Raw genomic sequence first — 180,052 nt, 5'->3', positions numbered from 1 at the left:
CGATTTCTGGCAAACGAGTCATCAGCAGTGCAACTACTCAACTGAATCTAGCCTAAGATTTGCTTGATGCCTATCCAGAGGGATTTTAGATTCTCTTTATAAATCAGCTCTAACAGTTAGGTATTTTTTCCTTCCCAAATAAGGGAAGGGAACTGTTTTATGGTTTCACCAGTTTCAGAGAAAGCGATCGCGCTCCCTGAACCGCTTGATGAAGTGGAAGTGTTTGATCCAGGGCTACAGGCAGCATTTCTTGTCGGCATGAAGTACAAAACCAATAAACCCCATTTTGCCGCGCATGACGTAGAAGAGGACTGCCGCAACAATGGCAAGTATTCATTCGCATTTTATTAAACTCCTTATTCACAAAAAGTACACCCCTGAAGCCTTGGTCACTCAAGCGAATGTATAGGCGAACACAATCTGAAAAAATAAATTAACTTTGAGCTTCCCGAACCTTAAAAAAAGATGTGGTTAATGAAACTTTTTGGTTGCGAGATGCTAATGCCCTAAGACCGAATATTAAGCGTGTTGACCGCTCTGATAAATAAAGATAGAACTGAACATAGGTTTTGTTCATCTATCCTGGGGATCATCTCCTGGTACGGTATCCGGACTCCGGGGGGCAAAAAATTTTAGCAGGTGTTTAACCTGGGTAAACCAGATTAAGCTCTTGGCAAGAGGTTTCTAAGACACCTGCACTCACCCCCCGACAAAGGAAGCTTTAAAGAGTGCGAATCATCGCCTAAATAAAACAAAAATAGAAGAAAATTTTGATTTTCCCCCCTCGTCTTTAAACCGGCACTTTACACGCCCACGTTCCTAGAAAACCTGTTGCAACAAACTTTACCGACCTCTAATATCCACAATCCGCTGCTACCCTTGTCCAGAAAAAAGAAAATATATATAGCACTCCTAAATAATTCCTAAAGCTGAGATCCCCGACTTCTATCTCGAAGTCGGGGATCGGAAGGACTGGCTCACAACTTAAATAGGATTGCGATAGCAGTCGCTTGAGTGAAATACATTTGAAACTTCACTCCTAATCCCTCACCAAAAAGCCCAGAAAGGGCAGTATTGAACCACTAAGCAAGCAGTCTTAATTTGCATTCTTGATGAGATCGACGATCGCTGCAATTAACGTGGCTGACTCGATCGGCTTAGAAAGGTGCCGCTGGAATCCGGCAGCGATCGCTTGTTGTTGATTTAGTTCCCCCACATACGCCGTCAGAGCGATCGCCGGAATCTCACCACCTTGCTCTGCGGGCAACCGTCTCACTTGCCGCAACAGCATATACCCATCCATTTCGGGCATCCCAATGTCACTCACCAGCACTGCTGGTTGAAACTGAGCTAACGTGGCAAGAGCTTCCGCTGCTGAACCGACAGCCACAACCTCTGCCCCTTCCTGTTCTAAGACAAAGGCGACATACTCGCGCATATCTGTCGTGTCATCTACCACTAACACTTTGATACCTTGCAAGCCTGAGAGAGATTTGGACTCGCGAACGATTTGAGGAATGGTTGAGTGCTGCGACATCAACGGAAATTTCACCGTAAAAGTGGCTCCCTGCCCTTCCCCAGCGCTATCTGCACGAACACTGCCACCGTGTAATTCAACGATTTGACGGACGATCGCTAAGCCCAATCCTAATCCACCAAATTGTCGAGTCGTGGCGCTATCAGCTTGGCGAAAGTATTCAAAGACATGGGGCAGAAATTGGGGGAGAATCCCTTTACCCGTGTCGCTGACCGTAATTTGAGCTTCAGCCTCAATCTGCTCTAAGCGAATTTCAACTCGTCCTCCTGACGGGGTAAACTTGACGGCGTTGGATAACAAGTTCCAAATGACTTGCTGCAACCGACCTGAATCGCCTAAAACTTGCCCAACCTCGGGTTCCAGGATTGTTTGAATTTGAATCGATTTGGCGGCGGCGGCTAACTGCACGGTTTCCAGTGCGGCGGTGATGGTGGTTGCTAAATTGACCGGATCGACATTGAGGCTGAGTTTGCCTTGGAGAATTCGAGAAACATCGAGCAAATCATCAATGAGCTGAACTTGCAGTTTGGCATTGCGTTCGATGATCTGTAGGGCATAAGTCGTTCGCACTTGATCCATCTTGCGGTTTTGCAGTAGCTGAGACCAGCCCAAGATCGGGTTGAGAGGCGATCGCAACTCGTGAGACAGTACGGCTAGAAACTCATCTTTAATGCGATTTGCCTGTTCGGCAGCTTCCCGTGCGGCTTGTTCTCGTTGCAGAATTTGTTCTCGTTCGATTTCACTACGCTTGCGATCGCTAATATCTTTGAACAGTACGGCAACTTTTCGGCTCTCCGGCTGCCCAACGCGGAACGCATAAACATCGAACCAACGGTTCATCACTTGGGAACCATTCTCGAAGCGAATGGATTCACCTGTTAGGGCGACTTTGCCGTAAATCTCGTACCAGTGCTTTTCAAGATTTGGAATGAGCTGACGCGCCGTTTTGCCCGCTGCCTGTTCGAGTCCCGTTTGTTTGCCAAACGCCGGATTAGTCTCCAAAAAGCGGTAATCGATCGGCTTGTTATTTGCATCAAACTGCATTTCGATGAGGCAAAAGCCTTCGTCAATGGACTCAAACAGCGTTCGATAGCGTTCCTCTGATTGGCGCAAGGCCACTTCTGCTTGTTTGCGCTCGGTAATATCGACGAGTGCGCCAGGAAAAGAAACAGGTTTCCCCGCTGCATCATACTCAACTCGACCCCGTGCCGTTAGCCAACGTTCCTCACCACTGACAGTCCGAACGCGGTACTCAGCAGCATATTCCTCACCTGTGTGGATCGCCTGCTCAATTGCAACTGAAACGCGAGGACGGTCTTCCTCGTGCATGGAGTTGATAAAGAACTCGATCGGCAAGCCTTCTGATGTCGCACTCACCGGGTCTACAGCAAACAGGCGAGCAAACGCAGCATTGACCCTGACGCGATCGCCGGGAATACTCCAGCGCCAAGTGTAGACGGCTCCCGCTGCCAAAGCAGATTCTAACTGCACATGGGCTTCTCTCAGCGCTAGTTCAGCTTGTTGGCGTTCGGCTTCAATGCGCTTCGCTTCCGTAATATCCCGTGAAATAGCAAGCAGTTGCACCACCTGTCCCTGGGCATCTCGCACTGGCGTAATCAGGGTATCCCACCATTTCGGCGTGCCCTTGGTAGTGGGGAGATAGCCTTGAAATTGACCAATGTTGCCAATTGTGGCAACGGCGATCGCAGCTTGGGCTTTTTCATAATCTTCGCTCTCCCACAAATCAGCCCAGACGCGATAAAGGATAGATTTCGGCTCGTCGATTTCTAAAAGACACAGCCCACCAGGATTGATGTAGAGAATTTCACCGTTCAACGCTAAGACTTTGATGCAGTCAGTACTGCTCTCTAGAATGCTTTGCTTTAGCTCCTCACTTTCTCGCAAAGCTTCTTCTGCTTGTTTGCGCTCGGTAATATCCGTGCAGGTACCAAACCAGCGAATGACTTGACCGTTTTCGTCGCGCATGGGTAGGGCGCGGGTGAGATGCCAACAATAAATTCCATCTGCCCTTCTCAAACGATGTTCGATATCGTAGTTTGTGCCCATTTCAGTGGATTGAGTCCACGCCTCAATAGTCCGGAGCCGATCGTCTGGATGGAGTGTGTTTTGCCAACCGCTCCCCTGGATTTGCTCCAACGTCAATCCGGTGTAGTCAAACCAGCCGGGGCTGTAATAATCTACCCAACCGCTGGCATCAGCCGTCCAAACCATTTGGGGAATAGATTCAGCCAGGAAGCGAAAGCGCTGCTGACTAGCTGCTTGGCGCGATCGCCCAAGTTCTATATTGGCAGCAACGCGGGCAAGCAATTCGCGGGTGCTAAAGGGCTTCACCAGATAATCATCGGCTCCAGCTTCCAGTCCTTCAATTGCCGATTCTTCTCCGGCGCGAGCAGATAGCAGCAAAAATGGAATTTCGCGAGTTTTGGCATCAGCTCTTAACCGCCTGAGCAACTCAAAACCATCCATTCCTGGCATCATCACATCGCTGAGGATCAGGTCAGGCACACGATTATATACGGCAGTTAGAGCGGTTTCGCCATCTTTCGCCATTTCCACCTGATAAAACTGGCTGAGGAGGCGGTGCAGATAGTCGCGCATATCGGCGTTATCATCGACTAGCAGAATCCGGGCGGTAGCTGTCGAGATTGGAGCATCTGAGGTTCGTTGAGCGTTTTCTGCGGTCTGCAACCTCGGCGCTGCATTTTCTTCGGGTAGCCAACCTAAAGCTTCTTCAACATAAGGAATTGCACCAAAAGCGGTGGAGGCTTGGGCGCGGCTGGCGTGAATGTCATCACTCGGCAAATGAGCCGTTCCCATTGGCAGCCGCACAGTGAAGGTACTGCCCCGACCCAGCGTACTGTCAACAGCGATCGCTCCACCTTGCAAATCCACGAGTTCCTGCACCAACGATAGCCCGATTCCTGTACCTTCAAAGGTGCGTCCCCGTGCGCCCTCAACGCGATGAAACCGCTCAAACAGTTTGGGAAGCTCGGCGGCTGGGATACCCGTCCCCGTGTCGCGCACCATCAGTTCCACATGGTCTCCGACCGGACGCAGAACCACCGCAATTTCTCCTTCAAACGTGAACTTAAAGGCATTCGAGAGCAGATTCAACACAATCTTCTCCCACATATCCCGATCTACATAAATCGGTTCTGGCAAGGGAGGACAATCAACCGTAAGTTGCAGTCCCGCTTGCTCAACGGTAGAACGAAATAGACTCGCTAATTCAGCCGTATAGGTTGCCAAATCGGTTGGCTGGTAGTTTGCCTGAGTGCGTCCGGCTTCAATGCGCGAAAAATCGAGCAGGGTATTGACGAGCTTCAGCAAGCGCTTCCCGTTGCGCTGCACCAGTTCGAGTTGCGATCGCGCTTTGGTCGGAATGTTTCCCTTTAATTCGGCTAGCGTCTGCTCTAGCGGCGATAGCATCAGCGTCAGGGGAGTACGGAATTCGTGGCTGATATTGTTGAAGAAGGACGTTTTGGCGCGATCCAGTTCTGCCAGTGCTTCCACTCGCTGGCGTTCTTCTTCAAACGCACGGGCATTCGCGATCGCATTCGTGACATTGCCTGCCACTAAATCAAAAAATTCTCGGTACTCATTCTCAAAGGCTCGATGGGGATTGATTCCCAACACCAAAAAGCCAGAAATCTGAGGTTGTCCCGATTGGGTCAGCGGCACAACCCAGGCAGCAGTAGGCGACTTCTCCCAGGCTCCCCTTGGTAATCTCCCGAATCGAGTTGCTACATCAACAATGACTGCTTGCCCAGTTTGATAAATCTGTCCCAATCCCCAGTTGTCATTGGCTTGAGTCAGGTCTACGCTCGTGGGCGTTGCTGAGGTTTTCGCCTCGAATCCAGCCGTTTCAACCAGCGTGGCTTGCTTGCCATCTGCCTCCACTCGATAGAGCAGAGCAAACGGAATATCGTGAGCATTGGTTGCTAAAGCCTGAATTGCAGTTCGACAGGCAGCTTCAACCGTCTTGGCTTGAGCCGTTTCGTTCGCCAGCCGTCCCAAAGTTTGTAAGCGGCGATCGCCCAGAACTCGCCCGGTTGTCTCGCTAACGATGCAAAAAATGCCGCCGACTTCCCCGCTCTCATCCCGCACGGGGTCATACGAGACATCAAAGTAAGTTTCCTCGCTGTACCCGTAGCGATTGAGAAAGAACAAATAATCTCGCGCCCAGAAGGCTTCTCCAGTCGTGACAACTCCCTCAAGCAAGGGTTTGAGCGCGTCCCAAACTTCGCTCCACAGCTCACGGGCGGGGCGACCCAGCGCCCAAGGATGCTTCGATGCCAAAGCAGGGCGATAAGCATCGTTGTAGAGCGCGATCAATTCAGTTCCCCAGAACAGGCAAATCTGAGCTTTTGAAGGCAGCAAAATGCTGACAGCGCTCCGCAAACTTTGGGGCCAGTAGGTTACATCTCCTAAGGGAGTCTGCGACCAATCGAGCGATCGCATCAAATTCCCCATTTCGCCGCCTGTAACAAAAATGCTGTCAGCAGCCCTTCCTTTGTCTGCAAATGTCACTGGCGCAACTCCTGCTCCTCGAAATACCTGGCTAGTCGTCTTCGACCTGTTCCCCCATTATGATTGCAGCAGTGTTTCAATCTGCTTCCAACCGAGTGGTAAGGGGCACGTTTGTTTGTTTTCCCATCGATTCACACTATGGAACGATACCCCAAGTAGCGTTGCGAACTTTTCCTGTGAAAGTTCAAGCCGCGGGCGAGTCTCGCGGACTAACCCCGCCACCTCTAGCTGTTCAAGTGTGGTTCTTGGGCACAAATCCCTCTATCTTAATGCGTAAAATTGAACGATAGCCGGTGCGATATCCTTCCATCTATTAGCCAGAATGGGGCTAGTTTCTCTTCATTCTCTTCCCCTCCTAGTCATTGACAGAAAGGATTTTTATCACTAAGTAACTGTCTTTGAACAGGTCAATTTTCACAGGCGATCTCTCCCCGTACCATCTAATGCAGGCGACCCTGGATCGGAAGAATGCTGCTTGCATAACCAGCCGCTATCTGCACGCTGATTTAACCCCCATTCCACAACCTAAACTGCCATACTCCGAATTTTCGACATTTAAAAATTTTGGGCTTGCGATCGCAAAACATATTTACATTTTTTTGTATAAGAAATCACCTTTGTTAGATAAAAAAACCGAAATAACCGATTGTGACAGTAGGGGGTGCAGAATGTGCGATATATCTGTAAAGCTGGAAAATATAGGTATCCTTTCCCAATGCCCTGCCCGAAAAGGGAAAAGATGCGAGCTTAACTTGCGAATCCATTGTTAACCCTAAGCCGCACTGAGCTTGAGTTCCCTCGACACGCTCATTGCTCGCGACTTGAGGAAGAATCGAATTTATTCAATTGACCTTTAAACTTGAGACTTTTAACAGGATGAAGATTCAGCAATTGTGCCAATGCTGGTTCAATTATCCGATGGTAGTATCTAAATTTACAGGTAAAAGAGTTGCGAGAGCAGAACATCTCCATATGATTCTTAGAGAAAACTAGCTGATTGTGGAGCATAACATTGAACTCTTTCAACTTTTGCAATCTTAAATTCCTTGGAAATCTCCTATTTCTCAAGTCGATAGCAGGTAGCAGTAAGAGTGTCCATCCTAAACAACCAGGCTAACTCAGCTAGCCAAAAAAGTAGCCGGGAAGCATTTCCCAAATTGGGGAAATTCAATTTTTCTAAAGCGTTTTGGTCAAGGCTGCCAAAAAAGCAGCATCGCTACAAGCAAAGATGGCAACCTCGTGACCTAATTGTTTTATCCATACTGGCAGGGTCAACTTTGGGGGTGAGTGCGATCGCTGTAGTTAGCTATCAGGTTGTGCGGGGACTGATTCTGGAGAACCTCCAGCAACAAGCCTTACTGAAAGTCCAGCAGGGACGAGATGAGATTGACCAGTGGCTATCTAATCGGAAGACTGAGGTAGAGATGCTGGCGAACAGTCCCCTCGTGCGCTCTATAGATTGGTCAGTCGCTCAGCCTTATTTAAAGTCGGAATTGCAACGGTTTAAAGAAATTCACCAGCTGTCAATTGTCAACTCCGAGGGTTGGGGTGCGAATACCAGCGTCGGTCCTCATCGCAAAAATATTAAAGACCGGGAATGGTTTATCAAGGCAATGTCAGGGCAAGTCAGTGCCGCGAATCCCGTAGTCAGTCGCACCACAGGACTCTTACAAATCAATATCAGCGCTCCAATTAGGGGGATTCCAGGTACTCAAGTGCTGGGAGCAATGGCTGGAGCAATCAAAGTTGACCGAGTGATTCAGGTAGTGAGCAGTCTTGAGCAGGGAGTTGGCAGCTATGCGTTTGCACTCAACTCACAAGGGGTAGCGATTGCCCATCCTGACCCCAAGATGATTGGCTCCGCAGAGCGTCAGGCACCCAGCTTCTTACAATCTTCCAATCCGGCTCTGGCAGCGATCGCCCAGTCAATGGTTGCCAAACAAGCAGGGATTAAACTAATACGAGTCAATGACAGCTGGAACTACGTTGCCTACGTACCCCTAAAAGAAGCGGATTGGTCAATTGCACTGGTTATTCCTCGCCAGAATATCGAATCTAACTTAGGCGCACTCAACCTCCTAGCGACCGTTTTAGGCGGATTGTTGCTGATTGCCCTAATGGGTGCATGGCGACAGGTGCAGCTGTTTGAGCAAACTCGCACTCGTGCCGAACAGGAAGCTCTACTCAACCGTTTGGTGCGTCGCATTCGAGAATCTTTAGAGCTACAAACCATTGTTCAGACGACGGTTACAGAACTGGCAACCTTAACACAGCTTGATAGAGTGCTGTTTGGCTGGTACGATCCCCAATCCCAAACCCTTGAGCTGGTTGGCGACTCTCACGCCCAAACATTGACGATTCAGCCAAGAAAGTTTCAGTCCAATTCGTGTATAGACATAGCAGCTTGTCTACAGCAGACAGAAGCACTTCATCTGTTGTTTGTTGATGCTGAGTTAGAGCAAACACCTCTAGAGTTGAAAGCTCACGCCTACCTTGCACTCCCTATCCCGCTTTTAGATGGCTGCTGCGGCTATCTCATTGGGTTGCACGCTCATTCCCTAAGTCCACTAGATCGGGAATTACTCAAAGCAGTTGTCGATCAGTTAGCAGTTGCCATTACTCAGGCTCAGCTTTACAACCAAACCCAACAACAGATTACACTGCTCAACCAAACGCTGAGCAAACTTAACCAGACCCAACTCCATCTGGTGCAGAGCGAGAAAATGTCTAGTTTGGGTCAGATGGTGGCAGGCATTGCCCACGAAATCAATAATCCAGTCAACTTTATCTACGGCAATCTCACTCATGCCAGCTCTTACATCCAAGATTTACTAGAGTTGATTCAGCTGTACCAAGAGCAGTATCCTCAGCCCACGCCCCAGATTCAAGACAAAGCAGAGGACATGGAACTGGAATTTCTCAAAGAAGATTTATCCAAACTCCTTGCCTCGATGCAAGTTGGCGCTCAGCGTATTCGTGATATTGTTTACTCGCTGCGCGTGTTCTCCCGTTTGGATGAATCAGAAGTCAAGGATGTGGATATTCACCAGGGCATTGATAGCACGCTGATGCTTTTGCAAAACCGTCTTAAGGCGAAGCCAGATCATCCAGCCATTGAAGTTGTCAAGGAGTATGGTCAGTTACCTAAAATTGAGTGCCATGCCGGACAACTCAACCAGGTATTTATGAACCTCCTCAGCAATGCGATTGATGCTATAGAGGAGTTTAACTTCAAGCGTAGCTATCAAGACCGGCAAGCCAACCCCGGTCGAATTACAATTCGCACGCAAGTTTTGGCATCAAAACAAATTGCGATTCGGATTGCAGATAATGGAGCGGGGATTGCTGAAGATATTCAGCAACGGTTATTTGACCCCTTCTTCACCACCAAGGCGGTTGGAAAGGGAACCGGGATGGGATTAGCGATTAGCTATCAGATAGTGACAGAGACACATGGGGGACAGTTGCGGTGCATTTCGGCACCCGGACAAGGAGCAGAATTTGCGATCGAGATTCCGATCCAACAATCACCGCAACCATCGTAGGAATTGATTGAGCAATCAGTTTAGGGGGAAAGTTAGGGCACAATTCCCCACTACCGATCAACAAAAAAGTAAGGACAAAATAGATTTGAGAAAAGTTTAGTGAAACTTTCTCAAATCTAGATTCACCTAACTTGGTGAAAATTGGATCTTGGTATTCTTGGAAATTTAGGACAAGACAGGTGAATCGTTGGGTCGGTTATAAACAGCCCAATCCTGAATTCCCCGCTCGCGAAAAACTCCTTCAACTTTGGCGATTTCCTCGTCTGTTCCATCCACAATTACCAAATAGTAATTGTAGAACAGGCGATCGCTATAAACTTTAGCGTCATCTTCATGAATGCCGAGATCGGTTAATGCCTCAATCAGGCGATTCGTTGCCGCTGTTCCAATCCCAACACCAGCAATCGTACCGGCTAGTGTCAAGCCCAGACCACCCGCTGCCATTACAGCCCCCACACCAGGAACGGCTAAAGTGCTAAGACTGGTGAATATGCCGCCAAACAGCCCAACGTTAGTATTTGCGTTGGCTTTTGTGGCAGCAGTGACGCTAGCTTCATCACCAATGCGATCGCTCATATTCGCACCGGCAAGTTGATCGTCAGGTTTTGCTTGTGTGGTAATTACCGAAACCCTATCTATTGGGAAGCCAGCTTTGTTAACTTCATCGAGTGCAGTTTCTGCATCTTGACGATTAGAAAATACCCCCACAGCACGCTTATTTTCAGCTACAGTCATTTTTCCCTCCGATTGCCATATCTGCATCGCGAATCCACAAATGCAGAATTGATTTTTTAATCCTTGATGTTGAAATTTTGGTATTTTCTGCTACTAGATCCATCAATCCCTAGATGTAACTCGGAGGTAGAGTCTCTCCGGGCGTTTTGTTACGGCTGAGTTGAATGATTGAAGACTCATTTCAAATCCGTCTACTTGCCCATCATATAAAGAACCCCTCCCCGCAAGCAGGAAAGGGTTGGGGTTCTGGGAAATTAGGGGAATCAACCAGACTTTAAGATTACTGAGTCGCCAGCCGGATTACTCGTTAGGCTTTTGATTCGCCTGTAAGAAAGCTTCGATTACCTCAGTTGCCAATTGAGTCATGGGCTTACCCTGACGGGCTGCTTCTGCTTTCAAGCGGCTGTAAACATCATCCCGGACATTGATCCGACGACGGATTTTAGCTGCAACTGCAATTTCTGATTCTTCTGGCAGCACCACCTCATTAATCAACCCGGTATCTGACTGAGGAGAGACTGCTTCTGACTCATAGTCAACTGTAAATTGACGAATCGCATCAAAACCAACGCGATCGCAGAAATCCCCAAAACCTTCTTGGGGTTGCCGCGACTGCTTGAAGTAAACGAAAATCGGCTCTAATTCGGTTTCTAGCTCGTTAATGTGCAGCCGATCCATATAGGCTCTAGAGAGTCGCGTTTGGTCGCGTGAAGCCCCTAGCCAAATCTGATAAGATTCAGCCGCACTCCCGACAAATCCTAATTCTGCCAGATAGGGACGAGCGCAACCATTCGGGCAACCCGTCATCCGCACGATAAAGTGTTCGTTTTCCAATCCCACTTTTTTCAGCAGCGCCCGAACCCGATTCAAGAGATCCGGCATGATCCGTTCCGATTCGGTAATCGCCAAGCCGCAAGTCGGCATGGCGGGGCAAGCCATTGAATAGCGCACCAACGGGTCAAGTTGATTGGGGTCTGCCTGAACGCCACAGCGGTCAAGAATCTGCTGAATTTCGGTTTTTTGCGCCGGGTCAATTTCGTAAAACAGCAAGTTTTGGTTGGGTGTCAGGCGAATCGGTAGCGAGAACTTCTGCACGATTTCCCGCAGTGCAGTTCTTAGCTTGAAGTTACCTTCGTCCTTTACCCGACCATTTTCAATCGGAATTCCCAGAAACAGCTTGCCGTCGCCTTGTTCGTTCCATCCCAAGAAATCTTTGTATTTAAAGGGCGGTAACTCTTTAAAAGCTGCCAGCGGTTTGCCAAAGTATTCTTCGACTTTGGCGCGGAACTTCTCGACGCCCCAATCTTCGATTAGGTATTTCATCCGCGCATGACGGCGGTTAGTGCGATCGCCATAATCTCTTTGAGTGGCGACAATCGCTTTGATCAGATCGTAGATATCTTGTTTCTCTACATACCCGATGGGATCTGCCATCCGGGGAAATGTCTCTTCTTTGTTGTGAGTGCGTCCTAAACCACCACCCGCAAAGACATTAAATCCCTCTAGTTCTCCCTCGGTGTTGGTAATCACCACCAAGCTGACATCTTGGGAATAGAGGTCAACCGAATTATCCCCTGGTACCGTTACGGCACACTTAAATTTCCGGGGCATATAGCGATCGCCATATAGCGGTTCTTCTTTCCCGTGAACGACGGTGCCGTTGCTGTTGCGTTGCCGCGCCGCCTTTACCTCTGGGTTTTCTTCCGCGCTAATGGACTTTTCGCCATCCAGCCAAATTTCATAATATGCACCTGTTTGCGGTGCCAGTAGGTCAGCAATATTGTTGGCATACTCCCAGGTATATTCGTAGTCCCGGCGATTTTTATAAGGCGCTGGGGGCGTCATCACATTGCGGTTGAGGTCGCCGCAGGCTCCCAGCGTTGACCCCATGTTTTTAATGATGGCAGCGATGGATGCTTTGAGATTTTTCTTTAAAATTCCATGCAGCTGAAAACCCTGGCGAGTCGTAGCGCGTAGCGTTCCATTGCCATATTCCTCAGCCAGTCGGTCTAAGGTCAGATACAGTTGTGGTGGAATGAAGCCCCCCGGATTACGGGTACGCAGCATGAACTGGTAATCTTTTTCCTGACCCTTCACCCGGTTGTCCCGGTTATCCTGCTGGTACGATCCGTGAAATTTGAGAATCTGGGTGGCATCTTCTGTGAAGCTGTTGGTGTCTTCCAGTAGCTCAGTTGCCACAGGTTCGCGTAAAAAGTTGCTGCGTTCTTTGAGTCCTTCTACTTTAGAAAGCTTTTGGACTGGGGAAATCGGAGATTTAACCATCGGAAACTAAGGGGCTGAACGGTTGAACTGGATCACCGGAAAATCTATCGGGATTACGGCGTATACATTCATGGTACTATCACCATTCTTAATCTTTAGCGATAGGTGAGAAAATCCCTAGATTTTAACAATTCTTGCAGAAAGGGATATCCCCAGAGGACGCCCTTCGGTTCGCCACACCGTGATGCAGGGATGCAGTGATGCAAGTAAGAGCGTCGAGTCTTCGCGCCTAACCCGATTTTTGAGCCTAGCAATCTTAAGCCGTCCATTGAATCAGCTCCATCGGTAGGTTAGCATAGCTACCTACTGTGCGGTGTATCAAACCCAAGTGAGAACCGCTATAAAAACAAAGTGGGACAGGCTTTATTAACCTGTCCCACTTTGTTAGAAGTCAGTTAAGTCAAAATATCTCGAACCAAACACCGCCAAGAACGATAGAGAGAGCGTTAATCTTAGAATCCGTAGCCGACTCCTAGCTGGACGCTAACAGAAGAAGCAGGACTGTTTTCGTAAGGCTTGATTCCCAGTTTGGCATCGCTGAAGACTACAACGTTCTTGGCAACTTCTGCTTCGACGCCAGCCGTGACTACAGGCGCATTGCGGTTGCCGAAGGTAGATGGTTTGCCTTCCGATTCATGCAAACCGTAGCCACCACCAACGTAGAAGTTAGCTTTATTGGTAACAGGCACATCATAAGTAACCATCGGAATGATAGTGCTGGTTTCATTGGTGAACTGCACGGAACCTCTAATAGAAACTGGCGTCTTGGGAACCGCATAGCGGCCTTGAATCACACCGCCGACTGCGGCAGCATCGCCATCTTGTCCGCCATTTGTAACGCTAGCAGAACCACCAACTCCGACATAATTTGCTCGTGTTCCAGTGGGTTTTGCAGAAGCATCCAAACTAGACATTAAAACAGGAGCGATCGCTAGTGCAGATAGTACGGAAATCTTAGCTACGGATTTGAGAGCGCGATTCATAATTACTTCCTTCAATTCTCTGGTTTTCAGTTGCTTTGTTACATTCAAAGTCGTTAGCCAAAGCAAAAGGTTCCAGAAATCCATAAAAAATTTTTTCGCCCGCTCAAATCAAGGATTGATAAAGCTTTTAAGTCTCAGCATTCCCCTACAGGTAATGGCTTTAAGCTCTTTAAATCCCAAAATAACAGTAAATATTTTAGTGCCTGAATAATGTTTTTACCTCTGGCAATGGGTTGAAGTAGCATTTCCTCAAATAGAGGCTTCCTGCCAGTGGACTGTTTGGCAAGTGGCACAAATTTATGAAAGATTCAAGGAACTATTTTGTTGTCTTAGCAGTCTAAAATTTAAGGATAATTTTCATCAAAAAAAAGTAATCGTAAAGTCCCATAAGCCTAGATAATTTCTCTATAAAGCTAAGAACTTGGGAGCTGGCTGGATTAGGGAAAACAACTTTAAAAAGTTATAATTGTAACGATATTTTTAAAAATAGACTAAACTTCACTCATCACAGGTCATCGGGAAAGTGCCAGATGGTTATAGCTGTTAAGAACCGCAGACACTAACCCGAAGAGTGGCTAAGAGCAGCATCGGCTAACGCGATCGCGTCCCAGAGCTTTTGCCTGATAAAGCGCCTCATCCGCTGTCTTTAACAATATTTCTGGTGAAGTATCGCAGTCGGGAACCGTAGTCGCAACGCCCAAACTCAGCGTCACATACTGACTAACTAAAGAATGGCTATGGGCAATCTTTAAGTCTTGCACTGCCACTCGAATCTCTTCTGCCACTTGCAATGCCCCATTTTGTGTAGTGTTGGGCAAAATTACGGCAAATTCTTCGCCCCCGTATCGAGCGACTAAATCCGCTGGTCGCTTGACAGCTTGAGCGATCGCACTGGCGACGGTAATTAAACAAGTATCCCCGGCTTGATGACCATAGGTGTCATTGTAGAGTTTGAAAAAGTCAATATCGCACAAGATCAGAGACAGGGGGACTTTTTCTCGTCTCAGACGCCGCCACTCCTGATCTAGGTACTCATCAAACCGGCGTCGGTTCGGCAGACCCGTCAGACCGTCCAAAGTCGCAAGGCGCTGCAACTTTTGGTTAGCTGCCTCCAATTGTTCATAGAGTTGCCCTTGTTGAATCGCAATACCCACCTGCATCGCCAAAGAAGAGAGCAGATCGATTTCCCACGGTTGCCAATGTCGGGGTTGCGAACAATGATGAGCAATCAGCAACCCCCACAACTGTTGCCCTTGCAGAATCGGAACGACTAAGTTCGCTTTAACCTGAAACTGCTCCAGCACATCGATATGACACTGACCCAGTCCTGAGTTGTAAATATCTGCGATTGCTTGAACCCGACTCTGCTGATACAGCTGGGCGTACTTTTCCTTAAAACAGGGATCGTAGACGGGAGTTCCCAGCATCGAAGTCCAATTGGGGTCTACAGACTCCACCGCCACAACCCCGCGCCAGCCTGCCTCGAAACGATAAATAATCACCCGGTCGCAGGCTAGAAATTGCCGCACTTCTGCCACCGTCGTGTTGAGAATCTCGCTGAGATTGAGAGACTGACGGATGCGCTCTAGCATCGCCCCTATCAGTTGCTCCCTGAGAACTTGCAGTCGCAGTGCCTCCTCCGCCTGCTTGCGTTCGGTGATATCGGTGAGCGTGCCAATAAAGCCAACAGTCGCACCGGCTACTCCTTGTTCCGCCACCGCCTGACCAAACACCCAGGTGACGACTCCATCCGCACGCCCAAACCGATACTCTGAGGCAAATCGCCGGTTTTCTATTATCGCCTGCTTCCATTCGCTGATGACGCGATCGCGATCGTCGGGATGCAGCGCTCTCGTCCAACCTTCTCCGAGTGCTTCCGCCAGGCTCAATCCTGCCAGTTCGCGCCAGCGCTCGTTGACATACAAACAGTTCCCTTCTACATCTGTGTGGAAAATCCCTACCGGCGACATTTTAGCTAAGGTGTAATACCGATACTCGCTTTCCTGAAGCGCTTCCTCGGTTCGCTTGCGCTCGGTGATATCAGTGATTGACCCTGCCATACGATAAGGTATGCCTTGCTCATCTCGAAATGCAATCCCCCGACAGAGAAACCACCGGATATTGCCATTCTTGTGGATCATCCGATGTTCGATTTCATACTGGGGTGTCAACCCTTCGAGATAAATACTTGCAGCCGTCATCACCCATTCCCGCTGATCCGGATGTACCAGATGGAGCCAAGCCTCTATACGGTTGTCAATTTCGTCTTCGCGATAGCCCAGCATCGCTTTCCAGCTAGCGGTGAGATACATTTCACCAGTTTGGAGATCCCAGTCCCAAAGTCCTACTTGACCGGCATTAACGGCTAGGACATAGCGTTCCTCTGCCTGGTGAGCAGGAGTCATGTCCGTCATAAAGCGATCGCGCCCGTAAATAAATCGGCAAAAACTTTTAAAAAGTTGTCCCAATACAGCCCGCACGCTTTGTTGGCATCCGTGAAGAATGCTTTATTTTTCCTGCCTTCGGCTGCGAGTGTGCCTGCATTCCAAACTTGCGATTGATTTGTACCCACCTGCACTCGGATGAAGTACATCGAGGCAGGTTGGGAGAGGGTGCTAGAAGATCGCTTCAATTTCCCTACCTTTTGACGCAGCGCTTTCTCTAGTTGGCGACGTTCTAGATGCGATTGGGGTTGCTGGAACGTAAGCACGGAGGCTTCATCCTGGAAATCATGCCAGGAAGCTGGGCAATCAAAGCGCATTTGAGTTTGTTGTTTAAGAGGGGTGTTTTAAAGAGTCTCAATCTACCGGGGGTTTAAATAAAAACGACACTCCCCGGTCATCCAAAAAAGTAAGTTGAGATGCCCCAAGGTTCTAAATTCTATTATTGTCGAAAGGTTTAAGCGATCGCGTAATTCGCTTTTGCGAACATAAAATGCGTTGGCAAAAGCGAGGCGATTTTAGGGAGAAGGGTTGCAGATAAAATGCACTGAGCAAGTCTAACGAGCAACCTTACGGAACCAGCAGTTCATACGCCTGCCGTTGTCCCAAAGGAGTTACCACAACCGCTTGAATTTTCCGTTGCTTAGGCAGTGGTACTGTAATATCAAATTCACCCGTGCGCTCCACATTCTGTAAAGTAGACGCCACGATCAACAGATTGAACGGATCGATTAGACCGCGAATGCGTACGCGATCGCCCTCTATCGCCGCCAGAACTCGGATCTCTAATTCACCCTCTTCTTTTAAAGGAATTGGCTGGGAAGGGGGTTCGCCAGGAATGACTAAAGTCCGAAACCCAGCATTGACCGCTACGGCTTGCCCCTGAGCTTCCTCGACCACGCTCCCTTCCAGGGTGGCAACGCTCGTCTTGCCATTGGGTTTGACGCTCACACCAAATTGCGTCCCGCGAACGCCACTCAAACCGGCAGGTGTTTCAATTTCAAAGCGCGAATTAGGATTCGTAAACGGTCGTACCTCCAGGCGAGCTTGCCCCCCTGTGACTTGAAGCCGCGTAATTCTTCCCCCATTAGGCATTGTCTGCAATTGTTGTACTTGCAGAGTGGTATTTTCTGAGATATTCACAAAGCCAACGCCGGTATCGACCGCTAGGACGGCTCTAGACTCGTCGCCCGTGGTGATAGTATCGCCCACGTCCTCAAGGTGCAAGCCGACCCTAACCGACCCGGCAGCGTCTCTACGTTTATAGGTGACTTTACCTGCATAGGACACGACTTCCAACCGTCGGTTGAGTCGAACCTGCAAAGGTTTTGCCACTGAGTCTGTACCGATGCTTAAGAGAGCCACCAACAGCAAGAGAGACACGAATGCTCTACGACTTTTCACCGCTCACCTCTTGTAGAAATTAAAAATTAAAAATAACTAATTTGATTTTGCCGTTTTAATTTTTTCAGATGATTTGTGCATATTAACTTGACTCGTGCGATCGCACACTTTATATCTGCTTGACTGATTGCATCCACCGATGCATCATCGCCAGAAGCTGCGTCTAGGAGCATACGCGATCGCGTCCCCCTGCTTTTGCCCGATACAACGCCTCATCAGCTTCCTTAAGTAACGCTTCTGGCGAGGCGTCATGCAAAGGAATCGCGCCAGCAACACCCAAACTCAGCGTTACATACTGGCTAACAGCAGACTTGGTATGAACAATTTCTAAAGATTTCACAGCCTGTCGAATTTCCGTTGCGACTTGCAACCCACCCGCAGCAGAGGTATTAGGCAAAATTACTGCAAACTCTTCGCCGCCATAGCGTGCGACTAAATCTGTCGAGCGCTTGACAACCCGAAACAAGGCACCGGCGACAGTTTGTAAACAAATATCTCCAGCTTGATGCCCGTAAGTATCGTTGTAGGTTTTGAAAAAATCGATATCGCAGAAGATGAGAGATAGGGGCAGTTGTTCGCGTAACATTCGCCGCCACTCTTGACCAAGATACTCATCAAATCGACGGCGGTTTGCCAGTCCCGTCAGACTGTCGAAGGTCGCAAGTCGCTGCAAGTCTCGGTTTGCCACCTCCAGTTGTTGATAAAGTTGAAATTGTTGGATTAAACGCCGCACCCGCTGACGCAGTACGGGCCAGTGAATAGGTTTGGTAACGAAATCAATGGCTCCGACTTCAAAAGCTCGGTCAACGGATTCTTTGTCGTCAAGGCCTGTAATCATCAATACGGGAGTGCGATCGCATGAAGGGATGTCTTGTAGCCTGGAGCAGCAAGTGAAGCCATCCATTACCGGCATCATGGCATCGAGCAAGACAATATGCGGCTGAAAGCGAACATAAGCACTCAAGCACTCCTCTCCATTGCTCGCTTCAACAACCTGGTATCCTTCCTGTTGCATTGCTTGACACAGTAGCTGACGCATGATTCTGTCGTCGTCTACCACGAGGACGATAGAGGGTTCTTGGGGAAGGGAAAGCATTTGTATTAGACCTATCCGTTAATTGGTATAGGATGTACCCCGGACGGAGGTTTCAATCTCGATCAAAGATGGAAATCTTGCAACGCACAGCGCACGCGCTCATACTCCGCCTCCATCTGCGATGCGATTTCCGGTGCCCCTGCTAGAGTATCGTCTTTCGCGATCGCTTCGAGTTGCTTACACAAATTAGATAGGGTCATGGCACCCAGCGTCGCACTGGTTGACTTAAGCGTGTGAGTCGCCTGTCGCAGCGCCACGGCATCTCCAGCATCTACTGCATTCCGAATGACTTGCAATATTTGGGGTGTATCTTCCAAAAAGCTATCAATGACTTCCACCAGAACGGATGAAGCATTCTCTCCAAACATATCGCAAAGCCCTTGGATTGCCTGGAAATCAACGGCAGAGGTGGAGATGGGGAGGCGGGGAAGCGGCTGCAAAGCAGCGAGTGCCTTCAGCAGCGCCTCCATCTGGATCGGCTTGCTGACGTAATTATCCATCCCCGCGCTCAAACACTCCTCGCGATCGCTCTGCATCGCATTCGCCGTCATGGCAATAATCCAGGGACGTTGCTCGTAGGGCCATTCCTCACAGATCCGTCGCGTAGCGCTCAATCCGTCCATTTCTGGCATTTGCACATCCATCAGAACAACATCATAGGGCTGGCGTTGCAGCGCTTGCAGCACTTCCAAACCGTTGCTGGCGATATCCGCTCGATATCCCAGACGCCCCAATAGATGCAGCGCCACCTTTTGGTTGACGACATTGTCTTCGGCTAACAGAATTCGCAGCGGTAGCCGTTGCGCTAGATTTGGGTCAATCGGTTCGGGATGGGGACGCGGACTTGGCAGCGCAGCGGGTTCGCCAAGCAGACCGCTCAAGACATTGTAGAGCTGAGATTGTTTAATCGGTTTATTCAGGAAGGCGGCAAAATTTGCTTGCTGTGCTTGTAGCTCTATCTCCGACTTGCCTAGAGAAGTTAACATCACCAATGGCAACGTCCGAGTATTGGGTAGTTTGCGAATTTCTGCGGCTAAATTCAAGCCATCCATCTGCGGCATTTGCATATCCAGAATTGCAATATCAAAGGTCTCCTCATTGCTCAGCCAGTTCAGGGCTTCTTCCCCAGAGGTGGCGGCGCGGGAGATCATTCCCCACGCGATCGCCTGCAAATTCAAAATTTGCCGATTGGTCGCGTTATCATCCACAATCAGCAACCTTTTTCCAGCTAACAGTTGTTGGGAGTCGCTGCTGTCAGCAAGCGTTGAAGTGGGAACGGAGGTGGCGACAACGGCGAAATAAAATGTGGAACCCTGACCCCCTTCACTTTCCACCCAAATTCTACCGCCCATCATTTCTGTTAATTGTCGGCTAATCGCTAATCCCAACCCCGTACCGCCATAGTTGCGAGTTGTAGAGGAATCAACCTGGCTGAAGGGTTTAAATAGACGGTCTATACGGTCAGAAGGAATCCCAATTCCGGTATCTTTAACGGCAAAACGGATGGCATATTTGAGATTTTTAATTTTTGATTTTTGATTTTGAATTACCTCTTTCCCTTCTATTTTTTCAGCAGAAATTGCTTGATTAGTCTCATCTATAATATGAACAATATGAGCAGTTTCTTTTTCTAAATTTGCTTCCCACCCCCCTAGTTCCCCTGCTTTTCTGCCTCGTTCTCCCAATTGCCGAGCTTTTACCGAAATCACAACTTCCCCTTGGTGTGTAAATTTAACTGCATTCGCAATTAGATTTACTAGAATTTGGCGGAGTCGCGTCACATCCCCCACAATCATTTTCGGCACAGAAGGGTCTATCAAATACGCTAATTCTAAGTTTTTTTCTGCCGCTTTGTGAGCCAGCAAATCAAGCGATTCTTCGATACAATCTCGCAGATTGAAAGGTTGTTGTTCCAGCTCCAGCTTACCGGACTCAATTTTAGAGAAGTCAAGGATGTCATTAATAATGGTGAGTAAGCCATCGCCGCTGTTGCGAATAGTTTCTACAAAGTCTCGCTGTTGTGGCTTGAGTTCGGTATCTAGTAGCAACCCAGTCATACCAATTACCGCATTCATGGGAGTGCGGATTTCGTGGCTCATGGTAGCCAAAAATTCACTCTTAGCACGGTTAGCAGCTTCTGCCTCTTGTTTTGCTTTTTCTAAGGCAACATTTTGCTGAGCTAATTGTTCGCGTTGGCGGGTTTCTTGCTCTAATAGGCAAGCCTGAGCCAGAGCAATACCGACTTGATCTGCCACGGCTTCAAGTAATTCTATTTCCTCTTTTGTCCACTCACGGAAGGTGTTACATTGATGCAAGCTAATCACACCGTTGGTTTCTCCTTGATAGGAAGTGCGAATCGCCAGCATCGATTTGAGTTGAATTTGCTGACAGAGGGAAACAGTTTCTTTTAGGAGCGGATCGGCATAGACATTTGAAGAAGCGATCGCGCGATCTTGAGAAATTGTTTGTTCGGCATGGGGATTGCCAACAACGGGGATTTGTACATCCATTAGCGAATCACACCCAGGCTCCAAATACTCCGCCACTAGGGGAATTTGTGGTGTAGGGGTGGCGATGTATGAGTAAATCAAACATCGATTTGCAGCGAATGTTTCGCCCAATAACTTACAAGTCGTTTGAAAAATTTCTTGGGTTTCTAGCTTAGCGCGAATCTCTTGGGTAATTCGTTTAAGCAGCAAAGTCCTGGTAACTTGCTGTTGCAGGGCTTCTTGGGCTTTCGCACGTTCAACTTCACCCCCTACCCACTGTGCCATGAGCTTCACCAGCTCTTTGTCTACTACTGTAAACTGGTGCGATCGCACCTTTAAACTGGAGAAACTGAGGGTACCGTAAACAATCCCGCCTGCAACGACCCTCGTACCAATATATGCTTCTATTTTGAATGGGGTATTCGCCGGGTACTGGTACCATTGCGATCGCTCAACGGACTCAAAGCAAATCGGTTCGTCGCAGCGCAGTGCTTCACCGCAATAAGTCTGCTTAACATCGAAAAGATTTCCTTTGGCAAGATGAATAGGTGAGTTTTCGGGCACCTGAGCAGCAATCAGGTGATATTTGTCCCCTTCAATCTTCGCCAGTGTCCCGATTTCTAAGCCAAATCGCCAGCATCCCATTTTCAGCATCCGCTGGATGCGTTGGTCGAAGTGTAGCGGCGTTCCTTTTCCGCCTTGAGCTGCTGTCACTTCATACAACGCCCGTAACCCTGCCTCGCTCTCTCTCAGTTCGTGTTCCGCTTGCTGGCGCTGCGTGATGTCGCTACCAATTCCGAGAAACCCAGTAATGTTGCCCTCAGTATCCCGTAACGCCGTCATCGACACCAGCACGGGAAAACGACTACCATCTTTGCGGATAAACGTCCATTCGCGCTCGTCCACTTCTCCACGACGCGCCTTGGCAACAAAAACCTCAAACCTTGGCTCAATGGGGATTCCCAACTCCTGTGACAATTCTTGGGCACGCCGGAATACTTCGCGTGAATCGTGAAATCGGAGGGGTGTTGTTTTGCCCACAACTTCCGCAGCAGCGTATCCTAAATATCTCTCGGCGGCGGCATTAAAGGTGCAAATTGTGCCATCTGGTGTTGTAGAAACGATCGTGTAGTTGGCACTATCCAAAATTGCCCGCTGCAAGCTGGTTGTCTTTTGGAGTGCCTCTTCAGTTTGCTTGCGATCCGTAATGTCATTTAAGGTGCCGGAAATACCCACGATACTTCCGCTAGCATCCAGTGTCGCGCAGGCATAAACGTCAAGCCAGCAAAAGCTACCATCAGCGGTTAGGATGCGGATTTCCTGTCGGTAAAATTTTGTTTGGCATTGGATCAGAGCTTGAAACAGTTTTATATTGCGTTGGCGATCTTCAGGATGAACGTAGTTTAGAACGTGAGTGCCAAGACTTTGGGCAATCGAGAATTTAGTGATTTCTGTCCAAGCCGGATTCAGAAATGTCCACAAACCTGTAACGTCTGTTTGAAAAATTACTTCTTTGACGTTATCGACGACAGAGCGATATTTTTTATCGCTTTCTCCTAACGCTTCCACTACCTGTTGATGCTGAGAAACAGTGCGTTCTAATTGATTGAGATGAATTCGGAGTTCCATCTGAGCGATCGCTTGCCGCGCCAACGCTTTGAGCGCTTCAATTTGTTGGCTCATTAGCTTTCGAGGAATCTGGTCAATTACGCATAAGGTGCCTAAAACAAAGCCATCGGGCGTTACTAAGGGAACTCCGGCATAAAATCGGATATAAGGGTCAGATGTCACCAGAGGATTTCTGGCAAAGCGTTCATCGACTAATGTATTGCGTACAATTAACAATTCATCTGGTTTTAAAATTGTGTGAGCGCAGAATGCTAAATACTTTGCTGTTTCTGTTGCTTTCAGACCGATTTTTGACTTAAACCACTGGCGATTACCATCAACTAGGCTGATGAGGGCAATGGGAGTGTTACAAATATGGGAAGCCAGAGCCGTCAGATCGTCAAAAGCCTGTTCTGCGGGAGTATCGAGAATTTCATAGCGATGAAGTGCCTTGAGCCGATTTGCTTCAGCATCAAGGCTGGCTGCGTCGCTGTTTAGGGGCAAGAATGGTTGCGGCTCAAAAGAAGAATATTCGCTCTCCCCTTGAGGCAGAAGACTTGGGTTTTTTTTGGGTTGCTGAAACAGCAAATACCGTAGAGGCGGCTTGCTAAGGTGTCTGTATAGCGATCGCAGGATAGGACGGAGGATTTTCATCATCAATATGAACTAGAGCCGACACAGCACCAGAAATTCCTTTGATGTTTGCGGGCTTTCATCCCCTGAATGTCTGTCTGACTTTTGCAAGCAGTTGTTCAGCTTCCAGGTTAACTTTCCGGGCAGATAACTCCCACTTAACCCTGTGTCCAATATAAGCTGCCCTTACATTTAAGAAAGCATATTCGTTGGCGCTGGCGATCGCGAATTGTGAGTCCTTTTTAGCGCTTAGTTGTGAGTCTTTGGTTGGTTATGACTACCACAACAGACAAAGTTAAGGATTTGTAGGATAGACAGAGCGCTTTTCGTTAACATCAAACCCTTGTAATGATGAGTTTCGTCCCTCAAACCCTGCTCCTCAACGCTCTTAACAGTTTAACCCCACCCCAAATCCTTCACTGCTTTTCGATGAGGGCTTTAGGGTGAGGTTACGAGGATAGATTGCAACAAAGCCAGAACCGCTATCGTGACGAATGACTGACTAATCAAACCTCTTCAGGCGGAATTAAGTCCTGCTTGGATTCAATGATTACACTGGGTAAACCTTCCAGTTTTTCTGTAACTGGCAATTCTTCGAGAAGGGGGACTAAGAGCGTTAATCCGCCAGGAATGCACTCGACATCAATCGGAGTGGTGCCGATAATCTCTCCATCTACGACAACTTTTTGTGGCGGATTCGTTCGTACCTGAATCCGTCTAGCTCGCAGATAGCCGATATCGTCTCGTTCTGTGGCACTGCCGCTTAAGGCAGTTTGAAGTAAATGATAGGAGGCAGCGATCGCTCCGGCAACATTACTCGGTGCCACGACGGTTAAATCGAGCAACCCATCATCAAAAAGAATGCCCGCTGGACCTTGAGCCAAAATGGATGTGGGGGGTGCAGCATTGGCAATCGTTACAGCAGCAGCGGTTAGTTTCACGATTTTGTCTTCCGTCTCAATCTCAACCTCAAACGTGTTGAACTGCCGCAACTGTTGAATTCCTGCCAGGATGTATGCCATCATCCCCAAGCGGTTCTTCGTCTCTCTGTCCGCCCGTTCGACGGCTTCTGCCTCAAAACCAATCCCCGCGAGTAATATCATCGGTTTGCCGTTGCAGTAGGCGGCATCTACGACCCGCGTTATACCCCCCAAAATTGTCTCGCAGGCGGCCTCTATCGTATCCGGTAGCCCTAAAGCAGACGCCAGGGCATTTGCGGTTCCTCTTGAAATCACGCCCATTGGAATGTTCGTCCCCACCAAGGCATCGGCGGCGGCTGAGAGGGTACCGTCACCACCAGAGGCAATGATGGTACTGGCACCGCGTTCCACTGCTTCTCTTGCCAGTTGAGCAGCGTCAATTTCAGGCGTTGTCAGATAAATATCTAGGTCAATTTCCGGCTCTAAAAGTGCCCGGATTTTTGCCAAATCTTGATCGGGATCGCTTTGACCGGCAACTGGATTAAAGATGAGACAGGCAGAGCGTTTTATGTCATTAGTCATTAGTCATTAGTCCGTTGTGATCAGCGGTGAGTCGTTGTCATTCGCCCACTGTATGAGTCTATTACCAGTGGCGAATGACAAATCACCGCAGTATCTCTATTCACATCCTTGACCGAAGCGACGTAAATTGAGAACGTCGCTGATTTGGCGAATTTGGGTAAAACACCGCTCCAGTTGTTGGAGATCGCGGATATCAATGCATAGGTCGATGATTGCTGGTCGCCCGTCTGATGTTTTCACGCCTGCACCCCGCACATTAATATTGTCATCGCTTAAACGGGACAGGATATCGTTAAAGACTCCGACGCGGTCAAGCACTTCAATTTGAATGCTAACTTGATAGGTTTGAGGACGTCCGCTTGAGTCGGTGGGGTTCCAGCTAACGGGGACTAAGCGATCGCCTAGGACATTCGCCACATTATTGCACCCTTGGCGGTGAATGGAAATTCCGCGATCGCGTGTGACTGCACCAATAATCGCTTCACCGGGGAGCGGCCCGCAACATCCAGCACGATGATACAGTAACCCTTCCACACCAGCAATAGGCGTTTTGGTGCTGGGAGCTGGGATGGGGCTTTTCGAGGTTGGAAGTGCAACAGCCGCTGCAAAATCTTTTATTGGGTCGGGGGCAGTCGCAATCGTTTGAGTTGCTTTCACGGCTTCTCGAATGCGATTGACTACCAGGTTGAGAGTGACTTCCCCGTAACCCAGAGCAGCCAATAAATCATCGACGCTGTGGTAATTACATCGTTCGGCGACCGACTGCATGGGGGTTGACTTCAGCAGAGATTCAAAGCCACTTTTGCCCAATTCTTTTTCTAGGAGTTCTCGACCGCGAGTAATATTTTCATCCCGATGCGATCGCTTGTACCATTGACGAATCCGGTTTTTCGCCCCAGTTGTCACCACAAAATTCAGCCAATCTAAACTGGGACGGCTATTTTTCTGAGTGATAATTTCAACAATGTCTCCATTCCTCAGCAGCGTGTCCAGCGTCACCATCCGTCCGTTGACCCGCGCCCCCGCACAGTGATTCCCCACTTCTGTATGAATCCGGTAAGCGAAATCGACGGGAGTGCTACCCCCAGTTAGAGGCACCACATCCCCTTGGGGCGTAAACACATAAACATCATCGTCAAATAAGTTGTCTTTGACGTTTTCCAGATATTCCTGAGCATCCTTGAGATCGCTTTGCCATTCCAAGAGCTGCCGCAGCCAGGTAAACTTCTCATCGGTTGCGGTCATTTGGGTACGGTTGGAATTCCCCGTTTCCTTATATTTCCAATGAGCCGCAATCCCGTACTCGGCAATGTGATGCATTTCCAAAGTCCGAATTTGCACCTCTAAGGGACGACCCGTAATTCCGAGGACTACCGTATGCAGAGACTGATAGCGGTTGGGCTTAGGTAAACCAATGTAGTCTTTAAACCGACCGGGGATCGGTCGGAAGGCATCGTGAACGACAGCTAAGGCGCGGTAGCATTCTTCATTCGTCTGGACAATCATCCGAATTGCTGCCAAATCGTAGATTTCGTGAAATTCCTTCTGTTGCCGCTGCATCTTCTGGTAAATCCCATACAAATGCTTGGGACGCCCGCTGATGTCAAGGCAGGTAATACTAGATGAGGCGAGTCCCTGCCGCAGAATTTCTTTGACGTTCGCCAATCGAATCTCTCTGTCTGCCCGTTTTTCTGCCACCAACTCTTGTATTTGCCGGTAGGCTTCGGGTTCGAGATACTTAAACGTCAAATCTTCCAGTTCCCACTTAAATCGTCCGATCCCCAAGCGATTTGCCAGCGGTGCGAAGATTTCTCGCGTTTCCTGAGCAATTCGCCGCCGTTTAGCATCAGGCAGGTGTTCTAGCGTTCGCATATTATGCAGCCGGTCGGCTAGCTTCACCACAATTACCCGAATATCTTGAGCCATTGCCAGAAACATTCGGCGGAAGTTCTCAGCTTGGCGTTCGGTCTTGCTGGAAAAGGTTTCTGAAAATTTAGAAAGTTTGGTGACACCGTCTACCAGCAGCCGCACTTCTGAGCCAAAGCGCTGTTCGATTTCGTCGAGGGTGACGGGCGTATCTTCTACCACATCGTGCAGAAAGCCAGCCGCAATCATGGCAGCGCCACCGCCTAGGTCTCGCAAAAGACCAGCAACGGCGACCGGGTGACAGATGTAAGCTTCCCCTGATTTACGAGTCTGACCTTCGTGTAACTGATAAGCAAATTCAAAGGCGCGACAGATTAAATCAGCGTCCGCAGGCGTTGGGAAAACTTTGACACTTCCCCCTTCGGACGTTGTGGGCTGTTTGGTGGTTTGATTGTCCTCATGGCGTGCAATCAAACATTCCTGTAGCCAGTCAGGAATGACACAACTAATTGTAGAAGTTGGAGCTTGTGAGTTCATAGTGTTGAGCAGGTCGAGCATAAAGAGTAAAAATAGCGAGGAGTTGTGCTGACGTGGAAAATGATTTTGTCTAGAGGCTAAAAGGGGATCTCCTAGGGTCTGCATTGAAGAGTCCCTAGGTTCGCTGAATTTTGGATTTTCAATTGTCAAGGGTCGAGGGTAAGAATATTGTCAGAAATAGAGCGATCCACCAAGATACCGCTTGGCTAATGCCTACGCTTACTGCGCGTCGCGCTTCCGGTGCGACGTATCGCTCTTGCCCTTACCTAAAGCTTGCTTGAAGATTGCAAGCCTACACCAGTTAGCTGGTGCTTAGCAATTGCCTTGTTGAATAGACAAAATTCTTTACATTGATTCTAGCGGAACAACGTGCCAATGTTGCCTCAGTCTTACCAACAACGTTATCAGGAACTTTTGACAGCTCTAGAACAGCTGCTGCATACAATGACAGCCGCTAATCAAGAACAAGAAGGGATCGGTGAAAAATTTCAACACGTCAAACAAGTTTTTGCACAGCAAATTACCAGTTTGACGGGTGATGAATTAGACCCAGAGATTGAGCCTCGGTGGAGGTCTTTCCAGACGGAAATCTATCGAGCGCTGCGACTTTTAGAGATGGATATGACATTTTTGCAGGCGTCTCGCCGTTCGGCAACCGCTAATCCTCGACAAGCGGCGATAAGCGATCGCTTATCAACCCTGATTGGCTACTGTCAAGCCCTCCTGCAAGCAGACGGAGATCGGGAAAGCCAGGGAGAAATATAAGGGCGGATTTCACCGGCTTTCTCTGGTATCTCGCAGATTGCCTTGATAAACCCACCCGCTTTGACAGCAAGGGATCGCAGGAGTCGCTGTCCTGGTGCAAGTGCAAGATGTCCGAAAAAACAGAGTAAATTAATAAAAAATTAAACTAGGAGAGGAAGAAAAACTGGTGAACTGTCCAAAATGTAAGAGTGTATCCCTACTCGATGGCACCCTAGCAGGAAATTTAGCGGTAAAACACTGCACCGATTGCAAGGGAACCTGGATTCCCTCTGGGGAATACGAAGCGTGGCAAGCACAGCAGCCGGAACTGACGCCCGCAGATCCAGAATCTATCGCTCAAATCCTAAATGTGGATTTTGTGCAGTCTCCCTTTGATACCAAAGCAGCACTGTGTCCGGAGTGCGGTCGTTATCTATCTCGCGCTAAGGTAAGGCTGAAAACGCCGTTTTATGTAGAGCGTTGCCTGAATTGTAATGGGATTTGGTGCGATCGCGGGGAGTGGGAGGTACTATCTCAATTAGGGTTGCACACGACGATTGAGCAGCTGTTTTCCAGTGAATGGCAGATCAAAGTGGAAAAACAGCAACAATCCGAGAAAGAACGTGAAGCCACAATGGAAAAACTCGGTCCCGAATTGGCAGCGCGTGTGTTTGAGCTGGCGGAACAGTTAGCAAAACATCCGAATGGAGATTTTGGTGTCGCCTATCTGATGCGGCAAGTAGGCGTCACAAAATAGCGTAAATTGCGACCTTGTTGGATTACTAATTGTTCATCACCCATTCCTTATTCCCCGTTACCGAATGACTGAGAGCCTGTTTTGTGTAGAAAATCTGCGGGTTGCTTATCCCAGCCGTCGATCTACTGCTATGCCTTCTTGGGCAGTGGATGATGTCTCTTTCACTTTAGAACCTGGAGAGAAACTGGGATTAGTGGGAGAATCGGGCTGCGGTAAATCTACTCTGGGAAGGGCGGCGATGCGCTTGTTACCAGCTTCATCTCGCGTTGAGGGGCGGGTGACGTTTGCTGGGAATTCCGTGTTCGATCTGACTCCGGCACAGTTACGGCGGTTTCGGGGGGAAGCGGTGGCGCTGGTGTTTCAAGATCCGATGACGCGCCTCGATCCCCTGATGACGATTGGGAAGCATTGTCTGGAAACGCTTCAGAGTCATCAACCTCATCTGTCACGGCAGCAGATGAAGGAAAAGGTACTCGAAACCTTGGATGCGGTGAAGATCCCGGCAAGTCGATGGTCGCAGTATCCTCACGAGTTTAGTGGAGGAATGCGGCAACGAGTTGCGATCGCGCTGGCTTTGCTTCTCAACCCAAAGCTAATTGTGGCAGATGAACCTACGACCAGTTTAGACGTAACCGTAGCCGCCCAGATTTTACAAGAATTGACGCGACTGTGCCGGGAACGGGAGATGGCATTGTTGCTGATTTCTCACGATTTGGCAATGGTAGGAGAGTATTGCGATCGCATTGCGGTGATGTATGCCGGGAAGATGGTAGAAACTGGCTCACCCCAGTCTATCTTTCGGCAACCGCAACACGAATATACGCGATCGCTTTTGGACGCGGCTTTTCACATCAGGAAATATGACACGGAAGTTGGGGAGCCGAAGAGCAATCATTCATTACAAACCCCCCTCCTGCGAATCAAAAATTTGCAGCAGTACTATACCTTAGAGAGCAATTTTATCGGACAGTTTCTTTCCAAAAATGTCCCCGTTATTAAAGCGGTAGATGATATCAACTTGGAACTTTATCCAGGGGAAATTTTAGGCTTAGTGGGAGAATCTGGATGCGGCAAAAGTACCTTGTCCCGGACGATCTTGCAGTTAATTCGCCCAACGAAAGGAAGCGTTGAGTTTCTGGGACAGGATTTAGCTCAGATGTCTACTAAAGCCGTGAGGGCATCGCGACGGCAAATGCAAATGGTGTTTCAAGATCCCCATGCTTGTCTCAATCCGCTGATGACAGTCGGTGAAAGTATTGCCGATCCCCTGTTTATCCACAAACTGGCTAGCCCCGATGAAGCGAAAGTGCAGGTAATGCAGATGCTAGAGCGAGTAGGTTTAACGCCTACAAGCGAGTATTATCAGCGGTATCCCTCGGATTTGTCGGGAGGACAGCAGCAACGGGTTGCGATCGCTCGTGCTTTGATTACTCGACCCAAACTGCTAATCTGCGATGAACCAGTGAGTATGCTAGATGCTAGCGTCCAGACACAAGTACTGGAGTTAATGTTAGAGTTAAAGCGGGAATTCGATTTAACGTATTTGTTTATTACTCACGACCTCTCTGTGGCAAGATTTTTGTGCGATCGCATTGCAGTTATGAATGCCGGTCGTATTGTCGAACTCGGCTCAACCCACGAAATTTTTACGAATCCCCAGCACCCCTACACCCAGACGTTGCTACAAGCCGCCCCTTTACTGGTATCGCAGCAGCCAAAATAGAATTGTTTTGACTGGTCAGCACAACATGGCATCTACGATCGGCTTCAGAGTCAGGGACTAAATGGTGTGTTAAAATCCTTAAACATAGACTTATATTCGGCTGTAGTGTTTGTTATTTCTACTGACAGGCAGTTTCTCCGGATCTAACTCTCTACACCACTTTTTTGATTCTGGAGACATTCCATGTCAATCTATGTAGGCAACCTATCCTACGAAGTTACGCAAGACGACCTCAGCAATGTTTTTGCTGAGTATGGAACCGTTAAGCGGGTTCAGTTGCCAACCGATCGCGAGACAGGTCGGATGCGTGGTTTTGCTTTTGTGGAAATGGATACAGAAACTGAAGAAACTGCCGCCATTGAAGCTCTCAACGGCGCTGAGTGGATGGGACGAGAGCTAAAAGTGAACAAAGCTAAGCCTCGTGAGGATAAAGGAGGCGGAGGTCGTCCTGGTGGTGGCTGGGGCGGCAACAATAGAGGCGGTGGCGGCGGCGGCGGTGGCGGTGGCGGCTATCGACGCTACTAATGCAATTAATCAAATAGTTTAGGAGGACACCGGATGACCCAAGTAGTTGTAGGCGAAAATGAAGGCATTGAGTCAGCCCTGCGCCGATTTAAGCGTCAAGTCTCTAAAGCAGGGATTTTTCCAGATATAAGACGGCAACGTCACTTTGAGACTCCTTTGGAAAAACGCAAGCGCAAAGCGATCGCGAGAAGGCGTAAGAAGCGTTTCCGTTATTAAGTCTTACCGTCCGAAAATCGAGTTTAAGACAGATTAATAACTTCATCTGTAACATTCTTCAGCACAACGCAGCCTCAAGAGCGTTTAACAGCTTGCTATCAAGCGATCTTTGCTTAGGCTCTATTTCAAAAGCTGGTGAGGCTTTAAAGCAAAATTTAAAGGCATCACCATCACAAGTTTTGAAATAGAGCCATTTCTTGTATTTTTCTCTACAAATTTTAGCAAGCATGACCCCAGAAGCAATACGTATTATCGCTGACCTAAGGCGTGAGTTTTATTCTCTCTTTGCTACTGCTATGAATGTGCCAGTGAGAGTTACTGGAAGTTCCTATAGTAGTAATTTTCCGATTGCATCTTGGATAGACAATCGGAGCCAAGTGAACTATATAAGTATTTACGCATACACTGCACCAGACAAGTTAATTCCTCAACGCCCATTTCTTCTACGAGTGGCGATTAATAAGAGCGCTGGTAGAGTTACAACGGCACAATGGGGAAGAGAATGTCGAGGACTTAATCAGGGTTGGTACTTCGAGTTAACTGTACTACCAGAGGAAATCTTAGACTTTCTACCTTGGGTCGTCAGCTTGGTGAAAGCGCACGACCGGGGTTCCCTGTCGCTTGTTCAAGACCCCCCTCATCCATTTGAATTTAAAGTATCCGAAGGGCCTTTGTCCAATGATGCTTGGACTCATTCTGCTTTGAAGATTGCAGACTCTTCAAAGTCTCAATCTTTCGTTCCCGCGATACTTCCGGAACCGAAGAACCGAGGTGCAGAGGTGTCTAGGAGTAGAAGAGCCGGAATATAAGGCCGGATTTCACCTGAAAATCTTTCGATATCATAGATAACATTGATAAACTGTCCTGGGGAGCGAGGGACTAGAATTATAAAAGATTCCTTAGTTTGATTTTGGGATAAAGCCGCACAAGCGTATTCCACTTTACGTCCCAAGACTCCGGTTATACTAAACTTACTTGTCGCCTTGAATATTCATCCTGGAAGGGAAGAATCGTTTAAAGGCGGCGTTTCAAGCAGGCAGCAAGGTGACAACCGTGGGTCACACCTTTTTAATGGAGGCAGGACGATGGACGCTCCAAGGAAATTGGCTGGAGCGTCACGAGATGCCAATCACCGTGAGTGGCAGAACATTAGTGGCCTGGGGTCGAGAAAACTGGTTCACAATGGTGACAAAGCTGAGCTTTCCAGGCAGCGCCCGCGAGGAAATTTCTTTACAATATCGTGGGCGATTTGATGCTGGGGAACGCCAATATACCTATGTACTACAGCACAATCTTTTAGGTCGTGTTGAGGGCGAGGGCTGGGTTACGCCAGATTCGATCGTTCAGCGTTACTGGGTATTAGGCGATCGCCAGCGGCGCACTGGTTTCGATACCTTGCACCGTCTCAATGAGAATACCTACTACCTTTCTAGTGGCATCATGGCGGGTCATTATTTGACTAGCACGATGGAAGCAACGATGGAGCGTCAGCCACAATCATATTCTTGATCGCTCTAGAAATTCAGCTTCAGGCTCTAGATGGTCAGTAAGAAGTATAAAGTGTGAAATATGAAGCGGAATTTGGGAAATATAAAGTAAGAGGTATGAAGTAGGAAAGAACGTTTACTGGTCTTTCCGGTTTCTTGCGTGGAACTCAATATCTGTTTTCGCTTGAAGGCTTAAAACTCCATCCTGAAGACATAAGACTTCATCCTTTGAGATAAAGTTAATAGTTCCCTATAGTTAAATATTACAAATGCTCCCGATTTTAGGAGCCAAATTATGATGACAGACCCCAACACCGATCGCTTACTCGCCAATCGCTATCAACTCTTAGGGTTGGTAGGCAAAGGCGCAATGGGTCGAGTGTATCAAGCCAGGGATATGTTACTGGGAGGTGTCACCGTCGCGGTTAAGTTCCTCTCTCAGACGCTACTAAACCAAAAAATGCGCGATCGCTTTGAGCGAGAAGCAACCATCTGCGCTGTTTTGGGAGAAAAAAGTATTCACATTGTCCGAGTCAGGGATTATGGCGTGGACGAGAACGAAATCCCGTTCTACGTCATGGAATTTCTCCAAGGGGAGAGTCTGAGCGAGGTTCTCAAAGACCGGCCCCTGTCCTTGCCCCGATTTTTGAATATCACTCGCCAAATTTGTTTAGGGCTACAATGCGCTCACCAGGGCATCCTCATAGATGGTGAAGTCTGTCCGATTATTCATCGGGATATAAAGCCTAGTAATATTACAGTCGTTCAAGATACGACTTTAGGTGAGTTAGTCAAGATTCTGGATTTTGGCATCGCCAAGCTGCTCCAGTCCGACATCGCTCAGACTAACTCGTTTATGGGCACTTTAGCTTATTGTTCTCCAGAACAAATGGAGGGCAGAGAACTGGATAAACGCTCTGACATTTATAGTCTGGGCGTAATGATGTTTGAGATGTTGACGGCTGAGATGCCCTTAATGGCAGAGACTCACTCGTTTGGCGGCTGGTATAAAGCTCATCACTTTATCCCCCCAAGAACTTTTGATTCGGTTAATCCCGATCTAAAATTGCCAAAATCTCTAGAAAGCTTAGTGATGAGCTGTTTGGCAAAAGTCCCTAGCGATCGCCCCCAAAATGCGGCTCAAGTGTTGCAAGCATTAGAGCCATTGGAGCAACGTTTTGGTCAAGGTCGGCAATTAGGTCAGCGGATTGGAGAAGTTTTATCTAAACTGCCCGTCGTAGCCGATCCCAAACCTAAGAACGCCCCGACAGCCGATGAAGTCTGCCGCTTAACTTCCTGGCCTAAAAACAAACCAATTGCAGAGATTGTATTTCCCCATCTACTTCGCACTAGCCGCGAAGTTTTGCCTACCCTGTGGGTCATGCTTCACAAACCGGAAATTCAGAATCGCCTGATCAGCACTCGCTACAATCAGTTTCTGTTTTTGATGTCTCCTCATCCTATGCTGCTGTGGATTACCGCCTTGCACAACCGCGAACAAGGCCCTCGCTGGCTCAGTTGCTACCTGGATCTAAAAACTTCTATGGGTCAGGATATTGTGCGACTACTGGGAGAAAACGGGATTTACCGGATTTTGTTCTTTGCTTTAGAAGAACCGCATCGGTGCGCGAATGTAATGATTTCCACAATTGCCCCGGTCCAACGCCAAATGTTGCAAGAGTGGGCAAATACAAGCCAAACCTTACCCTCAGTGGCTCAGCCCCAAATGAGTAAAAGTCTGCTCAAGCAAGAGTTTGAGAAGCTAAAGCCCAAGATTTTGATGAAGCTGGAATCTGTTCAGACCGGAGATTATTCTTCGGATATCTCAGGCTAGTCTGGGTGCTGAGTTAGGGCAAGAGAGTCAGGAGTTCATGGAGAGTCCAATAGACTCGCGCTTGATTATTTTTAATTTTACACTTGATTGCGATCGCGTCGCCTATGCCCGCAGGAGTGCCTGCAAAGCGTCTATTGGCTAGCGGTTCTCGCTTTCGCTCATGTCTGCACAGCGATCAAGCTGTCGCATTTATTTTTGTAGTATGAAAATTTTTGTAGTACGAAAACCTAAACTCAAAAAACCAATTTCGCTTATGCCAGTACTGCCAAACTTGTCATAAACTATTCAACTTCATGTCAAAACTCTGAAAAATCGGTACCAATTCAGCAAGCTTGACACGCCAACCGAGAAATCTTGGTCTACGTTCATCTACTTAAACACGCTTCCTTACTACAAGATATTATCTTTGTCCTTCGGATATTTAAATAGACAACGCTTCCAACCGTAAGCAATTTCCTAAAACTCAACGTTCTTGAAACTGAAGTTGACGCCCCAGCACCCCCAGCTTCTTTCCCCTGAGGAACAAAGCAAGAGACGGAGGTCGCCCACTGCGACACGGATACTCTATTCCTGAGGATTTGGCTCTAAGCCCCATTGGTGCTTCAGAAGATGCTTGTATGTAGCTTCGCGCATCACCATTTGTTCATAGAGTTTGACCAAGAAGTGCTGAGCTTGTTCGCGGCTCATATTCTCCACTTGGCTTTCAAAGGAACGGATGCTGAATTGTTGTTCGAGAGACAGTTCGATAGGTTGGTTCATGGTAAGCTCCGACTTTAGAGAGAGTGTATGTTTATCAATCGCTGAAGCACTCACAGGGTAAGGGCTGAACATCGCTGAACCGTCTAACCATTTCCCTGTTATTACGAAAGATAACAATAATTTGACAAAATGCCCATCTTTCTTTGTGTATACTTCAGTTGATCCCAAAGATGGAATATGCACCCAGAAAGTTTCATCTAGGGTTGAGGTAGTTTTAGCAAGTTGTTGGAGGGAAAATTGCTCATCACGAACAAACGGCTAAGTAAATATACTTACTAAGCCATAGCAGTGCCGCTCTTCAACCAGTGGAGACGCAATGCAGTTCCCTAAACACATTGCATTCAACACATTTGCTCTCTCAAGTGACTCTACCCACCCAGAGGATGTCTGAGAAGTCGGTTATGGCACCATCCAGTCGGTACCGCCTTTTCTGCATTTGGGCGACTTATGCGGTAGCCGCCCCTACGAAAGGCTCATCGAGCAATCCTCAAGGGTTGTCAGAATTAATCGCGTTGGCGATCTCGTAGTGGGCCTGTATGGCGCTCAGCTCGCGCCTTCGCACTGCATAGCGCTAAGGAAGAGGAAGAAAAGAGATGGAAGATTTCATGAATGATTTAAGATGAATGGCGCTGACTTAAGCCCTGAACTAAAACCCTAAACTAAAGTTTGGGCTAAGAGCTAAGGTCAGTTAAAACTGACTAAAATACTGCCAGAACAAAAGCTTTCAACCTGTGAAAACACGTTGAAAGCTTTAAGGTGAGGGATTTATCTCAAGGCTCTTATGTCAGTGCCATTCGATTTAAGATGGCTATACTACTTTTCAAATATCCTCTTAAACTGATAGCTGAGAGATTAAAGGTTGACTTGCTGAATCGTTTGGCGCAGGATTTGACTAGATCGTTGCAATCGTTCTGACTCTGTAGGGGTCAAAGAGAAATTCAGAACCCTGGTAACACCCTGACGATTTACGACCGCAGGCAAACTCAGACAAACATCATTAATTCCGTGAAGACCATTTATCAAACTACTAACAGTCAAAACTCGGTTTTGATTGCGTAAAATTGCTTGCACAATCTGAGTAACCCCTAAACCAATCGCGTAGCAAGTTGCTCCTTTGCGTTGGATAATCTCATAGGCGGCGTTCTTGACCTGTTGAAAAATCTCGTCAATTTGTGCAGTTTTCGTTAAATCATTATTGTCATGAACATCTAATAAATTCATTCCCGCAATATTGGCTTTGCTCCAAACGGGAACTTCACTGTCTCCATGTTCCCCAATAATATAGGCGTGCAAACTACGCGGGTCAACTTGTAACTTTTGGGCTAACAGATAGCGAAAACGAGCTGTATCTAACACCGTGCCCGAACCAATCACACTAGAACTAGGCAACCCAGAAAGCTTCCAGGAAACATAGGTCATGATATCTACTGGATTCGAGACGATCAAGAGAATCGCTCCTGGAGAACATCTCACGATTTCTGGAATCAAATTTTTAAAAATTTCGATGTTGCGCTGCACCAAACTTAACCGATTTTCTCCAGGCTTTTGTTTTGCTCCCGCTGTGACAATTACAATATCGGCATTTTCCCCATCTTCTAGGGTTCCCGCGCGTACTAGGCTGGGTTCGACAAAGGGTAGCCCGTGGACTAAATCCATGACTTCCCCTTCTAGCTTTTCTCGATTAACATCAACAATCACCATTTCATCCAAGGTGTTTTGAATCAGGATTGAGTAAGCGCAAGCCATTCCTACCTGACCTGCACCAATAATGACTCCCTTCCGGGGACGACGAGCGATCGCTAAGTCAAGATTAGTCTCGGTAGGGGTTGTAAATAATTCTTCAAACATATCTATCTGATGGAAAATGTCGTTGATGTAATGATATCGAAAACCAATCCTTTTCAGATAAAGCTAACCTTCTTTTCCTTTAATTATTTTTATCATTGTGTCTCAACAACAGTCTTTTAGCGTCTCCAGAATATTTTGGGGACGCTAAACCACGACGTTACTTTTAACAAATTGCTACTTCTATGAAACTTTATTTAGCTCGATTCTTTCTCTATCAAAAGTTTTATTTCCGTAGTCACTACTAAACAAATCAAAAATAATAGATAACTCTCCATCGGCAAGTTGTTTTACATGAAGCAAGCTAAAATTATTTTTAGTACATACATATATTTTTTCTATTTTGTAGGGACTTTTAGTTTCATTACTTTCAATAAAATTTTCATCAATGACTATCTTTTGTAATATGTTCATAGCAAATTTACTTAAAGATGCATAGGCGATACCGCTAGAAGTAAGCTGAAACACTTTAGCCGATGGAGATTGCTCGTGGGATAACTTGAAAGCAGCTCCCATGTGTACATCTCCGCTCAAAAATACAATAGGTTTCTTGGTTTTTTGGGAAACCTCAAAAACCTTATTTAATAGTTGATCTCGTTCTGCCCAATTAGATTTATGATCCCAATGATCTCGTAAATCATCAGTGTACTTCCAATAGGGGATGTCTAAATTATTAACAGCAAAGCTCTTAAAATGAACGACTGGAACTGGCGACACAATAAATAAAACGCGGGATTCAGAATCATATTGGGAATTTAGCCAACCGTCAAAACGTTTCCACTGCTCGGCACCTAAAAGACGCAGCTCTTGCCGATTATAATCATGATGTCCCCTCATATCTAATACATAAAAACTACAGAATCCACAATTGAACTGATAGTCAAATTGATCAATACTGGTATCTGTAGGAGGATTATGAGAATGTTCATATTCTTGATAAACTTGCTTAGCCGCCTCAAACATTTCATTTGCTAGCCGCAAATGTTCTTGAGTATTTCGCAACTGCCATGAAGTATCTAGTTGTGCGGCTAATTCATTGGGTGTATAAGAACCCCAACCATCCATAATTTCATGGTCATCCCAGATCATATATGTGGGAAAAGTTTGAAAAAGTTGTTGCACCTGGGGGATGCCCCAATAACCCCGATAGATATCTCGATACCAGGAAATCATATCGATTTTAGAAGGGTTTTGTTTTTTGTTCTTCTTCAACCAGCTCCAGATATTTAATTGTTTATTGCCTTCTCCATCCACATATACTTGATCGCCAGTACCTATCAAAAAATTTGCATTTGTATCCAATAATTCTTGTTTAAATTTATCCCACATTTCCAAATTGATGAGCTGATGCTCATCGTAGGGCATATGGCAACTGTACATCCCAAAATTTACCTCTGTGGGATGGTCTGTAAACGTTTGAAACGAAAGGTTTTGTTCGTTGCCCAGTTCCCAGGGATTTTCTCTATCTAAGTGAAATAGAGCGTAATAATAGCGGGTATCAGGTTGGAGATTTTTTAGGTCTACTACACCTGTTAAGTCATGCTCTTGATTAAGTTGGAGTGGGACAAGAGTAACGCTATAAATTTCTTGGGAAGTACTTGGAGAGGTTAATCGCAACCAATGCCCTTTTTCGTCGTTGATTATCTCCGGAGTGCCATTGGTAGGAATTCGATGGCGAGAAAATACTAGCCAGTAATCTCCAGGGGAAGACGCCCGGAACCACAGGCGGGTGCTAGTGGGAGTAGTATGTCCAATGATGCTGGCACAATCGAGACGGGAATTGGGCCAGGGGCGCTGTTCGGGGTCATAAAAATTGAGGTGGGACAAGGTCAAATTGAAACTCGGCTTTGATAGAATGTCTGCGAATTTCAATATTAACTAGAAACGGTTGATATTGATGGTTTAGCGGACATTTAGGCGACAAACACAAGGAACCGAATCATCGGCGCGATATACTTTGCGATCGCGCGTTATTCCTCTGGCTGCTTATTTTGGCTTCTAACTGCTGCCCAGAACCCTTATAAATCAAACGCTGTCAGTCACGCTGCTAAAATTAAACGCCCTCACTCGTACCCCAGGCACAACACTGCTGCCGTAGCGTTGGACTGTACTCAGAGCATCCACATCCCGCAGCATTTCAGGCAAACTCTGGTTAAAGCGCAAGTTTTTAATCGGGTAAGCAATTTGACCATTCTCGATCCAGAAGGTGCCATCACGACTCATTCCCGTTACGACTAATGACCGAGGATTCACATAGCGCACGTACCAAGCCCGACTCACCAAAATTCCTCGCTCTGTCTGGGCGATTAGGTCAGCTAGACTTCGATCTGAGCCAGTCATCACAATTGGATACATCGCGCCTGTCGGCTTTTTGCCCTGCTGTGCCGCCCAGTAGCGGCTGTAGGAAAGCGTTTGAGGGATACCGTCCTGAATGACTTCTTTGTAGTCATTGCTTAATCCATCGCCAAAGAAAGTGCCTAACTGCAACAGAGGATGAGCGGCATTTCGCTGTACTTGCACGATGGGGCTAAACATTGCTTCGCCCAAACGGTTGCCAGCGGGTTTGCCTGACTCATCAGTGCGAGACATAAACGACCGCCCTTCATCTGCTGCGCGTGCATCCAAATTCCAGACGAGCCAAGGGAGCAAAGCGGCGAAAGCGGCTCCATCAAAGACAACTGGATACACGCCAGGATGGACTTCGCGGGGTTGGCGCGACTTGATTGCCCGCTCAATTAGCTGCTGGGTTAATTCCTCAATTGGCAACTGTTCTAGCGCCCAAGCGGAGCGATTACACCAGGAGGAACCATCCCCAATGCGTGCGGTAAAGCTGAAATCTGCCTCTGTAGTTTGATTGCAAGCGCGTAGTCCCCGCGTATTCGCGATCGCATATAAGTTCGTCTCTGTACTCAGGGTTCCCGAACCATCCACTCCTGCCTTGGCACTCATGGCGCAGACACGCTGAATAATTTCGCCCCGTGCTAGCGGTGAAAGGGTTGCCGTTGCCCGATCGAAGGCTGGGGTTCGCTCTTCGTAAACTTGAGGTTCTAGCAGTGGCACCCACTCCGGATCTTCTGGGGCGAAACGGGCAAGTTCTTCCGAGCGTTTGATGGCGGATGCGATCGCATCTGAATCTAAATCTGTCGTAGAACTAGAGGCACTCTTGCGTCCGAAGTAACTGGTGATGGTGAGCTTAAACTGAGTGCTACTAATATTTTGGCTAATTTGATTTTCCGAGAAGCGGCTGAGGGATTCTTCACCAGTGCTGAGATTGACAAATACCTCCTCTGCTTCCGACTGTTTAATAACTTCTTCTAATAGAGAGATCGCCCGATCTTTACTGATTAAACTGGGTGCTGTTGCTGGGGTCACGATAATCCTGAGATTTGTGGATGGTTGAGTGTGGGATGAAGCAATGCGATCGCGTTTTGATTTCGGGTGCGAGGCTTTTCAAATGCCAATCAACAAAATAATTAAAACCTCTATTCCAGAGTGCCAGATTATTCGTAAATTCAGCAACGCTGCAACAGTCAGTCGTTCTGATGTCCGTGAGTTTTCTATCTTTACATCCCAATAGGTTATCCCAGCTTGCTTTATTCTAGTTACAAAATATTACATTTATGCTAAAACAAGGTACTAAAGATAGTATTGACAAGAAAGAAATATTATTTTGCAATTCTGGAATAGAGGCGAGAGATGACCTACGAAAGAATACGAAAATCTTCTTCTTGGAATCCCGCTTCTAGCCAGAAAAACAGCCACAGCATTCAGTCGCGCCCTTTTGCAATCCAACCAAAACCTGATTCGCAGCTGCCTCCTACCCAGCAGGAAATAGAAAATCAAGCATTTGACCAGCATAAGTTTGAGGCGACCGGGCTAGAAATACAGGCAAAACACGGCAGCATAACGCCAGAGGGACAGGAACGACTAACGGTATTACAGGCAAAGATGGATGCCTTTTGGCAGCAGAAAAGAGAAAGTACGCAACGCCAAGGCATTAACTTATTAGAAATCCCCAACCTATTTGCTCCCCGCCAAATATCGACACCCCAACCAATTCAGGCAAAACTGACGATTGGAGAACCAGGGGATCGGTACGAACAAGAGGCAGATCGAGTAGCGGCTCAAGTCGTGAGTCAGATTAATAACGCACCTGCGCCTAAACAGTCAGCTTCGGGTGAAACTGTCCAGCGAGACGAAATGCCCCAGATGGATGAGGAGGAAAAACTCCAGCAGAAACCAGAAGGCAGCATCCAGCGGCAAGATACGCCCCAACTCGATGAAGAAGACGAACTCCAGATGAAGCCAATAGTGCAGCGTCAGTCTGGAGCGGATGGAATGGCTGCAACAGCGGATCTGGAAACATCCATCCAACAAGCTAGAGGGAGCGGACAATCCCTCTCAGAAAGCATCCGAGAACCAATGGAAAAGGCATTTGGCGCAGACTTCAGCAGTGTCAAAATCCATACTGATGCCCAATCTCACCAGCTAAATCAATCAATTCAAGCCAAAGCTTTCACTACGGGTCAAGATATCTTTTTTCGGCAGGGGGAATACAATCCAGGGAGCCGCGGGGGACAAGAATTGTTGGCGCACGAGTTAACTCATGTGGTGCAGCAGAATGGGGGTCAGGTACAGCGGCAAATACAGAAATCATCTGAATTGGCCCCTAGCTCTCAAATCATGAGATTGAATGATACGCAGACTGGGGAACTTCCACTCATTCAAGCAAAAGAAATTATGGGAGTGAAAGCGTTTCAAGCAGCAACTTCGGTTTCCTTCTCCCGTCGTCCATCCGAACTAAAAAAAGTTGATGAAGCACTGAAGAAAGTACAACAGGCAGGTGCAGATAGCATTCTGCTGGGTGAGTTATTAGAGGCAATCGATCGCTGTCTAGATAAATTCTCAGATCTGCATCCTAGAAGATCGGGCGTTATTAGCTTGCGCGACCAAGTTATAGAACAGCAGACAGAAATTAGCCTGAACCTTCAAGATAATGACCAGCAGGCTCCAGCGGAAGGAAGAAGCCGAAGTGGAGCTTTTTCTGCTGAGAAACAAAGTGTTGGCAAAGGCAGCAATTTTAGTGATTTTGACAGCAAGCAATATCGAGTGTCAGGGCGTTCGCCAAATCGGATAATTGAGGAGGTTAAGCGCACGCAATTAGGAAATGGGAAAGTCGTTTATTTCGCAATGGGTTTGGTGACTGGTTTTAACGGCAAAGCACCTCGCGTAGCACCCTATCCACAACCCGTCTCTCTAGGAGATTGGTACCCCTCTGTCACTCATATCAATGGTATGCAAGTAGCGCCAAAATCGGGACTTTTAAGCGCCGCAGCATTGCAAGAATCAGTCAACGAAGCGCTAGATGCTCAAGACGATGCCGCATTAGGACAGAATGCCATAGATGTTCTTTACACCTATAGCGCTCAACGGGGTGGTGTGGTAGCCGATCTGATTGACTGCCTTAAAGGAAAAGTCCAAGTTGACGACGAAGCAACAGAGAAGCAGGAAGAAATCATGCTAGATGCGGTGCGCCGCAAAACACGGGTTACTGTTTCTGCTCACAGCCGAGGAACGATTAAAACTGACAATGCAGTTAGAAATGTACACGAAGTTTTGAAACAAGAATATCTATTATTAGCAAGACAAGACCCCGCAGTTCTCAAAATCTATCAAGATTTTGCTTTGTTTTATCAAGAAAATGATATGGGACTAGGTATAGACCCAGAAATATTAGCGGCGGCGGCGCGAGAGGAAGCAGCTAAGAGGATGGCTAGCGATCGCGCTAAGGAGGATATGAATACTTATATCCAATTAATTTTTGCCGGAAATGCTGTACAGCATCCGTCTTCAATATTAAAAACCGACCTATATGTGGGTGGATTTGACCCAGTTAGTTTTGCCGTCGGGACTTATAGCCACATTGGTAGCAGGATAGACTCTGCTATTGGTACGGGAGGACACGCTAAATCAACAGTTCATAGCGTGGGTAAAACTAAGGGACATGGTTTTGTCGGGAATTATGTTCCCGCTGTTAGCGATAAAATTGCTGAAGACTTAAGCGGACGGGAAGATATCCAAGACAAGCAAGCTAACCAAGCTTTATCTAATATTGATCCCGAAAGGTTAGCAGAATTAGAGCAAATGGGTAATAACTCTAGAAGGCGTAGGGGTAGGTAGGTTCGTTCGATTAGCGATCGCATCTCTACTTAATGATTTGAATTTGCTTTTTCTGCTGTAAATAGTAGGGAAAACTATATTTTATTCAGGTCAAAATTTTGCTGAAAGACGATGTAAATGCTGGTTTAGCAGCAATAAGTAAACCAGATAATTCATCTAAATTAATTTTAGATGAATCGGGTGGCTGTACGATTCTGCTCCCCTTTCCTCCTTCAATCGTTAAGTTGTCGGGAGGACAGTTGCAGGTAGAAATAAGAATGGCAAAAACGGGTGAGTTTTTTACTTTGTTATCACCTTTAGCAGCGGTTCACGGTCAACTAAGCCGAGAATTTTTAGACGCTTTATTGCACAGGCAATTTTATGCCGAACAGGTTTCTAGTCTGAGTTTTGCGATCGCAGTTGTCGGCGATCGCGATTTACTGGTGGCAGTTCATCATTGGATGCTGGATGCGATCGCACCAGAAGAATTTAAACGTTTATTTCAAAAATTCATATCGGCAGTTTTATCTGCTATCCCAGAAATTAATAATATGGCTAGTTCTGAAATATCGCTAGCACCGATTCATTCAGAGCAAAATTCTTAAATTATTGGCAGAGTTCTCGGAAATTTTGCTGTTAAATTATCTAAAATTAGAAAAAATAATCTACTTTTTCTGTAGGAGGATAGCGATCGCCTTAGAAATTGAAGATGATAGGGATGCGATCGCATCTCCATTTCAAATTACGAGGAACTGCCAATCTGAATATCGCGCACTCGCACGGGTACGCAGGCGTGAGTCATTTGGGCAATTTGGATCGGTTCACCTTTACCGCAATTGTTAGCACCGCACTGCATCCATTCTGAGGCGGGACCAACTGCATTCACGCTATTCCAGAAGTCAGTTGTCATTGAATGGTAGGTAACATTTTTGAGCATCCCTACCACTTTCCCTTTCTCGACTTTCCAGAAAGCATCGCCGCCAAATTGGAAATTGCGGCGCTGTTGATCGATGGAGAAACTACCAATTCCGTCGATTAAAATCCCGTCTTCGGTGTCAGCAATCATCTCGGCTAAAGTGGCAGTGTGGCTACCTCCCTCTGACCCTGGTTCTAGCCCTAAATTAGGAATGCGAACCATTGGCACGCTTGACCAGCTATCAGCATAGGCGCAACCGTTGCTGCTAGGGCGTCCGAGTCGATGGGCAGTTTCGCGGTCTGTTAGATAGTCTACTAAAATGCCATCTTTGACAACGTACCAATCTTGTGAAGCAACTCCTTCATCGTCGTAGCCTGCGGTGCTGCGTCCTCCCGGCTGAGTGCGATCGCATTTAAAATTCACCCAAGGTGCAGCATATTGCAGTTTGCCCAATTTATCAGTCGTCGCAAAGCTGGTGCCTGCAAAGTTGGATTCGTAGCCGTAAACTCGATCGAGTTCTGTGGGATGTCCGACTGATTCGTGAATGGTTAAAAATAAGTTAGTCGGCTTGAGAATTAAGGTGGAACGAATCCCCGAAGGACCAACCGGCGCGTGAACTTTCTCAATCGCTTCTTCGGCAACCCGCTCGACTTGGCTAAGGATATCTGATTTATCGATATGCTCATAACCGATGTTCAAGGGTGGGCGTTCGTAGCTGCGGCTTTGAGCATCGCCATTAGCGATCGCTGTGCAGCCGAATCCCGGATAGCTGCGGTAGATTGTTTGATGAATGAGAGAGCCTTCTGTAGAAGCGAAGGTTTTGTCCTCGCGGCTAAAGCTGAGGTAAGAATAGGCTTTTTTGATGCCACGACTGCCATAACTCAACAACTGCTCATTCAAATTCAGCAGCAGTTCCGCCTTTTCGGCAATTGGCACCGTAAAGGGGTCGATCTGAATCGGAGTGATGTAAGTATCACGATGCGCTTCAACGGGAACTAACTGCACCCGCGTTAGTTGGGAAAGGCGGCTAGCTTTGGCGATATCTACCGCTAAAGCAACAATTCTGGCAACTTCTACGGGGGTTTTATTATGGCTAGCAGCGAAACCCCAAGCGCCATCTAGCAGCACTCGCACGCCAAAGCCAGAATTGACATTGTCCGATAAATTGCTCAGAGAGCGATCGCGTGCATAAAGATTCTGCGTTCGGTAGGAGCAGAAGCGGACATCTCCGTACTCGCACCCAGCTTTCCGAATCAGGTCAATCGCCAGTTGGCTCAATTCAGTCGTATCGCCTGGGTTTTTTACCTCAGTCAGGGGTGCAGGAGCTTGTACCATTGCGCTCTCCAATTAAGAATTAAAAATGTAAAATTAATGCAAAAAGACTATTTTCTAATTTTACATTTTTAATTTATTCTAATCCCGCCATAAAGCAATCCCGCCCAATAAACCTGTCACATTGGGAACAATTTTGGTATTTGTCGGTAACTCAAACGTTATTTTTTTCGCTTCGCCGCCGCCGATATAAAGGGAATCGTAATTAAACAAATGTTGAAGAGACGCGATCGCTTTTTCTAGCCGATTATTCCATTTTTCCTTACCGACTTTATCTAAAGCAGCACGCCCCATCTGCTCTTCATAGGTTTCCCCTTTGCGAAACGGATGATGACCCAGTTCCAGATTGGGTACCAGTTTCCCGTCTACAAACAAGGCGGAACCAAAGCCGGTGCCAAGGGTAATGACCAACTCAACACCCTTGCCGGAGATTGCCCCCATTCCCTGAATATCGGCATCATTTGCCACCCGCACCGGCTTGCCTAAGCGATCGCTTAACACGGTTGCCAGATCGAATCCAATCCACTCTGGAGTTAGATTTACCGCCGTTTTTGTCACGCCATCGCGCACGACACCCGGAAAACCAACGGATACGCGGTCAAACTCACCTTGTCCCGCAGCGAGGGTAGCGATCGCATCAATCACTGGCTCCGGTTTGGCTGGAACTGGGGTTTCTACACGAGTGCGTTCGGTTAGTGGTTCTCCAGCTTCGTCTAAGACAATTACCTTGATGCCACTACCGCCAATGTCAACAGCTAGGGTTCGCATATATATCTATTCTCAATTTCTCAATTAGGTAGTTAACCGGCAATTTTAGGTCTGTGAAGTTGGAGTCGAGGCAGTTGCAGAATCGGTTCCAGTTGGGGAGAAAAATTTATTTGTTACCCACGTCGTCAAAATATGAGACAACAGCCCCATTGGCCCTGCAAATAAGCACAGCACCAGCGAGTGGATTGTCCAGACACCAGTACGCTGTCCTTCCCAGTAAATGTAGCGACCAACGAACAAATCCATTACCAGGAAATGAACCCACCCAATCGCAGCTGCTTTTTCGTCGGCAAAGAAGCGAGCAATATCAGCTAGCTGAGGATTGGACATTGCTTGAGCAGATTCCGGTGTAATTGATGTAAAAAACCAATACACGTATAAACCTGCTAAAGCCACAAAGGGGAGATAAGATTCCATCACCCGCTTCGTCACGCCCCAGTTGGGTAGAAAAATCATTAGCGCCCAGAACGGCAGAACAAACAGATTAGCGCCATTGAATAGTTGAGTAATTGTCATAGATATGAAGAATTAACCTGACTATCGTCATCGTAAGCGACTGTTAAGCAGATTGCCGGTTAGAATCGGTGCCCAGAAACCTACCAATCGTCGCAGGAGCTTTCTGAATGAAGGTCAAAATGATTTTACCGGCTTTGACTGAAGCCCTCAGCCCCCACTGGCGACCGATTAAATATTCGCTGTTTCCGCCACTGGGATTAGCGACGATTGCCAGTTTTTTCAGCGAAGATGATGAAATTATCCTGCAAGACGAACACGTTGAGCGGCTAGATTTGGATGATGAGCCAGATTTAGTGGTGATTCAGGTTTATATCACCTCAGCTTACCGAGCTTACGAATTAGCCGACCACTACCGTAAAAAAGGTGCATACATTTGTCTGGGTGGATTGCACGTTACCTCCCTTCCAGAAGAAGCTGCGACTCATGCGGATACAATTTTCCTAGGTCCTGGTGAAGATACCTGGCCTGAATTTCTCCAGGATTTCCGGGCAGGTCATCCTGGTAAAGTCTATCAGTCGAAACTGCGATCGCTCCTCGGCGTTCCTCCCATTCGCCGCGATTTAATTAAGCGCCATCTGTACTTAATTCCGAACTCCATTGTCGTTTCGCGGGGTTGCCCTCACACCTGCGATTTTTGCTACAAAGAAGCTTTCTTTAAAGGCGGTAAATCTTTCTATACGCAACCTGTAGACGATGCACTGGCTGAGATTGAGCGGCTACCAGGGCATCATCTTTATTTTCTCGACGATCATCTGTTTGGCAACGCTGAATTCGCCGCCGCGTTGTTTGAGGGGATGAAGGGGATGGGGCGCGTGTGGCAAGCAGCCGCAACGGTACAATCTATCTTGCAGCCGGGATTGTTGGAAAAAGCAGTTGAATGTGGCTTACGCAGCTTGTTTGTTGGCTTTGAAACCCTTAACCCGACGAATCTCAAAGAACAGCATAAATATCAAAATCTCAATCGAGATTACAGCGCTGCGATTCGCCGTTTGCGGGATTTGGGCGTGATGGTGAATGCTAGCTTCGTTTTTGGCATGGATGACGATGATGAAACCGTGTTTGCGCGCACGGTAGAATGGGCGGTGCAACAGGGATTGGAAACTGCCACGTTTCACATTTTGACGCCTTATCCCGATACTGCTTTGTACAAACGCATGGCAGCGCAGGGACGAATTACTCATTCCAACTGGGATTTATACGATACTCGTCATGTTGTCTACAAGCCAACTAAGATGACACCGGAGGTGCTAGAGGCAGGCTACTGGCAAGCGTATCGAGATTTTTATCGTTGGAGTAATATTTTCCAAGGTGCTTGGGCTAAGGATCGTTGGTCTGACCGGATGCGGCATTTGGTCTATGCTGGGGCGTGGAAGAAGTTGGAGCCAGTTTGGGACGGGATCATTCGGGCGAAAAAGGTCACTCAATGCCTGCCAACTTTGGAAAGTGTTTTAACCAGTTTTGGCGCTCATCCATCCCCGCAACCCCGAGAAAAGTTACCTCTTAAGGAGGAGGCAGCTGTTCTACAAGAGCAGATGCCAGTTTTATAAAAGTCTCTATAATCTTCCAGAGCGGGTTTTCCCTGACCTACAGATGGGAAACAAGAGAATAGTGGTACAGGTTGCGCGGTAGGCTGGTATTTAGGGAATTGCCCGCTGGAGGGATCGACCGAGATGGAGTTCAAACTAACAAATGCCTTTAAGTTTTATCAGAATTTAGAGCATCAAAATCATGCGATTGATGAGCTTGAGCAATGGTTCAAAGATAATCACCCAGAGCAGTTAGAGAAGTTTCACCAAGCTTTATTAAATGGCCCTAGCCCCGATCTTGCCCCGGAAGCGATGGAGAAACTGACACTCAAAAGTAGTCAACCGTTGGCTTTGGCAACCTATTCGTCTTCGTCAGAAATTCATCTGAACGATCCGATCATTGCGGGTGGTGACTTGACGTGGGCAGACGCGATTCCTAATGGCGATCGCCATCTCCCCGAAAATCTAGAAGTCGTGGAGAATATTATCGCTCTTGCCAAGCAGCTACAAGTTGCCAGAGACCAGATTGGTAAGCCTTTCCTGATCACCAGTTGGTATCATCACAAACCCTTTGGGGCTAAGGTTCATGGCGCGTCCAAAAATCAACCGATGACGGGCGGTGCTGTTGATTTCAGGGTGGAGGGCTACACCGGGCGACAGCTTGCAAAGATGCTGGATTGGTGGGAAGGCGGTTTAGCGACCTATATGTATGTGCCCTATATGCTGCATCTGGACATGGGTCCCCAGCGACGCTGGCAAGCACAATATCCAGGCTAGGGAACAATTAAAGATTAAAAAGCCTCAATTTTTAATTCTTAGTTTATGCGGTGTGCAACTTTTTCTTAACCTCCCTTGGCAAGGGAGGCAGAAATACAGAGAGTTACACGCCGCGTTAGTTTCTTAACGAACACCAGGAAAGCTATTGACAAACTGAATCTGGATATCGGGAAAATTCTCGACAATCTGCACCTTGAGATCGGGAAAAGATTCAACAAATTGCCACTGACCGCACCGTTGGGGAAAAGCGGTGACAGGTTCGACGATTAAATCCGGGGAGGATGAGACAATCTTTACCTTGATATCTGGCAAGCTTTCAACAATTTTTATTTTGCCGTAAAGTGGCTTGCCATTGTAGGTGCAAGTGGCTTTGTTAATGACACTTTGAGCAGAAGCGATCGCTCCTAGCGGCAGCGCCACCAGTAGGCTAGTGCCAAATACAACCCTCAACCAACGTTTCATCATCAAGATACCTAGAACAAGTTTAAATCTGCTCAATCTCAATCTATAAATTTAGGATTTGTGACTTTTATATTCTGCTTATTCAGTTAATGTATCCAGTTCCTCTTTGACAACCCGTAGAATTCTATCGAGATAGGCTTGTCGCCACTGTTCTCTCTCTTGTTCTACCTGCTCACTTGGCTGGTAATTCTCAATTTCTTCAACCGAAATCAGACCTTTTGTTTGAGCCAACCGTTCAACTGTATCGAGACGTTCGTGTAGAACAGAGACTTCCCCAGTTAGCGCCAAAACCATTGCCAGTAACTTGTCGCTTTCGGGATTTTCAAAATAAATAGGTTTTTTTCCCTTAGCTTTTTTTGCCATTACTACAAATTCTCTTGAATAACTTTATTTGTATTTCGTCGTTTTTGACAAATGGGTAAAAAATGCTGGAAATAGACTTTTTATAGAAGTCGGGGAAAGGTTAAAGTAACTATTTTTTCCTTCTTTTTTACCCAATCAAATCAACCAGTCGATGATTTTTACCAGAAGTCTCATGACGAGTCTTTAGTCAGTCGTTACTCACTCATCACTGATGACCGATCGCTAATCACTGGTGACTTATTTACTGGCAACCAAGAGAAACCAATTGCCCCGACTGCCAAAACCGCCTCCTTGGGATGTGCCTTTCCAGCCACCTGTAGCAGCAACAGTTGGGGTAATTTTATCTGCTTCAAAACCAGCTTGGCTAGTCAGCGCTACCAAGTCTAGATCGCGCATGGCACTCCACCAAGGTTCGTTGTTATTTTGCGTTTCCCAATCAAACATGAAGGCGCTGTAGGGTTCCATGTTTTGATAAAGGGGAGCTTCCACATGAACCATCAGTCCACCCGGTGCTAATAGTCGATAGCATTCGCGCAGAATATTCGCGATCGCTGGTGGCGATGCTTCGTGCAACAAAATATGGGAGACGATAAGATCGAACGACTCATCGGGGAAATCTATAGACTCACCATTCTGCTGCGAGAAGTGTACTCGCTTACCCAACGCCTCCGCTCTTGCATGAGCGTACCGCAGCATCGGTGCCGCTACATCAATCGCATAAACTTCAGCTTCTGGGTAAGCATCCACATAAGGAAGCGTGCTGTGACCGACCGAACATCCGATGTCGAGAATTTTTCGAGGACGGAAGTTGGGATGCTGCGGCTGTAAGTAATTGCGAACCACAGACTGCCCTAAGTCGTCATTCATTGGCCCTAGACGACCCATTACATAAACGTAAACACCGCGATCGTAGATAGCCCCTGCTGCGATGTCGTTTTCGGTATATTCGCTATGGTATCCACCCGGCATACAGTGAATATCGACTGCGGTGTGATAGGCGGGTATTTTTAAATCTGCATTTAAGGTTAAAGAACCCAAAGGGGTAACCTTGTCCTGCGCCTGCTCAATCAAATCGGCAAGCTGCCGATCGACGCTAGTATTGACTGAATCCCACATCATTTCTTGAGTGGTACGCCGCAATGCACCCCACATTCGGTAATAGGGTTCGTGCTGCATCAGACGGCGAACTTCATGCCGATCTTGAGGCGATCGCTGATGCTCCTGCTCAAACTGCGGTTTAAGCCGCTTCTCGTAAATTGCTTTATTTCCTGGGGTAATCTGACTGGTCAGGTAGCCTTTTAAGCTATTGACAAAGTTTTGGCGTGCTAACTCGTCATGGGTCGCTTGAGGTAACATCCGGTGTTGGAATTGTGTATCCATATCCTAATTTCTTAACCCCTTATTGTTTACTCTAACAAGTTATCGTTAGCTTTCAGGGGTTTTGGTGTAGGTAAGCGATCGCATTCACATCACGTTACTCTTCCCGAAGCGATCGCTAACCAACATAAATGCGAGAGCGATCGCTCCTAGGACAAAATCTAGAAGCGATCGCTCTTTCCTCAGTTAAGGACTCAGTTAAGGACAGAATCGCTTACTTGAGGTGACTGGCTGTTTTTTGCCTTCTTCTATCTAGCACTGAGGTAAGCTTCTAGCTTCTCAGAACCCCCAATCAACTTGCCATCAATAAATACTTGGGGAACCGTTGTTCCGCCTGTGACAGCCCGTAAAGAGCGAGTAGTAATTTCTTTGCTTAAGACAATTTCTTCGTAATCCAACCCATGCTCCTTCAGCATCACCTTTGCACGAGAGCAGAAAGGACAACCTACTTTTGTGAACAGGGAAACGATCTGAGGCTTTGCTGCCTCAGGATTGATATAGTTGAGCATTGTCTGGGCATCAGACACCTCAAAGGGGTCTCCCTCCACAACTGGCTCAATAAACATCTTTTCAATCGTGCCATCCTTCACCAGCATGGAATAACGCCACGACCGCTTCCCAAACCCTAACTCAGCTTTATCAACCAGCATTCCCATGCCTTCGGTGAATTCACCATTTCCATCGGGTAGCAGAGTTAGATTCTCTGCTTCTTGGGATTTAGCCCATTCATTCATCACAAAGGCATCATTGACGGAAATACAAATAATGTCATCAACGCCATTTTCATGAAAGACTCTAGCCAACTCGTTGTAGCCAGGGAGATGGGTTGATGAACACGTCGGAGTAAAAGCACCCGGTAGAGAGAAAACAACCACTGTCTTCCCAGCAAATAAGTCGTTAGTCGTCACATTCACCCACTCATTGTCATGGCGAGTACGGAAGGTGACGTTGGGAACTTTTTGTCCTTCTCGATTAGGAAACATGAATTTCACTCCTTGACTACAAGCGATCTGAATGATGAACTTCTATTAAGCGTACTCATTATGACTACATTTTGTCAAGACAAAGACTTTTTTAACTCGCTTTCACGGCTAGAGAAACATTAGACCTCCTGCATGAATCATGAAGGGTGTGCCAGTTCATAGTTGAGTAGCCCAGCAATTAGGTTTAAGCGCAGGCCAAACCGTTTTCTGCGGTTGCGATACCGACCTGAGAAAATGCGGAATATCTTGAAGCGACGAATCACATGCTCCACTTTGACTCGTAGCCGAGCTAAAGCCCGATTATGCTGCTTTTCCTCTTCAACTAAAGGTTGCTGGCGTCGCTTCTTGGCGGGGGTACAAGCGCCAGCATGACGTCTGGCAAATCCTTGGTATCCTCGGTCAGCTAAACACAACTGGGATGAGACAAACGGCAAGCGACTGCGCTTGAGCAGCTTGAAGTCATGGGTTCTACCCGTATCGACAGCCGTACAAATGATTTGTTCGCTTTCAAACTCCACTACCAACTGTGCTTTTAGCGTATGGCAATGCTGCTTACCGCTGTAGTAGCGTTTCTGTTTTTTTGGGACGTTCAATCTCTACCTCGCCGACATCGACCACCATTACCTTCCACTCCCATCCGGGCTGATACAACTGACGCTGACTCGGAAGGCGAAACTTGCCGCTCTTAACCAGCAGGTCTTCCACTTTTCTCACAATTCGTCCGACTGTGGTTTCGTGCAATCCCCAACTCACGCCGATGTGAAACTGACTACGATACTCTCGCCAGTATGCCAAGGCCACTAATACGTGGTCTTCGACACTTAGTTTCGCTTGCCCACCCCGTCGTCCTTGCCGATCTAAGTGCGGACGTACCACCTCGACCATCTCGCGGAAAGTCCCCCGGCTCACTCCACACCAGCGCTTGAACTCAGTCTTTGATAGATGCTCTAACTCCCGATATTGCATTGCTGCAACTGAATATTTGTTCCTATCCAAAATCTAGCGTGCTTTGCTTCCCTACGATCATCAACTGTCACACGCTTTCCTATTCATGCAGGAGGTCTATTAAATAAAACTGGGAAACCTGGCTCTGAAGCGTGGGGCTACATAAACGAAGCCTGCTCTGGGCAGGCTAAAATTCTTCAGGCTCCCAGCATTTGGACGCGCCAGCCCCGCCCTGAAGGGTGTGGGCGTATACATGGCGTATACATTGGGTGGGATGCTCCCATGATTTTCTTGTCGTCTTATCGTCTTCTCGAAGCTCAGAAAAAATGCAGGCAACGGTCGAACAGCTTTCTCGGATTTTGGTTTTTGTAGATTTAACTTTGCCAGAATTAGAGCGTTTACAACCCCACACGCAGGTGCAGCACTACAGCCAAACAGAGATTGTCATGCAGGAAGGCGATCGCCTTCCTGCAAAGCTGTATGCTCTCCTGAGCGGTTCCTTACAAGTCGTTAAAACGGCAATAACCGGCAAGGAAACGATTCTCCGTACTTTGCCACCAGGGGAAATCTTTGCGGCTCCCGCCTTATTGGGTGATGGAATTGCCCCAGCGACCGTTACTGCTGAGTGTGATTCTCAAATTCTGACGGTAAAACGAGATGCTCTTCTAGAAGCCATTCAGCAAACCCCGGAAATTGCCTTACGAATGCTGATGGTTTTCAATTCTAGGCTGCAACAACTCCATGAAACGGTGCATGGATTGGTTTCTGAGCGGGCAATTGTGCGCTTAGCTAGATTGATTCAGTATTCTGCAACTCGATATGGTACCTCTCCAGCGGCGGAAGGTCAGTGTTTGAAGGAGAAGCTTTCTTATTATCAAATGGCTCGCAGTATTGGTATTACCTATGAGGAGTGCGTGCGACTATTTAAAAGTTTGAAGCCGGTTATGGCTTACAGTCGGGGTGGAAAAATTACGGTGCTTGATGCACAGAAATTGGAGGCGATCGCTTCTGGCACCGTTAATTGGTAAGGAATACGCCGGGTGTTAGGTTTGTCTCGGCTGAAGTTGGTCGCTACTTTGCGATCGCCCAACCAGGAGAGTCATGAAACCTTTTCTTCTTTACCTAACAAACGCTTTTAGAAGCTAGCTAGCAACACTCCCAACACCATTCCCCTCAGCTTGAGCTTTGAACTTTCTTTTCGCTTCGTAGAATCGACAGGCGACAGATCCCAGCGAGTAAAGCAATGCAGCGTTATTCGACGCTCCAACCACAGCACCGATTACAGGCAAGAGTTCGATAAAGCCTAGTCCAACTTTCAGGACTCCAGAACCGCCAACAGACAAACCGAAAATGGCTAGAACTTCGCCTCGTCGAGTTGGATCTTCTAACGGAAAACCGTATGCAGCCGCAATGCGGTAGATCATCTCTGCTTGAAGCGCTGTAACCGCTGCCACATCGACTGCAAACAGAGTGAGCGCTATCGGAGGCACGAAGTTAGTGAGTAATCCAACTCCCCCGCCTTTCAGGGAGGTGTCCACAATAATTCGGTGAGCAAGCTGCTCAGAGCTTTCTAGAGGATATTCTTGTCGGAGCTTGTTTACCTCATTCTGAGCTTTTTGGGCATCAACTTGACCCAATGCAGTCGTTAACCAATTGATGCCTGGAACCTTGGCAGCAAACTTCACGACTGGATTTTCAGCGATTGGGGTGACGATTTTGCCTACGTTTTCCGTTCCCTGCTCCACGAAGCGCACAGCCGCAGATCCAACCGTTTCTCCTACAGCAGTAGTCGTGCTATTAACGTTTTCAGCAGTTGACTGCAATGTATCAGAAGCCAATTTAGCAAACTGAATTGCTGTAGCGATCGCTTCACTCATTGGGTCGGTGCTGGAACCTTCTTTGCCTGGTGCTGCCATAGATTTTGGTGACTTTTAAACTTTAGACTGAAACCTACTTTATAAAAGGCAAAGACTCCGTAGCCTCTATCCTCTGATAGTGATTGAATCTTCTAAAAGTCTGAAATTCAGTACCCAGTCTCATCGCTCAGTTTTTTACAGATACCAGTCTTTGGAAGTTTAGAACAATAAGCGATCGCGTTTTCTCTGCTAGATTTCGGTGCTGGAGGCGATCGCTTTGAAATAACTGCCACGCTTCAGCACCTTTAGAACAAACCCAAAGTCAGGGATTTGTCAATCGGTAAAGTAGCACCAATTCCTAGCCAGAGTGTAACTAAGGTACCCACTAAGAAAACAACTGTGGCAACTGGGCGACGGAATGGGTTTTGGAACTTGTTAACGTTTTCGATGAAAGGAATTACGATTAAGCCCAAGGGAATCGAAGCATTGAGTACAACTCCCAATAGTTTGTTAGGAACAACGCGAAATATTTGAAACGTTGGGTAGAGATACCACTCTGGCAAAATCTCTTGAGGAGTCGCAAAAGGATTTGCCGGTTCTCCTACCATCGCTGGATCGAGAACTGCCAGCCCTACACACAATGCAATGGTTCCTAAAATCACTACTGGAAAAATATAAAGCAGATCGTTAGGCCAAGCTGGTTCTCCATAGTAGTTATGCCCCATCCCTTGAGCTAGCTTTGCCCGCAGTTTTGGATCGCTCAGATCGGGTTTCTTCTTGATTCCTGTCATATCACAAACTCCACTGCTGCCATGTAAAGCGAGTTATTTGCTTATGGCTGTTCAGTTTAGCGATCGCTTGATATTGCTGTCTTGCCTATTCTTCTGAAAATGTTCTAATCTTCCAAAAATCTTAGAGAGCGTCCCTATAGGCTTTTGGCGTAGTTGTAGTATATTGACGAAAAACTCTGGTAAAGTGGCTCTGACTCTTAAAACCTACTTGCTGAAGTATTTCTGCAATTGTCAACTCTTGCCTAGCTAGCAGCAATTTAGCTTTCTCAATCCGACATTTGGTTACATATTGATGCGGTGCAAATCCGGTAGATTGTTTGAACAAGCTGGCAAAGTAATGTGGACTCATCTGAACGGTGGCGGCAATTTCAGCCAACATCAAGTCTTGATCTAAATAGTCGTTGATGTAAGCGATCGCTTCTCTTAACTTGTGAAGAGGTAATCCTCCGGTGTAGTCTGACATGAGCGATCTCTTGACAGAGTATCGCTGTAGCAAATGAGCCGAGAGAGCAGTTGCCATAGACTCAGCGTACAGACGACTATCTACTCCACCTGATTCAAGTTCAGTTTTCAGTGATAAACCAATTTGCTGAATCAGCGGATCGTGTACTTTGAATTGCGGCACTATCTCTACTCGATCTGCATCCACTGATTCATACGCAACACGAGCAAATGTTGCTGGTTCAAGATAAAGATTAATAAACTCAGCTTTGCGATCGCATTTAGCGATTAAATCTGATTGATTTGCCGGAAAAATGCCAACATCATCTTCTGTATAGTACTCACTTTGCCAGTGTCCATTTCTTTTTAGCCTTATCTCGAATTGCCCAACACAGATAGTGATAATATGCTGGGCAAAGCAACATTCCGGAAGTTCGTGAGCAGACTGCCGATGATACGCGAAGTGAATACCTGACCAAGCAGAAGTGTTACTTGAGAGTAAAGGTGCGTTGAGGACAAGCTGCTTCCAAACTTTTTCTTGTGTGAGATCGATATTCGGTAGTTGAGCTTCTGGCATGACTGGTATAGCTTTGCATGGCTATCCTTAGTTTATGGGGTTAACCGAATGAATGTGACACCGGGACACTTTATCCGTGAAAAGAAAAGCTTAAAGCAGTTATTAGAGTTACCTTTTTTGCGATTATTGATTCTGGTACTTACTATTTACCCTGCTATCAGAATGGACAACGATATCGTTCTTTTTCTTGCCGGTGTTGGCGTACTCGTCTTCTATCTCATCTTCTCGGCGCTGACTGAAATGGGGACTAAACTCCCCTGGAAGAAATAGCTAGTTTTGTTGTATGGTGGGCTTCTGCCCACACGTTTTGAAACATTTATAGAAAGATGCGATCGCGTCCTTCTAGGCCTAAAATTATTGAAGATCCGCAATCATCCTTGGGCAGAAAGAAGGGCGCTCGCACCTGCTTCTTACGTTACTTTTCACAGTTACAGAACCATTGGAAGCAGGCGTTAGGTAAACATTCTCTCAGTTTTCCGTTTTGGGGCTGCTGAGAAAGCTTAAATTATTCAATCATGTATCGTCAAGAAGTTAGAGGCAAACTGCGGAAATCATTGCCCTACTTAGTGACTGAAATAGCATTTTTGAGAAGAGCAGCAGTCTCTTCTGGTTTTCCGGAAGAGGGAAAAACCAAAATACTCTTAATTTTGGGGTTATTAACCAATTCTTTTAAGCGATACAACTGCTTATCTGAGATAGCTACTCCCTCATACTTTTCGGCGTAATCTAGTTCTTGGTTGAAGTTAGCATCGTTATAAATTTGAATGAAAGCGCGATCGACATTCCAATTTTGCCAATCAGCCGCAAAATAACGTTTACCCCAATAAGGATTATGATGGCAAAGATCGAAACTAACACTGGGGTTAGCTTTCTTCATATCAGCTCTCATTTGGCGCACAAAATTAGTCAAGTGGGCGGTGCGATCGACTTTTCCAGGTAATTCAGCATGATAACCAAGGTAATCATCCCACTGAACCGCATCGATGTTTGGATACTTTTTGACAAATTCTACTGATATCTTTTTGAAGAAGTTAGCCACTTCTGGGAGTTCCACATCCAGTAAGTAGTGATCGATGCCAGCATAGGTTTTATCCACCCCAGGCACAATCCATCGTTTAGAAATTGCCAAGTCAAAAATTGGGCTATTTTTGTCAATTTTAATGCCCTTCTCAAAATAGGCGTGAACTTGCATTCCCTGCTTGTGCGCCTCATCAATCAGCCAATCTAACCATCGATCTTGAAATTGGTTAGGACAACTTTTATATCCGAGGGTTTGCTGCATCACCTCACTGTTATACATCGTGCAACCATTCCCCCACACTCCATGAATAATTGTATTGATTCCTTGAGAGCGGTAATAACGAACTCGTTCGCGAATCGTTCTTTCGTTAGCATTATTAGTTACTTGATATCGACTTAAATAAATTCCCCTTATTTTCTTCTTCTCCCAAGGATTTTGAGGTGATGGTGAATTTTTGGGGGTTACGGGTAATGCTGAAACTTGTGGTTTGGTTGTTGGTGTGCCAGCCGGAGTCGCTTGCGAAAGGGGCGAATTTGTAACAGGTAATGGTATAACTTGTGGCTTTGTTGTTGGTGTGCCAGTCGGAATTGCTTGTGGAAGGGGCGATTTGACAACCGTTACACCCTGGCTAGGCGCAGGGGTCAAAATAGGAGTCGTTGGTTGTTGATTATTTTGTTGATTATTAGGCAAAAATTGGCTGATATTTAGACGATCTAGCTGCCTAAAACCCCAATAACCAACTCCAAACAAAACGATGATTAATGAAAATGGAATACTCGCACATCCACATCCATTATTTTCTTTTTTAGGTGGCATGATAACAAGGGTGATTGTTCAACTCGGAGAGTAACTCTCTTGACTCAATTGAGGCTTGCTTGTAGTAACAGATACTTTGGAAGCGCGGAAGGAAGAATTTAGAGAGAATGGTGGTATATCTAGGTACTTCACTTCGCGATCGCTTAATTCCGCATCACTGCGGCGACGAAAACCAACAACCTGTCCTAAGACTGCGTTCATCGTTGTCAGAATTAATTAAATGACACGAATTGGTTTACAACGTCGTTAAACGACATTAATCTGTTAACGACGACAAATAATGTGTTAATTGACAAAATAAATGGAGGTTAGCGGACTCGAACCGCTGACATCCTGCTTGCAAAGCAGGCGCTCTACCAACTGAGCTAAACCCCCAAACTTGAAGTCGGAACTTCAGACACTTTTGTTATATTAGCTCATCTGCTTCCATTAGGGAAGGGGGTAGAGGAAGAAATATTTAGATGCATATCATCACAGAAGCTTACTCTGTTAGGTTAGGTGATGAACCAGCGTAAAACATTTTTACTCATTGCTGTTGAGTGGGGAAATGACCCAAGTTGTTGTAGCTTTCTATAAATTTGTCAAGTTGCCAGATTTTGCCGATAAGCAAGACCCCTTATTGTCGCACTGCAAAAGACAGGGTATTAGAGGGACAATTCTGCTGGCAGCAGAAGGTATTAACGGGACGATCGCGGGTTCTCGTGAAGCAATCGACTCAGTTTTATCATTTTTACGCTCCGATCCGCGCCTAGTTGACTTGGAGCATAAAGAGTCTTATGCCGATTCTCCGCCGTTTGACCGGATGAAGGTGCGGTTGAAGAAAGAAATTGTCACCTTGGGATTGCCGGAAATCGATCCGAGCGATCGCGTCGGCACTTATGTCAGTCCACAAGCGTGGAATGAACTGATTTCCGATCCAGAGGTGACGATTATTGACACCCGCAACGATTATGAGGTAACGATTGGCACCTTCAAACGAGCGCAAAATCCCAAAACCGCCTCATTCCGGCAGTTTCCCACCTATGTTCGCAATAACCTCGACCCCAGCAAACATAAAAAGGTCGCTTTATTCTGCACTGGCGGGATTCGCTGCGAAAAAGCGACATCGTTTATGATGGCTCAAGGGTTCCAAGAGGTTTATCACCTCAAAGGCGGCATTCTCAAGTATTTAGAGGAAGTTCCCCCAGAAGACAGTCTCTGGCAAGGGGAATGCTTTGTCTTCGATCAACGGGTTGCTGTACGCGAGGGTTTGGAGATAGGAACGCATGAAATGTGCCCTCGTTGCGGTCATCCTATCTCCGAAGCGGATCAAACTTCGCCTGATTATCAGCAAGGGATTTGCTGTCCCTACTGTTGCGATCGCTTCACCCAGGAAAAATAGGTAGCACCGTAACAAAGGTGGCGACAAATTAATTTGGGCAGATTCTCAGGATACGCGATCGCAGTGCAAAGCTTACCTTGCAAGTGGCTGTGTTTTCCTTGTTGCGACATCAGCTTGGAGTGCTAAGTCTGTTCGCCCTATCGTGGTGGGTATAAGAGCGATATAAGCGCGATCTCTTCCATGCATTGCAGACATGGATAAATAGCGATCGCTCTTATCCTTGCACAAGAGAAGATGGGCGATTCCCTGCGGGATAGCTTTGCTTCACGGAAATTTTACTTAGGCGGATAATTTCCGTACATAATTCAATATTTTAGAAGTTTTAATGAAGTTTGATTTGCCGTCCTTGACGGTTTCACAAATAGTAGCTTTCAATATAGTTAACTCGTGTTGGATGTTACAAGGCTAGAGTGAAATTTCCCAGTATTTCAGGGGAATAAAAGAGGCGTTCGCGCCTCTTTTATTTAAGCTGCATTGTATAGGCACTGGTTATACATATTAATTGTCTTTAGTTTTTTACTTAGCGAATAAATGTTTAAAATTAATATCCAGGAAATAGAAGCTGTAAGTTCTAGGTTCCAAGAAACAGCCTCAGAGATTGTTTCAAATACTCAAGGTGCAGTATCAGAGGCAATCTCAACAACCCAAGAGGCTACAGATAGTGCAATTCAAGAGGTTTCCAACTCAGTCACTTCCATAGCTTCTACGTTTCAAAAAACAGCATCAGAGATTGTTTTAAATACTCAAAATGCAGTATCAGAGGCGATCTCAACAACCCAAGAAGCTGCGAGTAATTTAATTATTGAGGCTCAACAAACTTCTAGCGCCGTTACTGGCGCTGCAACAATTGCTGCACAAGAGGCATTCAAAGTTGCTCATAATATTAAATTTGAGAACTTACCTCACAACTTACAACTGAAATTTCACCGAGCTGGGGTACGCGAAGGCATTCGTAATGTTCAAGAAGCTGCCAAGGTGTATGAGACGATTCCAGCACAAATTCGCGCTCAAGGATATGAGGCGATTCGCGAGTTTTGCAGTGATAAGGATTGGAGCCATATAAAAGCACACGTTAACGGTGGAGGAAAAGAAGCTTCAAACGGCATCTTCGAGAACTTCCGAATCAACCGATCTCGTGGTGGAGTTGATATGACTCCTGAAGAACTTGCAGCAGCACGTAAAGTCCTTGGCGATGCAGCTTTTAAAGCAAGTTTAGAGCAAGTAATTGGAGCCGTTGTTCAAGGTGCTTTGGTAGCAGCGGTGATTGAGCTTGTCTTCTCAACTTTAGAAAATTCACTATCCTTTGCTGAAGGAAAAATTACGCAAGATGAGTTAATTCGTAACGTTGCAGTTGCAACAGCAAAAGCTGGATTAGCTGGTGGTGTGGTTACAGCTATTTTGATGGTCATCTGTATGATTTTCCCACCAATTGCGGCTCTACTTGGTTACGCTGCTATTCCTCTTGCAGTGATTGGTATCGGCTTCATGTGCGTTCGCGCCTGGGAAATTTTCATCCGTGCGGATAAGCTCTTTGGCATTACTGAAGAACTGGAAAAATTTATACAAAACATTGAGCAATCAGTCTTAAATTTTGACGCGATGTGAGAAGCGATCGCTCTTTGTTAAACTCAGTTTATACGCACTCAGCTCCTATCAAAAAATCTCCAATTTTGAATGAACGGTGGGAGCGATCGCGCTAATTAGTTAACCAATAATTCTAGAAGTCTTTAAATATGATAGGAAATATGGCTGCTGGTGCATTTTATCCTTTGACAGGCTTGTTTGAGACTCTTATCAAAGAAGTTTATGCTGAGAAGCAAAGAAAGCATGAACAGCGAATGAAAGAACTTCAAATTATTGCTGATTCTAGCCTTCGCGATGCCTATGTACAGCAGCTTTTACTTGATAAGTTTCTTGCTCCTGTTGAAAATGCACAGCATCAAATTCAAAATACAGCTAAACACGCACAGTATTTAGCAGAAACCTTTAACTATTACTATCAAGACCACAGCGCAACAAAAGAAGAAGCGAAAGAAATATGTTATCAACTTCGGGTTTTAGCAATTAATATCTCTCAAGTTGATTCACTCTATGAATTAAAAGTAATTTATCAAGCAGCTACTCTGTTTGTTTATCAATTATCAAGATTTCAACACAAAGAACGCAAATACTCTTTAGAGAGAGCGCTCCGCAAAAACATATTAGATGTATTAAATACTTGCATTGCTGTTGAGACAAATTTTCAAAGACGAGTTGACTTTATGGGTGTTAACTGAGGTGAAAATTGCCATAACAAACCAGAGAAACTGAGCCAAGAATTAGAAACTAGATAAAAGAATCATGATTGTGCTGTGTCATCGACGCATCAGTAAAACCTCGGCCTGTACCAAGTTTGCAAGTTGAGAGAGGGATGCTGTTTAGCTTCCGGTGGCGTGGTTGAGATGCGATCGCTTACTGGTTTCATGGTTTGTTCTCCTTTCCACACTGGAGATAAGAGCGAAGTCTGAAAGAGGGCGACTACAGTGCAGCCACCCTTAACAAAATTAGGAAACTAATGAGCGATCGCCAACGCCAACTCGATCGCGATCGCGGGCATCAACTGCAAGTACGAGACACAAAGCAGCGATCGCTGTTTGCCATTCCTGACGCACTTGGGCATCCTCTACAGCCTCAAATAATCCTACCAGGCGAGGAGTTGAGCGTTCTAGAGCGAGACGGGGAACGGGACGATGCAGCTCAACTAAGCGCATCAGGCTTTCCTGACGCTTTAGGAAATTAACCACCCATTGAGTCGTATGATCGGGACCATCTGGGACGCGCTGCACCTTTAACTCATTTTTCAGCCAATCATAAAAAGGCGGGAGCTTGTCTTCCAAAACGGTCTTTGCTATAGGCAAAGTTTGTTGCAGCAACGGGATATTTAAACTGTCTAGTTTCTGCTGAATTGCAGGCGAGTTGAGCAAATCCTGCAAGCTGAGTGAGAGTAGGGTTTCTACTTCAGAAGTCGAGAGATTGAGGTGTTGAGTAAAGGTATTCAGCATGGTTAATTTCTTGGTGACTGAGTATTAGTATTGCAGTTTGAAGATGGTGGGACTATGAGCTACCTCAGTTAGTCGCCACTTATTTTTGTTGGGGATTTTCCGAAAGCGTCAGCAGAAAAGCTAGATTTTCTTCGGCTTTCAAAGCGTGGGGAGCATTGGCAGGCATGAAGATAAAACCGCCCGGTTCAAGTGCTATTTCTTGCCTTTGCAAAGTTAATAGCCCTCGCCCTTCAATGACGTGGACGGTTGCATTTCGAGGCGAGGAGTGTTCAGAAATATTTGTACCTGCGGCTAGACACAACAGCGTGTATTGACAGCAGGAATCTTTAAGCAAAACTTTGCTGAGGACTCCCTGCTGGCGATACTCAATCTTTTCTGACAATTGAATCGCTAAAGATGGATGAGGTATCAGTGTATTAGTCATGATTGATTCACTTTTTTAGGCGCGTTTTGCACGCAGGACGATGTAACCCAAATCCTGTTGATATTGCTGGAAGACACGGCGCATTGCCAAAACTCGTTTCCGCAGCGCTGGGCGCGTCAGAACATTCCACAGAATCCGGAGGGTATCCATAACGCCTTCGTCTTGAAGTACTCGATGCAGATTCAACAAACCCATTGACCCGGTTTGATGCTGTTGTACTTGCAGTCCAGCAGCTTCACAAGCAGCCAGCCAATTTGCCTGGGATAACGGGGTAGAATTGACCCGAATTACCTGTGCTAAAGCTTGATGAATCTCTGCTTCCTGGTTACGGGCGAGTAATTCGTGGCAAAGAAATTTGCCTCCTGGCTTCAAGCGATCGCGCACCCCAGCCAAAATCCTGGCTTTCCCTGGTACAGATTGCATGGTTAGAATCGCTTCTGCCAAAACATAATCAAACTGTTCGGAGATAGCCTCCAGGTGGAACACATCGCCCTCAATGATTTCCACCTGACCTGTTAACCCTGCCGCCTCAATGTTGGCACGGGCACGGGCTGCACTTTCGGGGTTTTTCTCTACGCCGACCACCCGCACGCCGTAGCGTTGAGCCAGAGCGATCGCGCTGTAGCCAAAACTAGAAGCTAATTCCAGAACTGTCTCACCTGCTTGGAAGTCTGCCCACTCAAACAATTGCTCTGTCGCAATTCGTCCGCCGGGTCGCAACATTTTCTTGCTGGCTGCGGCTAGAACTTGATGTCCGGTGGCGGTTTGGAAGTTGAGGGTAGCGTTGGTCATTTCCTTGACCCTCCTGTGTGGTGATATCTTCACTTTGACAGGAAGGTTCAAGTAAGTCTTTGAGCTAGCTCATATTGGGGGAATTATCTACAGCAGTTCTCTATGAGATGTAGTAAAGTTTCACCCCACCCCTGCCCTTTCGGCGAACGGGCAGGGGTTCAATATTCGCCCCTCTCCGTTTACGGAGAGGGGTTGGGGGTGAGGTTCCTTAGGATTGTGGATTCAATAAAAGGCAAAATTCACGTTTTGTAGGGGAATGGCAGTGCCATTCCCCTATCGAGTGCCCCTTCCCTCGTTGGGAAAGGGTTAACTGAGCGTTAATTAGCTGGACTGAGTGGCTAGTAAATCAGCAGGGAGACGCTTGAAGGAAAGGCGCTCATTTTCCACATCGACAAAGATGGTGTCGCCGTCGTTGAATTCGCCTCGCAAGATCCCTTTAGCGATTTGCGTTTCCAGTTCCCGCTGAATCGCACGCTTGAGCGGACGCGCTCCATAAACAGGGTCGTATCCGACTTCCGCTAAGAAGTAAAGGGAAGCATCGGAAAGTTTCAGAGACATCTTGCGATCGCTCAACCGTGATTCGAGTCGCTTGACTTGCAACTGCACAATCTGCCGCAATTCCTGCTTGTTCAAGCCGTGGAAGATGATAATCTCGTCGATCCGGTTCAGGAACTCCGGACGGAAACTTGTCCGCATCGCATCCATCACCCGACTCCGCATTTCTTCGTAACGGGATTCATCGCTAGCAACATCTAGGATGAACTGCGATCCGATATTGCTGGTCATGATAATAATCGTGTTCTTGAAGTCTACGGTGTGACCGTGAGAATCGGTGACGCGACCATCATCAAGAATTTGCAGCATGATGTTGAACACATCCGGGTGCGCCTTTTCGATTTCATCGAACAGCAACACTGCGTAAGGACGACGCCGGATGGATTCTGTCAGCTGTCCGCCTTCGTCATAACCAACATAGCCGGGAGGCGCACCAATTAAGCGAGAGACGCTGTGCTTCTCCATATACTCAGACATATCGATCCGTACCAAGGCTTCTTCTGTATCGAACAGGTAAGCTGCCAAGGCTTTTGCGAGTTCTGTCTTCCCGACGCCCGTGGGACCGAGGAAAATGAAACTAGCCGTTGGGCGATTCGGATCGGCTAAACCAGCACGCGCCCGTTGGATGGCATCAGCAACTGCTGTCACCGCTTCGGCTTGCCCAATCACGCGCTTGTGCAGTTCATCTTCCAATTGCAGAAGTTTTTCTTTCTCCGATTCCACGAGTTTGCTGATGGGGATACCAGTCCACTTGGAAATGATTTCAGCAATGTCGGACTCGGTGACTTCTTCCCGTAAAAGTGACTTACCACTATGCTGAGTTTGAATGAGTTGGGCTTCTGTCTCTTCTAGCTGATGTTGCAACTCGGTTAACTTGCCGAATTTCAGCTCAGCCGCTCGGTTAAGATCGTATTCTCGTTCCGCTTGTTGAATTTCCACATTCACCCGGTCGATTTCTTCTTTCAGGGTTTTGCGGCGTTCGAGAACATCTTTTTCAGCTTGCCACTGTGCATTCAGGGTTCGTTGATCTTCTTTGAGATCGGCAAGTTCTTTTTCCAGTCTTTGTAACCGTTCTCTAGAAGCAGGATCGCTTTCTTTTTGCAGAGATAGCCGTTCCATTTCTAACTGGAGGATCTTGCGGTCGATTTCGTCGAGTTCCTCTGGTTTAGAGGTACTTTCCATCTTCAATCGCGCCGCCGCTTCATCTACTAAGTCAATCGCTTTATCTGGGAGAAAGCGATCGCTAATATATCTCGTAGAGAGCGTTGCTGCTGCCACTAACGCACTGTCAGAAATTTTCACGTTGTGGTGCGTTTCGTAGCGATCTTTTAACCCCCGTAGAATCGAAACTGTATCTTCTACACTCGGCTGATCGATATAAACTTGTTGGAAACGACGTTCTAGCGCCGCATCTTTTTCGATGTATTTGCGATATTCATCCAGGGTTGTGGCACCGATACAGCGCAATTCACCCCGCGCCAACATCGGTTTGAGCAAGTTACCTGCATCCATCGCGCCTTGAGTTGCACCCGCACCAACAACGGTGTGGATCTCATCAATGAACATGATAATGCTGCCCTGAGAATCGGTGACTTCCTTGAGAACCGCTTTCAAGCGTTCTTCAAATTCACCCCGATATTTGGCACCCGCAATCAACGCACCCATATCGAGAGCAATCAGTTTGCGATCGCGCAACGACTCCGGCACATCCCCGCTGACAATTCGCTGTGCCAAACCTTCAGCGATCGCCGTTTTACCCACTCCCGGTTCCCCAATCAGGACAGGGTTATTCTTGGTGCGACGAGACAGAATCTGAATCGTGCGGCGAATCTCATCATCGCGCCCAATTACCGGATCTAACTTCCCTTGGCGAGCGAATTTTGTCAAGTCGCGCCCGTATTTTTCTAAGGATTCGTACTTGCCTTCTGGATTTTGGTCAGTCACTTTTTGGCTCCCGCGAACTTGGGCGATGATAGTTCTTAGCTTGTTTTCGTCCAGCTTAAATTCTTGAAACAAAGCCTTACCAAAGCGATCGTCTTTGGGATAAGCCAGCATCATGTGTTCGATGGAGATAAAATCGTCTCCATACTCTTTGCGAAATGCTTCAGCCCGATCCAGCAGAGAATCTAAGCTACGTCCGACATAAACTGAGGTGCTACTGCCGGAAGTTTTTGGCTGACGCTTGATGAAATCTTCGGTGCGTTCTCTGACTCGCGACACATTTACGCCCGCTTTGTTCAGAATACTGCTGACGAGTCCTTCTTGCTCCAGCAGTGATTTCATCAAGTGTTCGCTTTCGATTTGTTGATGCTGGGCAGATTTAACAATATCTGGGGTGCGAGTGATGGCTTCCCAGGCTTTTTCTGTAAATTGGTTGGGGTTGGTTGGTTGCATAAGGAGTTACTCAATTAATAAACCCTAGAGACACCCATAACATACAGAAATTTGCAGTTCATCCCACTTATGGCTGTCCCTATCAGTCATTGTAAGTAGACTGGCTACACTCTTAGGATCGGTGTTCACGGCTTTTAGATAGGTATCTCCGTCCGTTTTTAAGCTTCCGGTTCAACTCCAAGCGCCCGTAACTGTGCTGCTAATCGCTCGGCGCGTTGACTTTCTTGCTCAGCGCGTTCGTAACCCGTCAACAAGAGATTTCCTTCTCGATCCCACCAGCGCAACCAGGGCAGCGTAGCATTTTGATATTCACCCTGCCAAATTCCTAACTCTACTCCTAGAAGTGAAATTGGATAGTGTCCCCGCTCGTTAGCACTCTCAATTGGATTTTTATGCCCATAACGATTAATTTCTTTTATTAACTCTTAGATACCCAATTTTTATTCATCACTGCCTGTTGTTGGTGCAAATGGAGAAAGCCAAGCTAAGAACTGACCGAAAAAGCCTCGCTAAAGCGGCGAGTCACCGGCTCAATTAAAAAAGTGAGAACTGATTTTTTCCGAGTAATAATTTCTCCGGTTGCAGCCATACCTGGAATAAAGGCGACTTTTTGATTTTGCACCTGAATTGAATGCTGTTTAAGTTGAATTCGAGTCGGAAAAACTAAGCCTAATTCTTTGTCAGCGATCGCATTCGGACTCACTTGCACCACTTCACCCTCAACAGTGCCAAATTCCTGAAACGGGAAAGTAGCCATTTTGACTTTTGCCTTCATTCCCTTACGGATAAAGCCAATATCGCGGTTGAGGACTTTGACTTCTACCAACAATTCTTCGGATTCGGGAAGAATTGATAACAACTCCTCTCCCGCTTGTACAGGCCCGTTGGTTGCTTTGATGCTGTAGACTGTCCCCGTAACCGGAGACTCGATGGTTTCTACTTCTCGCTGCTTTTTCGCTAGCTCCAACTGACCAGCAACAGTGGTTAGTTCTTCTTGGCGCTGGTTAAACTCACTTAGAATTTCACTTTGACGCACAGACTTTAATTGGTCTGCCTGATTGCGAACAGATTGATACGCTTGTTCAGCTTGGCGAATCGCTTGCACTTGAGCAGCGATATCTTTTTCTAGAGAAGTTATTTTGTCCTGAGCTTCCGTGACTTTGTTTTGAACATTCGTAATATTATCTTGGGCTGTGGTAACTTCAGCTTGCGCCCTCACGACTCTCTCTTGTGCATCAACGTAATCGAGTCGAGGGACAGCACCGGGAATTAGGAGAGTGGTAAGCGCCTTTTCTCTTTTTTCGGCTAAAGCGAGGCTGTTGTTCGCTTTGTTGAGAAGGCTTTTGCTGTTGGCGAGATTGGTTTTGGCGTTGACGAGGTTGATTTTGGCGTTGACGAGGTTTTCTTGCAGGCGGGTGAGGCGAACTTTGGCTTCATTGATGACTGCAATTTGGCGATTCGCTTCTGCGATCGCACCCGCTCTTTTAGCTTCAAAATCTTGTAAGCGAGCGGTTAAAAGCTGATCTTGCAAAGCGGTTCCGGCAGTTGCACCTCCCGTTCGTTCGGCTTCCAGACGCCCTAAATCTTCCCGAATCAGCTGGGTAGATTTGGCGAGGCGGTCAACTTCTGCTTGCGGCAGGTCGGGGTCGCGTTCGATCAGGATATCGCCTTTTTTTACGCGATCGCCTTCTTTGATTTTTACCGCTTTGATTGTGCCTCCTCCTAGCGATCGCAGGGGTCGCACTTGCGTTGAGGCAATCAGTTCGCCGGGAGCGATCGCGACTTCATCCACTTGGCTGTAGTGTGCCCAAGCGATCGCCCCAAATACCAGTAAGCTAATGCTTGCTGCCAATAACCGCGTGTACAGTGGCGGCAGCTCTTGCACTGCTTTCCCTAATTCATAGGAGAGTGAATCCTCTGGATTCGCTAGCTGCTGTCTTGTTTGACGAGCTTGAGCAGGTGTTGACGCTAAGGGCGATCGCATAAAATTTTGACTCAAAGGCTTTGAGCGGGCAGAGAGACACTCTAGCTGTGATTCTATCGACTGAATCTGGCAATGGATTGTCGAAAATTAAGAATTTTGGCGTAAGTTATTGTAATTGTAAGTAAATTTACGCGAAAAACTATTGTCCTTCTCCCCTTAGAGAGATTTTGAGCGAGTTATATATAAGATACTTTTTCCAATCGTTGGGTGCATTTAAACCTTAAAATGTTCTGTCCCTAACTTTGAGAAATTATCCCGTTGCTGCCTAATTTTGTGGGGACTTAAAATCGATACTATAGCAGTCTTACGATGCTCCATCGTGTGAGAAAGCAAGCAAATGTTAAATGGATTTAAATTTTCAAATGAGCGCCAGTTTTTAAGTGCAGATTTCGCTAATTCTGCACCACTAGAGTTTGATTCAAAAATAGCCGGAATCTGGTCAGGATTTAGAGGGCTGGGCGATCTGCTACAGCAAAGAAGTCTATTTAAAAGTAGCGCGATCGCTGCTGCTTCTACTTTCAGTGAGGCCGGCGGTACAATCGACACCACCGATTTGAAAAACCCACTCCGTGGCGGTAGCCTTCGGGATGACTATCTGTTGACTGGCATTAGCGCCGGAGAGCAGGTGGAGGTGAAACTAAACTCCACAGAATTTGACGCTTACCTGCAAGTGGTAAATGCCTCTACTGGAGCGGTTGTTACCTTCAACGATGATTTTGAGGGTCTGAACTCTCAAGTAACTTTTACAGCCGCTCAGGGTATTGATTACATTGTTCGAGCCACGACTTATGAACCAGATGCTACTGGTAACTATACTCTTCGTAGCAATTTGGGAGTCCTCAAACCAGCGTCTCCCATCAGTGGAAACCAAAGCTTTAGCGGCGCGATCGCGAATAGCGACCCAAGCAACCCCATTCGTGAAGGCAGTTTTTACGATGGCTATGTGTTAGGCGATTTAGTTGCCGGTCAGCAGGTGCAGGTGAACCTTGATTCGCCTAGTTTTAATGCCTACCTGCAAGTGGTGAATGCTGGAACCGGAGCAGTTGTTGCAGAAAATAATGATTTCAGCGGTACGAACTCGCAGCTAACTTTCACGGTTGCTGAGGGAATTGATTATATTCTGCAAGCTACAACTTTTGAAAAGGGTGCGACTGGCGGCTACACTCTAACTACTAAGATCGCTAGTATTCCAGACCCTTTAGATCCCGGTAATACTCTAGGAACCGCAAAAGATCAAACTTCAGCGGTTTTCTCAAACAACCAACAAGTCAATGCTAGCGATCGCGATGACTTTTATGGCTTTAATGTTGCTCAATCTGGCATCTTTACCGCTAATTTATCTGCATTGAGTGGTGATGCCGATGTCCGACTCATTCAAGACAGCAACAACAACAGCATTATTGATCAAGGCGAAGTGTTGGGTTGGCAATGGGAGCGCGGGACTAGCAACGAATCAATTCGTCGTTTCCTGAGTGCTGGTAATTACTTTTTGCAAGTAATGAGCTACAACAACCAAGCTGCTAACTATTCTGTGGCGACTACCTTTACTGCTGCTACCAGCGATCCTCTCAGTTTTTCAATCAAAGTCAATTTTGGTCAAGGCTTGGGTAGTTTGAGTACAGAAGCTCTCAATGCTATTACAGAAGCTGCAAAAGTTTGGGAAAAAATTATTCCCTACAGCACCTTTAGCGATTCCCAAATTCTAACCATTGATGTTACGGGGGATACTTTTGGTGAAGATGAATTTCTTGCTTTTGCGGGGCCAAAAGCCTTAGCCTCCGATGCTTTTGGTAATCAAATGACGATATCAGGAGCTTCAACGATTAACACGAGCTTGGCAAATACATACAACAACAATCCAAGTTTCTTACAAGAAACGATGGTGCATGAATTTGGTCACGTTCTAGGAATTGGAACACTTTGGTCAGATTACGGACGCGATTTAATTAATGTCTCCGATGCCACATATAGTGCTAATACCTATGCAGGGTGGGCTTATGGAGAATTAAAAGGTACATTTTTACAAACTGCTGTTCCCGTTCAAAAAGGCGTGTTTGGTCATTGGGATGAAAATGTCTTTGACAATGAATTAATGTCACCTATTGCTGAAAAAAGCTCTGAGTTATTGAGTCAATTAACGATTGCTTCTTTAAAAGATATTGGGTGGAATGTGAACTATGGGGGAGCGGAATCTTATACTCTACCTGGATTCAATACTCCTTCAAATTCATTAAATTCTAACGCTTCGCTGATGAATTCATCTTTTCCTTTCCGCTGTGGCTGTGCCGCTCACTTAGCATCTTCAAGCTTAGCGACACTCGGATCTTCGAGCTTAGCTGAGCATATATTTAGTAAAGTAGCTTAATTCTCATCTTGCAAAATAATGTACAACCCCATAGGAGTTAGAAACCTCTGAGGAGCTTTTGAGTCAAATTTGCTATATTCCGACCTGGGAGGAATTCTTTCGTGGATTTTCTAACCTGCGTGACTTGCATAACGATAGGAACTCATACCAAGTTGCTTTCAGACAGGGTAGGTTGGGGAGCCATACAAAAAGCAGGGTTCCCCCCGTTGAGCGCCGTAGTGTTTGAGGTAACGAAACCCAACAAGCCGTTTGAGTTTGATTTCGCGCTCGTTAAAACTAACCTACGATCTTCTCCTCTACAAAGTTTAAGTAGGGAAAGGCAAATTGGGAGCAATTCTCAAAGAGCGAATATGACGATGACAATCAAGTTACTTCCCTACGAAATTTTAGCGAGAACCGCAATTAGCTATGCTGATATTTCTCTGAGTTTTACCAATCCATCTAAAAAAAATCAGTTGATTGAAATTAGCAAAATAGAAATAGTGCCAGCGAAATCTGAGGAAGTTCTTATGAGTGCAACTCCTCAAGAATTGGAACGTCCCGCTAAAGTAGTGCTAAAGCCAGGAGAAAGTAAAGTATTGGAGTATCGCCTCAAATGCAAATCGAAAATTTATCGGCGGGGTGAGAACGCGATCGCTCGCATTCACTATCAGCTAAATGGTCAAACCCAAACTGTTGCTCAGTCAGAGTCTCAAGCAGCTGCCTTTATGATTCCTTAGAATGACCAGACAAGTCTGAATAACAGTGACATCTGCATCTGGCGGTGCAAAATCAAGTACCCATATAACGCCGCAAGAAAGCCTCTAAGGATTCCATCTTCATTCCAAAAATCGACTCTAAATGCTGAACTTCCTGGGGTGTGCAGAAAAATTCGTTGTCCAGTAACGTCCGGAGAGTACCTAAGGCTTTAGAGGCTTGAGGATTCAACAATCCCAGCGCCCCGCGTACCCCATCAAACACCAATAGCGGTGGGTTAATCACGATCGGTTCTTGGTTGAAGATGCGACTGAAAATACGAGGAATATCTTGGCGCTGGAGGATATCTGGACCTCCGACAGGGAAAATTTGATTCCGGGCACCTTCAACGTTTACGGAGTCAATCGCAATCCTCGCTAAGTCATCGGTACTCACAATTGAAGTCCGACTTTTGGGATCGCCGATGAGCAGATAAATCCCAGTATCCCGAAACCGTTCTGCCAGGGGTAAAAGGTTAGAGGCAAAACCTGAAGGACGCAGGATAGTGTAATTGAGTCCACTGGATTGGAGATACTTTTCTACTTCCCGCTTCGCCTTAAAGGATGGTGCGTCTTCGTACCCGCGATCTGCTCCCAGTACCGAAATGAAAACAAAGTGCTGGACGCCAGCTTCTTTTGCCCGGTCAATGAGTTCAATATTCGCTCGGTAGCCTAACGCTTGAGCATCGCTCTCACCGCCGTGAGCAGCGATGATGTACTGAACGCCTTGGCAAGCTTTTTCGATATCTTTATCGCGCTGCAAATCACCAATAAAGATTTCTGCTCCTCGGTGTTCCAGTTCGCTGTAACGGGATGTCAGGCGGACAAATGCGCGTACCGGCATTTCCCTCTCCCGCAGTAGCCGCACAATTCGGCGTCCGAGTCCTCCTGTGGCTCCAGTTACTAAAAACATGATCTTAAGTTCCTAATCAATTTTGGGTGTTGGATTGATGCTGGAAAATTTAAAATTCGACAATCACGGGGGTATGGTCGCTGGGTTTGGGCAATTTTCTGGGAGAGCGATCGATGGTGCAGCTGGATGAACGTTCGTAAAGGTCTGGCGTCAAGTAGTGATGGTCAATCCGCCAACCCCAGTTGCGTCGAAATGCCCCGGTTCGATAGTCCCACCAGCTGAAGTGTCCTGTTTCTATTGTGAATTTTCTAAAGGCATCTGCCAAACCCAGCTCTAAAATGCTGCTCAAGGCTTGACGTTCTAGATCGGATGCCATAATCCGACCCTTATAACTGAGTGGATCGTGAATATCTCGGTCTTCGGGGGCAATATTGAAATCGCCGCAGATACAGAGGGAAGTGGGCTGTTTTTCGAGTAGTGCTTGCAGGTACTCGCGGAGGGCTTTCAGCCAAAGCAGTTTGTATTCGTATTTCTCGCTACCGACGGCTGAGCCATTGGGTACGTAGAGATTCACGATGCGAATGCCATCGATAACGCCAGTAATGACCCGCTTCTGTTCGTCAAAATCCTCTTTCCCCAAAATTGGGGCAAACCCGGTGCTGACATCTTCAAGGGGCGCACGGCTGAGAAGGGCAACTCCGTTATAAGATTTTTGACCGGAAATGTAGAGGTGAAGCCCTAGTTCCTCAAAGGGCGATCGCGGAAAATCCTTATCTACGACTTTAGTTTCTTGCAGGCAGAGGACATCGACCGGATTATCCTGCAACCACTGCACCACCTGCTCTAAGCGAGAGCGAACTGAATTGACGTTCCAAGTAGCGATTTTCATGGGTTATTCACGATTGGTCATTGGTCATTGTTCATTAGTCATCGGTCATTGACAACCGACTGATGACGAATGACCAATGACTCATGATTATTCCCAAATCTTGCAACTCAAATCGCCAGCCTTTTGTGTGAGACGGAAGTTTTCGCGGTAATCTACTGGACAATCAATTACCGAGGGAACGTCCTGTTCTAGAGCAGTTTTCAAGGTTGGAATCAGATCCGCAGCGGATTCAACCCGATACCCCTTCAGCCCCATACTTTCTGCCAATTTGACAAAATCGGGATTGCTAAAGTGGACAAACGCAGATTCGCCAAAGTGATTGTGTTGCTTCCACTCAATCAAGCCATAGCCCCCATCATTAAAGATTAGGGTAACAAAGGCAGTGCCGACGCGAAGGGCCGTTTCTAATTCCTGGCAATTCATCATAAAGCCGCCATCACCCGTGACTGCGATGACTTTTTTCTGGGGATAAACTAACTTGGCGGCTAACGCACCGGGAATGGCGATTCCCATTGCAGCAAAGCCATTAGAGATGATGCAAGTATTCGGGCGATCGCAGTGATAGTGACGGGCGATCCACATTTTGTGCGCCCCGACATCTGAAATCACAATATCTTCTGGCCCCATGACTTGCCGCAAGTCATAAATTATTTTCTGCGGCTTAATCGGAAACCCATCGTCATTGGCATACTCTTCATAATCAGCCCGGATATCTGCCCGTAATTGCAAGGCATAAGGATCGGGTTTGCCTTGCCGGTCAGCTCGGTCTAAGATTTCCCGTAGCGAGTCGGAAATATCCCCCACAACTTCCACGAGGGGAATATAGCTACTATCAATTTCTGCTGGCGTATCTCCAATGTGGATAATCGGAATTTCTCCGAGGGGATTCCACTTTTTCGGGGAATATTCAATCAAGTCGTAACCGATTGCAATCACCAGATCCGTTTGGTCAAACGCACAGCTGATATGGTCTCGCTGTTGCAATCCTACCGACCACAAGGCGAGGGGATGGGTGTAGGGAATGACCCCTTTGCCCATGAAGGTATTCACTACGGGAATATTCATCTTTGTGGCAAATTCGGTCAGTGCTAGGCTAGCGTCGGCACGAATCGCCCCATTTCCCACCATAATCAAAGGATTTTTTGCCTGAGAAATGGCTTCAGATGCCTGTTCAAGGCTATGGAAGGCAGCAAAGGTTTTTTCCCCACAATTCTTGTGTAGGGGCTTGCCTGCGGCTGTCATTTCGGCAATGTTTTCCGGCAAATCGATGTGAACTGCCCCTGGTTTTTCGCTCTGAGCAATCTTAAACGCTTTGCGGATAATTTCCGGTGTGTTGCTGGGACGAACAATTTGAGTATTCCATTTGGTGACTGGCTCAAACATCGCCACTAAATCCAGATATTGGTGGGATTCGATGTGCATCCGGTCTGTGCCTACCTGTCCGGTAATTGCCACCAGTGGCGCACCATCCAGGTTCGCATCGGCAACGCCAGTCATCAGGTTGGTGGCACCTGGCCCTAGGGTGGAGAGGCACACTCCGGCTTTTCCGGTCAGGCGTCCGTAGAGATCCGCCATGAAGGCAGCACCTTGTTCGTGGCGGGTAGTAATAAATTTAATCGAAGAGGTTTTTAGGGCTTCCAATATGTCTAGATTTTCTTCGCCAGGAAGCCCGAAAATGTATTCGACTCCTTCATTTTCCAGACATTTAACTAATAGTTCAGCAGTATTCATTTTTCTTACTCCCCTCTGTATGCTCTTGGCATCTGTAGTGGTTCGTTTCTGGTGTAGGGGCCAGATGCGTGAATCGCCCCTATTTAGACCAATACGGGCGCACGGCTGTCCGCCCGTATTGACATCCCCATCCCACTTGTGGGATGGGATTTAATTCATCGTTGGAATGCACCACCGCTTATTTCACCCACACGGTTTTGATGTTGACAAACTCGTGAATTCCCTCTTTGCTTAACTCGCGTCCGTATCCGGAACGCTTGATACCGCCAAAGGGGAGACGCGGATCGGATTTAACCATGCCGTTAATAAACACGGCACCGGCTTCGAGTTCGTCAATCAAGCGATCGCGTTCTGCCTCTACTTGAGTCCAAGCACTAGCACCCAGTCCAAAGGGCGAGGCATTGGCAAGTGCGATCGCGGCGTTGATATCTGGCACCCGGAATAGCAGCGCCACAGGGCCAAAAAATTCCTCCGCTTCTGCTGGGCTACCGGCTGGGATATCTGTCAAAATTGTCGGCAGATAAAAGTTACCAGGACGATCAGATAATGGCTGTCCACCTGTGAGAACTTTTGCTCCCAATTTGGCGCTTTCTTGAACTTGCCAATCCAAATCTTTGAGAATCGATGGGGTTGCCAGTGGCCCTATATCGGTTTCCGGATGCATCGGATCGCCGATTTTGAGTGCCTCAAACTTCTCAATCAGGCCTTTTTCAAATTGGTCTGCGATCGCATCCACGACAATGAACCGTTTCGCAGCAATGCAAGATTGACCGTTATTCAGCATTCTGGCACTCACTGCTGTCGCAATGGCTGCATCCAAATCGGCGCTTTCTAGGACAATATACGGGTCGCTTCCCCCCAATTCCAGAACGGTTTTCTTAATTTGTTTTCCGGCGGTGGCGGCGAGGCTCATCCCGGCGGGTTCGCTTCCGGTCAAGGTTGCGGCTTTCACTCGCTCGTCTGTTACAATTGCAGCGACTTTATCTGCTCCCACTAGCAAGGTTTGAAAGACACCTTCTGGGAATCCTGCTTTGTGGAAAATCTCCTCCAGAGCCAATGCACACTGAGGCACGTTAGAGGCGTGCTTGAGTAACCCGACATTTCCCGCCATCAGCGCTGGTGCGGCAAACCGAAACACTTGCCAGAAGGGGAAATTCCAAGGCATGACTGCCAAGATGACGCCTAAAGGCTGATAGCGCACAAAGCTGTGGCTGGCGTCGGTTTGGGCTGGAACATCCGCGAGGAATTCGGGGGCGCGTTCGGCGTAGAAGCGACAGACGAGGGCGCATTTTTCCACTTCTGCGATCGCTGATTTTAAAGTTTTCCCCATTTCTAGGGTCATGATTTTGCCAAAGCGTTCGCGATCGCTCTCTAAAATCTCAGCAGCGGCATTCAGCCAATCTGCCCTTTTTTGCATGGGTGTCTGCCGATACTGTTTAAAGCTTGATTGCGCTAGTGCTAGCTTCGTTTCAATCTCTGTATCTGTTAGTGCCTCAAACGTTTGAAGCGTTTCCCCAGTTGCTGGGTTAATCGTGGCTATACCCATTGCTTCAACCTCCAATGCCTAATTAGGATCGGGGTAGCCCTCAAATCGTGAAGGCTGATTCACCCCATTCATCAACCCGCGCTTTTCTCAAATGCGAACTCCTAGCCGCATCTAAAACGGCATCTACTCTATAGGTCGCATCTGCTTAAAGTTAGTTTCTAGACGCAATTCCTCGCGTCTTATTGCTCCGGTTAATCCCGGGCTAACTCCGGATGATGTGGTACGACTACCAGTCTGCTATCTTGCTACTCCCGAAGATTTCTATTCTAGGTTGCCCCCTAGCCTATGTTTAGTAAGTGCTAAGCATACTTACAAGAATTGTATTTTCTTAACAAAATCTTTAGGTTATTGTAAATTTTATGTACAATAGCAATGTCAATGATAATAAGGCTCCTACTAACTTGGCTCGTCTTTTCCTCTAGCTCGAGCATCGGCTCTCCAACTTAGTAGGTTACACGCGAGCCATTCCATTGCAAGCGCTTCGCCACCGCTTAAGGAGTGCCTCGTCCACTCTTCTGGTGAGGGTGACTGCCAGTCTAGAAATTAGCTGGAAAAAGAGGATGGATGATTTGGAACTTTCCCACCGTACCCGTCAAAATTTTTTGAGCAGTAGCAATCAGTGTCTTACTGCCAAGTTGCCTGTGGTATTGGCAGTCGATGACGATGAAGACAACTTATTATTGCTTGCTTACGTTTTAGAGCCGTTAAATTGCTCAATCATCACAGCAATTGACGGTCATAGTGCTTTTGAAAAGGCACGAACCGAACAGCCAAACCTGATTTTGCTGGATATTATGTTGCCTGACTTAGATGGTCTTCAAATTGTCCGTCAACTCAGGGAAGATCCTGAAACCCGGACAATTCCTGTTATCGCCGTCACGGCGCTGGCAAGGGCGGAAGACAGAGATCGCATTCTCACGGCAGGCTGCAATGACTATATTAGCAAGCCTTACTTGCTGGAGGATCTAGAGGCTGTTGTCCGGCGCAACCTGAGATGGAATCCGTCTCAGGTCGATTCGGTGGAATTCAGTCTGGATTGCGCGTCGTAGGGGTTGCGGCTAAAATCGCAACGGTACTGGTACGACTTGTTTTTAGGGCGGAGTCGATCATCAGATCGATGACTGGGACTTTCACCACTTCCTCAATTAGCTGTTTAAGTTGCAGTTGTAGGACGTGGTTTATATTCTCTCGAACTCTCTGTGCCAGCCTTTGCTGACCGCTTTGTGCCAGAAGTTGTTCGGGTCGAGTAATAGAATCTTCGATAAGAATCGCAATTTTGTCACCCATAAATTGGCAAGTCACCTGACCAGGCTGGTGACTTAGTTGGGCGTGGTAGAAAGCCCGAATTTCCTGTGACAGGGTTCGTTCTAATTCACCACGAGTGGGTTTGATTGTGTCCTGCATAGCGATCGCTCTCAGGAAAGGTAAATTCTTTCACCTTTTTTATTAGACTGTAACAGTGCGAGCAATTTTCCGGACATCTCCTAAAGATAGAGATCCACAACATTGGAAAATTTCAATATTTAGTATCTTGACAAGGTTAGTTGTTAAGCGCTAAATCCCTGATGAGGGTAGAGAGTGCCAATCTTACAAAGTAGGGATAGGGTTCGATTCCCCCAAGTATCCGAAACGGTTTTCAATATATTTGTGATGCTTTGCAGCTAACCAAGAAACGCCAAATGTATTCAAAAATTTAGTTTTTCAACGATTCTTAGCACAGAAGTGTGTATATATCTAGTGCTAAAAGTAACAATGAATATTAATGTTTAAGTTGTGCAGTTTTTTAACTAATTTTTTATAGAATCAGGGGACAAGCAACATCACCACTAGCTTGCTGTGTTCTCTTGCCAAGATGAACTTAAAAGATCAACCTAGTGGGGAAGCTACGAGCCAATCGATTCCAAGCGCCAAAAAATGCCGCCTGGGGAATGCCTCGTAATACCGTTTCACTTTTCCCGCAGCCGATCCCTAAACCCTTGTAAAACAAGGGGCAAACAGGGAATCATTCGTGTACCGTCAATCAAGTGAATGGGTATAACTTGGGCAACCCCTCGGTTGTCCACTTCTGGAGAGGATAGCTTCGTATTTTGATGAGTTCCCCCGAACAACGCTTAAATCTGCACTCTTTCTCAAAACCTGCCTCCCAGGCAAATATCGAATCGCCTCTCATTTTGGTTGTAGAAGACAATGAAGACAACTTGCTACTCATGAGCGAAGTGCTGCTCGCTCTTGACTGCTCATTTATTACGACAAAGGAGGGTCGGGCAGCTTTATTTATGGCGCAACATTATCAGCCAAAGCTGATTTTGTTGGATATTCTTCTACCTGACATCCACGGCGTAGAAGTTGTGCGTTCTCTAAAACAGAACCCCGAAACGATGAAGATCCCCATTGTTGCTGTGACGGCTTTGGCAAGAGCAGAAGACCGGGAAGGTCTTCTGTTTGCAGGCTGCAATGACTACATTAGCAAGCCTTATGTCATTGATGAGTTAGAAGCTCTCATCGATCGCTATCTCAATTAATTTAAATAAATAAATCTAGATTTATAGATTGAGTCATCAATTGAAAATGGTTGTTTGTTAGTTGTTATAGAGAGACGGGATGCCGCGATCGCATAAGGGTCAGATACACCCTAAAAACTGAAAAAGGCTGCTGAGGGCAAACCATCAATATAAATCTATGCTGAGCTAGATACTTAGCAGCGAAGGGGGATTAATTACGAACTTTAGGGGCGTTTGCTAATACAGCAATCGTACCAGTACGACCTGTGTCTACTTTGGCATCGCTGAGCAGGTCAATCACGGATACGCCAACCACTTCCTCAATTAGCGCTTTCAGTTTTGGCTCAAGTGCTTTTTCTAAATCTGTCCTTACTTGCTCAGCCAGCTCTTCTTGACCACTATTTGCTAAAAGTTGTTCTGGTGCCGTGATGGCATTTTCTAGAATAATGGCAATTTTTTCATCAAAAATTTGACAGGTAATTTGACTAGGTTGATGCCCCAGTTGATCCCGGTATAAAGCTTGGATGCGTTGCGATAGAGTTCTTTCTAGTTGTCCGCGCGTCGGAGAGGAAGTATCCATACTTTAAAGATTTTAAAAAAATTCTATCATCAGATAGATGATAAATCTATCTGGTTGCCCTGTCAAAATCTTTAAAAAAAGACTCTCTAAAAGAGAGTTAAATGAAGACAGACTGTTACTAAAATCACTCGGCTGTTTGGGGATAGATGAGAATTTTGTAAGTTTCGGGGGTGGGAGCGATCGCTTGTTCCACAGCAGCAGCTAAATTTTGCAAAGGATAGCGATCGCTAATTAATGCTTCCACATCAATTCGCTGGTTGAATACGATATCTGCTGCCAAATTTTGTATCCGGTAAGAAGAACTATAGCTACCCATTAAATCAATTTCTCGGCGGTAGAGAATATTTGGATTAATCGGGATTTCTACTTCATCAGGAAACTCAGCAAAAAATAAAATTTTACCGCCCCGACGGGTACAATCGAGGGCTTGGAAAAAAGCTTTGTCACTGGGAACTGCAAGCAAAGTCGTATCCACTCCCAATCCGCCAGTAAGCGCTTTAATTTTAGTTGATAAATCCGGGTCGCGGGGATCGAATGCAGCTTCTGCCCCCACGCTCAAAGCTTTCTCAATCCGAGAAGGAATTAAGTCAGTCGCGATCGCTCTGGCTCCGAAATACTTCACCAGCATGATAAACATTAGCCCAATTGGGCCAGCACCTGTAATCAAAACGGTTTGACCAGGAGCAACTTGGGCTTTTTTAACTGCTTTTAGACAGCAATTTGTCGGCTCCACAAAACTCGCTTGCTCAAAGCTGACATTATCCGGAATGGGAATTAATCCGCCACTGCGGACAATGTGACCGGGCACTTTCACATAATCTGCAAAACCGCCGCCGCTAGGAGTAAATCCAGCCGTGGTCGTGACGTTTTTGTAAACATCGCACATCGAGAAGTTGTCGTTGAGGCAATAGTCGCAGCGCATACAAGGAATATGGTGCATGACCACAACTCGTTGCCCAATCTGCCAGCCAGTCACTTCGCTTCCTACAGAAGTAATTACTCCAGCAGTTTCATGACCAAAAATGCGCGGTGGCTGGTAGAGAGGATAGCGAATTTTCTTAATGTCAGACTGACACAATCCCACAACCTTTACTTGTACCAGCACTTCATCGGGTGCAATTTCCGGCGTCGGCACTTCTTCGTAACTGAGCTGATTGACGCCTCTGAATACTTGTGCTTTCATGCTTTTCCTTAAACGATGGACTTTATACTTTCGATAGCCGATTGTTTATAGCTAATTGTCTATTGTTCGCGATCGATTGTCTATTCTGAAACGGAATTGCTGATGAATGAATTAATAGAAGTAGATGTCTTGGTTGTGGGAGGTGGAACGGGAGGAACCGCAGCTGCGATACAAGCTGCCCGTCGCGGTGCCAAGACAATGCTGGTGAGTGAATTTACCTGGCTGGGGGGAATGCTCACCTCAGCGGGGGTTGCTGCCCCGGATGGTAATGAACTTGCTGCCTTTCAGACGGGGCTTTGGGGTGAGTTTTTAGGGGAATTGCGTTCTCGGCAAATGGGAGGCTTAAACAATAGTTGGGTGAGTCTGTTTAGTTACGATCCCCGGATTGGTGCCCAAATATTTGCCGATTGGGTACGAAAATTGCCAAATCTAGACTGGGTTGCGGGGCAAGTGCCCTTAGAGGTTTTGCGAACAGGCGATCGCATCCTTGGGGTTCGATTTGCCGATTTCACCGTTCATTCCAAAATCACCCTAGATGGCACCGAACTGGGAGACTTGTTGCCTCTAGCATCTGTGCCCTACCGCTGGGGATGGGAATTGCAATCGGAGTTTGGAGAACCCAGTGCGCCTGTTTCTCACAATGAATTGACTCAGCGATACCCAGTGCAGGCTCCCACTTGGGTGGCAATTATGCAAGATTTTGGTGAGGAAGCAAGTGCGCCGGAAATTCCCCCTCCTCCTTCATCTTTTATCCTTCCTCCTTCATCCTTCCAAGGTAGCTGGGATCGCTACGGTTGGGAGAAGTTTCTCAATTATGGGCGTTTACCAGGGAATCTTTTCATGATCAACTGGCCCCTGTGCGGCAATGACTATGGGGAAGGAGTGGGACGTCTGATAGAGTCGGAGGCGGCGTGGCATCAATTTCTTCAAGAGAGTCTGTGGCACACTCAAAGCTTTGTCCGCTTTATTCAAACTAAGCTGGGGCGGCGTTACGGCTTAGCAACTCAAATCTTTCCCTCACCCTTGACTCCCAAACTCAATCAAAACTCAATCAAAACTCAAAACTCTCTCGGTGGAGGTGGTTATGCCCTACACCCTTACTTTCGAGAAAGCAGACGCCTTATAGGACTCGCGACCGTGCGAGAGCAGGATATCTTGCCAGTAGCGGGGGGAAAGGTTGCACCCCTACCTGTGGATGCGACTGGGGAGGTGAATGCGATCGCCCTCGGCAACTACCCCAACGACCACCATTACCCTAACTACAACTTTCTTATTAAACCAAAATCAATTCGCTGGGGTGGACGCTGGACTGGCACTCCTTTCACCCTTCCCTACACTTGTCTAATTCCAGAGTCTGTGGATGGACTGCTGGTTTGCGAAAAAAATATCTCCGTCTCCCATATTGCCAACGGTTCCACCCGGTTACAGCCCATCGTCATGAATATTGGTCAGGCGGCGGGAATGGCGGCGGCGCTTTGCGTGCAGCGAAGTTGTCAACCCAGAGATTTACCTGTCCGAGTCCTGCAAGAAGCATTGTTACAAGATGAGCGATCGCCAGCAGCAATTTTCCCTCTGTTCAATTTACCGCGCGATCGCGCCGGCTGGCTGCACAGGCAACGAGATTACTTGGATCGCCCTGACACCTATCCCTTCAATGGCAACTGCCCTTACCTGGAACCCCAGACGCCACAGGATTCAAAATATGTGGAAGTTCCCTCACCCTTTACGAAACACAGAGATGGGGAAGCGGTTGGCGGAAGCATTGAAAAATCCGCTTCAAACTCAGCACTCTTCTGTGGAGTGTTCCATCGCCATGCCGAGCAAGATTACACCTTCACTGTAAAGGAGCCAGCTGCTGGGGAAGCGCAAACCTGGATAGCGATCGCCTTGCGCCCAGAAGTAGACGGAGAACTCCAAACCTGTCTCGATCGGCAGATGCTCTCTGTGCGGGGATATCTCAATCAATCGGGCAAATGGTTGATTGTGGAAAAAATTATCGCTCCTGGGAGCGATCGCACCCATTTTTGAGCCTTAGGCATCGTACCTCTAACCTCAAAAAAAAGCAGAACTCGATCGGAACCAACTAAGCTCTAACCGAAGTTTTTCCTGGTTGACGATCAAGAACTCCGTATCAGGGACTATAACCCTGACACGGACATCTGCTATGCGCCCTTACACCTCTATCATGTTGTTGAGCTTACTATCAATCTCTTCAGGTAATTTCTTAGGGATCGAGTTCGCCTCTGCCCAGCAACTGCCATCCACGTCTTCCGAGCTAGCTGTATCGATAAAACGTGGGAACGAACCGTCTCCGGATAAAGGAACCGGACGCCGAGATGCGTTTTCGCCCGAATATATCTCTATCGTCTAAAATTATCCTCTATTTAGCCAAATCCGAACAAGTCATCGATCCGCTTTTCACCTTGCGACTGAGGTCGATGAAAGCCTATCTGAAGGCAGCAAACTAAGCTCTAGCAGGTTTGTGCCGGTGTACTTGGGGCACTATTTTTCTAATTTTGTCTGTCACGGAGAATTTATTCCCTGACAAAAGCTATATATTAGGCCGTCCTTTTCTATAATTAGAGATTATTTACGTTCATGCTATCGGGGTGCCTAGAGTTCAATAGTTTCAGCGAGTGAATTGAACTCACTGCGAATGTGGAAACATAAGCTTTTCACCATTTTCACCAAGGAACCAGTGTTTTGTCCCCTTGCGATGCGATCACCCCTGATATGAGCAACGACCTGGATCTGATCAAAAGCCTTAGCCCCGGTGCGATGGATCAGATCATGTTTTATCTGGCCTTTAGTGCGATGAGAACCGGCGGGCACCGACACGGAGCCTTCCTGGATGCTGCTGCCACGGCAGCAAAGTGTGCGATTTACATGACTTATTTGGAGCAGGGTCAAAATATCCGGATGACGGGGCACCTGCACCACATTGAGCCGAAGCGAGTCAAAGTCATTGTTGAGGAAGTTCGGCAAGCGCTGACCGAAGGGAAACTGCTGAAGATGCTGGGTTCCCAAGAACCTCGGTATTTAATTCAGTTTCCCTATGTTTGGATGGAGCAGTTTCCGTGGCAACCGGGGCGATCGCGCATCTATAGCACCAACCTGACCGCTGACGAAAAGCGATACCTTGAGGAAAAACTGCCAAATAATCTGCCGGATGCCCAGCTAATCAACGCTTTTCAGTTTCTAGAATTAATTGAATTTCTCCACAGTCGTTCCCAGGAAGACTTGCCAGAAGAACGCCGCATTCCTCTAAGCGAAGCATTCGCCGAACACATCAAGCGGCGCTTAATCTATTCCGGTACGGTGACGCGAATTGATTCTCCTTGGGGATTGCCCTTCTACGCCCTCACCCGTGCTTCCTACTCACCCGCTGAGGACGAAGAACGCACCTACATCATGATTGAGGATACCGCCCGGTACTTCCGACTGATGAAAGATTGGGCAGACCGACAGATGAATGTGATGCGGATACTAGAGGAACTCGATATTCCACCGGATCGCATTGAGGCAGCCATGCAAGAACTGGATATGGTCATTCGGGATTGGGCAGATAAATATCACCGCGCCGATGGTCAGCCAGTGCTTCTACAAATGGTTTTTGGCCCAAAAGAAGAATAAAACACTTAACTTACATTTTCGTTGAGCAGGGTGGGCATTGCCCGCCCTGCTTCAGTTAGAAGCTACGTCGGTAAAATTTTTGCCTTAAATCGGGGAAAAATTAACTTAGCCTTGTGTAGGCATTGCCCCAATAGTTTGATGCTGAATGCGGGGTTCTACAAACAAATTTGAAATGAGTATTGCTGCTCAATTGACCCACATTTGTATAAAGTTTTCACTCCTCATGCAAAAACACAATCGGGATCATTCGCACACTGCATAGCCAAACAGTTTAGTGTAACAATTTTTACAAACTTACTTTTAAATCTTTTATAGGACTAATTAAGAAGATTGTAAAAATAGGCGTTATAAAACTGCATGACCGGCAAAAAGAATCTTATTGTTATCGGCAACGGTATGGTAGGACACAAGTTTCTAGAACTGATGATCGCTAAAGGAGCGACGCAGGAATGGAACTTGATCGCATTTTGCGAAGAGCCTCGTGTTGCTTACGATCGGGTTAATTTGAGTGGTTTCTTTTCAGGCAAAACTGCGGCAGATTTATCGTTAGTTCAACCGGGTTTGTACCAAGAAAATGGAGTTGAAATCCATATCGGTGATAAGGCAGTTGCGATTAACCGGGAAGAAAAAACAGTTACATCAGCGAATGGGATAACAATTGCCTATGACAAAATTGTTCTAGCAACAGGCTCCTATCCTTTTGTACCGCCAATTAAAGGGAATGATGCGAAAGGTAATTTTGTCTACCGGACAATAGATGACCTTGAGGCAATGTCATCCTATGCGAAAAATTGCCAAACTGGTGTCGTCGTTGGGGGTGGATTATTAGGTTTGGAATGTGCGAACGCTCTCAAAAATATGGGTTTAAAAACCCATGTTGTTGAGTTCGCACCCAGATTAATGCCACTACAAATTGATGATGTCGGTGGCAACATCCTTCGCAACAAGATAGAAGAACTTGGGGTTTCGATTCATACTAATAAATCTACAACGGAAATTGTCAGCATTGATGGCAAGGTTACTAAAATGACCTTTGCTGATGGTGAAGAGTTAGAGACAGATATGATTGTCTTTTCTGCGGGAATTCGCCCTCGCGATGAAATCGCGAGAGGATGTGGATTAGCAGTAGGCGATCGCGGCGGGATCGTTATCAACGATTCTTGCCAAACTTCAGATCCAAATATTTATGCCATTGGAGAATGCGCCCTCTATCAAAATCGTATCTACGGCTTAGTCGCTCCTGGCTATACAATGGCAAGCGTAGCGGCAGATATCCTGAGCAAAACAGGGACGAGCAGCTTTACCGGCGCGGATATGTCCACCAAGCTCAAACTGTTGGGAGTGGATGTTGCCAGTTTCGGGGATGCCTTTGCCAAATCTCCCGGCGCTAAAGAAATTTCCGTTACTGATACTATCCAAGGTGTTTACAAAAAACTGGTTTTAAATGAAGATGGTAGCCATCTTTTAGGTGGAATTCTGGTAGGAGATGCTTCAGCTTACGGTACGCTGCTGCAATTTGTGCAGAATGCGATCGCGCTCCCGCCTCATCCAGAAGATTTGCTGATGCCACCCCGCGAAGGCAAGTCTGCCACAGTCGGTATGGGTGTGGAGAGTTTACCAGATACTGCCCAAATTTGCTCTTGCAATAATGTTAGCAAAGAGCAAATTTGTAGTGCCATCCAAGAAGGGCAACTCACTGATATTACCAGTATAAAGAAATGCACTCAAGCCGGCACAGGTTGCGGCGGTTGCGTACCACTGGTAACAGATATTCTCAAAGCTGAGATGAAGAAAGCAGGGATAGAAGTAAAAAATTATCTCTGCGAACACTTCGCCTATTCCCGTCAGGAACTTTATCACTTGGTGCGTTCTCAAAAAATCCTGACTTTTGAAGATTTAATTCAAAAACATGGAGAAGGGAAGGGGTGTGAAATTTGTAAGCCTGCTGTAGCTTCTATTCTCGCTTCAACATGGAACGAGTATATTTTAGAAATGCCGCATGTGGGGTTGCAGGATACCAATGATTATTACCTGGCAAACATTCAGAAGGATGGAACTTATTCAGTAATCCCCAGAGTTCCCGGTGGTGAACTAACACCAGATCAGCTGATTGTGTTGGGAGAAGTTGCTAAAGATTTTGGTCTTTATACCAAAATTACAGGTGGACAACGGATCGATTTATTAGGTGCGCGGGTAGATCAATTACCCCAAATTTGGCAGCGACTGATAGATGCTGGATTTGAATCGGGACACGCTTATGGGAAGGCACTCCGAACGGTCAAATCTTGTGTAGGTAGCACCTGGTGCCGCTTTGGGGTTCAGGATTCAACCACTTTGGCGATTGAGATCGAACTGCGATATCGAGGCTTGCGATCGCCCCACAAATTAAAATCAGCTGTATCCGGTTGCACCCGCGAGTGTGCCGAAGCTCAAAGCAAGGATTTTGGGATCATTGCTACCGAAAATGGCTGGAATTTGTATGTATGTGGCAATGGTGGAATGAAGCCACAACACGCAGTTTTGTTAGCAACAGATATTGACAAGGAAACGCTGATTAAATATTTGGATCGGTTCTTGATGTTCTATATTCGCACCGCGAATCGACTAGAACGCACTGCAACTTGGTTCAATAAGCTGGAAGGAGGCATCGAGTACCTGAAGCAGGTAGTTATTGAAGATTCTCTGGGCATTTGTGCTGAATTAGAATCAGAAATGCAGCATCTTGTCAATACCTATCAGTGTGAGTGGAAAGCCACAATTGAAGATCCAGAAAAAGTGAAGCGATTCCGTCACTTTGTCAATTCTGACCAACCCGATCCTGGTTTAGTTCATGTAGAGGAACGGGGGCAAAAACGTCCAGCTTATGACCACGAGAAGGTTTTAGTTGGTATTTCCGAATAAGCTGACTGTTGCTCTGGTGCATTACCTACAGTTTAAAAAAACTGATGTTATTTCAACTAGGAAAAACATACACACGCTATCAAATTCATTCTGCATTGGGTGGAGAACTCCAAACTTATCTTCCTCAGCGTGCTGGAAAGATTGTGTGTGGATGTTTTAAGCCCACCCTGGACTCAAAAGCTCCTGATGAAGTTTTGGTAGAAGATTCACCAAAAGTAAAACAGAAAGCTGAGATACTCTGCCAACAAGGAGGTGCTATTCCAGTGTTCCTCAAGCTACATCGAGCTAGGTGGAAGTATATAGGAATGTTTCGTGTCAAGAAACATTCCGTTGACCTAGAAGAAATTAGGCGTAAGCAGCAGGGATCAGGCAGAAATAACATTGCAGCCGTGCTGTATTTGGAACCTGTGTTAAGCGAACTATGCAGTACGGTTCAAATAACCAAAGAGCGAGTTTTTGAGTTAGTTTGAATTGCTGCAATGTGTTGAATTTTTCAAGCTAGGCTACACCAACCCGTTAATCAATAGGAAAAGAAAATGGTTCAAGCATTACCGATTCGTCAGACAATTTCTACATGGGTTGATATTTGTCCGCTGTCAGCGATCGCGCCCAACACTGGAGTTTGCGCTTTAGTTGAAGATCAACAGGTAGCAATTTTCCGTGTGGGACAAGAAACTGATGTATTTGCGCTAGGCAATTACGATCCCTTTAGTAAAGCCTTTGTCCTATCGCGGGGAATTTTAGGCGATCGCAATGGCATTCCCAAAGTTGCATCCCCCATCTACAAGCAAAATTTTAACTTGCTCACCGGAGAATGCTTAGACGATGAAACCGTAAGCGTTCCTACTTTTCCTGTAAGAGTGGTGGAAGATAAAGTGCAGGTAGCGATTAGCCAATAACTCCTTCTACATTGCATCTAAGAACCCGGTTTCAGGAGAGAAACCGGGTTTTTTAATCGGGATACTATATATACAGCTAATGAAAAGGAGTTCTCCTATCGCTCTTCTGTCACTCTAGGCAGCAGAAAATAGGAACTCATGCATTTGAAGAGAGATGGGAACTGCACCATGAAAGTAATTCATAAGCGCAATCAGTCGTGAAAATCCCAAAGATAGAGCCGGAATTGGAAAAACTCTCAGCCAAGGTCGAATCAGGTTAAACAGGACAAAGGGTTGAAGAACTAAACGCAGATTATTTAACAAATTCTTCCATCCAGTTCCTTCATCCCACCAAGGATGCAGGGAAAATTTATTGACCACAACAGAAAGTTTATTATCCTCCTGAAAATCAGATTTAGTATAGAGTGAAGTCGAGTGCAAACTTACTAACAGATAAGCGCTCATTACCACCTCCCACCATTTCTGGATTTGAACATAATCAGTCACCCGAAAATCCGCCCATCCGAGTTCATTTTTACTTTGCTTTAAGCCATATTCTACCCAATTCCTCAAACCGTAGAGATTACCTACTTGGTGATATTTGATTTCTGGCACATGAGTCATTACATACCAAGTTGAATTTTTAGGTAAGGTTTTGGGGCCAGTTGTAATTTCCCAAAACTGAGTAGCATGACGCTTGCCAAAAATAATCTCACAGATATATCTCTGCTGAGTTGTTCCGTCGGAAAATACCCGCGTAAATTCCCGCCAGTGATTGCATCGCACCCGTTGCTCTTTGGGCAACCATACGGCGTGGTTGCTACGAATGGCTACAACAAACGGCAGTTTTAACTCGGACAACACATCAATAAAGTTACTGCCACTTTCTCCATATAAACTATCAGCCAGTACGAGTTTGAACTTAAAACCAAAAGCTTGTAATTCTCTAATTATACGAGCGGCGATTTCCGGCTTGCTCAAATATTTATCTCCCGTTTGAAGACGTTCTTTAGGTTTATAAACTTCAAAGGTTAACGGGAGAGTAATTCCGTCCATTACTCCATAAGCTGTGACCGCCACAATTCCGTTCTCAATCTTTCCTAAATTTCCAATGTATTGCCGTTTGACATAATCCGTATCATCCCCTTTTTTTCGGTCGCCTGTTTCATCAATTATTAAGATAATCTCTCGCTCCTCTAGAACTTGTAAGATTAGCTTTAATCGTTGCTATCTCAACTGTTCTACCTGCCAGGGGGATACTGTGAGAAAGTGGTGTAAGGATTGTTCCTGATCTAGCCCCGCTAAAGATAGCTATTGCCGGCAGCGATTTCCTCTTAATCTCTGCTAGCATCCCGATATGCAAATTTTTAAAAGCTTCAAAACTTCTGACTTCTGGAAATAGGGATTGATACCATTGGCAGTAATCATCCACAAATTTCACGGTTGGCTTGGCTGGACGTGGCTCTGTCATATATGGAATCTGACTTTTAGCGGTTTTAGCTCATTATCCTCCCCCCAGAGTGACAGAAGAGCGCTATGCAGCCTACGGTAACTGATAGAGTACGTTGGACTACTACAGACATAAACCTCTTACCTGAAAACGAAGGCACGCGCTATGAGATTATTGATGGAGCGTTGTTTATGACCAGAGCGCCCCACTGGAAGCATCAACGCACCTGTGGCAGAATCTTTCGAGAACCTGATGATTGGTCTGAGTCAAGTGGTTTAGGGCAAGCCAGCATCACACCGGGTGTGCTATTCAGCGAATCAGATAACGTTATACCAGATGTGGTATGGGCTAGCAACGAAAGATTAGCTGTATTGCTAGACGAGGCGGGACATCTAACAGGCGCACCAGAATTAGTGGTGGAAGTGTTATCACCTGGTATAGAGAATGAACGCCGAGATAGAGAACCAAAACTCAAACTTTACGCATTACGGGGAGTCCAAGAGTATTGGATTGCTGATTGGCGCTTGCAACAAGTTGAAATCTACCACCGCGAAAATGCGACGCTAAAATGCGACGCCAAAATTGATAGCAACGCTACTAAATAATGATGAGTTAAGTTCACCTCTATTGCCAGATTTTACCTGCACTGTGGCTCGGTTTTTTGTGTAGGAAAGTGGTAGGGAAAAAGGCGATCTCCACTAGCTGTGCTTACTTTTAGAAGCTGTTTTAAAAGTCTAATAAGTTGTTATTTTGCATCCTGAGTGGAGTGAAGCGCAACGCTCAAGGCGCGATCGCTCTCCTCATGCAGTGTCCCCAGCCACCCCTAAAAAAATACATCTTGCCAGAGCAAAATTACTGGCTGATAACGGGGTAAAGAGGCGATCGCACCCCATCTCACTCCATCAGCAAAGTGCGATCGCTCTCAACTCGGACTAAGTCTTCAGACTGATGTATAGCTGCAATAAAATTTCAACACTTGTGGCATAACTGACAGAAAAAATCTGTAGTTATAAAATCTCATTTGTGCCTTATAGCCGGAGGAAAAACAATGTTTTCAAATCAACCGAAGCACGTTGATGCCGTTGGCGCTGATAACACTGGCAGTGGGTTTCTCACCCCTGATGCTGGCCCCGATACCGCACGCGCCGATTATTCTGAGGAATCGGATCTAAATGACGCAACTCATGATTATGACAACGTTGATGAACTTGTTCCCGATACCTCTGTTGAGGAGTCTAGGGGTAACGTTGTCGATCGTCAAATGAGAATTATTGGACGCACTTCAGGATGACATCGCAAGTGTCATTCAAAAAATCAAAATCGGGATGACAGGATTTGAACCTGCGACCCCCTCGTCCCGAACGAGGTGCGCTACCAAGCTGCGCTACATCCCGTTGTCATAAGTGACAAACTAGATCCACAATATCACGCCAAATCCCAAATCACCAACCCACTCCACCAGAAATTAATTCACTGAGTCCGTTGCTTGCTACGATAAACTCTGTATGACTGAAAGTGGAAAAAGCGGGTTGTGGCTGTTAAACCAGATTGGTTGCGCGTCAAAGCGCCTCAGTGGGAGCGAGTCGGTAGTGTTAAAGAAATTTTGCGGGATTTGGGGCTGAATACCGTTTGTGAGGAAGCCTCTTGCCCCAACATCGGCGAGTGTTTCCAAGCCGGTACAGCGACATTCTTAATTATGGGGCAAGCCTGCACGCGGGCTTGCCCCTATTGCGATATCGACTTTGAGAAAAAGCCCAAAGCGCTTGACCCCACGGAACCAGAAAACTTGGCGGAGGCAGTTAGACGACTCCGACTCAATCATGTCGTAATTACCTCCGTGAACCGGGATGACTTGCCGGATGGCGGTGCGTCTCAGTTTGTCCGCTGCATTCAAGCGGTACGCGCCACCTCACCAAAGACGACAATTGAGGTATTGATTCCTGACTTGTGCGGCAACTGGGGGGCACTCGAAACAATCCTCCAGGCATCACCCGAAGTGCTAAACCACAATACAGAAACGGTTCCCAGCCTTTACCGGCGGGTGCGTCCTCAAGGAAATTATCAGCGATCGCTCGAACTACTACATCGAACCCGCGAGTTAGCCCCTTGGGTTTACACAAAATCTGGTTTGATGGTAGGGCTGGGAGAAACTGACGCCGAAATCCGGCAGGTAATGCAAGATTTACGAGATGTCGATTGCGATATTTTGACGATTGGGCAATATCTCCAACCCTCCCAAAAACATTTGAAAGTCGATAGCTTTGTCACACCTGCTCAGTTTGATGCTTGGAGACAGTTTGGCGAGTCGCTGGGTTTCCTGCAAATCGTCTCCTCTCCCCTGACTCGGAGTTCTTATCATGCCGAACAGGTGCGGGAATTGATGGAACGCTATCCTCGATTCAAGAGTTATGAGTGACCAGAATTCCTCTAACTCAATCAAAATCATTCCCTTGAGGGAAGCGAAAGGTCAAAACTCAAAACTCACGATAGCGATTCTTGGATCGGGCGCTTGGGGTACGACCCTTGCCTCTCTCGCATCTCAGAACGGTCATCACGTCCGTGTGTGGTCGCGTCAGTCTTCCCTATGCTTAGAGGCGGTTCTAGAGAATGCTGAAATTGTTTTATCCGCCATCTCGATGAAAGGTGTCGGCGAGGTTGCGGCGAATGTAAAAAAAGCTGTCTCTTCTAAGCCAATTTTCGTTACTGCTACCAAAGGATTAGATCCCGTTACCACCTGCACCCCTTCGCAGATTTGGCAGGCGGCATTTCCGACTCGCCCAGTGGTCGTTCTATCGGGGCCAAATCTTGCTAAAGAAATTCAACAAGGATTGCCAGCTGCTACGGTGGTAGCCAGCCGGGATGCTGCCGCTGCCTCGTCGGTGCAAGCGGTGTTTTCGTCCCCCAGTTTTCGGGTTTATACCAATGCTGATCCTTTGGGAGTGGAACTCGGTGGAACGCTAAAAAACGTGATGGCGATCGCTGCCGGTACTTGTGATGGGTTGCAATTGGGAACGAATGCCAAAGCCGCTTTGTTAACCCGTGGTCTTACTGAAATCATCCGCATCGGCAACTGCTGGGGGGCACAACCTGAAACGTTTTATGGATTGTCAGGACTTGGTGACTTACTCGCCACCTGCAACAGCAGTCTCAGTCGCAATTATCAGGTTGGTTACAGGTTGGCTCAAGGTAAGACACTCTCCGAAGTTTTAACCGAGCTGGAAGGAACCGCTGAAGGGGTCAACACCGCTTCCGTGCTGATTCAACGAGCGGATCGAGAAGAAATTTCAGTTCCGATTTCTTACCAAGTCTATCGCTTGCTCAAAGGGGAAGTTACCCCACTCGCAGCAGTTGAAGCACTCATGCTAAGAGACAGCAAACCTGAGTATAGCTAGGTTTTAGCCCTTAAAACCATCTATAGGGAACTCTTTGAGCCAATATTCTTTCTTAACCCTAGGGATTTTTCAGGAAATCCTTCAATTGGTGATGTAGATTAACTTGGCCTTTGACCCAAATCACTACTCTAAGATTGAGCGCTGCCTATACTACCCAAAGATAGAAATCTGAATCCTACTAGAGACAGGTTTTTCTGAATGTCACGTCGTCCCTACCTGCATAACCATCGATATCGATGAATTCAGTAAGTGTCATGCAGCTAAATGTAACAGAAAGTAACAGAAAGGTAAGCATTAGCTGTTTCGTCCTGGAGGGTGGGAATTCTAGCAATAAGTAGTGAAGTGATTAATTGAAAGACTATTCCGGACGCAATTGAGAGATCCCTATGCCAGCCACTCCTTTTTATGCAGAGACAGATACAGAATTTGACTCCGAGTTGCCAGATTACAACTTTGGGTCTGCCGTGTTGAACGACGATGCTCGACCCCCGGTGGATGATCTCGATAGCCCTGAGATGGAAGGTCTAGATGCAGAGTACGGGCGACTCGGCGAGGCATCTCTACGGGCAACTGCCAGCCGTCGTACTACCGATCTGGTTCGGTTATATCTTCAGGAAATTGGCCGGGTTCGGTTACTAGGGCGAGATGAGGAAGTCTCGGAAGCTCAAAAAGTCCAGCGTCATATGCGGTTGCTGGAGCTGAGAAATGATACTGCCAACCAGGCAGATCCAGTGATTCAGCCGTATGTGCATCTGATTGAAGTACACGATCGTCTAGCATCTCAGTTGGGGCACCGTCCTTCTTTGGAACGGTGGGCGACGGAAGCGGGTATTGAGCTGAGCAACCTGAAGCCTACATTAGCTGCTGGGAAGCGTCGCTGGGCAGAAGTAGCAGGTCTGGCAGTTGAAGAGCTAGAGCGGATTCAGGCCACTGGCATTCGCGCCAAAGAACACATGATCAAGGCCAACCTGCGTCTAGTGGTTTCTGTGGCGAAGAAGTATCAAAATCGCGGACTGGAATTGTTGGATTTAGTCCAGGAAGGAACCCTTGGGCTAGAACGGGCGGTTGAGAAGTTCGATCCGACCAAAGGTTATCGGTTTAGCACCTATGCTTACTGGTGGATTCGCCAAGGAATTACCAGAGCGATCGCAACTCAAAGTCGTACTATCCGCCTGCCGGTTCACATCACCGAAAAGCTCAACAAAATTAAGAAAGCTCAGCGCAAAATTTCTCAAGAAAAAGGTCGCACGGCAAGTATTGAGGATATCGGCGTTGAGTTAGAAATGACACCGGAGCAGGTACGGGAAGTTTTACTCCGGGTGCCTCGCTCTGTCTCTTTAGAAATTAAAGTAGGAAAAGAGAAAGACACGGAACTAGGAGACTTGCTGGAAACAGACAGCATATCTCCCGAAGAAGTGTTAATGCGAGAAGCTTTACACCGAGATTTGCAGCAGCTGCTTGCCGATCTCACCAGCCGCGAGCGAGATGTGATTCGGATGCGGTTTGGCTTAGGAGATGGTCATCCTTACTCCTTGGCAGAAATTGGTCGCGCTCTGGATTTATCTAGAGAACGAGTTCGTCAAATTGAAGCCAAAGCTTTACAAAAGTTGCGGCAACCCAAGCGCCGCAACCGTGTACGCGACTATCTGGAGTCCTTGGGCTAAGAAATAGTAATTTCATTTTCACAACTGCCCAATACTAATTTCTCAAAACCCCCCTTTTTAAGGAGGGTTTTGTGATTTCAAATATAGAAAGTCAGGGAGCGGCAAGCAGTGGTAAAAAGCGGTAAATACTGCACCCAGCAGGGACAAGGCATAAAACTAGATCCTACAACTAACAACTGACACGCACAGCAGCGGTCAAAAGGAAAAAAGAAAAAAGTAAAAGATATAATTCTTTACTTATCTTGTTTCCTTTTTCCTATTGCTTTCCCTATCTCTTAGCCTTGTTTCTTATTAGACATTATTCTCAATAAGCTTCGATTGTTGCAAATATTCTAGGAATTCGCTATTCTTCTCAATAGGGCTACTTTCTTGAGAAGGTCAACATGTCTTTCTACACAGCAACCTCACTCAAGGCTGAACTGAACGAGCGGGGCTGGCGTTTAACTCCCCAACGGGAAACCATCCTGAATGTCTTTCAACATCTTCCCAGAGGTCAGCATCTTAGTGCTGAAGACCTCCACGAGTTGTTGCACAGTGAAGGTGAGGACATAAGCTTATCCACCATTTACCGAACCTTAAAGTTGATGGCTCGGCTGGGCATTTTGCGCGAACTTGAACTGGCAGAAGGACATAAGCATTACGAACTCAATCAACCTTATCCTCATCACCATCACCATTTGATCTGTGTTCGGTGTAACAAGACGATTGAATTCAAAAATGACTCGATTTTAAAAACCGGCACCAGAACAGCCAGAAAAGAAGGGTACCACCTGCTTGACTGTCAGATGACGATTCACGCTATCTGTCCAACTTGCCAGCGGGCGTTACTACCCATTTAAAAAGCGATCGAGTAGGGTTAGGGCGGGATGCACCACTTCTACCATAGCGATTAGCTAGTAGTATAGCTAATCGCTAATTGCTATGTTTGTTTAAAAACGTCCCTTGACGATGTCATCAGCGCTGAGACCATAAGCACGTTGGGCAGCTTCAACTGCTGCTTTGGTTTGCGCCTCGAAAACCCCATTTAAGGGTCCGCGATAAAAGCCGTTTTCTTTCAGACGCTTTTGTAAAGACAATACATTAAAGCGATCGCTTGTATTTTCCAGAGCCAATATAGTATCGGGTCTAGCGATTCCATCAGCTGTTAAACCTTGCGATTTCTGAAACTGAATCACGGCGTCTTTGGTGTCTTGATCGAAGTAGCCAGTCATGGCACCTTGAAAAATTCCCATCTGCCGCAACCGTCGCTGGAGTTCTACCACCTCCCGGTTGTTACTGCCTAACTGTAGGAGCTGTCCGCTAGAAGCTGTATTAAAGCGATCGCTTGTATTTTTCAGAGCCAATATAATATTGGGTCTAGCGATTCCATCAGCTGTTAAACCTTGCGATTTCTGAAACTGAATTACGGCATCTTTGGTGTCTTGATCAAAGTAGCCAGTCATGGCCCCTTGCAAAATTCCCAGTTTCCGCAACCGTCGCTGGAGTTCTACCACCTCCCGGTTGTTACTGCCTAATTGTAGGATCTGCCCACTAGAAGCGATATTTTTAGGCGGAGTCCGATCCTCGCCGCCTCCCACACCTATCAAAGCTGCCTGGGTATCCGAACCGACAATGCCATCTACTGGCATTCCCGCCGCTTGCTGGAATCGGTTAACGGCTGCTTTTGTGATCGGGCCATAATAGCCAGTGATATTTGCTTGAAAATAGCCCTGTTTTTGCAACCGTTGCTGGAGGGCTACTACCTCCGGACCGCTGTCTCCTTCCTGTAGGACTCCACTCCTCGAACGTTGGCTGACCTGAGAAGCCTTGCTGACCGGCTGAGGACGTTGCCTGACAGACTGGAAACGTGGGCGGCTGACCTGTCTGACCTGCCGAGATTGGCTGGCCTGCGCCTGGATTGGCTTGCCTCGCTTCTTCTGTAAGGCGGCTTCGGTTCGCGGTCCCACAATGCCATCCGGTTCCAGCCCGTTAGCTTTCTGGAATTGGATCACAGCTTCCGTTGTAATCGGGCCAAAATTGCCTGTGATACCTGCTTTGAAATAGCCTAGCTGCTGTAAGCGCTGCTGGAGAGTGGCTACCTCCGCGCCGGTGTTTCCTGGCTCAAGTATTGCTAAAGCTTGAGACATTCCCAAGAGGCTCAGTGAGACAAAAAGCGATAGCAGAGACAAACTCGCTCTACTAGACAGCTTTTGGCGGTTCAGTCCTTCAAAAATTTTTTGGCTATTCCAGACTATAGGAAACTCGCTGTTCGTAGATGCTTCGTAGGCCAGGGCAAGATGCAGGTAGGCAAGGGTTTCCATAATTTTACTGGCAAACTCTTGATAGACAGTTTAAGAAGGTCAATTTCATCAACTAGCTATACCATACTAGTGCCTAGGGGCGATATACCACCCGTGCATCTAGTCCGCGCGATCGCAGTAGCTCGGAGCGGCTTTCGGCAAGCTGCCGATTGGAAAATGCCCCTGCATTTACATAGGAACCTCGTTTCGATTTCGGCCCCAGATCCGCATTCGGTACATAGCGGAGGACTTTATTCAATGTTGTGTAATTCCCTGGTACGACTACCACGTAGCGATTCTCAGCAAAATTAATTCCTAATTCCTGTAGGGTTCGTGCATCTGCAATGCCGTCAGGGTATAAACGCCGAGCTTGCTGGAACTGCCTGACAGCTCGCTGGGTAGCGGGACCATAAACCCCATCAATGCGACCAGGGTTGAAGCCTTGATCGCTCAATCGCCGTTGGAGATCCTCGACCTCGGAACCGCGATCGCCAGGTTGGAGACTTCTACGACTCCTGTCGTTCCGGTTGCTGTAGTCACTTAGTTGTTGACTTGGACGACCGGCAACGTAGTCGTCTAGTGCCCGCAGCGTTTCTGAATTAATCGTACCGCTGGGGGATAAACCTACAGTTGTCTGGAACTCCCTGAGAGCTTGCGCCGTATTTCGACCAAATACTCCATCAATACGACCGGGGTTGAATCCTGCCTGTGCTAACTGTTCTTGGACAAGCCTAATGTCTGAATAGGTATTTTCTGAATAGGTATTTTCTGAATAGATATCTTCTGGATAGATATTTTCTGCTCTCAGTGTAGGGATGTTGGGAGCAGACAGTGTAGGGTTGTCCGGAAGCGAGTCAAGAGTTCTGTCCGGAGGTGGCAGGGTAAACGGGTCATTGTTGAAGCTTTGGCTTATAGTCGGTCTAACTTGATTAAATAATTCTGCCCTGGTTCCTCGACCCACAATCCCATCTGGTGTGAGCCGATTGGCTTGCTGGAATCGAATCACCGCATTTTTAGTTTGCGAGCCAAAATTTCCAGTGGCGGGCACACTAAAGCCTCGCGCCTGTAACTGCTGTTGTAATGCGCGTACCTCAGAACCGCGATCGCCTTGTTTCAGCGTTCTCTGTGCTAACGCCTGAGAAGCGATTCCCAGCATCGCTAAGGCAACGGCAATCGATAGAAAATGAATCGTTGCGTGGCTAGAAAGCTTTTTCCAATTCAATCCGGTCAGAAATTCCTGGTTTTCCCCAACCGGAGAAACACCGGCTTCTTGTACAGGTGTTTCGTAGACTAAGGCTAGATGAAGATAGGCAAGGGTTTCCATTACTTTTAACAGCATAGATTTTAACGCCAGTCTAGCCGATTGATTGCATCAAATCGCACTTCCTATCGACGATATACCACTCGTGCATTCAATCCTTGCGATCGCAACATCTCTGACTGACGTTCTGCCCCAGACTCAGTGGCAAATGCTCCTGCCTGAATATTTGAATCGCTACTGGAAGTATCCAGATAAGCATTCGGCACATACTGGCGCACTTGGCGCAGCGTTTCGGTAGTCTCAGCCATTACGATCACCGAGTAAGGAGAATTTGAAGTCGCAAGATACCCGGCAGCAAACCAGGTTTCCCGCCCCATAATGCCGTCAATCTTTAAACCCCTCGCCACTTGAAAGCGCTTCACAGCTTGCTCTGTTTTCCAGCCAAATTTTCCATCAATAGAACCCGGATCAAAACCAGCCGCTTTCAGCCTTTGCTGAGCTTCGGTGACTTCCCGACCGCGATCGCCCAGTCGCAACCCGCGCTTACCAATGTTCATTGCACTCGTCTGCGGAGTGTTGTGCGACTTTTTACTTTTCTTGCTTTTGCTCTCCAGATATCGCTTTAATGCTTCTAGGGTCTCCGAACCCGCGATGCCGTCAGCATCTAAGTCACTGATCGCTTGGAAACGCCTCACCGCTGCCTCGGTCAACTTGCCGTAGTATCCAGTGACAGGTCCCTTATAGTAGTTGGCTGCCATCAAGTTTGTTTGCAAAGCCGTCACTTCAGCACCCCTATCCTCTATCTGGATTGCGCTAGCACTGTGGAGCAAACTGAGGAAAGCTAGATTTAGAGCCAGCGATAGCAGATAGCTTGTCGCGGTGCTAGAAAGCTTTTGCCGATTGAGATCCTTAAAAAGTTCTAACTTTTCTATAACTGGAAAAGCCAGAGGATCTGTCGTTTCCTCGTAAGCTACTGCTACATAAAGATAGGCAAGCGTCTCCATTCTTGTCCTGCAAAACTCTTAGCAGCTAATCCACTCACTGAAGTTTTCAGAGAAGTTTTAACTGCTATTTTTGGCTTATTTTACGTTATTTTCACGTTTTTTGTTTACTAACTACAGAGAGAATACTTTAAGCTAGATGGTTTCTAGGTCTTGTTTTTGAGAAACTCTAGACGTTTTCAGCGATTAAACTAAACCTTAGCATCAAAAATTAAGGCAACTATCACCGCTACACCAGTAATGCCTAAAGCTACGAGCGGGTGTTGACCTTGACTTACAGCAAAAGAAGTAACGATACCAGCACCCAATGCCGCGATAACGGCAGATCCTAATAAATCTTGATGAGAGTTTTTATTGAACATTGTTGCGCTCCAGCAGCCAAGTTAAAAATAGCTGTGACTTACAGTTTTTCAACCTACCACCAGACTTTAGTAGGTTAAAAAGTTGCTGGAATATTGCAATTAAGATTTAAATTAAGCTAATTTTCTTAACACGTCCCAAGGTTACAGAAACGGGGGAACTCTATGCTTGTACTGCAATCCCCCGCACTGAAATCTCTGTCAGATTTCGCCTATTGCTGTTGTTCTGTCTCAACTCGCTCAATGTTACCGGCTTTGATCCAGCCTTGTTGTTCGCCCTCTTCCAGACGGATCTGTTGCCATCTTTTATCATCGCTTTCTTTGATGACTACAATCCGCTGATTGTATCCGACCCCACCGACGCGGTTGGCTTCCAAAGTTGGTGCCTCTCGTAAGCTTAAACCTTCGCGCCAGGTAACGCGAGCGGTATACGCTCCAGGTTCTAGCACTTTAGCAGGAGCAGTGCTGGGCGTCGGCGTTGGGTTGGGTTGAGCGGAGGACGCCGATGTTGTCTTGACAGCGCTAGGAGAAGCTTTGGCTTTTACCTCTGGTTTATCATTTGCATAAACCGGCTTGGGCGGAGGAGCCGACAGTTTAGTTAGGAAGTAATAGGCGGTAGCACCACCACCCACAGCGAGGAGGACGATCGCTAGGAAGAAACCAATTATAAATTTTGCTAAACCCGACCAACTCATGCTTGTGATTCCGGTTGTTGCAGCTGATGAAAGCGACTACTCAAAGGGCTGTGTCTCGATGCCATACGGGCTTTACCGGCGGCTGCCCAATCTTGCAAAAACTGGATTTGCTCTTGGGCAGTCCGAGCTAGGGGCACAATCTGACTGGCGGCTTCTAAAATATCATCGGTAGTGAAGTCTCGATTCTGGCTAAAGCCAATGTGCATCGCTTCTATCAAGGTTTGCTCAATTTCGGCCCCAGAAAAATCGGGGGTTTCGTATGCTACCCGATCGAGATCGTAACTACTCAAGTTGTGAGGCCGCAGCCTGGATAAGTGTACCGCAAAAATGGCGCGACGTTCCTCTTGTTCGGGCAAACCCACAAAAAAGATTTCATCAAATCTGCCTTTGCGAAGCATTTCCGGGGGTAAAGCTTGAATATTGTTAGCAGTCGCCACGACGAATACAGGTGAAGTTTTTTCTGCCAGCCAAGTAATAAAGGTACCAAAGACGCGGCTGGTTGTTCCGGCATCGCTTTTGCCATCAATGCCAGAGAAAGCTTTGTCAATTTCATCGATCCACAGTACGCAAGGAGCTAAAGCTTCTGCTAGTTGAATCATTTGCCGAGTGCGAGATTCCGATTCTCCCACCAATCCTCCAAAAAGACGCCCTACATCTAAGCGTAATAAAGGTAAGTGCCAATGATGGGCGATCGCTTTTGCCGTCAGCGATTTTCCGGTTCCCTGAATTCCCACAAGGAGTAACCCTCTGGGATAAGGTAGACCATATTGCCTTGCGCGTTCTGAAAAGGAACCACCACGCCGTAGCAGCCAGTCTTTTAGGTTATCTAAGCCGCCAATATCAGAAATTTTCTCGCTACTCGAATAAAACTCTAATATTTGCGTCTGGCGAATGGTTTGACGCTTTTCTTCCAGCACCAGTTCCACGTCTTCAGGGCGCAATTCGCCGTGAGTCGCGATCGCTCGTGCCAAGACACGACGAATCCGTTCCATCGATAGCCCTTGGCAGGAACGCACCAGTTCATCCAAAATTTTGCTGGTGAGGGATTTACCTGTGGCACCGAGTAAGCGTTCCACTTCTGTCTTGATCTCAGCTGGCGCTGGCAACGGAAACTCCAGGATGGTTAAGACTTCACTCAAGTCCGTTGGAATGGCAATTTGCGGCGCGACGATGACAATATTTTTCGGCTGGGATTTCAGACGCCGTGACAGATTCCTCAGCTTGCGATAAACTGATATATCTTCTAAAAAACGGGAAAAATCCCGCAAAATAAAGATTCCTGGGGCAGATGCTGCCACTTTTTCTACAAATTCTAATGCTTGAACCGGATTGCGTCGTCCAAAACCGGCATCGTTGGGGTTGCCCTGATAGCCATCGACAAAATCCCATATATAGACTGGGCGATCGCCTAACCGTTGAGCTACCTGCGCGATCGCTACTTCTACTCTCTCCTCTTCGGGAGTTGGAATATAAATTAATGGATATCGGGCGCGTAGCAGCAGTTCAAACTCTTCACTGAAGCTCATAGCTGTTAATAGGATGTCAGTTGGTAGAAGACTTGCGGTTGTCGCGTCTCCAGGTCAGTGGTCAGTTGGTAGGGCGCGAACAAAAATCTTGGCAACCCAAAACTCTCTCCATTTAACCCGCCCGTACAATCATTGTTGCTTGATTAGTTGCCAACTCCCTGTAAAAACCAAGAAAAAGCATCTCGCCTTACGGTTCAGTTAGTATACGCAAGGGCGATGCTTGTTCCCTTAACTTGTTTGTTTCTTGCCGCTGACGCTAACCACTGACCGCTGACTATTTAGGAAATTGTTTTTTGAGTGCTTTTAAAGCTTCCCATCGGCGGTCAGATAAACTGTCCGAGCCATTCGTATTTGCTGGTTGAATCCCCGAACAATCTTTGTCACAAAGCTGCCTTGGGGGAATCGCCAAACACATTTGTTCGTATAGCCAAACATCAGGCTGAAAATGACCCTGCGGCGGCAGCATTTCCAACAAATCTTCGAGTGGTGTTTCTCGTTCTACAGGCCCTGTGTCTGGTTGATCAGCCCCTTCATCTAACCAAATCATTTCTGATGTATTGATAGCTAGGCGGTGATTATACTGTTGCAAGCAGCGATGGCAAGTGAGAGTGACAATTGCTTCTGCTTTCACAGAAACATCCAGGTAATTTCCTTGATGGGAAACTTTCATCTGTCCGCGCACGGGCGTCAAAGTTTCCAGCTCTGGTAAAAAATCATCAATTTGAATGACTTCTGAGCGCTCTGGCGCTTTCAGTAGCCCAGGAATATAAATCGCCTTCATAATGCTTCAGCCATCCTTCCAACCCGATTAAAAAAGGAAAACAAAAAACAAAAAATTATTTCTTATTTTCCTTTTTTAACTCTTAATTTTTTAATCGTACAACCAGACGCCGGTCTGGTTCTTGACCCCGACTATAGGTTTCTAAATCCTCGCACTCTTGGAAAAAAGTATGAACTTGACGCCGCTCTGCTGAAGACAAGGATTTTATTTCAAATTCTTGACCAGAAGAACGAACTTGCTGAGCGGCATCCTCAGCAAGTTCTTGGAGTTCCGCTTGACGCCGAGCGCGATAGCCATCAAGTTCAATGGTGTAAGCCGTCTGCTCCTCCCGCTCTTGACCCAAGTTCAAAATGGCATTGGCAAGGTACTGGATGGCATCGAGAGTCGCACCTTCAGAACCTACTAAGGCTTGAATTTGTGCGGATGTTAGTTTAGTTTCGTCGATTGTCAACCAGTAAGTTTCTAATTCTGCTTGGGAGGAGTCGCTGCTTTGTGGAATCGTTTGGATTGCGGTTTCTTTAACGCCGGTAGGAAATTTGGCTAGTTGTAGGAGTTGCTCTAGCCACTGCTGACCCCGCTGCATTCTGCGATCGCTCATAGCTAACTCGAAGCCTTTTTCTTAGAACGACCTGGTTCAAAGGGAAGTGCTTCTCTTTCCTTTGCTTTCGTTTCTTTTTCTTGAACTTCTACCATTTTCTGAAGGTTTTCTGGTAGGGGTTCGCGCGACAAAATAAACGTCTGAGCAGTTTGGAAAATGTTAGCAATGACCATGTACATCAACACCCCTGCTGGCAGCGGGAAGAACAAAAACATCCCAGAAAAGAGGATTGGGGTAATTTTGTTGACCGTAGCCTGCTGGGCGTTTGCATCGCTGGAATCGTTCTGTCCGGAGAGAACCTGGTTGAGATACAAACTGATGCCAAAGAATAGCACCATGCCGATAATATCCCAGTGAATGGTTCCGTCTTCATCAAAAGCGCCCACACGACCTAACGCATCAATAAAGAGAAATCCTTTATCTGCCGCTAGTCCTGGAACTGTTCCCTGAACGGTGACTTCCCCAGGCTGAAGAGCTTCCACGCTGCCATCTTCATTCACCTGTACCCGTTCTTCGCCTTTAGTGACCTTCCAGCGGGGAATCAGCTTAGTTTCAGGATAGTCGGCGAGGAGTTCCCGAAGGGGTTTGCCCTCCACGGTTTGAAATTCAATTTTAGCCTTTTCCCCAACCGTCAGGCGGTTCCCTCCCGGCAGCAGCGCCGCAATCGGGGCATGAACGCCATCTGAAAAGTAAATGTTTTGTGGCGCTGTCACGAAAGCTTGCGGCTGAATCCGTTCAATTTGTTCTTGAGGAAAGATTTGCAAATTGACCGTGTAGTTCACATCCGAGAATGGCGATCCCCGCAAGGTGGCAAACAATGCAAAGAGAATCGGCATTTGCAGCAACACGGGGAAGCACCCGGCTAAGGGATTGCCAAATTCTTTGAACAGCTTGCTCATTTCCTCCTGCTGTTTTGCAGGATCGTCCTTGTAAAGCTTCTGAATTTCTTCTTGTCGCTTTTTCATCAGCGGTTGGGAAACTTTCATCCGCCGCATATTGCGAATGGAGCCAGCACTCAGGGGATAGAGAGCAAAGCGAATTACAAGTGTCAGCGCCACGATGGCGAGACCATAGCTAGGCACAATCCCGTAGAAGAAATCCAGGATTGGCAGCATGACATTATTGGAGAGAAACCCGATACCAAAGTCCATTCGTTCTGAGTTAGAGGGGGCGCTAGTAGCTTGTGGAGAATCTTAATCTAAGTTATCTAATGTTTGTGATTTTTGGGTTATAAAACACACAAAAGCCAGGGTAGAGTCGCTGGGGAATTTTAGATAAGCCATTGACAATTCAATTCGAGCATCTAAAATTACTTGACTTTTGAGGCAATTCTATCGACTCGCGGAACCATCCGCTGGTTTGCCGGTTCTGGCTGCCATTTTCTCGTTGATGTAGTCATAAATTTCCCGGAATCGAGGTAAGGCTCTGAGTTCCAGGCGACTGCCATCTCGAAGAGTGACTACCATATCGCCCCAGAGACCAATTCCACGGGGAACCTTCACGACATTAACAATTTCTGAGTAGATAATGTCGGTGCGATCGCGTCCCATCCAACCACCCGTTACCGAGATACGACGAGTAGTAATCCGGTAGCGCAACCAAAGCGCTCTCACAATTGCCCCTACCGTCAGAGGTATACAGATGACTGTAAATCCCAGCAGGATATTAATAATCAAATCACCTATGTGGGGACCGCCTTCATAGAAGGTTTCCTCTTTGATGCCCATTGAGTACCTCTGCTTCTGCCAACAACTGCTCTAATTCTCGCAAAATTTGACCATAATCGCACTCCACTGCTATGGGTCGCACAACGATGACCAACCGCCAGCCAGGTGCAATGCGAGGTAACATCTGACGAATCGCTGCCCGAATCCGTCGCTTGATCCGGTTCCGGATGACTGCTCGCTTGCTGACTTTTTGGCTGATGGAGATGCCGATGCGGGTTGGCATCACTTCGGCAGTTTTCATGCCCTTCGCGCCGCTTGATTGCCTCAACGCTCTTAAAGCAAAGTGAGGGGCATTGCGACGCAGACCGCTCTGGTACACAGCGGTAAAATCTTGCCGGTGCCTGAGTCGATTTGCTCTGGATAATGCCACTAGAAACTCCGCCCTCCTGGGTGGCTTAAAAGAAGGATGAAGGCGAAATAAATTCATCCTTCATCCTTCTTGTGTTTCTAAACGGAAAGGCGATAACGTCCCTTTTTTCGGCGAGCTTTGATGACAGCCTGACCATTTTTGGTACGCATCCGTGCTCGAAAACCAGATGTTCTTTTTTGCTTACGATTAGTGCCGCCCAGAGTGCGCTGAGTCATCGGTTTTTACTCCAGATTTAGAATCGCCGCTATAGAAAAAGTCACGATTCTCCAGCATAGCATCACACTGCGCTCCTTTTACAAGCGCCCCTTGGCTGCACAGAAGCGGACGTGGACTGTACCTTAATTAATACTCAGAATCCAGGTACCGAGATAACGGGGCAACGGTACATCGCCGGGAGTAAGAATCGCACCCGTGAAATAATAAGTTCCACCAAAAGGCGGGTTTTTCACGTTAGACAAGATTAAGTCTACGCTGTTACCAGCAGCCACTGGCTCCTGCATATAAATCAGAAGCTTGTAATTTTCTTTGTCCCAGACAACCTCTTTGAGGGGCAGCTTTTTCCCTTTGACACGGACTTCAACGTTTTTCGTGTCAAACTTGCCCTTATAGTAATCGGGATAAGTGATGACAAACTGAGCTGCCCCTAATTCCATTTTTTTGGCGGGAATCTTGAGCCGGTAGCGATCCCAAGCATCCGATTGACCGCCAAAATCTAACCGATAGCTCAGCTGATTTTGCCGTTCAACACCGCTAAAAATGGTTAACCCCGGTAGACTCTGTGCTTGGGTGAGGCTGGCAAAGCCCGTTAGCACGCAACCCGTCGCCGCTAGGGCAGAAATTAGGCGTCGCTTAGAGGATTTTGTTGACAACATAGGCTCTTGTATCTCAACTGTAGAGAATGGGCTAGAGAGTGGGCTTCGTTACTAAACTTTACTATTTTTGACTCAAGCGGGGATGTAGCCGCCCCGAATGAATCCTCCCCCGTGACGCGGGAAGCGAGAAGAAAGTGCCCCCAGATGCAAGCTTGGTGAGCTTTTGAGTCGAGCGATCGCTCAGGTTAGGGCAATGGAACCAGACCGGCTCATAAAGACAGTTGATTTTAAACTAGTTGCCGCTCGGCGCGATCGCGCTGCTCGGCATTTTTTATGTACTAATGTATATCATTATGTATTTTTTTGGTTATTTATTGAATAAATTTGAAAAAATCAGCCGGAAACAAACCCTTCAATTAATCTGAATTGACGCCAGAGATTATAGGCACCAGAGGGTTTAAGAGAAAGCTTTTTATCATTGGTTAAAGCTTTGAAAACGGGTTCTAGGTGATATCGTCTTAGGACGTGCGTGAGTGTGGAACTCTAAATTCATAAAACAAAGTTAAAGATACGGATCGGAATTTAGAAATCCGCCTAGGATGCAAAAGGATAGGATGCAGAAGGGTTTCGTAGAATTGATTGGGAGAGTTCATGAGAATTGCGGTTGCAAAGGAAGTTGAAGTTGGCGAACGTCGTGTGGCACTGGTGCCTGACACTGTAGGCAGGTTAGTAAAACAGGGTCTAGAAGTGTGGGTAGAGGCGGGTGCTGGTGAGCAAGCATTTTTCTTTGATGACGCCTATAAAGCAGCTGGTGCAACGATTGTCTCGGATACAGGTGCTTTGTGGCGCGAGGCGGATGTTTTATTAAAAGTTAATCCGCCGAAAGAGCATGAAATTCATCAGCTCAAGGAAGGAGGCGTGTTGATTGGGTTTCTAAATCCTTTGGGAAATCCAAACCTAATCCAGCGTTTAGCCGAGCGCCGAGTCACCGCCTTCAGTATGGAATTGATCCCCCGCACCAGTCGGGCGCAGAGCATGGATGCTTTGTCTTCTCAGGCGGGAGTGGCTGGATACAAGGCGGTACTGATTGCAGCGGCGGCTGTGCCGAAGTTCTTCCCGATGTTGACGACAGCAGCTGGGACAATTGCACCGGCAAAAGTATTTATCATGGGTGCAGGAGTAGCGGGACTGCAAGCGATCGCTACTGCTAGACGCCTAGGTGCCATCGTAGAAGCCTTTGATATTCGTCCTGCCGTGAAAGAAGAGGTGCAAAGCCTAGGGGCGAAATTTATCGAAGTGCAGCTGAATGAAGAAACTGTAGCGGCGGGTGGCTACGCGAAAGAAGTTTCTGAAGCCTCTAAGCAACGCACCCAAGAAGTCCTCACCGAACACGTCAAGCAAGCCGATGTCGTCATTACCACAGCTCAGGTTCCGGGCAGGAAAGCGCCCATCCTGGTGACTGAGGAAATGGTAGCCCAGATGAAACCGGGTGCGGTCATTGTCGATTTGGCAGCTGAGCAAGGCGGCAACTGCGCCTGCACGGAACCTGGCAAGGATGTCCAGCGCAACGGAGTCACGATTATTGGCCCGATGAATTTACCTGCGTCTATGCCGGTTCACGCCAGTCAAATGTATGCCAAGAATGTTTTGACTTTGGTGCAATACCTGATTAAAGAGAGTGCATTGCAGCTGAATTTTGAGGATGACATCATTAGTAGTACCTGCGTCTCTAATAACGGTGAGATTCTCAATCAACGAGTCCGGGATGGTTTGACTCAGGTAAAGATTAACGCCTAGAAAAATGGTGGAGGAAACCCATTTTCTCTCTAGAAAACGGGTTTCTTAGCTATCAAATTAGGTATCCAATTTGAAGATTGTCGGTGGGCAGTGTCCACCTTGACCGCTGAATCAAGAAGGAGTATTGAGCTGAATGACAGAAACCTTAATTGGCGCTTTGTTTGTATTTGTATTAGCGTCTTTTATCGGATTTGAAGTAATTAACAAAGTGCCGCCGACACTCCATACTCCCCTCATGTCTGGGGCAAATGCAATTTCTGGAATTGCCGTGATCGGGGCGCTGATTGTCTGTGGACCGCGCGAGTCAAATCTCAGCGTCATTTTGGGCTTAATTGCCGTAGTGCTAGCAACCATCAACGTAGTAGGTGGTTTCTTAGTGACGGATCGGATGTTGCAAATGTTTAAGAAAAAGGTAAGCGGGTAATGGATAAGCTTTGAATTTTGAAAAGAAGAAATTTCTCACTCAAAATGCAAACCCGAACACTCAAAACTTTTCTGATTACCAATCACCAATTACCCATTACCGACGAACAAGTGATATGACGGAATTTCTGCCAACTGGGATACAGCTGACTTACTTAGTAGCAGCGTGTTTGTTTATTCTGGGATTGAAGAAGCTGGGTTCACCGGCGACAGCTCGCACAGGCAATCAGTGGGCAGCGGTCGGGATGCTACTGGCTATCGTGGCAACACTGCTAGATAGGCAGGTGTTGAACTACGAAATGATTTTGTTGGGTTTGCTGATTGGTTCAGTGTTGGGAGCGATCGCAGCCTATAAAGTAGAAATGACCGATATGCCCCAAATGGTGGGTTTACTCAACGGTCTGGGAGGTTTAGCTTCTGCCCTCGTCGCCGTAGGGGAATTTTGGCGGCTCTTGGGCACGCAGCAAGCAATCCCCTTCGACGCCAACCTCTCGATTATCAGTAGCGTATTTATCGGCGGCGTCACCTTCACTGGCAGTATGATGGCCTTTGCCAAATTGCAGGGACTCATTAGTGGTTCTCCCATTACTTTTCCCTTACAACAACCCATCAACGCCCTCCTATTAGTAAGTTTTGTAGCAGCGAGTGCCTTCCTGCTAATTACCCCAGACAACTTACCTGTATTTCTAGCAATGGTAGGGATTTCCTTACTGCTGGGCGTGCTGTTCGTGATTCCGATTGGCGGCGGCGATATGCCTGTCGTAATTTCGCTGCTGAACTCGCTTTCTGGGGTCGCTGCGGCGGCTGCTGGTTTCGTGGTGATGAACAATATGCTGATCATCTCCGGAGCCTTGGTAGGCGCTTCAGGCTTAATCCTGACCGAAATCATGTGTAAGGCGATGAACCGTTCCCTTGCCAGCGTGCTGTTTGGTGCCTTTGGGAAAGCTGGGGCATCTGGTGGCGCTGGTGGTGCAGATGGGGGCGATAAAAATGTCCACAGCATTGATACCGAAGAAGGCGCGATGATGTTGGGCTATGCGCGTTCCGTCGTGATTGTTCCCGGCTATGGCATGGCAGTGGCTCAAGCACAACACGCTGTCCGCGAATTGGCTGACGGCTTAGAAAAACTAGGCGTTGAAGTGAAATACGCCATTCACCCAGTCGCGGGACGGATGCCAGGACACATGAACGTATTGCTAGCGGAGGCGAATGTGCCTTATCCGCAGCTATACGACATGGATGATATCAATCCGCAGTTAGAGCAGACGGACGTGGCGCTGGTGATTGGGGCGAATGATGTTGTGAATCCAGCGGCTCGTCACGATTCTGCTAGCCCAATTTACGGGATGCCGATTCTGGAAGTAGATAAGGCAAAACACACGATTGTGATTAAACGCGGGATGAGTGCGGGTTTTGCCGGTGTGGATAACGAGCTTTTCTACAAAGACAAAACGATGATGCTATTTGGCAGTGCGCGGGATGTCGTAGCGAAGCTGGTTGCTGAAGTGAAGCAGCTATAAACAAATTTTGAGTTTTATATCATCACTCAAAATTGCGATCGCGATACGATACCAGTCTGCTTCAGGAGTTTAATACTCCTGAAGCTATCTTTTCTTTGGAATAAAAGATAGGTTAGGCTGGGCTTACCAGAGGCATCTGCTACATTCAGAAACCACGGCTATGTGATTTTGCATGAAAGCAGCATGAGACAATTCATCGCGGGTTTTACCGCCGCTTTAGTAGGTTTGGCGATCGCTTCGGTTGGTTCCGCTATGGCTCGTGAACCTGGTATCTATTTTAGGAATTCCTCTGCGTTGTCAGACAAGGCAGATGCGATTGGGACTCCAAAGCCGATTTTAACCAGCCAAACCGCGTCCACCACTCCAAAACAACCAACAGAGGAACTTTCCGCACTTTTAGATACGGTGGTGGAGGGCAACAGCTCGTTTGCCCTCGATCTCTATAACCGTCTGCGGAAACAAGAAGGAAACCTATTCTTCTCCCCTTACAGCATTTCAACGGCACTCGCCATGACCTACGCTGGAGCTGGCGGACAAACGGCGACCGAGATGGCGAAAGTTCTCCACTTCACCTTAGAGCAAGAACGCCTGCATCCGACTTTTGCCGCGCTCATGGCTGAGCTAAATGCCAGCGAACAGCAGGGATATCAAATTGCAGTTGCGAATCGGCTTTGGGGTCAAAAGGGCTATGGCTTTAGCGATCGCTTTTTGAAAACTACCCAAAACGACTACGGCGGGGGACTCCAAGAGGTGGACTTTGCCGGTGCGACTGAACAGACTCGCCGCACGATCAACAACTGGGTCGCAAAAAAAACTGAAGACAAAATTCAAGATCTGATTGCGCCAGGGACGATCTCTTCTAAGACCAAGCTGGTGCTGACAAATGCCATTTACTTTAAAGGTGCCTGGTTCAGCCCGTTCGATCGGCAAAAAACCAAAGATGAGCCGTTTTATGTCACTCCAACGCAGCAGGTTAGCGTGCCGATGATGTGCAAGACGGAGCAATACGGCTGGGCAGATATTGGCAGCTTGAAAGTGCTAGAGCTACCCTATGGTCAAGGGGAGGAGATATCCGAGGAATTATCGATGGTCATTCTCTTACCCAAGCAAGTGGATGGGTTGGCGAAGATGGAGCAGCAGCTGACGCCAAAAAACTTGGAACGGTGGCTATCGTCCCTCAAATACGAGCAGATGGTTGAAGTTTGGGTGCCTAAGTTCAACCTCACTTCAGAGTTTGACCTAAGCAAGGTACTGGCAAATATGGGGATGCCCGAAGCTTTCAGCGTTCAAGCTGACTTCTCGGCGATGACCGGCAAGAAAGGGTTGTTCATCTCCAAGGTGATTCACAAAGCCTTCGTGGAGGTAAATGAGGAGGGCACTGAGGCAGCTGCGTCTACAGGGGTTGGGATGACTAGGGGGGCAAACAAAGAGTTTCGAGCCGATCGCCCATTTGTGTTCCTGATTCGGGACAAGCAGTCGGGTAGCATTTTGTTCCTGGGTCGTGTGTTGAATCCGCTACAGTCAACAGCGGCTGTTGGGAAGTAAAGTTGATGCCGATCGCTTGGGAAATCGAGAAAATAGAAGATAGAGGGTTCCCAGCATTGATGCCTTTATCCTGAATTAGGAGTCTGCCAGCCGTGGTTGTACAAATATCTGATAGCACCTACGAAGTCAAGACCCAAGAAATTGCCAAACAACTGTTGGCAGCAACGAGAGAAAATCGCTCCTTTTTTGCCCAAATGCGCGACCAAATGCGCTGGGATGATAAATTACTTGCTTGGGCAATGGCTAACCCTGGTTTGCGAGTGCAGCTGTTTCGCTTCATTGACTGTCTGCCTGCGCTGCACAGTAAACCGGAAGTTGCTCGCCACTTGCAAGAATACTTGGCGGATGAGTCGGTTGAACTCCCGACGAGCCTGAAAGGGATGCTCAACTTTGCGTCTCCAGACTCAATGCCCGGTCAGGTAGCAGCGACAACGGTGAATACAGCAGTTGAAACCTTAGCGCATAAATATATCGCTGGGGAAAGTATTAAACAGGTTATTAAGACGGTTGAGCGATTGCGTAAGGAGAAAATGGCTTTCACCATCGACCTGTTGGGGGAAGCGGTGATTACGGAAACTGAGGCGCAGTCGTATTTAGATAGATATTTGGAATTGATGCAGCAGCTGACGGAGGCAGCGAAGACGTGGACGCGGGTTCCGGCAATTGACCAAGCAGATGGAGAAGAAATCCCCCAAGTTCAAGTATCTGTCAAGCTGACAGCGTTTTATTCGCAGTTCGATCCGTTGGATGCGAAGGGAAGTGAGGAGCGAGTGAGCGATCGCATCCGGCTTCTATTACGTCGCGCCCAAGCCTTGGGGGCTGCTGTTCACTTTGATATGGAACAGTATGCCTACAAAGATTTGACGCTCTCCATCCTGAAACAGTTGTTGATGGAAGAGGAGTTCCGGAGTCGCACGGATCTCGGAATAACGCTGCAAGCTTATCTGCGCGACAGCGAACAAGATTTGCGCGGCTTGATTGACTGGGCGAAACAGCGTGGCTATCCTCTGACAGTGCGCTTGGTAAAAGGGGCGTACTGGGATCAAGAAACTATCAAGGCGATGCAGAAAGATTGGCCGGTGCCAGTTTACAGCGATAAAACTGCAACCGATGCCAATTTTGAGAAGATGACCCAGCTGTTGCTGGAAAATCATGAGTATTTGTACGCGGCAATTGGCAGTCATAACGTGCGATCGCAAGCACGGGCGATGGCGATCGCGGAAAGTTTGAAAATTCCCCGCCGTCGCTTTGAGATGCAAGTTTTGTACGGCATGGGAGATAAGCTGGCAAAAGCTCTCGTCGATAAAGGTTATCGGGTGCGGGTGTATTGTCCTTATGGGGATTTGCTACCGGGGATGGCTTATTTGATTCGCCGGTTGCTGGAAAATACTGCCAATAGTTCGTTCTTGCGACAAAATCTGGAAGAGCGTCCGATTGAGGAATTGTTAGCGCCTCCCGTCGTAGAAAGTTCGGAGTCTTTAGTCAAAGCTCAAAACTCAAAACTCAAAACTCAAAACTTGCCTTTTCACAATGCAGCGGATACGGATTATGCAGAAGCTGAGGAAAGGAAGCGATCGCAACAAGCCTTGCAAACCGTGCGCGAACAGTTGGGTAAAACCTATTTACCTCTGATTGACGGTGAATATGTAAACACATCCGATATCGTCGATTCAGTGAATCCTTCCAACCCCAGTGAGGTGGTTGGCAAAATCGGATTAATTAGCGTAGAACAAGCAGAACAGGCGATCCAAGCCGCAAAAGCAGCATTTGCTAGTTGGCGGCGGACTCCGGTGCCAGAAAGGGCTGGAGTGTTGCGGAAAGCCGCAGATTTGATGGAAAAACGCCGCGCTGAATTATCCGCGTGCATGGTATTAGAAGTTGGGAAGCCAGTGCGGGAATGCGACGGTGAAGTTTCCGAGGCGATAGACTTCTGCCGTTACTACGCCGATGAAATGGAACGGCTGGATGCTGGGCACCATTATGACATCGCCGGGGAAACCAACCGCTATAACTACCAACCACGAGGGATTTCTCTGATTATTTCCCCGTGGAATTTCCCCTTGGCGATTCCCACCGGGATGACAGTGGCATCATTGGTGGCTGGAAATTGTACGCTTCTCAAACCGGCTGAAGTTTCGTCGGTGATTACAGCGAAACTTAGTGAAATTCTGGTAGAAGCAGGCATTCCTCGTGGGGTGTTCCAATACGTACCTGGAAAAGGTTCAACGGTGGGTGCTTATATGGTGAAGCATCCCGACGTCCACATGATTACTTTCACAGGTTCTCAGGAAGTTGGCTGTCGGATTTACGCTGATGCGGCGATTTTACAACCAGGGCAAAAACACCTGAAGCGGGTGATTGCCGAAATGGGTGGAAAGAATGCGATTATCGTCGATGAAAGTGCCGATCTCGACCAAGCTGTGCAAGGTGTGGTGCAGTCCGCCTTTGGTTACAGCGGACAGAAGTGTTCGGCGTGTTCGCGGGTAATTGTTCTAGAACCCATCTATGATGCTTTTGTGGAGCGTTTGGTAGAAGCGACGCGATCGCTCAATGTTGGCCCTGCGGAGGCACCCAGCACCCAAGTTGGCCCCGTGATTGATGCAAACGCACGCGATCGCATTTTGGAATATATCGAGAAAGGGCGTCAGGAAGCCAAAGTGGCGCTGGAAATGTCCGCACCCAACAACGGCTATTTTATCGGGCCGACGATTTTCTCAGAAGTCCCGCCAGAGGCGACGATTGTCCAAGAAGAAATTTTTGGTCCGGTTCTAGCCATCATGCGGGTGAAGAATTTTGAGGAAGCGATCGCAGTTGGTAATAACACCAACTTCGCCCTGACTGGCGGTCTATATTCCCGTACACCTTCCCACATTCAACAAGCTGAAAATGAATTTGAAGTGGGCAACCTTTACATCAATCGCGGCATCACTGGCGCAATTGTAGCAAGGCAACCCTTCGGCGGTTTTAAACTCTCAGGGGTCGGTTCTAAAGCAGGTGGCCCAGATTACTTGCTCCAATTCCTCGAACCCCGCGTAGTGACAGAAAACATCCAGCGCCAAGGATTTGCTCCGATTGAAGGAGTAGATTAAAAAGGCAAAAGTAAAAAGGCAAAAGTAAATAGAAAAAATTGGTTTTTGTTTTACTTTTGTCTTTTTATTTGGGTAAGGTAATTGGGACAAAATAATAGAGCCGTTCTCAATTTGATGCAATAAAAAATGGGAAATAAGTTAAAAGAACCTATCTGGATTCTGTGACCGATAAAGATAAAAGCCCTAAGTTTAAAAATAAAAGTCTGCTAATTCTAGGGATCGTTTGGCTGGTAGGGGCAGTCAGCGATCGCATTTGGTTTGCGCTTGATCACTCAGTGCCAGCTTGGGATCAGGCAGATTACTTGACGGGATCGTTGAACTACTGGCGGGCTTTGCAACAACCCCAGTGGTTTTCAGGGGAGTGGTGGACGAGTTTTTGGCTGTTGACCTCCAAAGTGCCGCCTTTTACCTACATTGCGACTGCTATCGTCCAGCATCTCTTTGGGACGGGGGCGGATCAAGCCACGCTGGTTCTGTTGCTATTCAGTGCGATGCTTTTGGGTTCGGTTTATGGTTTGGGTGTCCAGCTATTTAGCATTGAAGTCGGTTTATGGGCGGCTGGGCTGTGCCAATTGTTACCGGGGATTTATCAATATCGCCTGGATTTTCTGCTGGATTATCCGCTGACAGCGGTTGTGACATTGAGTTTCTTTTGCTTGACGGTTTGGCGGAATTGTCGAACCGCAGAGGAACAGAGGACGCAAAGAACAAGAGAATGGGTTTGGGCGGCGGCGTTTGGACTTTCTTTGGGGCTGGCGCTGATGGTAAAGCAGACAGCGCTGTTCTTTCTGTTGACGCCGATTTTGTGGGTGGGATTTGGGACGATTCTTCGGCACCGGGCATGGGGACGCCTCGCGCAACTGGTTTCTGGGTTGCTGCTTTCGGTTTTGGTCTTTGGTCCTTGGTATCGCACCAATTGGCTGCTGATGCTGACAGCGGGAAAACGGGCAACCGTGGATTCAGCGATCGCGGAGGGAGATCCCGCCCTCAATACTCTAGACGCTTGGACTTACTATTGGAAAATTCTTCCTTACCATCTGTCTTGGCCTTTGTTACTCATTCCAATTGTGGGATTGCTGATTTATTCAATTAAAAAAATAAAAACTCAACAAGAGAATTCTTCAACTTTTAATTTTTCATTTCTAAATTTTGATTCAATTGCTTGGCTTGCGGTATTTTGGCTGGGAGCTTATTTACTGGGTTCGCTGAATATTAATAAAGATTCTCGCTATGTCTTGCCTTACTTGCCGGTGGTAGCGCTATTTTTGGCTTATGGTTTGACGCGCCAGACAGGACGCTGGAAACATCATACCCGTTGGGGAACCGTTGGTTTGGCGGTGCTGCTAATGTTTCTGAACCTGTTCCCCGTGGGAGGGATGTTTGCCAATTTCACGCAAGTCCTCAGTCCCTACGCCCAGCATCCCGTTTATCTGGGAGAAAAATGGCCTCACCAACAAGCGATCGCCCAAATTATTCAAACCGAACCTTATCTGCGTTCCACACTGGGAGTATTACCCTCAACCGCCAAAATTAACCAGCACAATTTCAATTATTACGGTGCGTTAGAAAATTTTCAGGTGTATGGGCGTCAGGTAGGAACCCGAAAGAAGTCTGTCCCTCAAGATGCGCGATCGCTTTCCTGGTTCCTCACCAAAAGTGGCAACCAAGGATCGATTCCAGACGCGCAAGCAATCATCGTCCAAACTGTTGAACAAGGTTCGGATTTCCAATTGCAAAAGAGTTGGGATTTACCCGATGACAGTGTTCTGAAACTCTATCATCGCAAAACGCCACCCATTCAAGTACAACCCCTCACAGAACCCCGTACCCAAGTCACCCTAGAACGGGTGAGTATACCTAATCAAGCCCCGCCAGGGAGTCCCGTACCGATTACCTACGAATGGTCTGGTTCCTGGGAACAGTTGCAATCCGGTTTAGTGCTGCTGACTTGGCGAATGAGCGATCGCATTGTTGAAAATTCCACAGTTAACAATTCCAAAGTTGAAAATTCCAAATCTGAATGGCTGCACGATCACGGGATTGGCATGGGAGAATTGTATCCAAAAGTTCTTCCCTCTAAGCTTTCTGCGAATGGCTTTCGAGTTACCGAACAGATGGCGATGCTGCCGCCAGCAAATATATCGGCTGGAATTTACCGCCTAGAAGCGACTTACCTGAACCGGCAAACGGGTGAAACTTACCCGATACAGGTTCCCTCCGTGACACTGAAGATTGAACCCCTTGCCGCCGCCACACCCGCACCTGAATTGGATTTGCTGACTCAGTTGCGGACTCTAGCGGCTACCTTACCCCAAGGGACAGAAGCTCTAGAGTCGATATTTGAAGAAACTGGGCGCATCAACCAGTACGACCCGATTCAAGACTATCTGAATCAAACCTTGACGGCATTGGAATACCGACTGCAACGGGAACCGCAAAACCGGGATTGGGCATACACGCTGGCTTTGTCAAAGGCACTAAAGCGACAAGTCAAAGGTGCGATCGCTGCCTTAGAACGAGTCGTTGAGATCGACTCCCAAAATCCCTACGCTTATGCCTATCTCGCCTTTGTCCATCTGTACGATTGGCATCCCGCCGCCGCCCAGAAAGCTTTGAAACCGGCTCTTGCCATCAACCCGAACTTATCCGAACTTCAAGCCCTGAATGGCGTAGCAACGCTTCTGCAAGGCAATCTCGTCAAAGCTTGGCAAATTCTGAAAGAATTAAAAATTCCGAATTAGAAACAAAATTCTTGCTTTTGCCTTTTACTTTTTGCCTTCTTCAGAGATGTTTCATCAAAATTAACTCCAACTGAGGAATGCCTATCGGCTTGCTGAGATAATCATTAGCACCAGCCTCTAGAAAACGGTCTCGATCTTCTGCCATTGTATTTACCGTCACCATTACCACTGGCAGTCTTTCCAGTTCCGGCTGCTGTTTTAAGTCTTTTAGTAAATCTAACCCGCTGTATCCACCGGGTAAATTTACATCCAACAAAATCAGATCGGGCTGGAAGTTTCGCACCCGCTGGAGGAAATCCGTCCCATCAAGCAAATGTTCGACGGTATGGCCTACGACTTGGAGATAGTCTTGCAACAGCAACCCACTATTTTCATCGTCTTCCACAATTAGAATTCGTCCTTTGCCAGGGATAGAAAAAGGGTTGGCGGCGGCTTTTAACTCGCCTTTTAACTCGCCATTGTTAAGTCCAGAAGACAATGAAGAAGAATCGCCCCCCTCGCTTGGAAACTGATAGATGGAGACTGATTCATTGCTCATATCGGGCAGATATAGAGTAAACTCACTGCCTTTTCCTAGGGTTGAGGAAACCGTCACATCTCCACCATGAAGTCGGGCTAAACTGCGAGTCAGTGACAACCCCAAACCAGTGCCAGCAAACTGCCGGTTCAGTCCGCTGTCCAATTGGCGAAATGGCTCAAATAACAATGACAGCTTCTCAGGGGCAATACCAATGCCCGTATCCGCTACGGTAAACGCAATGCATCCAGGCTGCTTTTGCACAATTAGGGAAACTTGACCCGATGGTGTGAACTTAATTGCATTCGATAGCAGATTCAATAACATCTGCTTTAGACGTCGTTCATCGGCGACACAAACATCAATTTCTGTGTCAATCTGACTGGTGAGTTGTAGCCCTCGTTCGTAGGCTTGTTCCCGCATAATCGTAACGATGTATTCGCACAAATTCGGCACGATAATTGGCATCGGGCAGAGTTTCTCTTTGCCTGCTTCGACTTTAGAAAGGTCAAGAATATCGTTAATCAGCGATAGGAGATGTTCGCCACTGTTATTAATGCAGGTGACATACTCTTTCTGTTTCTCATTGATTGTGCCAAAAATTTCTTGCCGCAGGATGTGAGAGAGTCCTAAGATGGCGTTAAGGGGCGTTCGGAGTTCGTGGCTCATGGTGGCAAGGAATTCACTTTTTGCTCGACTTCCCGCTTCTGCCGCTTCCTTTGCTTCCCGCAGTTCGATTTCTTTGTTCATGCGATCGCTAATGTCATACACGACCGCTTGCAACACTTTTCGGTTGTCCAGCTTGATTGCCGTTAGCGTCACCTCTGCCGGAAAATCTTTACCATCCAACGTCCGATGAATCCAATCAAAGCGACAGTTGCCTTCTGTTAGGGCAGTGGTAATGCGATCGCAAGCTAGAGTCAGGGAATCTTGACCATCGGGCTGAGTTGGTGGTGAGAATGTGCTGGGATGTTTGCCGCAAAACTCCTCCAAGCCATTACAGCCAAATAGGTGTAGGGTTGCACTGTTGCAATTGAAAATTTCTTGTTCATCCAACAGCATCACCGCCGCGCTGGTCGATTCATAGAGCGTTCGGAATTTGGTTTCCGATTCTTGCAGTGCCTTTTCTGCTTGTTTGCGCTCGGTAATGTCTCGCGTCGTATTGACCGCCAGCAGGACTTTCCCCCTGTCATCGCGGATTGCCGCCCCATTGATACTTACCCACTTGCGCTCTCCATTGAGACCGTGTACCACCAGCTCCTGATCGGTAAAAACTTCCCCTTGAAGTGCCCTTGTTAGAGGTAACTCCGACCGACGAGGGCGGGAACCATCTGGGTTCCGGACTTTTAATTTAGTTAAAAAATTCTTGACGTGAGGCATAGAGCCTGGAGCGGAGGTAGGTGTAACACCATTCCCGACCAGACCATATATCTGCAATGCCGCCCGATTTAACAGCACGATTTGACCATCGGGTTGGGTGACAGTAATTCCCTCTTGAATGGAATCAAGAATGGCTTCCAGCAGTGTTTTTTCCTGAGCGAGTTGCTGAGTGCGCTCCTGAACGAGGCTTTCTAGCTGTTCAAGCTCGTGGGCATTGTAGAGTGCGATCGCTGTCTGTCCAGCTAACTGTTGCAGCAGTTGGATTTCCCATTCTAAGAACGGCGGACGCGGCTTGATCGAGCCGACGACTAGATAGCCGTAGAATTGCTCTCTTACGAAGATAGGAGCCAAGAGCATCGTACTTGGTCTCGTTTCCGCGCAAAGCGCTTGATAGGCTGGGGTCAACCAAAAGTCAGTAGTGTTTGCGATCGCTACCGGACGGTTTTCGAGCAACTCACTTCGCACCGTTTCCCAGCCTTCTACGGACAGGGTTGTCCCTTGTAGGGGCGATTGAGAAATCGGCTTTACAGCATCTGATAAATGGGGCCAATACTCCGCTTCAATGTAAACTCGGTTTGATTCCGACAAGTCTCGGACTACCATGCAGAAATCGCAGCTCATCGGGACTGCCGTCTGTCGGACAATTTCATCAACGACTGATTTTGGATCGAGATTAGAATTTAAGGCAGTCGTGATGCGGTTTACTAAGGCTTCTCGCTCCAGTTGTTGCTGCAAGGCTCGCTGGGTTTGTTGGAGTCGTATCTGCATCCGCTGACGCTCAATGGCATATCGCACGGTGCGGAGCAGCAGATGGCTATCGGCATGACCTTTGACGAGATAGTCTTGCGCTCCTTCTTGTACAGCAGAAAGCGCGATCGCTTCATCGGCTAGCCCCGACATCACCACAATCGGCACTTCTGGTACAGCATTGCAGACTCGTCTGACGGTTTCTAAACCCTGAGCATCTGGCAGCGATAAATCTAACAAAATCACCCCGATCGATAGTGGGAGGCGATCGCCTTTCAGCTCAAAAGGTTGCTGGTTCGCTGGTTGGTTAAACCTTTCAATCTTCAACTTCTGAACGTTCAACCCTTCTGAACTGACGAGGCAATCCAGGGCTTCTGTGAGCGTTTGAACGTGGATCAGCGTTATCTGGGGAGCATTGACTTCCCGCAGCAGTTCCCGCACGAGACGGGCATCGCCAGGGTTATCCTCCACAAGCAATACGGCGATCGGTTCAGTCTGCATGGGTTGCACTCCAATTCTTTTACTGGAGGGTCTTCTTCCAGCATTTCCCCTCTCTTTCGGCAGCGTTACCATCTTTATGAGCTAAAACTTCCAGGGTTACTTTGAAAATTCTTAGGAACCAATCCACCTCTACTGGCTTGGTAATGTAATTGAGATGCTATGTATTGTAAATATTTTAATCTTTCATCAATGTTATCGGGATTACTTGCGGAGTCCCTCCAGTGTGCTGGTTTGGCTTGTTTTTTGCCCACACTCGATCAATATTTTTTTAGAATTCGTATCTACAAGCATGATGTCTGACCCTACCTACAGGGTGAATTTACTATACTTCGCCCCCTGAAATGCCACGTTTGAGAAGTTGGTTATGACATTATCCCTCTGTACAGGCTTTCCGATTCGGGCGGCAATTTCTTAGGATTTGCAACAGTAGCTTCTTGACCGAATAAATAACTCCTCGTAGTTGCCGATACGACTTTTAAAAAATTTCTAAATTCTTAAAGCTTGTAAAGCTAATAGTTGGTCATTTTTTTGCTTGAATGATTGCTAAAATTAAATTTTTTTAAGACTTTCTAAATAAAAATAAATTTTGTACGTCTAATTTTTTTACTGGATGTTAAATTAGTGATATAGTAGCAATCTGATTTGAGCTGTAAGATGCCAGCAGTTCAGATACCCGACTTCTCTAAGAAGTCAGGTATCTCGCCTTTAGAAACCATTTAGGCTGGCTATATATATTATTAAATTAAAAGAATTTTAGTTGACAAATGCACCTAAGCTAGGTTTATTGTTTAGCCAAAAAAACAGTAATTTGTCCTATATCTGAAGACTGATTTCTGATGAGGGATGTAATCAGAACTGGGATAGATGTGTAATAGAAAATATAAAACATCCTTAGAAGGCAAACAATAATTATGACTTGGTTAGAAAGGCAATTTGGACCACAGAATACCAGCACAGAAGGAGACAGCAAACATGACGCTCAGGCTGTCGAAGAACAAATGAGTCCAGGACTTACGGGTGAGTATGATTGGGAGTTGCGTGAGAAGGCTGGGATGCATAAACCTCCAACATTGCCAGAATACATGGGCTTTGAGGGGGAATACGATGCTAACGGATTAGCTAAGCGCGTTGCTGCTGCATTTGATCAAGAGCCGAACCTCAAAAATATTGACACTCTTGAAATCGCTCAAGACGGTGGCACGATTATCCTCACGGGTTCTGTACCCGATCAATCAATTTTGAGCCATGTCGAAGCGGTTGCTGCCAAAGTAGATGGCACCAAAGCAGTAGACCTTCACCAAGTGGAAATTAAAACCCACGAAGGTTCCGTCCGATAAAATTAGAAAGGTCTGCTGTTAGTGGGAGATAAAGATTGGCTCAGCTGCAACGATTAGCGATCGCTCCCTCTCAATTTCAAAACCAGCAAATTATCCTGACTGCCGAACAACAGCATTACCTCAGTCGGGTGTTGCGGTTGCGGGAGGGCGATCGCTTTATCGCAATGGATGGACAAGGGCACTGGTGGCTGGCGAAGCTGGAGGCGAATCAGGGGCAGCTTCTAGAGCCGATTTCCGTCCAAACTGAGTTGCCCTGCTCGATAACCCTAATGGTTGCGTTGCCAAAAAACGGCTTTGATGAAGTGGTGCGCTACAGTACCGAGCTAGGGGTGGTAGCGATCGCGCCCGTCGTGAGCGATCGCACCCTGCTCAATCCCAGCCCCCAAAAACTCGAACGTTGGCGGCGAATTGCCCAAGAAGCCGCTGAACAGTCAGAACGTCAAATCGTTCCCACAATTTTAGAACCCGTTTCCTTTTCGGCTGCTTTGTCTTCACTCAAGATTAATTCTTCTTCGACAAGGGACAAGAATTATATCTGCGTTGCTCGTGGAGATTCTCCTCATTTACTCGATTGCTTGATTCATCTGTTGCCGCAAGAGACTTCTCCCCCAACCCATCCCCTGCAAGGAGATGGGAGTCCGGCTCCCCCTTCCCTACAAGGGAGGGGCGCTGGGGGGTTAGGTTTTTCAGGTGCAAAATATGAGAACAAAGAATCAAGAACAATTATTATCGCTATTGGGCCAGAGGGAGGCTGGACACCAGCAGAAGTCGAACAAGCGATCGCTTCTGACTTCCAACCCGTTTCTCTAGGGCGTCGTATCCTGCGATCTATTACCGCCCCAATGGTCGCCTTATCTCTGGTAGCTGCGGCATGGGAATCAGAAATTAGAGAGATTTAAGCTACGGTTCAATGCACAATTAGAAATGAAGGATGCTTCAACTTTTAATTTTTAATTGTTATTTTTTTAATTACTGTAATGCTTGAACAACTTGCGGAAGCTTTCGAGCGCAAAGACTATAAAACCGTTGCCTGGTTACTCAACCATCTGGTAAAACAGATGCCGCAAAATCCTTTAGTACAGTTTTATGTGGGACGGCTGTACGAAGAAACGGGCAAGTTGGAGGCGGCAGAAAATGCCTATCGGCAACTGCTACGGGAAACCACCAATCCCAAGATTATGACTCAAGCTCGTCAAGGATTGGGACGTATAGAAGCGATCGCCCAACAAAAAAGACGAGACGCGATCGCTCAAGCCACCGCCGCCCCAGAAGACACAGAACCAGGCGTCTTAGTTCTAGAAGCCGTTAGCGCTGAAAAGAAACAGGTCGCCGCCCAACAGTTAGCTCGAATCGTGCAGATAGACCCTTACACCGCACGGCTACAACTTCCCAGTCGCGGCTGGCGGTTGTACCGAACTGGTCCGGTAGGAGAACTGCGATTCTACAGTCAACAGATGCAGCAAGCCGAAATTCCCAACTTCTGGGCAAACCTTGCAGATGTTCGGAAACTTAACGTTTTTCGCGTCAGCCATTTCCTTTCAGCTTCCCCACCTAGCGTCGTTTGCGAGAACGAACACGGTCAGACAGGTTCCCTGACCTTCAACTGGTCAGAAGTCAGACAACAAGTGCAAGGACTCTTACCAATCTTTGGCGAAGTCATCGACCAAGATGCTCGTCGCCAACTGCAATGGAAAACTCAAACCCAAGACTATGCCCAATTGATCGACTTGCATCTTCCTTCCAGACACAGTATTCTTCGCCTTTGCGATAGCAACTACCAGTTTGGGCAGGGGATTTCCTTCAATCCACAGCCGACTCAACCCAATCAAGCGACCAACCGCAGTCATTGGAACAATTTACTTCATTTTCTAGAAGGACATTTGCCCCAGACGCCGATTTGGGCAGATTTTACAGATTTTGCTCAAACTGCCCTAGATCGCACAGAAATTCTAAAAAGTCTCAAATCTCATATCGACTTATTTCGGCGTGAAGAAACCCTCTGGGACCCAGCTTTCCAACTGTACAGTGGGCTGGTTTTCCTCAGAGGGTCAAAGAATTAAAAAGCAAATCAAAAATTAGACAACAAGCCTGCTAATTTTTAATTTTTAATTATTTTTTCACCTGACGCGCCATGTCCATGAAGTTGCTCATGCTGGGACCGGGACGCCGACGAGTATTAGAGCTAGAAATTGGATTCAAGTATTTCGGAGCAAACGTGGTATCGGATTGGCTTTGACCCTTGCCGTTGATAGGTGCTGCTGGTTTCTCAGCAACCACTGCCTCAACACCTTCAGCCGTCTGAATTAGCTCTACTGGGGGTCTTTGAGCAATTTCTTTCGGTTCTGAGACTTCTTTAGAGTTTGATGAATTCTTGGATGCAGCCCCTACAAGTTCTGGGGTTGCTTGAGGCTTCGATGAATCTTTTTGTCCATTAGACGCAGATTTAGAAGCGGATGCAGATGCCTTCGCGGGTTCCGGCTTCTTCGATTCTGATGTTTGGGCTTTGACTGGTTCTGGCTTCTTCTGGCTCTCTTGCGCCGCTGGTTTTGCGTCTTTGGACTCTTCTAGCTCCATGTAGTATCCACCAGACTTCTTACGAGGAAGAGCAGCAGCCTCGTTTCCTTCAGATTTCTTAGAGCCAAAAATTCCACCAATGAAAGCAGTAATGCCGCCCAACAATTTTTTGATAAAACCAAACATTTAGTATTACTCCTGAGATTTAAATGACGATGTTGACTGATTCCCGAAACATTGGAGCAAGCTATTCTATTTTTGATGCAAGACTGGTATCGCCAAGGATAAGCTCAACTGCTCAGCTCAGAAAGCAGCCGCTTTACAATATGGACAAAGCGTTTCTATCGTTGCAATTTGCGATCCAGATCGGATTATGAAGTTTTACGGCGGACAAACGCAAGATTCCCAGATAGTTCTTTACAAAAATTTACAAATTTTGTTTTAGTAAGTACAGTTACCCAGCCAGTTAGCTCTGGAAAACGCTCTTTTGTTGCAAGAATTTACATTAATCTCAGATTTTAAGCCACAGCCACTCGACAGGCTGTCCTAAACCAACCCCAGCCGCGATCGCTCGTGTCTAAGCTGGGATTATATGAGATTAATTCCTGGCAAAATGAACAGTGCCCCTAAGCGCAATCCTGTATTGCTAATTCACGGCATCAACGATACGGCTGCTGTATTCCATAAAATGGCTCCTTACCTGGCACAGCAAGGCTGGTCTGTATACGACCTCAGCCTCACCCCCAATAATGGTGCGATGGGTCTGGACTCTCTAGCACAGCAGGTTGCTGATTACGTTGCCAAGACCTTTGCACCCGACCAACCATTTGATTTGGTCGGCTTCAGTATGGGAGGCATCGTTAGCCGCTACTACGTGCAGCGACTAGGGGGCATTAACCGGGTGCAGCGTTTTATTACCATATCAGCACCCAACCACGGAACGTGGGCGGGCTACTTTCACAATGGGCTTGGCTGCGTTCAGATGCGCCCTGATAGCGCTTTTCTACAAGATTTGAATCGGGATGTGGCGATGCTGGAACAGGTGAATTTCACCTCGATCTGGACGCCTTTTGATTTAATCATTCTGCCACCGAATAGTTCGGAAATGCCCGTCGGTCAAAATCTACAGGTGCCAGTATTGCTGCACCCGTGGATGATTACAGATGCTAAGGGGGTTAAGGCTGTGGAGAAGGCACTTTTAGAACCACTGAAGCGCGATCGCGTAGCGTCTCCTAATGGGAATCGCCAATCTCGGCATACTCCCGAACCCCGAAAATTGCCTCGGCATGAGAGTAATATTTGAACTCCATCAGGTTATAAAACGGATCTTCGAGGAAGAAGGTGCAATGTTCGGTGAGTTGACCGGGAAAGCGATGTTTCGGCTGCTGATAAAAGTGCAACCGTCGCTGTTGTGCCCGTTCTAGCAAGCTTTCCCAGTCAGCAATTGATGTAAAAACCAGCCCAAAGTGTCTGGGATAAATCCCTCGTTGCGGGGTAATCGGTTCTTTGCTAACGTGACCTACCAGCTGATGACCGTAGAGATTCAGAATCAAGGCATCGCGGGTTTCACGCCCAACTTGGCAGCCGAGTCCATCAGCGTAGTAGGCTTTCGCTTGGGCAACATCGGAGATGGGAAAAGCAAGATGAAAGATTGTTGGGTTCATCGGTAATATTCTGAGTGCTGTGCTTTTGCGGCGCTTTACTTGCAAGCGAAGATCAAGGGTGATATCGCTAATACATACATCCTTCACTTGGGGTTCCTTTTTGCGCCTCTCTCACGGACGAGAGTATTGTGAAAGAGTGTTATAAATTCAAGATTTTTACAGATGCTCTCTACCATTAATTCTTTCAATCCCTGGTTAGTTGCAGTGGGATTGAATACAGTTTTGTTAGCGATCGCCTATTTCGCCCCTAAAAAGTTACTTACCCCTGCCGGATTCCTGCACGCTTGGGCGCTAGGCGTCATTATCTGGGGTACCCTTGGCTGGCAGGGATATTTAGTCGTGATGTTCTATTTTCTCGTAGGTTCTGCCGTCACGCGCATCGGCATGGCTCAAAAAGAAGCCGAGGGAATCGCCGAGAAACGGTCTGGGGCACGCGGGCCGGAGAATGTCTGGGGTTCCGCCCTCACGGGCACTCTATGCGCCTTAGGAACGGTACTGGTGAGTTATTTAGGACAACCTCAATGGGTGCCTTTTTTACTGCTGGGCTATGTAGCCAGTTTTAGCACTAAGCTTTCGGATACCTGCGCCAGCGAAGTCGGGAAAGCTTATGGTAAACGGACGTTTTTGATTACAACCTTACAACCTGTAGCCAGGGGAACAGAAGGGGCAGTCTCTTTGGAGGGAACAATCGCTGGAGTAGTAGCATCGGTTGCGATCGCTTGTGTTGGCTGGGGCGTTGGTGCGATCGATCTCATCGGGGTGGTTTGGTGCATAGTAGCAGCGTTTATTGCGACCAATTTGGAAAGTGTCATTGGTGCTACGCTGCAATCTCGCTACGATTGGCTTACCAACGAAGTAGTGAATTTTCTCAATACCTTAATCGGCGCGATCGCTGCAATTTTGTTTGCTTTAGCATGGTACTCGTTTACTCTGTCTACTGCGGGGATTACTTGAAAGTAGAATAATTTCTAGCAATCTTTAAACGGATGGCTGCTGACGTTGATAAAGCGACCAATATAGCCCTTTTTTTTGCATCAATTCTAGATGAGTTCCTTGTTCCATTAGTACCCCTTTCTCTAAGACCAAAATCAAATCTGCCCTTTTGAGCGGCTCAAATCTGTGGGCAATCATAAAAACTGTACGGTTTCGGGAAATCGCTTGTAAATTTTGTAAAACTTGCTGCTCTGTTTCGCTATCTAAGGCGCTAGTTGCTTCGTCGAGAATTAAAATAGGAGCCTGAGATAAGAATAAACGAGCTAAGGCAATTCGCTGACGCTGACCACCAGATAAAGCGGTGCCTCGTTCTCCGACGTTATTCTCGTAACCGTGGCTTAGTTCGCCGATAAAGTCATCGGCAACGGCTAACCGTGCGGCTTCTACAACTTGCTCGGTGGTAATCTCTGAATTGCCTAAAGTAATATTTTCCAAGATGGAACCGTTAAAAAGAAAATCTTCTTGGAGAACTACACTAATTTGTTGGCGCAAGGATGCTAAATCAGCACTTTTAATATCAAATCTATCAATGAGAATCCGCCCTGATTCAATTGGATAAAGTCGTTGCAAAAGCTTGGAAAGGGTACTTTTACCAGAGCCACTTCGCCCGACAATGCCGACAAACATTCCCGGTTCAACAGTGAAGGTAATTCCTCGCAGGATTGGTTCTTGATTGGATTGATAGCGGAAGAAAACCCGATCGAAGGTAACTTTACCTTTCAGAGGGGGAAGGACTAAACCCGATCCGGGTTCGGCTTCAGGGGCAACGTTGAGAATATCTCCAATGCGGTCTACAGAAAGCAAAACTTGTTGAAGATTTTGCCACAATTGCACTAACCGTAAAAGTGGCCCGGTCATTCTTCCCGCCAGCATTTGAAAAGCAACTAGCTGACCAATTGTGAGCTGATGGTTGATGACTAGCGCAGCTCCAAACCAGAGAATGAGTAAGTTGGAAAAATTAGTCAGAAAGTCACCGATATTGTTACTAATATTGGAGGTGGTAGAAGCTTTAAAGCCGGTGCGGATGAAACGGGCAAATAAACCTTCCCAGCGATCGCGTGCGGTTCCTTCGGCTGCATGAGCCTTCACTGCATGGATTCCCGTCACCGTCTCTACAAGAAACGATTGGCTATCCGCACTGCGGTTAAAGGTTTCATTCAGCCAGTTCCGGAGAATCGGCGTCGCCACCAATGTCAACATCGCAAATAGCGGAATCACTGCCAAGGCAACGAAGGTAAGCTTGACATTGTAGTAAAACATCAGCGCCAGGTAGACAACGGCAAAGATGCTATCTAAGATGACAGTTAACGCCGTTCCAGTGAGAAATTGGCGAATATTTTCCAGTTCTTGTACTCGCGCTACCGTATCTCCAACGCGGCGAGACTCAAAATAAGCTAGTGGTAGCCGCATCAAGTGGCGAAACAATTGAGCAGATAAACTAAGGTCTAAGCGTCGTGCAGTGTGGGTAAAGATGAATAGCCGCAAGATGCCTAGAATCGCCTCAAAGATAGCAACGCTCAAAAGCGCGATCGCCATCACATCCAAAGTCGGTAGGCTTTCCTGCACCATCACCTTGTCAATAATCACTTGAGTGATTATTGGCGTCGCTAAACCCAACAGCTGCAACGTGAAAGACGCAACCAGCACTTCCCCCAGTAAACCCCGGTAACGCCAAACTGCTGGTAAAAACCAACTAAGGTTAAATTTGTCTTGTTGCTGAATTAATTCAACTTGCCACAGTTGCCCATCCCAAGCAGCTTCAAGTGAAGCAAGAGGAATACTTTCGCAAGTTTGACTGGGGTTGAGAGGGTTAGCGATGATAACGCGATCGCCTTTTACCTCGTATACCACTACCCAATGTTCCTGGTTCCAATGCAACAAAGCCGGAAAAGATAGCTGCTGCAATTCGCGCCCAGATACTACCAAGCGTCGCAGATGTAGCCCTATTTTCTCACTGGCTTCTACAAGCTGTTTCGGGCGTTGTCCCCGCAACTGACGTTGTATCCACTCTAGAGAAGCTGGATTTTGTAAATATTGCGCCACCATTGTTAAGCAAGCAGCCGCTGAGTTAAGGCTAGAAATAAACGGATAATTACTTACAGGTATCCTCGTTTCGGTTTCTATCGTTGCCTCTTCGCCGCTAGATTTCACACCGCTAGATTGCTGCCAAAAGCTATCAAGTTCTGGAGATGAAGCTTCGTTCCATAACGCCGTATCCCAACGCACTACCACAACTTCTTTGCTAGAGGCGATCGCTTTAAATCCCAGGAATTTCTGCAAGTCGCCGAACCAATCTCCCGCCTCTAAAGTTGCCAGCGGTTTCGCTACTCCTTCTTCCCGCAAACGCACCTTTCCAGACACAATTAAAAACTGGTTGCCCGGACAATCTTTAGACCAAATTTTTTCCCCTAACCTGTAGGAACAGATTTCGGCTTGCGTTTGGAATTTTGCTTGCTGTTCGGATGTCAGCAAGCTCAGAGGTGGAATATTCCAAGGCAAATTCCTAGCGATTTCAACACTACTCAACTGATTTGCAGTTTGACCGTTAAGGTTTGAATTTTCTGTGCTAGCCATTGCTCAAAAAGTTCATTCTGTAGTGCTTCCTTTAGCTGACTATCTTCTAACGAAGCTGGCAGGAATTTCTCAACTCGAAACAAAGCCCAACGTTCTTCGAGTTTTAATGGCTCTAATAACCGCCCTGGACTCGCGGTATCAATCGCGGCTCGGATTTGGTCTGGAAGCGTTCCTCGGCTGACTGGCCCCATCATTCCATTTACAATCCGATCATCTGTGAGAGAATACTCTTGAGCTAATTGTTCAAAGCTGGCTCCCTCTTCAATTTGACTATATAATTCTTCAGCTAATTCTTGTTGAGCCACCACAAGACGAGAGAGTACCACCCGATCTAGAAATAGCTTGCGTTCGATGAAATATTTTTGCAGTTTCGGCTCTGCAATCTGAGCTTTGAGCTTGGTTAGCTGAAAACCAGATTTTACCTGATTGTGGAATGTTTCGTAGTCGATTCCGCTGCGAGCAAGCCATTCTTGGAAACTCTTGGGATCTGCTAGATTTTGCTGCAACCGAAAATCAATCACTGCTTGCTCAATTGTCGCCAAGCTAATATCTAGCTTGAGGTTTTTTAGTTCTTTATCCACAACGTACTGACGGAGGATTTCTCCAATAAAGGAACTGAGTTTACCAGAAAGTTGCAGATATTTTAGAGCTTGTTCAAGGGAAATTGATTGGTCATTTACAAGCAGAAAATGTACAGATTCCATAAAATCAAGAATTGAGGGAATGTTTATCTTTTCTAAAATTATGAGTAATTATATACAGGAGAGATGTCCGCTCCACAAAAAGCTTTATCATAGACGCAATCTGCCGATTTTCTGTCTATGAGCTATTGCCTGAATTCAGGTTGCAACAAGCCTCAAAACCCTGTTGGCACAAACTTTTGTACAAGTTGCGGAACGAAGTTACTGCTCAAGGATCGATACCGCGCGATCGCGCCTCTGGGTGAGGGTGGATTTGGTAAAACTTTCTTGGCTGAAGACGTAGACAGGCTGAAAGCGCCTTGTGTAATTAAGCAATTTTTGCCACTGCCAGAGATTCAAGGCAATTCAGCGGCGATGCAGAAGGCAACCCAGCTATTTGAGCAAGAAGCGAGGCAGCTACTGCAACTGGGAGAACAACATCCACAAATTCCTAGTTTATTTGCCTATTTCGAGCAAGATAAACGCCTGTATCTGGTGCAGCAATATATCGAAGGGCAGGAATTAGGTCAAAACTTGGAACGGCAGCAAGCATTCACAGAAGAGCAAATTCGAGATTTATTAAATGATTTATTGCCGGTGCTGCAATTTGTCCACGAACATCAGGTGATTCACCGGGATATCAAGCCGACGAATATTATTAAACGTAAAAGAGATGGCAAATTCGTCCTAATTGATTTTGGCATTTCTAAAAAATTAACAGTCGGCACTGGTTTAACTAAAACAGGCACGAAAGCTGGCACAGAAGGCTACGCACCCATCGAACAATTTCGCAGCGGTAAAGCTTATCCAGCCAGTGACTTATACAGTTTAGGCGTTACCTGTATTCATCTGCTGACAGCAACCAAGCTTGATGAACTTTACGATCCATTAGAGGGCTGCTGGCTATGGAAAGAGCATCTGAGGGAAAAGGGGAAAAATGTCAGCAGTCAACTGAGTCAAGTTTTGGATAAGTTACTGAAAGATTATGTGAAAGAACGCTATCAATCAGCAGATGAAGTGTTGAAAGACTTGAATGCTGTACCTACCCCACCACCGCTAAAGGCACAAGCGACGACACCTGCGCCACCACCGCCAACGCCAAAGCCCCAGAATTGGAGATGTGTCCGCACGCTTACCGGGCATTCAAGCTGGGTTCGCTCTATAGCTATCAGTCCAGATGGGCAGACTGTTGCCAGTGGCAGTCAGGACTACAGCATCAAGCTGTGGCAGGTGGACAGTGGCAAGCTGATTCACACCCTCACCGGGCATTCAAGCTGGGTTCGTTCTATAGCTATCAGTCCAGATGGGCAGACTCTTGCCAGTGGTAGTGGAGACAGCACTATTAAACTGTGGCAGGTGGACCGTGGCAAGCTGATTCGCACTTTCACGGGGCATTCAAGGTGGGTTCATTCTGTTGTTTTTAGTCCGGATGGGCAGACTCTTGCCAGTGGTAGTGGGGACAAAATCATTAAGCTGTGGCAGGTGGGCAGTGGCAAGCTGATTCGCGATTTTACGGGGCACTTAGACTATATTTTTTCCGTTGCCTTTAGTCCGGATGGGCAAACTCTTGCCAGTAGCAGTCAGGATTACACTATCAAGCTGTGGCAGGCGGGCAGTGGCAAGCTGATTCGCACTTTCACGGGGCATTTAAACCGGGTTTATTCAGTTGCTTTTAGTCCGAATGGGCAGACTCTTGCCAGTGGTAGCGGAGATAAGACTATCAAGATTTGGCACTTGGAGACTGGTAAGCTGATTCACAGCCTCACTGGATATTCAAATTCGGTTTGTTCCGTCGCTTTTAGTCCGGATGGGCAGACTCTTGCCAGTGGTAGTGGAGACAACACCATTCAGAATTGGTCGATTGACAGTGGTAAGCTGATTCACACCCTCAGAGGGCATTCAAATTTGGTTTATTCAGTTGCTTTTAGTCCGGATGGGCAGACTTTAGTCAGTGGCAGCGAGGACAAGACTATCAAGATTTGGCGGTGCGATTAGCTGGGTAAGAACTGATGTAAAGCGCGATTAACTGGGCGAGAACTGATGTAAAGCGCGATTAACTGGACGAGAACTGATGTAAAGCGCGATCGCTTCTAGTAAATTCTTTGGGCATTAGATAAAATTGAGCTGCAACGTGAAAGCGAGATACCCGACTTTTTTAAAAAGTCGGGTATCTGAAACATTGGCAATCATAGAAAAACAAAACCTTCTAATTTTTACCAAGAACCACCTGTATATTTTTCAACAATTCCTCTGAGGTGTAGGGCTTTGGTAAAAATGTTTTGACGTTATTTCCAGCGATTTCAGTTATCTGGTAATTAGATGTAAGTCCGCTAACTGCAATAATCTTGACCTGTGGATTGATTTTTTGCAAAGCCCGGATAGTCGTTATACCATCCATAGCTGGCATCATCATATCGACTAATACAGCGTTAATATCTTGCTTGTGTTCTGCATATAGTACCAATGCCTCCACTCCATCATTAGCGGTTAAAACCTTGTAATTATAGGTTTCTAGAGAAATTTTCGTAAGCTCTCGAATTGAATATTCATCATCAACAACGAGAATTAATTCTCCTTGTCCTCTAGGCAATTCATGAGGCAAGCTTTTCGTCTCATCTGGTATCGTTGCCTGCGTTACGGGTAAGTAAATATAAAACTGCGTTCCTTGCCCCACTTCGCTAAGTACCTGCACAAATCCACCGTGACTTTTAACGATACCCATCACCGTTGAAAGACCTAAGCCAGTACCTTGTCCTATCTCTTTTGTGGTGAAAAATGGCTCAAAGATTCTATCTATTATTTCCCTTGAGATTCCCATCCCTGTATCGGATACAGTAATGACAACGTAAGGGCCAACCTTAGCATCAAGATTCATCCGGGCATAGTGTTCATCAACCCACAGATTCCTGGCACAAAGCTCTAAAGTTCCCCCGTTTGGCATCGCATCCCTAGCATTTACACAGAGATTCATCAATACTTGGTGCAGCTGAGTTGCATCCCCAGAAATAGTCCAAAGATCGAGCATCGGGATATCGGTGCGGATTTCAATCGCTCTAGAAAACGTCTGTTTAACAATCTGCTCAATTTCTTTAATAATGTGCCTTACTTGCAGAGTGGTTCGCTTCCCTTCGACTCCTCGCACAAATGACAGCACTTGTTTAACGAGATCGGCACTTCGTTGAGTATTGGTTTCTAGTGTTTTTAGTATTCGCCGGCTCTGCTCATCCTGAAGTTTGTGTTCCAAGATTTGAACAGACATTAATACAGGTGCTAGGGCATTGTTGAGATCGTGGGCAATCCCGCTTGCCAGAGTGCCGATACTCTCCATGCGCTGTGCCCGAAGAAACTGGGCTTCGAGTTGTTTCCTCTCTGTAATATCGGTATTAACAGTTAAGATAAATTTGGGTTGTTCTTCTTCATCCCGAACGAGAGTCCAGCGACTTGCAACGATAATATTTTTCCCGTCTTTTGTGACTTGATGCAATTCACCCTGCCACTCGTTTTCTTGGGCAAGAATATTCTGATTTTTTTGGAGTTGTGGTGAAATTTCCTTGTATAAAAGTTGATTAGCATTCTTACCAAAAACTTCTTCTGTCTTCCATCCGTACAAACGTTCAGCCCCTTTGTTCCAAAATAGGATTTGGTTGTTCAGGTCTCGGACGAGAATTGCATCGGTTGTAATATCAAGCAAAGCCGCTTGTTCTTGGATTTTCCGATCTGCCTGTTTGCGCTCGGTGATGTCAAGGACAAAACCGACAACGTTTGGTTGAGATGGTTCCATCAGCGCTGCACCAATCATCACTGGAACGCGACGACCATCTTTGGAAATAAATTCTTTCTCGTAGGGAGTACAATTGCCAGAACTGAGGAATTGTGCGATCGCGTCTTCGTCTAAATGGCGATATTCGGGCGGAGTAATTTCATCCCAACGCAAACCTCCCGTTGGCAGTTCCTCCCGCTCATATCCCACCATCTGTAGAAAGGCATCATTCGCTTCGGTAATATTGCCCCGAAAATCTGCGAAAATAATCCCAATGATATTCGATTCAACCAAGCATCTAAATCGAGCTTCGCTTTCCTGGAGCGCTATAAATGCTTGCTCTCGTTCTGCTTCTGCTTGTTTGCGTTCGCATATCTCCTGTTCTAAACGTATATTTTGGTCTATCAGTTTTTTGGTCAAGCAACGCAGGCGTAGGTGGATGCTGACACGGGCTAAAACTTCTTCATGCTGGAGCGGTTTAGTAATGTAATCTACCGCCCCAAGATTCAACCCTTTGACCTTATCCACTGTCTCACTCAGCGCGGTCATAAAAATTACGGGAATATCTTGAGTTACTTGATTCGCTTTTAGGCGGCGGCAAGTTTCAAACCCATCTATTCCGGGCATGAGTACATCTAATAAAATTAGGTCGGGTGAAGCATATTCAGCGCTTTCAATTGCACTTTCGCCATCTTCTGCCACTAAAACTTGGAAGCCGGAATGAGCCAGGAAATCGAACAGCATTCCCAAATTGGTAGGAGTGTCATCAACGATTAAGATAACTCCTTTTTCAACCGTATCAACACTCATTCATACCTCTTAAATTCTTGAATAAACTATAAGACTTGTTTCTTTTTAAGACTTTAGCGAATTGACAAAATGGGTAGTATACGGCATCAACTGCCGATCCAAGGCCTCAAGGTAAGCGATCGCTCTACGACGCCTCTAAAATCGTCTTTCCTTGCCTAGATCGAGCAAGTCTGCGATTTCCTTGGCAGGCGGAGGGTACTCTTGACTTTGAATGCGCCACTCATCAGTTGAACTAATTGACAGCGAATTGCCAATTTTAATCCCGTTCCTTTTGCATCCGGTGCAATACCAATTCCTGTATCTTCCACCTGAAACTGGGTTCTCTCCGCCTGGTAGCCTACTTTGAAAGTTATAACGCCGATTTCTGTAAACTTGACTGCATTGCGAAGTAAGTTAATTAAAACTTGCCGCAACTAGATCGCCTCGCGTCTGAGGATGGGTTTATAAACTTCCTTTAATCAAGAGGATTTACCAATTCCTAACCGCATTTTTAAAGGGTTCCTTTTTTTCCCTTCATCTGGACTGCAAGCAATCCACTTTTGTATAGATTTTAAGATATTTTTCCTTATTTAAAATTACACCAAATCGTCAAGAAGCGTAACGAATTTATAAATCTTTTAGCTTTTGATAACCGAAACTTTTGTTTGTATTCTTAGTATTAAAAATTTATTAAATTTTCAATGTTTATTGCAAACGTCATATAAGAAACAGTTTTAAATGATTCAACCAACCCAATTGGATAGACAAATGTGGCGGTTTTCTTTACTCCTCAGAGATAACGCCTCGCTGGATAATAAGCTTAGGAGGCGAAAAACGTCATGAAACTCACAATACTGGTTGCCGCCGCTTTATCGGTGCCGCTATCGCTGGCGACGCCCGTACAAGCGGCAAATATGGGGCACGTCAAACGATTGCTGGAAACGAAAGAATGCGTAGGGTGCGACCTTTCCGGTGCTGATTTAAGCGGTGCCGACTTGAGAGAGGCGAACCTGCAACGGGCTAACTTAAGGAAAGCCAACCTAACCGGAGCCAATCTGGCTGGTGCTAACTTATACGTAGCGGACTTAGATCGCGCCCAGCTCAGAAACGCTAACTTACAAAATGCCATCCTAAGATTTACGCGCTTAACGGATGCCAACTTAGAAGGTGCCGACCTGCAAAAAGCGACTTTGAGATTTGCAAACTTGACAGGTGCCAAGCTGAAAAATGCAAACTTGCTTGGGGCTGACTTAAACAGTGCTACTTTATACCAGACAGATATCCGATGAAGGATTCTGCCTAGTGTCGTTATCCTCGATCATCCAGGTGCATTTGGAATTAAACGCGATCGCCTCTTTTAACTGCCGCACATCACCTGGCGCATAGTTCGCATATTCACAGGCAATTCTAGTTGCATTGCCTGTTCGATGAAAATTGACGGCACTGGGATATTGGGCGTTGCTTTTACTGTATAGGTGAGCAAAGTGCCATTCTCGTAATCTTGCAAACTTAAGTCAGCACAGAAATCGGTAAAAGTACCTTTTTCCAAGCGAAAATGAATTTCCTGCTGCACGATCTCAGACACACTCAGATAAGCCTCAACCTGAAGACTGAGAAACAGGAAAGTTTTCGTGGCAACTTGGTAAACACTCTTGGAACTCGTCCCTTCCGGTAAGCCAACAGGCGAGGAGACGTTGGAGTGCAGTACCTCAGAGTGAGTAACATCTGGGAAATATTGCACCCAACGGGGATAGTCTGTCACTTGCTGCCAAACGCGCGATCGCTCGATTGGCAAATACATTTGGGCAGTAACAGCACCCCCCCAAGTAGAACGCAATTGCGTTTCTATCAAAATCTCACCTTGCAAAAGCGCCGTTGAGTATCTCTTGCTCAGCGACAAGTCTGAGGCGGCATCCATCGAGTCCGACGGAAAAAGTATACTCATACTGACTCAGCTACTCCTCAATCAATAGTAATTCGATGTCAAGCTAACACAGGTTGTCTCAGACGTGGAAGGCAAGGTATGTTGGCTAATCTCCTAATTTGATCCTACATCGCTGTTTCAGCAACTCAGTATGTAACAATGATGACCATAATTCCTCAAGCATGTCAGGAGCCAAGGAACGTGAGTTGCTCTCCCAACCCAGGCACCGCAATTTTGTTGTATCGCTGGCATTGCTTTAGTGATTACAGCGATTATCGTGGTGCTGAAAGGATCGGGCGTTCTGAAGCAGCTTCCTGACTACGTCATCTGGGCGTTAGTTCTCTTTACCTTGGTTGCTGGTATCCTCGGCGGCATTTGCAGCTTGGGCGGACGTAGCCGATGGCAATATTCTGTTTTAACCATTTATTTGGTCGAGTCTGTGAGCCAAACTCCTAACCCTGAAACCCTGATTTCTTCTATTTTTGCCAGTGTTGTAGGGCTGACAATTGCGGTGTATCTGTTGCGAGGATTTGGAATTCTCACGTTCATCCCTGGCGGCGTTATCTGGATATTAATTTTGCTTTCAATTGCGAGTGGGATTACTTACGGCGTTCAGCGCACTCGCCGATAATTGCTTTCTTTTTCAAAGTTTGTTAAGTCATTTAGTATCTTTAAATACATTTAATATCAACCTTCGGGGCGATTCGCTGGAATTGTCATGTTCGCTATTCTCCAAGAGAAATTAACAAAAATTAAAAAACAAATTTCAGGAGAAGTGAATGACCGCGACAAACCCAACTACACAGCCAAGTGTTTCCACAGTAGAACGCAGTATCTCAGCCGTTTTCAAAGAGCGCGAACAAATTGAGAAAGTGATTCACCGCTTGCTCGATCGGGGGATTTCCCGCGACGATATTTCAGTAATCGGCAAAAACTTTCATTCCGAAACTCGCATTGCTGGATTCATCACCAAAAAAGATGTGATTTTAGGCGGGCTGAGAAGCGGCGGCATCTTTGGTTCCTTGTTTGGTTCAGCCCTTGGCTTGCTGACTGGTGTGGGAGTGCTGTTCATTCCTTTTGTAGGTTCAGTCGTCGCGGCAGGACCCATTGGTGCGGCGTTGCTGGGTGCAGCGAGTGGTGCTTTAGCGGGTGCAGCGGGCGCTGGTTTAGTTTCTGCTTTGGTCGCTTTGGGAATGCCAGAAGACAAAGCTGCCATTTATCAAACTCGCGTCGAAGCTGGAGATTTTCTGGTAGTTGTAGAAGTCTCTGCCAATCAATCCGGTGAAATTCAGCTGCTGCTAGAAAGTGCTGGTGGCGAAGAAGTGCATACCAGCGAAACCACTTTACCCCGCAAACGCGCTGGGAAACTGGAAAGTCCTAGCGATTTGTCCCCGGAAGTTCGTTCTCACCTCTCAGAGGATGCTCAAAGGACATTTATCGCCAATTACAACAAAGCGTTAGAAGACTCTGGCGATGAATCCAAAGCCGAACATCATGCCTGGGATGTTGTTTCTGAACAATTTGAACAAGATGAACACGGCTTTTGGTCGAAGGCTAAAGCAAAGCTCTAGCAACTGGGCGGTTGAAAGTGCGTCTACAAGAGAATTAACCTGCTGGCGTGGGTTTCAAAACTTTTGATTCGGCTTAAGGCAAGTGCGATTCAGCGATAGTCCTTGGCTCAAAACTTAAGTTTCTCGAACATGAACAATGGGTTGTGCAAAAGCCGGTGTAACTTCGATTACGTCGGCTTTTAGTATTATGTATAGGCAAATGTTAAGGAGCGATAATGAAGAAGTATATATGTACAGTTTGCAACTACATCTACGACCCACAACAAGGCGACCCAGATAGCGGTATCCAACCGGGTACGGCATTTGAAGATATCCCGGAAGACTGGGTATGTCCTACGTGTGGAGCCACAAAAGGGGATTTTGAACCATACGACGGGTAGGGAGATGATATCGCATCTGTACGGAAAATATTCCGTGAAATCGGCAATAGCTTGATTGTGCAACCTTTAAAAGTAGTAGTGATTGGCGGTGGGGCAGCGGGGTTTTTTGGTGCAATTACCTGTGCCGAAACTTATCCCCAGGCGCAAGTAATTTTGTTAGAAGCAGGACGACAACCCTTATCTAAAGTTCGGATTTCTGGCGGCGGGCGATGCAATGTTACTCATGCTTGCTTTGACCCGGCTGGTTTAGTGCAATATTACCCCAGAGGCGGGAAAGCACTTCGGGGGGCTTTTAGTCGTTTCCAAGCTAAAGATACAGTCGTTTGGTTTAGCGATCGCGGCGTCCAATTGAAAACTGAACCGGATGGACGGATGTTTCCAATTACAGATAGTTCCGAAACTATTGTGGATTGTCTGTTTGAGGCAGCAAGGGCATCTGGAGTGCAGATTCGCAGGGGAACACCTGTTGATAAGATTTTCCGGCAAGTGACTTCATTGAATCAACCACTCGACACCGGCTTTGAGATCCAGTTGAAGTCAGGAGAGATCCTCAAGTGCGATCGCATTCTCCTCGCTACCGGCAGCAATCCCCAAGGCTACCGCTGGGCAAAAACTTTAGGACACACGATTGAACCACCCGTTCCCTCTCTATTCACCTTTACGATTTCCGACCCCCGGTTGCAAGATTTAGCCGGAGTCAGCGTGGAAAGTGCGCGGCTGCGTTTAGGTGTCGGTAAAACTCAGTTAGAACAAATCGGACCATTACTGATTACCCACTGGGGTTTGAGTGGCCCTGCTGCCTTGAAACTGTCGGCTTGGGCGGCTAGAATGCTGCACGATTGCAATTATCGAACGACGTTGCAAATTAATTGGCTACCCCAGTACAACCCGGAAAAGCTGCGGGAAATGCTTTTGGCGGTCAAGTCCCAATTGCCCCAACGCGCCATTTCTACCAGTTGTCCGCTGCCCTTACCTCGACGCCTCTGGCAGAGTTTAATTGCTGCTGTGGGGATTAGTGGGGAACAGCGGTGGGCGGAATTATCTAATAAAGTTCTCAATCAGCTAATTCAAGAACTTTCCGAGGGTAAGTACCAAATTCAGGGGAAGGGTGTCTTTAAGGAAGAATTCGTTACCTGTGGCGGCGTCAACTTAAAGGAAGTGAACTTTAAGACAATGGAAAGCCGCATCTGTCCGGGACTTTACTTTGCCGGAGAAATCCTCGATATTGACGGCGTCACGGGTGGCTTTAACTTTCAGAGTGCCTGGACGACTGCTTACTTAGCGGGTCAGGCAATGGGCAACGAAGAAATTAAAAATTAAAAATTAAAAATTAAAAACCCAAAAATTTAATTTTTAATTGTGTCTTGGCGGTGCGAATACTTGATGAATCTCTTGTATAGCTGCCAATTCATTTACAGTTGTCCATGAATATGCCGATGAAATTTCACGAAATTGTCGAAAAACTGGGTACTACTGCCGCCTGCAATAGTTTGACCTCAAATACAGATTGCAACCCGGAAATTACGGGAGTAGCACCCGTCGATGAGGCTGCCATTGGCACACTCAGCTACATAGAGGGCGCGAAATTTGCGGCTTTTGTGGGAAAAACCTTTGCCAGTGCCTTAATTTTACCGCCGGATGAAAAGCTACAAGCACAAGCATCTGAGCGGGGAATTGCCTGGATTGCGGTATCCGATCCGCGATTAATGTTTGCCGCAGCGATCGCTCTTTTCTATAAACCCTTCCGTCCAGCGCCTGGAATCCATCCCACCGCAGTCATTCATCCCGATGCCAAAATTGGTCAAGATGTTTACATCGGCGCTCATGCAGTCATTGAGGCGGGTACAGAGATTGGAAATGCTGTCATCATTCACCCGAATGTAGTCATTTACCCAGACGTGCAGATAGGCGATCGCACTGTATTACACGCTAATTGTTCTATCCACGAACGCACCCGCATCGGCGCAGATTGCGTCATTCATAGCGGTGCTGTCCTCGGTGCGGAAGGCTTTGGGTTTGTCCCCACCCCGACTGGCTGGTTCAAAATGGAGCAGTCTGGCTACACTGTTCTGGAAGATGGCGTTGAAGTGGGTTGCAATAGCACCATTGACCGCCCCGCTGTGGGAGAAACCCGCGTTGCCCACAACACCAAAATTGATAACTTGGTGCATATCGGTCACGGCTGTAAGGTAGGCTCTAACTGCGCCTTAGCCGGACAGGTGGGGATGGCAGGGGGCGTTACCGTCGGCAATCGCGTGCTGTTAGCCGGACAGGTAGGGATTGCCAATCAAGCGCATATTGGAGATGGCGCGATCGCTACTGCCAAAGCAGGCATCCACAATGATATTGAACCTGGTGCCATTGTTACTGGCGTCCCAGCGATTCCCCACAAAGTATTCCTAAAAGCAGCAGCCATCTACCATCGTCTCCCGGAGATGTATCAAACTCTCAGGCAGCTACAACGACACCTAGGAGACAAGAAATAAAATTTACAGAAATGTATATACGGCTAAAGCCGTATATATTCATCTCCTGTAAAAGGCTTTTTCTATCTCTTGAGTGATAACAAACACAAGCAGGAGTTTCCAGCTATAGAGGGATTTGGATTCTCTTGATACTCGTATAAATTAAGAGTAACAAAAGAGGAGATTCACCCATGAAAAATTCAAACTTGTCTAAACTAATGAGTGCTGGTGTTCTTGCAGCTAGCGTCGCTCTGGTTCCCATGACCCTACCTGCTTCTGCCCAGACTGATACGACTACATCTCCCGGTACCACCAATACAGCTCCTAGCCAAGGCGTAGACAATACAAATACAAATACTGAAGGCGATCGCGGTTTTGATTGGGGTTGGTTAGGATTGTTGGGCTTAGCTGGTTTGGCAGGTCTTGCAGGTCGTAAGAATCACGAAACGACCGCTTACCGCGATCCCAACGAAGTCGGTTCCTCTACTTATCGCCGCTAAAGCTGATTAACAGCTTGTTCATAGACATTTATTGTCTGTCCGTCACTTTTAAAACCAATTTGCTGGATGTCGTCCTGTTGGAAATCCATCGATTGGAAACATAAGAACAGGAGATTTAAACATGAAAAATTCAAACTTGTCCAAATTGGTGAGTGCTGGTGTTCTTGCAGCTAGCGTCGCTTTGGTTCCCATGACCCTACCTGCTTCCGCCCAGACCGATAGTTCAGCTCCCGGTACCACCAATACAGCTCCCGACACCACCACCACTGCTCCGAGTCAAGGCGTAAACAACGCCGATTATGAAGGCGATCGCGATTCTAATTGGGGTTGGTTAGGACTGCTGGGTTTAGCTGGTTTAGCTGGTTTAGCTGGTCGTAAACACGACGACCGTGTAGCTTACCGCGACCCAAATGAAGCCACTTCTTCTACTTATCGTCGGTAAAGTACAACACAAGTTTCGCCGTAGTTACGTAACATTGACAACTACGTTTTAGAAACAACTTTAATAATTCCTGGTGGAGACGAATATCCATCAGGAATTTTGTTATTTATGCTTTTTGCTAATATAGCAATCCTCTTGAATGTGCATGAGCTTATCGGGAATACTGACAAGAACTTATTGCCGATTACCGATGATCAGCTTGCACAAACGATGTTGATTTTCACGGCTTTGCTGAGTCATTAGCCGCTTTAGGATGCTGCCTGCAATTCATTTAGACGTACCAAAACCTCGCTACTGTGAATTGCAGGATTGATCCCTGTAAATGTCTCGCGTAGCACTCCCTGTGCATCGACAATGAAGGTATGGCGCATCGAGACAAATCCAATCCAAGAACCGTAAGCTTTGCTCACCTTGCCATCTATATCAGCCAGCAGTGGAAACTTCAGCTTTTCGGAATCGCAAAACTTGGCATGAGAATCAACAGAATCAGCACTGACGCCAATAATTTGAGTATTTTTATCCAGGTATTTCGGCAAGTCTTGCTGAAATCTGCGGGCTTCTAGAGTGCAACCAGAGGTGAAGTCTTGGGGATAAAAGTAGAGAACCACCCATTTACCTCGGTAATCGGAGAGGGAGACTTCGCCATCGCCGGTATTCGTTGGCAGGGTAAACTCTGGAGCCGATTGATTTACAGTAGGCAGCTTGCCACCGAGTGCAGCTGCTGATGGTGTAATGCTTAACCAGGTGATGAGGGCGAAAAAACTTGCGAATAGAGTGTTGAGGAAGATGCGACGAGAATTCATGATGAAAAGCGAAAACTGAACTTAACATAAGTTTACAGTTTTAATTCGCTCTCCACTTTTATCTGAATATTCCTGGTTAATGGGGGTCGCAGTCTGTCAGGCTTGCCGCGAAGGGTTCATTTACCGTAGAGGCAAGGGCTGAGCGCGTTTGGAATCAAACCATCAAAATTTTAATCAATTAGAGGCGCAAAGCTTTGCGCCTCTACTGCGAACTCAGGAAATGACTGTATTAGTCTTTTTGGAGTTCTTTTTCAGATTTGTAGTAAACCTTCGCCCCTGTATCCGTTACAAAATGGCAAGAAGGGTTAGAGCGTAGGAAGGCTTGGAAAACTGACCGCTCAGATTTTCGGTAGTAATTACCCAAAATGGGTTTAATCGCCTCAGTCGCTCTTTTCAGGTGGTAGTGAGGCATGTTGAGGAATATGTGATGAGCTACATGGGTGCCAATATTATGGTGGATATTATTGATAAACCCATAGTCGTGGTCAATCGTAGATAAGGCACCCTTGAGAAAATACCAGTCTTTCCCACGATACCAAGGAATATCTGGGTCGGTGTGGTGCAGAAATGTTACCAATGCCAGCCAGACAACAAAAACCTCGTAGGGGCCTACATAGTATTTGACCAGCCACATCCACCCCCACTGATAAGTTAACCAGCCCAAGCAACCCAGCATCAGCGTCCAGAGGGTTGCGCTAGTGATGACATCCCATTTTTCGGAGGGTCGAAACACAGGATTACTGGGGAGAAAGTGAGAACCAGGCTTTCCAGGAGTCCCTTTAAACAAGTACAAAGGATAAGCCACCAGTAAGGCTAAGGCATTAAAGCGGACAAATTTTTCATACGCGGGCATCTCCCGATACTGGCTTTCTGTAACGGGATACCAGCTTTCATCCGTGTCAATGTTGCCGGTATTTTGGTGGTGAGTTCGGTGGCTGATACGCCACCCATGATACGGCACGAGGATGGGAATGTGTGCCAAATGCCCAATCAGGTTATTTACCCATTTTTTTCTGGAAAAAGAACCGTGACCGCAGTCGTGTCCGACGACAAACAACGCCCAGAACATTGTTCCCTGCGCCAACCAAAATACAGGCCAAACCCACCAGGAATCCAGATAGCTAGCGATCGCGTAGAGGATGCCGATTATCCCTACATCCACTAGAAAATAGAACAGCGATCGCTTGGTGGAGGGCACAAAGCACTCTGGGGGAATGGCGGCTTTCAAGTCTTGAAGGGTAAAGGGGGGTTCTGAGTCACCCAAATATAATTCTTCTTCGACAGGATTATTTAACTCTATGAGCTTAGATTGCACAAAGTTTCCAATTTTACGTAACTGTAGACCAAAAGGCATTATTCTACAGCCGCGCCATCAGTGCAATTAACGCTATAAAGACTGATTAGTCAAGAGTATGGCTGTTGTTTACTTACAAAATCTATTCTGTGGAAAATGCGGTTGCTCATGTAGCATTTAGTATGGTATGGAACAAATACACTTTGATGCAGCCCTTGATGGAGGGACTGGCTTGAACGGGTTCGCAACTACGGCAAGTCGGGGCAACCAATCGGCTCCTTCTGGCATGGAGAGTTTCCGGGAAGCGATCGCAATTGACAGGTTAAACAGTCATTCAACAAAAAGAAACTGGTTAAATCCGGAAAAATCTGCGGAAAAATCTTACCTTAGGGTGTAGTAAGACCCGTCTTGCCTAGAAAAGCCGTGTCCTCTCCAAAATCAATTGCTTATAAGATCGGGCGATTAATCATGTGGAAACCCTCTCAAAGCCGTACCACCCTGATTGTTCTATCCAGCTCCCTGGCGTTTGGGATTCTTGGCTGTAATAACGATGCAGCAAGCCCTCCTAGCCCACCAGCCGCCTCAGCCCCAGCAAAGCCTGCTGCTAGCGCAAGTCCCGTGGCGGCTGTTGCCAGTTCTGCTGCGACTCAACCGGCTAAATCTGCCTCAACAGCTAAGCCAAAAGCATCAACGGCGACTAAAAAAACACCCGTTAACCAACCGATTAAGACTGGCCCTGACACTTATAACGAAGCGATTGATACTGCCCTTGGCGCGATCGCGATTAGTGAATCTGCCAAAAGCCGAGATGATTGGCAATTAGTTGCCAGCCGGTGGCAAGAGGCAATTGAATTAATGAAAGCTGTGCCAACTTCTAGCCGCAACCATGCGATCGCTCAAAAGAAGCTGCCTCAATACCAGCGCTTTCTAGCCTCGGCTCAGAAACAAGCGGCTCCTCCGCCCAAGCCCAAACCCATTGGACCTGCAATCGTTAACAAACCCTTTTTCACGGTTCCCATCAAACGCCGACAAGGTGACACGATTCCTGTTGTTGACGTGACATTTGATGGCAAAAAGAAATATGAAATGTTTCTGGATACAGGGGCAAGTAAAACGTTGATCACCCGACAGATGGCTTATGACCTAAAGGTGAAACCTGTAGGAATGGCGAACGTGAAGACGGCGAATGGAGTAGCTGGAATATACTTTGGGTTTGTTAATTCGATGCAACTGGGTGGAAATCTCGTCAAAGATGTGCTGGTAGGAATCGGACAACCCGACTTGGACATTGGACTGCTAGGACATGACTTCTATGACGGCTATGACATCACCATTAAAAAAGATGTGGTGGAGTTTCGTCGCCAGCTCTAAAGTAAAGAGCGCGATTTTCAATTGGTTACAGTGGATTTTGACCTTTTCCTACCCCTCCCCCTATAAAGCTACGGTGTACGGACAAAGCGCTCTCAGACCTAACCCCCAACCCCTTCCTTCGTAGGGAAGGGGAGCAGTATTCAAAGCCCATCTCGGTGTCGGAGATGGGTTTGGGGAGAGGTCTGCCGACTTGTGTGTACACCGTAACCTTATAGGGGAGAAAGCTAGATTTTCTGGCTTCTCTGTCCGAAAAGCGGACGCTTGGGGCGTCACCGTGCCGTTTAGGTAGCGATCGCACTGATTGATATTTATTCTAGGAATCACTCTGGAAAAGCTTCGGAACGGGTGCCAAAGTCATAGAGTGGTTAAGTGGGTTATCAAAACTGGCTATGCCAACACTGACACCAGACCAGCGCAATTACTACTACCTCTTAGAAGCGGAACGAACTGGCATTCACAAGCCGATTCTGGCAGCGCTTTATCAAGTGCTATCTTCACCGCAGTTTTCGGACGGAGAAAAGGGCCTGGGCATCTCCCCAGCGAATCGCATTCCCCTACAGGAGGTGGATTCTTTTCCCAAACAAGTGCAATATGCTGCCAATACTATCCGCAGTTTAAGTAACAATCTGGTCGCTCAGGGGTGGAAAGGAGCGGATCTGTGGGACGTACAAAAAGGGCGCTACAGCGATCGCTTTATTCAAGCTGTGGCTGATGGTTATGCACCGCCAGCAAGCGAACCGACAGCAGCGCGGTTGGAAGCCGGCGATGCCAAGGCGTTACTGCAAGCGTACCTAAAAGACATCGAAACCGATTTCAGTGCGGAAGGCTTGCCCCACAATCTTGCCTACCTGGATAAGGCGCTACTGACCCTAGTGGAGCGAGTTCCAGAATACTATACTGGCTTGCCTCATCAACGGGATGCTGCCCTGGAAGTGGTGCGGATGTGGCGTCAGATGGATACAGAAGAAGCCGCGATCGCGTCTTTGCTGTCTCCTGGCACTGTCATTGGCGATAACTTCGAGGAATCCCAGATGGATGTTCCTCTCAAGCAATTTATCCAGCGAATTTCTCCCAATTACTCCGGTTATCCCTATCAGCGAGAAGCCCTGCTGCGGCTAGCCCAGCTGTGGCGTCAGCTAGAATCGCGGGAAGTTGCGATCGCTTCTTTGAAAAACAACACCTCCGCCGATACAGGGATTAAAATTGTCGATCCTGCCCTGATTGCCTTTATCCAGCGCATTCCGCAGTACTATCAAGCTTCAGGCAACCAACGCAACGCGCTAACTGAATTAGTTCGGATCTGGCGAAAGTTGGACTCTCGCGCTTCCGCGCTGGCATCATTGGGAATCGACCCTCTACTGCTGAGTGGCACGACAAGCGATCGCACCAGGTTATCGAATCTTGCTGCCCAGCTAGATCGAGAATTGCTGAATTTTGTTCGGCGTCTGCCGATTGAATATAAAGAAATCGACCACCAACGAGAAGCTTTAATCCGCCTGGTTCAACTTTGGCGCGATTTGGCAACCAGAGATCAAGCCATTCGCTCCTTATTTGAGGATCTCAAACGCATGAATCAGGCACGGAAAGATTCTCCGGACGCCGCACCCAAGCCGGTTCCAATCGCTGTCGCCAAGCGTCCCGACAGGTGGACGCTAAGGAATATTCAGCTGTCTGCCCCCATCGTTCCGGATGGCAACTTTACCTGGGCAGAAGCTACCCACGGCGGCACCCGGATGCCTCCTAACCAGGCGACGCTGGATGCCATGATCCGGATTGCGAGACTGGCACAAAGGGCACGCGATCGCATTGGGCGACCCTTCATCATCACTAGCTGGTATCGACCTCCAGCGATCAATCGTGCCGTTGGTGGGGCAAGATACAGCCGTCATATTGTTGGAGATGCGATAGACTTTCTCTGCGAAGGTCTTTCTGGCGATCAACTTTACTGGTCTCTCGACCCTTGGTGGCCCGGTGGTTTGGGTCGTTACACCAGCTTTCCGAACCTGTGTCATCTTGATGCGCGAAGCTATCGGGCACGCTGGCGAAACTAAAGTGAGGCACAGACGTACACAAATGCTCCTTTTTCCATCAATGGTGAGGGGTTAGGGTTATCTGACAAATCTTTCCGTATAGGTTGGGTTTCACGCTGTTGAACCCAACCGCAGCCAGTGTTTCGTTGGCTCCGTGCGGGAATGAAACCCAACCTTGTATTTGTACTTCCGCAAGGAAACTCCAAAACATTTGGCTTTTTCAACCCTACCAATCTTTATCCGGTTTCCGGAGGAGAAAACAAAAATTTAATCTACGGTTTGCCTATCGGGATATGAAGGTATACAATAAAAACATTCTGCTAGAATCATGTCCATAGTAAAAACATTTCTATACCTATAGATAGATGAGCGATCGCATTGGACACTTAAAACACACCTGGGTACAATCTCATAATCCTTCACATCCAGCATTGAGATTGCAACAACAGCAACAAACAGAGCCGATGTTCTACTATTTTGCTTACGGTTCTTGTATGTGCCCGGTCGATTTAAAGCGTACATTCGGCGAGAACACCCATAGTTACGTGATTGGTGCTGCCACACTGAAAGGATATCGGCTAGGATTTTATCGTCGCTCAGCGCTTCGCAACTGTGGTGTTTTAGATATGGTGAAAGATCCATCAGCCTCAGTCGAAGGAGTTCTGTATCGACTACCGTGGAGATTGAGCGATCGCTTAGATGAACGCGAAGAAGTCCCTCAAGGCGGTTATCGCCAGGAAATGGTCAACGTTTCCTGCCAAGGTCGGACATATACCAGCGTTCGTACCTACGTTGTCGTTAACAAATTAGCAGAAGAACTCGCCCCCAATGACTGGTACTTTAACGTTGTCCTGCGCGGTGCCTTAACCTGCGGGCTTCCAGAACAGTATTGCTGGCAACTGTTTAACCATATGCATCAGTTACAACAGCGCCATTGGGTCTCATCAGTCTCTACGGTTCGTTTAGTTAGCGGTAATTGATCGTTCGTCATTCGTCATTAATGCTTCGTTTTTGGTCAGCAATTCTGAGCAAACACCTAAAAGCTCATGACAACTGACAATTAGCTCGTGTTTATTATTTATTAAAATACTTGTAGGGTGGTTAATTTTCACCCTCATCCTAGGTATTGCTAGGCTTAAAATGTAAACATACATTTTTTGTAAATTCTTGGTGTATGTTTACAAAAGCAAAATTTATAGCCACATTCTTAGTAATATTTATTATTTTATCTGTTGTTCATGTTTATTCCAAAAATACTTCAACGATTCCTCAAGTTCAAGCACAAAAAATAATAAGCAGAGAAAATACAGCTAATAATTTATGCGATTGCCAAAGCCAAGAATGCCAATTCAGCATAGAATTTATCAGAACGGATCATCAAGGAAATACAAAGGCTAAAGGGGCAAATTATGTTCTTATTTTTGATCCAAAATCTCCGAAACTAGATTTTAAGGTTAGTCTTGCTTTAGCCCATGAAATTTATGCTAAAGATGCTAAAGGAAGATTCCGCAAAGAATATGTTCCAAAACAGTTTCATGAAATTATAGCCGATGATAATGCAAAACTAAATGGCAAAAAACCGATTGCAGCCATTAACGGGGATTATATAGATCCTGAGAATAAACCCCAAGGCTTGAACATTTCGAGGGGGGTAGAATATTCGGGTTTATTTAAAGATAAGCGGTCTTCCTTTGGAATTTCAGAAGGTACAAAAGCGCGAAAAGCGACAATCCAGATTGGGAAAAGAAACGAGCAAAATTTAAACTATAACTTAGTAGGAGGAAATGGAAGATTTTATAAAGATGGAATATTTAAAGATATTTGTAATGACTTGGGAGAATATGCCTGTCAACACGAAACCAGCCGCTCGATGGCAGCAATTACTTCCAAAGGCTATGTAATTTTATTGGTTAACAACGTCGAAACCGATGGGCCATTGTATCCAGATAAGTTTGATGATGTCCTGAAAGGAATTTCTAACAATCACTGTTTAGGAAATATTCAGGAAGCGATGTTATTTGATGGTGGGTTTTCAACAGCTTTTTACTATAACGACAAAATCTATGTAGAAAACTCTAATCCAATTGGCTCAGTTTTCTTAATTTATAAAACCGAGTAAAACTTTATTAAGCTACTTTTATATTTATAAGTCTCAAGTTTCATCTGCATTTTCTATACAGTCTTCACAGTGATATTTTTTAGGTTACACTTTGCAAGCGGCGTTTAGGTTTATGCAACCGAGTTTACCTCTCATCGAGTATATTGCTATACTCTATTAATTTACTTAAGTTTACTTTTTATCTCAGACAGAGACTTTTCAGTTTCTTTGATTTTTGCTTCTTTTTTTAATTTTTCTAATTTCTCATCCAAAATAATTTCTATCCCTTTTTTTAGACTACTAAAATGATTCAAGCAATCTTCTTCACTTAACTCATGAATTCCTTTACTTAGAATTGAATAAATAATTGTATTTTTAACTAATGATTCAGGCAAAATATCTTTCAATAAACCGATTTTTTCATTAACTCGACTACTGTTGTAAAATTCTTCGTCCCATGCATCTGTTTTTTTAGCTTCTTGATGAGCTTCTTCGACTAAATTTTCAAATATTCTTCTTAAATAAACAAAAGAGCCAATACCGATTTTATGACTGACAAGCCCAATAGCCCTACTGAATTCCTTATATTTTGTTTCACCTAATACTTTTCTATACTTTCCTATCTCGGTCATATTCAAATCAGCAATTGAAGGATATTGACCAATTTTTTGAATTGTACCTTCGCATACTTTAAAACAAAAATGCATCCTATGACTGTTATCCCTGGCGCAGGAAAAATTGACATTAAATATTCTATTATTTAGATTAGATTCTTGCCAACGAATTAGTAAAGGATTTTGATTTTTAGCATTAGCAAGTATTTTCTTGTCTTTAATCGATTTTGACAAATGTCCTAATATAGGTTCGTTAATACCAACCATTTTCTTGAAGGTACTTGGCTTTTTACAATTCAGGCAGAAAGCATCAATCGAACCTTTGAAATTTTCAATTTCCTTAATTAGTTCGGAATTAGGCTCTACTTCAAAAGAACCATAAAGAGGAATTTCCAGAAAAAACTCTATAGGAGAAGGAAATTCATTGTTTAAATTTGCCACCTTTGATACTCCTTGGTAATAAAACTTAAAGCTAAACCTATACCCTAGAACCATAAGCTAGTAGGGTTAGGTGAAAGCTTATGAGTTACATAATAACTACCATATCATCCGATTAGCTTATGCTTACACCTTCAATTTCTGCCTCCGATAATTCATACAATTCGCGTAACTTCTGTAATTTCTCCTCAGAAGGTTGCCAGAAACCTCGCCCATTTGCTTCTATCATTCTCGCAACAATATTGCGGAAAGCTTCGGGATTCGCCTCACGCAATTTATTTGCCATTTCTGCATCTAAAGCATAGGTATCTGCTGCTTGGTCGTATACCCAATCATCGGTAAAATCAACCGTACCACCCCAACCAATTAACGCTGTCATGCGCTGGGAAATTTCGTAAGCACCACCGGAACCTTGATTCGCCATTGCTTCTGCCCATTTGGGGTTTAGCAATTTGGTACGGTACTCCATCCTCAGCAAGTCGTCTAAATTGCGAGGCGTGGTGTCTTTAGAGAAGCTTTCGACGAAGCTGGCGCTAACTTTTTTACCGCGTTGTTTTTCTGCGGCTTTTTTCAAGCCGCCAGTGTTGGCGTAATATTCTTGAATATCGGTAAGACCATATTCAACCGAGTCGATTTCTTGGACAATGCGATCGCTTGTTTGCAACAACTGCGTCAGCACTTCCGGTCTAGCTTGTCCTTTGTCTTTTCTACCGTAGCTGAAGACATTGCGATCGCGCCAAGTATCGCCCAATTCATCGCCAGATTCCCAGTTACCATCGGTTACGCGATCGTTCACTAACGAACCAAAATCACCGGCGGGGTTAGAAAATAATCGCGCTGAGGGATTTTCTACACCTTGAGATTTCAATGCTAAAGCGTGTTTGCGGATAAAGTTTTGGTCTTCCGGTTCCTCAGCATCAGCGGCGCGTTGAAACAAATCATCCAACAATTCAATAATGTTGATAAAGGTATCGCGGAAAATTCCCGAAAGATTCCCTAACACATCAATACGCGGATGACCGACTTCTGCAATTGGTTTCAATTCATAACGGACAATTCTTCCCGTACCTTCCTTAACAGGTTCAGCACCCACTAATTCCAGCAAAATTCCCAGAGATTCGCCCTTTGTTTTAATCGCATCCAATCCCCATAACATTACCGCCACAGTTTCCGGATAAGAACCCTGTTCCTTAAGATGCTGATCCATAATCTTTCTAGCAACTTCTCGACCCCTTTCATACGCTGCTGGTGAAGGCATCCGATAGGGATCTAAAGCGTGAATATTCCTACCCGTTGGCAACACACCAGCACCATCCCGCAACAAATCACCACCCGGTGCAGGCGGAATATATTCACCATTAAGTCCCCGCAACAGATTAGTAAGTTCGTCGCTGTTTTGTTGCAATAAATCGCGAATTTTTATTGCTTCATCTATTAAATCTGGAAAATTAGGATTGATGCGAAATCTAACATATGGATCAGTTTTGGTTAAATATTCCCAGTGTGCTGACAATGCTGCCTGTTTGTCTTCGCCTTTAGCAACTGCTTCAATAATGTCTTTTGGCAATTCAAAGTAAGCATCTAAATAGCTAATTAGCCCTTCTGGAGTTGGTGGTTCCCCCAGCGTATGCAAACCAGATGAGAAAAGACGATTTTCTAGAACTTGCAGATATTCATACAGTTTTACTAAATAAGAATTAAAAACATCTGCACTGAACAGTCTGGCATTCTCAGGAGAGAAGTCAATACCCAAGCGTTTAGCATCCTCAAAAGGACAATCTGCATCCAAACCCGTATCTACAATCTTTTTACAAATCGCTTCCTTGAGGGCGTAATTTTTTTGCGAGTCTTCCCGATACTCCGCGATTAAATCGCGCAGCGACACCAATTCTTTGTACAATCCAGCACGACCATAAGGCGGCACATTATGGGAAATCAGCACCCCGTAGCCGCGACGCTTTGCCAACATTGATTCAGAAGGATTGTTCGCCGCATAGATATATAGATTGGGTAGATTGCCTAGCAGAATATCAGACCAAGAATAGCCCGTATTACCGAGCGGAGATCCGGGCAACCATTCAACCGTTCCGTGCATTCCGAAGTGAACGACAGCATCAGCTTGAAAGTCGTTTTGCAACCATTTATAGAAAGCGGCATACTGAGGGTGAGGTGTTAAATCGCGCTCAAACATTAGCCGCATCGGGTCGCCGGAAATTCCCAAGGGTGGCTGTACGCCTATCCAAATATTTCCTAGCTGTATCCCTCCAATTTGAAATTCATCTCCATAAGTTTTGATGCCAGTTCCAGTGAGGGATTTCCACTGTTTTTCGATGCGAGTCGTTAGCAAATATCCCAGCCAATTTTCTAAGGTTTTAGCGTTAACGCTTGTACTTCCCTGAACTCCGCCGTCAACGGAGGTGAATAATCTTTCCCCCTCCCCGTTCACGGGGAGGGTTGGGGTGGGGTTCTCATCCGCTTCTTTCACCAGGCGAATTAATTCTTCCCCATCTTCCGGTAATTCTCCAACGTTGTAGCCTTGGTCTTTGAGGGCGTGGAGGAATTTAATTAGACTTCGCGGTACATTCAATAAAGCCGCTGTCCCCGTCGCCCCATATCCAGGCGGAAAACCATATAAAATCACGGCAATTTTACGTTCAGCCGTTGGCTTTTGTCGCAGGGAAATCCATTTTTTCACCCTTCCAGTTAAACGTTGAACTCGTTCTGGAATCAGATAAATATCTTCTCCTACTAATCCACCGAGGGGAACAGGATCGATTGCCCCATCCAGTTCTGGCAAAGCATATAAAACAACACTTTGTAACCCGCCAACACCCTGCCGCGTCCAAGAATGGATATCTTGAATTAGTAACGGTGCAGCGACGATATAGGGTACATTCTTGGCAGTTAGAATGCGTTTGGCTACTTCCACTTGTCGCCCTGCTTCCATTGACCCGGCAGGGCCACCGACGAGGGGAAAGCCAATCGTAGAGACAATTGCATCTACTGGAACCGCATCTTCAGACAGAGATGGAGTTTCAAGATTACCGAGTTGTCGCTGTTGCATTTCGTAGTTTGTTGTCATCCAATCCCGCACCGCCACATGACCTTCGACGCCGTTGATAAAGATTGGCAAAGGTATCAACCCAGCTTTCTCAAAGTGGCGAATGAGTTGGGGAATGTAAGGCTGTTTGGTGATAACGTGCTTGCGATAAAGCAGAATGCCGACAACTGGGGATTGGAAATTGGGAATTGGAAATTGGGAATTGGAAATTGGTAAATTCTCTTTGTTTTTATCTTCTCCTTTGCGAAGCTGTCGATACCATTCCAAATATGCCCTTGGAGATTCAAAAAAGCCTTGATAATCGGGATGCAGCAATCCCATATTTGGAGTTTCAACTGGCGGTGGAATTTCTCCTACCTTTAACTGCAAATATTTCTCTGCCAGCGTCCAGAACATCGACGCGACATTTTCTGTTCCACCAGCGTTCCAATAACCGTAAATAATTAGCCAGTTGCGTAAGTCTTGCACTTTTTGCACTGGCACAAATTTTAATAATTTTGGCCCAACTTTTAAAAAGCTAATATAACCGGCAAGTTTGTCTTCTTCTCGCCCGTTGCTGAATTTGTCGAGAATAAATTTAACTGGCTTGGGCATCCCCTTGGGTTTGTCGCCAATTTTGAACGCGCCTATCTGAGTGAGGCTCATCAATTCCAAGGCTGACTCGAAAACGAGGCGAATCGGAATATTTTGCACCCTTTGGCGCAACCACATGACTTGGTCGTAATCAAATAGCAGACTGCCGAAAAAGACATCTGCCCCTTGGAGTGCGGCTTCTACGGCTTCTGGTTCTGTGGTGAGGGCGCGATCGCTAAACACCCGAATATCCAACTCCGGACACCTAGCCTGAGCCAAATGAGCTGCCTTCCGGTACAAGTCAGCGTTGAATGATTCAAACCCAGCAATTAGAACAATGCGTTTCATGCCCAGAGAGATTAAAGGTTCCTACTTTCGATCTTAAGCAGGAACCTTGGGGATGGGACGCCTAAGCCCACCCCGACCTCAGATTGCTTTTAGTAACTTGCCCTGAGCATCCCGCTGAAGATATTAAAGTTCTTATCAATCAAACCGATTAAACTCTGAGCATTAGAGAGCGATCGCGGTGGGTTAGAAATCAGTGTATCTAGGGCAATCAAGCGATTAAAATCAACTCTGATGTCACCAGTCCGCTCGGTTTTCCCATCGCTTTCATAAAACTTGACCCCCGCCTTCTTGTGCATAATCTCAATCAACTCCTGCGCCATGATGCCATAGCCAATGGTAGTGGGATGAATACCATCCAAAGAGAATAAGCCGCCTTGAGTGCGACCTGTTGCATCAGATTTAAAAAAGCGGGAATCTGGTACAGGTGAAAGTGCCTGAAGCTCAGGTGGCAACTCGTACTGACCACCCACTTCATCCCACCAAGTCGGTCTGGCTTCGGGGTCTTGAATATAGCGCCTGGATGCCAAGCGATCCAACAAGCCAGCCATTTCAAACAGATACCAATCTCTGCCTTCCTGTCGAGCCTGACGCACCGCATCGGTTATATAGTCGTTGTACTGGTCGATGGCACTATCGATTGCTCGTGCCTCCTCCTCTGTCAGGTACGGGTGCTTATCCGGATCGAATTCTTCTTCGGTAAGCCAAGGCAAGGAGTAGTAAGGGAAGTATCGAGATCCCGGATTAGCTTTATTCCCCTCTTTATTTTTGTTGATACCACGGGCAAAAGGAACGATCGTGACGTGAGGAACCGTTGCCAAGATTACATGGCGAGCACGGATTTGCTTAACTTCCTCAACCAGCTTGTCCAGTTCAGCCTTAAAGTGAATCGGACGCCAGACAGTATAGCGATCGTTGACAGCCATATCGTCATAGCCTTCTTTGGTCCAGGCCGCCTTGAATGTCAGAATACTACCCAGCGCATTATTGCCACCGATGACAACAAGCAGCGTTTCAATGCCGTCTTCACCGCTTTCTGGTGTTCCCTCAGCGCCCAGTGCTGCCGCCGCTTGTAGTGGCGTCAGCGCGTTGCCTTGTGCATCTCGTGCCGAATTCAAAACTCGGATGGCAGCGCGTTCGTTATGATACTCGACAACCTGCCGGAGATAATCGTCTTTGGGGGGATTTTTCCGAATGATGTCTAGGCAAATGTCCGCAGTGCGCGACAGGGTATTCCGCAAATCCCAGCCATAGACTGCCAGGTTGTGATTAATCCCGCGTTGAATGGGGAAGCGGGAGCCTGCGTCACGTTCCCAATAATCCTCTACATCGTCCATGTAGTGGCGGATAAACAACAGCGCTGGGGCGAAATCCAACCAGTTGATATCACCAAACTCCCGATCGAGTTGTCGAGCCAGATGTTCTAGGTTCAGCGGAAATCCATCTCTTGGGCCGTCGTAGGTGGGATAACGCATCTGGTTAGACCAGCCCATTTCTTTGGCAATCATCATCGGATAGGAGAGGCTAGTATTGAAGATTGCCCCACTTTGAAAGCCGTGAGAGAGAGAGTCCCCAATCGTGACCAGCCGATGCTTAGGAGTTCCTTGTCTACTCACTTCAACGGCAATACCCAGGCTGGGATCTGTAATGGGTTTTCGCGCCTGTGCCTGAATAATTACATCGTCTGGCGTGCGATCGCGCATCCGATTTCCAGAGTCTGCCATAAAGTCTCCTTATTAAAAAAAGCGAACATTCGTTACCAGATGCTCCACAACCGATGAGATAAAATCCGGAATTTGTGTTAAATCAGCAGCGGTTTCAAATTAGCCGATAGAATCTCTAAGACGATAAGATTCAATTAAATATTGTAGCAATTTGTAACAATATTTAAATCTTTTATTTGAAAACTGGACAGAAGATTAGCTAGAGGTTTTACTATAAAAGCTACCTCAAGTTCAAGAAAATTTAATTTAATAGAAAAACCAGATAATTAATTAACTATTAATTATTATAAGTTGGAGGATTGATTTCAGGTATAAGGTATTTTCCAATAATTACCTTATTGGAATTAAATAGGAAGATAGACATATGACGGAAATAATAACTAAAATTATATCATCGAAATTTATTAAGCATTAAGTTATAAAATGCAAGTGTATCGCACAAGCAGTGTAACTCTCATCTGCTGCGTTCTTTTGTAGCGTTAAAATAGCACAAAAGCTAGACTTGCTCGATGGCTTTTTTTTTTGCTAGTTAACAGAAAAGTTAGCAATATTGAATTCAGGTGGAATCTATGGCTTTTAATATCAGTGCGCTGAAATTACCCACACTCAAAATCGGCTCTAATGGAGCAGCAGTCAGTGCTTGGCAAAGCTTTTTAAAAGAGGCTGGTTATCCGATAGGAACCGTTGATGGAGACTTTGGCAAGATTAGCGATACAGCTACCCGTAGTTATCAGCAAAGGAATAACTTGCCGGTTAATGGAGTTGTGGATAATACCACCTACACCAAAGCTTTGAGCGACGGTTTTCTTTATAAAGTTCCCAATCTTACGGCAGCAATGTTGCTTGCTTATCTGCGCTTTGGCGAGGCAGAGGTTAAAGATTTACAAAAGTCTTTGAATACTATATTGGTTCCCGACTTAACCGTAGATGGAGACTTTGGAGCTAGAAGTAGCCAAGGGTTAGCCCAAGCTTATCTCCAAAGAGATGTGCGCTTGCGTGATGAATTGGAAAATCTACTTTCTGCAACGACTAAGCAGAAATTAGGCGCAGATTTTATCCCAGCAATGGATATCCTCAACGCCTATGCCAAAAGAATTCGATTTCGCTTGAGTGGACCGCATTGGTATGACAACTTTCCGACTAGCCGCTCGATTTCTGATTTAGCTTCACCTTTCCGAGAAAAAGTAGCAGCTTTTCAAAAAGCTTTAGTTGATGCGGGTGCCCAAACTATTATTGCCGCGACCTATCGACCTCCCCAAAGAGCTTATATGATGCACTATTCGGCTCGGATTAGTCGAGGAGAAATCAGAGCAGAAAATGTACCAAATATGGCGGGAGTTGACATTGAATGGGTACATTATACGAACGCTGTAGCTGTACAAGCCGCACAACTGATGGTAGATGAATTCGGCATTGGCGGGAATCCGGTGGCTCTAAAATCTCGCCATACTGAAAGGCTAGCCATCGATTGGAACATTACCTGGGAAGGAATTCTAAAAATAAAAAAGAGAGATGGCACCCTGGTGAATATTGGCGCTCCCACGAATGGTGCCAACAATACGGCTCTCTATAGTGTGGGTGCATCTTATGGCGTATTTAAGCTAGCAAATGACCCGCCCCACTGGTCAGTTGATGGTCGCTAAGGCTGAGGAGTTTTTTGAGTTAAGATTTTGAGTTTAGATTGTAGAGACGCGATTTATTGCGTCTCTATTTATCGATAGTTCAGAAATTTAGATTGGGCAACAGTAAAGCAAAATGGTATGAAAACAAAAGGTAAACTTTGCTGATTGCCGAACATCTACCCAACTGAGAGCTATGCAAGTTCAAAGATTTGACCTTAGCGCGGTTATCATCCGCACTACAGCGATCGCTCTACTGGCATTAATCCCTGGCTGTTCATCCGATCCATATACAGAATCAGCACTCCAGCCAACCAAATCCTCGAATCGCGCCGCTACTACAGCAGAAGTGGGTTTAGCACGCCACTTGAAGCGCACCAAAGCCAAATTTTACGGCGCATATTGGTGCCCTTTCTGCACAAAACAGAAAGAACTGTTTCCAAAAGAGGCGCTTGGCTATATAAACTACATTGAGTGCGATGCGGGCGGTAAAAATCCGCGTCCAGACCTCTGCACGAAGGCAAAAATCAAAGGCTTTCCCACTTGGGAAATTAAGGGGCGGCGTTACTCAGGTCTGCTTTCTTTAGAAGAACTCGCCGAGCTATCCGGGTATAAAGGCGATCGCAACTTCCAAAACCGAATTTGATGCGTGTCGCCAAACGCTTCGCTCAAACGAACAATGCCATGCCCCTACGATGGTTCCCTCATTGTGGCTGCACAACGGCTGGAGAGGAAATTGGTTGTGCTTGTCCGGCTTGTACGAGAGCTTGATAAATTGCAGCAGCCACCTCAGCACGAGTCGCAGCCTGATTCGGTTTGAGCAAGTTTTGATTCGGATAGTTAATCACAAGACCGGCTGCTGTAGACGCTGCGACACCTTGGGTCGCGTACTTAGGAATCTCCTTGGCGTCTTGATAAGTCTGCAAAGCTTGAGCCGGATTGGACGGTGGTTTCAGCCCTAAGCCGCTAGCAAGCGCAACCAAAACTTGCGCTCTCGGAATTTCTTGGTTTGGGAGAAACCGATTTCCCGGATATCCTTTCAAAAAACCCGTTGCCACAGCTTGCTTGATTCCAGCTTCAGCCCAGTACCCAGAGGGGACATCTTTAAAATTCAAAGCATTCTGAGCCGGTTTTTGACCAAAAGCTTTCCGCAACGGAGCCGTAAATTCCGCTCTCGTGATCGGTTGATCGGGGCGAAAAGTGCCATCGGTGAAACCTGCGAGGATGTTGCGCTCAACCAGCGCTTGAATGTAAGGACGCGCCCAGTAATTATCCGGAACGTCGGAAAAGTCGATCGGTTTAGCTGGGGCAGAAGCTGTGGGGGCTGGTACGGGAACAACCGCCGCTGGGGCGGAAGGCGCGGGTGGTGCTGCGGGAGCGACTGAGGGCGCTGGGGCAGAAGGCGCGGGTACGACGGGTACGGGAATCGGGACGCTTCTCGATACCGTGTTTGGATCGTCCGGTATGAGTAGCGTTGAGTTTGGGTCGCTCGGTGAAGCAGAAGGTGCCGGAACCGTTTGCTGGGTGGGCGATTCTCCGGGTATCACCGTTGTTGGTAGCGGCGCTGCTGGCTTTGGACTCGCCGTGGCGTCAGGAGTCGGCAATCCGGTCAAATTCAACCCTGGCTCCCTTCTACCAATTGACCAGAAGAAAATCGTGCCAATCACGCCGAAGGCAACAACAATGCCAATCAACTCATCAAAGCCAAGCCGAGAGGAACGTGGATCGGGGGGAGGTGATGTCATTTACCTGAGTTCATGCAGCAAGTAGCTTATACCCTAAAATGCCTAGCTAAGTCATCCTTCTTAAAGCAAGAATTAAAAATTTTTGGAGGACAGAACATGAAACTTGTTTTGATAGAAAGTCCTGGCAAACGGCAGAAATGGCAGAAAAGCCTTGGTTCTGGCTACCGAGTGATGGCAAGCATGGGTCATGTTGTTGAGCTAGCGAAAGACGGGGAAGATGCACTGGGGTTTGACCTATCAGGCGATCGCGTTACTTGTCGATTTGTCCCCCGTGGCGACCGAGGCAAAAAGGTTCTCACAGAATTAAAACAAGCCGTCAAATCAGCAACCGAAGTTATATTTGCAACAGACCCAGACCGGGAAGGGGAGGTAATTTCTTGGCATCTCGCACGAGAACTCAAGGTAAAAAATCCCCGGCGCGTAGTGACGAGCGAGATTACAGAAACTGCGATTAAAAAAGCAGTGAGCAAACCCCGTCCCCTCGACCAGAACTTAGTAGATGCAGCTCTTTTGAGGACGTGTCTCGACAAGCTAGTTGGCTTCAGAGGCTCCCCTCTCGTTTGGTCGCTCAAAAACGGAGCCAAGTCAGTCGGTCGGGTTCAAAGCGCAACCTTGCACCTATTATGCGATCGCGAGAGAGCAATTACAGCCTTTGTCCCTGAAGATTACTGGTCTGTTTACGTTGACTACGCCGAGGGGTTTCGAGCCTTTTATGCCGGACAAGTGAATCGTTCCGATGAGCCTGAAGTAGAGGAAACCGATGATTCTGAGTCTCCTGACAGCAAAAAAGCTGCTGAAGGAACCAGAGTGACAACACAAACTCAAGGGGATCAACTGGTAGCGATGGCGAAGAGTCATCCGCATCAGGTAGTCAGCACCCAAGGTAAAGTGAGTTTCAAAAAACCACCCGCCGCATTTACTACCAGTTCCCTTCAGCAAGCAGCAGGAGCGCGTCTAAAGCTGAATCCAGAGAAAACAATGCAAGTGGCGCAAAAGCTGTACGAACAAGGATACATCACCTATATGCGTACAGATAGCCCAACTTTATCTGAGGAGTTTTGCGCTTCGGTGCGGAAGTATCTGGAGCAAAATGACCCAGAGAATGTCCCCCAAAAGACGACTGTTCGTAAAAGTGCAGCGCTGTCCCAGGAGGCGCACGAGGCAATTCGACCGACAGAGATTACCCGGCTACCATCCGTCATTAAAGCAGAGTTAACACCCGAAGAAGCTGGATTGTATGATTTGATATGGCGACGCGCGATCGCTTCTCTGTGTCAATCAGCGCGACTCTTGAAGACGAGAATTATCACAAAATCTGGTAGCGTAACTTGGCAAGCTTTGGGTCAGGTGCTACAGTTTGAGGGCTATCTGCGCTACTGGCGGGACATTGGCTCAGACCAAGTGTTGCCGACGCTGAAAGAGGGGCAATCGCTTACCTGTACCCAAGCGGGTGCCGATAAGAAGCAGACGATGCCACCACCCCGGTATTCTGAGTCTAAGTTGATTCAGGTGATGGAGAAACAGGGGATTGGGCGTCCTAGCACCTATGCTCCGACGGTAAAGACTTTGAAAGAGCGGGAGTATGTGGTTCTGAAGAAGGGGTTGCTCGTTCCGACCCAGCTAGGGATGGAAGTGGATGAGTTCTTGGGTCGGGTGTTACCTGAGCTGATTCGTGCAGATTTTACGGCAAAGATGGAGCGGGAATTGGATGCGATCGCTCACGGTAAGCTGGACTGGCAAAAGTATTTGACTAGCTGGAACCGAGATTATTTTGCCCCAGCGCTCAAGAAAGCCGGGGCAAAAATTCCCGCTTCTATGCCGACTGCAACGAATCCATGCCGAGTTAAGGTCACTTCACCTGTTTGTGAACCCCCGGATACTCGCACCGATACTAGCACGGAGACTCGGTCTGAACTTACTAATATTCGGTGTCCGAAATGCAAACATCCAATGACGAGGGTTTACTCGAAGTCTAAAAAACTTCAAACAGACCATTTTTTGAGCTGTGATGAGCGCAATAATGGCTGCGGTGCTGTAATGTTTTTTAACGTATCCACGCTAGAGTATGAATTGCCTGACGCTAAGCGGAAAAATCCGCCGCGTTCTGACAAGCCTTCTCAGCATTCTTGTCCGATTTGTGGCTCTTCCCTAGAGCGTTACAAATACACCAAAAATGGTCAAGATAAGGTGATGTTGCGTTGCTCTAACCCGAAAACCAAACAAAATAAATGCAAAGAGGTAGCCTTCTTTGAGAGTAAAAAAGGTAACTGGTGGTCGCCAAAATTTGGCGAGCTTGGCGCGGAGTAATTCAGTAAGAATGCGTAGGTATACCTGTGGCTTGGTTTCTTGATTTACAAAGCGCCTAATTGAAGGACGTTGTTTGCTTGATGGTTGAAGGGTCTGGAGTGTACGCAATCATTATCAAGTTTTAACTAAAAAATAAACGCCAAGTCAGTCCCCCCATTCCTCAACTTGAATTGCATTCTCTTGGCGATCTATTTCAAACTACAGCACAACTATTCACAAAGATCAGCGGCATTTCAACACTTTGGTAGTTGCCCTTATACATAGCTGGAAATAAAATGGCTGTGTATAAGCATACTTTGGGTAAGATTCAGTGGTTAAGGGCACCACATTTATTTAAAAATTTTTATTATACAAGATAATAAATAGAGCTAAATTTAAATTGATAGCAAACCTTATTTTTGCTGCAACGCTTAATAAATTTAAAAAGTATTTTTGTTGTTTTAAACGTTCTTTTAATAAAAATTTGAACAAGAGAAATTTACCTATTTTTTTATAAATTCTAAAATCAAAACTAAAATAAATACACTCTTTTACCTTTTCAAATTGAATACAATTTAAATTGTAAAAAATTGAAACCTGTAGTTTCAGCGTACTTGCGATTCTAAATTACCAATTTTAAATACTCTAAGTTTTACTGTGCCTGGGTTTTAACCCCTAAAAATTTTTTTAACCACGATCCCTTAGCTTTATACCCTGTACCCAAGGCTTGGCAGAGAACTCAAAAAATCAAGTCATTATAACATAAAATCTCAAGCACAAGAAAATTTGTTAAAATAGTTAACTTGCTTCAAGGGACTGAAATTGCTATTATTTAAATTCCTGATTTTGCCTATCTGCGTGCAGCCTACAAAGCTTTCGCCCAAGCTGAGAATATGAAGCTGGGTGTACCCACTCGTGTGAAAATAAACAGCAAACTTCCACAGGTTTAAATTGAGTGGATATACAACTACACTAAAGCGGAATAACTTGGTATCATAACCCTTTGAACCAGGAACGTCACTAGCGTCAGGTTGAGGAATGAAGTCTGATAAATCATTGATAAACAACAAAATTAAGCGGCAACTGCAACAAACACCAGTGGCGATTATCGGAATGGGTTGCATTTTTCCGCAAGCCAGGACTCTAGAAGAGTATTGGGAAAATATCATTACAAAAACCGATTGTATCTCTGATGTTCCTCCCTCACGCTGGCGGATTGAGGACTACTACGATCCAGATCCCAAGGCACCGGATAAGACTTATTGCAAACGAGGCGGATTCATCCCGGATATTGATTTTGATCCGATGGAATTTGGGTTGCCTCCCAATATTCTAGAGGTGACAGATGTCGCCCAAATGCTCTCGTTGGTAGTTGCCAAACAGGCAATGGAAGACGCTGGTTACGGTGAATCCAGAGATTTTAATCGGAAAGGCACAGGCGTCATTCTGGGCGTAGGGGGCGGGCAGAAACTAATTACGCCGCTAACTGCCCGTTTGCAATATCCCGTTTGGGAGAAGGTTCTTAAAAACAGTGGTGTATCTGACGAAGATACCCAAAAGATTATTGAGAAGATAAAACTTGCCTATATCGGCTGGGAGGAAAATTCTTTTCCGGGCATGCTGGGGAACGTGATTGCCGGACGAATTGCCAACCGCCTAGATTTAGGAGGAATTAACTGTGTTGTAGATGCAGCCTGTGCCGGGTCATTAAGCGCCCTGCGGATGGCTTTGAGTGAATTGACCGAGTATCGTAGCGACATGATGATCGCGGGCGGTGTGGATGCCGACAATTCGATCTTCATGTATATGTGCTTTAGTAAAACGCCTGCCTTTTCTAAAGAAGGGAATTCTCGTCCCTTCGATATAAATTCCGACGGGATGCTGTTGGGTGAAGGCATGGGAATGATGGTTCTCAAGCGGCTTGAAGATGCCGAACGAGATGGCGATCGCATTTATGCCGTCATCAAGGGAATGGGCACCTCCAGCGATGGCAAATCTAAGAGCATTTATGCTCCTCGTTCGGAAGGGCAAGCCGTAGCGTTGCGTCGAGCTTATGAAGATGCTGGATTTGCACCCTCAACAGTCGGTCTGATTGAAGCTCATGGTACAGGAACCGTCGCTGGCGATCCGACAGAGTTTGCAGGCTTAAATGAAGTTTTTAGCCAAAACAACTCCCAAAAACAACATATTGCCTTGGGGAGCGTTAAGTCTCAGATTGGACATACCAAAGCAACAGCAGGTGCAGCCAGCCTGATCAAAACGGCTTTGGCTTTGCACCATAAGATATTACCCCCAACGATTAATGTCACCCAACCCAACCCTAAACTTAAAATAGAAGACTCACCCTTCTATTTGAATACCGAAACCAGACCCTGGCTTGGCATTGATGATGAAACGCCAAGAAGAGCAGGGGTCAGTGCGTTTGGCTTTGGAGGCACGAATTATCATGTCGTCCTCGAAGAATATCAAAGGGAACATCAACAGGCTTATCGTTTACACAGTACGCCAGCGACCATTCTGCTGGATGCTCCAACAGTAGGAGAATTATTGGCGAAGTGTGAAACCCTAGAGTCGCAATTAGCAAGCGATCGCGGCACACAACATTACACAGAACTTGTCAGCGCTGCGAGTTTAAAAATTCCCGTTGCCTCAGCCAGAGTGGGATTTGTCGCCACCTCTGCCGCAGAGGCCCGTGAATTATTGCAGATTACGATTGACTTACTGAAAAACAAACAGCAAGCCCAATCGTGGGAGCATCCCAAAGGAATCTATTACCGCAAAACTAGCCTGAACCCCCAAGGGAAGGTAGTGGCGCTGTTTTCGGGGCAAGGTTCGCAGTATTTGGAGATGGGTAAGGAACTTGTCCTTAACTTCCCTCAGCTTCGCCAAGCTTACAGCGATATGGACAAATACCTGGGCAAGAATGGGTTGCCACCCATTTCCCAAGTCGTTTTCCCGTGTCCTGTTTTTGACAACGCCCAAAAGGATGCCCAAATTGCGGCATTACAACAGACCGAAAATGCCCAACCCGCAATTGGTGCCTTGAGTTTTGGTCTCTACAAGATTATAGAAGAGGCAGGGTTCAAGCCTGATTATGTGGCAGGGCACAGCTTCGGGGAACTGACAGCCCTATGGGCGGCGGGCGTTCTGAATGACGAAGATTACTTTTTCCTCGTCAAAGCCAGAGGTCAAGCGATGGCATTCCCCGACGATCCAAAAGTTGATACCGGCATGATGCTGGCGGTGAAAGGGGATATTTATAAAGTCAAAGAAGTTGTCGAGAATTTCCCCAAAATCACCATTGCCAACTGGAACTCTAACAATCAGGTGGTATTAGCGGGGGCGAAGGGAGAAATCGCCAAAGTCCAGCAGAAATTGGAGCAGCTTGGGTATTCGGTTGTTTTACTACCCGTTTCCGCAGCTTTCCATTCACCGTTTGTCGCTCACGCTCAAAAACGGTTTGCAGAGGTGCTGGATCGCGTTACTTTTAATCAGCCGAAAATCCCGGTATACTCCAATACAACCGGAAATCTTTATCCAGACAATTCCCATACCATTGGACAAACCTTAGCTGCACATATTGTCAATCCTGTGCATTTTAAGCAGGAAGTTGAAAATATTTACGCAGCCGGGGGATATTTCTTTGTCGAAATTGGTCCCAGGAATATCCTGACCAATCTGGTGAAGAATATCCTCGAAGATCGACCCCATTTAGCGATCGCCTTGAATGCCAGTAGCAAAGGAGATAGCCAGCGCCAGTTGTGCGAAGCCTTTGTTCAGTTGCGCGTGGCTGGCTTGTCTTTACAAAACCTCGATCCTTACCTAGTTAAACCAAAAACATCCAATTCTCAGCAAAAGAAGAGATTGAATGTGCCTTTAAACGGCGCTAACTATGTCAGTGAAAAAACCAAAGCTGCTTTTGAACAAGCTTTGCAAAACGGACACCAAATCAAGGGAAATCCAGAAAGGGAAAACAGGAATGGGAAATCGACACAGGAGCCGAAGAAATCTTTAGCCCCGAAACCAACACCACACATCGTCCCAATCCCTACCCCTCAACCCGTAATTCCCGTACCCGTAATTCCCCAAGTCAAAATGCCAGAGCCGATACCAGTTCCACCCGCAACCAAATCAGAGGCGCAACCCATGCAACAATCTTCTGTAAATAATCAGGGTCTTCTAGAAAGTTTAGAGCGCAACATGATGCGCTTTCACGAACATCAAGCTGCCAGCCAGCAAGTTCACGAACAATACCTGAAAAATCAGTTGGAATATTCCCAAAGATTTTTCCAGCTCATGCAGCAACATTATTCCCTGTTGGGTGCTGGTAACGGTGCCAATGGGTCAGTTGTGAATGGTCAGGCGTCACTAGCGCCCGTTCGGAACTTGGAACAAGGGCAAAACGGACAAGGAACCTCTGACAAACTACATTACTCGGTTGTTGCCCCCACTACCCCGGCTGTCGTGCCGATGCCGGAACTGACGATTTCTGGGCTAGCTGCCCCAGATGCCGTCCCTACAGCGCCAGTATCCCAACCTGTTTCCAGCAATGGTTCGCAGCCAGCCCAGGCTCTCCAAGTAGAGACAAGTCTGCAAAATCAAATCGCTCAAGCAGAGCAGGTAGAAGTTGCGCCATCGGTCATCGAAACAACCTCTAGCTCATCTGTAACAGCGCCATCGGTAGATTTGACCCCCCTGATCGAATCCCTGTTAGAAGTGGTCAGCGAGAAGACTGGCTACCCCACGGAAATGCTAGAGCTTTCAATGGACATGGAAGCAGATTTGGGGATTGACTCGATCAAGCGGGTGGAAATCTTGGGAGCAATGCAGGAGTTATTCCCTGATTTGCCGCCGGTGAATCCAGAACAGCTAGCCGAACTCCGCACCCTCGCTCAAATTGTTGAATATATGGGCAACAAAGCGCCATCAACAGAGGTCGAGGTTTCTGCTCCAGCGGCAGCAGTTTCAGCGAAGGCAGAAAACGGATTTGTCTCCCAGGAGAAGGCGAATGCTCTGATCCAATCCCTGTTAGAAGTAGTCAGTGAGAAGACTGGCTACCCCACGGAAATGCTAGAGCTTTCGATGGACATGGAAGCAGATTTGGGGATTGACTCGATCAAGCGGGTGGAAATCTTGGGGGCAATGCAGGAGTTATTCCCTGATTTGCCGCCGGTGAATCCAGAACAGCTAGCCGAACTCCGCACCCTTGCTCAAATTGTTGAATATATGAGCCAGGAATCGCGGGTGGCTGAAAAAAAAACTTAACCCCAGAATCGCAGCAAGTTGAAGCTTCAGATGAAGCTTCAACTGAAGCTGAGCACAAGATTCAACGCGGTCGGGCGAGGCTCCAACCTCTGAGTGAGGCAGATTATCTGGATTTCACCTTGCCCGACCATCACATTTGTTTGCTGACCGATGACGGTAGCCCTGCCAGTATCAGATTGGTCAAGTCTCTTTCAGACCGAGGGTGGAAAGTGGTTGTATTAAGTTTCCCCGAATCTGTTATTGCCCAACGGCTACCGTTACCGGGAGGAATTAACCGTGTGGTGCTGGCAGATTTGAGCGAGGAGCATTTGAAACAACAGCTGATGGCGATCGCGCAAAACTACGGCTCGATTGGCACGTTCGTTCATCTGCATCCCTCAATTCAAGCAAGTCTTGGGCAGGAATCGGAAAGAGCCATCCTCAAGCATATTTTTCTGATTGCTAAGCACCTCAAAAAATCACTGAATGAAGCAGCACGTCAAGGACGCAGTTGTTTCCTCACCGTGAGCCGCCTGGATGGGCAATTCGGTTTAAGTCGCAAAACAGAGTTTAGCGCCATCGGTGGGGGGCTGTTCGGCTTGACGAAAACCCTCAACCTGGAATGGGAACGGGTGTTTTGTCGCGCCATCGATTTGAGTCCCGCTTTCGATGAAGAATTTGTCGCCCAATCGATTGTCGCGGAACTTCACGACCCCAATCGGTTGATTACCGAAGTCGGGTACAGTTCCCAGGGGAGAACCACCCTGGTAGCCGAGATGTGTAGGGTTAAGAAGAACGCTCGCGGCACAACACATCAAATTACTCCATCCTCGGTGTTTCTCGTCAGCGGCGGTGGACGCGGGATTACTTCCCAGTGTGTCATCAAGCTAGCGCAACGCTACCGATGCAAATTTATCCTCCTCGGTCGCTCAAGCATCAATCCGGAGCCAGCATGGGCAAAAGGCTGTGTTGATGAATTTGATTTGAAAAAGCGGATTATGGCAGATATTACTGCACGAGGAGAGAAACCCACCCCAATCAAAGTCCAAAAGACACTGAAGGGGATTTTAGCCCAACGAGAAATCGCCCAAACGCTGGAAGCGATTAAGCAAGCGGGTGGGAAAGCAGAATATCTCAGCGCCGACATTACCGATGCGATCGCTTTAAAGGAAAAACTAGCAGATGCCGTCCAGCGTTTCGGAGCGATCTCCGGAATTCTTCATGGCGCTGGCAATTTGGCAGATAAATTGATTGAGAATAAATCCGAACAGGATTTTGAAGCCGTTTATACTGCCAAAGTCAAAGGATTGGAAAATCTGCTGAGTTGTGTCAATCCGAATCAAATCAAGCATTTGGTGTTGTTCGCTTCAGCCGCTGGGTTTTACGGAAATATTGGTCAATCGGATTATGCGATCGCCAATGAGATTCTCAATAAATTTGCCCATCACTTTAAGCGCCTCCATCCCGAATGTCACGTAGCTTCCTTTAATTGGGGACCTTGGGATGGCGGGATGGTTACGCCTGAGTTAAAACAGATTTTTGCCGAACGCAAGGTTGAGGTAATTCCCGTTGAAGTGGGCACTCAGATGCTAGTTGACGAACTAGATTTTGGCGAACGGGAAACGGTACAAGTCTTAGTGGGGAGTCCTCTGGTAGTCGTGTCTGGAGAGCTAGATTCAGAACTCCGGACTTACCAAATTCATCGAAAATTAAACCTGAAAGCAAATTCCTTTTTGCAAGATCATGCGATTGGTGGTCAAGCGGTATTACCAACCGTTTGTGGTTCAGTATGGCTTGCCAATGTTAGCGAACAGCTATATCCTGGCTACAAGTTTTTTAGCTGCGAAAACTTCAAGGTCTTAAAAGGCATTGTTTTCGATGAAACATTGGCAAGCGAATACATCTTGGAAGTGAAGGAAGTCAATAAATCCCAGAACGAGCAGCTCGAACTCGCAGCGACAATATGGAGTGAAGCGGAACCCGGAAAACGCCGCTATCATTACAACGGGCAGGTGAAACTCCTGAAGGAAATTCCGGAAGCTCCCACTTACAAATTTGACGCCACTCAAAGTCAAGAGTTTGCGTTTCTATCGCCTTATCAGGATGGCACCTTGTTTCATGGCCCTAGTTTTAAAGGGGTAAAACAAGTTTTAAATATTACGCCAGAAACCCTGACGATGGAATGTGTTTTACCCCAAATCGCTGAAGAACAGCGGGGACAGTTTCCGGCACAGGCATTCGATTTTGTCGCCAAAGATGTGCAATTTCAGTGCATGTTGATTTGGGTAAGGCATTTTTATCAGGCGGCTAGTCTCCCTTTACGCTGCCAGAAAGGAGAGCATTTCCAAACGATTCCCTTGGGTAAACCATTTTACGTGTCGATGGATGTCATTTCTAGCAATGAGACAAAGTTAGTGGCGAACATCACTTCCCACGATATCCAAGGAAAAGTTTACTCGCGAGTATTTGGGGCAGAAGTGACGATTAGCAAACAACTGAACCGTCTATTCTTTAACTCAGAAAAAGTAGGAGTTAAGTAATGGCGAGTTAAGAAACCATTCAGCGTGCTGTAGTCGCGATCGCTGCTACAGCACGCTGGCTAGAGCCTATTTAAAATAAAGTCGTTTTTTATTAATCTTTTAGGAATATTGAATGGAAAAAATTGCAATCATCGGTTTATCTAGCTTATTCCCAGGTGCAGAAAGTCCTGAGCAATATTGGCAGAATTTAATTGCTAAAAAAGATTTTAAAAGCTTAGCAACAGTCGAACAAATGGGAGTAGACCCCCAAAAGTTTTATTCGACAGATAAAGGGAAGCTAGATAAATACTATTGTTTAAAGGGAGGGTATATTCGAGATTTTCAGTTAGATACCAGCGAGTATCAGATGGCTCCTGAGTTACTGAAAAGCTTAGATGAAATTTATCAATGGTCTTTATACGTCTCAAAACAAGCATTAAAAGATAGCGGTTATTTAGGAAATCAATCAGTTCTGGAAAAATGCGGCGTGATTCTGGGGAATCTTTCTTTTCCTACCCGCTTTTCCCATCGTTTTTTTGCACCAATCTATCAAAAATTTCTTGATTCAGCCCTTCAGCAACTTTTAGAAGAAGAATCTTTCCAACTAAAAAAACCACCTTCTGATGGATCTCTTTTAAATGGAATGTTAGCTGGGTATCCGGCAGCAGTCATTGCTCAAGCGCTGTCTTTATCTGGAATTAATTTATCTCTGGATGCAGCCTGTGCGACATCGCTGTATGCAGTTAAATTAGCTTGTCACTATCTGTTATCCGGCAAAGCTGACCTGATGTTAGCGGGTGCGGTGAGTTGCGCCGATCCGTTCTTCATCAATATGGGATTTTCAATTTTCCACGCTTATCCAGAAGATGGGATATCGCGTCCTTTTGATAAGTCATCCGGAGGACTCGTAGCTGGAGAAGGAGCCGGAATGGTTGTCCTGAAACGATATAGCGATGCGCTGCGAGATGGCGATCGCATCTACGCCACAATCTGCGGTGTTGGCTTATCGAATGACGGGAAAGGGAAATTCGTCCTCAGTCCCAATCCCAAAGGGCAAATCTTAGCCTTTGAACGGGCATATACCGAAGCCGGAATTCATCCCAACAGTATCGATTACATTGAGTGTCATGCCACGGGGACTCCGGTCGGAGATATCACCGAACTCAACTCGATGGAGACCTTCTTCGGTCAGTCTCAAACGGTGCCTCTGATTGGTTCTGTCAAATCCAATTTTGGTCACTTATTAACGGCTGCGGGAATCGCGGGTCTCATCAAAGTGATTTTGAGCATGGGTGAAGAGATCATCCCGGCGACAATCGACGTAATTGACCCCCTCCGTTCAGAAAAAGGCGCGATCGCTGCTGAACAGATGGTTACTTCCCCGACACCCTGGCCTCAAAAACAACCGACAAAACGCGCCGCCATCAATGCTTTTGGTTTTGGTGGTACTAATGCTCATTTGATTTTAGAATCTTCAGAGGCAACGGCGGGAGAAGGTGAGGATTCCCAATCCCCAATTCCCAATCCTCAACTCAACACTCAACACTCAACACTCAACACTCAACACTCATTAGCGATCGTCGGCATGGATGCCTTCTTTGGCTCCTGTAAAAGTTTAGATGCCTTCGAGCGCACAATTTATGAGGGAACGCAGCATTTTATCCCCCTTCCGCCTCAGCGCTGGCAAGGTATCGAAGAGCAACCCCAATTACTCAAAGAATATGGCTTGGCAAACGGTGAAGCGCCTCTGGGAGCCTACATTCAAGATTTTGAACTCGATTTTCTCAATTTCAAAATCCCGCCCCGCGACGAAGATCAACTGATTCCTCAACAGCTATTGATGCTAAAGGTGGCGGACAACGCCATCAAAGATGCAAAACTAGCGCAAGGGGGAAATGTCGCCGTGATTGTGGCGATGGGGACAGAACTCTCCTTGCACCAGTATCGCGGTCGATGCGATTTATCTTGGCAAATCAAAGAGAGCTTGGAACAAGCAAATATTTCTTTGTCTCCCGAAAAACTTGCCGAACTGGAAACTATTGCCAAAGATAGCTTGCATCCTCCGGCGCAAGTCAACCGATACACTAGCTTCATCGGCAATGTGATGGCTAGTCGCATTTCCGCCCAGTGGGATTTCACTGGTCCCTCCTTCACCATTTCTGCCGAAGAAAATTCGGTTTTTAAAGCTTTAGAAGTCGCTCAACTCCTGCTCTCTAATGGAGAAGTTGATGCTATTGTCGTCGGCGCTGTCGATCTCTCTGGTGGATTGGAAAACGTATTATTCCGCCAGCAGTTAGCACCGATTAATCAAGGGATTCCCACCTTAAGCTTTGATGAAAACGCGAATGGCTGGATGGTCGGAGAAGGTGCAGGTGCCGTCATTTTAAAGCGGCACGAAACAGCCAAACAAGAGCAAGACCGAATTTATGCCGTTATTGATGCCATCAGCTTAATTCAGGATAATGCCAATCATCAATCGACGAGCGATCGCATGCTCACACAAGCTTGTCAGCAGGCGTTCGATTTAGCAGGTATTCACCCTACAGACATCGGGTATCTGGAAGTTTTTGGCAGTGGCGTCGCCTCAGAAGATGAAGCCGAAATCAAAGGTTTACTTTCTGCCTATCAAACTTCCCAAGCGAGTTTGAGTTGTTGCCTGGGAAGCGTCAAAGCCAACATCGGTCATACTTATACCGCTTCCGGGATGGCGAGTTTAATCAAAACTGTCCTCTGCCTGTTTCATCGGTATATTCCTGCGACTCCCCAGTGGTCTAGACCGAAACTGCCTCAGATGTGGCAAGGAAGTCCCTTCTACGTCACCACCGAATCGAGAACTTGGTTCTTGGAACCCGAAGCGTCCAAAAGAGTGGCTGCAATTAACGGCTTAGGCATAGATGGTACTTATTCTCACATCATCCTCTCGGAAGAATTGAGCCAAAAAGAGCGTCCTAGCAAGTATCTGGAACAAACGCCCTTCTATCTATTTCCCCTGACCGCTAATCATCAATCTGCGTTGCTCGAACAGTTGCATTCGCTCCAAAATCTTATTGAAACGGGTGACGATCTATCCGTTGCAGCAACACAGACCTTTACAGCTTTTGGGAAATCGCCCCAGGCGACTTATACCCTAGCGATTGTCGGTTCTCATAAACAGGAAATCCTGCGGGAAATCCACTTAGCGATCGCAGGTATCAAAAAAAGCTTTGAAACTGGCGGAGAATGGAAAACACCACTTGGCAGTTATTTCACACCGAAACCTTTAGGAAATGAGGGTAAAGTTGCCTTTGTTTACCCTGGTATGGCTAGTTCTGGTCTGGGGCTGGGACGGGACATTTTCCAGCTATTTCCTAAAGTTTACGATAGCTTCTCGGCTCTGACTCCCTATCCAGGTCAGGTCATGCACGAGAAACTTCATTATCCCAAAAGTTTAGAAAAACTTTCCAGTCAAGCACAAGCAGAGAAACAGGCAGAATTTTTGGGTGACGGAGTAGCAATGTGCCAAACCGGAATCAGTTTGGCAGTGCTATATAGCCTGATTCTCAGACAGTATTTCCAAGTCCAACCCCAAGTTGCATTTGGGTATAGCTTGGGTGAAGCTAGCAGTATGCTGTTTGCCCTTGACATTTGGCGCGATGATGGGAAATTAAGCGAAGCTTTAGTGTCCTCTCCTCTATTTAGAACTGATTTATGCGGTCCCTGTTTAGCAGGACGTAGGTTTTGGGGTTTGTCAGAAAGCGATCGCTCGGAAAAATTTTGGATTTCCTATGTTCTCAAAGCGCCCGTATCGACAGTTAAGGAAGTCCTAAAGCAGGAAGAACGTGTTTATCTGTCATTTATCAATACTCCAGAAGAAGTAGTAATTGGTGGAGATCCGCAAGCTTGCTTAAGAGTGATTGAAACTCTCAAGTGCAAATATTTCCCCATCAATTTTGACAGTGTATTGCACTGCGAACCAACAAATACTGAGTATGAGGGATTGGTTGAATTACACACAATTCCCATCCAAAATGTACCCGATATTCAGTTTTATTCTGGAGTAAATTACGCTCCGATTAAGCTAGATACTAATTCTCTGGCCCATAACGCCGCCAAAATCTGCTGTATAACGGTTGATTTCCCTAGAATTATTCATCGTGTCTACGAAGATGGTGTCAGAATCTTTATTGAGGTAGGCGCAGGAAACAACTGTTCTCGATGGATTAGCGAAACGCTTAAGCAACAAGAGCATATTGCCATATCCATCAATACCAAAGGCGTTGATGACCATACTGGAGTGGTCAGGGTTTTAGCAAAACTTGTGAGTCACGGCGTCTCTGTGGATTTGTCCCCACTTTATTCTCAAGTGCCAGAAAAATCTATCCAACGTCAATCAATTGTTAAAAAAGTTACTTTGGGTGGAAGACGAATTTATTCTAAAATATTGACCGCTGAAAATTGTGAGATTTTCCGAAAAGAGATAATAAGAGGTAATAAAGCAAAAGCCATGACAATAGCAAAAGAACCCCAACAGACAACTAATCATCAAAACCAAATGATGAAGATATTTCAGCTACAAATAGCTGTAGCCGAACAATTATTGAATCAAAATATATCAGCTCAGAGCAATGGTCAGATAGCCCCTGCAACTTCAGATCCTCAGCGCAATAGTTACACAAAGCCTTCTAATATTGTTTGGGATGAAGCAGATTTACTAGAATTTGCTGAAGGGAAAATTTCCCGTGTCTTCGGTAAAGACTATGAAATTATCGATTCCTATTCCCGGCGAGTGCGGCTGCCAGTTCCGCCCTATCTCTTGGTGAGCAGGGTTACTAAACTCGATGGGGAAATAAATAGCTTTAAACCCTCTTCAATTACAACCGAATACGATATTCCACAGAATGCCTGGTACGCTGTTGATGGTCAAGCTCCTTGGGCAATCAGTGTAGAATCTGGTCAATGCGATTTATTATTAATCAGCTACCTAGGAATTGATTTTGAGAATAAAGGCGACCTAGTTTATCGCTTGCTTGATTGCACCCTAACGTTTCTGGATGATTTACCCAAAGAAGGACAAACCCTGCGTTATGACATCCGCATAAATTCTTTTGTGCGAAGCGGAGATAACCTACTATTTTTCTTTAGTTACGAGTGCTTTGTTGGGGATAAAATGATCCTCAAAATGGACGGAGGCTGTGCCGGATTCTTTTCCGACGAACAACTCGAAAATGGTAAGGGAATTATTGTTTCCGATAAAGAACTTGAAGCGCGAAGCAAGATTCCAAAGCAAAAGTTTGAGCCTCTGCTAATCTGTCAAAAATCAAGCCTAGATGAGTCAGATATGTTATCCCTCACCGAGGGTAATATTGCTGCCTGCTTAGGAGACCATTATTGGCAAGATGGCTTAAATCCCTCCCTGCGCTTGCCCCCGAAGGCAATGCTCATGATCGATCGCATCACATCAGTAGAACCGACAGGAGGGGCTTGGGGTTTAGGTCTAATTATCGGCGAAAAATTTCTTGACCCAGATCATTGGTATTTCCCCTGCCACTTCAAAGACGATCAGGTGATGGCTGGTTCCCTGATGGCAGAAGGGTGCGGTCAACTCTTGCAATTCTATCTTCTCTATTTAGGATTGCAAACCTACACGGTTGATGCTAGATTTCAACCGATTCCCGGTTTGCCACAGGTCGTCCGTTGTCGCGGACAGGTGACTCCCATTTCGGGCAAATTAATCTATCGGATGGAAATCACTGAAATTGGCATTACACCAAAACCTTATGCAAAATGTAATGTTGAAGTCATCCTGAACGGCAAAATTGTTGTTCACTTCCAAGACCTAGGCTTGCAGCTATCTGAAAAGAACCCTAATCATTCAATTTCTGTTGAACAAGCGATAAACAACTCTCAACAAAAGGCAGGATTCCCCCGGAAACCAGCCTTATTAAATGAAGATCAAGTCAACGAATTTTGTCTGGGTTCGGTTGCTAAGTGTTTTGGCCCAGAATTCGAGATTTATGACAACGGTGGCGTCAAAGCTTCGCGAATGCCCAATACTCATCTCAATTTGGTGCATCGCGTTTTGGAAGTGAATGGTAAGCGCCATGAACTAACAAAAAATTCCAGTATTGTTACTGAATACGACGTTCCCACAGAGCCTTGGTATTATCGCCAAAACTCCTCTCCGACAATACCGTACTCAATTTTAATGGAGATAGCTCTGCAACCCTGTGGTTTTCTCTCTGCTTATTTAGGAACTACTTTGTTGTATCCAAATCAAGACTTGTACTTCCGCAATCTTGATGGACAGGGTCGCCTTCTCAAGGATATAGATATTCGAGGAAAGACGATTACGAATACAGCCCGGTTACTGTCTTCATCCAATATCCAGGGAGTGATTATTCAGAGTTTTGATTTTCAAATGGTTTGCGATGGCGAACCGTTTTATGAAGGAACTGCCGCATTTGGTCATTTTAGCCCCCAATCTTTAGCAAATCAGGTAGGACTGGATCGCGGTAAGGATGTTCCACCCTGGTACGAAACGGAAAATACCACCGGACTCGCGAAAGCAAAAATCGACTTAAGGAGTCCGGAAAGTAGAGCCAAGTTTTATCGCCTTAATCAGGCTCGACCCCATTATCGGCTTGCTCAGTATCAGTTAGACCTCCTGAATGAAGTACGAATTATTCAAGGAGGAGGGAACTATCAGCAAGGCTACATCTATGCCCGAAAAGAGGTAAAGCCGAATGACTGGTATTTCAAGTGTCATTTTTACCTTGACCCGGTCATGCCTGGTTCATTAGGAATTGAGGGGATTTTGCAAGCGATGCAAGTCTATGCCTTGCAGAACGATCTTGGTAAACAATTCAAATCTCCCCGTTTTGTCCAAGCCATCGACCATCTAATCGTTTGGAAATATCGCGGACAAATTCCTCATGGTCATACCGAGATGTATTTAGAGGTTCATATTTCCAAAGTGGATATTACTCCAAACAAAGTCACCTTAATCGGTGATGCCAGTTTGTGGAAACCCAACCTGAGAATCTATGAAGTTAAAGACATCGCTCTTTGTTTAGTTGAGTCTGATTAAAATCTATCAAACTCACACTATGGTTCAGTTAGTACTGTTGGTGAATTAAGAACCTAACCCCCAGCCCCCTTCCCTAGTAGGGAAGGGGAGTCCGGAAGCCCCTCTTCTCCTAGGGGAGGGATTTGGGGAGTCAACCCAACCGACAATCTACAATCTGTTATTGGCTTGAATTGGAAAAAGAAACTATGTTGGCAATACCTTTAACGCAAAACAAAAATGGTCTTCGTTTCTCAGGAAATCCGAACAATCAAAATCCAGTCTGGCAGGGTTCTTTAAATTCTGTAGCTTTTGATGAAGAAGGTATCAAGACTAAACTGCTGAATTTAGATAAACCCTGTTACATCGTTAGCAAGCAAGGCCAAATTGGGGTCACGAACGAAGGTTATTTAGGGGATGCTAATAACGGCAAAACTGAATCCGTGGAAACTTTGACAGCAGTGCCACCGCTAGTTCCTCAACAGTTGGGAGACCCCAGTTTCCTGACTTTTCACGGGGTAAAATATACTTATAGTACGGGGTCAATGGCGAATGGCATTGCCTCCGAAGAAATGGTAATTGCCCTTGGTAAAGAAAAGATTCTCAGTGCCTTTGGTGCCGCGGGCTTAGTTCCTTCTCGCATTGAAACTGCTATTCACCGCATTCAGCAAGCACTTCCAGAAGGGCCTTATGCATTTAATTTGATCCACAGTCCTAGCGAAGCTGCAATCGAGCGGGGTGCAATCAATTTATATCTCAAATACGGCGTCACCACCGTAGAAGCTTCCGCATTTCTGGATTTGACACCCAACATTGTTTATTATCGGGCAGCAGGACTTAGCCTCAATTCGGCGAATCAAATCGAGATCAAAAACAAAATCATTGCCAAAGTTTCTAGGACAGAAGTTGCAACTAAATTTTTGCAACCAGCACCCACTAAAATGCTCAAGCAATTGGTTGCTCAAGGGCTAATTACTGAGTTGCAAGCTTCCTTGGCTGAAAAAATTCCAATGGCTGACGATATCACTGTAGAAGCCGATTCTGGCGGTCATACAGATAATCGTCCCCTAGTTTGTCTCCTACCTTCGATTCTGGCTCTTAGGGATGAAATTCAGGAAAAATATGGTTACGAACAACCTGTCAGAGTTGGAGCGGCTGGAGGAATTGGTACACCGCAGTCAGCATTAGGGGCATTTATGATGGGAGCCGCTTATGTGGTGACAGGCTCCATTAACCAATCCTGTCTTGAAGCTGGAGCTTCTACTCATACCAAAAACTTGCTAGCTCAAGCGGCTATGGCTGATGTGAGTATGGCACCAGCGGCGGATATGTTTGAAATGGGGGTGAAATTGCAAGTCCTGAAACGTGGCAGTCTCTTCCCAATGCGGGCGCAAAAACTCTTTGATTTCTACAAGAACTATGACTCAATTGAAGAAATTCCGGTTGTGGAAAGAGAGAAATTAGAAAAAGAAATCTTCAGGAAGAGTCTAGAGTCGGTTTGGGAAGATACGGTTGCTTATTTTTCTCAACGCGACCCGGATCAAATAACCAGAGCAGATAACAATCCTAAACGTAAAATGGCTCTGATTTTCCGCTCCTATTTGGGCTTGTCCTCCCGTTGGTCTAATGCGGGTGAGAAAGGTCGTGAAATGGATTATCAAATCTGGTGTGGCCCCTCAATGGGATCGTTTAATGAATGGGTGAAGGGTTCTTATCTGGCTCAAGCGAATAATCGTCGTGTAGTTGATGTTGCCGATCACATAATGATTGGTGCTGGCTTTTTGTACCGGCTGCAAAACTTGAAACTACAGGGGTTATCGATGCCTGCACAATACTGGAACTATTGTCCAAAACCTCTTTTTTAGGATAGTCTAAACATTTTTGGTACCAGGGGCTGGCATTTTAAAGAACTTTGCCGTAAAAAGCCTCTGGGCTGTCTCTATCGGTATGCCTTAAACTGTGGAGGCAAGCGATCGCGTATAGGCGTTTTTATGTTTTGATTAAGACGCTTTTGAGTTAGTCTGCGCGATCGCTTTTGTCACTCCCAAGAACTCGCGCAAAGTCGCTGAAGCATCGTCCTGTCGCCATACAGCCGCCATTGGGACAGTTGGTGTTGGTTCAGCGATGTTTTTGTATAAGACACCCTTGCGTTGAAGATTTTGGACATTAGCAGGGAGCAAGGCAACTCCAACCCCACCAGCGACTAAGCCGAGTATTGTTAGCATCAGCGTTCCTTCCTGGATGACAACGGGGGAAATACCCGATTGTTGGCACAGATGTTCGAGCTGTTCAGATAAGACTGGAGAGAATTGACGAGAAGGAAGGATGAACACTTCCTGTGCCAGTGCTTTTAAGGAAACTTGAGGTTGGCTCGCCAGTGGATGAGT

General features: G+C 46.7%; 137 protein-coding genes, 2 tRNA genes and 3 pseudogenes (1 of these 142 cut by a window edge). 67 read left to right on the top strand and 75 right to left on the bottom strand.

The window, feature by feature from the left end; genetic code table 11:
• Positions 1-157 precede the first annotated feature (157 nt).
• From H6F52_RS26480 to H6F52_RS18035, 3 genes are all read right to left on the bottom strand, one after another.
• Positions 158-337 carry a hypothetical protein gene (locus H6F52_RS26480; protein ID WP_347275937.1) on the bottom strand — a complete coding sequence of 60 codons (180 nt, stop codon included), beginning with the start codon at positions 335-337 and terminating at the stop codon, positions 158-160.
• Between the two features lie 759 nt (positions 338-1,096).
• Positions 1,097-6,031 carry an ATP-binding protein gene (locus tag H6F52_RS18040; protein ID WP_199300624.1) on the bottom strand — a complete coding sequence of 1,645 codons (4,935 nt, stop codon included), beginning with the start codon at positions 6,029-6,031 and terminating at the stop codon, positions 1,097-1,099.
• 114 nt (positions 6,032-6,145) lie between these two features.
• On the bottom strand, positions 6,146-6,310 hold the full coding sequence (locus tag H6F52_RS18035) for a helix-turn-helix domain-containing protein (RefSeq protein WP_347276228.1): 165 nt from the start codon (positions 6,308-6,310) through the stop codon (positions 6,146-6,148).
• Positions 6,311-7,179: 869 nt separating this feature from the next.
• On the opposite strand from H6F52_RS18035, the gene H6F52_RS18030 reads away from it, so the two are divergent.
• Positions 7,180-9,633: an ATP-binding protein gene (locus H6F52_RS18030; protein WP_347276227.1), complete on the top strand. Its 2,454-nt coding sequence runs from the start codon at positions 7,180-7,182 to the stop codon at positions 9,631-9,633.
• A gap of 165 nt (positions 9,634-9,798) precedes the next feature.
• On the opposite strand, the gene H6F52_RS18025 is transcribed toward H6F52_RS18030, so the two are convergent.
• From H6F52_RS18025 to H6F52_RS17960, 11 genes are all read right to left on the bottom strand, one after another.
• A complete protein-coding gene (locus H6F52_RS18025; RefSeq protein WP_190528488.1) occupies positions 9,799-10,368 on the bottom strand; it encodes a general stress protein in 570 nt (189 codons plus the stop codon).
• 300 nt (positions 10,369-10,668) lie between these two features.
• Positions 10,669-12,651: a sulfite reductase, ferredoxin dependent gene (gene sir / locus H6F52_RS18020; protein WP_190536291.1), complete on the bottom strand. Its 1,983-nt coding sequence runs from the start codon at positions 12,649-12,651 to the stop codon at positions 10,669-10,671.
• Positions 12,652-12,746: 95 nt separating this feature from the next.
• Entirely contained in the window at positions 12,747-12,920 is a 174-nt protein-coding gene (locus tag H6F52_RS18015; RefSeq protein ID WP_190528492.1) for a hypothetical protein, read from the bottom strand.
• 183 nt (positions 12,921-13,103) lie between these two features.
• Positions 13,104-13,634 carry an outer membrane beta-barrel protein gene (locus H6F52_RS18010; RefSeq protein WP_190412883.1) on the bottom strand — a complete coding sequence of 177 codons (531 nt, stop codon included), beginning with the start codon at positions 13,632-13,634 and terminating at the stop codon, positions 13,104-13,106.
• Positions 13,635-14,209: 575 nt separating this feature from the next.
• Complete coding sequence (locus H6F52_RS18005) at positions 14,210-16,048, bottom strand: diguanylate cyclase (RefSeq protein ID WP_206754039.1); 1,839 nt, start codon at positions 16,046-16,048, stop codon at positions 14,210-14,212.
• Positions 16,045-16,395, bottom strand: a complete 351-nt coding sequence (locus H6F52_RS18000) for a hypothetical protein (RefSeq protein WP_190536289.1) — start codon at positions 16,393-16,395, stop codon at positions 16,045-16,047. Before H6F52_RS18000 ends, H6F52_RS18005 begins: the two co-directional genes overlap by 4 nt.
• Before the next feature lie 250 nt (positions 16,396-16,645).
• Positions 16,646-17,479, bottom strand: a complete 834-nt coding sequence (locus H6F52_RS17995; RefSeq protein ID WP_199300610.1) for a FecR family protein — start codon at positions 17,477-17,479, stop codon at positions 16,646-16,648.
• Positions 17,480-17,642: 163 nt separating this feature from the next.
• Positions 17,643-18,575, bottom strand: coding sequence for a PleD family two-component system response regulator (locus H6F52_RS17990; RefSeq protein ID WP_190536288.1), 933 nt, complete (start codon positions 18,573-18,575; stop codon positions 17,643-17,645).
• A 62-nt stretch (positions 18,576-18,637) separates the two neighbouring features.
• Positions 18,638-23,329, bottom strand: a complete 4,692-nt coding sequence (locus H6F52_RS25340; protein ID WP_199300609.1) for a response regulator — start codon at positions 23,327-23,329, stop codon at positions 18,638-18,640.
• 482 nt (positions 23,330-23,811) lie between these two features.
• A complete protein-coding gene (locus tag H6F52_RS17965; RefSeq protein WP_190536305.1) occupies positions 23,812-24,795 on the bottom strand; it encodes a YegS/Rv2252/BmrU family lipid kinase in 984 nt (327 codons plus the stop codon).
• A gap of 108 nt (positions 24,796-24,903) precedes the next feature.
• Positions 24,904-27,210: a bifunctional (p)ppGpp synthetase/guanosine-3',5'-bis(diphosphate) 3'-pyrophosphohydrolase gene (locus tag H6F52_RS17960; RefSeq protein ID WP_190412659.1), complete on the bottom strand. Its 2,307-nt coding sequence runs from the start codon at positions 27,208-27,210 to the stop codon at positions 24,904-24,906.
• Between the two features lie 375 nt (positions 27,211-27,585).
• Here H6F52_RS17960 and patD point away from each other — a divergent pair, with 375 nt between their 5' ends.
• The 5 genes from patD (at position 27,586) to rpsU (ending at position 31,175) form a co-directional block, all read left to right on the top strand.
• Positions 27,586-27,975, top strand: coding sequence for a heterocyst frequency control protein PatD (patD, locus tag H6F52_RS17955; protein WP_190412660.1), 390 nt, complete (start codon positions 27,586-27,588; stop codon positions 27,973-27,975).
• Between the two features lie 166 nt (positions 27,976-28,141).
• Entirely contained in the window at positions 28,142-28,711 is a 570-nt protein-coding gene (locus H6F52_RS17950; protein WP_190430482.1) for a zf-TFIIB domain-containing protein, read from the top strand.
• A 64-nt stretch (positions 28,712-28,775) separates the two neighbouring features.
• Positions 28,776-30,434 carry an ABC transporter ATP-binding protein gene (locus tag H6F52_RS17945; RefSeq protein WP_190536286.1) on the top strand — a complete coding sequence of 553 codons (1,659 nt, stop codon included), beginning with the start codon at positions 28,776-28,778 and terminating at the stop codon, positions 30,432-30,434.
• A 183-nt stretch (positions 30,435-30,617) separates the two neighbouring features.
• Positions 30,618-30,959, top strand: coding sequence for an RNA-binding protein (locus tag H6F52_RS17940; RefSeq protein WP_190536285.1), 342 nt, complete (start codon positions 30,618-30,620; stop codon positions 30,957-30,959).
• Between the two features lie 33 nt (positions 30,960-30,992).
• Positions 30,993-31,175, top strand: a complete 183-nt coding sequence (gene rpsU / locus H6F52_RS17935) for a 30S ribosomal protein S21 (protein ID WP_190412664.1) — start codon at positions 30,993-30,995, stop codon at positions 31,173-31,175.
• A 58-nt stretch (positions 31,176-31,233) separates the two neighbouring features.
• Here the strand turns inward: rpsU and H6F52_RS17930 are convergent, their stop codons facing one another.
• Entirely contained in the window at positions 31,234-31,404 is a 171-nt protein-coding gene (locus H6F52_RS17930; RefSeq protein WP_190437060.1) for a hypothetical protein, read from the bottom strand.
• Here H6F52_RS17930 and H6F52_RS17925 point away from each other — a divergent pair.
• From H6F52_RS17925 to H6F52_RS17915, 3 genes are all read left to right on the top strand, one after another.
• Positions 31,403-31,984: a hypothetical protein gene (locus H6F52_RS17925; RefSeq protein WP_199300607.1), complete on the top strand. Its 582-nt coding sequence runs from the start codon at positions 31,403-31,405 to the stop codon at positions 31,982-31,984. The two genes, H6F52_RS17930 and H6F52_RS17925, sit on opposite strands and share 2 nt — an antisense overlap.
• Positions 31,985-32,228: 244 nt before the next feature.
• Positions 32,229-32,684, top strand: coding sequence for a hypothetical protein (locus tag H6F52_RS17920; RefSeq protein WP_190412887.1), 456 nt, complete (start codon positions 32,229-32,231; stop codon positions 32,682-32,684).
• A gap of 273 nt (positions 32,685-32,957) precedes the next feature.
• Entirely contained in the window at positions 32,958-34,496 is a 1,539-nt protein-coding gene (locus H6F52_RS17915) for a serine/threonine-protein kinase (RefSeq protein ID WP_190536284.1), read from the top strand.
• A 564-nt stretch (positions 34,497-35,060) separates the two neighbouring features.
• On the opposite strand, the gene H6F52_RS17910 is transcribed toward H6F52_RS17915, so the two are convergent.
• Positions 35,061-35,255 carry an NblA/ycf18 family protein gene (locus H6F52_RS17910; protein ID WP_190412666.1) on the bottom strand — a complete coding sequence of 65 codons (195 nt, stop codon included), beginning with the start codon at positions 35,253-35,255 and terminating at the stop codon, positions 35,061-35,063.
• A 401-nt stretch (positions 35,256-35,656) separates the two neighbouring features.
• Between H6F52_RS17910 and H6F52_RS26180 the strand changes: the two genes are divergently transcribed.
• Positions 35,657-35,782, top strand: a complete 126-nt coding sequence (locus tag H6F52_RS26180; protein WP_277878396.1) for a hypothetical protein — start codon at positions 35,657-35,659, stop codon at positions 35,780-35,782.
• 325 nt (positions 35,783-36,107) lie between these two features.
• On the opposite strand, the gene H6F52_RS17905 is transcribed toward H6F52_RS26180, so the two are convergent.
• From H6F52_RS17905 to H6F52_RS17895, 3 genes are all read right to left on the bottom strand, one after another.
• Positions 36,108-37,103, bottom strand: coding sequence for an L-lactate dehydrogenase (locus tag H6F52_RS17905; protein ID WP_190536283.1), 996 nt, complete (start codon positions 37,101-37,103; stop codon positions 36,108-36,110).
• Between the two features lie 180 nt (positions 37,104-37,283).
• Positions 37,284-38,717 (bottom strand): alkaline phosphatase D family protein, encoded by a 1,434-nt coding sequence (locus H6F52_RS17900; protein ID WP_190536282.1) that lies wholly within the window; start codon positions 38,715-38,717, stop codon positions 37,284-37,286.
• A 408-nt stretch (positions 38,718-39,125) separates the two neighbouring features.
• Positions 39,126-40,472 carry a metallopeptidase TldD-related protein gene (locus H6F52_RS17895; RefSeq protein WP_190536281.1) on the bottom strand — a complete coding sequence of 449 codons (1,347 nt, stop codon included), beginning with the start codon at positions 40,470-40,472 and terminating at the stop codon, positions 39,126-39,128.
• A 324-nt stretch (positions 40,473-40,796) separates the two neighbouring features.
• Here H6F52_RS17895 and H6F52_RS25335 point away from each other — a divergent pair, with 324 nt between their 5' ends.
• Positions 40,797-43,280, top strand: a complete 2,484-nt coding sequence (locus H6F52_RS25335) for a DUF4157 domain-containing protein (protein ID WP_242033981.1) — start codon at positions 40,797-40,799, stop codon at positions 43,278-43,280.
• 98 nt (positions 43,281-43,378) lie between these two features.
• On the top strand, positions 43,379-43,864 hold the full coding sequence (locus tag H6F52_RS17885; protein WP_190536280.1) for a type III secretion system chaperone: 486 nt from the start codon (positions 43,379-43,381) through the stop codon (positions 43,862-43,864).
• A 137-nt stretch (positions 43,865-44,001) separates the two neighbouring features.
• On the opposite strand, the gene H6F52_RS17880 is transcribed toward H6F52_RS17885, so the two are convergent.
• The 3 genes from H6F52_RS17880 to H6F52_RS17870 form a co-directional block, all read right to left on the bottom strand.
• Positions 44,002-45,510 (bottom strand): TldD/PmbA family protein, encoded by a 1,509-nt coding sequence (locus tag H6F52_RS17880; RefSeq protein WP_190536279.1) that lies wholly within the window; start codon positions 45,508-45,510, stop codon positions 44,002-44,004.
• Positions 45,511-45,588: 78 nt separating this feature from the next.
• Positions 45,589-46,275 carry an ROK family protein gene (locus tag H6F52_RS17875; protein WP_190536278.1) on the bottom strand — a complete coding sequence of 229 codons (687 nt, stop codon included), beginning with the start codon at positions 46,273-46,275 and terminating at the stop codon, positions 45,589-45,591.
• A gap of 45 nt (positions 46,276-46,320) precedes the next feature.
• Positions 46,321-46,791, bottom strand: coding sequence for an ABA4-like family protein (locus H6F52_RS17870; protein WP_190536277.1), 471 nt, complete (start codon positions 46,789-46,791; stop codon positions 46,321-46,323).
• A gap of 107 nt (positions 46,792-46,898) precedes the next feature.
• On the opposite strand from H6F52_RS17870, the gene H6F52_RS17865 reads away from it, so the two are divergent.
• Together H6F52_RS17865 and H6F52_RS17860 are read left to right on the top strand one after the other, a co-directional pair.
• Positions 46,899-48,338, top strand: a complete 1,440-nt coding sequence (locus H6F52_RS17865) for a radical SAM protein (protein WP_190412674.1) — start codon at positions 46,899-46,901, stop codon at positions 48,336-48,338.
• A 123-nt stretch (positions 48,339-48,461) separates the two neighbouring features.
• Positions 48,462-49,094 carry a D-Ala-D-Ala carboxypeptidase family metallohydrolase gene (locus H6F52_RS17860; RefSeq protein WP_190536276.1) on the top strand — a complete coding sequence of 211 codons (633 nt, stop codon included), beginning with the start codon at positions 48,462-48,464 and terminating at the stop codon, positions 49,092-49,094.
• Between the two features lie 123 nt (positions 49,095-49,217).
• Here H6F52_RS17860 and H6F52_RS17855 read toward each other — a convergent pair whose 3' ends face one another.
• The 5 genes from H6F52_RS17855 to H6F52_RS17835 all read right to left on the bottom strand — a co-directional run bounded on the left by H6F52_RS17855 (position 49,218) and on the right by H6F52_RS17835 (position 53,245).
• Positions 49,218-49,559 (bottom strand): hypothetical protein, encoded by a 342-nt coding sequence (locus H6F52_RS17855; protein ID WP_242033980.1) that lies wholly within the window; start codon positions 49,557-49,559, stop codon positions 49,218-49,220.
• A 75-nt stretch (positions 49,560-49,634) separates the two neighbouring features.
• On the bottom strand, positions 49,635-49,919 hold the full coding sequence (locus H6F52_RS17850) for a hypothetical protein (RefSeq protein ID WP_190428072.1): 285 nt from the start codon (positions 49,917-49,919) through the stop codon (positions 49,635-49,637).
• A 237-nt stretch (positions 49,920-50,156) separates the two neighbouring features.
• Positions 50,157-51,299, bottom strand: coding sequence for a class I SAM-dependent methyltransferase (locus H6F52_RS17845; RefSeq protein WP_190536275.1), 1,143 nt, complete (start codon positions 51,297-51,299; stop codon positions 50,157-50,159).
• A gap of 245 nt (positions 51,300-51,544) precedes the next feature.
• Positions 51,545-52,279, bottom strand: coding sequence for a glutathione peroxidase (locus H6F52_RS17840; RefSeq protein WP_190536274.1), 735 nt, complete (start codon positions 52,277-52,279; stop codon positions 51,545-51,547).
• Between the two features lie 137 nt (positions 52,280-52,416).
• A protein-coding gene (locus H6F52_RS17835) for an IS5 family transposase (RefSeq protein WP_199300606.1) occupies positions 52,417-53,245 on the bottom strand; the annotation gives its coding sequence in 2 pieces (ribosomal slippage) (positions 52,417-52,855 and positions 52,854-53,245; 831 coding nt in all).
• Between the two features lie 305 nt (positions 53,246-53,550).
• Between H6F52_RS17835 and H6F52_RS17830 the strand changes: the two genes are divergently transcribed.
• Entirely contained in the window at positions 53,551-54,252 is a 702-nt protein-coding gene (locus tag H6F52_RS17830; RefSeq protein ID WP_190528517.1) for a Crp/Fnr family transcriptional regulator, read from the top strand.
• A gap of 114 nt (positions 54,253-54,366) precedes the next feature.
• Here the strand turns inward: H6F52_RS17830 and H6F52_RS17825 are convergent, their stop codons facing one another.
• From H6F52_RS17825 to H6F52_RS17815, 3 genes are all read right to left on the bottom strand, one after another.
• Entirely contained in the window at positions 54,367-55,140 is a 774-nt protein-coding gene (locus H6F52_RS17825; RefSeq protein ID WP_190536273.1) for an EcsC family protein, read from the bottom strand.
• A 245-nt stretch (positions 55,141-55,385) separates the two neighbouring features.
• A complete protein-coding gene (petD, locus tag H6F52_RS17820) occupies positions 55,386-55,871 on the bottom strand; it encodes a cytochrome b6-f complex subunit IV (protein WP_190429071.1) in 486 nt (161 codons plus the stop codon).
• Positions 55,872-55,992: 121 nt separating this feature from the next.
• Positions 55,993-56,889 (bottom strand): AraC family transcriptional regulator, encoded by an 897-nt coding sequence (locus H6F52_RS17815; protein ID WP_190536272.1) that lies wholly within the window; start codon positions 56,887-56,889, stop codon positions 55,993-55,995.
• Positions 56,890-56,937: 48 nt separating this feature from the next.
• Here H6F52_RS17815 and H6F52_RS17810 point away from each other — a divergent pair, with 48 nt between their 5' ends.
• Positions 56,938-57,159 carry a hypothetical protein gene (locus H6F52_RS17810; RefSeq protein ID WP_190412909.1) on the top strand — a complete coding sequence of 74 codons (222 nt, stop codon included), beginning with the start codon at positions 56,938-56,940 and terminating at the stop codon, positions 57,157-57,159.
• A gap of 289 nt (positions 57,160-57,448) precedes the next feature.
• Here H6F52_RS17810 and H6F52_RS17805 read toward each other — a convergent pair whose 3' ends face one another.
• Together H6F52_RS17805 and H6F52_RS17800 are read right to left on the bottom strand one after the other, a co-directional pair.
• Positions 57,449-58,726, bottom strand: a complete 1,278-nt coding sequence (locus H6F52_RS17805) for a family 10 glycosylhydrolase (protein ID WP_190536271.1) — start codon at positions 58,724-58,726, stop codon at positions 57,449-57,451.
• A 302-nt stretch (positions 58,727-59,028) separates the two neighbouring features.
• Positions 59,029-59,101 (bottom strand) — tRNA-Ala (locus tag H6F52_RS17800).
• A 172-nt stretch (positions 59,102-59,273) separates the two neighbouring features.
• On the opposite strand from H6F52_RS17800, the gene H6F52_RS17795 reads away from it, so the two are divergent.
• The 3 genes from H6F52_RS17795 to H6F52_RS17785 all read left to right on the top strand — a co-directional run bounded on the left by H6F52_RS17795 (position 59,274) and on the right by H6F52_RS17785 (position 62,383).
• Complete coding sequence (locus tag H6F52_RS17795; protein WP_190428144.1) at positions 59,274-60,107, top strand: rhodanese-related sulfurtransferase; 834 nt, start codon at positions 59,274-59,276, stop codon at positions 60,105-60,107.
• Positions 60,108-60,638: 531 nt separating this feature from the next.
• The gene (locus H6F52_RS17790) at positions 60,639-61,712 is read left to right on the top strand and encodes a hypothetical protein (protein ID WP_242033979.1); all 1,074 of its coding nucleotides are present in this window, start codon (positions 60,639-60,641) and stop codon (positions 61,710-61,712) included.
• Between the two features lie 140 nt (positions 61,713-61,852).
• Positions 61,853-62,383, top strand: coding sequence for a hypothetical protein (locus H6F52_RS17785; RefSeq protein ID WP_190527965.1), 531 nt, complete (start codon positions 61,853-61,855; stop codon positions 62,381-62,383).
• Between the two features lie 267 nt (positions 62,384-62,650).
• On the opposite strand, the gene H6F52_RS17780 is transcribed toward H6F52_RS17785, so the two are convergent.
• The 6 genes and pseudogenes from H6F52_RS17780 to H6F52_RS17755 form a co-directional block, all read right to left on the bottom strand.
• The gene (locus H6F52_RS17780) at positions 62,651-63,148 is read right to left on the bottom strand and encodes a hypothetical protein (RefSeq protein WP_190536270.1); all 498 of its coding nucleotides are present in this window, start codon (positions 63,146-63,148) and stop codon (positions 62,651-62,653) included.
• 79 nt (positions 63,149-63,227) lie between these two features.
• Positions 63,228-63,572, bottom strand: coding sequence for a cupin domain-containing protein (locus H6F52_RS17775; RefSeq protein WP_190536269.1), 345 nt, complete (start codon positions 63,570-63,572; stop codon positions 63,228-63,230).
• Between the two features lie 15 nt (positions 63,573-63,587).
• On the bottom strand, positions 63,588-64,364 hold the full coding sequence (locus H6F52_RS17770; RefSeq protein WP_190536268.1) for a class I SAM-dependent methyltransferase: 777 nt from the start codon (positions 64,362-64,364) through the stop codon (positions 63,588-63,590).
• 321 nt (positions 64,365-64,685) lie between these two features.
• Complete coding sequence (gene clpB / locus H6F52_RS17765; RefSeq protein ID WP_190536267.1) at positions 64,686-67,313, bottom strand: ATP-dependent chaperone ClpB; 2,628 nt, start codon at positions 67,311-67,313, stop codon at positions 64,686-64,688.
• A gap of 158 nt (positions 67,314-67,471) precedes the next feature.
• Positions 67,472-67,687 (bottom strand): annotated as a pseudogene (locus H6F52_RS17760) (Uma2 family endonuclease); the annotation flags it as partial.
• 110 nt (positions 67,688-67,797) lie between these two features.
• On the bottom strand, positions 67,798-69,297 hold the full coding sequence (locus H6F52_RS17755; protein ID WP_190536266.1) for an HlyD family efflux transporter periplasmic adaptor subunit: 1,500 nt from the start codon (positions 69,295-69,297) through the stop codon (positions 67,798-67,800).
• 337 nt (positions 69,298-69,634) lie between these two features.
• Between H6F52_RS17755 and H6F52_RS17750 the strand changes: the two genes are divergently transcribed.
• Positions 69,635-71,662 carry a pre-peptidase C-terminal domain-containing protein gene (locus H6F52_RS17750; protein WP_190536265.1) on the top strand — a complete coding sequence of 676 codons (2,028 nt, stop codon included), beginning with the start codon at positions 69,635-69,637 and terminating at the stop codon, positions 71,660-71,662.
• A 350-nt stretch (positions 71,663-72,012) separates the two neighbouring features.
• Positions 72,013-72,381 (top strand): hypothetical protein, encoded by a 369-nt coding sequence (locus H6F52_RS17745; RefSeq protein ID WP_206754038.1) that lies wholly within the window; start codon positions 72,013-72,015, stop codon positions 72,379-72,381.
• A gap of 52 nt (positions 72,382-72,433) precedes the next feature.
• On the opposite strand, the gene H6F52_RS17740 is transcribed toward H6F52_RS17745, so the two are convergent.
• The 4 genes from H6F52_RS17740 to H6F52_RS17725 form a co-directional block, all read right to left on the bottom strand.
• Positions 72,434-73,309 carry an SDR family oxidoreductase gene (locus H6F52_RS17740; protein WP_190536263.1) on the bottom strand — a complete coding sequence of 292 codons (876 nt, stop codon included), beginning with the start codon at positions 73,307-73,309 and terminating at the stop codon, positions 72,434-72,436.
• A 49-nt stretch (positions 73,310-73,358) separates the two neighbouring features.
• A complete protein-coding gene (gene xth, locus H6F52_RS17735) occupies positions 73,359-74,138 on the bottom strand; it encodes an exodeoxyribonuclease III (protein ID WP_190427590.1) in 780 nt (259 codons plus the stop codon).
• Between the two features lie 87 nt (positions 74,139-74,225).
• Positions 74,226-75,869: an acetolactate synthase large subunit gene (locus tag H6F52_RS17730; RefSeq protein WP_190536262.1), complete on the bottom strand. Its 1,644-nt coding sequence runs from the start codon at positions 75,867-75,869 to the stop codon at positions 74,226-74,228.
• Positions 75,870-76,047: 178 nt separating this feature from the next.
• Positions 76,048-77,415: an NAD-dependent succinate-semialdehyde dehydrogenase gene (locus tag H6F52_RS17725; RefSeq protein WP_190536261.1), complete on the bottom strand. Its 1,368-nt coding sequence runs from the start codon at positions 77,413-77,415 to the stop codon at positions 76,048-76,050.
• A gap of 560 nt (positions 77,416-77,975) precedes the next feature.
• Here H6F52_RS17725 and H6F52_RS17720 point away from each other — a divergent pair.
• Positions 77,976-78,464 (top strand): response regulator, encoded by a 489-nt coding sequence (locus H6F52_RS17720; protein WP_190412700.1) that lies wholly within the window; start codon positions 77,976-77,978, stop codon positions 78,462-78,464.
• On the opposite strand, the gene H6F52_RS17715 is transcribed toward H6F52_RS17720, so the two are convergent.
• The gene (locus H6F52_RS17715) at positions 78,442-78,819 is read right to left on the bottom strand and encodes a DUF2294 domain-containing protein (protein WP_190536260.1); all 378 of its coding nucleotides are present in this window, start codon (positions 78,817-78,819) and stop codon (positions 78,442-78,444) included. The two genes, H6F52_RS17720 and H6F52_RS17715, sit on opposite strands and share 23 nt — an antisense overlap.
• Before the next feature lie 686 nt (positions 78,820-79,505).
• Here H6F52_RS17715 and H6F52_RS17710 point away from each other — a divergent pair.
• Complete coding sequence (locus tag H6F52_RS17710; RefSeq protein ID WP_190412702.1) at positions 79,506-79,937, top strand: response regulator; 432 nt, start codon at positions 79,506-79,508, stop codon at positions 79,935-79,937.
• Positions 79,938-80,127: 190 nt separating this feature from the next.
• On the opposite strand, the gene H6F52_RS17705 is transcribed toward H6F52_RS17710, so the two are convergent.
• Both H6F52_RS17705 and H6F52_RS17700 read right to left on the bottom strand, forming a co-directional pair.
• Entirely contained in the window at positions 80,128-80,496 is a 369-nt protein-coding gene (locus H6F52_RS17705) for a DUF2294 domain-containing protein (protein ID WP_190412703.1), read from the bottom strand.
• Positions 80,497-80,620: 124 nt separating this feature from the next.
• Positions 80,621-81,679 carry a zinc-dependent dehydrogenase gene (locus H6F52_RS17700; RefSeq protein WP_190412704.1) on the bottom strand — a complete coding sequence of 353 codons (1,059 nt, stop codon included), beginning with the start codon at positions 81,677-81,679 and terminating at the stop codon, positions 80,621-80,623.
• 99 nt (positions 81,680-81,778) lie between these two features.
• Between H6F52_RS17700 and H6F52_RS17695 the strand changes: the two genes are divergently transcribed.
• The 5 genes from H6F52_RS17695 to nirD all read left to right on the top strand — a co-directional run bounded on the left by H6F52_RS17695 (position 81,779) and on the right by nirD (position 89,112).
• Positions 81,779-83,707, top strand: a complete 1,929-nt coding sequence (locus H6F52_RS17695) for an FAD-dependent oxidoreductase (protein WP_190536302.1) — start codon at positions 81,779-81,781, stop codon at positions 83,705-83,707.
• Between the two features lie 705 nt (positions 83,708-84,412).
• On the top strand, positions 84,413-85,312 hold the full coding sequence (hetR, locus tag H6F52_RS17690; protein WP_190536301.1) for a heterocyst differentiation master regulator HetR: 900 nt from the start codon (positions 84,413-84,415) through the stop codon (positions 85,310-85,312).
• A 357-nt stretch (positions 85,313-85,669) separates the two neighbouring features.
• Positions 85,670-88,213: a nitrite reductase large subunit NirB gene (gene nirB, locus H6F52_RS17685; RefSeq protein ID WP_190536259.1), complete on the top strand. Its 2,544-nt coding sequence runs from the start codon at positions 85,670-85,672 to the stop codon at positions 88,211-88,213.
• 44 nt (positions 88,214-88,257) lie between these two features.
• Entirely contained in the window at positions 88,258-88,683 is a 426-nt protein-coding gene (locus tag H6F52_RS17680; RefSeq protein WP_190536258.1) for a hypothetical protein, read from the top strand.
• 66 nt (positions 88,684-88,749) lie between these two features.
• The gene (gene nirD, locus H6F52_RS17675; protein WP_190536257.1) at positions 88,750-89,112 is read left to right on the top strand and encodes a nitrite reductase small subunit NirD; all 363 of its coding nucleotides are present in this window, start codon (positions 88,750-88,752) and stop codon (positions 89,110-89,112) included.
• A gap of 114 nt (positions 89,113-89,226) precedes the next feature.
• On the opposite strand, the pseudogene H6F52_RS17670 reads toward nirD, so the two are convergent.
• Positions 89,227-90,562 (bottom strand): annotated as a pseudogene (locus tag H6F52_RS17670) (IS701 family transposase).
• 65 nt (positions 90,563-90,627) lie between these two features.
• Here H6F52_RS17670 and H6F52_RS17665 point away from each other — a divergent pair.
• The 3 genes and pseudogenes from H6F52_RS17665 to H6F52_RS17655 all read left to right on the top strand — a co-directional run bounded on the left by H6F52_RS17665 (position 90,628) and on the right by H6F52_RS17655 (position 91,832).
• A pseudogene (locus H6F52_RS17665) lies at positions 90,628-91,210 on the top strand (Uma2 family endonuclease).
• Positions 91,211-91,291: 81 nt separating this feature from the next.
• Positions 91,292-91,477, top strand: coding sequence for a hypothetical protein (locus H6F52_RS17660; RefSeq protein WP_190536256.1), 186 nt, complete (start codon positions 91,292-91,294; stop codon positions 91,475-91,477).
• A gap of 112 nt (positions 91,478-91,589) precedes the next feature.
• The gene (locus H6F52_RS17655; RefSeq protein WP_190412711.1) at positions 91,590-91,832 is read left to right on the top strand and encodes a hypothetical protein; all 243 of its coding nucleotides are present in this window, start codon (positions 91,590-91,592) and stop codon (positions 91,830-91,832) included.
• Between the two features lie 29 nt (positions 91,833-91,861).
• Here the strand turns inward: H6F52_RS17655 and H6F52_RS17650 are convergent.
• Positions 91,862-91,935, bottom strand: a tRNA-Pro gene (locus tag H6F52_RS17650).
• Positions 91,936-92,072: 137 nt separating this feature from the next.
• On the opposite strand from H6F52_RS17650, the gene lipA reads away from it, so the two are divergent.
• From lipA to H6F52_RS17630, 4 genes are all read left to right on the top strand, one after another.
• Positions 92,073-92,957 carry a lipoyl synthase gene (lipA, locus tag H6F52_RS17645; RefSeq protein ID WP_190536255.1) on the top strand — a complete coding sequence of 295 codons (885 nt, stop codon included), beginning with the start codon at positions 92,073-92,075 and terminating at the stop codon, positions 92,955-92,957.
• Entirely contained in the window at positions 92,950-93,933 is a 984-nt protein-coding gene (locus H6F52_RS17640; protein WP_190439646.1) for an NAD(P)H-dependent glycerol-3-phosphate dehydrogenase, read from the top strand. The genes lipA and H6F52_RS17640 overlap by 8 nt, the downstream gene beginning before the upstream one ends.
• Positions 93,934-94,319: 386 nt before the next feature.
• The gene (sigC, locus tag H6F52_RS17635; protein ID WP_190439649.1) at positions 94,320-95,597 is read left to right on the top strand and encodes an RNA polymerase sigma factor SigC; all 1,278 of its coding nucleotides are present in this window, start codon (positions 94,320-94,322) and stop codon (positions 95,595-95,597) included.
• Between the two features lie 383 nt (positions 95,598-95,980).
• Positions 95,981-96,436 carry a transcriptional repressor gene (locus H6F52_RS17630; protein WP_190412715.1) on the top strand — a complete coding sequence of 152 codons (456 nt, stop codon included), beginning with the start codon at positions 95,981-95,983 and terminating at the stop codon, positions 96,434-96,436.
• A 90-nt stretch (positions 96,437-96,526) separates the two neighbouring features.
• Here the strand turns inward: H6F52_RS17630 and H6F52_RS17625 are convergent, their stop codons facing one another.
• The 13 genes from H6F52_RS17625 to H6F52_RS17565 all read right to left on the bottom strand — a co-directional run bounded on the left by H6F52_RS17625 (position 96,527) and on the right by H6F52_RS17565 (position 107,066).
• Positions 96,527-97,897 (bottom strand): peptidoglycan-binding protein, encoded by a 1,371-nt coding sequence (locus H6F52_RS17625; RefSeq protein ID WP_190536254.1) that lies wholly within the window; start codon positions 97,895-97,897, stop codon positions 96,527-96,529.
• 73 nt (positions 97,898-97,970) lie between these two features.
• Positions 97,971-99,215, bottom strand: a complete 1,245-nt coding sequence (locus H6F52_RS17620; protein WP_190536253.1) for a peptidoglycan-binding protein — start codon at positions 99,213-99,215, stop codon at positions 97,971-97,973.
• Between the two features lie 47 nt (positions 99,216-99,262).
• Complete coding sequence (locus H6F52_RS17615) at positions 99,263-100,141, bottom strand: peptidoglycan-binding protein (protein WP_190536252.1); 879 nt, start codon at positions 100,139-100,141, stop codon at positions 99,263-99,265.
• A gap of 188 nt (positions 100,142-100,329) precedes the next feature.
• On the bottom strand, positions 100,330-100,500 hold the full coding sequence (locus H6F52_RS17610) for a hypothetical protein (RefSeq protein WP_190412719.1): 171 nt from the start codon (positions 100,498-100,500) through the stop codon (positions 100,330-100,332).
• Positions 100,501-100,709: 209 nt separating this feature from the next.
• A complete protein-coding gene (locus tag H6F52_RS17605; protein WP_190430067.1) occupies positions 100,710-101,192 on the bottom strand; it encodes an SH3 domain-containing protein in 483 nt (160 codons plus the stop codon).
• Positions 101,189-102,718 carry an AAA family ATPase gene (locus H6F52_RS17600; protein WP_190412721.1) on the bottom strand — a complete coding sequence of 510 codons (1,530 nt, stop codon included), beginning with the start codon at positions 102,716-102,718 and terminating at the stop codon, positions 101,189-101,191. The genes H6F52_RS17605 and H6F52_RS17600 overlap by 4 nt, the downstream gene beginning before the upstream one ends.
• Before the next feature lie 274 nt (positions 102,719-102,992).
• A complete protein-coding gene (locus H6F52_RS17595; RefSeq protein WP_190536251.1) occupies positions 102,993-103,499 on the bottom strand; it encodes a YceD family protein in 507 nt (168 codons plus the stop codon).
• An 82-nt stretch (positions 103,500-103,581) separates the two neighbouring features.
• On the bottom strand, positions 103,582-104,097 hold the full coding sequence (locus tag H6F52_RS17590; RefSeq protein ID WP_190536250.1) for a R3H domain-containing nucleic acid-binding protein: 516 nt from the start codon (positions 104,095-104,097) through the stop codon (positions 103,582-103,584).
• Positions 104,098-104,099: 2 nt separating this feature from the next.
• Entirely contained in the window at positions 104,100-105,248 is a 1,149-nt protein-coding gene (gene yidC / locus H6F52_RS17585; protein ID WP_190412724.1) for a membrane protein insertase YidC, read from the bottom strand.
• A gap of 180 nt (positions 105,249-105,428) precedes the next feature.
• On the bottom strand, positions 105,429-105,824 hold the full coding sequence (locus H6F52_RS17580; RefSeq protein ID WP_190412725.1) for a PH domain-containing protein: 396 nt from the start codon (positions 105,822-105,824) through the stop codon (positions 105,429-105,431).
• Complete coding sequence (gene rnpA / locus H6F52_RS17575; protein ID WP_190412726.1) at positions 105,796-106,194, bottom strand: ribonuclease P protein component; 399 nt, start codon at positions 106,192-106,194, stop codon at positions 105,796-105,798. The genes H6F52_RS17580 and rnpA overlap by 29 nt, the downstream gene beginning before the upstream one ends.
• A 77-nt stretch (positions 106,195-106,271) precedes the next feature.
• Positions 106,272-106,409 (bottom strand): 50S ribosomal protein L34, encoded by a 138-nt coding sequence (gene rpmH / locus H6F52_RS17570; protein WP_190412727.1) that lies wholly within the window; start codon positions 106,407-106,409, stop codon positions 106,272-106,274.
• A gap of 123 nt (positions 106,410-106,532) precedes the next feature.
• Positions 106,533-107,066, bottom strand: coding sequence for a DUF2808 domain-containing protein (locus H6F52_RS17565; RefSeq protein WP_190536249.1), 534 nt, complete (start codon positions 107,064-107,066; stop codon positions 106,533-106,535).
• A 591-nt stretch (positions 107,067-107,657) separates the two neighbouring features.
• On the opposite strand from H6F52_RS17565, the gene H6F52_RS17560 reads away from it, so the two are divergent.
• The 6 genes from H6F52_RS17560 to H6F52_RS17535 all read left to right on the top strand — a co-directional run bounded on the left by H6F52_RS17560 (position 107,658) and on the right by H6F52_RS17535 (position 118,121).
• Positions 107,658-108,803: a Re/Si-specific NAD(P)(+) transhydrogenase subunit alpha gene (locus H6F52_RS17560; protein ID WP_190439674.1), complete on the top strand. Its 1,146-nt coding sequence runs from the start codon at positions 107,658-107,660 to the stop codon at positions 108,801-108,803.
• Between the two features lie 133 nt (positions 108,804-108,936).
• Complete coding sequence (locus tag H6F52_RS17555) at positions 108,937-109,227, top strand: NAD(P) transhydrogenase subunit alpha (RefSeq protein WP_190412730.1); 291 nt, start codon at positions 108,937-108,939, stop codon at positions 109,225-109,227.
• A gap of 115 nt (positions 109,228-109,342) precedes the next feature.
• A complete protein-coding gene (locus H6F52_RS17550) occupies positions 109,343-110,746 on the top strand; it encodes an NAD(P)(+) transhydrogenase (Re/Si-specific) subunit beta (RefSeq protein ID WP_190439677.1) in 1,404 nt (467 codons plus the stop codon).
• Between the two features lie 183 nt (positions 110,747-110,929).
• Positions 110,930-112,291: a serpin family protein gene (locus H6F52_RS17545; RefSeq protein ID WP_190536248.1), complete on the top strand. Its 1,362-nt coding sequence runs from the start codon at positions 110,930-110,932 to the stop codon at positions 112,289-112,291.
• A 92-nt stretch (positions 112,292-112,383) separates the two neighbouring features.
• Positions 112,384-115,380 carry an L-glutamate gamma-semialdehyde dehydrogenase gene (gene pruA, locus H6F52_RS17540; RefSeq protein WP_190536247.1) on the top strand — a complete coding sequence of 999 codons (2,997 nt, stop codon included), beginning with the start codon at positions 112,384-112,386 and terminating at the stop codon, positions 115,378-115,380.
• Positions 115,381-115,541: 161 nt separating this feature from the next.
• Positions 115,542-118,121, top strand: coding sequence for a glycosyltransferase family 39 protein (locus H6F52_RS17535; protein WP_190536246.1), 2,580 nt, complete (start codon positions 115,542-115,544; stop codon positions 118,119-118,121).
• A gap of 40 nt (positions 118,122-118,161) precedes the next feature.
• On the opposite strand, the gene H6F52_RS17530 is transcribed toward H6F52_RS17535, so the two are convergent.
• Entirely contained in the window at positions 118,162-121,266 is a 3,105-nt protein-coding gene (locus H6F52_RS17530) for a response regulator (protein WP_190536245.1), read from the bottom strand.
• Positions 121,267-122,177: 911 nt separating this feature from the next.
• Here H6F52_RS17530 and H6F52_RS17525 point away from each other — a divergent pair.
• The 3 genes from H6F52_RS17525 to H6F52_RS17515 all read left to right on the top strand — a co-directional run bounded on the left by H6F52_RS17525 (position 122,178) and on the right by H6F52_RS17515 (position 124,663).
• The gene (locus tag H6F52_RS17525) at positions 122,178-122,603 is read left to right on the top strand and encodes a BON domain-containing protein (protein ID WP_190536244.1); all 426 of its coding nucleotides are present in this window, start codon (positions 122,178-122,180) and stop codon (positions 122,601-122,603) included.
• Positions 122,604-122,638: 35 nt separating this feature from the next.
• Positions 122,639-123,502, top strand: coding sequence for an RsmE family RNA methyltransferase (locus H6F52_RS17520; RefSeq protein WP_190536243.1), 864 nt, complete (start codon positions 122,639-122,641; stop codon positions 123,500-123,502).
• 78 nt (positions 123,503-123,580) lie between these two features.
• Positions 123,581-124,663 carry a tetratricopeptide repeat protein gene (locus H6F52_RS17515; RefSeq protein ID WP_190536242.1) on the top strand — a complete coding sequence of 361 codons (1,083 nt, stop codon included), beginning with the start codon at positions 123,581-123,583 and terminating at the stop codon, positions 124,661-124,663.
• A gap of 49 nt (positions 124,664-124,712) precedes the next feature.
• Here the strand turns inward: H6F52_RS17515 and H6F52_RS17510 are convergent, their stop codons facing one another.
• Entirely contained in the window at positions 124,713-125,303 is a 591-nt protein-coding gene (locus tag H6F52_RS17510) for a hypothetical protein (RefSeq protein ID WP_190412739.1), read from the bottom strand.
• 427 nt (positions 125,304-125,730) lie between these two features.
• Between H6F52_RS17510 and H6F52_RS17505 the strand changes: the two genes are divergently transcribed.
• Entirely contained in the window at positions 125,731-126,420 is a 690-nt protein-coding gene (locus H6F52_RS17505; RefSeq protein WP_190536241.1) for a triacylglycerol lipase, read from the top strand.
• On the opposite strand, the gene H6F52_RS17500 is transcribed toward H6F52_RS17505, so the two are convergent.
• Positions 126,350-126,781, bottom strand: coding sequence for a VOC family protein (locus H6F52_RS17500; RefSeq protein ID WP_190527898.1), 432 nt, complete (start codon positions 126,779-126,781; stop codon positions 126,350-126,352). The two genes, H6F52_RS17505 and H6F52_RS17500, sit on opposite strands and share 71 nt — an antisense overlap.
• Before the next feature lie 162 nt (positions 126,782-126,943).
• Between H6F52_RS17500 and H6F52_RS17495 the strand changes: the two genes are divergently transcribed.
• Positions 126,944-127,735, top strand: coding sequence for a TIGR00297 family protein (locus tag H6F52_RS17495; RefSeq protein WP_190536240.1), 792 nt, complete (start codon positions 126,944-126,946; stop codon positions 127,733-127,735).
• A gap of 24 nt (positions 127,736-127,759) precedes the next feature.
• Here H6F52_RS17495 and H6F52_RS17490 read toward each other — a convergent pair whose 3' ends face one another.
• Both H6F52_RS17490 and H6F52_RS17485 read right to left on the bottom strand, forming a co-directional pair.
• On the bottom strand, positions 127,760-130,348 hold the full coding sequence (locus tag H6F52_RS17490; protein ID WP_190536239.1) for a peptidase domain-containing ABC transporter: 2,589 nt from the start codon (positions 130,346-130,348) through the stop codon (positions 127,760-127,762).
• Positions 130,297-131,052 carry a peptidylprolyl isomerase gene (locus H6F52_RS17485; protein ID WP_190536238.1) on the bottom strand — a complete coding sequence of 252 codons (756 nt, stop codon included), beginning with the start codon at positions 131,050-131,052 and terminating at the stop codon, positions 130,297-130,299. The genes H6F52_RS17490 and H6F52_RS17485 overlap by 52 nt, the downstream gene beginning before the upstream one ends.
• A 117-nt stretch (positions 131,053-131,169) precedes the next feature.
• Between H6F52_RS17485 and H6F52_RS17480 the strand changes: the two genes are divergently transcribed.
• A complete protein-coding gene (locus H6F52_RS17480; protein WP_190536237.1) occupies positions 131,170-133,023 on the top strand; it encodes a serine/threonine-protein kinase in 1,854 nt (617 codons plus the stop codon).
• Positions 133,024-133,234: 211 nt separating this feature from the next.
• Here the strand turns inward: H6F52_RS17480 and H6F52_RS17475 are convergent, their stop codons facing one another.
• Together H6F52_RS17475 and H6F52_RS17470 are read right to left on the bottom strand one after the other, a co-directional pair.
• Positions 133,235-135,598, bottom strand: coding sequence for a response regulator (locus tag H6F52_RS17475; RefSeq protein ID WP_190536236.1), 2,364 nt, complete (start codon positions 135,596-135,598; stop codon positions 133,235-133,237).
• Positions 135,599-135,753: 155 nt separating this feature from the next.
• A complete protein-coding gene (locus tag H6F52_RS17470) occupies positions 135,754-136,011 on the bottom strand; it encodes an ATP-binding protein (protein ID WP_190536235.1) in 258 nt (85 codons plus the stop codon).
• A 405-nt stretch (positions 136,012-136,416) separates the two neighbouring features.
• On the opposite strand from H6F52_RS17470, the gene H6F52_RS17465 reads away from it, so the two are divergent.
• Entirely contained in the window at positions 136,417-136,866 is a 450-nt protein-coding gene (locus H6F52_RS17465) for a pentapeptide repeat-containing protein (RefSeq protein WP_190536234.1), read from the top strand.
• Between the two features lie 68 nt (positions 136,867-136,934).
• Here the strand turns inward: H6F52_RS17465 and H6F52_RS17460 are convergent, their stop codons facing one another.
• Positions 136,935-137,522 carry an SRPBCC family protein gene (locus H6F52_RS17460; RefSeq protein WP_190428625.1) on the bottom strand — a complete coding sequence of 196 codons (588 nt, stop codon included), beginning with the start codon at positions 137,520-137,522 and terminating at the stop codon, positions 136,935-136,937.
• 418 nt (positions 137,523-137,940) lie between these two features.
• Between H6F52_RS17460 and H6F52_RS26475 the strand changes: the two genes are divergently transcribed.
• The 7 genes from H6F52_RS26475 (at position 137,941) to H6F52_RS17425 (ending at position 142,859) form a co-directional block, all read left to right on the top strand.
• Positions 137,941-138,132, top strand: a complete 192-nt coding sequence (locus H6F52_RS26475; RefSeq protein ID WP_190412750.1) for a hypothetical protein — start codon at positions 137,941-137,943, stop codon at positions 138,130-138,132.
• A gap of 148 nt (positions 138,133-138,280) precedes the next feature.
• The gene (locus H6F52_RS17450) at positions 138,281-139,072 is read left to right on the top strand and encodes a ChaB family protein (protein WP_190412751.1); all 792 of its coding nucleotides are present in this window, start codon (positions 138,281-138,283) and stop codon (positions 139,070-139,072) included.
• A 215-nt stretch (positions 139,073-139,287) separates the two neighbouring features.
• Positions 139,288-139,452: a rubredoxin gene (gene rd / locus H6F52_RS17445; protein WP_190536233.1), complete on the top strand. Its 165-nt coding sequence runs from the start codon at positions 139,288-139,290 to the stop codon at positions 139,450-139,452.
• A 51-nt stretch (positions 139,453-139,503) separates the two neighbouring features.
• Entirely contained in the window at positions 139,504-140,772 is a 1,269-nt protein-coding gene (locus H6F52_RS17440) for an NAD(P)/FAD-dependent oxidoreductase (RefSeq protein WP_190412753.1), read from the top strand.
• A 116-nt stretch (positions 140,773-140,888) separates the two neighbouring features.
• The gene (gene lpxD, locus H6F52_RS17435) at positions 140,889-141,938 is read left to right on the top strand and encodes a UDP-3-O-(3-hydroxymyristoyl)glucosamine N-acyltransferase (protein WP_190536232.1); all 1,050 of its coding nucleotides are present in this window, start codon (positions 140,889-140,891) and stop codon (positions 141,936-141,938) included.
• A gap of 170 nt (positions 141,939-142,108) precedes the next feature.
• Entirely contained in the window at positions 142,109-142,417 is a 309-nt protein-coding gene (locus tag H6F52_RS17430) for a WGxxGxxG family protein (RefSeq protein WP_190412755.1), read from the top strand.
• 121 nt (positions 142,418-142,538) lie between these two features.
• Entirely contained in the window at positions 142,539-142,859 is a 321-nt protein-coding gene (locus H6F52_RS17425; protein ID WP_190439742.1) for a WGxxGxxG family protein, read from the top strand.
• A gap of 248 nt (positions 142,860-143,107) precedes the next feature.
• Here the strand turns inward: H6F52_RS17425 and H6F52_RS17420 are convergent, their stop codons facing one another.
• A complete protein-coding gene (locus tag H6F52_RS17420) occupies positions 143,108-143,662 on the bottom strand; it encodes a peroxiredoxin (RefSeq protein ID WP_190536231.1) in 555 nt (184 codons plus the stop codon).
• 229 nt (positions 143,663-143,891) lie between these two features.
• Entirely contained in the window at positions 143,892-144,977 is a 1,086-nt protein-coding gene (locus H6F52_RS17415) for a fatty acid desaturase (RefSeq protein ID WP_347275933.1), read from the bottom strand.
• A gap of 166 nt (positions 144,978-145,143) precedes the next feature.
• Between H6F52_RS17415 and H6F52_RS17410 the strand changes: the two genes are divergently transcribed.
• The 5 genes from H6F52_RS17410 to H6F52_RS17390 all read left to right on the top strand — a co-directional run bounded on the left by H6F52_RS17410 (position 145,144) and on the right by H6F52_RS17390 (position 150,476).
• Positions 145,144-145,353, top strand: coding sequence for a hypothetical protein (locus tag H6F52_RS17410; protein WP_190527877.1), 210 nt, complete (start codon positions 145,144-145,146; stop codon positions 145,351-145,353).
• 71 nt (positions 145,354-145,424) lie between these two features.
• Positions 145,425-146,327 carry a retropepsin-like aspartic protease gene (locus tag H6F52_RS17405; protein ID WP_190536229.1) on the top strand — a complete coding sequence of 301 codons (903 nt, stop codon included), beginning with the start codon at positions 145,425-145,427 and terminating at the stop codon, positions 146,325-146,327.
• 389 nt (positions 146,328-146,716) lie between these two features.
• Positions 146,717-148,378, top strand: coding sequence for a D-Ala-D-Ala carboxypeptidase family metallohydrolase (locus tag H6F52_RS17400; RefSeq protein ID WP_190536228.1), 1,662 nt, complete (start codon positions 146,717-146,719; stop codon positions 148,376-148,378).
• A gap of 344 nt (positions 148,379-148,722) precedes the next feature.
• Positions 148,723-149,337, top strand: coding sequence for a gamma-glutamylcyclotransferase (locus H6F52_RS17395; protein ID WP_190439763.1), 615 nt, complete (start codon positions 148,723-148,725; stop codon positions 149,335-149,337).
• A 194-nt stretch (positions 149,338-149,531) separates the two neighbouring features.
• Entirely contained in the window at positions 149,532-150,476 is a 945-nt protein-coding gene (locus tag H6F52_RS17390) for a phosphodiester glycosidase family protein (RefSeq protein ID WP_190536227.1), read from the top strand.
• A 161-nt stretch (positions 150,477-150,637) separates the two neighbouring features.
• Here H6F52_RS17390 and H6F52_RS17385 read toward each other — a convergent pair whose 3' ends face one another.
• From H6F52_RS17385 to H6F52_RS17375, 3 genes are all read right to left on the bottom strand, one after another.
• A complete protein-coding gene (locus tag H6F52_RS17385; protein ID WP_190439769.1) occupies positions 150,638-151,510 on the bottom strand; it encodes a short-chain dehydrogenase in 873 nt (290 codons plus the stop codon).
• 112 nt (positions 151,511-151,622) lie between these two features.
• Positions 151,623-155,489 carry a magnesium chelatase subunit H gene (bchH, locus tag H6F52_RS17380; RefSeq protein WP_190536226.1) on the bottom strand — a complete coding sequence of 1,289 codons (3,867 nt, stop codon included), beginning with the start codon at positions 155,487-155,489 and terminating at the stop codon, positions 151,623-151,625.
• A gap of 89 nt (positions 155,490-155,578) precedes the next feature.
• Positions 155,579-157,210 carry a hypothetical protein gene (locus tag H6F52_RS17375; RefSeq protein ID WP_190536225.1) on the bottom strand — a complete coding sequence of 544 codons (1,632 nt, stop codon included), beginning with the start codon at positions 157,208-157,210 and terminating at the stop codon, positions 155,579-155,581.
• A gap of 569 nt (positions 157,211-157,779) precedes the next feature.
• Between H6F52_RS17375 and H6F52_RS17370 the strand changes: the two genes are divergently transcribed.
• Both H6F52_RS17370 and H6F52_RS17365 read left to right on the top strand, forming a co-directional pair.
• Positions 157,780-158,853, top strand: coding sequence for a peptidoglycan-binding protein (locus H6F52_RS17370; protein ID WP_190428631.1), 1,074 nt, complete (start codon positions 157,780-157,782; stop codon positions 158,851-158,853).
• Between the two features lie 172 nt (positions 158,854-159,025).
• The gene (locus H6F52_RS17365; protein ID WP_190428630.1) at positions 159,026-159,475 is read left to right on the top strand and encodes a hypothetical protein; all 450 of its coding nucleotides are present in this window, start codon (positions 159,026-159,028) and stop codon (positions 159,473-159,475) included.
• Positions 159,476-159,533: 58 nt separating this feature from the next.
• On the opposite strand, the gene H6F52_RS17360 is transcribed toward H6F52_RS17365, so the two are convergent.
• Entirely contained in the window at positions 159,534-160,574 is a 1,041-nt protein-coding gene (locus tag H6F52_RS17360; RefSeq protein ID WP_190536224.1) for an S-layer homology domain-containing protein, read from the bottom strand.
• Between the two features lie 96 nt (positions 160,575-160,670).
• Between H6F52_RS17360 and topA the strand changes: the two genes are divergently transcribed.
• The 5 genes from topA to H6F52_RS17340 all read left to right on the top strand — a co-directional run bounded on the left by topA (position 160,671) and on the right by H6F52_RS17340 (position 179,530).
• Positions 160,671-162,881 carry a type I DNA topoisomerase gene (topA, locus tag H6F52_RS17355; RefSeq protein ID WP_190536223.1) on the top strand — a complete coding sequence of 737 codons (2,211 nt, stop codon included), beginning with the start codon at positions 160,671-160,673 and terminating at the stop codon, positions 162,879-162,881.
• A 1,017-nt stretch (positions 162,882-163,898) separates the two neighbouring features.
• Positions 163,899-168,125 carry a type I polyketide synthase gene (locus tag H6F52_RS25325; protein ID WP_199300604.1) on the top strand — a complete coding sequence of 1,409 codons (4,227 nt, stop codon included), beginning with the start codon at positions 163,899-163,901 and terminating at the stop codon, positions 168,123-168,125.
• A gap of 119 nt (positions 168,126-168,244) precedes the next feature.
• A complete protein-coding gene (locus tag H6F52_RS25320; RefSeq protein ID WP_199300603.1) occupies positions 168,245-170,644 on the top strand; it encodes an SDR family NAD(P)-dependent oxidoreductase in 2,400 nt (799 codons plus the stop codon).
• A gap of 112 nt (positions 170,645-170,756) precedes the next feature.
• Complete coding sequence (locus tag H6F52_RS17345) at positions 170,757-177,689, top strand: PfaB family protein (protein ID WP_190536222.1); 6,933 nt, start codon at positions 170,757-170,759, stop codon at positions 177,687-177,689.
• 185 nt (positions 177,690-177,874) lie between these two features.
• Positions 177,875-179,530 carry a PfaD family polyunsaturated fatty acid/polyketide biosynthesis protein gene (locus H6F52_RS17340; RefSeq protein ID WP_190536221.1) on the top strand — a complete coding sequence of 552 codons (1,656 nt, stop codon included), beginning with the start codon at positions 177,875-177,877 and terminating at the stop codon, positions 179,528-179,530.
• Between the two features lie 135 nt (positions 179,531-179,665).
• On the opposite strand, the gene H6F52_RS17335 is transcribed toward H6F52_RS17340, so the two are convergent.
• On the bottom strand, positions 179,666-180,052 hold the 3' end of the coding sequence (locus H6F52_RS17335) for a LysR substrate-binding domain-containing protein (RefSeq protein ID WP_190536220.1). It continues 522 nt past the right edge of the window; the window shows 387 of its 909 coding nt (coding positions 523-909); the start codon falls outside the window, past its right edge; its stop codon occupies positions 179,666-179,668.

Origin of the sequence: Coleofasciculus sp. FACHB-542, assembly GCF_014695825.1 — a bacterium.
Lineage (GTDB): Bacteria > Cyanobacteriota > Cyanobacteriia > Cyanobacteriales > FACHB-T130 > FACHB-T130.
This window is presented reverse-complemented; position numbering and strand designations above follow the sequence as displayed.

Coding starts and splice junctions, on each gene's coding strand:
- H6F52_RS25325 (WP_199300604.1), top strand. CDS start 163,899: ATGAAGTCTGATAAATCATTGATAAACAACAAAATTAAGCGGCAACTG.
- H6F52_RS17795 (WP_190428144.1), top strand. CDS start 59,274: ATGACCCAAGTTGTTGTAGCTTTCTATAAATTTGTCAAGTTGCCAGAT.
- hetR (WP_190536301.1), top strand. CDS start 84,413: ATGAGCAACGACCTGGATCTGATCAAAAGCCTTAGCCCCGGTGCGATG.
- H6F52_RS17340 (WP_190536221.1), top strand. CDS start 177,875: ATGTTGGCAATACCTTTAACGCAAAACAAAAATGGTCTTCGTTTCTCA.
- H6F52_RS17545 (WP_190536248.1), top strand. CDS start 110,930: ATGAGACAATTCATCGCGGGTTTTACCGCCGCTTTAGTAGGTTTGGCG.
- H6F52_RS17375 (WP_190536225.1), bottom strand. CDS start 157,210: ATGGCAGACTCTGGAAATCGGATGCGCGATCGCACGCCAGACGATGTA.
- H6F52_RS17425 (WP_190439742.1), top strand. CDS start 142,539: ATGAAAAATTCAAACTTGTCCAAATTGGTGAGTGCTGGTGTTCTTGCA.
- H6F52_RS17390 (WP_190536227.1), top strand. CDS start 149,532: ATGTTTACAAAAGCAAAATTTATAGCCACATTCTTAGTAATATTTATT.
- H6F52_RS17580 (WP_190412725.1), bottom strand. CDS start 105,824: ATGGGCATCAAAGAGGAAACCTTCTATGAAGGCGGTCCCCACATAGGT.
- H6F52_RS17515 (WP_190536242.1), top strand. CDS start 123,581: ATGCTTGAACAACTTGCGGAAGCTTTCGAGCGCAAAGACTATAAAACC.
- H6F52_RS17595 (WP_190536251.1), bottom strand. CDS start 103,499: ATGAAGGCGATTTATATTCCTGGGCTACTGAAAGCGCCAGAGCGCTCA.
- H6F52_RS17480 (WP_190536237.1), top strand. CDS start 131,170: ATGAGCTATTGCCTGAATTCAGGTTGCAACAAGCCTCAAAACCCTGTT.
- H6F52_RS17845 (WP_190536275.1), bottom strand. CDS start 51,299: ATGGATACACAATTCCAACACCGGATGTTACCTCAAGCGACCCATGAC.
- H6F52_RS17360 (WP_190536224.1), bottom strand. CDS start 160,574: ATGACATCACCTCCCCCCGATCCACGTTCCTCTCGGCTTGGCTTTGAT.
- yidC (WP_190412724.1), bottom strand. CDS start 105,248: ATGGACTTTGGTATCGGGTTTCTCTCCAATAATGTCATGCTGCCAATC.
- H6F52_RS18015 (WP_190528492.1), bottom strand. CDS start 12,920: ATGGACGGCTTAAGATTGCTAGGCTCAAAAATCGGGTTAGGCGCGAAG.
- H6F52_RS18005 (WP_206754039.1), bottom strand. CDS start 16,048: ATGACGGACATGACTCCTGCTCACCAGGCAGAGGAACGCTATGTCCTA.
- H6F52_RS17775 (WP_190536269.1), bottom strand. CDS start 63,572: ATGACTAATACACTGATACCTCATCCATCTTTAGCGATTCAATTGTCA.
- rpsU (WP_190412664.1), top strand. CDS start 30,993: ATGACCCAAGTAGTTGTAGGCGAAAATGAAGGCATTGAGTCAGCCCTG.
- lpxD (WP_190536232.1), top strand. CDS start 140,889: ATGAAATTTCACGAAATTGTCGAAAAACTGGGTACTACTGCCGCCTGC.
- H6F52_RS18010 (WP_190412883.1), bottom strand. CDS start 13,634: ATGAATCGCGCTCTCAAATCCGTAGCTAAGATTTCCGTACTATCTGCA.
- H6F52_RS17530 (WP_190536245.1), bottom strand. CDS start 121,266: ATGCAGACTGAACCGATCGCCGTATTGCTTGTGGAGGATAACCCTGGC.
- H6F52_RS17805 (WP_190536271.1), bottom strand. CDS start 58,726: ATGCCACCTAAAAAAGAAAATAATGGATGTGGATGTGCGAGTATTCCA.
- H6F52_RS17560 (WP_190439674.1), top strand. CDS start 107,658: ATGAGAATTGCGGTTGCAAAGGAAGTTGAAGTTGGCGAACGTCGTGTG.
- H6F52_RS17555 (WP_190412730.1), top strand. CDS start 108,937: ATGACAGAAACCTTAATTGGCGCTTTGTTTGTATTTGTATTAGCGTCT.
- H6F52_RS25335 (WP_242033981.1), top strand. CDS start 40,797: ATGACCTACGAAAGAATACGAAAATCTTCTTCTTGGAATCCCGCTTCT.
- H6F52_RS17770 (WP_190536268.1), bottom strand. CDS start 64,364: ATGACCAACGCTACCCTCAACTTCCAAACCGCCACCGGACATCAAGTT.
- H6F52_RS17840 (WP_190536274.1), bottom strand. CDS start 52,279: ATGTTTCCTAATCGAGAAGGACAAAAAGTTCCCAACGTCACCTTCCGT.
- H6F52_RS18000 (WP_190536289.1), bottom strand. CDS start 16,395: ATGCGCTTTGATTGCCCAGCTTCCTGGCATGATTTCCAGGATGAAGCC.
- H6F52_RS17485 (WP_190536238.1), bottom strand. CDS start 131,052: ATGGAATCTGTACATTTTCTGCTTGTAAATGACCAATCAATTTCCCTT.
- H6F52_RS18025 (WP_190528488.1), bottom strand. CDS start 10,368: ATGACTGTAGCTGAAAATAAGCGTGCTGTGGGGGTATTTTCTAATCGT.
- nirD (WP_190536257.1), top strand. CDS start 88,750: ATGGTTCAAGCATTACCGATTCGTCAGACAATTTCTACATGGGTTGAT.
- H6F52_RS17605 (WP_190430067.1), bottom strand. CDS start 101,192: ATGAGTTGGTCGGGTTTAGCAAAATTTATAATTGGTTTCTTCCTAGCG.
- H6F52_RS18040 (WP_199300624.1), bottom strand. CDS start 6,031: ATGGGGAATTTGATGCGATCGCTCGATTGGTCGCAGACTCCCTTAGGA.
- H6F52_RS17945 (WP_190536286.1), top strand. CDS start 28,776: ATGACTGAGAGCCTGTTTTGTGTAGAAAATCTGCGGGTTGCTTATCCC.
- H6F52_RS17370 (WP_190428631.1), top strand. CDS start 157,780: ATGGCTTTTAATATCAGTGCGCTGAAATTACCCACACTCAAAATCGGC.
- H6F52_RS17365 (WP_190428630.1), top strand. CDS start 159,026: ATGCAAGTTCAAAGATTTGACCTTAGCGCGGTTATCATCCGCACTACA.
- clpB (WP_190536267.1), bottom strand. CDS start 67,313: ATGCAACCAACCAACCCCAACCAATTTACAGAAAAAGCCTGGGAAGCC.
- H6F52_RS17810 (WP_190412909.1), top strand. CDS start 56,938: ATGAATGTGACACCGGGACACTTTATCCGTGAAAAGAAAAGCTTAAAG.
- H6F52_RS17710 (WP_190412702.1), top strand. CDS start 79,506: ATGAGTTCCCCCGAACAACGCTTAAATCTGCACTCTTTCTCAAAACCT.
- H6F52_RS17910 (WP_190412666.1), bottom strand. CDS start 35,255: ATGAACCAACCTATCGAACTGTCTCTCGAACAACAATTCAGCATCCGT.
- H6F52_RS17405 (WP_190536229.1), top strand. CDS start 145,425: ATGTGGAAACCCTCTCAAAGCCGTACCACCCTGATTGTTCTATCCAGC.
- patD (WP_190412660.1), top strand. CDS start 27,586: ATGTTGCCTCAGTCTTACCAACAACGTTATCAGGAACTTTTGACAGCT.
- sir (WP_190536291.1), bottom strand. CDS start 12,651: ATGGTTAAATCTCCGATTTCCCCAGTCCAAAAGCTTTCTAAAGTAGAA.
- H6F52_RS17725 (WP_190536261.1), bottom strand. CDS start 77,415: ATGGGTATAGCCACGATTAACCCAGCAACTGGGGAAACGCTTCAAACG.
- nirB (WP_190536259.1), top strand. CDS start 85,670: ATGACCGGCAAAAAGAATCTTATTGTTATCGGCAACGGTATGGTAGGA.
- H6F52_RS17700 (WP_190412704.1), bottom strand. CDS start 81,679: ATGAAAGCACAAGTATTCAGAGGCGTCAATCAGCTCAGTTACGAAGAA.
- H6F52_RS17745 (WP_206754038.1), top strand. CDS start 72,013: ATGACGATGACAATCAAGTTACTTCCCTACGAAATTTTAGCGAGAACC.
- H6F52_RS17855 (WP_242033980.1), bottom strand. CDS start 49,559: ATGATGAAACGTTGGTTGAGGGTTGTATTTGGCACTAGCCTACTGGTG.
- sigC (WP_190439649.1), top strand. CDS start 94,320: ATGCCAGCCACTCCTTTTTATGCAGAGACAGATACAGAATTTGACTCC.
- H6F52_RS17430 (WP_190412755.1), top strand. CDS start 142,109: ATGAAAAATTCAAACTTGTCTAAACTAATGAGTGCTGGTGTTCTTGCA.
- H6F52_RS17785 (WP_190527965.1), top strand. CDS start 61,853: ATGGCTGCTGGTGCATTTTATCCTTTGACAGGCTTGTTTGAGACTCTT.
- H6F52_RS17915 (WP_190536284.1), top strand. CDS start 32,958: ATGATGACAGACCCCAACACCGATCGCTTACTCGCCAATCGCTATCAA.
- H6F52_RS17565 (WP_190536249.1), bottom strand. CDS start 107,066: ATGTTGTCAACAAAATCCTCTAAGCGACGCCTAATTTCTGCCCTAGCG.
- H6F52_RS17590 (WP_190536250.1), bottom strand. CDS start 104,097: ATGAGCGATCGCAGAATGCAGCGGGGTCAGCAGTGGCTAGAGCAACTC.
- H6F52_RS17720 (WP_190412700.1), top strand. CDS start 77,976: ATGGATGATTTGGAACTTTCCCACCGTACCCGTCAAAATTTTTTGAGC.
- H6F52_RS17495 (WP_190536240.1), top strand. CDS start 126,944: ATGCTCTCTACCATTAATTCTTTCAATCCCTGGTTAGTTGCAGTGGGA.
- H6F52_RS17620 (WP_190536253.1), bottom strand. CDS start 99,215: ATGCTGTTAAAAGTAATGGAAACCCTTGCCTATCTTCATCTAGCCTTA.
- H6F52_RS17905 (WP_190536283.1), bottom strand. CDS start 37,103: ATGTTTGAAGAATTATTTACAACCCCTACCGAGACTAATCTTGACTTA.
- H6F52_RS17930 (WP_190437060.1), bottom strand. CDS start 31,404: ATGCTTGCTAAAATTTGTAGAGAAAAATACAAGAAATGGCTCTATTTC.
- H6F52_RS17420 (WP_190536231.1), bottom strand. CDS start 143,662: ATGAATTCTCGTCGCATCTTCCTCAACACTCTATTCGCAAGTTTTTTC.
- H6F52_RS17925 (WP_199300607.1), top strand. CDS start 31,403: ATGACCCCAGAAGCAATACGTATTATCGCTGACCTAAGGCGTGAGTTT.
- H6F52_RS17680 (WP_190536258.1), top strand. CDS start 88,258: ATGTTATTTCAACTAGGAAAAACATACACACGCTATCAAATTCATTCT.
- H6F52_RS17450 (WP_190412751.1), top strand. CDS start 138,281: ATGACCGCGACAAACCCAACTACACAGCCAAGTGTTTCCACAGTAGAA.
- H6F52_RS26480 (WP_347275937.1), bottom strand. CDS start 337: ATGAATACTTGCCATTGTTGCGGCAGTCCTCTTCTACGTCATGCGCGG.
- xth (WP_190427590.1), bottom strand. CDS start 74,138: ATGAAAATCGCTACTTGGAACGTCAATTCAGTTCGCTCTCGCTTAGAG.
- petD (WP_190429071.1), bottom strand. CDS start 55,871: ATGACAGGAATCAAGAAGAAACCCGATCTGAGCGATCCAAAACTGCGG.
- H6F52_RS17815 (WP_190536272.1), bottom strand. CDS start 56,889: ATGCCAGAAGCTCAACTACCGAATATCGATCTCACACAAGAAAAAGTT.
- H6F52_RS17510 (WP_190412739.1), bottom strand. CDS start 125,303: ATGTTTGGTTTTATCAAAAAATTGTTGGGCGGCATTACTGCTTTCATT.
- topA (WP_190536223.1), top strand. CDS start 160,671: ATGAAACTTGTTTTGATAGAAAGTCCTGGCAAACGGCAGAAATGGCAG.
- H6F52_RS17625 (WP_190536254.1), bottom strand. CDS start 97,897: ATGGAAACCCTTGCCTACCTGCATCTTGCCCTGGCCTACGAAGCATCT.
- H6F52_RS17475 (WP_190536236.1), bottom strand. CDS start 135,598: ATGAGTGTTGATACGGTTGAAAAAGGAGTTATCTTAATCGTTGATGAC.
- H6F52_RS17715 (WP_190536260.1), bottom strand. CDS start 78,819: ATGCAGGACACAATCAAACCCACTCGTGGTGAATTAGAACGAACCCTG.
- H6F52_RS17740 (WP_190536263.1), bottom strand. CDS start 73,309: ATGTTTTTAGTAACTGGAGCCACAGGAGGACTCGGACGCCGAATTGTG.
- H6F52_RS17465 (WP_190536234.1), top strand. CDS start 136,417: ATGAAACTCACAATACTGGTTGCCGCCGCTTTATCGGTGCCGCTATCG.
- H6F52_RS17505 (WP_190536241.1), top strand. CDS start 125,731: ATGAACAGTGCCCCTAAGCGCAATCCTGTATTGCTAATTCACGGCATC.
- H6F52_RS17880 (WP_190536279.1), bottom strand. CDS start 45,510: ATGGTACAAGCTCCTGCACCCCTGACTGAGGTAAAAAACCCAGGCGAT.
- H6F52_RS17490 (WP_190536239.1), bottom strand. CDS start 130,348: ATGGCTAGCACAGAAAATTCAAACCTTAACGGTCAAACTGCAAATCAG.
- H6F52_RS17940 (WP_190536285.1), top strand. CDS start 30,618: ATGTCAATCTATGTAGGCAACCTATCCTACGAAGTTACGCAAGACGAC.
- H6F52_RS17825 (WP_190536273.1), bottom strand. CDS start 55,140: ATGGCAGCACCAGGCAAAGAAGGTTCCAGCACCGACCCAATGAGTGAA.
- H6F52_RS17960 (WP_190412659.1), bottom strand. CDS start 27,210: ATGAACTCACAAGCTCCAACTTCTACAATTAGTTGTGTCATTCCTGAC.
- H6F52_RS17730 (WP_190536262.1), bottom strand. CDS start 75,869: ATGAATACTGCTGAACTATTAGTTAAATGTCTGGAAAATGAAGGAGTC.
- H6F52_RS17990 (WP_190536288.1), bottom strand. CDS start 18,575: ATGCTTTCCCTTCCCCAAGAACCCTCTATCGTCCTCGTGGTAGACGAC.
- H6F52_RS17615 (WP_190536252.1), bottom strand. CDS start 100,141: ATGGAGACGCTTGCCTATCTTTATGTAGCAGTAGCTTACGAGGAAACG.
- H6F52_RS17600 (WP_190412721.1), bottom strand. CDS start 102,718: ATGAGCTTCAGTGAAGAGTTTGAACTGCTGCTACGCGCCCGATATCCA.
- H6F52_RS17865 (WP_190412674.1), top strand. CDS start 46,899: ATGAAGGTCAAAATGATTTTACCGGCTTTGACTGAAGCCCTCAGCCCC.
- rpmH (WP_190412727.1), bottom strand. CDS start 106,409: ATGACTCAGCGCACTCTGGGCGGCACTAATCGTAAGCAAAAAAGAACA.
- H6F52_RS17850 (WP_190428072.1), bottom strand. CDS start 49,919: ATGGCAAAAAAAGCTAAGGGAAAAAAACCTATTTATTTTGAAAATCCC.
- H6F52_RS17790 (WP_242033979.1), top strand. CDS start 60,639: ATGTTTAAAATTAATATCCAGGAAATAGAAGCTGTAAGTTCTAGGTTC.
- H6F52_RS17610 (WP_190412719.1), bottom strand. CDS start 100,500: ATGTTCAATAAAAACTCTCATCAAGATTTATTAGGATCTGCCGTTATC.
- rd (WP_190536233.1), top strand. CDS start 139,288: ATGAAGAAGTATATATGTACAGTTTGCAACTACATCTACGACCCACAA.
- H6F52_RS17755 (WP_190536266.1), bottom strand. CDS start 69,297: ATGCGATCGCCCTTAGCGTCAACACCTGCTCAAGCTCGTCAAACAAGA.
- H6F52_RS17875 (WP_190536278.1), bottom strand. CDS start 46,275: ATGCGAACCCTAGCTGTTGACATTGGCGGTAGTGGCATCAAGGTAATT.
- H6F52_RS17460 (WP_190428625.1), bottom strand. CDS start 137,522: ATGAGTATACTTTTTCCGTCGGACTCGATGGATGCCGCCTCAGACTTG.
- H6F52_RS17500 (WP_190527898.1), bottom strand. CDS start 126,781: ATGAACCCAACAATCTTTCATCTTGCTTTTCCCATCTCCGATGTTGCC.
- H6F52_RS17345 (WP_190536222.1), top strand. CDS start 170,757: ATGGAAAAAATTGCAATCATCGGTTTATCTAGCTTATTCCCAGGTGCA.
- H6F52_RS17630 (WP_190412715.1), top strand. CDS start 95,981: ATGTCTTTCTACACAGCAACCTCACTCAAGGCTGAACTGAACGAGCGG.
- H6F52_RS25340 (WP_199300609.1), bottom strand. CDS start 23,329: ATGATGAAAATCCTCCGTCCTATCCTGCGATCGCTATACAGACACCTT.
- H6F52_RS17410 (WP_190527877.1), top strand. CDS start 145,144: ATGGAACAAATACACTTTGATGCAGCCCTTGATGGAGGGACTGGCTTG.
- H6F52_RS17830 (WP_190528517.1), top strand. CDS start 53,551: ATGCAGGCAACGGTCGAACAGCTTTCTCGGATTTTGGTTTTTGTAGAT.
- H6F52_RS17750 (WP_190536265.1), top strand. CDS start 69,635: ATGTTAAATGGATTTAAATTTTCAAATGAGCGCCAGTTTTTAAGTGCA.
- H6F52_RS17655 (WP_190412711.1), top strand. CDS start 91,590: ATGTTTTCAAATCAACCGAAGCACGTTGATGCCGTTGGCGCTGATAAC.
- H6F52_RS17400 (WP_190536228.1), top strand. CDS start 146,717: ATGCCAACACTGACACCAGACCAGCGCAATTACTACTACCTCTTAGAA.
- H6F52_RS17525 (WP_190536244.1), top strand. CDS start 122,178: ATGACTTGGTTAGAAAGGCAATTTGGACCACAGAATACCAGCACAGAA.
- H6F52_RS17870 (WP_190536277.1), bottom strand. CDS start 46,791: ATGACAATTACTCAACTATTCAATGGCGCTAATCTGTTTGTTCTGCCG.
- bchH (WP_190536226.1), bottom strand. CDS start 155,489: ATGAAACGCATTGTTCTAATTGCTGGGTTTGAATCATTCAACGCTGAC.
- H6F52_RS17705 (WP_190412703.1), bottom strand. CDS start 80,496: ATGGATACTTCCTCTCCGACGCGCGGACAACTAGAAAGAACTCTATCG.
- H6F52_RS17395 (WP_190439763.1), top strand. CDS start 148,723: ATGAGCGATCGCATTGGACACTTAAAACACACCTGGGTACAATCTCAT.
- H6F52_RS17550 (WP_190439677.1), top strand. CDS start 109,343: ATGACGGAATTTCTGCCAACTGGGATACAGCTGACTTACTTAGTAGCA.
- H6F52_RS26180 (WP_277878396.1), top strand. CDS start 35,657: ATGGCACCATCCAGTCGGTACCGCCTTTTCTGCATTTGGGCGACTTAT.
- H6F52_RS17640 (WP_190439646.1), top strand. CDS start 92,950: ATGAGTGACCAGAATTCCTCTAACTCAATCAAAATCATTCCCTTGAGG.
- H6F52_RS17860 (WP_190536276.1), top strand. CDS start 48,462: ATGGAGTTCAAACTAACAAATGCCTTTAAGTTTTATCAGAATTTAGAG.
- H6F52_RS17780 (WP_190536270.1), bottom strand. CDS start 63,148: ATGCTGAATACCTTTACTCAACACCTCAATCTCTCGACTTCTGAAGTA.